Origin of the sequence: Sabulibacter ruber, from assembly GCF_017355955.1 — a bacterium.
Taxonomy (GTDB): domain Bacteria; phylum Bacteroidota; class Bacteroidia; order Cytophagales; family Hymenobacteraceae; genus Nibribacter; species Nibribacter ruber_A.
In genome coordinates this window covers 247,390-478,075 of record NZ_JAFFID010000004.1, presented here as the reverse complement: position 1 = coordinate 478,075, position 230,686 = coordinate 247,390, and the positions used below count along the sequence as shown (strand labels likewise).

At 49.5% G+C, this 230,686-nt stretch carries 174 protein-coding genes, 1 tRNA gene and 1 pseudogene (1 of these 176 cut by a window edge); 100 read left to right on the top strand and 76 right to left on the bottom strand.

Features of this window, described 5'->3' with window-relative positions; translation table 11 throughout:
- On the bottom strand, positions 1-557 hold the beginning of the coding sequence (locus tag JT719_RS20015) for a SusC/RagA family TonB-linked outer membrane protein (protein WP_242693374.1). It extends 2,668 nt beyond the left edge of the window; only the first 557 of its 3,225 coding nucleotides appear in the window; its start codon is at positions 555-557; its stop codon lies off the left edge, out of view.
- Between the two features lie 1,410 nt (positions 558-1,967).
- Between JT719_RS20015 and JT719_RS20010 the strand changes: the two genes are divergently transcribed.
- Entirely contained in the window at positions 1,968-3,194 is a 1,227-nt protein-coding gene (locus JT719_RS20010; RefSeq protein WP_207435503.1) for a glycoside hydrolase family 88 protein, read from the top strand.
- 151 nt (positions 3,195-3,345) lie between these two features.
- On the opposite strand, the gene JT719_RS20005 is transcribed toward JT719_RS20010, so the two are convergent.
- From JT719_RS20005 to JT719_RS19960, 10 genes are all read right to left on the bottom strand, one after another.
- Positions 3,346-5,583 (bottom strand): glycoside hydrolase family 3 C-terminal domain-containing protein, encoded by a 2,238-nt coding sequence (locus JT719_RS20005; protein ID WP_207435502.1) that lies wholly within the window; start codon positions 5,581-5,583, stop codon positions 3,346-3,348.
- Positions 5,584-5,644: 61 nt separating this feature from the next.
- Positions 5,645-8,113: a xyloglucanase gene (locus tag JT719_RS20000; RefSeq protein ID WP_207435501.1), complete on the bottom strand. Its 2,469-nt coding sequence runs from the start codon at positions 8,111-8,113 to the stop codon at positions 5,645-5,647.
- 245 nt (positions 8,114-8,358) lie between these two features.
- On the bottom strand, positions 8,359-10,794 hold the full coding sequence (locus JT719_RS19995) for a glycosyl hydrolase family 95 catalytic domain-containing protein (protein ID WP_207435500.1): 2,436 nt from the start codon (positions 10,792-10,794) through the stop codon (positions 8,359-8,361).
- Positions 10,795-10,903: 109 nt separating this feature from the next.
- Complete coding sequence (locus JT719_RS19990; protein ID WP_207435499.1) at positions 10,904-11,587, bottom strand: GDSL-type esterase/lipase family protein; 684 nt, start codon at positions 11,585-11,587, stop codon at positions 10,904-10,906.
- Positions 11,588-11,933: 346 nt separating this feature from the next.
- Positions 11,934-14,372, bottom strand: a complete 2,439-nt coding sequence (galB, locus tag JT719_RS19985; protein WP_207435498.1) for a beta-galactosidase GalB — start codon at positions 14,370-14,372, stop codon at positions 11,934-11,936.
- Between the two features lie 139 nt (positions 14,373-14,511).
- A complete protein-coding gene (locus tag JT719_RS19980; RefSeq protein WP_207435497.1) occupies positions 14,512-15,372 on the bottom strand; it encodes a hypothetical protein in 861 nt (286 codons plus the stop codon).
- Between the two features lie 111 nt (positions 15,373-15,483).
- Complete coding sequence (locus JT719_RS19975) at positions 15,484-16,983, bottom strand: RagB/SusD family nutrient uptake outer membrane protein (RefSeq protein ID WP_341350785.1); 1,500 nt, start codon at positions 16,981-16,983, stop codon at positions 15,484-15,486.
- Positions 16,984-17,095: 112 nt separating this feature from the next.
- Positions 17,096-20,170, bottom strand: a complete 3,075-nt coding sequence (locus JT719_RS19970; RefSeq protein WP_207435495.1) for a SusC/RagA family TonB-linked outer membrane protein — start codon at positions 20,168-20,170, stop codon at positions 17,096-17,098.
- A 54-nt stretch (positions 20,171-20,224) separates the two neighbouring features.
- On the bottom strand, positions 20,225-23,017 hold the full coding sequence (locus JT719_RS19965) for a TIM-barrel domain-containing protein (protein WP_207435494.1): 2,793 nt from the start codon (positions 23,015-23,017) through the stop codon (positions 20,225-20,227).
- Between the two features lie 705 nt (positions 23,018-23,722).
- Positions 23,723-27,898 carry a hybrid sensor histidine kinase/response regulator transcription factor gene (locus JT719_RS19960; protein WP_242693372.1) on the bottom strand — a complete coding sequence of 1,392 codons (4,176 nt, stop codon included), beginning with the start codon at positions 27,896-27,898 and terminating at the stop codon, positions 23,723-23,725.
- A gap of 498 nt (positions 27,899-28,396) precedes the next feature.
- Between JT719_RS19960 and lpxD the strand changes: the two genes are divergently transcribed.
- From lpxD to JT719_RS19935, 5 genes are all read left to right on the top strand, one after another.
- The gene (gene lpxD, locus JT719_RS19955; protein ID WP_207435493.1) at positions 28,397-29,419 is read left to right on the top strand and encodes a UDP-3-O-(3-hydroxymyristoyl)glucosamine N-acyltransferase; all 1,023 of its coding nucleotides are present in this window, start codon (positions 28,397-28,399) and stop codon (positions 29,417-29,419) included.
- 31 nt (positions 29,420-29,450) lie between these two features.
- Positions 29,451-30,845 (top strand): bifunctional UDP-3-O-[3-hydroxymyristoyl] N-acetylglucosamine deacetylase/3-hydroxyacyl-ACP dehydratase, encoded by a 1,395-nt coding sequence (locus JT719_RS19950; RefSeq protein ID WP_207435492.1) that lies wholly within the window; start codon positions 29,451-29,453, stop codon positions 30,843-30,845.
- Positions 30,842-31,633: an acyl-ACP--UDP-N-acetylglucosamine O-acyltransferase gene (lpxA, locus tag JT719_RS19945; RefSeq protein WP_207435491.1), complete on the top strand. Its 792-nt coding sequence runs from the start codon at positions 30,842-30,844 to the stop codon at positions 31,631-31,633. Before JT719_RS19950 ends, lpxA begins: the two co-directional genes overlap by 4 nt.
- Positions 31,623-32,264 carry an ABC transporter ATP-binding protein gene (locus JT719_RS19940; RefSeq protein WP_207435490.1) on the top strand — a complete coding sequence of 214 codons (642 nt, stop codon included), beginning with the start codon at positions 31,623-31,625 and terminating at the stop codon, positions 32,262-32,264. Before lpxA ends, JT719_RS19940 begins: the two co-directional genes overlap by 11 nt.
- Before the next feature lie 130 nt (positions 32,265-32,394).
- A complete protein-coding gene (locus tag JT719_RS19935; RefSeq protein WP_207435489.1) occupies positions 32,395-32,667 on the top strand; it encodes a hypothetical protein in 273 nt (90 codons plus the stop codon).
- Between the two features lie 136 nt (positions 32,668-32,803).
- Here JT719_RS19935 and JT719_RS19930 read toward each other — a convergent pair whose 3' ends face one another.
- Together JT719_RS19930 and JT719_RS19925 are read right to left on the bottom strand one after the other, a co-directional pair.
- Positions 32,804-34,087 (bottom strand): erythromycin esterase family protein, encoded by a 1,284-nt coding sequence (locus JT719_RS19930; protein ID WP_207435488.1) that lies wholly within the window; start codon positions 34,085-34,087, stop codon positions 32,804-32,806.
- A gap of 295 nt (positions 34,088-34,382) precedes the next feature.
- A complete protein-coding gene (locus tag JT719_RS19925; RefSeq protein ID WP_207435487.1) occupies positions 34,383-35,123 on the bottom strand; it encodes a DUF4197 domain-containing protein in 741 nt (246 codons plus the stop codon).
- A gap of 71 nt (positions 35,124-35,194) precedes the next feature.
- On the opposite strand from JT719_RS19925, the gene JT719_RS19920 reads away from it, so the two are divergent.
- From JT719_RS19920 to JT719_RS19910, 3 genes are all read left to right on the top strand, one after another.
- Positions 35,195-36,457 carry a competence/damage-inducible protein A gene (locus JT719_RS19920; protein WP_207435486.1) on the top strand — a complete coding sequence of 421 codons (1,263 nt, stop codon included), beginning with the start codon at positions 35,195-35,197 and terminating at the stop codon, positions 36,455-36,457.
- Positions 36,458-36,620: 163 nt separating this feature from the next.
- Positions 36,621-37,994, top strand: a complete 1,374-nt coding sequence (locus JT719_RS19915; protein ID WP_207435485.1) for a dihydrolipoamide acetyltransferase family protein — start codon at positions 36,621-36,623, stop codon at positions 37,992-37,994.
- A 207-nt stretch (positions 37,995-38,201) separates the two neighbouring features.
- Entirely contained in the window at positions 38,202-38,744 is a 543-nt protein-coding gene (locus JT719_RS19910) for a hypothetical protein (RefSeq protein ID WP_207435484.1), read from the top strand.
- Positions 38,745-39,136: 392 nt separating this feature from the next.
- On the opposite strand, the gene JT719_RS19905 is transcribed toward JT719_RS19910, so the two are convergent.
- The gene (locus JT719_RS19905) at positions 39,137-41,770 is read right to left on the bottom strand and encodes a valine--tRNA ligase (RefSeq protein WP_207435483.1); all 2,634 of its coding nucleotides are present in this window, start codon (positions 41,768-41,770) and stop codon (positions 39,137-39,139) included.
- Between the two features lie 554 nt (positions 41,771-42,324).
- A complete protein-coding gene (locus JT719_RS19900; RefSeq protein WP_207435482.1) occupies positions 42,325-42,672 on the bottom strand; it encodes a 4Fe-4S dicluster domain-containing protein in 348 nt (115 codons plus the stop codon).
- A gap of 123 nt (positions 42,673-42,795) precedes the next feature.
- On the opposite strand from JT719_RS19900, the gene JT719_RS19895 reads away from it, so the two are divergent.
- Together JT719_RS19895 and JT719_RS19890 are read left to right on the top strand one after the other, a co-directional pair.
- Positions 42,796-43,815, top strand: coding sequence for an acyl-CoA reductase (locus tag JT719_RS19895; RefSeq protein ID WP_207435481.1), 1,020 nt, complete (start codon positions 42,796-42,798; stop codon positions 43,813-43,815).
- A gap of 158 nt (positions 43,816-43,973) precedes the next feature.
- Positions 43,974-44,273 (top strand): hypothetical protein, encoded by a 300-nt coding sequence (locus JT719_RS19890; RefSeq protein ID WP_207435480.1) that lies wholly within the window; start codon positions 43,974-43,976, stop codon positions 44,271-44,273.
- A 134-nt stretch (positions 44,274-44,407) separates the two neighbouring features.
- On the opposite strand, the gene JT719_RS19885 is transcribed toward JT719_RS19890, so the two are convergent.
- The 9 genes from JT719_RS19885 to JT719_RS19845 all read right to left on the bottom strand — a co-directional run bounded on the left by JT719_RS19885 (position 44,408) and on the right by JT719_RS19845 (position 55,585).
- Positions 44,408-45,271, bottom strand: coding sequence for a nucleoside phosphorylase (locus JT719_RS19885; protein WP_207435479.1), 864 nt, complete (start codon positions 45,269-45,271; stop codon positions 44,408-44,410).
- A 154-nt stretch (positions 45,272-45,425) separates the two neighbouring features.
- Positions 45,426-46,394 (bottom strand): oxygen-dependent tRNA uridine(34) hydroxylase TrhO, encoded by a 969-nt coding sequence (trhO, locus tag JT719_RS19880; protein WP_207435478.1) that lies wholly within the window; start codon positions 46,392-46,394, stop codon positions 45,426-45,428.
- A gap of 223 nt (positions 46,395-46,617) precedes the next feature.
- Entirely contained in the window at positions 46,618-47,250 is a 633-nt protein-coding gene (locus tag JT719_RS19875; protein ID WP_207435477.1) for a NeuD/PglB/VioB family sugar acetyltransferase, read from the bottom strand.
- A 155-nt stretch (positions 47,251-47,405) separates the two neighbouring features.
- Complete coding sequence (locus JT719_RS19870) at positions 47,406-48,701, bottom strand: hypothetical protein (RefSeq protein WP_207435476.1); 1,296 nt, start codon at positions 48,699-48,701, stop codon at positions 47,406-47,408.
- Complete coding sequence (locus JT719_RS19865) at positions 48,698-49,996, bottom strand: DUF2851 family protein (RefSeq protein ID WP_207435475.1); 1,299 nt, start codon at positions 49,994-49,996, stop codon at positions 48,698-48,700. The genes JT719_RS19870 and JT719_RS19865 overlap by 4 nt, the downstream gene beginning before the upstream one ends.
- A 122-nt stretch (positions 49,997-50,118) precedes the next feature.
- Complete coding sequence (gene pyrF / locus JT719_RS19860; RefSeq protein WP_207435474.1) at positions 50,119-50,949, bottom strand: orotidine-5'-phosphate decarboxylase; 831 nt, start codon at positions 50,947-50,949, stop codon at positions 50,119-50,121.
- A gap of 170 nt (positions 50,950-51,119) precedes the next feature.
- Positions 51,120-51,773, bottom strand: a complete 654-nt coding sequence (gene lolA1, locus JT719_RS19855) for an outer membrane lipoprotein periplasmic chaperone LolA1 (protein ID WP_207435473.1) — start codon at positions 51,771-51,773, stop codon at positions 51,120-51,122.
- Positions 51,774-51,802: 29 nt separating this feature from the next.
- Positions 51,803-54,472, bottom strand: a complete 2,670-nt coding sequence (locus JT719_RS19850) for a DNA translocase FtsK (protein WP_207435472.1) — start codon at positions 54,470-54,472, stop codon at positions 51,803-51,805.
- Between the two features lie 84 nt (positions 54,473-54,556).
- Complete coding sequence (locus tag JT719_RS19845) at positions 54,557-55,585, bottom strand: quinone-dependent dihydroorotate dehydrogenase (protein ID WP_207435471.1); 1,029 nt, start codon at positions 55,583-55,585, stop codon at positions 54,557-54,559.
- A 369-nt stretch (positions 55,586-55,954) separates the two neighbouring features.
- Between JT719_RS19845 and JT719_RS19840 the strand changes: the two genes are divergently transcribed.
- Positions 55,955-56,479, top strand: a complete 525-nt coding sequence (locus JT719_RS19840) for a GAF domain-containing protein (RefSeq protein ID WP_207435470.1) — start codon at positions 55,955-55,957, stop codon at positions 56,477-56,479.
- 95 nt (positions 56,480-56,574) lie between these two features.
- Here JT719_RS19840 and JT719_RS19835 read toward each other — a convergent pair whose 3' ends face one another.
- Complete coding sequence (locus JT719_RS19835; protein ID WP_207435469.1) at positions 56,575-57,201, bottom strand: TetR/AcrR family transcriptional regulator; 627 nt, start codon at positions 57,199-57,201, stop codon at positions 56,575-56,577.
- A gap of 161 nt (positions 57,202-57,362) precedes the next feature.
- On the opposite strand from JT719_RS19835, the gene JT719_RS19830 reads away from it, so the two are divergent.
- The 3 genes from JT719_RS19830 to JT719_RS19820 all read left to right on the top strand — a co-directional run bounded on the left by JT719_RS19830 (position 57,363) and on the right by JT719_RS19820 (position 58,852).
- Entirely contained in the window at positions 57,363-57,659 is a 297-nt protein-coding gene (locus JT719_RS19830) for a hypothetical protein (RefSeq protein ID WP_207435468.1), read from the top strand.
- The gene (locus tag JT719_RS19825) at positions 57,632-58,003 is read left to right on the top strand and encodes a hypothetical protein (RefSeq protein ID WP_207435467.1); all 372 of its coding nucleotides are present in this window, start codon (positions 57,632-57,634) and stop codon (positions 58,001-58,003) included. Before JT719_RS19830 ends, JT719_RS19825 begins: the two co-directional genes overlap by 28 nt.
- Positions 58,004-58,111: 108 nt before the next feature.
- A complete protein-coding gene (locus tag JT719_RS19820) occupies positions 58,112-58,852 on the top strand; it encodes a DUF72 domain-containing protein (RefSeq protein WP_207435466.1) in 741 nt (246 codons plus the stop codon).
- Between the two features lie 463 nt (positions 58,853-59,315).
- Here the strand turns inward: JT719_RS19820 and JT719_RS19815 are convergent, their stop codons facing one another.
- On the bottom strand, positions 59,316-60,344 hold the full coding sequence (locus JT719_RS19815) for an LLM class flavin-dependent oxidoreductase (protein WP_207435465.1): 1,029 nt from the start codon (positions 60,342-60,344) through the stop codon (positions 59,316-59,318).
- 162 nt (positions 60,345-60,506) lie between these two features.
- On the opposite strand from JT719_RS19815, the gene JT719_RS19810 reads away from it, so the two are divergent.
- Complete coding sequence (locus JT719_RS19810; protein ID WP_207435464.1) at positions 60,507-63,002, top strand: penicillin-binding protein 1A; 2,496 nt, start codon at positions 60,507-60,509, stop codon at positions 63,000-63,002.
- Between the two features lie 435 nt (positions 63,003-63,437).
- Here JT719_RS19810 and folB read toward each other — a convergent pair whose 3' ends face one another.
- Genes folB through JT719_RS19795 form a run of 3 tightly spaced genes read right to left on the bottom strand, consistent with a single transcriptional unit; the run spans position 63,438 to position 65,755 of the window.
- Positions 63,438-63,797: a dihydroneopterin aldolase gene (gene folB / locus JT719_RS19805; protein WP_207435463.1), complete on the bottom strand. Its 360-nt coding sequence runs from the start codon at positions 63,795-63,797 to the stop codon at positions 63,438-63,440.
- Between the two features lie 9 nt (positions 63,798-63,806).
- Entirely contained in the window at positions 63,807-64,829 is a 1,023-nt protein-coding gene (locus JT719_RS19800) for a DivIVA domain-containing protein (RefSeq protein WP_207435462.1), read from the bottom strand.
- Positions 64,826-65,755, bottom strand: a complete 930-nt coding sequence (locus tag JT719_RS19795; RefSeq protein ID WP_207435461.1) for a WD40 repeat domain-containing protein — start codon at positions 65,753-65,755, stop codon at positions 64,826-64,828. Before JT719_RS19795 ends, JT719_RS19800 begins: the two co-directional genes overlap by 4 nt.
- An 83-nt stretch (positions 65,756-65,838) precedes the next feature.
- Here JT719_RS19795 and JT719_RS19790 point away from each other — a divergent pair, with 83 nt between their 5' ends.
- The 4 genes from JT719_RS19790 (at position 65,839) to JT719_RS19775 (ending at position 70,364) form a co-directional block, all read left to right on the top strand.
- Positions 65,839-66,522, top strand: coding sequence for a 4'-phosphopantetheinyl transferase family protein (locus JT719_RS19790; protein WP_207435460.1), 684 nt, complete (start codon positions 65,839-65,841; stop codon positions 66,520-66,522).
- 16 nt (positions 66,523-66,538) lie between these two features.
- Positions 66,539-67,132, top strand: a complete 594-nt coding sequence (locus JT719_RS19785; protein WP_207435459.1) for a redoxin domain-containing protein — start codon at positions 66,539-66,541, stop codon at positions 67,130-67,132.
- A 138-nt stretch (positions 67,133-67,270) separates the two neighbouring features.
- On the top strand, positions 67,271-67,915 hold the full coding sequence (locus tag JT719_RS19780; RefSeq protein WP_207435458.1) for an O-methyltransferase: 645 nt from the start codon (positions 67,271-67,273) through the stop codon (positions 67,913-67,915).
- A gap of 205 nt (positions 67,916-68,120) precedes the next feature.
- The gene (locus tag JT719_RS19775) at positions 68,121-70,364 is read left to right on the top strand and encodes a LysM peptidoglycan-binding domain-containing protein (RefSeq protein ID WP_207435457.1); all 2,244 of its coding nucleotides are present in this window, start codon (positions 68,121-68,123) and stop codon (positions 70,362-70,364) included.
- 741 nt (positions 70,365-71,105) lie between these two features.
- Here the strand turns inward: JT719_RS19775 and JT719_RS19770 are convergent.
- Positions 71,106-72,449, bottom strand: coding sequence for an MFS transporter (locus JT719_RS19770; protein ID WP_207435456.1), 1,344 nt, complete (start codon positions 72,447-72,449; stop codon positions 71,106-71,108).
- 192 nt (positions 72,450-72,641) lie between these two features.
- Positions 72,642-72,950, bottom strand: a complete 309-nt coding sequence (locus JT719_RS19765) for a DUF3817 domain-containing protein (RefSeq protein ID WP_207435455.1) — start codon at positions 72,948-72,950, stop codon at positions 72,642-72,644.
- A gap of 286 nt (positions 72,951-73,236) precedes the next feature.
- Between JT719_RS19765 and dnaE the strand changes: the two genes are divergently transcribed.
- The 3 genes from dnaE (at position 73,237) to trxA (ending at position 78,381) form a co-directional block, all read left to right on the top strand.
- Positions 73,237-76,872 (top strand): DNA polymerase III subunit alpha, encoded by a 3,636-nt coding sequence (dnaE, locus tag JT719_RS19760; RefSeq protein WP_207435454.1) that lies wholly within the window; start codon positions 73,237-73,239, stop codon positions 76,870-76,872.
- 180 nt (positions 76,873-77,052) lie between these two features.
- Positions 77,053-77,793: a hypothetical protein gene (locus tag JT719_RS19755; RefSeq protein ID WP_207435453.1), complete on the top strand. Its 741-nt coding sequence runs from the start codon at positions 77,053-77,055 to the stop codon at positions 77,791-77,793.
- A 261-nt stretch (positions 77,794-78,054) separates the two neighbouring features.
- Positions 78,055-78,381, top strand: coding sequence for a thioredoxin (gene trxA / locus JT719_RS19750; RefSeq protein ID WP_207435452.1), 327 nt, complete (start codon positions 78,055-78,057; stop codon positions 78,379-78,381).
- A gap of 100 nt (positions 78,382-78,481) precedes the next feature.
- Here trxA and JT719_RS19745 read toward each other — a convergent pair whose 3' ends face one another.
- The 5 genes from JT719_RS19745 to JT719_RS19725 form a co-directional block, all read right to left on the bottom strand.
- Positions 78,482-80,413, bottom strand: coding sequence for a hypothetical protein (locus tag JT719_RS19745; RefSeq protein WP_207435451.1), 1,932 nt, complete (start codon positions 80,411-80,413; stop codon positions 78,482-78,484).
- Between the two features lie 323 nt (positions 80,414-80,736).
- Entirely contained in the window at positions 80,737-83,766 is a 3,030-nt protein-coding gene (locus JT719_RS19740; RefSeq protein WP_207435450.1) for a M4 family metallopeptidase, read from the bottom strand.
- A 27-nt stretch (positions 83,767-83,793) separates the two neighbouring features.
- Positions 83,794-84,117: a hypothetical protein gene (locus JT719_RS19735; RefSeq protein ID WP_207435449.1), complete on the bottom strand. Its 324-nt coding sequence runs from the start codon at positions 84,115-84,117 to the stop codon at positions 83,794-83,796.
- Positions 84,118-84,466: 349 nt separating this feature from the next.
- Positions 84,467-85,471: an isoaspartyl peptidase/L-asparaginase family protein gene (locus JT719_RS19730; protein WP_207435531.1), complete on the bottom strand. Its 1,005-nt coding sequence runs from the start codon at positions 85,469-85,471 to the stop codon at positions 84,467-84,469.
- 142 nt (positions 85,472-85,613) lie between these two features.
- A complete protein-coding gene (locus tag JT719_RS19725; RefSeq protein WP_207435448.1) occupies positions 85,614-86,183 on the bottom strand; it encodes a hypothetical protein in 570 nt (189 codons plus the stop codon).
- A gap of 74 nt (positions 86,184-86,257) precedes the next feature.
- On the opposite strand from JT719_RS19725, the gene JT719_RS19720 reads away from it, so the two are divergent.
- Positions 86,258-86,788 carry a DUF4385 domain-containing protein gene (locus JT719_RS19720; protein ID WP_207435447.1) on the top strand — a complete coding sequence of 177 codons (531 nt, stop codon included), beginning with the start codon at positions 86,258-86,260 and terminating at the stop codon, positions 86,786-86,788.
- Positions 86,789-86,950: 162 nt separating this feature from the next.
- Here JT719_RS19720 and JT719_RS19715 read toward each other — a convergent pair whose 3' ends face one another.
- Complete coding sequence (locus JT719_RS19715) at positions 86,951-89,206, bottom strand: protein-disulfide reductase DsbD family protein (protein ID WP_207435446.1); 2,256 nt, start codon at positions 89,204-89,206, stop codon at positions 86,951-86,953.
- A gap of 221 nt (positions 89,207-89,427) precedes the next feature.
- Between JT719_RS19715 and JT719_RS19710 the strand changes: the two genes are divergently transcribed.
- The 14 genes from JT719_RS19710 to JT719_RS19645 all read left to right on the top strand — a co-directional run bounded on the left by JT719_RS19710 (position 89,428) and on the right by JT719_RS19645 (position 106,777).
- The gene (locus JT719_RS19710; protein ID WP_207435445.1) at positions 89,428-90,738 is read left to right on the top strand and encodes a hemolysin family protein; all 1,311 of its coding nucleotides are present in this window, start codon (positions 89,428-89,430) and stop codon (positions 90,736-90,738) included.
- 58 nt (positions 90,739-90,796) lie between these two features.
- On the top strand, positions 90,797-91,285 hold the full coding sequence (locus JT719_RS19705) for a hypothetical protein (protein WP_207435444.1): 489 nt from the start codon (positions 90,797-90,799) through the stop codon (positions 91,283-91,285).
- Positions 91,286-91,829: 544 nt separating this feature from the next.
- Positions 91,830-92,042: a hypothetical protein gene (locus JT719_RS19700; RefSeq protein WP_207435443.1), complete on the top strand. Its 213-nt coding sequence runs from the start codon at positions 91,830-91,832 to the stop codon at positions 92,040-92,042.
- A gap of 20 nt (positions 92,043-92,062) precedes the next feature.
- On the top strand, positions 92,063-93,181 hold the full coding sequence (locus tag JT719_RS19695) for an NAD-dependent epimerase/dehydratase family protein (RefSeq protein ID WP_207435442.1): 1,119 nt from the start codon (positions 92,063-92,065) through the stop codon (positions 93,179-93,181).
- Between the two features lie 46 nt (positions 93,182-93,227).
- Positions 93,228-95,279, top strand: a complete 2,052-nt coding sequence (locus tag JT719_RS19690) for an SDR family NAD(P)-dependent oxidoreductase (protein ID WP_207435441.1) — start codon at positions 93,228-93,230, stop codon at positions 95,277-95,279.
- 9 nt (positions 95,280-95,288) lie between these two features.
- Positions 95,289-96,293 carry an MDR/zinc-dependent alcohol dehydrogenase-like family protein gene (locus JT719_RS19685; protein WP_207435440.1) on the top strand — a complete coding sequence of 335 codons (1,005 nt, stop codon included), beginning with the start codon at positions 95,289-95,291 and terminating at the stop codon, positions 96,291-96,293.
- 243 nt (positions 96,294-96,536) lie between these two features.
- Complete coding sequence (locus tag JT719_RS19680; protein WP_207435439.1) at positions 96,537-97,583, top strand: Gfo/Idh/MocA family protein; 1,047 nt, start codon at positions 96,537-96,539, stop codon at positions 97,581-97,583.
- A complete protein-coding gene (locus tag JT719_RS19675) occupies positions 97,573-98,697 on the top strand; it encodes a glycosyltransferase (protein WP_242693370.1) in 1,125 nt (374 codons plus the stop codon). Before JT719_RS19680 ends, JT719_RS19675 begins: the two co-directional genes overlap by 11 nt.
- 281 nt (positions 98,698-98,978) lie before the next feature.
- Entirely contained in the window at positions 98,979-100,118 is a 1,140-nt protein-coding gene (locus JT719_RS19670; protein ID WP_207435438.1) for a CgeB family protein, read from the top strand.
- The gene (locus JT719_RS19665; protein WP_207435437.1) at positions 100,108-101,235 is read left to right on the top strand and encodes a CgeB family protein; all 1,128 of its coding nucleotides are present in this window, start codon (positions 100,108-100,110) and stop codon (positions 101,233-101,235) included. Before JT719_RS19670 ends, JT719_RS19665 begins: the two co-directional genes overlap by 11 nt.
- Before the next feature lie 309 nt (positions 101,236-101,544).
- Complete coding sequence (locus JT719_RS19660; protein WP_207435436.1) at positions 101,545-102,672, top strand: CgeB family protein; 1,128 nt, start codon at positions 101,545-101,547, stop codon at positions 102,670-102,672.
- A gap of 418 nt (positions 102,673-103,090) precedes the next feature.
- The gene (locus JT719_RS19655; protein WP_242693369.1) at positions 103,091-103,954 is read left to right on the top strand and encodes a glycerophosphodiester phosphodiesterase family protein; all 864 of its coding nucleotides are present in this window, start codon (positions 103,091-103,093) and stop codon (positions 103,952-103,954) included.
- Positions 103,955-104,077: 123 nt separating this feature from the next.
- Complete coding sequence (locus tag JT719_RS19650) at positions 104,078-105,736, top strand: carboxylesterase/lipase family protein (RefSeq protein WP_207435434.1); 1,659 nt, start codon at positions 104,078-104,080, stop codon at positions 105,734-105,736.
- Between the two features lie 159 nt (positions 105,737-105,895).
- On the top strand, positions 105,896-106,777 hold the full coding sequence (locus JT719_RS19645) for a 3-keto-disaccharide hydrolase (protein WP_207435433.1): 882 nt from the start codon (positions 105,896-105,898) through the stop codon (positions 106,775-106,777).
- Between the two features lie 152 nt (positions 106,778-106,929).
- On the opposite strand, the gene JT719_RS19640 is transcribed toward JT719_RS19645, so the two are convergent.
- From JT719_RS19640 to JT719_RS19630, 3 genes are all read right to left on the bottom strand, one after another.
- Positions 106,930-107,568 carry a CPBP family intramembrane glutamic endopeptidase gene (locus tag JT719_RS19640; RefSeq protein WP_207435432.1) on the bottom strand — a complete coding sequence of 213 codons (639 nt, stop codon included), beginning with the start codon at positions 107,566-107,568 and terminating at the stop codon, positions 106,930-106,932.
- A gap of 136 nt (positions 107,569-107,704) precedes the next feature.
- Entirely contained in the window at positions 107,705-108,223 is a 519-nt protein-coding gene (locus tag JT719_RS19635; protein ID WP_207435431.1) for a TlpA family protein disulfide reductase, read from the bottom strand.
- Positions 108,220-108,657: a thioredoxin family protein gene (locus JT719_RS19630; protein WP_207435430.1), complete on the bottom strand. Its 438-nt coding sequence runs from the start codon at positions 108,655-108,657 to the stop codon at positions 108,220-108,222. The genes JT719_RS19635 and JT719_RS19630 overlap by 4 nt, the downstream gene beginning before the upstream one ends.
- Positions 108,658-109,455: 798 nt before the next feature.
- On the opposite strand from JT719_RS19630, the gene JT719_RS19625 reads away from it, so the two are divergent.
- The 5 genes from JT719_RS19625 (at position 109,456) to JT719_RS19605 (ending at position 113,968) form a co-directional block, all read left to right on the top strand.
- Positions 109,456-110,037 carry a dioxygenase family protein gene (locus JT719_RS19625; RefSeq protein ID WP_207435429.1) on the top strand — a complete coding sequence of 194 codons (582 nt, stop codon included), beginning with the start codon at positions 109,456-109,458 and terminating at the stop codon, positions 110,035-110,037.
- Positions 110,038-110,178: 141 nt separating this feature from the next.
- A complete protein-coding gene (locus JT719_RS19620) occupies positions 110,179-110,994 on the top strand; it encodes a TIGR04290 family methyltransferase (protein ID WP_207435428.1) in 816 nt (271 codons plus the stop codon).
- Between the two features lie 89 nt (positions 110,995-111,083).
- A complete protein-coding gene (locus JT719_RS19615) occupies positions 111,084-111,641 on the top strand; it encodes an NUDIX hydrolase (protein ID WP_207435427.1) in 558 nt (185 codons plus the stop codon).
- Positions 111,642-111,814: 173 nt separating this feature from the next.
- On the top strand, positions 111,815-112,402 hold the full coding sequence (locus JT719_RS19610) for a Pycsar system effector family protein (protein WP_207435426.1): 588 nt from the start codon (positions 111,815-111,817) through the stop codon (positions 112,400-112,402).
- A gap of 141 nt (positions 112,403-112,543) precedes the next feature.
- Positions 112,544-113,968 (top strand): glycoside hydrolase 5 family protein, encoded by a 1,425-nt coding sequence (locus tag JT719_RS19605; protein WP_207435425.1) that lies wholly within the window; start codon positions 112,544-112,546, stop codon positions 113,966-113,968.
- A 497-nt stretch (positions 113,969-114,465) separates the two neighbouring features.
- On the opposite strand, the gene JT719_RS19600 is transcribed toward JT719_RS19605, so the two are convergent.
- Both JT719_RS19600 and JT719_RS19595 read right to left on the bottom strand, forming a co-directional pair.
- Positions 114,466-114,651 carry a hypothetical protein gene (locus JT719_RS19600; protein ID WP_341350784.1) on the bottom strand — a complete coding sequence of 62 codons (186 nt, stop codon included), beginning with the start codon at positions 114,649-114,651 and terminating at the stop codon, positions 114,466-114,468.
- A 358-nt stretch (positions 114,652-115,009) separates the two neighbouring features.
- A complete protein-coding gene (locus JT719_RS19595) occupies positions 115,010-115,612 on the bottom strand; it encodes a histidine phosphatase family protein (protein WP_207435424.1) in 603 nt (200 codons plus the stop codon).
- A gap of 340 nt (positions 115,613-115,952) precedes the next feature.
- On the opposite strand from JT719_RS19595, the gene JT719_RS19590 reads away from it, so the two are divergent.
- On the top strand, positions 115,953-117,062 hold the full coding sequence (locus JT719_RS19590) for a polysaccharide pyruvyl transferase family protein (protein WP_207435423.1): 1,110 nt from the start codon (positions 115,953-115,955) through the stop codon (positions 117,060-117,062).
- Positions 117,059-118,447, top strand: coding sequence for a Coenzyme F420 hydrogenase/dehydrogenase, beta subunit C-terminal domain (locus JT719_RS19585; protein ID WP_207435422.1), 1,389 nt, complete (start codon positions 117,059-117,061; stop codon positions 118,445-118,447). The genes JT719_RS19590 and JT719_RS19585 overlap by 4 nt, the downstream gene beginning before the upstream one ends.
- Positions 118,448-118,711: 264 nt before the next feature.
- Here JT719_RS19585 and JT719_RS19580 read toward each other — a convergent pair whose 3' ends face one another.
- The 3 genes from JT719_RS19580 to JT719_RS19570 all read right to left on the bottom strand — a co-directional run bounded on the left by JT719_RS19580 (position 118,712) and on the right by JT719_RS19570 (position 121,750).
- Complete coding sequence (locus tag JT719_RS19580) at positions 118,712-119,650, bottom strand: glycosyltransferase family 9 protein (RefSeq protein ID WP_207435421.1); 939 nt, start codon at positions 119,648-119,650, stop codon at positions 118,712-118,714.
- A 162-nt stretch (positions 119,651-119,812) separates the two neighbouring features.
- Positions 119,813-120,748, bottom strand: a complete 936-nt coding sequence (locus JT719_RS19575; protein WP_278251891.1) for a glycosyl hydrolase — start codon at positions 120,746-120,748, stop codon at positions 119,813-119,815.
- 213 nt (positions 120,749-120,961) lie between these two features.
- A complete protein-coding gene (locus JT719_RS19570; RefSeq protein WP_242693368.1) occupies positions 120,962-121,750 on the bottom strand; it encodes an alpha/beta hydrolase in 789 nt (262 codons plus the stop codon).
- A gap of 567 nt (positions 121,751-122,317) precedes the next feature.
- Between JT719_RS19570 and JT719_RS19565 the strand changes: the two genes are divergently transcribed.
- Entirely contained in the window at positions 122,318-123,418 is a 1,101-nt protein-coding gene (locus JT719_RS19565) for a protein-tyrosine phosphatase family protein (RefSeq protein ID WP_207435418.1), read from the top strand.
- A 17-nt stretch (positions 123,419-123,435) separates the two neighbouring features.
- Here the strand turns inward: JT719_RS19565 and JT719_RS19560 are convergent, their stop codons facing one another.
- The 3 genes from JT719_RS19560 to JT719_RS19550 form a co-directional block, all read right to left on the bottom strand.
- Positions 123,436-123,963 (bottom strand): gamma carbonic anhydrase family protein, encoded by a 528-nt coding sequence (locus JT719_RS19560; protein ID WP_207435417.1) that lies wholly within the window; start codon positions 123,961-123,963, stop codon positions 123,436-123,438.
- Positions 123,964-124,144: 181 nt separating this feature from the next.
- Positions 124,145-125,125, bottom strand: a complete 981-nt coding sequence (locus JT719_RS19555) for a radical SAM protein (RefSeq protein ID WP_207435416.1) — start codon at positions 125,123-125,125, stop codon at positions 124,145-124,147.
- A gap of 217 nt (positions 125,126-125,342) precedes the next feature.
- The gene (locus JT719_RS19550; RefSeq protein WP_242693367.1) at positions 125,343-125,939 is read right to left on the bottom strand and encodes an endonuclease III domain-containing protein; all 597 of its coding nucleotides are present in this window, start codon (positions 125,937-125,939) and stop codon (positions 125,343-125,345) included.
- A gap of 214 nt (positions 125,940-126,153) precedes the next feature.
- Here JT719_RS19550 and JT719_RS19545 point away from each other — a divergent pair, with 214 nt between their 5' ends.
- Both JT719_RS19545 and JT719_RS19540 read left to right on the top strand, forming a co-directional pair.
- Positions 126,154-126,873, top strand: coding sequence for an MBL fold metallo-hydrolase (locus tag JT719_RS19545; protein ID WP_207435414.1), 720 nt, complete (start codon positions 126,154-126,156; stop codon positions 126,871-126,873).
- A gap of 123 nt (positions 126,874-126,996) precedes the next feature.
- Positions 126,997-127,635 carry a DUF2238 domain-containing protein gene (locus JT719_RS19540; protein WP_207435413.1) on the top strand — a complete coding sequence of 213 codons (639 nt, stop codon included), beginning with the start codon at positions 126,997-126,999 and terminating at the stop codon, positions 127,633-127,635.
- A gap of 72 nt (positions 127,636-127,707) precedes the next feature.
- Here the strand turns inward: JT719_RS19540 and JT719_RS19535 are convergent, their stop codons facing one another.
- The 3 genes from JT719_RS19535 to accD form a co-directional block, all read right to left on the bottom strand.
- Positions 127,708-128,358 carry a hypothetical protein gene (locus JT719_RS19535; protein WP_207435412.1) on the bottom strand — a complete coding sequence of 217 codons (651 nt, stop codon included), beginning with the start codon at positions 128,356-128,358 and terminating at the stop codon, positions 127,708-127,710.
- 235 nt (positions 128,359-128,593) lie between these two features.
- Positions 128,594-129,313, bottom strand: a complete 720-nt coding sequence (locus tag JT719_RS19530; protein WP_242693366.1) for a YiaD family glycine zipper/OmpA-like lipoprotein — start codon at positions 129,311-129,313, stop codon at positions 128,594-128,596.
- Between the two features lie 210 nt (positions 129,314-129,523).
- Positions 129,524-130,402 carry an acetyl-CoA carboxylase, carboxyltransferase subunit beta gene (gene accD / locus JT719_RS19525; RefSeq protein ID WP_207435411.1) on the bottom strand — a complete coding sequence of 293 codons (879 nt, stop codon included), beginning with the start codon at positions 130,400-130,402 and terminating at the stop codon, positions 129,524-129,526.
- Positions 130,403-131,024: 622 nt separating this feature from the next.
- Here accD and JT719_RS19520 point away from each other — a divergent pair.
- The 8 genes and pseudogenes from JT719_RS19520 (at position 131,025) to namA (ending at position 139,381) form a co-directional block, all read left to right on the top strand.
- Positions 131,025-131,738 (top strand): OmpA/MotB family protein, encoded by a 714-nt coding sequence (locus JT719_RS19520; RefSeq protein WP_207435410.1) that lies wholly within the window; start codon positions 131,025-131,027, stop codon positions 131,736-131,738.
- A gap of 271 nt (positions 131,739-132,009) precedes the next feature.
- Positions 132,010-133,005 carry an OmpA family protein gene (locus JT719_RS19515; protein ID WP_207435409.1) on the top strand — a complete coding sequence of 332 codons (996 nt, stop codon included), beginning with the start codon at positions 132,010-132,012 and terminating at the stop codon, positions 133,003-133,005.
- A 294-nt stretch (positions 133,006-133,299) separates the two neighbouring features.
- Positions 133,300-133,764: a MaoC family dehydratase gene (locus JT719_RS19510; protein WP_207435408.1), complete on the top strand. Its 465-nt coding sequence runs from the start codon at positions 133,300-133,302 to the stop codon at positions 133,762-133,764.
- Positions 133,765-133,913: 149 nt separating this feature from the next.
- Positions 133,914-134,609, top strand: coding sequence for a hypothetical protein (locus JT719_RS19505; protein ID WP_207435407.1), 696 nt, complete (start codon positions 133,914-133,916; stop codon positions 134,607-134,609).
- An 896-nt stretch (positions 134,610-135,505) separates the two neighbouring features.
- Positions 135,506-136,912, top strand: a pseudogene (locus JT719_RS19500) (RtcB family protein).
- A gap of 3 nt (positions 136,913-136,915) precedes the next feature.
- On the top strand, positions 136,916-137,536 hold the full coding sequence (gene prfH / locus JT719_RS19495; RefSeq protein WP_207435406.1) for a peptide chain release factor H: 621 nt from the start codon (positions 136,916-136,918) through the stop codon (positions 137,534-137,536).
- Positions 137,537-137,647: 111 nt separating this feature from the next.
- Positions 137,648-138,142, top strand: a complete 495-nt coding sequence (locus JT719_RS19490) for a hypothetical protein (protein WP_207435405.1) — start codon at positions 137,648-137,650, stop codon at positions 138,140-138,142.
- 171 nt (positions 138,143-138,313) lie between these two features.
- Positions 138,314-139,381 carry an NADPH dehydrogenase NamA gene (gene namA / locus JT719_RS19485; protein ID WP_207435404.1) on the top strand — a complete coding sequence of 356 codons (1,068 nt, stop codon included), beginning with the start codon at positions 138,314-138,316 and terminating at the stop codon, positions 139,379-139,381.
- Between the two features lie 84 nt (positions 139,382-139,465).
- Here namA and JT719_RS19480 read toward each other — a convergent pair whose 3' ends face one another.
- Positions 139,466-142,363: a ligand-binding sensor domain-containing protein gene (locus JT719_RS19480; RefSeq protein ID WP_207435403.1), complete on the bottom strand. Its 2,898-nt coding sequence runs from the start codon at positions 142,361-142,363 to the stop codon at positions 139,466-139,468.
- Positions 142,364-142,619: 256 nt separating this feature from the next.
- Between JT719_RS19480 and JT719_RS19475 the strand changes: the two genes are divergently transcribed.
- From JT719_RS19475 to JT719_RS19460, 4 genes are all read left to right on the top strand, one after another.
- Positions 142,620-145,703 carry a SusC/RagA family TonB-linked outer membrane protein gene (locus JT719_RS19475; protein WP_207435402.1) on the top strand — a complete coding sequence of 1,028 codons (3,084 nt, stop codon included), beginning with the start codon at positions 142,620-142,622 and terminating at the stop codon, positions 145,701-145,703.
- An 11-nt stretch (positions 145,704-145,714) separates the two neighbouring features.
- On the top strand, positions 145,715-147,298 hold the full coding sequence (locus JT719_RS19470; RefSeq protein ID WP_207435401.1) for a RagB/SusD family nutrient uptake outer membrane protein: 1,584 nt from the start codon (positions 145,715-145,717) through the stop codon (positions 147,296-147,298).
- 26 nt (positions 147,299-147,324) lie between these two features.
- Complete coding sequence (locus JT719_RS19465; protein WP_207435400.1) at positions 147,325-148,710, top strand: PKD domain-containing protein; 1,386 nt, start codon at positions 147,325-147,327, stop codon at positions 148,708-148,710.
- A gap of 66 nt (positions 148,711-148,776) precedes the next feature.
- Positions 148,777-150,888, top strand: coding sequence for a family 16 glycosylhydrolase (locus JT719_RS19460; RefSeq protein ID WP_207435399.1), 2,112 nt, complete (start codon positions 148,777-148,779; stop codon positions 150,886-150,888).
- Positions 150,889-150,935: 47 nt separating this feature from the next.
- On the opposite strand, the gene JT719_RS19455 is transcribed toward JT719_RS19460, so the two are convergent.
- Entirely contained in the window at positions 150,936-151,361 is a 426-nt protein-coding gene (locus JT719_RS19455) for a hypothetical protein (RefSeq protein ID WP_207435398.1), read from the bottom strand.
- Positions 151,362-151,524: 163 nt separating this feature from the next.
- Positions 151,525-151,971, bottom strand: a complete 447-nt coding sequence (locus tag JT719_RS19450) for a nuclear transport factor 2 family protein (protein ID WP_242693365.1) — start codon at positions 151,969-151,971, stop codon at positions 151,525-151,527.
- 172 nt (positions 151,972-152,143) lie between these two features.
- Here JT719_RS19450 and JT719_RS19445 point away from each other — a divergent pair, with 172 nt between their 5' ends.
- On the top strand, positions 152,144-152,887 hold the full coding sequence (locus JT719_RS19445) for an SIMPL domain-containing protein (protein WP_207435397.1): 744 nt from the start codon (positions 152,144-152,146) through the stop codon (positions 152,885-152,887).
- A 122-nt stretch (positions 152,888-153,009) separates the two neighbouring features.
- On the opposite strand, the gene JT719_RS19440 is transcribed toward JT719_RS19445, so the two are convergent.
- Complete coding sequence (locus JT719_RS19440) at positions 153,010-153,696, bottom strand: hypothetical protein (RefSeq protein ID WP_207435396.1); 687 nt, start codon at positions 153,694-153,696, stop codon at positions 153,010-153,012.
- 374 nt (positions 153,697-154,070) lie between these two features.
- Positions 154,071-155,210 carry a cystathionine gamma-synthase gene (locus JT719_RS19435; RefSeq protein WP_207435395.1) on the bottom strand — a complete coding sequence of 380 codons (1,140 nt, stop codon included), beginning with the start codon at positions 155,208-155,210 and terminating at the stop codon, positions 154,071-154,073.
- Positions 155,211-155,335: 125 nt separating this feature from the next.
- Here JT719_RS19435 and JT719_RS19430 point away from each other — a divergent pair, with 125 nt between their 5' ends.
- From JT719_RS19430 to JT719_RS19420, 3 genes are all read left to right on the top strand, one after another.
- A complete protein-coding gene (locus JT719_RS19430; RefSeq protein ID WP_207435394.1) occupies positions 155,336-156,031 on the top strand; it encodes a TVP38/TMEM64 family protein in 696 nt (231 codons plus the stop codon).
- 81 nt (positions 156,032-156,112) lie between these two features.
- Positions 156,113-156,186: transfer RNA gene (locus JT719_RS19425), tRNA-Arg, on the top strand.
- A 521-nt stretch (positions 156,187-156,707) separates the two neighbouring features.
- Complete coding sequence (locus JT719_RS19420; RefSeq protein WP_207435393.1) at positions 156,708-157,718, top strand: hypothetical protein; 1,011 nt, start codon at positions 156,708-156,710, stop codon at positions 157,716-157,718.
- A 175-nt stretch (positions 157,719-157,893) separates the two neighbouring features.
- Here the strand turns inward: JT719_RS19420 and JT719_RS19415 are convergent, their stop codons facing one another.
- Positions 157,894-161,193 (bottom strand): T9SS type A sorting domain-containing protein, encoded by a 3,300-nt coding sequence (locus tag JT719_RS19415; protein ID WP_207435392.1) that lies wholly within the window; start codon positions 161,191-161,193, stop codon positions 157,894-157,896.
- A 371-nt stretch (positions 161,194-161,564) separates the two neighbouring features.
- Between JT719_RS19415 and JT719_RS19410 the strand changes: the two genes are divergently transcribed.
- The 3 genes from JT719_RS19410 (at position 161,565) to JT719_RS19400 (ending at position 164,865) form a co-directional block, all read left to right on the top strand.
- Complete coding sequence (locus JT719_RS19410; RefSeq protein ID WP_207435391.1) at positions 161,565-162,413, top strand: DNA/RNA non-specific endonuclease; 849 nt, start codon at positions 161,565-161,567, stop codon at positions 162,411-162,413.
- 179 nt (positions 162,414-162,592) lie between these two features.
- Complete coding sequence (locus tag JT719_RS19405; RefSeq protein ID WP_207435390.1) at positions 162,593-162,946, top strand: hypothetical protein; 354 nt, start codon at positions 162,593-162,595, stop codon at positions 162,944-162,946.
- A 179-nt stretch (positions 162,947-163,125) separates the two neighbouring features.
- Entirely contained in the window at positions 163,126-164,865 is a 1,740-nt protein-coding gene (locus JT719_RS19400) for a DGQHR domain-containing protein (RefSeq protein ID WP_207435389.1), read from the top strand.
- A 100-nt stretch (positions 164,866-164,965) separates the two neighbouring features.
- Here JT719_RS19400 and JT719_RS19395 read toward each other — a convergent pair whose 3' ends face one another.
- From JT719_RS19395 to JT719_RS19340, 12 genes are all read right to left on the bottom strand, one after another.
- Positions 164,966-165,841 (bottom strand): protein NO VEIN domain-containing protein, encoded by an 876-nt coding sequence (locus JT719_RS19395; protein ID WP_207435388.1) that lies wholly within the window; start codon positions 165,839-165,841, stop codon positions 164,966-164,968.
- On the bottom strand, positions 165,842-167,602 hold the full coding sequence (locus JT719_RS19390; RefSeq protein ID WP_207435387.1) for a DEAD/DEAH box helicase: 1,761 nt from the start codon (positions 167,600-167,602) through the stop codon (positions 165,842-165,844).
- Positions 167,599-168,876, bottom strand: coding sequence for a hypothetical protein (locus tag JT719_RS19385; protein WP_207435386.1), 1,278 nt, complete (start codon positions 168,874-168,876; stop codon positions 167,599-167,601). Before JT719_RS19385 ends, JT719_RS19390 begins: the two co-directional genes overlap by 4 nt.
- A 3-nt stretch (positions 168,877-168,879) precedes the next feature.
- A complete protein-coding gene (locus JT719_RS19380; protein WP_207435385.1) occupies positions 168,880-169,341 on the bottom strand; it encodes a BglII/BstYI family type II restriction endonuclease in 462 nt (153 codons plus the stop codon).
- Positions 169,342-170,241, bottom strand: coding sequence for a DNA-methyltransferase (locus JT719_RS19375; protein ID WP_207435384.1), 900 nt, complete (start codon positions 170,239-170,241; stop codon positions 169,342-169,344).
- Positions 170,242-170,421: 180 nt separating this feature from the next.
- Positions 170,422-171,429, bottom strand: coding sequence for a DUF3871 family protein (locus JT719_RS19370; protein WP_242693364.1), 1,008 nt, complete (start codon positions 171,427-171,429; stop codon positions 170,422-170,424).
- Positions 171,430-171,441: 12 nt separating this feature from the next.
- On the bottom strand, positions 171,442-171,798 hold the full coding sequence (locus tag JT719_RS19365; RefSeq protein WP_207435383.1) for a hypothetical protein: 357 nt from the start codon (positions 171,796-171,798) through the stop codon (positions 171,442-171,444).
- Between the two features lie 429 nt (positions 171,799-172,227).
- Positions 172,228-172,569, bottom strand: a complete 342-nt coding sequence (locus JT719_RS19360; protein ID WP_207435382.1) for a hypothetical protein — start codon at positions 172,567-172,569, stop codon at positions 172,228-172,230.
- 573 nt (positions 172,570-173,142) lie between these two features.
- Positions 173,143-174,255, bottom strand: coding sequence for an AAA family ATPase (locus JT719_RS19355; protein ID WP_207435381.1), 1,113 nt, complete (start codon positions 174,253-174,255; stop codon positions 173,143-173,145).
- A 76-nt stretch (positions 174,256-174,331) separates the two neighbouring features.
- Positions 174,332-174,613 (bottom strand): helix-turn-helix domain-containing protein, encoded by a 282-nt coding sequence (locus JT719_RS19350; RefSeq protein WP_207435380.1) that lies wholly within the window; start codon positions 174,611-174,613, stop codon positions 174,332-174,334.
- A gap of 76 nt (positions 174,614-174,689) precedes the next feature.
- A complete protein-coding gene (locus JT719_RS19345; protein ID WP_207435379.1) occupies positions 174,690-175,709 on the bottom strand; it encodes a hypothetical protein in 1,020 nt (339 codons plus the stop codon).
- A 20-nt stretch (positions 175,710-175,729) separates the two neighbouring features.
- Entirely contained in the window at positions 175,730-176,935 is a 1,206-nt protein-coding gene (locus JT719_RS19340) for a site-specific integrase (protein ID WP_207435378.1), read from the bottom strand.
- 1,125 nt (positions 176,936-178,060) lie between these two features.
- Between JT719_RS19340 and JT719_RS19335 the strand changes: the two genes are divergently transcribed.
- A complete protein-coding gene (locus JT719_RS19335) occupies positions 178,061-180,559 on the top strand; it encodes a cellulase N-terminal Ig-like domain-containing protein (RefSeq protein ID WP_207435377.1) in 2,499 nt (832 codons plus the stop codon).
- A gap of 191 nt (positions 180,560-180,750) precedes the next feature.
- Here the strand turns inward: JT719_RS19335 and JT719_RS19330 are convergent, their stop codons facing one another.
- Both JT719_RS19330 and JT719_RS19325 read right to left on the bottom strand, forming a co-directional pair.
- Positions 180,751-181,122 carry a VOC family protein gene (locus tag JT719_RS19330; protein ID WP_207435376.1) on the bottom strand — a complete coding sequence of 124 codons (372 nt, stop codon included), beginning with the start codon at positions 181,120-181,122 and terminating at the stop codon, positions 180,751-180,753.
- Between the two features lie 173 nt (positions 181,123-181,295).
- Positions 181,296-181,718 (bottom strand): SMI1/KNR4 family protein, encoded by a 423-nt coding sequence (locus JT719_RS19325; RefSeq protein WP_207435375.1) that lies wholly within the window; start codon positions 181,716-181,718, stop codon positions 181,296-181,298.
- A 148-nt stretch (positions 181,719-181,866) separates the two neighbouring features.
- On the opposite strand from JT719_RS19325, the gene JT719_RS19320 reads away from it, so the two are divergent.
- Positions 181,867-183,489: an IS1182 family transposase gene (locus JT719_RS19320; RefSeq protein WP_207435374.1), complete on the top strand. Its 1,623-nt coding sequence runs from the start codon at positions 181,867-181,869 to the stop codon at positions 183,487-183,489.
- Here the strand turns inward: JT719_RS19320 and JT719_RS19315 are convergent.
- Both JT719_RS19315 and JT719_RS19310 read right to left on the bottom strand, forming a co-directional pair.
- Positions 183,473-183,889, bottom strand: coding sequence for a hypothetical protein (locus JT719_RS19315; protein WP_207435373.1), 417 nt, complete (start codon positions 183,887-183,889; stop codon positions 183,473-183,475). The genes JT719_RS19320 and JT719_RS19315 overlap by 17 nt on opposite strands.
- A 98-nt stretch (positions 183,890-183,987) precedes the next feature.
- Complete coding sequence (locus tag JT719_RS19310) at positions 183,988-184,857, bottom strand: hypothetical protein (RefSeq protein ID WP_207435372.1); 870 nt, start codon at positions 184,855-184,857, stop codon at positions 183,988-183,990.
- A gap of 498 nt (positions 184,858-185,355) precedes the next feature.
- Here JT719_RS19310 and JT719_RS19305 point away from each other — a divergent pair, with 498 nt between their 5' ends.
- From JT719_RS19305 to JT719_RS19160, 30 genes are all read left to right on the top strand, one after another.
- Entirely contained in the window at positions 185,356-185,982 is a 627-nt protein-coding gene (locus tag JT719_RS19305; RefSeq protein ID WP_207435371.1) for a hypothetical protein, read from the top strand.
- A 7-nt stretch (positions 185,983-185,989) separates the two neighbouring features.
- Positions 185,990-186,298: a winged helix-turn-helix domain-containing protein gene (locus tag JT719_RS19300; protein WP_207435370.1), complete on the top strand. Its 309-nt coding sequence runs from the start codon at positions 185,990-185,992 to the stop codon at positions 186,296-186,298.
- A 76-nt stretch (positions 186,299-186,374) separates the two neighbouring features.
- Positions 186,375-186,707: a potassium transporter KefB gene (locus JT719_RS19295; protein WP_207435369.1), complete on the top strand. Its 333-nt coding sequence runs from the start codon at positions 186,375-186,377 to the stop codon at positions 186,705-186,707.
- Between the two features lie 46 nt (positions 186,708-186,753).
- The gene (locus tag JT719_RS19290) at positions 186,754-187,998 is read left to right on the top strand and encodes a DUF4153 domain-containing protein (RefSeq protein WP_207435368.1); all 1,245 of its coding nucleotides are present in this window, start codon (positions 186,754-186,756) and stop codon (positions 187,996-187,998) included.
- Positions 187,999-188,089: 91 nt separating this feature from the next.
- On the top strand, positions 188,090-188,374 hold the full coding sequence (locus JT719_RS19285; RefSeq protein WP_207435367.1) for a hypothetical protein: 285 nt from the start codon (positions 188,090-188,092) through the stop codon (positions 188,372-188,374).
- A gap of 23 nt (positions 188,375-188,397) precedes the next feature.
- Positions 188,398-189,129, top strand: coding sequence for a DoxX family protein (locus JT719_RS19280; RefSeq protein WP_341350783.1), 732 nt, complete (start codon positions 188,398-188,400; stop codon positions 189,127-189,129).
- 292 nt (positions 189,130-189,421) lie between these two features.
- Complete coding sequence (locus JT719_RS19275; RefSeq protein ID WP_207435366.1) at positions 189,422-191,044, top strand: serine hydrolase; 1,623 nt, start codon at positions 189,422-189,424, stop codon at positions 191,042-191,044.
- Between the two features lie 432 nt (positions 191,045-191,476).
- Positions 191,477-192,535, top strand: a complete 1,059-nt coding sequence (locus JT719_RS19270; protein WP_207435365.1) for an SDR family oxidoreductase — start codon at positions 191,477-191,479, stop codon at positions 192,533-192,535.
- 36 nt (positions 192,536-192,571) lie between these two features.
- Positions 192,572-193,717, top strand: a complete 1,146-nt coding sequence (locus tag JT719_RS19265; RefSeq protein ID WP_207435525.1) for an aldo/keto reductase — start codon at positions 192,572-192,574, stop codon at positions 193,715-193,717.
- A 561-nt stretch (positions 193,718-194,278) separates the two neighbouring features.
- A complete protein-coding gene (locus JT719_RS19260) occupies positions 194,279-194,965 on the top strand; it encodes a polysaccharide biosynthesis/export family protein (protein ID WP_242693363.1) in 687 nt (228 codons plus the stop codon).
- Positions 194,966-195,123: 158 nt separating this feature from the next.
- On the top strand, positions 195,124-197,352 hold the full coding sequence (locus tag JT719_RS19255; protein ID WP_242693362.1) for a GumC family protein: 2,229 nt from the start codon (positions 195,124-195,126) through the stop codon (positions 197,350-197,352).
- A 101-nt stretch (positions 197,353-197,453) separates the two neighbouring features.
- Complete coding sequence (locus JT719_RS19250; protein ID WP_207435363.1) at positions 197,454-198,329, top strand: hypothetical protein; 876 nt, start codon at positions 197,454-197,456, stop codon at positions 198,327-198,329.
- Between the two features lie 259 nt (positions 198,330-198,588).
- On the top strand, positions 198,589-199,782 hold the full coding sequence (locus JT719_RS19245) for a polysaccharide biosynthesis protein (RefSeq protein WP_207435362.1): 1,194 nt from the start codon (positions 198,589-198,591) through the stop codon (positions 199,780-199,782).
- A gap of 106 nt (positions 199,783-199,888) precedes the next feature.
- Positions 199,889-200,836 carry an alpha-mannosyltransferase gene (locus JT719_RS19240; RefSeq protein ID WP_207435361.1) on the top strand — a complete coding sequence of 316 codons (948 nt, stop codon included), beginning with the start codon at positions 199,889-199,891 and terminating at the stop codon, positions 200,834-200,836.
- A 109-nt stretch (positions 200,837-200,945) separates the two neighbouring features.
- Positions 200,946-202,103, top strand: a complete 1,158-nt coding sequence (locus JT719_RS19235; protein ID WP_207435360.1) for a glycosyltransferase family 4 protein — start codon at positions 200,946-200,948, stop codon at positions 202,101-202,103.
- A 281-nt stretch (positions 202,104-202,384) separates the two neighbouring features.
- Positions 202,385-203,068 carry a hypothetical protein gene (locus tag JT719_RS19230; RefSeq protein ID WP_207435359.1) on the top strand — a complete coding sequence of 228 codons (684 nt, stop codon included), beginning with the start codon at positions 202,385-202,387 and terminating at the stop codon, positions 203,066-203,068.
- A 498-nt stretch (positions 203,069-203,566) separates the two neighbouring features.
- The gene (locus JT719_RS19225) at positions 203,567-204,463 is read left to right on the top strand and encodes a glycosyltransferase 61 family protein (RefSeq protein ID WP_207435358.1); all 897 of its coding nucleotides are present in this window, start codon (positions 203,567-203,569) and stop codon (positions 204,461-204,463) included.
- A gap of 153 nt (positions 204,464-204,616) precedes the next feature.
- Positions 204,617-205,618 (top strand): exostosin domain-containing protein, encoded by a 1,002-nt coding sequence (locus tag JT719_RS19220; protein ID WP_207435357.1) that lies wholly within the window; start codon positions 204,617-204,619, stop codon positions 205,616-205,618.
- A gap of 164 nt (positions 205,619-205,782) precedes the next feature.
- Entirely contained in the window at positions 205,783-206,940 is a 1,158-nt protein-coding gene (locus tag JT719_RS19215; protein WP_207435356.1) for a glycosyltransferase family protein, read from the top strand.
- Positions 206,941-207,104: 164 nt separating this feature from the next.
- A complete protein-coding gene (locus tag JT719_RS19210) occupies positions 207,105-208,172 on the top strand; it encodes a glycosyltransferase family 4 protein (RefSeq protein ID WP_207435355.1) in 1,068 nt (355 codons plus the stop codon).
- Between the two features lie 30 nt (positions 208,173-208,202).
- Positions 208,203-209,447, top strand: coding sequence for a glycosyltransferase family 4 protein (locus JT719_RS25580; RefSeq protein WP_341350782.1), 1,245 nt, complete (start codon positions 208,203-208,205; stop codon positions 209,445-209,447).
- Between the two features lie 225 nt (positions 209,448-209,672).
- Positions 209,673-210,929 (top strand): hypothetical protein, encoded by a 1,257-nt coding sequence (locus tag JT719_RS19200; protein ID WP_242693360.1) that lies wholly within the window; start codon positions 209,673-209,675, stop codon positions 210,927-210,929.
- A 109-nt stretch (positions 210,930-211,038) separates the two neighbouring features.
- A complete protein-coding gene (locus tag JT719_RS19195) occupies positions 211,039-212,193 on the top strand; it encodes a glycosyltransferase family 4 protein (protein ID WP_207435353.1) in 1,155 nt (384 codons plus the stop codon).
- A gap of 101 nt (positions 212,194-212,294) precedes the next feature.
- Positions 212,295-212,855 (top strand): acyltransferase, encoded by a 561-nt coding sequence (locus JT719_RS19190; RefSeq protein ID WP_242693359.1) that lies wholly within the window; start codon positions 212,295-212,297, stop codon positions 212,853-212,855.
- Between the two features lie 32 nt (positions 212,856-212,887).
- Positions 212,888-214,147 (top strand): glycosyltransferase, encoded by a 1,260-nt coding sequence (locus JT719_RS19185; protein WP_207435352.1) that lies wholly within the window; start codon positions 212,888-212,890, stop codon positions 214,145-214,147.
- A 121-nt stretch (positions 214,148-214,268) separates the two neighbouring features.
- Positions 214,269-215,093 (top strand): glycosyltransferase family 2 protein, encoded by an 825-nt coding sequence (locus JT719_RS19180; protein ID WP_207435351.1) that lies wholly within the window; start codon positions 214,269-214,271, stop codon positions 215,091-215,093.
- Positions 215,094-215,113: 20 nt separating this feature from the next.
- Positions 215,114-215,563: a VanZ family protein gene (locus JT719_RS19175; protein WP_207435350.1), complete on the top strand. Its 450-nt coding sequence runs from the start codon at positions 215,114-215,116 to the stop codon at positions 215,561-215,563.
- Positions 215,564-215,585: 22 nt separating this feature from the next.
- A complete protein-coding gene (locus JT719_RS19170) occupies positions 215,586-216,134 on the top strand; it encodes a WcaF family extracellular polysaccharide biosynthesis acetyltransferase (RefSeq protein WP_207435349.1) in 549 nt (182 codons plus the stop codon).
- 73 nt (positions 216,135-216,207) lie between these two features.
- A complete protein-coding gene (locus JT719_RS19165; protein WP_207435348.1) occupies positions 216,208-217,458 on the top strand; it encodes a WcaI family glycosyltransferase in 1,251 nt (416 codons plus the stop codon).
- 658 nt (positions 217,459-218,116) lie between these two features.
- Positions 218,117-225,889, top strand: a complete 7,773-nt coding sequence (locus JT719_RS19160; RefSeq protein ID WP_278251890.1) for a malectin domain-containing carbohydrate-binding protein — start codon at positions 218,117-218,119, stop codon at positions 225,887-225,889.
- A 373-nt stretch (positions 225,890-226,262) separates the two neighbouring features.
- Here JT719_RS19160 and JT719_RS19155 read toward each other — a convergent pair whose 3' ends face one another.
- The 3 genes from JT719_RS19155 to gmd all read right to left on the bottom strand — a co-directional run bounded on the left by JT719_RS19155 (position 226,263) and on the right by gmd (position 228,601).
- Entirely contained in the window at positions 226,263-226,421 is a 159-nt protein-coding gene (locus tag JT719_RS19155; protein WP_207435346.1) for a hypothetical protein, read from the bottom strand.
- A 125-nt stretch (positions 226,422-226,546) separates the two neighbouring features.
- Positions 226,547-227,488 carry a GDP-L-fucose synthase gene (gene fcl, locus JT719_RS19150; RefSeq protein ID WP_207435345.1) on the bottom strand — a complete coding sequence of 314 codons (942 nt, stop codon included), beginning with the start codon at positions 227,486-227,488 and terminating at the stop codon, positions 226,547-226,549.
- Positions 227,489-228,601, bottom strand: a complete 1,113-nt coding sequence (gene gmd, locus JT719_RS19145) for a GDP-mannose 4,6-dehydratase (RefSeq protein ID WP_207435344.1) — start codon at positions 228,599-228,601, stop codon at positions 227,489-227,491.
- A gap of 578 nt (positions 228,602-229,179) precedes the next feature.
- Between gmd and JT719_RS19140 the strand changes: the two genes are divergently transcribed.
- Positions 229,180-230,571, top strand: coding sequence for an undecaprenyl-phosphate glucose phosphotransferase (locus JT719_RS19140; RefSeq protein ID WP_207435343.1), 1,392 nt, complete (start codon positions 229,180-229,182; stop codon positions 230,569-230,571).
- Positions 230,572-230,686 lie beyond the last annotated feature (115 nt).

Below are 230,686 nucleotides of genomic sequence, written 5' to 3'. Positions count from 1 at the left end.
GAAATACCACCACCAGGAGCACCTGTGTTCTGAGTAACGTACACCCCAGGGGCACGACCCTGAATTGCTTGTTCTACAGTAGTGTTTACAGTTCTTTCTATAGCCTTTGAACCAATAGTAGTCTGGGCCGAAGGCACATCACTGGCTCTTAACTCCCCGTAACCAGTCACAACTACCTCATTCAGAGTCTGGGCATCTTCACGCAGGCTAACATTGATTGTTGTTCTGTCTCCAACAGTCACCTCCTGAGATACATACCCAATGAAGGTTACCACCAGAACATCAGTGTTGCTAGCTTCTAATGAGAAGTTACCGTTCGCATCAGTTGAAGCACCATTAGTTGTACCTCTCACTACTACGCTTACACCAGGCATACCGGTGTTATCAGTAGCCGAGGTTACTCTCCCAGTAATTGTTCGTCTGGCACCCTGTGCCAAACCATCAAACGCATGAAGAAAGACAGCTAACAGAATAGCTATCATTGTCCATGCGGTTCTGGACTTAAAGACAAGATTACTTTTTCTGTAATCTGTTTCTGTGTAAAAGTTTTGAGTCATAGGGTAATTTGGATTAGGTAGAAACTTTGTAATAAAACCACACTAGGAAGCCTAGTTATAAAGCACGTATTAATATTTATTAAACAATAGAAAACTCTGGGACACCAATTTCTTTCAGAATCAGCTTAGGGGAGCTGCTGCTTCTGTTCCTTTTGAAGTTAAAAGCGTTTCACACAACACATTTCAACTTCATCTATGAAGGACCTACAAAATCTATTAATAGCTATACAAAGCTAAAAGCATTTTATACTGACTTATAATACTTTTTTATCAATTGTTTGCTTGAAACAAGCTTTACGGGGGAATAAACAATGCCAACGATGGCATAAGTTATAAATTTACTGCCTTTTTAAACAAATACAAGCAAAGCGGTTCAAAAATCTTAATTTTTACTGAATTTCCAACACAGCAGCGCTTAATTCAAATTTACTTAATAGCCATTCTGGGAGTTACAGCACCAACACCAATAAAAACAGGATAGGTTCCCCATTTTTTTGATTTATTTCAGGACAACGTTAAGAAATACAGGACTTTAAAACTGATATTTTTTTATCATATCTCTGTATCAGAAGTAAATTGATCCAGCCTTTAACCCCTACTGCTTTCTAAAGGAGCTGTTTCTGCAGACTCAGAAACTAGTTTAGGGCTATTGGTCTACCCCTTTTGACCCTTCCTTAACCTATTATCAAGCAAACAGCACCCACAATACTTTCCCCCACCAAAAAGGTTACACACTAAGTTGATACATCATCCCTATATCCTCCCCTTATGCTCTGCTCAGGTTAATAAAATGATTACTAAGGGTTCATGTCTGGGGTTAATGCAGAATCAACCCATGTAATTAGAAGTAAGAGTTCACTTATTATAGGGTATAGACTATGATTGAGACTACTCCTAATTAAAAGAGACTTACTTCTATCCAAGATTGAACAAACCAATCTTGGCCACCTTGTTTTGACTAGCTAATTACGCTATGTTAAAAATAGAGATTATTTGTAAAATGCAGGGGACTGAATGTTTTTGTTATAGGCACCAAATGTTAAAAAAGCGCCTAATTAGTTAATATTTTATCATTTAACATTCAAAGAGGTAGCGCGCACTCCTTATTGCTTCACAATTAAGCATTAAAATATTATAATTGTCACAGCGACACGAATTCACTAAAACTGTCTTAATATACTCATCTCAAATATTACATTTCTAAGATAATTATATTGAAATTTTCATTGACTCACACACAAAAGACTATATTATTATCAACCAATAGACACTTAGATTATCAAGAACTAAATAACACAGCTATTATATTACCGAATTATTAAGAACATATTAAGCAAATGTTACGAGAGGTTCAGATCTTATGAATAGGTAAACAAATACTATCTTAAAGGGCACGATTCCCTATATTCTATGAGGACATATCTCTTGATTGCTAGAGTCTCTCTACTAATTGCCCTTCATTCCCTTTTGGCGTGTAGCTCAAGCAAGCAGAACAGCAAATCACTTAGCTCAAAGCACCTCCTATCAAAGGAGACTATTTTCCAGATGTACACAGCGTCAGCTAACCAATACAAACTTTTAGCTTCTTCGCTCCCTCCCAACCGGTTTCCCAGAACCTTTCATCCAAACCAAAATAGATTAGAAACCAGCGGCTCTGATTGGTGGTGCAGTGGCTTCTACCCGGGCACTCTCCTTTACCTTTACCAATCAACCGCTGATCAAAAACTTTACGAAGAAGCCATGCGCATCATGGAGGTATTGAAAAAGGAGCAGTACAATACCACCACCCACGACTTAGGCTTTATGATGTACTGTAGCTTTGGGAATGCAAACCAGATTGCTCCAAAACCAGAATACAAAGATATTCTGATAAACAGCGCTAAATCGTTAGCCACACGCTTTGACCCGAAAGTACGGGCGATCCGGTCCTGGGACTCAGATAAGGAAGATTATCTGGTGATCATAGATAACATGATGAATCTGGAGTTGTTGTTCTGGGCAACCCGCGTCACCGGCGACTCCTCTTTCTATGAAATTGCCACCACACACGCGAACACTACCATTCAAAACCACTTCAGGCCCGATTATAGCTCGTATCATGTGATCAACTATGATCCAACCACTGGTGCCGTGCAGCAGAAACGCACAGCTCAGGGGTATTCCAATGAGTCTGCCTGGGCTCGGGGACAAGCCTGGGGTCTGTATGGCTTTACCGTGATGTACAGAGAGACAAAAGACCCGAAGTACCTGGCCCAGGCAAAAGGCATTGCAGACTTCATGCTGCATCACCCCAATTTGCCGCAGGATAAAATTCCGTATTGGGACTTCAATGCACCTAATATTCCAAATGCTCTGCGGGATGCCTCAGCTGCCGGCATTACTTCCGCCGCCTTGCTGGAGTTATGCCAGTATGTTCCAGCAAAGACAAGCAAAGAATACTTTGCCGCGGCAGAAACCATGCTGCAAAGCCTGTCCAGTGATACTTACCGGTACGCGCCAGGCACGAATGGAGGCTTCCTCATAAAACATGGCGTAGGGCATTTTCCCCAAGGCACCGAAATAGACGTACCGCTCACCTATGCCGACTATTACTTCATTGAAGCGTTAAAACGATACCAGGAGCTCAGCAAGAATTAAGTACTTCCACTAAATAGCAGCCTTTTGCCTCCTCTTTGCTTCCTGTTTACAGGCTGGTTTTCTGTTTTTAGGCTTATTTAGAGAAAATAAGGCATAAACGAAAAGGGCATCGCTTTGGAAAGCGATGCCCTTTTCAATGATTGATTAGATGTTATAAAGTCACCTCACCGGTTAACCGAATATCTTTAGAGGAGCTACCGGCCAGAATCTGGAACTTACCCGGTTCCAGCACCCATTGCTTTTTACCTTCATCGTAGAACTGGAAGGCATCCTTGCCCAGGGTTAAGGTCACCGTTTTGGTTTCGCCGGGTTTTAGGAATACTTTCTGGAACGCTTTCAGTTCTTTCTTGGGCCGCTTCACAGAAGCTTGGTCATCTTTCACGTACAGCTGCACCACTTCGCCACCCGCTACCGGACCAGTGTTTTTCACTTGTACCTTCACTTTCACACCATCGCCGTCACGGTCTACCTTCAGGTCGCTGTACCCGAAGGTGGTGTAAGACAATCCGTGCCCGAAGCTGAAAAGCGGGTCCACCTTGTAGGTATCAAAGTAGCGGTAGCCCACAAAGATGTCTTCTTTGTACTCCACGTTCACAGTGTCGCGGTCACCTGGGTACTGGCCTAGGGCATGGGCCGGAGAATCCTGTAAGCGCTTTGGAAAGGATACCGGCAGTTTGCCGGAAGGATTGGTTTCCCCGAAGAGCACTTTGGCCACGGCAGTACCGCCTTCCATGCCGGGGTACCAGGCCTGCACAATGGCTTTGGTTTGGTCTACCCACTGGGTCATGTCAATGGGTCCGCCGCCAATCAGCACGACTACGGTGTTCGGATTGGCTTTCAGGATAGCGGTCAGCAGTTGGTCTTGGGCGAAGGGCATGGTCAGATTGGGTTTATCGGCACCTTCTGAGTCAAAGGCACCGCCGTTCCAATCATCGGTGTAGCCGTGCGTCCAGCCACCTACATAAATCACTCGCTCTGCGGCTTTGGCAGCTCGTACCGCCTCGTCAATCAATTTCTGGTTGGGCTTCTCGGCTCTGGTTACTTCAAAGCCCGGTGCGAAGGTAACCTTCACACCAGCACCTACCATTTTCTGGATGCCTTGCAGAGGCGTTACTTCATAAGGCGGACGAACCTGCGAGGAGCCACCGCCCATGGCTTGCTTGCGGGTGGCATTCGCGCCAATCACCGCAATGGATTTTAGGCCTCCTTTTTGCAAAGGGAGCAAATTCCCTTCGTTTTTCAGGAGCACGATGGCTTCCTCGGCCACTTTCTGCGCAGTTTGCTGATGGGCTTTGGTGCTCAAGGCACCCGGCGTGCGCTTGGCCCCAATCATATTGGTGTGGTACATGACCCGCAGAATCCGGCGTACTTTTTCATCTATCAGGGCTTCCTGCACTTTGCCGCTTTTCACCAGCGTGATTGCGGTATCGCCTAGCAGGAATTTGTTGTAGTTGATGTTGGGCATTTGCAGCAGATCGGTTCCCATCTCAATATCGGTGCCGTTGGTGATGGCTTCCATGGTGTTGAGCACCGCGCCCCAATCGCTCACCACCAGACCTTTGAACCCCCACTCTCCTTTCAGGATGTCGTTAATCAGATACTGGTTATGCGTACAGTATTGGCCCCGGAATTTGTTGTAAGCGCCCATCAGGGTCAGGGCACCGCCTTCGGTGATGGCGGCTTTAAAAGCAGGCAAATAAATCTCACGAAGCGCTCGCTCGCTCATCTCCACGTTTACTTTGGCCCGTTTGATTTCCTGGTTGTTGGCAGCGTAGTGCTTCACGCAGGCGGCAATTCCCTGGTCCTGCACTCCTTTAATATAGCCAACCGCCATGCGGGCACTCAGATAAGGGTCTTCGCTGAGGTATTCAAAATTACGGCCGTTCAAAGGCGTGCGCATGATGTTCACACCGGGACCCAGAATCACATCTTTGCCGCGGGCCTTGGCCTCGCTGCCCAGCACTTCCCCGAAGGCATAGCCCAGCTCAGGGTTCCAGGTGGCGGCCAAGGCAACGCCGGTGGGCAGGTACGTAGAAGAATCGTTTCCGGCATTGTCCAATGACCAATCGCGGCCGTGCTCAGGACGTACCCCGTGCGGACCGTCTGACATGGTCAACTCCGGGATTCCCAGACGCGGCACTCCGCCCGAGGTAAAAGAGGAAACACCGTGAATCATGTTCACTTTCTCCTCCAAGGTCATTTTAGAAATCAGGTCATTTATCTGGGCTTCATGCGACATGTTGATGCCGTTGCCCTCTACTGCTGTGGAGGTGGAGCCGGCGTTGCTGGTAGCCGATTGCTGCACCTTTTCTGAAGTGGAGCAAGCCACGGTAAAAGCTACAAGCGCCAGACTGCAAAGCGATCTGAAGCTGGGTAATCTGTAGGTCATATATTATAAACTATTGGTAAAAATCTTCCTTCTGCCTGAGCTATCTAAGCTCTGTTTCTCCCTATTGCTTGATGATTCTGATGGTTTTCACCCGATCCTGGTACGTAGCGGTGAGGAGGTAAAGGCCTCTTGGCAACCGTGCTCCTATAATAGATTGCCCCCCGCTGACTCCTTTCTCCACCAAAGTTCCGGTTAAAGTCCTGACCTCATAAGTGAACCGGTGCGGTGCCTGCAGACGCAAACCATCTGGGAAAGGGTTAGGTCCATAACTCAGTTCTACCTGCTGTTCGTCAGAAATACCACTCACCACCCCAGGCGCATTGCCGTAAATAATGCCCCGGCCGGCAGTTGCCAGGTACACCCGGCCATATATCCTGGGATCTCCGGTAATATCATTGATGCCGCCAAAGTGATGCCGCTCGTCTGAGATCATCACCCAACTGGCTCCGGCATCATCTGACCGGAACAAACCGATCTGGTTATTTACTTTGCCCACCAGGTACACAGCCGAGTAAGCGTTGCCTTCCTTGGGTTTGCCGAAACCCACTTTGGTGGCTTCCTGCACGCTGTTGATGTTGGTGAACGAGGCTCCAGAGTTGGTAGACCGGTACAAGCCTCCTACCGGGTTGGTGAGCCAGACATCACCCTCTACTCCGTAGACAGGATACACGGTGGCAGCCCACAATTGCCAACTGGCGGCGGCTGGCAAACCTGTAGCCGCTGCGGTAAAGGAAGCTCCACCATTGGTACTCACCAGCACTCTGCCGACTTCGGCATCATACACGTAGAATTTGCGGGCATTCACCTTATCGGACATGGGTTTAAGGCCACCTTTGGAAATACCCGTTGCGGTAATCCAACTGGTTCCCCGGTTAGTAGAGTAATAAATAGAGTTTACCCCCACGGGAGCCCACACCAGAGTAGCGCCATCAGCGGAAACAACTATCGTGCCCCCGCCTGTTACTCCCGCAGGCGCACTGCCGAAGGGGGTCCAGGTGGTACCTCCATCGGTAGAGTAGGCCCCGAACTTGCCTTGTGCATTATTATGGACCCGCACCATGAACGATGGTTGATTCGCGGCATAGTCAATCCAGGTGTTGGTACCGTATCTGGGGTTCAGTCTGCCAGCCGATGGGGACACGTCCAGATCATCATGCCGGAACCCATCAATGTCACCGATGGCACTGAGCAAAGGCGCCCCAGTGGGCGGACTGATCAGTTTCAAAGGCACGGTTTCCTCCAGGCCTTTGTTCTGGAAGGTCCAGGTCACGGCTCTGCCTTGGTCTGCCTCCCGCAGGTTGGTAGTCTGGAACACGCCATAACCGGTGATAAACCAGGCTTTGTTGGCGTCAAAAGGATCAATCTCCACATCTCCCAACCAGTGCGGACTGGAAGCCGCAGCGTACGGTGCCGAGGAATGATCACGAGTCGCGTTGCCTAGGACGGGCCGCCAGGTAGTGCCGCCATCGGTGCTGCGGTAGATCTCATCGTTGGGCCACCAGCGGTTTAGGGTAGAGACAATCAAGGTATTGGGATTCTGCGCATCCAGGCTGAGGCCGGCAAACCCGCCCTGTCCGGAAGGCAAGGTCAATTCGGTCCAGGTATTGGTGGAGGGATTAAACTTCCGGACGGCTCCGGCGGTGGCTCCATTCGGTCCCGGACTGTTGGAGTAGGTCACATACAACGTTCCGTCTGTGGCCAACTCCGCGTGGTGCGGCATATAGTTGGTAATCTGGTTAGAAACTGCCTCCCAGGTGTCTCCGCCGTTGGTGCTCCGGTACAGGTTAGAGCTGCCCGACCGAAGAATACCCACGTAGATGGTTGGGGTAGCTGCACCCGCATTGCCGCTGCGTTTGTCAAACAGCACAAACCCAATGCCACCGCTGCCAATAGAAGTTTGGGCTACCGGAAAACTGTTCACTTTGCTCCAAGTTGCCCCTGAATTGGTACTGCGCCAAAGGCCATCGGCGGAGGTTCCCAGATACAAGGTACTGCCCAGATTAGGATCTACCTGCAGGCGCTCACCCGAAGAGCGGCCGTCTTCGTTGCCTCCTAACCGAATGGGAAGGTTGGTCCGGCTCCAGGTACTGCCTCGGTCTGAAGAAGAAAGAACTGCTCCCATGCCTGCCCAGGTCGGGGAATACAACCCCGTAGCCAGATATACTTTCTCAGGATTGGCCGGATCTACCGCCAGACTCAACACACCCATCTGGTTCTCATCGGCGCGGGTTAAATGGTCTGTCAACGGAATCCAGGTGTTCTCAGCGGCATTCCAGCGGAAAGCGCCGCCCACATCGGTGCGGGCGTACAGCAGATTCCGTTCCGTGGGGTGGAAGACCAACCCGGTAACAAAACCGCCGCCGTGTATCTGCACGTTCTTCCATTGGTAAGTTTCTGAGGTTTGCGCCCACACCGAAATACTTCCCAGGCAAAGGAAAAGAACCAGCCATCCGCCCAAGGCTCGCTTACCTCGGGTAGTTGATTTCAGGAAAGGAAGGTTGAAAACTCCTGCTGTAAAGCTTTTCCTCATACAGGTTCTTTTTTAATTCACCGATGAATTTTTCTAAAAGTGAAGCATTCTCCCATAGTCTGTTTCAGGCTTGTTTTCATAAAAACGGGGCTAAAACAGACTTCGGGTTTGATAGGGTAAACACAGAGGCAAACTCCCGCACCGGAATGCACCAAATTTTTCTAATGACCGCTATAAATGTTAATGCCAGCCAAAGAGCCGATCCGCCAAGGGTTCTCCCCCCACTTCAAAACTCCTGAGGCTTTTTACTTTTTAATCTGTGCATTCCCCTCGGCCCTGAAGACCAGGCGCACCTCTTTCCCGGCAGGCAAGGTTACCTGAGCGTTTTGGCCCGATTTTCTGGAATTTGGCCCCGAAACCAACCGCATCTGGCGAGGCGCCTGCAAAATGATCTCCTGTTTTCTAGGCGATTGGAGCACCGCAACCACTTCCTGGTTGTTCCACGTGAGATCTTTCACCTGCACTCCACCCCGCAACAGCAATCCGGAGATACTGCCGGTCTCCCAGGTAGCCGGAATAGCCGGCAGCAGTTTCACCATACCCGGTTCTGAATACACCAAAGCCCGCATGATCACCGAAGGATAACCGCCGCTCAAGTCGGTGTTGAACAAGGAGCCGGGATTGTGGTACGTGCCCAAGCCATTGGTCCAGTAATAGCGGGAAATCCAGTCAATCAGCTGGGCGGTGGTGGCGGCATCTTCCAGGTTAGCCGTAACAAAGGCCATCTGCGCCAGACCGAACACCATTTCGCCGCCGTTTTCTTTGTAGCGGAACTTCATGTGTTCTTCCACCACTTTGCGGGCACCGTCCAGCAGCTTGGGATCGTTCTTGAAATCGGGGTCTACCATGTCATACAAGCTGTACAGGTGCGAGACGTGCCGGTGCTGGTGGTAGTTCTTCAGCGTTGGCCACAGCCATTCTTTCAGAGCACCGCCTTCGTCCAGTTCATAGGCCGGCATCTTGGTGAGCATCTCCTGCCATTTCTTTACCTGGGCTTTGTCGGTTTTAAGTTCCTGCGCGGCCGCGATGCAGTTCCGGAGCAATTGTTTGGCGATCATCACGTCCATGGTGGCATTGATGCTGGCCTGCGAATTGGAGCCCACGGGAGTATTCTCCGGCGAGTACGAGGGATTGAACACATACTTTCCATCTTTGCCTACGGTCAGGAAGTCTTCATAAAACAGGGCCGACTCTTTCATGAACGGGTAAGCCCGCTCTTTCAGGAATTTGCGATCGCCGGTGTGCAGCCAGTAGTCATTGTAGAAACTGGCCGTCCAGCCCGCACCGCCGGTCCAGAGGCTCAGGCACCAGATGGGGTCAAAGTGGTTGTCCCAGCCGTTGTCGCTGGTGTGCGAAGGCACGTGGATGCCCCGGGTCCCGAACATTCTTTTGGCGTTGTCGCGGTACAGCGGCAGGCGCTTGTCATGGTAGTTGAAATAGGCCATCATGAGCTCGGGCGTGCGACTGGTGAGCAAGGCTGAGATTGCCACTTCCACGTTTCCGTCATGGGTGAAGTCTGAAGACCACGGCGGAGTCCAGGTGCCGCCCCAGATGCCCTGCAAGTTGGGCGGATTAATGCCCGTGGCGCTGATGATGTTGTAGCGGGCGGCATCGAACTGCTTTTCAATAATGGCTGGAGCCACCTTGCCGCTTCTCGCCTTCAGGTTGATGGATTCACTGAAAAGCCCGGCTTCCTCTCCTCCACCCAGGTCCAATTTCACGCGGTTGAACAGTTCGCCGTGCACGTTGCGGTGCCGGGAAAGCAAGGCCTGGTAATCGGTAGGCAAAGAAGACAGGTGCTGTTTGATCTGGTCTACCTGCGAGTTGGCGTAATCATAATTGCCGTTGATCTTAATGAACACCAGCACCTCATCGGCGTCGTTTACCACCAGGTCATTGCCCTGCACCGTAAAGCTGCCGCCTTTCACCTCTACCCTGCCCACGCCTTCGTAGCCCTGCAAGCTGTTTTTCCAGCGTTTTTTGTAATTACTCCGGAAAGTAAGCCATTTATCGGCGGCCTTTATTTCCACGCCCTCCACATTCTTGACGATCTGATCGCGCTGCGACCACTCATAGGGCCGGCTTGTAAACCCGATGCTGCCGTTCACCTTGCCGGTTCCTTTGATGGAAATCACGATGGCGCTATCGGGCCGGGACACGAAGAGGTTGCGCTGGTAAGTTCCGTTGGCATCGGTCCAGATGACTTTGGCCTCGCCGGTTTCAAAATCCACCATGCGCACGTACTTCTGCACGTTGGAAGGCTCCAGCTGCACCCGCACGTCAAAGGCCGGCACGTACGGGTTGGACCACAGATGCCCTCCGTAGCCTTCTTTCATGCTTTGCTCCACCGGAATTTTGGCGGCTTCCTGATACTTGCCCTCCAGAATCAGGGAACGGATCTCGGCCAGACGGCTGGCCTGGTCAATGGGTGGCCGGGGCTCGGTGACGGGCAAGTACAGTTGGGCCTGGTTCAGGATAATGGTCTCGTCGTGCGGATTGCCCATCACCATAGCGCCCATAGCCCCGTTCCCGCTGAGCAGCGCGTGCTCCCAACTGGGCGCCGGCAACCAACTGACAAACCCTTTCTTAGGTGCCTGAAACGGATCTGCCTGCCCCAAAGCAGTGAATTGGTTGGCCAGAAAAAGAAAAAACAACAGGCGAAGGGTGGAAAAATGACGCATCAGGTTTTCATCAGGTTAAGCGATTGGTGCCGGGTACAGCAATGGATTTTCTGGTACCAGAAAGGGCCTGTTTTGAACTTCTTTCCAGGAAAACAAGCCCGAAACGGTGCTACTTGCTGGCTTTCTCGGCTTTCAATTTGGTTTTCTTTTTGATCTTCCTGGGCATGGCCTGGTGTACCTGGGCGGCCAGGAAAGCGGCTCCTTCGTCGTTGGGGTGAATGCCGTCATAGGTCAGGTTGGCCTTGCCGATGAAGGGAGTGTATAAGTCAATGACCTGCGATTTGGTTTGCTTTGCAACCCTGTTGACAGCCGGAATGATCTCGTTTTTCACAATGGACTCCGTGATGCCCCACTTGAACTCAAACACCGGAATGGGCGCGCAGACATACACCATGGGTTTGGAAGCCAGCGCCTTGAAGGAGTTCACCAGGGCCACGTAATCAGAAACAAACTCGTCTTTGAATTTCCAGTTCTGCGGTTTGGAGTCATTGGTGCCCAGTTTGATGATCACGATGTCGGGCTGCCATGACAGAGCCTCCTGGTACTTGGCCTCGTTCCAGTACGGGAAATCGCCTTTCTTCAGGAGCGTGCGGCCGCTCACCCCGAAATTGCGCACCTCGTACGCCTCGCCCAATAGTTGCTGCAACGCGGCCGGATAGGTCTGTTTCAAGCCCCAGCCTTCGGTGATGCTGTTGCCCACGCAGGCCACTTTAATCTTGTTCTGGGCCTGAGCGCCGAAGGAAATCAGCAGGGTTACTAAAAGAGATAAGAGCGGCAAAAAGGTTCTTTTCATAAATAATGTTTTTAGGTTGGAGAATCTGCCTAAAATAGCTCTTTCTCCTGTTTTTAGCTCGTTTTCTGAAACTTACCCCGAAAACGTCTTGCTAAAACTGGCGCGAGTCTCCAGACTCGTGACTTGCGATGATGGGTAGTCTCTGACTACCCTCGCTGCGCAGCAGCGACAATAGTATTTCTGGTTTCCAGGTCTGAGTCATGGCTCCCGGCGAGTCTGGAGACTCGCATCATCCAAAGTCACGAGACCAGAGTCTCGCGCCAGTGGGATTCCAGAGTTAAGCCAACCCGTTTCTGATTTCGGGCTGCTTTCTGGAAAACAGCCCGAAATCAGGAAGATTCTGAAGTTACTTTTTGAGTTGGATGGTCACGGAAGCAGGTGCAAGTCCTTCTGAAGTAGCGGTCAGCTTCACGGTTCCGGCTTCTTCCTGGGCCTGTAGAATGGCGAGGCAGAGACCGTTGAAGGCTTTGCGGTGATTCGCTTTGAAGGACTCCATGCTGGTCTGCTGGCCGTTATCCACGCCGGCCAGCACTGCTTTTCCATCAATGGTGAAGTTCACCAGGTTATCGGCGCGGGGCACCAGATTGCCGTCTTTGTCCAGTATCTTCACTGTCACGAAGGACAGGTCTTTGCCATCGGCGGCGATCTGGGTACGGTCGGCTTCCAGCACAATTTTGGCGGGTACACCAGCAGTATTAATTTCTTTGGTTAGCACCTCTTTCCCGTTCTGTCTGGACACGGCTCTCAAAGTACCCGGCTGGTAAGGCAGGCGCCACATCACGTGCAGGTCATCGCCATGTTTCTTGCGCACTCCCTGCGATTTTCCGTTCAGGAACAGTTCCACTTCATCGGCGTTGTTGTAATAGGCCCACACATCCACGGTTTTGCCGGGTTCCCAGTTCCAGTGCGGGAAGATGTGCAGCACCGGTTTGTTTGTCCACTCGCTTTGGTACATGTAATACACGTCCTTGGGGAAACCAGCCAGATCCACAATCCCAAAGTACGAGCTGCGGGCCGGCCACACGTACGGGGTAGGTTCGCCCAGGTAATCAAAGCCCGTCCAGATGTACATGCCCGAAAGGTAATCGTGCTTTTTCATCACCTTCCAGGTTTCCTCGTGGGTAGAGCCCCAGGGCGTGCTCACGTTGTCGTACGCCGATACGGTGAGATCTTTGTTTCCGGCGGTGAACAACTCATCCCACTTATAAGGCCAGCGGCGGACGCTGTCTGAGGGCATATCATAGTGCCCGCGGGTAGCCAGCGCCGAAACGGTCTCGGTGGCAATGAATTTCTGGCCGAGGAAGGTCTGCGGGAACTTCTCGAAATCCTGGTGGTGGTAGTTGAACCCAAACAGATCCAAGGCACCTGATTTGTAGATGGTGTTGTTTGGCGTTGGCTCATTAATGCCCACCGTCACGGGGCGGGTGGTATCCAGGCTCTTCACAATGGCTACCAACTCCTTGGCAATGGTGGTTCCTTCGGGCGCCCACTGCTCCGGAATTTCGTTGCCGATGCTCCAGATGAACACACTGGGGTGATTCCGGTCTCGCTTGATGAAATCTTCCAGATCGCGCTTATGCCACTCATCCCAGGCATGGCTGTAATCATATTTGCTTTTCTCTTTCTTCCACATGTCAAAGGACTCATCCATGACAATGAAGCCCATTTTGTCGCAGAGGTCCAGCAGTTCTGGGGTGGGCGGGTTGTGCGAAGTCCGGATGCCGTTCACGCCCATGGCTTTCATGATTTCCAGTTGGCGCTCCAAGGCGCGCACGTTCACGGCAGCCCCCAAGGCACCCAGATCATGGTGGTTACACACTCCGTTGATCTTCATGGATTTACCGTTGAGGGTAAAGCCTTTCTGCGCATCAAAATTGAAGGTACGGATGCCCAGCGGCGTTTCGTAGTTGTCCACTACCTTTCCGTTCTGCTCTACCTGGGTCACCACGCGGTACAGATAGGGCTGCTCCACCGACCATAAAGTAGGAGTAGCGACGGTCAGTTCCTGCTTCACTTCGGTGACGGGGCTGGGCTGCGTCGATTTCAGCGCCTGATTCTCGGAAGCAGTTCTGGCTACCTCCTTGCCCTGCGCATCATAGATCATTGTGCGAAGGGTAAAGTTTCCTGATTGCTGCTTAGCGTTCCGCACGTTAGTAGTGATGGCTACCTTCACCGATTGCTCAGAAACTTGGGGCGTGGTTACAAACGTGCCCCACTGGTCTACGTGCACCGGATTGGTTTTCACCAGCCACACATTACGATAGATGCCGGAACCGGAATACCAACGGGAATTAGGTTGCTGGGAGTTGTCTACTTTTACCGCCACCACGTTATCCTGCCCAAATTTTAGGTAAGGCGTGAGATCATACCGGAAGGAAATGTAGCCGTTAGGGCGTTTGCCCAGGTATTGACCGTTGATCCAGACTTCAGAGTTGGTGTAAACGCCGTCAAAGTCTATGTAGAACAGCTTGTCTTTCTCATTAGAGTCTACCCTGAAGGTTTTCCGGTACCAGCCGGTGCCGCCCGGCAAGGCCCCGCCTCCGTAACCAGCAGGGTGCTTCTCATCAAATTTCCCTTCAATACTCCAGTCGTGCGGCAGGCTTAGTTTACGCCATTGGGCATCATTGTAACCGGTTTCCCTGGCACTTGCCTGATCGCCTAAGTTGAAGGACCAGTTTTTGGTGAAGTCTTGTCTTTCTCGTACCAGGGTATCTGTTGTTTTACAGGCTCCTAAGGCAAAAAGGGTAATAAACAGCGTATGAAGGTGCAGTTTCTGCCGCAGCATGTTTGTGAAGGTAAAGGGATTGAGTGAAGATTTAGAAAAAGGAATCGGCTGGCAACCACCAGCTTTACAGATGCTCACCAGCCGATTCCAACTAGTCACCACCTCACGGATGGCACTAGTACAGTTTATTACAGGTGAACTATTCTGCCTTAGGCACAAAGTTGTACACCAACAAGGCGGCTCCTTCGCAGGAACCCTTCCGCATAACGGCTAACTGCATGGAGTTTTCGGTTAAGGACAGCAACCGGATGCTACCCCAGTCGTCCACGCAGGCATCACGGCCGGCATCGTGCAAGATACCAGCATCTGTTAGGCTCAGGGTTTTGTTATCCACATCCAGGAAGTAAGTCCCGCTCTCAGTGCCTTTGCCCGGAATCATGGAATGGTTTACCGTAACCGTGGCTGCGCCTTTCAAGCTGAAGGTCATGGTGCCGTAGTCTCCGTAGGGCATCAGCCAGGTGTTGCCTTTGTAATCTGGGTTCCAGTTCCAGCAGTCGCCTCCGGGTTTGGTACAGGCACCTCCCCAACCATTGTCGGTTCCGTAGAAGTAAAGCGGGCCGTCAAAATGGTTCGCGTCAATGTCCAGTATCCAGGTTTTTTCGTTCCCAGGTCCGCCAGACAGGGCTGTCCACAGTGGGTCGTTCACGTAGTTGAGGTTGTTCTGGGTGACGGTAATGGTCTTAGCCGGAAGTTCCACAATTCCCCCACCTGTTACGGCGGAGAACTTAATGGTATAGTCACCAGCAAAAGCATACCTAACCGTGTCAATGGTACGGGTAGAACGCCCTGTTTCAAAATCCCACATAGAGATGGTTTCCGGGGTTTCATTTATCAGAATGACAGTGTTTCCGCCGGGGTCAATAGATAAATCCTGGACCACTTTGATAGAGATTTCCTCCGGAGAGAGCATTCTGCCCAATTCATGGTCATCGTCCTGACAGGCAGTCACGATGAAGGCTCCCAAGAGTATGAGTGATAAAATTGATTTTAACCGTTTCATCTGTTTAAAAGTTAGATAGTCAGAGAAGGCATTTCAGAGGAATCCAACTTACTGGTAGCCGGAAGAATCATCACCTGAAATGCTCCATTCATACTTGATGACTTATTGCTATTACCACCCTGGATTTTGCTTCAGCACCCCATTAGATAAGGTTATCTGGGAGTTCGGAATTTGCTGTAATCCCTGGGTTTCTCTGATCTTATTTGCGGCAATCACTTTTGTGGTGGCTGCTCCTGCATTCAAGACGGTAGTGGTTTCAGCAATAGCATTAGCTGCCACTTCTACCCCCTGACGCAAGAGATCCCAGTAACGGATTCCCTCGTTGGCAAACTCTAACCGGCGTTCTGCCATGATGTTTGCCTTTGATACAGCCAGCGGATTGAAATTGTCTTTGTAAGCACGTCTTCTGACCATGTCAAAGTAGTTCTGGGCATTAGGGCTACCCAGCTCAGCCGCCATCAACAGCACATCTGCATACCGGATAGCCACATAGTCCTGGAACTGTCCGATCATGAAGTTCACAGCGCCATTTTCCACGGGTATGCTGTTGCCCTCCTCGTCTACCATAGGGCTATATTTCTTATTGTAATAGCCAGTATATTCTCGTTGCTTGCCCTGGTTGGTGAAATTTATGTTTTCATCAACTATAGAAATGATAGAGGCTGCTTTACGGGTATCATTGGTGCTGAAGGCGTTCCACAATCTTGGGTTGACCGTTCCGCCTCCCCAGCCATTACCGTAAGGGTAACTGAACTGCTCCCGCATGCCCAGCATTACCATCCAGTGGTTACCGTCTGTATTGCCGTTGTAATCACTGGTGTAAGTGTACTTTATCGCAAACACGGTTTCCTTATTGTCTTCACCAGCATAGTTAGCTACAGAAGCGGCCGGCCAGAGATTAGCAAAGTTCTCTACCAAACCATGCCCACTGTTTGTAATCACATCTTCTAAATAAGCCAGCGCCTGAGCCTGAGATACCGTTCCAACTAAGTCAGTCTTGTTATAATAGCCGGTATAGTATAGAAACACACGGCCTATCAAAGATTCCGCGGCCCATTTTGTCACTCTGCCTCTGTTACCCACCGACTGAGCAGCGTAGTTGGTAGATGGCAGGTTTTCTATCGCATATTTTAAATCCTCGGCAATTAGCTTATATACTTCATCTGGGTTAGCCTGTGGTACGTTTTCACGAGTGGGTTCTATGATCAAAGGGATATTTCCCCAAAGACGAACCATGTCAAAGTACAGGAACGCCCGGATATACCTAGCCTCAGCCTCATACGTCTTTCTCAATTGCTCATTGCCGTTCCAGTTGATTTGGTCCATTTTACCAATGAGGGTATTGCACCTAAAGACCGCTCTATAATAGGCTGCCCAGTTGGCACCTATCAAATCTTGATCTGCGGGTGAGCGGGTTCTGTCAAACTCATCCAACATCTGGTATCCAAATCCGTCTGAAGCACCGGTTCCCCCAAAAGCATTATCTGACAAGACCTCAGAAGCAACTGGAAAGCTGATTCCCTCTGCCCAAATGATTTGTAAACCATCATAACAACCTACCAATGCTCTGAAGGCATCTTCTGGTGTTCTGTAATAGTTTGCATCAGTCACGTTAGTTATTGGATCAACTTCCAGGAAACTATCCTTACATGCTCCTAAGGATAGAACACCTGCTAGTAGAATTGCTTTGCTTATATTTTTCATGTTAGTAACTTCTTAGGAATTAGAATCTAATGTTGGTACCCACTAACACAGTTCTTGGGCGAGGGTAATACCCCAGGTCTACACCTGAAGCAAAGTCCTCTGTATACCCAATCTCAGGGTCCATACCTTCATACTTGGTGAATGTGTAAAGATTTTGCACAGAAGCATATACCCTTACCTGACGCAGAAAAGGCTTGTTAATCAGCTTCCCGAAATCATACCCCAGGGTGATGTTGCTGATTCGCAGAAAGTCACCGTTATGAATAAACAAATCTGAGAACTGAGTCCAGTTTCTGTTATCTGTGGTAACCCTAGGCATGGTATTGGAAGAGCCGGGTCCATGCCAGCGATCAAAGATAGCCGTGGTGTAGTTAGGGTATTGGCTAGCCTGGTTCCGGTAAGATTGCACAAGCTGATTTCCTGCTACACCTGAGGCCAGCATAGAGAAGTCAAACCCTTTGTAGCTGGCAGACAGCGTTAAACCAAAAGTATAGTCTGGATTAGGATTACCTATCTGGGTTCTGTCGTCGTTCGTGATCTGACCGTCTCCGTTCAGGTCCACGTAACGTACATCACCAGGTTGCGCATTAGGTTGAATAAGACCTCCCTCTGAGCCTCTGTAAGCATTTACCTCTTCTTCGGTCTGGAAAATACCGTTGGTTTTCAGGCCCCAGAAATAACCAATAGGGTACCCGTTTTGCGCTCTATAGAATTCCAGTGAGTTATCATACAACACGTTGTTACGGCCATGGATGATACCATCATTGGTAGGAATCTCGCGTACGCGGTTCTTGTTGTAAGCACCGTTTATCCCAATGTTGTAGCTGAAATCGCCTATATTATTGTTGTATGAGAGGGCAAGTTCAACCCCTGTGTTTCTCACATCGCCACCGTTGATAGCAGGAGGACTTGCTCCGGCTGTTGCTAAGAGAGGGGCAGTGACCAGCCAGTCTTTGGTGATTTTGTCATACCAATCAAAATTCACACTTAACTTACCGGCCAGCAGGTTCGCATCAAAACCAATGTTGGTTTGTTCTGAGGTTTCCCACTTCACTTCATCATTACCCAACCTGCTGATATACGCTCCCGGGGTAAGCACTCCTTCCTTATCCCCAAAAACATAATTGGTATTGGCAAACGTCACCAGTGACACGAATTGGTAAGGACCAATGTTCTGGCTACCCACCTGTCCCCAGCTGGCACGCAACTTAAAATAACTTAACCAATCACGGGTGCTTTCTGTAAATGTCTCATTGGTTAATACCCATCCTACTGAAACTGATGGGAAATAGCCCCAGCGTCTGTTTCTACCGAATCTTGCCGAACCATCAGCCCGGAAAGTGGCATTGATCAGGTAAGTTTCCTTGAAATTATAGTTGAACCGCCCAAAGTAAGACATTCTTCTATCCTGTGCCCAAGGCTCACCTGAAAGGTCAATAGTAGTACCATCTGTGTTAGAAGCATTGGTCAGATATGCGTGCTCCAGGTCACTAAGTACCAGATTGATGTTGCTTCCTGAGAGTTGTGCCCCATCACTTCTGAAGGCGGAAGTACCTGCCATCACTTCAAAGTTATGGTCGGTGCCAACATTGAAGTTATAGGTTAAGAGATTGTCCCAGATCAATGACTGCCCCTTTCCCTGGAATTGGTTTACCCGTGAGTTGTTGTTGAAGGCATACACTGATAGTTTATAGATTGGAGTAAAGGAACGGCTCTCGCTAGCGCTATAATCAATCCCGAAACTGGTTCTGAACCTAAGATTCTTAATGGGCTCCAGAACCATGTAAACATCCCCAAGCAGCCTTTGATTGTTTCTGCGGTTCTGGTTGTCATATACCATTTGGGCATACGGGTTAGCCTCTCCATTAAACCAGGTGGAATTGCTGTTATCAAAGAAGTTACCATTTGCATCATACACCGGCACAAATGGACTGGTATTGAAAGCTGACCGTAAGGAGTTGTTGTACTGGTTCCCTACCCTGATACCGTTGTTCCGGATATAGGAGAAAGTTAAGTGCTCTCCAAACTTCACAATATTATTGTAGAAGCTGTGCTCAGAGTTGAAACGGAAGTTGTATCGCTCATAATTGGAGAGATCCTTTCCGCCTACTATCCCCTCTTGCCCGGTATAATTGATTGCCGTAGAAAAAGTTGACATCTCCGTTCCACCGGTTGCTCCTAAAGAGTAATTCTGAGTTACCGCATCCTTCACAAAAATCTGGTCAATCCAGTCTGTCCCTTCTCCCATGGCAGCAATTTGCTCATTGGTAAAAGCGGGTAGTCTGTTGGAGTTCACCAATGCTTCATTCATGATAGTGGCGTACTCACGTGAGTTCAGCATATTTATTTTTCTGCCTAGATTCTGAACACCCGTGTAGCTATCAAAGGTGATCTGGGCGGGTTGCCCTTTTTTACCAGTTCTGGTAGTAATCAGCACCACCCCGTTGGCGGCCTGTGAACCATAGATAGCCGCAGAGGCTGCGTCTTTCAAGACGTCAATAGACTGGATATCTGCAGGGTTTAAGTAGGAGATATCACCAGTTAAGACCCCATCCACCACATACAAGGGAGTAGCATTACCAATGGTACCTAACCCCCGGATTACTACCCTCATGCTTTCCCCGGGCTGACCAGAAGTAGAGGTAATCTGCACCCCGGCAGCTTGCCCCTGTAAAGCCTGTAAGGGATCTGTGGTACTTTGCTTCTGAATATCCTCGCCTTTCACCTGGGCCGTGGCACCGGTTACCAGTTTCTTTTGCTGAACACCATACCCCACTACCACTACTTCTTCCAGTGCTTTGGTGTCTGAGCGCAGGGCAACATTTACCTGGGTTCTGCCCGCTATGGCCACCTCTTGCGTCACAAAGCCAATGTACGTGAAGACCAGTGTTTCATTGCCGGTGGGCACGCTTAACTGGTAATTGCCCTCCGCATCTGTACTAGTGGCAAGAGTTGCATTCCCCTTCACACTAACTGTGGCTCCAATAATCCCGGCCCCATCGTCCTGCGACGTGACCCGCCCCTTTATTGCTTGCTGGGCGTACGCCGCTCCGCATAGACAGAGCAGCCAAGTGAGTAGATAAATCTTTCTCATAAATTAGCTTTAGTGACAATGTGTGGATAAGAACAGAATCAGGTATAGGCAGGCCTATTTCAGTTTCACAGACTTGGCAGCACCAGAGTAGGTGATGGTGGCATCTGGCTTCAGGTCAAATTGCAGGGGCTTTCCTTTGGTGGGCTGCACAAACACCACGTTGAAGGTGCGGTTCTGCAACATGCCGTTGAACTCGCCCTGGCGTTTGCCTACTGTAAGGGTTTTGGAGGCTTCGTTGTAGGTAATGGGAATGGAGGCAAATTTGCCTTGCTCGTAATTGTAGTTGGTGTTTTCGTCCTCGTACAATGTAAAAGAGGCATCTTTTCCGCCGTACACATACAGCGTGATGGTTTCGGCGGGTTTCTCCAGCGCATACTGCAGATCAGGACCGAAAGGCAGAATAGAACCTTCTTTCACGAAGAGCGGCATGCGCTCATAAGGAGCGGCGGCTGTGATCTGCTTGCCTCCTTTCTGGTAGGAACCGTCATAGAGGTTGTACCAGCCCGAGTTAGCAGGCAAGTAAAGCTTGCGGCTAGTGGCCTTGGCCTCGTGTACCGGGTTCACCAACAAGCTTGGCCCGAACATGAACTGGTCACTGATGTTGAGCACATTCTTATCTGCTCCAAAGTCCATTACTAGCGGACGCATGATGGTACCGTGCTGATGGTACACCTGACCCGTTAAAGAGTAGATGTAAGGCATTAAGCGGTAACGTAGCTTATTGTAGTACACAATAGACTGATAGGCCTTGTGATCTTCCGGGGCAATGTTGAAAACCTCACGGAACGGGTACTGACCATGCGAGCGGTACAGCGGCGTGAAGGTGCCGTACTGATACCAGCGGGTATTCAACTCACGCCATTCTTCCTGCGCCTCAGGCGTCATAGGCCCGCGGTCATACTTGTTTTCCACGAAGAAGCCCCCGATGTCGGTAGTCCAGTAAGGCAGGCCAGACAGGGAGAAGTTAAGACCGGCCGGAATCTGGCGACCCAGTTCCTCAAAGGTAGAGGCAATGTCCCCGCTCCAGGTGGCGGCTCCGTAGCGTTGCAAGCCACCAAAGGCAGATCGAGTCAGGATGAAAACCCGGTCATTGGGGTTGGTACCGCGCTGGCCTTCGTAAATTCCTTTGTTGTGCTGCAACACATAGGCGTTGAAGTACTTATCAGCAGGTCCCAGATAGGTAGGGTTCATCAAGGCTTTGCGGTGCTCAATAGAAGAGTTAGAAAGAATGTCTGGCTCAGAGGCATCCTGCCACCAGGCATCAATTCCCATTTTGTAGAGTTTCTCATTGATCAGGTTCCAGAACATCCGGCGGCCCTCTGGGTTGAAGGCATCATAGAACGTAGACACGTAGCCTTTGCCTATCCAGTCTCTGATCTGCTCGTTGATGCTGGTTTTGTACAGCAGGCCTTTCTGATCAAACTGCTTGTAGGCTTCAATACCCTCGTAGAACTTAGGCCAGGTGGAGATCATGATCTGCGTTTTGTGCTGGTTATGCAGCTCATTGATCATGCCTTGTGGATCTGGGAAACGAGTTTCATCAAACTCCTGGCTTCCCCACTGATCTTCTTTCCAGTAAGACCAGTCCTGCACAATGTTGTCCAGCGGAATTTTGCGCTTACGGAACTCCTTCACCACATCCAGCAATTCCTGCTGGGTTTTGTAACGCTCGCGGCTTTGCCAGAAACCCATGGCCCACTTAGGCATTACCTGGGCCGCACCGGTCAGGTGGCGGTAACCGGCAATTACTTCGTCCAGGTTCTTGCCATACACAAAGTAGTAGTCCATTCTATCGCCGGCCTCAGAAGAGAAAGCGATCTTGTTCAGGTCTTGCCCGGTTTGCGGCGTTAAGTAGCGGAACGCAAGGTAAGACACCCCACCGTCTGGGTTCCATTCAATCTTGAAAGCGTGCTTCTGTCCTTTCTGCAGAGGCGCCTTGAATACTGACATGCCGGGGTTCCAGGCCTCGCGCCAGCGGTCCAGCAACAGTTTGTTGTCAACCCAGACCTTTACGTAACCGGAGGAAGGCATCTCAAAACGGTGTTCGCCGGTGGCATCGCTTTCAATGAAGCCTTCCCACGTCATGAGGCCACCTTCCAGCTTATAGCCTTGCGGAAAGTCTTTCTGGTTTTCCAGGAACTCGTAATTGATGTTGGTTTCTTTACGAACAATAGGGGCTTTACCAGCTTTAGGGTCAAAGGCATAGGTAGCCGTGAGGCCGCCGGGCTGCTGGTCTTTGCCGTACAGTTTCAGTTTTGACAAAGGCTGATACGGGCGCACATCCCCAAACTTGGTAATGGAGTTATTATCCCACAGAATACCGTAGTTTTTGCTGGACACCATGAACGGCACCACCGCCACTGAGTTATACTGGGTAAGGTCTACCTGCCAACCGCGGTAGTTCATGAGTCCGGTTTGGTGTTGGCCCAAGCCGTAGAAAGCCTCCTCTGGGGTTACGTTGAACGCCTTTTGCAGACGGTAGCTTTGGGTGTTGCCAAGCGTAACCGGAGCGAAGTCCTGGTTCCCTTTGTTGTTTTCCTGAAGCAGTACTTTACCGCTCTTATCATAGAACGTGACATCGCCGGTAGTTGCCCCAACTTCTACCCGCAGGTCCTTGGTGTTCAGGACCAGGGTTTTCCCGTTCTCCCGGAATTCCCAGTCGGTTTTACCTTTCTTGTTATCCACTACCATCAGGCTGGGCTCCTCAGAGAATTTCTCTACCGGCGTAGCCATTACCTGGATAATCTTGTCTGAAACTACCCGCAATTTCACGTACTGCGGATCTCCACTGGTTTCTTTTTCCAGTTTCACCAGTACCCCGTCTTCCAGTTTCTGGTAGTTTTTCACCGCTGGCTCTTTAAAAGAAAAAAGAGCGGCGACAAAAGCTAAGTAAAGCGTGTTTCTAACCTTCATCAAATTGAATTGTGAGAATAAACTTTTAATCCATTCTGATCAGGAAAGACACAAGCGCTTACGTAGCATCTACCCCCCCGAAAAGAACAACATGAAGGTAAGTAGGAGCAAAAAATGTGGTATGTATGAAATGTTTCCTTTCTATGTCTGATCTGTTAACAAATGAAAAAACCGCATTTTTAAGCTAAATACGCAGGTTTTATTTTACAAAATGTTAACCCATCAGGATTTCCAGTCCGTTTCCGGCCTGTTTCCGGGAAAACCGATACAAACCACTCATGTAACCGGATGTTTAGAAGAACACTTCCCTGAACAATGGAAAATACCCGATGTTTTTAAGCTTAATTCCAAAAAGCAGCCTTAAAACGGAGGTAGGTAGAGGAGAGTAATTGAGAAACCTGCGGGCACGAAAAGTCGGTTTTTACTTCTATTTCGGAATGGTTTGTTATTCTATTTTAAAGCCTGCTCTTCCTAACTAATGCAGAAAAATTTCCTGCTCCATTTTTAGCTTCTTTTCTAAAAATTAGGCCCAAAATAATCGGTAAAAAAAAGATGATTGGTTCTTCTGGTTACTTAAGGCAAAACAAAAAAGCAGCACCCTACAGAGCGCTGCTTTCCTGTTTTCTAAAAAAGAATATCTTACGTGATGGAGTGAGATTGCTTGCTTTCTGCATACACAGACGGCAGCATGTGGTACTGCTCTTTGAAGTACTTAGAGAAGTACCTCGGATTGTTGAAGCCTACCGCATACGCCACCTCGGCCACAGTTAACTGGCTTTTCTCCAGCAATTGCGCTGCCCGCTCCAACCGGATCTTCCGGATGAACTCCATGGGGGTTTGACCGGTAAGCGCCACAATCCGTTTATAAAGATACACCCGGCTCATGCCCAGTTCGCGGCTCATCAGCTCCACGGAGAACTGCGGACAGTCAATATTATCCTCCACCACTTTGATGGCTTTCTGGATGAGTTTGTCATCCAACGAAACAATCTCTACCTCACTGGTCTGCACGCTTATTTTTTTCCCGTACGCTTTCTGCAGCAACTGACATTGCGTAATCAGGTTAGACATGCGCGAGAGGAGCATTTCAAAGTTGAACGGCTTGGTGATGTAGTCATTGGCACCAATGTCAAGGCCTTGCAATTTCTGCTCCTCGGCGGTTTGGGCGGTAAGCAAGACAAACGGGATGTGCGTGGTACGGGCATCGGCTTTGATTTTCTTACAGAAATCAATTCCGTTCATTTCAGGCATCATGAGATCGCTCAGAATAAGGTCTGGTTGATACGCCAAAGCCTTTTGCCAGCCTTCTTTTCCGTTCTTCGCCTCTACCACATTGAAATGCTGCCCCAGATTTTCTTTCAGGTAGGTTCTGAAATCTGCGTTATCTTCCACCAGCAATACTACCAGTTTTTGCTCCTGACTTTCCGGCCCTACCCGTTTGGTGATTTCCACACCTTTGGACACTGGCGCTATCTCTTCTGTGAGTTCGCCTGCTTCAATGCCATTAATACCAGAACCTGTGACTTTAATGGGCAAGGTCACCGTGAAGCAACTTCCTTTGCCCAACTCGCTGCGCACCTGAATCAACCCGCCATGGATTTTGACGAATTCTTTGGTAATGGCCAACCCGATGCCGCTGCCCTGGTTCACCAGGTTGTCTGGCACATCTTCCCTGAAGAACCGATCAAAGATTTTCTCCTGGGCTTCTTTTGAGATACCAATACCTGTATCTGATACTTTGATTTCCAGCAGGTGCAAACCCTGCGATTCTGAATCGTTCTCCAGGCATTGCACCTCCACCTTGATATGGCCGTTCTCAGGAGTGAACTTAAAGGCATTGGAGAGCAGGTTGAAAAGGATCTTGCCCAATTTGTCCATGTCAAAAGAGGCGTGCAGCTCTTTTACGCTGGTTTCAAAAGACAAATTCACGTGGTTTTTCTCAGACAGATCAGAAAAAGAGTACACCGATTCTTTGATGAACTTGATAATGTTGCCCACCGATGGAGCAAAAGCTACTTCCTCCACTTCCAGTTTCCTGAAATCCAGCAGTTGATTTACCAGGTGCAGCAAGCGTTTGGCGTTCCGGTTGATCATCTGGAACTGTCTCTGCTGCCCCGAGTCCTGGGTAGTGGCCAGCAAACGCTCCAGCGGAGCCAGAATGAGGGTGAGCGGCGTGCGGAACTCATGACTGATGTTGGTGAAGAACTTGATCTTCATGAGGTGCAGCTCGCGCATGTGTTTCACCTCGCGGCGCTCGCGCTCCAGGGCGAAATTCACGTTGGCTTTCTGCATCTCCACCCACCGGATCAGATAAAGCACCCCGAACACTATCAGGAAGTAAAGAACATATGCCACGTTGCTGCGCCAGAACGGCACCTCTACCTCAATGTTCAGGTTGATGCCTTCCTTGTTCCAGACGCCGTCATTGTTGGAGGCTCGGACTTTGAGTTGGTATTGGCCAGGGTCAAGGTTGGTGTAGGTGATGCGGCGGTTGTTACCGTTAGTGGTGTGCCACTCCTTGTCAAAGCCTTCCAGCTTGTATTGGTACTTGTTCTTTTCTGAATGGAAGAAGTTCAGGGCCGCAAACTCCACAGTAAACATGTTCTGGTCATGTTTTAGGGCAATCTGCCGGGTAGCCGACAAGGCTTTGGTGAGGATCACCCGGTGGTCTACCTCCTCCCCTACATTCAGGCTCCTGTTAAACAACTGGAAATCTGTGAACACAATAGCCGGCGCTACTTTGTTTAAGCTCAGCTTACTGGGCTGAAACAGGTTGAACCCGTTAGGCCCGCCAAACAGCACTTCCCCTTTTCTGGTTAAGTATGCGGCGTTCTCGTTGAAAGCTTTGCCCTGCAACCCATCAGATTCATCATAGTTGTGCGCCACGAAGGAAACGTTCTGCGCCTCCCGCCCGCTGATCTCCAGTTTGGAAATACCGTTGGGCGTACTCACCCATAGGTCATGGTTGCGGTCTTCCAGAATGTTCAGGATGATGTTATCTGCCAGACCATTCTCCTTGGTGAACAACCTGAACGAATTGGTTTTAGGGTTGAAAAGGTTTAGCCCCTCGTTGGTGCCCACCCAGATATTCTCCCGACTGTCCTGTAAAATAGAAAGCACAGTATTACTGCTGAGGCTTCTGGGATTTCTGGGATCATTCTGGAACTGCACCAGCTTATTGGTGGCAAGGTCCAGCACTTCCACGCCAATGTCGCCGCCTACCCAGAGTCTGCCTTTGGTGTCTTCGGCAATGGTAGCCACATAAAGGGCCTCAATTCCTGCCTGCCCGGCAGTACGGTGATAAGGCTTGAATTTGCCGGTGTGCGGATCTATCTGCTGCAAACCGCCACGCATGGTTCCCATCCAGATCCTGCCTTTGCTGTCCTGGAAGAGTTCCCACACATTGTCGTTCCCCAGGCTGAGCGCATCCTGGCCTTCGCGTTTGTATCGGGTAAATTTCTGACCGTCAAACTTATTCAGCCCGCCCAGGTACGTGCCAATCCATAGGTTCTGGTCTTTGTCCAGGAGCAAACTCACAATCACATTGCTGCTGATGCTGGTAGGGTCTTTGGGATTGTGCTGGTAGCGGGTGTATTGACCGGTGCTTCGGTTCCAGTAAAGCAAACCGCCTCCGTTGGTTCCAATCCAAAGGTTCCCCCGGGCATCTTCCACAAACCGGTTGATGTCTGCGTACGGCAGGCTGCCTTTCACCAGCAACTGATTTTGGTGGTGCTGAAAACGGAACAGGTTCTTGTGGTAATAATTAAGGCCTTTCTTGTAAGTACCCAGCCAGATAATCCCCTCCCGGTCTTTGTAGATGGAGATTAGGCTGTTATGTGAAAGACTGTTTTTTATTTCCGGCGAGTTTTTGACAAACTGCACCGAAAGATCCTTCTTGTTTACGATGTTCACCCCCCCATGATCCGTGGCCAGCCAGATGGTACCGTCTTCGTTCTCCACCACGCCTCTTACCAGATTGGAGTTCAGCCGAAGTTCCGGGGCATTTTCGTGGAAGTTCAGGAAGGTTCTGGAAGCTGACTTGTACAGAAACGCTCCCACGCTTTCATAGGAAGAGAACAGCCACAAGTCATCGTCCCGGTCAATGGTCATGCCGTACCCCAGGGCTTGCTGGCGGAACTGAGTCTGTAGCCCAGTCTCGCGGGCTTCAACCTTTAAGGTCTTGCCGTTCAATTTCTCCAGCAAGCCATCGGCATGCAGCACCCAGACATCGCCCTGGCTGGTGAAAGCCAAAGTGTTTATCTGAGATGAACCTAATGTGGTTGTCTTACCCGGAATGGGCGTGACTTTAGTTGAAACCTTGGTCTTGGGGTTGAACCTGGTTAACCCCTGGCCATTTTGCAGAAACCAGAAATTTCCAAAGTTGTCTTTCACAATGTCCTGCACCGGGGCTGCAGGCAGGGTGTATTTTTTCAGGAGTGCAGCATAGTCCCGGTCAAACTTGTCTAGAATGGGGTTGTAAACGGTAAGCCCTTTCTGAGTGGCTACCCAGATATTCCCTTCGGGGTCTTCAAAAATTTTGCTGATGTGGTTGTCCCGCAGAGAGGCGGTGGTGCGCGAGTTGTGCCGGAAGACTTTTACTCCATACCCATCAAAGCGGTTGAGGCCAGACGAAGTACCCACCCAGATGTAGCCCTTGCTGTCTTTCAGGAAACAGGTGACCTGGTTATGGGAAAGGCCATTATTGACATCAATGTGCAGGAAGCGTCGCTGGTCTGGCAAGTTAGCCAAGGCTTGGGTGACATTGGCTACTATGACCAGTACAGTGGCAATACTTAAAAAAAAGCGCCTTGACATACGTTACAACTCACCTGAGAAAAAACGAACCAGTAAAACCTCCCCCTTCTGCGGTTTACTGGCTTGCACCAGTAAAGAGAACCAACTCCCCTACATCCAATGATGCAACTCTCTTTTAGTGAGAATCCATGGAGCTTTCTGCGCCTTTATATTTGAGTGTTTATCACACACCTATATAATTAAACACCTACGCAATATAGTGTTTTTTACAATAAGTAGCCAGTAACGCCAACAAAGCCTTAACCCCAGTTCACCTGAAAGGGTTCTTTTTAAGAAAAACGCAAGAGCCGCTTTAACACAGAACAAAGCCTATAAGACAAGCTTCTGCTATTCCTGGCGTTCTTTTCAGAAAACAGGCTTAAAACAAGAATGCTCATTTTAGGGGCAGCCTTAGAAAAACAAGCCGAAAACGGCTCTAATTACACCAGAACACAAGCCTGGAACCAGGCACTCGGTGAAGATGCCCTCGTTTAAAAATTGTTTACTTACCTTTGCTTTATGGAATTTACGGTACAACAGATTGCTGACTTACTCCAGGGCCAGGTGCAGGGAGATGGTAACGCAAAAGTGAATACTCTGGCTAAAATTGAGGAAGGCACTCCCGGCGCGCTTTCTTTTCTGTCTAACACCAAATATGAGCCATACCTCTATACCACGGGGGCCACGGCCGTTATTGTAGCCAAGTCGCTGGAACTCAAGCAGCCTGTTTCTGCCAACCTTATTCTGGTAGAAGACCCTTATTCCTCTTTCTCTACGCTGCTGGAGGTGTACCAACAAGCGGTAGCCGCTTCCAGACAAGGCGTGGAAGAACCTTGCTTCATGGGCGAGAACTCCACCATTGGCGAGCGCCATTATCGGGGTGCTTTTTCATATATAGGCAAAAACTGCAAAATAGGGAGCGGTGTTCACATCTACCCACACGCCTACCTTGGCGATAACGTAACCGTAGGCGATAACACCATCATCTATGCCGGGGCTAAGATTTATTCAGACACCAAGATTGGCCACTCCTGCACCATACATGCCGGGGCGGTAATTGGCAGCGACGGCTTTGGTTTCGCGCCGCAGAAAGACGGTTCTTACAAAGCCATCCCGCAGATTGGGAACGTAATCCTGGAAGACCATGTGAGCATCGGTGCCAACGCCACCATTGACTGTGCTACCATGGGTTCTACCATCATCCATTCGGGCACCAAAATCGATAACCTGGTGCAGATTGCCCATAACGTGGAGATTGGCAGCCATACCGTAGTGGCGGCCCAAACCGGCATCTCGGGTTCTACCAAGATAGGCAACTACTGCACCCTGGCCGGACAGGTAGGCGTGGTAGGCCATATTTCCATTGCTGATAAAACCATCATCGGTGCCCAATCCGGTGTTTCCAAGAGTGTAAAAGAGTCTGGGACCATTATCCAGGGGTCTCCGGCGTTTGATTATAAACAGAACTTGAGGTGCATGACCGTTTTCCGGAAACTGCCCGAGTTACAGAAACAGGTAGAGGAACTCAGAGAAAAGAATTAACTTTAAGCCCTCTTTACCTATTTAGTGCTTCATGAACGATAAACAGCATACCATAAAGGCGCCGGTAACGGTATCCGGAATAGGGTTGCACACGGGAGTAGTGTCTAACATGACCTTCATGCCCGCTCCTATCAATCACGGATATAAATTCCAGCGCATTGATTTGCCTGACCAACCTATTGTTGACGCCGATGTAGACAACGTGGTAGACCTCTCCCGCGGAACTACCATTGAACAGAACGGCGCCCGTGTCAATACAGTGGAGCACGTCTTAGCCGCCCTGGTAGGCCTGGAGATTGACAACGTCCTCATCCAGATTGACGGCCCCGAGCCTCCCATCATGGACGGTTCTTCCATTCTCTTCGTGAAACCTTTGCTGGAAGTGGGCCTGGAAGAGCAGAACGCCCTGCGTAACTTCTTTGAGGTACCGGAGGAAATCATGTTCCGGGACGGCTCCCGCGAAACTGAGATCGCCATTCTTCCTTTGGATGATTACCGCGTGACCGTGATGGTAGATTACCACTCACCGGTTTTAGGTTCTCAGCATGCCTCTTTGACCGACCTGCGTCAGTTTAAAGATGAGATTGCCTCTTGCCGCACCTTCTGCTTCCTGCACGAACTGGAAATGCTCTACAAGCAAAACCTGATCAAAGGCGGAGACCTGAGCAACGCCATTGTGGTGGTAGACCGCGTGGTGGAAGAAAATGAATTAGACTATCTGTCTGACCTTCTGAAAAAGCCCAAAGTGGCCGTGAAGAAGGAAGGAATCCTGAATAACGTTGACCTTCGCTACAAAAACGAGCCTGCCCGTCACAAGCTTCTTGACCTTATAGGTGACTTAGCCTTGGTGGGTCGTCCGTTGAAAGGCCAGATCCTGGCCGCCCGTCCCGGACACGCGTCTAACGTGGCGTTTGCGAAGAAAATCAAGAAATACATCAAGGAAACATCGGTGAAGAACGTGCCGGTGTATGATCCTAAGAAAACACCGGTGATGGACATCAACCGCATTGCGCAGACCCTGCCGCACCGGTACCCTTTCCTGCTCATTGACAAAATCATCCACCTGGATGAGACCACGGTTACGGGCGTAAAGAACGTGACCATGAACGAGTCTTTCTTCCAGGGGCACTTCCCGGGCAATCCCGTGATGCCGGGCGTGATCCAGATTGAGGCCATGGCCCAGACTGGCGGGATTTTTGTACTGAGCACCGTTCCGGATCCGGAAAATTACTGGACGTATTTTATGGGCGTAGACAAATGCCGTTTCCGCCGTAAAGTATTACCAGGTGACACCATAATTTTCAAATGCGAACTGTTGGCACCTATTAAACGCGGCATTGCCAGAATGCAAGGCCAGGCCTACGTGGGCGGGCAATTGGTAATGGAAGCCGAGATGTTAGCAAGTATCGTAAGAAAAGACGCATGAATCAGCCATTAGCTTACATCCATCCCGAAGCCAAGATTGCCACCAACGTAGTGGTAGAGCCGTTTAGCACTATCTCTAAAAACGTGGAGATTGGCGAAGGTACCTGGATTGGACCTAACGTGACCATTATGGAAGGCGCGCGCATTGGGAAAAACTGCCAGATTTTCCCGGGTGCGGTAATCTCGGCTCCGCCGCAGGACCTTAAATACAAAGGCGAGCCTTCTACGGTAACCATTGGAGACAATACCATCATCCGGGAATGCGTGACCCTGAACCGGGGCACGGCGCTTGATAAAAACACCACCGCTATTGGCTCTAACTGCCTTATAATGGCGTACGTGCACGTGGCGCATGACTGTATCATTGGCAACAACGTGATTGTAGCCAATGGCGTGCAGCTGGCCGGCCACATTGTCGTGCATGACCATGTGTTCATTGGCGGTACTTCTGCGGTACACCAGTTTGTGAGCATCGGGGCTCATGCCATGGTATCAGGCGGTTCTTTGGTGCGCAAAGACGTTCCTCCGTTTATCAAAGCTGCCCGCGAGCCGCTTTCCTACGCCGGAGTGAACTCCATTGGCCTGCGCCGCCGCGGTTTCACCAATGAGCAGATCAACGACATTCAGCAGATTTACCGCATTCTGTTCATGAGCGGACTGAATACCTCTTCTGCTGTGGATAAGATTGAGATTGACCTTTCGCCTAGCCCAGAACGTGACGAGATCGTGAATTTCGTGCGTAACTCCGGTAGAGGCATCATCAAAGGCTATCAGAAAGATGCAGATTAAGCTTACCTCTTTAGGCAAGCGCTTTAATTACGAGTGGATTTTCCGGAATCTGTCCTATGAATTTGTCTCGGGGAAGGCCTACGCCATCCTGGGGCACAATGGATCCGGGAAATCCACTTTGCTTTCTATCCTCAGCGGGTTCCAGCTACCTTCAGAGGGAGCCGTTTCCTACACCTTCCAAGGCAATGAAGTACCGGTAGATGAGTTGTACCGCTACCTTTCCATCGCCGCTCCTTACCAGGATCTGCTGGAGGAATTCACGTTGGAGGAAATGATTCAGTTCCACACCCGCTTTAAGAACCTGAAAGGCATTACGCCACAGCAACTCCCCGATCTGCTTCAACTCCAGGCCGCCAGACACAAACTGGTGCGGGATTTCTCCTCGGGCATGCGCCAACGGCTGAAACTGGGATTGGCCCTTTACTCAGACACTCCCCTCCTGCTGCTGGACGAACCCACTACCAACCTGGACCAAGCTGGCGTAGCCTGGTACCTGGAGCATCTGGAGCGCAATAGACAAAACCGTCTGGTCCTCATCGGCTCCAACGTGCCCCACGAGTACAGCTTCTGTGATGAGCAGCTTCCCATCAACGAGTACCACTACAAAGCACCGGAGCGGAAAAGAGGGTAACCAGCCTTGCGTTTATGGGCTGTTTTTAAAATACTAGCATCAAAAGAGACACTCGTAGGACCTTCGGACACTACGAGGTCTGGACGCTACTAGGTCTTTTGAACGAACCCCATCGCAACAGTGGCGAAGAATGGCTTTTCAAAAAGCCGAGTTGCTCAAACTGGATCAGCAAGGCGTTGTAGTTGGCTTAAAAAGTGGCTTAAACTCCAAAGACCTCGTAGTGTCCGAAGGTCCTACGAGTGTCTCAACCAAAGACCATTCCGCTGCCAGAAAAGCATTAACTATTTCCCGCCTACCTTTTTTAAAACAAAAACTATGGCGCGGAAGTTACTTCCGTGACTTGAGGATTGTGAGTCACGGAAGTAACTTCCGCGCCATTGCTGCCTTTGCCGAGCCCCCTTAAGGAAAACTATTCTCAGCCTCTTTTTTGAAAACCAGCCCCAAAACTCCAAACATGAAAAAAGCCACCTTTCGGTGGCTTTCCCATATATGTAGTAGGATAGCGCAAATGCTTTTTCAAAAATCATGGTTTGCTGCGCCTATTCATTGGCCGGGTACATTTCTGGTGGCTCTTTCTCCTTGGTCTTAACAATGAAAGGTCTTAGGGCTTCGGTTTCGTCCAGGTACAGGAAAGCGTCATAGCGCTCCGGAATAATGGTGGGCACGTAATTGCCGTACTTTTCCCGGTTAGGGTCATACACAACCCCAATGGCGCGGTGGGCAATCTGCTGGCGGGCTTCGTTGATTTCGCGAAGTTCTCTGGAGAGCAGCAGTTTATCGGGTGATCCCCCCATGTTGTGCAGCCAGTCTTCCCAGGAACCTTCCCGGGCAGGTGGCACCTCCATCTTTTTCATGGGCGCTCCCCAGGAATCTCCGGCAATCACGGAGCCTTCATAGGACCCGAAACCAGCCAGATACACATTTTCGCGGCCGTATTTTTCCCTAGCCAGTTGCCCGATGTTCACCATGCCGGCACGCGCCATATCGGTGAAGCGGGCGTCTCCAATGTGCGTGTTGTGCTCCCAAATGATGGCTTTTGACTCGGGGCCATGGAATTCCAGCAAGCGGTCCAGCGTCTCCATCATGTGGTGATCGCGGATGTTCCAGGAATTACCGCCCCCGCGCACCATAGATTTATAGTAACGCTCAGCATTAACGGCCACCAGAGCATTTTGCTCGGCATCAAATAGTGCTTCGGGGTTCTTGGCTTCTCCGTTTTCACGCTTGCCCAGTTCCTGCAGCATAGATACCACCTCGTCTTCGCAGTCTTCTGAAACGTAAGCCACGGCTCGGGCATATTCCTGCGGATCTGAACTGTACGGCTCAAAGCATTTAAAGGCCTCTTTAGCGGCTTTCACGGCTTGCCCGTCTTTCTTCTCCAGGTACTTCATAATGTTCTGGAGAGAATTCCACAGGCTGTAAACGTCTAATCCATAGAAGCCCACTTTATTGGTGGCAGGTCGGTCATTGTTTTCTTTAAGCCACTCAACCAGGGCCGCTACTTCCCAGTTGCCCCACATCCAGGTGGGCCAGCGGTTGAACGTTTTGAGCACATCAGACACTTTGGTGCCCGGCTTGCAGTACCCCCGGATAAACTTATTGATCTGATAACAGTCTGGCCAGTCGCCCTCTACGGCAATAAAGGTAAAGCCTTTCTCTTCAATGAGGCGTTTAGAGATGGCGGTGCGCCAGGAATAGTACTCAGAGGTGCCATGGGAGGCCTCCCCCAACATTACAATGCGGCTATCTCCAATATCGTCCAGCAGAATATCAAGATCAGCCTTGGTCTCTAGCCGGTGATACGGCAGTTTCAAATAAGTCATGGAATAAAGAGGGAAATATGAACTCCCTGCCTTTTACCCCACATAGCTTTTAAAAGTTTGCTCGTTTTTGGCCTATTTTTTCAGAAAAAGGTCAAAAACCGAAGCATCTAAATACCTCCTTCTTTGAATAACCACATAAAAGCAGAATCAATCCTGACAGAAAGGCCACGTGGTACTTAGAAAAGGTTTCTGCAACTACCTGAAGCAAGCCTTACCCAATTAAAAACAAAAAAGGCAGCCGCTGCTATGAAAGCGACCACCTTTTCCTGAGTCTTAAATCTGAAATCTATTGAATCTATCTGGAGCCGAAAACGCGCCGTAACAGCTCAGTGGTACGGGCCACTGGGTTCTCCCTGATGTTGGCCTCCTCCTGTGCCACCAGCACAAACAATCCGTCAACTGCTTTCTGGGTAGCATAGGCTTCCAGATTCGGGTCTACTTTTTTCACCAAAGGTATCTTGTTGTAGCGGTTCACCAGTTCTGAATAGTACCTGGTGGCATTCACTTTGTCCAAAGACTGTTTCATGATTGGGCTGAAGGCCGCCGTGAGCTGGCTGGTAGTGGTACGCTTCAGGAACTGGGTAGCCGCATCTTTCTCACCGCGCAGGATGTTCCAGACATCACTGAAGGTAAGCTGTTTAATGGCGTTCAGGAAGATAGGAGCGGCACTTTTGGCCGCATCCTCGGCACCGCGGTTCAGGGTAAGAATGAACTTGTCTACTTCAGAGCCCAGGCCAATCTGCCGAAGCGTATTTTCCACGCGCTGCACATCTGGCGGGAAAGGAATCCTGATCAAGCTGTTTTTATAGAACCCATCAGTTTGTGAGGCTTGGGTGGCACCTTTATTGATTCCCTGCGATAAGGCTTGTTTCAGGCCGTTGGCTACTTCGGTTTGGGTTAGGGGTCCTGTGCTCGTCTGCCCGGTTTGCTGCATGATGCCACCAATGGCTTGCTGTACCTGGCTGGTTGTGCAGGAAGAGACTCCTATTAAAATCAGTCCGCTTAAAACAAAGGAGGGCGAGACTAGTTTTTTCATACGTGCGTACATGTTTATTACTTTTGATCAACGGTGGTCAGGAGGGCCTACGCATAAATCAAGCCAAATAAATGAAAAAGGAAATATCGGCAGAAATCATCACCATAGGCGACGAGCTTTTGTACGGCCAGGTCATAGACACCAACTCCGCCTGGATTGGCCAGGAATTGGCAAAAATAGGCATCCGGGTGATGCAGATCACCAGCATCTCTGATAACCCCGGTGCCATTGTAGAAACGCTTTCGCAAACCATTGCAAGAGCCGATGTCATTCTGATTACCGGCGGGTTAGGTCCCACCAAAGATGACCTCACCAAACATACTTTGGCCAGGTTCTTCAACACAGAGCTTCAGCTGCATCAACCTTCTCTAGACGATGTGGAGGCCATTTTCAGGCGCTCCAACCGCCCCATGCTGGAAGTGAACCGCCAACAGGCCTTTCTGCCGGCCTCCTGCACGCCCATCAGGAACATCCTGGGCACTGCCCCCGGAATGTTGTTTGAAGAGCAGGGAACGGTGATCGTCTCCATGCCCGGTGTGCCCTTTGAGATGAAGCAGATGATGACCGATATCATTCTGCCCCGCCTGCAGCAGCATTTCCAACTGCCCCAGATCATCCACAAAGTGGTGCAGACCATTGGCATTGGCGAATCTTTCCTCTCAGAGACCATCGCCGATTGGGAAAACAACCTGCCAGCTAATTTGAAGCTCGCCTATCTCCCTCATCTGGTTGGCGTACGCCTGCGCCTGACCGGAATGTCTGATGGGGTACAGGACCTGGAAACCCAGCTGCAAGCCCAGGTAGAAAAACTTACCCAGATCATTCCTCAACACATTTTTGCCTATGGCGAGGTTACCCTGGAAGATGCCATTGGTCGGTTATTGAAAGCACGGAACCTCACCATTTCCACTGCCGAAAGCTGTACCGGCGGGTTAGTGGCGCATAAGTTGACCAGTGTGCCGGGTAGCTCGGCGTACTTTATGGGCAGCGTGGTGGCGTACAGCAACGAGGTCAAAAAAGCCCAACTGAGCGTACCCGCCGAGACGCTGGAAAAGCACGGAGCCGTGAGCGAAAAAACCGTTAGGGCCATGGCCGAAGGCGTGCGCCAGTTGTTGAAAACCGATATTGGCTTAGCCACGAGCGGCATTGCCGGGCCTGACGGTGGTACTGCAGAGAAGCCCGTAGGCACCATCTGGATTGCCTACGCAGATGCCCACCAGACCATTGCCCGCAAGCTCAATTACAACAAAACCCGCCAACTCAATATTGAGTACACGGCCCTGCAGGTACTGGATCTTGTCCGGCAAAGTTTGCAGCCGCAAGTTGAGGTGTAAACAAAAAAGCCTAAATTTGCCTAACAACAGTTAGGTTCAAAGGAATCTGTGACGGGTTGGGAACAATCATTCCCTGTTTTTTCTGTAACATTGTATTCCCTTTTCCTCTACCTGGCAGAGGTATTCTGTTTCTTCATAAACAAAAATTGACTGACACATACATATGGCTCTTGTAGAAATGGTGATGCCCAAAATGGGCGAAAGTATCATGGAAGGCACCGTGCTGAAATGGTTGAAGCAAGTGGGCGATACCATTGAGCAAGACGAGTCTGTTCTGGAAGTAGCCACTGATAAAGTTGATACGGAAGTACCGGCCATCCAGGGCGGCATCCTGAAAGAGATCCTGGTACAGGAAGGCCAGGTAGTGGCCGTGGGCGCTCCTATTGCCATCATCAGCACCGGCGGTGAGGAAGAACCTTCGTCATCTGCCCCTGAGCAGGAAGCTGCCCCCGTTGCCCAACCCGTAGCTCAGGAAGTCGCTCAACCCATTGAAGCTCCTCAAGCCAACGCTCATACGTTCCAACGCCTGGAGCAACCAGCCTCGGGCCGTTTCTATTCCCCGCTGGTGCTGAACATTGCCCGCGAGGAAGGCATTTCCATGCAGGAACTGGAGTACATTCCGGGTACCGGCAAAGAGGGCCGCGTGTCTAAGAAAGATATCCTGGAGTACGTGGCCGCCCGCCAGAACGGAAGCTCAGCCGCTCCGGCAGCTCAACCAGTTGCCCAGCCAGTTGCAGCTCCCGCGCCACAACCTACTCCGGCCGCTCAGCCTCAGGTTGCACCAGCCGCCAGCACTCCGGCTGTGGCTCCGGCGCAATCGTACAGCGGTAACGTGGAAATCATTGAGATGGACCGCATGCGCAAGATGATCTCCCAGCGCATGGTGGACAGCAAGCGCATCTCCCCACACGTGACCTCTTTTGTGGAGGCCGATGTGACCAACCTGGTGAACTGGCGCACCAAGATGAAGGATGCCTACAAGAAGCGCGAGGGCGAGAACCTCACCTTCACTCCTATCTTTATTGAGGCCATTGTGAAAGCCATCAAGGATTTCCCGATGATCAACGTGAGCGTAGACGGCGACCGTATCATCAAGAAACGCGACATTAACATTGGGGTAGCCGTGGCTCTGCCTAGCGGAAACCTGATTGTGCCCGTGATCCACAACGCCGACCAGATGAACCTGAACGGCCTCACCAAGAAGGTCAACGACCTGGCTAACCGCGCGCGTCTGAACAAACTCACCGCCGCTGATCTGGCCGATCCTACCTACACCATCTCCAACGTGGGCTCCTTCGGGAACGTGATGGGTACGCCAATCATCATGCAGCCTCAGGTAGCGATTATGGCGGTTGGGGCCATCAAAAAAAAACCAGCTGTGATTGAGACTCCTGAGGGAGATTTGATCGGGATCCGGCAGTTCATGTTCCTGTCGCACAGCTATGACCACCGCGTGGTAGACGGCTCTTTGGGCGGAATGTTCGTGCGCCGCGTATCGGATTACCTGGAAGGCTTCGATCCGAACACCAATATCTAGATTTAACGATTTGAAAATAAGAAGATTTGAAAATGATCTTCTGTCTAGAAAAGCCTCTCCTTTACCGGAGAGGCTTTTCTGTTATGAGGTACGTTTCCAGCCCTTTTTCGGCAAAACAGCCTTAAAACGGATTTCCAGAACCAACACCCCAAGAATATAGTAAAAGTGTTATCTTACCTTGAACAGACCATCTGACATTTCTACCCTATGAAAAATGCGCTTTTACTCGTCATCATTGCCTTTCTGCTTTTTCTGTCCATATTCTTCTACTGGAAGCAAAGCCAGGCCGAAACTGAATTAGCCTCAGCCAACGAGAAAATCACCAGCCTGGAACAGCAGATCCGGCGCATGACGAATAATGTGCCCGCAGATACGCTTCGGCCTACCCAGTCTACCCAACCGGAAATAGCACCCACCGTAGCCGAGGAGAAAATCACCCCGCCGGAATCCACCACGTTTGAAGAGGAAATCGGTACGCTAAGCGAAAGCGATGTGCAGCGCCTCAAACGCAAAGGCCTCAGGAACCCGGAAGCCGACCTGATGAACGATGTCATGCGGAAACAGAAAAGCCTGGTCACCGCCTCTGGCAGTGTAGGCGGCACCATGGCCATTCGTGACGTGCGCATCCTGAATGACCGCTACGCCCTCGCTTACTTTGAAGACGGCCACAACGGCGGCTATGTCCTGCTCCGCTTCTCTGTAGACAACGGCGCCATCACCTGGACTAGGCTGGATTCTTACACCATGTAGCGTTTCAGGCCTGTTTTCTAGAAAACGAGCTTGAAATGGAGTAAAGATATTCTAAAACACTGGCGCGAGACTTCAGTCTCGTGGCTTGGGATGAAGCGAGTCTCCAGACTCGCCGGGAACCACAAGCTAAAAGGACCTTTCTATGGCGCGGTTTACTTCCGTTCCTTGCCTGTGTTCTAAAGGCACGGAAGTAACTTCCGCGCCATAGTTGCCATTGGAACTCAGCCATGCGCGGTTTCGCTGCGGGGCAGCGAGGGTAGTCTGGAGACTACCCATTATCGGTTGGCACGAGTTACAAACTCGCGCCAACGGGTGAGAACGTAAAAGGCTTATAAACAAAAACGGCTGCTCTGTTGAGAGCAGCCGTTTTATTATTCATCAAATTTCAACTTCTATTCAGTAGGAAGCGCAGCAAGGCTCTGCTCCAAGGCGGCAATCTTAGCCTCGGCGTCTGATTGCTTTTTGCGCTCAGCGCTGATTACGGCTTCTGGGGCACCGCTCACGAAACGTTCGTTGCTCAGCTTTTTCACTACGCTGGCCAGGAAGCCTTTGGTGTAATCAAGTTCCTTCAGGAGACGGGCGCGCTCAGCGGCGGCATCAATGTTGCCTTCCATCGGGATGAAGAACTCAGAACTGTCTACCACGAAGGAAAGCGCGTTATCCAGTTGCTGCTCGGTTTCCTGGATTTCGCTCAGGTTTGCCAGTTTGCTTACCAACGTTTCGTACCCCGCGATGGCGTTCTTGCCTTCCACCAGGCGCACGTGCAAGGCCAGCTTTTTGGCCGGTGAAATGTTCTTGCTGTTGCGCAGGTTCCGGATCTGGCCTACCACGTTGAGTACGTACTCGGTCTGCTTGAGCAGATCAGCGTCTACCCTACCTTGCTGCGGCCAGGAAGCTACCACCAGGCAATCTTTGGCGGTGCGCTCTTTCATGGAGTTCCAGATCTCCTCAGAGATGAACGGCATGAACGGATGCAGCACCTTCATAAGCTTCTCCAGGAAGTCATTGGTGGCCTGCAACGTAGCTGCGTCAATGGGTGACCCGAAGGCCGGTTTGATCATCTCCAGGTAATTGGAGCAGAAATCATCCCACACCAGTTTGTACACGGTGAGCAGGGCATCGGAAATCCGGAATTTGTCGAAGTGATCCTCCAGGGTGTTGAGCGCCTCGTTGAACTTGGAGTCAAACCACTTGATGGCCTTCTCGTTCGGGTTCGCTAAAGTCTCATCTACTTCCCAGCCGTTAATTAACCTAAACGCATTCCAGATCTTATTGCTGAAGTTACGGCCCTGCTCACAGAGTTTCTCATCAAACAGCAAGTCATTACCGGCCGGTGAGCTGAAGAGCATCCCCGCGCGCACGCCATCGGCACCGTACTTGTCAATCAGATCCAGCGGATCTGGCGAATTCCCCAGCGACTTAGACATCTTGCGGCCTTGGGCATCACGCACAATTCCGGTGAGATACACGTTCTTGAACGGCAACTCTTTGCGGAACTCGTACCCGGCCATGATCATCCGGGCCACCCAGAAGAACAGGATCTCAGGGGCGGTTACCAGGTCATTGGTGGGGTAATAGTACAGGATATCCTCGTTGTCTGGGTCTTTGAACCCATCGAACACCGAGATAGGCCACAACCAGGAAGAGAACCAGGTATCCAGCACGTCTTCGTCCTGACGCAGGTCAGACAATTGCAGATCGGGGTTGCCGGATTTCTCGCGGGCTTCGGTTAAGGCTTCCTCGGCGGTACGCGCTACTACAAACGTACCATCTGGCAGGTAGTACGCCGGAATGCGCTGGCCCCACCACAACTGACGCGAGATACACCAATCGTGCACGTTCTCCATCCAGGAACGGTACATGTTCTTGAACTTAGGCGGGTGCAGCTTGATGGTGTCGTTCATCACGTTCTCCAGAGCTGGTTTGGCCATGGCGTCCATCTTGCACCACCACTGCATAGAAAGCTTAGGCTCAATCACGGCATCGGTCCGCTCAGAGAAACCTACGTTGGTCACGGAGTCTTCCACCTTCTCCAGCAGGCCAGCCGCTTCCAGGTCTTTGGTGATTTTCTTGCGCACCACAAAGCGGTCCTCGCCCACGTAAAGGCCAGCGCGCTCATGGATGGTTCCATTGTCGTTCAATACATCAATGCTGGGCAGGTTGTGCTTCACGCCCAGTTCGTAGTCGTTGATGTCGTGGGCCGGGGTTACTTTCAATACCCCCGTTCCGAATTCGCGGTCTACGTACTCATCAAAGATGATGGGAATGGCACGGTTCACCAGCGGAATAATGGCTTTCTTCCCCGCCAAGTGCTTGTACCGCTCATCCTCGGGGTGTACGCAGATGGCCACGTCGCCCATGATGGTCTCGGGGCGTTTGGTGGCAACGGTAAGCACCTCGTCAGAACCTTCAATGGCGTAGTGCAGGTAGTACAACTTGCCGTTTACCTGCTTGAAGTTTACCTCCTCGTCAGACAATGCGGTCATTCCCTGCGGGTCCCAGTTTACCATGCGCACACCGCGGTAGATGTGGCCTTTGCGGTACAAATCCACGAACACCTGAAGTACGGCATCGGTCATGTCTGGCTCCATGGTGAAGCGGGTGCGGTCCCAGTCGCAGGAGGCACCCAGTTTCTTGAGCTGCTCCAGAATGATGCCGCCGTATTTCTCTTTCCACTCCCAGGCGTATTCCAGGAACTCCTCGCGGGTAAGGTCACTTTTGTTGATGCCTTTCTCCTTAAGCATGTTCACCACACGGGCCTCAGTGGCGATGGAAGCATGGTCAGTACCCGCTACCCACAAAGCCTCTTTGCCTTGCATACGGGCGCGGCGCACCAGCACATCCTGAATGGTGTTGTTGAGCATGTGGCCCATGTGCAGCACACCCGTTACGTTGGGCGGCGGAATTACCACCGTGTAAGGCTCTTTTCTGGGGTTTGGTTTAGACTTGAAGAAGCCGCGCTCCAGCCAGGTGGCGTACCACTTGTCTTCTACTTCTTTGGGGTTGTATGTTTTAGGAATTGACATCACTACAATGTGCTAATGTTTTTATGTGCTGATGTGCTACTGAAGCAGCGCCCGCACGAACCATGCGAAGCTACAAAAATAGCAAATTAGCCGATGTTAGTTGACAGATATTGGTTAAGCTCTCCGGTAAAGCTCCCGTTTTCAGGCTGATTTCGGGAAAACGGTGTATAAACGATGCCGGTGGAGACACTCGTAGGACCTTCGGACACTACGAGGTCTGTTGCATGGAACTCTCTGCTTCCGCTGGCGCGAGCCTCCGGCTCGTGTCCGCACGCATTCCCGAGATAACAAGATTCACTCTCTTCTTTCATCCTGAAAGGCTCTTTTGCCAAACCAGACATGCATTGAAGAAACGCAACTGCCGTTTGCCCACAAGATCCTTCCAGGAGGACAAAAAGAAGGTATGGAATGCGTGTGGACACAAGCCGGAGGCTCGCGCCAGCGAACAAATAGTGGCTCCCGTTTCGGGTCAATTTTACAGAAAGCAGCCCTGAAACGTCAGAAAACAAAAAACCCGCACGAGGCGGGTTCCTGAATAGCTTTCTATAGAAGGATTAGCTGGCGTGCAACCACTCTTTCTTGGCTAGTAAGGCTTCCTCGGTCTCGCGATAGTCGGGGTCATCCACGCAGCAGTCTACCGGGCAGACCGCGGCACACTGCGGTTCCTCGTGGAAACCGACGCACTCGGTGCACTTGTCAGAGACTATGTAATAAAACTCGTCTGAGATAGGCGGTTGCGGGGCTTTGCCGTCTACCGTTACGCCACCGTCTTTTTCCACTTGGGTCAGAGAGGTACCATCGGCCCAGGTCCACTGTACGCCACCTTCATAGATAGCCGTGTTGGGGCACTCCGGCTCGCATGCGCCGCAGTTGATACACTCATCTGTAATCATTATAGCCATAATCGTATCTCCTGTTTCTTTTTAGTAATTTCGCACCGCCAACGGCACGCCATTCCGCGCACAAAAGTAATAGGTTATGCGCATTGTATCAAACGTTTCTCACGCTTCCACTGTTTCCCCAATATGCTTACCTTAGAAAACAGACTATCCGCTTTTATACAACTAGGAGTTTACCTTCGCACCTTACCCGTCGAGGAACGCAGATACCTGGCTCGCAGGGCCAGTGAACACAATAACTTCTTTGACTTCCCAAATGTTTCAGCGGCGCTGGACGGCATTGCCAGCATGTTGCAGAAAGAACAGCTGGAGGCCTGGCTGGCTCAATATGATATTCCGCAAATTAACCCTTCGCCTAAGAAAGTGGGAGTGGTAATGGCGGGGAACATTCCGGCCGTGGGTTTCCATGATGCGCTTTGCGTTCTGTTGGCTGGTCATATCTTACAGGCAAAACCGGCCTCGGGCGATCCGTTTCTGTTGCCGCACCTCTTGAGCAAACTGGTGGACATTGAGCCCGGTTTTCAGGAGCAGATCCAGTTGGTGCATATGATGAAGGAATCTGATGCCGTGATTGCGACCGGTTCTGACAACACCGCCCGTCATTTTGAGTTTTACTTTGCCAACCGGCCGCACATCATCAGAAGGAACCGCACCAGCGTGGCGGTGCTCACCGGCAATGAAACCAAGGAAGAACTGGCTTCTTTGGGCGATGACATCTTGCAGTACTACGGGTTGGGTTGCCGCAACGTCTCCAAAGCCTACGTGCCGCAAGATTACGATTTCACTCCGTTTTTTGAAGCCATTCAGTCTAAACAGGAAGTGGCCAACCACCACAAGTACCAGAACAACTATGACTACAACAAGTCTATTTACCTGGTAAACGGCGTGCCGCACCTGGACAATGGTTTCCTGATGGTCACTGAAAACCAGCAACTGGTTTCTCCTATCTCGGTTCTTTTCTATGAAACGTATACAGACCAGCAGGATTTAGGCCAAAAGCTGGAGGCGGTGCAGGAAAAACTGCAGTGCGTGGTTTCCAAAGAAGCCCATTGGCCCAGAAGCTTCGCGTTTGGTCAGGCCCAGTGCCCCTCTGTAAATGATTATGCCGATGGCGTGGATACCATGGAATTCTTGCTTAAATTGTAATTAAGTTTTGGGGCTGTTTCTCAGAAAGTGGCTCTAAAACGTGTTTTTTCTCGGTGGCAACAGATTTTACGCAGCTTTATTGTGTGATTTACCGTTTGCAGATGTAATAAGTTCTTTATTCATTGGGCTACTGACTAACGCCAAAACATGATTATGCCATGGAAAAAACCCTGCCCCACTGCCAGCTGATAGACAAAGAAACTATCCCGCAATTACAATTTGGCCAAGAGGATGTGTTACCGGACAAAGAGTCAAAAACAAGACGTCTGCATGACTTAGAGCGTGCCAGCCGTTTAGGAAACGGATATCATGGGAAAGTGGAAATCACTTTCCAGGTAGCTACCGGCGATATCCTTCGGGTTCAAACTACTATCTGGCAAGCCGATAAAGATTACACTACCATTAAAGCCGGTGCTACGCTACCCACCCGCTCTATTTTAGGTGTTGAATTTTTCTAGCGCATGCTCCTGAAGGTTAACCTTTCTTCAGGATCTTACTTTCAGTTTTCCGGTTAAACAGGAAACTAGTTCAAAAAAAGCCGAGGCCTTTGGTGTGCAACCAAAGGCCTCGGCTTTTTTTATGGGTAAGAAGGTTAGATTCTGTCCAATACCTTCAGAATCAGGTCATCTATAATCTCGTCACTGTTTGAAGCAAACTGATGGGTAATGCGGTTGGCCACAATGGCGTTGAGCGAAAGAACTTCATGCCCCAATAGTCGGCCCAGGCTGTAGATTCCGGCGGTTTCCATCTCAAAATTGGTAAACCGCACGTTCTCAAACTGGAAGTCTTTCAGTTTCCCAATCACATTTTCAATTTTGGGCTGTAAACGCAGCAACCGGCCCTGTGGGGCATAAAACCCGGGACAGGTGAACGTGTTGCCGTGGATCATGTCTCCCGCAATCTGCTCCCGCAGAATATCTGAGCCTTTTGCGCAGTAAGGCAGAAATCCCAGACCAAGCGCCAACTGCAGGTTCACGGCAATCTCGGTCTCATAGCCGGTTTCCATGAGCGGGTAGAATTGCATGAGGGTATCAAGCCCCACGGCATATTCAGTAGCCAGGTGGCTGCCCAGCGGCACATCTTCCTGCAAGGCCCCGGAGGTTCCAATGCGGACAATCTTGAGAGAGATGCGGTCTTCGGGCTCTACGGGTTCTCGGCTCACAAAATCAATGTTCACCAGCGCATCCAGTTCATTCAAGACTATGTCAATGTTGTCTGTTCCAATACCGGTTGACACCACCGAGATCCGTTTGCCTTTGTAATAGCCGGTATGCGTGACAAACTCGCGCTTGGCTACCTGCACCTCAATGGAATCAAAATAGCGGCTTACGCGGGCCACGCGGTCCTGGTCTCCCACGGTGATGATGGTGTCAGAGATCATCTCGGGCAGCAGGTTCAGGTGATAGATGCTGCCATCGGCGTTCAGGATTAGTTCAGACTCCGGAATTCGGGACATAGTTTCATAGTTTTAGGTGGTACAATAGCGCCAAAGGGCTTAAGAGAAATCCTCTCCGGCTGCTTAAGGTAGTATGGCAAAGTAGGAAAACAAAAAAGCGCCGACCAGTTGCTTTGCACAACGTCCGGCGCTTTCTCAAGTTGTTTTCTATTGTTTAAACGGCTTTGGGCTGTTCCTTTTTGCGTCGGTTCAAGCCTTTGTACGGGTTGTAGCCGTTGGTGTTTTTCTGGTAGTAACCGGTACCATCGTACGGGCGTTTGTCTGGATGCTCCTGGCAAGTGGTAGAGCAGGCACCGTCCATTTTCACCCCGCATTCCTGGCAGATAGGCACGTGCAGGTTGCAGTGCGGATTGGCGCAGTTCACCATTCTGGCCGAGGGCGTGTTACACACATGGCAGCGGGAAATCACCACCGGGTTCACGGTATTCACATCCACGGCCACGCGGTTATCAAACACGTAGCATTTGCCCTCAAAGTCCTCGCCGCCAGCTTCCATGCCGTACTTGATGATGCCGCCGTGCAGCTGGTACACGTTCTCAAAACCTTTCTCCAAAAGGAACGCGCTGGCTTTCTCGCACTTGATGCCGCCGGTGCAGTACGTCAGGATTTTCTTGCCCTCGTACTTCTCCTTGAGCTCGTCAATCTTATCCGGAAACTCCCGGAAGTTTTCAATATCCAGGGTCACGGCGTTCTTGAACTTGCCCATGCTGTGCTCATAGTCTGAGCGCACGTCCAGAATCACCACATCTTCCTGGTCTTTCATCTCCTTGAACTCCTTTGGCGAGAGATGCACCCCGGTACGCTGAGTAGGATCTACGTTGTGCAGCCCGGCATGTACAATCTCGGGTTTGTGCCGCACGTGCAGTTTGGTGAACGCGTGCTCATCGGCGTAATCCACTTTGAAGTCGATGCCCTCAAAACGAGGATCAGCCTTCACGGCGGCCATGTAGGCTTCGCAGTCTTCTACCAAGCCTGAAACGGTACCGTTCAGGCCTTCGGCGGCCACAATAATGCGGCCCAAGAGGTTTAGATTAAGGCACAGCAGGTGGTGTTCCTCCCGGAAAGCCTCTGGGTCTTCAATCTTGGTGTAGTGGTAATAGAGTAAGATACTGTACTTTTTCATACGGCTTAGTTTCAGACTAAGTGTAGTTAATGTGCTAATTGATGAATGTGCTGATATGCTATTGGGCAACACCAGCGTTTGCATTTTGGTGCGAATTTAAGGAAAACAGCCCGGAAACGGAAGATGACCTTTGTCAGTACTGAGTTCTGAGTCTGTAGTCCTGAGTCTATTCTATCAGGACTACAAAAATCTAACGTCCAGAATTTAGCGTTCAATGCCTTCCTTAAACAGGCTTGGCGGGGTTCCCGAAAACGGTTTGTTTCGCGGCCACATCGGCCACTACCACGGCGCCGGCACCCACGCGCGCGTTTTTGCCAATCTTCACGCCAGATACGATCACCGCTCCGGTACCCACAAAGGCTCCCTCGGCAATGGTGACCCCGGCGTTGACCATGGCTCCGGCCCCTAACTGCACGTTGTCTTCCAGCACCGCGTTGGTGTCTACCACAGCCCGGGCGCCTACAATGCAACCGTTGCCAACTTTGGCATTGGCGTTCACAATAGCCCCGGCCTGGATGAAGTTGCCGTGCCCCAGCCAGGCGTGCTCAGACACGTAGCTGAATTTATGGATGGCATTGACCGGCACCACTTTGTAGTCTTCCTTAAGCATATTGGTGAGGCTTTTGCGCGCGGCAGTGTCCTCGGCGGCCACAAACACGTCGCACTTCTTGCCCAACATTTTCAGGAAGTTCTCATCTTCTGTGTTCCCCATCACGGTGATGTCGTTCACTTCTTTCCGTTGCAAAGCCACTTGGTCATCCAGAAAACAATACACAATGACGTCATTGCTTTGGAAGGCATCTAAGGCCAGCACGCCCAACTCCTGGGCGCCTAATATAATTACCGGATTCTGCATGTTCTTTACGTTTGTTGTATTTACGGCTCACTCACATGGGAAAGCCTCCTTTGCTTCTTCTTTTCAGAAAAATGCCGTTACTGATTCTCGCCTCTTTTCAGGGAAATGAGACAAAACAATCAGCCCGCAAAAATAGGCAAAGAAAACCGAATAGCTTACTCTCTCCTGGAAGACAGCCGTTTGATCCAGTGAGGGATTGGTCCCCAGCTTATCACCACTAACAAAAAGAAGGGTAACAATGGTGCCCGGTACCGGTGCAGAGAACCCAGATTAGGAGTAGGCAAAGTTACCAACACGGCCGCGATGCAGAAAAACACCAATAGCACGGCCAGAAACGAAGGTAGCACAGGCTTTTTTAGATTCTTAAGGAGTTGGAACACCGTTAGGAGTATGGTTAAGAGCAAGGCAGTATTCTCCAGTGCCATCGCCTTATAAAAAAAACGCGCAGGTTCCCACAGTAAGGGCCTTACAAGCATCTGCAAGACAGCTTCGGGTGCATGCTGCAATATGGAGACAAGATTAGGTTCCAGGTTGGGAAACTCCAGATGCGGGTTTGACAAATCTGTCTTAGCGGAGAGATTACGGTAGTTCCAAAGGATGTGCTTAGCAAAGAAGTCCAGTTTAAAGGTAGGATGAGCAAAGGAGGCGATAAACGCACCTGCTGTTAATAAACCCAACCAAATCATGAACTGCCTTATGGCTGGTCGTAGCCAATCTACACGCCTAACTAGCCATTTTACAAACAAGAAAGTGACCAGTAATACAAGGAGTACTGCCGTCAAGAAGAACTTGATGCGCCAGAGAAGCCAGACACAAGGCAAAAGCAACAGCAAACCTCTAGTTGTCTCAGTTACACTTTTGGTCTTGTATAGTTTCAGGAACAGCCCAACAGTGAGGCAAAGGCTTCCCATGAAAACCGCGTCTTTGGTGATTCCACTGGTCCAAAAAACCACGGAAGGAAAGAACAGAAAAGCGATGATTGCTCCCATTCCGAAATCCGGATAATGCTCCTGTACCTTTCGTACCAGAAACCAACATCCCCAAAAGCTGAACAAGGAAAGATATAAGCTACTGAACCAATAAGAGTTGTTAGTTAGCAAGCAGACAACACTCAATAACTTTAAAAAGAAAAAGGAATTGGAATAATCCCGCCACTTAGTAAAGCCTATTGGAATGTTGTCTGTTTCATTGAAAAGCAGCAGACGAAAGTATTGTCCCAGATTCTGGCTGGCGACCTCTTTTACTTTGAAGGCCTGCTGATGGTAAACCCAGGTATCTCCGCCCCCCAAGTAGTGAAGGTAAACCCAACCGAGCAACACTCCGCAACTAAGTTTAAACAACAGGGCGGACCAAAAAACCCATGCATTTGCCTGCCCTTTAGCGGACCTCCACAGCAGTAAGACCAAGAAAAAGAAAACCGGAAGGTGGAGCCAATCAGCGAGCTGGTTCATGCAGGAGAAAGATTCTGTTTCATCAGGCGGTGCCCGATGGTGCAATGTACGCATTTCCGGGGAGTACAGTAGGAATGGTACAACCCTAGCAGAGCTTGGGAGTCTGCCGCCGAGGTATGGGGGAAATGAAGACTGCTGAACAAGCGTGTCACTCGGTTGTTCTCTTTGGCAAGATCTTCCAGCATACCCACAGCCTTTTCCTGGAAAGCGGCATTGTCCATCCGTCTGCTATAGGCCACTAATAAAGGAGCCACCACATTAATCATAAGTCCCTGGATGCTCTCCTCTCCTATCTGGGTAAATGGATGCACGGCTGGTTTTCCATGAGCGTAGTGCTGTTGCCAGTAAACAGGAGGAGTTTGCCGGAAGTAATTGAAGTAATCTGCTTTGGTCTCACAGGCGATTAAGTCTGACCAAAGGTGCTCATGGGCTAGTAGAACTGCCAACCATTGCCCTAACCGAACGGACGGGAAATTAGCGGGCCTGAGCCTGAGCATGTTCCAAGCACTGAAAGGTAAAGAAGCTGGCAAGGTATGCTTCTGCGCCAGATAACGGTGCTCTTTGGCTAAACTGCTGAGGTACTCATCTACCAGAGCCTCAGGTAACTGAAGAAAACCGGCTTGACCAAACACTAAAGCTTCCAGTTGCTTCGGCGAGTGCCTGTATTTCTTGATTATGCTCCAGGGCAATATCTGGGTAAGTCTCAGAAATCCGGCCTGATTGATTTTGAACCCGAAGCCAGCGGCCATGGTCTGGTAAACCGTGCTTTCCCAGTCCTGTTTGTTTTGCTCCAGCCGCTCCAACACCAAGCTAGCTTTCCCTTCCAATCGTTCCAGCAGGGCTTTGTCCATCATGGAAGATTTGAAGATGCTCTCTAACCCGGGAACCTGTGCAGCACAAGGAATCACGTCTCTGCTCCACAGCAATTCCTCATAGGTAGATTGCAGAGGCAAAAGAACCCGGTCTTTCAGCTCCAGGGTAGGCATCAGGGTTCCCTCTTCGCGGTAAACGGCTTCATCGTTTTCCCACACCACATGCAGTATTACCTGGTTGTACTTGGCATCATGCTGGTGCTGGTGCTTTTGCCAGTCAGAGGCTTTAAGGTGCAGTTCCACGCTACCTATCCATTCGGTGCCGGCTAGTTTTACGCGCGCACCAGAAAAATCGGGACCCGCATCTGAGCGGTTGTAGAAACCTGGGTGCAGTACTGTGATTTCCTCGTGGGCAGTGGTCAGCAGCCTGTCTTTTCGGAAGTATTGGTAACGCCAGATGTAGTGCAGGAAATCTTCTTTCATGAAACAGCCTTTCACATATTTCTGCACATACGCAACAGATTGTGAAAGGCTGTTTCCCCAATTAGAGGTTAGGCTATATTTTGGCTGTGAATTACAGAAAACTGCTCTAAAACAGTGGTTGGTTATCTGGGCAGGTATTTATCTAGATACTGCTCCATTTCGCGCTGTACCAACAAGGCAGCCTCACGGGCTTTTTCGGCAAAGTCTTCGCCTTGGGAGGCGTAAATAATCTGGCGGGCAGAGTTCACCAACAGGCCGCATTGCTTGTTCATCCCGTATCTGGAGACTTCTTCCAGGTTGCCGCCCTGGGCTCCAATCCCAGGTACCAGCAGGAAATGATCCGGAGCCAGATCCCTGATTCGCTCAATATAGTCATGCCGGGTAGCCCCTACCACGTACATCATGTTGTCTGCGGTGCCCCAAGTCTGGCTGTTGTGGATGACCTTCTCAAACATGAAGTACGATTTGCCCTCAGACACCACGCTCAACAACTGGAAATCATCATGGCCAGGATTGGAAGTGAGCGCCAGCAGAATCACCCACTTGTTGGGGAACTGCAGGAAAGGCGTTACTGAATCTATGCCCATGTACGGCGCCACGGTGAGCGAATCAAAGTTCATCTGCTCAAAGAAGGCACGTGCATACAGCTCTGAGGTGTTCCCTATGTCGCCACGCTTGGCATCGGCAATGGTGAAGATATCCTGCGGAATGACATTCAAGGTGCGCTCTAAGCTTACCCAACCTTTTGGCCCGTGCGCCTCATAGAACGCGATGTTGGGCTTGTACGCCACACACAGATCTGCGGTAGCCTCAATGATCTGCCGGTTGAACTCATAAATAGGATCCTCAAACTGAAGCAAATGCGGAGGAATCTTCTTGATGTCGGTATCCAGGCCGATGCAGAGGTAAGAACGCTTGCGCTGAATCTGCTCAAAAAGCTGTTGTCTGTTCATGAGTCAATGGTTAAGTAGGTTACCGCAAAGCTAAAGCGTTTTGAGCATGTTTTGGGAAAATCGGTTGAAAAATGGTGAATGAACCCAAGGCTAAACCCATGAAAAAGGCTCCCGCTTTTCAGCAGGAGCCTTTCTAAAAAATCTTGATATTTGGTACGTACTACAGGTTACTACCTCAGGTCAACTACCTTTACGCCTTTGTATTTGGTTTTGTCAAAGGCAAAAGTAGTAGCGGTTACCGGAGGGTTAGGCGTGAACTTGTTCACTTTGTAGGTGTACCGGTTGCCGTTTTTACGGAACATCTTCCAGGACTTCAAAGAGTTGTCCTTTTTGCTGATGTGGAGCCGGATCTTGAACACTTGGTTATCCCGGTCATTGGGGGTTAAGTCAATCACGTGCACAGCCTCTCCTCCTTCTTTCTCTTCACCGGCATACATGTAACGGTAGCCTTTCTTGTAAAGATTATAGATCTGGTTAGGCGTTAGCTCCTGCTCATCTGGGTCGTTGTCAGAAATAGTGACTTCGTTCTCTTTCTTCATGAACGTCCAGATGGTAGCGCCGTTGTTGATGATTTCCTGCCCGGCCACGGCCAGCCTGAACTTGTTACCAGACACGGTAATATCGCCGCTGATGGACTCCTTGGCTTTGGCCGATGGGCTTTCTACCGTTTGGGTAAACGCTACTTTGAAAGCGTTCATGGCCTGGTATTTCTTGCTCATGGCATCCAGAACTCGCTCGGCTTGGGGGTCTTTCTGCACGTTCTGAGCGTTGGTCAGCTGAACCATCGCTAACAGTACAAGCAGATATGAAAAGAATCGTTTCATGGTCTCTAGTTAAATGAATTCGGTTTTACTTACGGATTCATATTATTCAATAACTGTTCCAAACTGTATTCATCCGGAATTAAAACTTCACGGGCCTTGCTTCCCTCAAATGGTCCCACCACGCCGGCAGCCTCCAATTGGTCAATCAATCGGCCGGCACGGTTGTAGCCCAGTTTCAGACGACGCTGCAACAGCGAAGTACTTCCCTGCTGGTGCGTGACCACAATCCGGGCGGCTTCTTCAAACATGGAATCTTTGTTGCTGGGGTCAAAATCGGCTTTCTCGTTGCCGCTTTCATCGCCCACAAACTCCGGCAACAGATAGGCATCCGGGTAACCCTGCTGCTCGCCAATGAACTCACAGATGCGGTCCACTTCCGGTGTATCCACAAACGCGCACTGCACCCGTATGAGGTCTGACCCCAGCGAGAACAGCATGTCTCCCTGACCAATCAACTGATCGGCGCCGCCGGTGTCCAGAATGGTACGGGAGTCAATCTTAGACGTTACCTTGAAAGAGATACGGGCCGGGAAGTTGGCTTTGATGATACCCGTAATCACGTTCACTGATGGACGCTGCGTTGCTACCACCAGGTGAATCCCGATAGCCCGGGCCAGCTGCGCCAGACGCGCGATTGGTGTTTCCACCTCTTTACCGGCGGTCATCATCAAGTCGGCCAGCTCGTCAATTACCAGCACAATGAACGGCATGAAACGGTGGCCTTTCTTGGGGTTCAGGCGGCGCTCTACAAACTTGAGGTTGTACTCCTTCAGGTTGCGGCAACCGGCGTCTTTGAGCAGATCATAGCGCTGGTCCATCTCCATACAGAGCGAGTTCAGCGTATTCACTACCTTTTTGGTATCGGTGATGATGGCCTCCTCGGCATCGGGCAGTTTGGCCAGGAAGTGGCGCTCTATCTTGTTGAACAAAGATAATTCCACCTTTTTAGGGTCTACCAGCACAAACTTCAACTGCGAAGGGTGGCGCTTGTATAGAAGCGAAGTCAAGATCGCGTTCAGACCCACCGATTTACCCTGCCCCGTGGCACCCGCCATGAGCAAGTGCGGCATTTTGGCCAAATCGGCAATGAAGACCTCGTTGGTAATGGTTTTCCCGAAGGCGATAGGCAGGTCCATCTCGCTTTTCAGGAATTTCTCGGTGCTCAGGATGGACTTGATAGGTACCATCTCCTTTTTCTTGTTCGGCACCTCAATCCCGATGGTACCTTTGCCCGGAATTGGCGCGATGATCCGGATACCCAAGGCGGCCAAGCTCAAGGCAATGTCGTCTTCCAGGCTCTTGATCTTGGAGATACGCACCCCGGCATCGGGCACAATTTCGTACAGCGTTACGGTTGGCCCAATGGTGGCTTTAATACTGGCGATGCCGATGTTGTAGTTCCCCAGGGTCTCTACAATGCGGTCTTTGTTGGCCTCCAGTTCTTCTTTGGTTACCTGTACTTTGCCCACGCCGTAGTCAATGAGCAGCTCCAGGGCCGGGTACTGGTAGCGCGGCAGATCCAGGGTTGGATCATAGTTTTCGCTCACCAACTCATCGGCTTCTTCCTCCTCGGCCACTTTCTCAATGGCTAAATCTATTTCGTCTTCGGGCTCAGAATCTTCAATCAGGACATCTTCTTCTTCGTCCACTTCCAGGGAAAGCGGCACAGAAACGGCAGGAGCAACAGCTTTAGGAGTAACCGGCAATTCGTTTACGGCAAAGAGGTTTTCTTCGGGTTCCTCTACTTCTTCCTCCTCGTCCACAAACTCCTCTTCATACTCGTCTTCGGGCTCATACTCAAGTTCTGGTTGTTGCTCGGGTTCTGGCTCCACTTGCTTTTTCTTCAAGATAAAAGGGGCCGGGAACTCGGGTTCCTCTTCTTCTGGCTCAAACGAACCGGAAGGATTGGTCAGGTGATTCATGGCTACTGACGGAGAAGCGTATACACCTGAATCTGATTTCTCCACCACAGCAGGGGCCGGCGTAGCCAGTTTCGGGAATTTTGGTCTGCCCAGCGTAGTAATGTTGAAGAAGAACATCACAAAAGCAATGAGGGCAAAACCCATCAGCAAACCGGTTCCCCACCCTAAAAGGCTCTGCAACCAAAGGGCGCTCTCGTAGCCAATGGCTCCGCTTAAATACCCGAAATCTGCGGCAGAATTATTCAAAAGTACCAGATAACCCGCCGTGATGCAGCCCCACAACAGCCCGAAAAGGCAAAGGGTTACCACGGACGATAGGGTAATAGACGTGCGCCGGAAAACGATTTTATACCCTATGTAAAAAACGATAGGAATAAAGAAGAAGGAGGCTACGCCAAACCACCGGTTAATGAAATAGTCAGAAATCCAGGCACCAAACAAGCCCAGCCAGTTCTCAGAGGCCAGACCGGCTTCCTTCACGTCCTCGGTGGTCACTGACTCCACAATGCTCTGGTCTGCCGTGCCCGTGAACAGGAACGAGACAAAGGCGATGGTCAGGTACAGGGAAGACAGCAGGAAGAAAAACCCGACAAAAAGCTGTAGCCGTCGGTCTTTCAGGAAATCAAAGGAAAGTTGCGGTTTAGGGAACGACTTTCTGGGCTTGGCCTCTTTGGGGGCGCGTGCTTCTGTCTTTCCCTTCGGTTCATTCTGAGTCCGGGGCGTGTTCTTAGGCCGCGGACCAGTCCCTACATCGCGTTTGTATGTGTTCGTTGCCATGCTGTCTCCAAACTTCAAATCTACATTTTTCCGTTCAATAAGTCTTGAACATTTTGCCTGTATTTGGTATCTACTATATAGTATTTACCTGAGTAGCCGCTGGTTAATCTGCTTGATCAGCCACGGCCCCTCGTAAATAAAACCGGTGTATAATTGGATCAAATCGGCACCGGCGGACAGCTTTTCCAGGGCATCTTCCGGGGTCATGATTCCGCCCACTCCTACCAGCCTTATGGCTTCGGGAAGTTGTTGCCGCAGGTAGCGCAACACTTCGGTAGAGGCTTTGGTCAGCGGTTTGCCGCTCAGGCCACCGGCTCCCATTTCCTCCACCGTTCTGGCATGCGTACTTAGCCCTGCCCTACTGATGGTGGTATTGGTACCAATTACCCCTGATAGATTGGTTTGCACCGCTATCTCCACAATGTCATCCAGTTGTGCCTTGTTCAGGTCTGGCGCAATCTTCAGTAATAAAGGCTTGGGCTTGGCTTTGCCCTGGTTCCGGTTCTGCAGGTTGCTGAGCAACTCGCGCAAAGGCTCCTTTTCCTGTAACGCCCGCAGGTCTGGGGTATTGGGCGAACTCACGTTCACCACAAAATAATCTACCACGTCATACAGGGCATCAAAGCAGTACAGGTAATCCTGCAGGGCCTGCTCATTGGGCGTGACCTTGTTTTTGCCGATGTTGCCGCCCACAATCACGCTGCTTTTGCGGCTCCGCAGGCGCTCTACGGCTTTCTCTACCCCCTCGTTGTTGAAACCCATGCGGTTGATGATGGCTCCGTCCTGCGGCAGGCGGAACAAACGCGGTTTGGGGTTACCCGCCTGGGCCTTGGGTGTCAATGTCCCGATCTCGATAAACCCGAACCCCATCTCAGCGAACTCATCAATCAGGCGGGCATCTTTGTCAAACCCTGCCGCCAACCCCACCGGGTTAGGAAACGTGAGCCCGAAAACCTTGCGCTCCAGCCGCTGGTCGGTTACCTGGAACATGCCCCGGCTGATAGACTTGGCCAACGGTACTTGGTAGGCGCTTTTAAGGGCTGAGGTGGTGAGATGGTGCACCTTCTCTGGATCTAACTGGAAAAGTAATGGGCGGATGAGATTCTTGTACACGGTAAAAACAGGTTTAGGCAAAGATAAAGAATTAGCCTGCTTCTGGGGTGAAATTCCTGATTTATCCTCTTACCCAGTCCTGCTCCGCTGTAAAGAATGAGTTATTACAGGTACCCTTGTACCGCCTTACAGAGGATCTGAACAGGTAACTATCAACCTGATGAAGCTGATTTTCTGTTTTCGCCTCGTTTTCCAGAAATAAGCTGAAAAATGAACAAATACCTAGAACTACTTTTTAAATAATTTAAATATCTTTGATATAGCTGTTGCACTTACACAGGGTTCTCTCTATTTTTAGAAAGACTGATTCAATCCTCAGGTGCTGTTTAGGCATGTAATTTGCTCCTTGAAGAAAGTCAACCAGACAAGATGAGCGTATTAGAAACTTGGAACCCCAGGCTGGAAGTAAGCTGGAACTCCGATGAAAAGATAGTGCTGGATGAGTCCGTTTTACTGACCCAACAGTCAGGCCAGGTTTCTTATTTAGATAGGGTTTTGCAGTTCCTGTACAAACACACCGGGGCCGAGGTGGTCATGGTTTGCCGCAAAACAAAAGAGGAAGGCAAAATGCAGGTGGTGCGCATCTTCTACCAGGGCCAGGCACTTGGCATAAACCCCATGGTGGATCTGGAAGGCACTCCGTGCGCCAACCTGAACCGGCACGGCGTTTTGTACTTCCCTTCTAAAGTCCAGAAGCTGTTTCCCCGTGATTTGTACCTGCAGGAGTATGGCATCAACAGCTACTTTGGGGCGCCTCTGATGGATTCCAACAATGAGTTGATAGGTACCCTGGCTATTCTGCACCAGAAACCGCTCCCAAACCCTAACTTACTTGAGTTTGTCATCACCATTCTTTCCCCTTCTCTGGAGATTCTGTTAGAAAAATCAGCCTAACCAGGTCTCTGAGAAATTTTTTGGCTTAGAACAGACTTTGTCAAGAGGAGTAGTTTTCAGGAGTAAGCTAGCTATCCCTGCTACTTTTGGGCAGATTATCTGACAACTTTCCTCACCCACTCGGTGACTTCATCTTTGAACTGGGTATTGAAATAAGGTAGGAACAAGGCCACGGAAACCGCCACGTAACGGTCTATCTGCTCTGCTTCTGTGAGGTGCGCATTCTGGGGCAACCGAGCGTATTTCACCCAGTTATCGGAGAGGATGAAAACCTGCTCAAATAACACAGGAAACAGGCTGACATCCATGGATTCGGCGAAAACGCCTTCTTTTCTGAATTGCTCTAAAATAGTTAGCACCAACTCCCTTCTGCTTTGAATCAGGTGCTGGTACGCGGCATAAACTTTAGGGAATGTTTCCAGGATGGCCGTGGACTCGGTAAAAAAGAAGACATACCGGTACATAACCGCGTAACTTTTGGAAAGAGCCAGAACCAAAGATTGGGCGGTAAAGGGCATCATTGATCCCTCAGCGGCAAACGAGGCGATTTCTCTTTCCATGGCAGAGAAAATTGTGAGCACCAGGTCTTCCTTTGTTTTGAAGTAGTACCGCAAGTGCCCGTCACTGATGCCAAGTTCCCGGGCAATATCCCTGAGGGTAGCTTGCGTGATCCCTTTCCGGTTAAAAATCTCTACCGCCTGACCAATAATCTTTTCCTTCATATTAGCTCTTTGGAGCTAAATTACCAAAATTCACGCTATCTTTGCATTAGCTCAATTGAGCTAAGCTTATTTACAAGCTGATTAAGTTGTAAAACGTGGCTTTGATGCCCAAAAAAGCGTCATTTCTCATCAAATTTTCTGGCATTCGCCGTTGCTAACCTATGAAAGCAAGCAAAAAATGTCCTCACTGCGGCCAATGGTCTACCTGGAACCAGGAACCCACCGACCTCTGCCAACACTGCCTGAACCTGTTAGACCCCGTGGCCGTGGAGCGGCAGCAGGCCCAGGAAGACCGAAGAGAAGAAGAAAAGAAACGGTTTACGGTTGACCTTATCCAGATAAAAGCAGACGATTCTGCCTTCACTAAAATCTGGAAGAGCATAGGACTGGGCTTTCAGCTGGCATTTGTGGGTATTGTTTCTTTCATTCTATGGCTCATCGCGCTGTTAGCCGGGTAAACCGGGGCACCTTTCCGCCGCTGTTCTGGGCTTTTGCGGCCCTTTACCTGATGCACAGAGGCGTGGCATGGCTGGATGTTCCCTGCCCCGCCTGGTTGCAGTTTTACCTGGATGACCTGCTCTGCCTCCCCCTCATTCTCCCGCCCACTTTGTTCCTGATGCGCCTGTTTTACGGCCCGGAGGTACGGCTTTCCCTATATCAGATCCTGTTTGTGGTGGTGTATGTCTCTGTGGTGTTTGAACTGTTCTTACCCACGTTCATGCCCCGCTACACCACCGATGCGTGGGATGTATTCCACTATGCCCTCGGCGGCCTAATTTACTTGCGGTTTCTGAACAGATAGATTCTACCATTCTTTTTTGCGCCTGCCTTTGTTTTAAGCCCTCTTTCTAAAAACAAGCCTGTAAACCGAAACAAAACTTCTGCGCAAGGGCAGCGGTATAAGCGGGGTATGCAGGAAAAAGGAACCATTTACATCGGCACCTCGGGGTGGCACTACAACCACTGGAAAGGCAACTTCTATCCGCCGGGCGTCACGTCCAAACAGTTCACCCAGTATTACCTGCGCTACTTCAGAACCGTTGAGATCAACAACTCCTTTTACCGCCTCCCCTCGGCTGAGACCTTTGCCGCCTGGCGGACCAGCGTGCCCGATGACTTTCTGTTTGCAGTCAAGGCCAGCCGGTTCATCACGCACATGAAGAAACTGAAAGACCCACAGCAAGGGTTAGCACAGCTTTTGGGAAATGCGCAGGCGCTGGAGGAGAAACTGGGGCCTATTTTGTTCCAGTTGCCCCCGGCCTGGCGGGTGAACGTGGAGCGCTTCCAGGATTTCCTGAGAGCCTTGCCGCCTTACTACCGCTACACCTTTGAGTTCAGGGAGCCCAGCTGGTACCATCCCGAGATATACGAACTCCTTCGCGCCCACAACCACGCCTTCTGCATCTACGAACTGGCCGGGCACATGTCTCCGCTGGAAGTGACCGCCAACTTTGTGTACGTGCGCCTTCATGGCCCCGAGGGCAAATACGCCGGCAGCTACTCAGAAAGCGCCCTGCAATGGTGGGCCACCGCCTGCCGCACCTGGTCAGAGGAAGGCAAAGACGTCTACCTCTATTTCGATAACGACCAGAACGGTTACGCGGCGTTCAATGCCATGCGGTTGCAGGAGTTGGTACGGGGAGATCAGTGATAGCTATTGTCTATTTCTGTTTTAAAGCCCTTTTCAGGAAAAGAGACAGAAAACAGCTTTTGCCTACATCTATTTGAGAACCGCTGGCGCGAGCGTCCCGCTCGTGTCCGCACGCATTCCAGAAGGGCATTTCCAATCTGAGTAAAACAGATCGGCAATGTGAAGGCACGAGCGGGAAGCTCGTGCCAGCGAAAAATCAATGAGTGGTACTTTCTGTTTTCAAGCCATTCTCCTGAAACAGCCTGAAAAAGAGAGCGGATTGTCCAACAATAGCAGGAGGTATCTGGCGCGAGTCTCCAGACTCGTGCCTCTGGATGACGGGTAGTCTCCTGACTACCCTCGCTGCAGTGCAGCGAAATCACGCATTGTTGAACTACTTCTGCAAACGATTCCCGCGAGTCTGGAGACTCGCCTCATCTGAAGGCACGAGTCTGGAGACTCGCGCCAGCCCATTAGAATTGCTCTATTCTCTCGCCTCCAGCCCGTACGCTTCCGCCAGCAGTTCATAGCTTCGCAGGCGGTCTTGGAAGTCATACGTGATGGTGACAATTACAATTTCGTCTACGTTGTAGGCTTCAGCCAAGGCATCTAAACGGGTTTTCACCTGCTCAGGCGTGCCTACCACCATGCGTTGGCGGTTGTATTTCACCTGGGCTAGCTCATCTTCTGCCAGGTCCTCATAAAAGGCTTTGGCGGTTTCCAGGGAAGGCACGCCGCCGGCTTTGCCCTGCCTGATGTGCAGCATGAGCATGTCCATGGAGAGTTGCAGTTCTTTGGCTTTTTCCTCGGTATCGGCGCAGATCACGAAAATCCCGAAGTTTCCGGCGGGCTCTTTCAGGATGGCAGAAGGCGTAAACCGTGATTGGTAGGCCTGCATCATCTCTGGTCCGCCGTTGGGATTGATGAAGTGAGCAAACGAAAACCCCATCCCGAAATGGGCCGCAAATACGCCGCTTTGTCCGCTGGAGCTTAACAGCCAACGCTCGGGCGTAGTGGCCGAGCGGGGCGTTACCTTCACCTCGGCAGCCTCAGCGCCGTTGATGCCATCCAGCAGGTAGCGGTCCAGGTCCATCAGCTGGGAGATGAAATCCTGCTCGTTGAACTGGTTGTACGGGTTGAGTAGAACCGCCGTCTTGCGGTCGGTGCCCGGCGCCCTGCCAATACCCAGGTCAATACGGTTAGGGTACAGGGCCTCCAGCAACCGAAAGTTTTCCACCACTTTCAGTACGCTGTAGTGCGGCAGCATGACACCGCCAGAGCCAACGCGCAGGTGCCTGGTGTGCGCCGCCAAATGCGGAATCAGGACCTCGGGCGCCGGTCCGGCCAGCCCCAGCGTGTTGTGGTGCTCAGACACCCAAAAGCGCGTGTAGCCCAGCCTATCGGCTAACTGGGCCAGTTCCAAAGTTTCTTTCAAGGCTTGCTCGGCCGTTCCGCCTGCCCGCACCGGAGACTGGTCCAGCACGCTTAATTTTATCTTTTTCGCTTCTGCCATAGCTTAGTATTCAGGGAAAACACACGCACAGGGGCAGGCACTTCTGGCGGCTGCCTCCCTGTTTTACGGCCAATTTGGGCAAAACGGCCCGAAAATTGCGCAACCTTCCCGGTATCATTAGGGTAAGCATACCCTCGGTGCCAGATTATACGTTGTTGACGCATGCCCCTTTTTAACTCTTATTTTGGAAGTTTCTCTGATTGGATCAATACCCGCTGGAAGCGCTGGCACGCTCGGCACGGCCGCAAATTGACGCTGCAGTACTGGCAATCTCTGGATAAACGGGGTTGGATGCGGGTGTTGGGTAAATCGCTGTCGGCGGTGGCGCTGGTGCTGTTTGTCTTCTACCTGTCGGTGTACTTCGGGTTATTTGGCTGGCTACCTACCAAACGGCAACTGAAAGCCGTGCAGAACAACATGCCCTCTGAGGTTTATACCGCCGACAGCGTGCTCATTGGCCGCTATTTCATCCAGGACCGCACCAACGTGGCCTATGACGAGATCCCTGAGTCTGCCATCCAGGCCTTAGTAGCCACGGAAGATGCCCGTTTCTACGAGCACGGCGGGATAGATTACCGAAGCGTTGCGCGCGTGTTTTTCAAGAGCCTGCTCTTACAGAACGAGAGCTCGGGCGGGGGCAGTACGTTAAGCCAGCAATTGGCCAAAAACCTGTTTCCGCGCAAAAACGTGGGCTTTCTGTCAATGCCCGTGAACAAGATGCGCGAGATCATTTTGGCCCGCCGTTTTGAGGCCATTTACACCAAAGAAGAGATTCTGCAACTTTACCTGAACACGGTGCCCATGGGCGGAAACGTGTACGGCATTGAGTCTGCGGCCCGCCGTTTCTTCAGCACTTCCGCCGATTCTCTGAAAATTGAGCAAGCCGCCGTGCTCATTGGTTTGCTGAAAGGTACCACCTATTACCATCCCAAACTGAACCCTGAGCGGTCTTTGCATCGGCGCAACGTGGTGCTGGCCCAGATGGCCAAGTACGGCTATCTTACCCCAGAGCAAAAAGACTCCCTGCAAAAACTGCCGCTCAAACTCCGGTACAACCCCTACTCCCACCATACCGGTTTGGCGGCGTATTTCAGGGAGCACCTGCGGGCAGAGCTGGGCAAATGGGCCTCGGAACAAAAGAAGGCCAACGGCGATCCTTACAACATTTACAACGATGGCCTCAAGATTTACACCTCTATAGACAGCAAAATGCAGCGGCATGCTGAGCTGGCCTTGCGCCAGCGCATGAAAACACTGCAGGTGGAATTTGACAAACACTGGGGAAGCAAAGCTCCGTGGTCGGGGCAGCCTGGTGTGTTGCGTGATGCCAAGGAACGTTCGCTGCGCTACAAACGCCACAAAGCCGCCGGACTCTCTGATGAGGAAATAGACGAAATCTTCAACACGCCGCGCAAGATGCAGGTGTTCCGGTGGCGCGGCGAGGTAACCCGTACCATGAGCCCTATGGATTCATTGCGGCACTATTTACGGTACCTCAACGCCGGTTTCATCGCCATGGAGCCTACCAGCGGGTACGTACGGGCCTGGGTGGGCGGCATCAGCCACAATTACTTTCAGTACGATCACGTGCGGTCCCGCCGGCAGGTAGGCTCCACATTCAAGCCCATTGTGTACGCCACTGCGCTAGAAAAAGGGATCTCGCCCTGCTCCTACTTCTCCAATGACCGCCGCGTGTTCCCGGAGTACGAAAACTGGTCGCCCCGCAACGCCGATGACCAATACGGAGGGGCTTACTCCATGCTGGGAGCGTTGACCCATTCGGTGAACACAGTTTCGGTGAACGTGGCGCTGCAGGCGGGAATTCCAGACATAATCCGTACGGCCCACAACTTGGGCATTACCGGCGAGCTTCCTTCCACGCCTTCCCTGGCGCTAGGCACCGCCGATGCCAGTCTTATGGAAATGGTGGCCGCCTATGGAGCACTCGCCAACGGAGGCTATGAAGTAAAGCCCCGCTACCTGTTGCGCATTGTAGACCGAGAAGGCAAGGTATTGCTGGACAACACCAACCCTAACGGACAAGGTCGGCACATCCTTTCCAACCAGACCACCGCCTTGCTGCGCCCCATGCTGGAGAGCGTGATCAACGAAGGCACCGGACGCCGGCTCCGCAACGAATACCACTTAGCCATGGACATCGCGGGCAAAACCGGCACCACCCAATCCCACGCCGATGGCTGGTTTATTGGATTCACCCGTGATTTAGTGGCCGGTGCCTGGGTAGGCGGCGAAGACCGGAGAATCCGTTTCCGGGATCTAGAGAAAGGAGGCGGATCTTATACGGCGCTCCCTATCTGGGGAAGTTTCTTCCAGCGTCTGAGCAAGGACCGGGAGTACCGCCGCTACGCTTACAGCCGCTTTTCTCCCCTGCCTCCGTATCTGCAAGGGTACCTGAACTGTCCGCCGTACCAGCCACCGGTACTGGTAGCCAGCTACGAAGAACCCCGGGAAACCGGCCTTGAGCGGTTCTTCAAGCGCAACGGCAAAAAGCTGAAGGACCTGTTCAAGCGAAAGGACAAAAAGGAAAAAGACTGGCAGAAAGACCTTGAGAAAGAATTAGAAAAAGCCCAGGAGCGGGAAAGAGACCGAGAAAAAGACCGCGGAAAAGGCAGAGGCCGCTGGGGCCGGGATGATTAGCACCTCTGCTTTGAAATGCTTACAAAAAAACCTCACTGGTACCTGTACCAATGAGGTTTTTTTGTAAGCATTTCAAAGCCACTGTGTTCTGAGCCTAGTTTCACAGAACCAGCCTAAAAACCCCCAACGCTCCCCCAACGCTCCTCGCTCGCCTCTGGCGAGTGTGTGTTACAGGGCGGCGTCCCGCCGCGTTGCAAGCATTCAGCTTTAGAACACCCAGCAGCCAGAGGCTGCCTGATAACTTACACTCGCCAGAGGCGAGCGAAGAGGTTCGTTTTTAAGTATAGTCCTATTGATGATTTCCTATATACCTGAAATTCCATTGCCTTAGGTTGTCAAAAAAACAGAAACGCCTCACCGGTAAATAAACCAGTGAAGCGTTTACATGTTATCCTGTTTCAAGCTTGATTTCAAAGAAACAGCATCAAAACAATTCTATGCTTTGTTCTTCTCCAGCGTCACTTTGGCTTTGTGGCAGATGCCGCCTAACGGTGGATTGAACTTGGAGACGCTTACTTTCACCTGCTGCACAAACGGGAATTCCCGGAAAACACCTTCAATGATGCGGTGCCCCAAATGCTCCAGTAAGCGGGCCGGATGCCCCATTTCATGCAGCACCAGCTTGTACAACAATTCATAGTTCACCGTCTCATCCAGGTTGTCTGAGGCAGCGGCGTCCTGCAAATCGGTTTGGATGTAGAGGTCTACCCCGTACTTATTGCCTATTTTCTGCTCTTCGTCATAAAACCCGTGGAAGGCAAAAAACTCCATGCCTTCCAGTGCAATCTGTCCCATTAGCGCTGGTTAGATTTCGTCAAAGAACGACCCTCCACCGGCAGCCACGGCCGCAGTCGGCTTGGCCTGGGTAGTAGTCATGGGCGGTTGCACTTCTGGAGTGGTTGGTACCGGTTGCTCGCGCTCTGGTTCTGGCTCCTCAATAGGAGTTGGGCTTGGCGCTGGCGGAATATCTGGCTTAGGCTCTTCGCGTTGCGGAGGATCAATAGACGGCGTTGGGATATGAGGTGGCACAATCTCCGGGGTACGCGGATGGATATCCGGAGCCGGATTTGGCGGATGAATCTCTGGGAGAGTGCCAGGAGTAGCCGGGATAGACTCACGGCTTCCGCCACCTCCTATTTCGTACGCTTGCGGCTGGTCTGTGAAAGCCGATGCCGGCACATTCACGGGTTGGGCGGCCGGTATGATGGGCGTTGAAGTAAATGCGTTCATAGTGGTAGTATCTTTATCGTCAGCGGGCCGCTGCACTTTTACCTGTGCGGCTCTCTGTAAGATACTGCCAATTGAAGCTTTAGGTTTAGACTTGGTTTTCTCTACCTTTTCCAGGGCATCGGAAGCCAGGTTATGCAGGTCGCGCACCATGCTTTCCAGGTAGCCTTCCAGGCGCAGGTAATCCTGCTCCATGTTTTTCACCTCGGTGTGCATTTCGCTCACGGTTTTCTCGGCTTGCTGGTAGGCGTTCTCCAGCACGCTGCGGGCCTGCTGGCGGGCGGCGTCCAGCAATTGATCGGCTTTCAGCTGGGCTTCTCTGATTTGCAGATCGGCGGCTTTGGAGGCCTGCTCCACCATGCTGTTGCTGGTGTCTTCGGCGGTCTTGAGGGTTTTGTACAGTGATGACTCCACCTCGCGCAGTTTCTGGACTTCGCGGTTCGCCACTTCCAACTTCACGCGCAGGTCTTTGTTCTCGTCCTGCAACTTCTCCCACTGCTGGGAAAGGTTGAGCAGGAACGCCTGTACCTCATCTTTGTCCAAGCCCCTAAACGCTTTCTCAAACGTTTTCTGTCTGATTTCTAACGGTGTAATCTTCATATTTCCTTCAAGGTTAACGCCCAAACCGCAATGCTGCGGTCATCACTACACGAAACTAACTGATTCCAATGAGCCGACCAAAACAATTTGTTCACCGAGGTGCCGTGCCCGGCGTGCCGCGCCTTGTCTATGACTTTCAATAATTTGAAGCTCTGGGCATCCCACACCTTCACGCTTTTGTCCATGCTGCAGGTGGCAAACAGCCGTCCGTTGGGGCTAAAGGTGATGTGGTTGAGGGTGAACAAATGAGCGATGATGCTGGCGTGTTCCCGGTACTCGTTTTCTGCGTCCCAGACCCTCAAATGGGCATCGCGGCTACCGCTGAGCAGGTAATTCCCGTCGGGCGTGTAGGCCAAGGTGAACACAGAGCCCGTGTGGTTTTCCAGCACGTGCTTCCCCCGTAACGCAGAAGTTTCCAGAACCAGTATGCGGTTGTCGCTCAAGCCCACCGCCAGTTCAGGTTTAGTGGGGTGCAGGGCCAGGCACCGCACACTCTTTTCAGAAAGCCGCACCGCCTGCTGCACTTCCAGCTTTTCCAGATCAATGATCTGCAGGGTGCCATCGCCCAGGGCCAGGTAGGCCCGCTGGGTTTCCCAGCAGTATTGGATGTCAAAAATGGCGGCAGACGGCAGCGGAATGGTTTTCACGATGGCTTTCGCCGATAGGTCCAGCACTTCCAGGCTGTTGTGGTTGTGCCCAATGAGCAGCCAGTTGCGTTCCTCCACGTACTTGAGCGCGTACACGCTAGAACTCACCTTGGCAACCAACTCGCCGTGCTCGGGTTGAGTCAGGTCCCACAGTGCCACCATGCCATCGGCTCCCGCCGAAAAGAATTTGTGGGTCTCGGGCGCCCGTTCCAGGGTGTAGACGCAGTCGCGGTGACCGGTGAGGGTGGTGATTTTCTGAACCTGAAACGGACTGGCCATGGCGTGCGGAAAAGTGGTAGGACGCGATTTTTGCCTAAATTTACCAAAAACACCCCGAAAACCCGTTTCCTCCTTTACCGCGTATGCCGCTCCACCAACTCAACACCTTGTCTTCTACCTCATTATTAGGACTTTGGCGAGTGGAAGAAACGGTGGAGCAACTCAGAACCCAACTGCTTTCCCTCAGGCCCAACCATGAAATCCCTGTATTCAAAGCCGAGTCGCGCACCCGCGAGTGGCTGGCCGCCCGCGTGCTGGCCTATACCCTGCTGGAGAAACTATCGGCCCCGCCGTTGCTTCTGCACAAACTGGAGACCGGCGTACCGGTGTGCTCTGTAGAAGGCTGGCAAGTAAGTTTAACGCACTCAGGGCCTTGGGTGGGAGCCTTGGTCTCCCATTCGCACCAGGTGGGTTTGGATCTGGAAATGAAGGGAGACAGAATCCCGAGGTTGGCCTTTCGGTTCCTGAGTGAGCAGGAACTGAACGCCGCTGCAGCTGATCCCGAGAAAATGCACCTGTACTGGAGCGCCAAAGAAACGTTGTACAAAGTGTACCAGCACCGACAGCTTTTCTTCATTGAGAACCTGCAACTGGAGGATTTCACGCGGCAAACGGCCGGCGAATTCACCGGGCACGTCATCACCGATACTTTCCGGCAGCAGTACACCGTTCACTATGAAGTGCATCCCGAGTTTGTGCTCACGTACGTATTAGCTCCTTTGACTGGCCGCGAGAACGAACCTTCTGCACTTGGGCACGCTATTTGATTTGAACCTGATACCTATGAAAAAATATTTTACTTTTTTACTGGCTCTAGCCCTTTGCAGCGCCTCCTACGCCCAGACGGGTTACCGCATTGGTGCCAAGGTGGAGAACTTCACCCTGAAGAACGCCCAAAACCAGGCGGTGGAATTGTCTAGCTTCAACGATGCCAAAGTGCTGGTAGTGGTATTCACCAGCGTAACCTGCCCCTACTCCAGGCTGTACGAAGGCCGTCTGCAAAGCCTGGCTCAAACCTATGCGGGTAAAGGCGTGCGGTTTGCCTACGTGAGCACCACTATAGGGCTGGAAGAAGGCGGCGAAGCGCCCAAAGCCCAACCCGACCGGCCCAGCTCCCAAACCGCCCCATACCTCACCGACGAGAGTCAGCAACTGAGCAAGCAATTTGGCGCCACCAAAGCCCCCGAGGTATTTGTGCTGCAGAACGCCAGTGACGGATTTTACCTGCGCTACAAAGGCGCTATTGACGATAACCCGCAAGCGGAAAATTATGTGAAAGAGCGCTACCTGGCCGGTGCCCTGGATGCCTTACTGGCCGGCCGGTCTGTGGCCACCGCAGAACGCCGCGCTACCGGTTGCCTGATCAAGCGTTTCTAAGCCATTTCCCTAAAAATAGCCCCAAAACAGAAAGCCTGTCCCGCAAGAGACAGGCTTTCTGTTTATAGTTCGCTCCCAAACTTCCCCTGTGTACCTTTGCCATTCTTAATTCCTAATTCTCAATTCCTAATTAAAAAGATGGATTTCCTGGACCCAGACTTACATGCCTACGCCGAGGCGCATACCACCCCCGAAACTCCGCTCCTGCACCGCCTCAACCGCGAGACGCACCTGAACGTGATGAAACCGCGCATGCTCTCGGGGCACTTGCAGGGACGCACCCTGGCCATGTTCTCGCAGATGATGCGGCCGCGCCGGATTCTGGAAATCGGGACTTATACGGGCTACTCAGCACTTTGCCTCGCCGAGGGACTGGCCGAGGACGGCGTGCTGCACACCATTGACGTGAACGACGAGCTGGAAGACATGGTGCGCCGTTACATTTCTGAAGCCGGATTGGAACAGAAAATTCAGTTGCACATGGGCCAGGCCGCCGACGTGATTCCTACCCTGGATGAACAGTGGGACCTGGTGTTCATTGACGCCGACAAGAAAAGCAACGGACTGTACTTTGACCTGATCATTGACAAAGTGCGGCCCGGCGGCTTCATTCTCACCGATAATGTGCTGTGGAGCGGGAAAGTGGTGGAGAAATTTCGGCCGAAGCTGGACAAGGACACGGAGCTGGTTCTGGATTTCAACCGCAAAGTGCACGAAGACCCAAGGGTAGAGAACCTCTTGTTGCCCATTAGGGACGGCATTCTGGTGGCCCGGAAAAAGTAATCCACATTCTGTGGAAAAGCCCGTGGATAAACGTGTGGGTAAATTTTGATTCCCATCGGCTTCTTTTCCCTTGGCAAAATCCCCTACTTTGTGGTATAGCCACTCTTTACAACTGGTTACTGGATAGGTATTTAACTCCATCCAACTCCAGTTTTACAAGAATATAGGCTTTCTACTATTCTTTTACCAACTCTCCGATAAGTAGATGAAAAAGTCTTTATCGCTCCTGTTACTCAGCCTGTTGTGCATTCTGGCGCAGGCCCAAAGTCCGGTAGTTCCTAACAACATGTACTTTGCTGATATCCGCCTGGAGATTCAGGAAAGCGCCCGGACCGACATCCAAAAAATTGTGGATGCCTTGACCAAGCATCCGGGTTACTTCCAGAAAAAGGTGGAATTGGCCGATGCCTATTTCCCGTTTGTGGAGCAGGCGTTCAAGGAGCACAAAGTTCCTACTGATTTCAAATACCTGGTACTGCAGGAAAGCGGCCTGGTGTCTGATGCCGTTTCCACTTCTAACGCGGTGGGTTTCTGGCAGTTCAAGGAAGGCTCGGCCACGGAACTGGGCATTAAAGTGAACACCCAGGTAGACGAACGCAAGCACATCATTGAGTCTAGCCGCGGCGCTGCCAAATACATGCTGCGCAGCAACGCATATTATGACAACTGGTTCAACACGCTACTTTCTTACTACCAGGGCCTGACTGGCACCAAAGCCCTTACCAAAACCTCAGACATCGGGGCGAAGAAAATGGAGGTGACCAACCAGACCAACAAATACCTCTTGACGTTCCTGGCCCACAAAGTGGCCTACGAGAACGCCATCGGGAAGAATCCTAACCCTACCATCACGCTGCAACCGGTAAAAGCAACACCGGGCCAGACCCTGACCGAGATTGCGATGTCTGCCCAGGCCGATGCCGCCGAGGTTCAGCGTTATAACAAATGGCTGCTGGCTTCCAACGTGCCTTCGGACAAAGAATACACTGTAATGGTGCCTTACCTGGCTGGCGCACCTCGTCCGGTACTGGCCCAGGCCGGCCCTACCCTGAAAACCGCCGATTCTAAAGCTACTACTGTAAGACGAGGAGACAGTGTAAGCAGAATCAAAGGCTTCTTCTCTAAAATCAAAGCCAAGCTAAACGGTACCTATGAGCCCAAAGCGGTGGTAGCCAAGCAAGGTGACACCAAAGACATGCTGGCCCTGCAAGGCAACATTTCTACAAGCAAATTCATCCGCGTGAACGAACTGCAAGCCTCTGACGAGGTAGTGACCGGCCAAACGTATTACCTGGAAGCCAAACGCGGAAAAGCGAAGAACGCCGAGTACCACGTAGCCCAGCGCGGTGAGTCTATGCACGATATCTCACAGAAATACGGCGTGAAGGTGAGCAAGCTCCTTTCTAAGAACCGCATGAGCAAAACCGAGAACCTGGAACCAGGTCGGGTGGTTTGGTTACAGGAAACCCGCCCCAGCAGCATTCCGGTAGAGATCAGACCTTTGGAAGAGGAACCAGCCCCGGCTACGCAGCAAGTCCTTGCCCAGAGCTCAGCCCAAGCTACTCAACCAACTACAACTGCTCCGGCTTCTACTGCTGCCAAAACTCCGGCCACGCCTAAGTCTGGTTCTATCAGTGTAGAAGTGGAAGACACTACTGCTCCGCCTTATGTGCGCAAAAACCGCGAGGAAGAAGTGGCTGCCGCTCCGGCATCTACCTACCCAGCCAGAACTACAACCCCTGCCAAACCCGCTGCGCCAATTGAACGCAAAGCGCCGGATGAGCCAGTGGCGGCTCCGGTAACCCACGCTAAAGCGGCCATTCCTGCTTCTGGTAAGCACGTGGTAGAAAAAGGCGAAACCCTGTACTCTGTCACCAGAAAATACGGCATCACCATGGCTGATCTTCTGGCCTGGAACAGCCTGGATGGCGGCACCCCAATTTCCATTGGGCAGGAATTAAACGTAGCAAATCCAACTGCTGCTGCAACAACTACAACTGCTCCGGTTACTACTTCTGCGCCGGTTAAATCAGCGCCAGCTTCCACTACAACTACAACCGTAGCCGCTGCCGCTCCGGCTCCTACTGCCGCGACTGGCACCACCCACACCGTTGTTGCCGGCGAAACGTTGTATGCCGTGTCCCGCAAGTACGGAGTATCAGTGCAAGACCTGCAAACCTGGAACAACCTGACCACGGGAGGCATCTCCATCGGCCAGCAACTGATTGTGTCGGCTCCGGCTGCTCCTAAAACAACCGTGGCCCAAGACTCTGTTACAGTACCTGCTGCGGCCGCAGAGCCAATCACCCACACCGTGGTTGCCGGCGAAACCCTGTACAGCATCTCCCGCAAGTACGGCGTTTCCCTGCAGGACCTGCAAACCTGGAACAACAAAACCGATTACAAAGTGAGCATCGGTGAGACTTTGACCATCAAGGAAAAGCAATAAGCTTCACTTCATCCAAAACAGCAAGGCCCGCTCTAGAAGCGGGCCTTGCTGTTTTAGGGGTGTTTTTGGGGAAATGTTGGAAAACGTTAGTTCTGGAAGATTAGCTCAACTTGTGTAAACATTCCCCCTGCCCCCTTCAGAGGGGGAATCAACCGTATTGAACTCGATTAAGAAATCTTTGCTCAAGAAGTATAGGGAATCCGATGGGATAGTTAATGAGAACACCCTTACTACAACCTAGAAAAATCCTTCCTGAATACGTGCGGACACGAGCCGGAGGCTCGCGCCAGCGAATCGGCAGACGTGTGTTTGAGGCTCACGCCTCAGGGCAGTTGCAAACTGCCGACCATGGTAGGTCCAAGTCACAGACTTGAACCATGAAAAGGCAATGCGTGAAAGAGATAAGGCAGTGCCTTGTCTCTACAGTTCCCTCATCAAACGATTCCATCATTATTGCTTCTGTCTCTTTCCCCGATTCCAGTCTTTCGGGCGAGCGCCTTAGCAGGTTCCGGTGCCGTCAGGCATTGCGACCGCCAGGGAGCAAAGGAAGCTGGTACAGCGCGAGCGCGGAAGACGGGGCCCCGCGGCCGTGAGCGCACGGAAGCTAACTATGAAACAACTAAGCTCATGAGTCACTGGATCAGCCCCCACTACGCCAGCGAAAGCAAATCACATTATCCCCAAAATAAGATCATTTTGTTTCAAGGCCGTTTCAAAGAAAACAGCCTTGAAGCGCCTCCCCTACATTTTCCCTCCCTCCGGCGGAGAGGTAAGATCAGACGCTGTCTGCAACCCATTGGCAATCTCCGGCAAAATGCCTAACCGCTGGTAGATAGGCCGTACCAACGCCCGGGCGCGGGGCAACCCGATCACGAACGGAATAATGCTTAGAAGGCAGATAAACCCGCAGCCTAACAAGGTGTACATAATCCCGATGCGCTCCGCCAACCAACCCGCCAGCAAGCTCCCGATGGGTGCCATCCCCATAAAGGCCATGGAGTAAAAGCTCATCACGCGGCCGCGTTTGTCTTCGTCCACAATGGTCTGGATTAAGGTGTTGCTGGAAGCCATCCGCAGGATCATGCCCAAGCCCACCACAAAAATGCTCACCATGGCAAACAGCATGGTTTTGGCAATGGCAAAGGCCATTAACCCGATCCCGAACAGCACAGACGCCACCACGATCACCCGGGCCAGGCCTACCACGGTTTTGCGGGAAGCCAGGTACAAGGCCCCTAGGAGCGCCCCAACGCCGGAGGCACCCATCAGCAGACCCAGGGTATTGGCGTTGCCGTGCAGCACGTCGCGGGCGAAGGCGGGCATGAGCACCGTAAACGGCATTCCAAACAAACTAAGAGTGGCAATGAGAATGAGGATATCGCGGATGGGCGAAAAACCGAAGGCGTAGCGGAAGCCCTCGCCCAGGGATTTCAGCACCTCGGTGTCCTGCGTTTTCCGCTCCGTTTTCGGCACCCGCATCAAAAGCAGCGAGGTTAATACCGCCAGGTAACTGATCGCGTTCAGCAGGAAGCACATGCCCTCTCCCACGGCCGCAATGATCACACCGGCCACCGAGGGGCCCACCAACCGCGCCATGTTGAACATAGAGGAATTCAGGGCGATGGCGTTGCCCATGTCCTCGCGTTTCTCCACCAACTGCACCACAAACGACTGCCGCGCGCTCATGTCAAAGGCGTTCACGATGCCCGCAAACACGCCCAACCCCAGAATGTAGTAAATAGTAACGGTATTGGTGAGCACCAACGTTGCCAGGGTGCTGGCCTCAATCAGAAACAGGAATTGCGTGAGCAGGAGAACGCGGTGCCGGTCAAAACGGTCTGAGATAACCCCGGCAAACGGCCCCAACAGAAAAGAGGGAATCTGGTTGGCGAAACTCACCATGCCCAGCAGGAAAACCGAATCGGTGAGGCGGTACACGAGCCAGCTCATGGCAATCTGCTGCATCCAGGTGCCGATGAGCGAAATGCTCTGCCCAATGAAAAACAGCCGGTAATTGCGGTATTGGAGCGCCCGGAACATGCCGCCCAGGCGGGAAGATTTAGGTGCGGGGGAAGTTTCTGCCATTGGAATTCTGCCGTTAAAGCCAGAATCGTGTACGAGCAGAACCCTCGGTTTTGTTCAGGTTTATTGCCTGTAAAGCTGAAAGAGCTCCTGCATCAGAACTATCAGAATAGACCGTGAGGCGTCTCCTGGTAAAAGGCTTACCCTGAGGAAGTGTATTTCGGGGCTGATTTCCAGAAAACAGCCCCGAAATTGCTAATGCGCTTGCTCTTCTCTTGCGAGTTTTTTATCCAGCACAAATGTCCCGAAGGGAATCAGAGAGGCCACAAAGGCCATCACCACTTTGCCAAAGGACCATTTGTATTTCAGCCACACCTGTACCAACAGAGCAACGAAAAGGATAAACAACACTCCGTGCGCCCAGCCCACGTATTTCTGCACCTCAGGGATGCCTGCCATCCGTTTCAACGGCATAGCAATAAACAACAGGATGATGTAAGAGATCCCTTCCAGAACGGCAACCGTCCGGAAGCGGTCAAGGGGGGTATTAAAAGAAAAATGCATTGTTCTACAGGTTATTCGGTGCAAAGGTACGCCACAGGCGCTTAATGCCCGCACCCTTTCCAATGCTTATCTGAAAGTCTCCGCAAAGCTGCTTTTTACCCAACTTTCCGCATTTCTCATTTAGCGCCTGATTTCCAGAAAACAAGCCCAAATCAAATTTCCAGGGGCAACTTTTCAGCCCATCTCCGGTGTTTTCTTTGTATCTTCGTAGTCCGTTTCGGCGGGGATTTGGCTTGGCTTTTCGGTCATTCCTAATTCATAATTCCCAATTCTTAATTACCACACCGTGCCAGATTTTTCCCACCTCCATACCCACACCCAGTACTCGTTGCTAGACGGGGCCGCCAGCATCAGCGCGCTTATGAAAAAGGCGCAAGCCGATGGCATGAAAGCCGTCGCCATGACCGACCACGGCAACATGTTCGGGGCGTTCAACTTCGTGGCCGAGGCCAACAAGTACAACGTGAAACCCATTGTGGGCTGCGAGTTTTACCTGGTGGAAGACCGCTTTCAGAAGACCTTCTCGAAGGAGCAGAAAGACGTGCGGCACCACCAACTGTTGTTGGCCAAAGACCAGGAAGGCTATCAGAATCTGGCCAAGCTCTGCTCTTACTCCTACATTGACGGGCTTTACAGCAAATGGCCGCGCATTGACAAGGAACTGCTCCTGAAATACCACAAGGGCCTCATTGCCACTAGCTGCTGTATCGGAGCTGAGTTGCCGCAGGCTATTCTCTGGAAAGGCGAGGAAGAAGCCGAGAAACTCCTGAAATGGTGGCTGGACGTGTTTGGTGAGGATTTCTATATTGAGATCCAGCGCCACGGCCTCATGAACATTGACGGCACCGGCAAAAGCCAGGAAGACGTGAACCAGGTGCTGCTCAAGTGGGCCATTAAGTACAACGTGAAGGTGATCTGTACCAACGACTCGCACTACGTAGACCAAACCGACTGGAGCGCGCATGACATTCTCCTGTGCGTGAACACCGGCGAGCAGCAGAGCGTACCGGTGGGTGACTTCCGTACGAACTACTTCCGCTTAATGTCTGGCCAGGGCGAGGTGATTTACGATACTCTGGACAACATCCGTAAATCTTACAGCCACGACGACAATGTGCGCCGCATGCTCTACCGCATTGAGGAAGAGCTGCAGAAACCGCGTCCGGCGGATCGTTTCGGGTTCCCGAACGACCAGTTTTACTTTAAGTCTCAGGCCGAGATGAACGAGCTGTTCAAGGACGTGCCCTTTGCCGTAGACAACACCAACGAGATTGTAGACAAGATCACGCCGCCCAAGCTGCAGCGCGATATCCTGTTGCCCAACTTCCCGCTTCCTCCGGAGCACCCCACCGCCGATTTGTTCCTGCGCCACTTAACCTTTGAAGGAGCCAAAAAACGCTACGGCGAAATCACCCCTGAAATTGAGGAACGCCTGAACTACGAGCTGGGCATCATTGAAACCATGGGTTTTGCTGGGTACTTCCTCATCGTGCAGGACTTCATCAACAAAGGCCGTGACATGGGCGTGGCCGTGGGCCCAGGCCGGGGTTCGGCGGCGGGTTCAGCGGTGGCGTACTGCGTGGGGATTACCAACATTGACCCCATCAAGTACTCGCTGCTGTTTGAGCGTTTCCTCAACCCTGAGCGGGTATCCATGCCCGATATTGATATTGACTTTGATGACGTGAACCGCCAGCGCGTGATTGACTACGTGGTAGACAAGTACGGCAAAACGCAGGTTGCCCAGATCATCACCTTCGGTACCATGGCCGCCAAATCGTCTATTAAAGACGTGGCGCGTGCCCTGGACTTACCATTGGCGGAGGCCAACGAACTGGCCAAAATGGTACCGGAAGCGCCGGGCACTACCCTGGCCAAAGCCTTCATAGAAGCCCCGGAACTCGCCTCCATCCGGGAGCAAAGCGACCTGAAAGGCGAAACCCTTCGGCTCGCTGAGAAACTGGAAGGCTCGGTACGGAATACCGGTATTCACGCGGCGGGTGTGATTATTGCGCCGGATGACATCACCAACTACATTCCGGTGTCTACCTCAAAGGACTCTGACTTGTTGGTAACGCAGTTTGACGGAAAGGTGATTGAGAGCGCGGGCATGTTGAAAATGGACTTTTTGGGCCTGAAAACCCTGTCCATCCTGAAAGACGCCATGGCGCTCATCAAGCGGAACCACGGCGTGGAGATTGACATTGACAACATTCCGCTGGACGATGAGAAAACCTACGCCCTCTACCAGCGCGGTGACACCATCGGCACGTTCCAGTTCGAGTCTGAGGGGATGCGCATGTACCTCAAAGACCTGAAGCCGACCAACATTGAGGACTTGATTGCCATGAACGCCTTGTACCGTCCGGGCCCGATGCAGTTCATCCCGAACTTCATTAACCGGAAGCAGGGCAAGGAAGAGGTGGAATACCCGCACATCCTGCTGGAGCCGCTTCTGAAAAACACCTACGGAATCATGGTGTACCAGGAGCAGATTATGCAGACGGCGCAGGTACTGGCGGGCTACTCCCTGGGCGGCGCCGACTTGCTGCGCCGTGCCATGGGTAAGAAGGACATGAAGAAGATGGCCCAGGAGCGCGAGAAATTCGTGGCCGGAGCCAAGGAGATTCATAACATTCCGGCTAAGCACGCCTCTGAGGTGTTTGACGTGATGGAGAAGTTCGCGCAGTACGGCTTCAACCGCTCACACTCCGCCGCTTACTCCGTAGTGGCGTACCAGACCGGTTACCTCAAGGCGCATTATCCGGCAGAGTACATGGCCGCCGTGCTGACTCACAACATGAACGACATCAAGAAGGTGACGTTCTTTATTGAGGAGGCGCGCAAGCAGCAGATTCAGGTACTGGGTCCCGATGTGAACGAATCCATCCACCAGTTCAACGTGAACCAGCAAGGGCAAATCCGTTTCGGGATGGGCGCCGTGAAAGGAACCGGCGAGGCCGCAGTGGAAGCCATTATTGAGGAACGCGAGAAAAACGGTCCGTACACCGATATCTTTGACTTCGCGAAGCGCGTGAACCTGCGTGCCGTGAACAAGAAAACCTTTGAAAGCTTAGCCCAGGCCGGAGCTTTTGACTCGTTTGAACGTTACCACCGCGCCCAGTACCTGGAAACTCCGGAAGGCGAAAGCATCAACCTGATTGAAAAGGCTGTACGCTTCGGGAACCAGTTCCAAGCGGAGAAAAACGCTGCCCAGCAGTCGTTGTTCGGGGGTGGCGGAGCTGTGGACATGCCATTACCAAAAGTACCAGACGTTCAGCCCTGGACCTTGACGGAGATGCTCCGCCGCGAGAAAGAAGTGATTGGTTTCTACCTCTCTGGGCACCCGCTTGATCAATTTAGGCTGGAGATCGATTCCTACTGTACCTGTAGTCTGGACCGCATCGCTGAGTTCAAGAACCGCGATGTGAACGTGGCCGGTATTGTGAGCAACATTGTGGTTCGCACCGGTAAAAACGGCAATCCGTTTATGCTCTTCTCGCTGGAAGATTACGAGTCTTCTCTGGGTATGGCGCTGTTTGGCGAGGATTTCGTGAAGTTCTCGCCGTACATCAAAGAGGGCATGTACCTGTTCATCCGGGCCAAAGTGACGTTGCGCTACAAGTCTGAGGACCAATGGGAACTGAAACCCGTTTCCATGCAGCTATTGAGCGATGTAGCCGACAAAATGGCGAAAGGCGTGCGCATGGACATTGACATCCGCAACATCAACGCCATGCTCATTGACCGCCTGGAAGAAGCCGCCATCAACAGCCCTGGCCAGAAGAAACTGGAACTGGTGCTCACCGAGCCCGGGGAACGTTTGGCGGTGGAGTTGTTCAGCCGCAAGTACCGCATTGACCCGAAAGCGTTCTTGAACAACGTGAAAGATTTGGAAGTAGCGACCTGTCAATTGATTTAATTAGTAGCAAGAAGCACGTATAGAGTAGCACGATATCAGAAAGCCCTACCATGGAACATACTATGGTAGGGCTTTCTGTTTTGGAGCAGTTTTGAGAAAACCAGGCGAAAACCAAGTTGGTATTCTGTGCTGCTTTTATGCTGCTTTTCCTATATTTAGAGGAATCCACCGTTCGCCTGTATGCGCCTTTCCCTCACCTTCAAGAACGTGATTGCCTTTCTGGCTCTCCTTTTCATTTGCCATGAACTGCACGAACTGATTCATATTGTGGTAGGCTATCTGCTGTGCGGCTGTTTTGGGGAGCGGAATTTTGAGGGTTGGGAAGTATGCGCCTCCTGCCCGGAGTCTGTCACCATTGCCTGGATCACCCTTGCGGGACCGTTGCTTACGTACGGGCTCATGTGGGTGGCTTTCTTTCTGATGTCTTCCCGCAGGCCCCTCAGGCTCCAGGCTTTTGGTTGGGCATTGTTGTTCGCTAATCTGCCGCTGGGCCGCATTCTGCCCGTTCTGGACCGGGAAGGCGATGAATCGTTCATCACGCGCCAAATCATTCAGAAAACCTCTATGACGGTGATGTCCTGGGGTACCGAGATGGCCATTGTGTTCCTGCTTACTTTTCCGGTGCTTATCCGCGCCTGGCAACTGCTGCGGCCTAAACACCGGATTCTGGTTTTCGCTGGTTTTCTGGTTCTCCCTTTGCTAGCTGAGTCAGTCTTAATGAACAAGCTTGCCAATTACGTTCTGAAAATGGGACTTCTGACTTATGATGGAATTTTGGGCACTCCGGCCTTGGTGCATGCCTGGAACCTGGGTTGGCTGGTGGTCTTTGGATTGACATACCGGCATTTGTTCACGCTGCTTTCCCCGGCCGAGGTAACACTCCGTACGACCAAAGAAGCATCTGCCAAGGCTGAGATTTGAAGGAGTTTCTTTGTAAACTCATCAGAAATGCACCGCCATTCTGTCACATGTTTTTCTTTCTGGCTCAGGCCCAACCTTTTCCCAATGAATCAGTAGATATACTAGTTTTTTAGAACTGTTGCAGCAGAACACTCCTTCTCGGTATCCTTTAGGATATTGACAAACCTGACACAAATGCGTTAGTTTTACTAATCTAAAGGTTTGGTTCTATTTTTGAACTAGGTCTTTCATCATTTATGATACTTATATAAACAGACAATTATGGCAAATAAAGCAATCGAGATCACCGATTCTAACTTCGATGAGATCATCAATTCAGATAAACCTGTTCTTGTAGACTTCTGGGCAGAGTGGTGCGGACCGTGCCGCATGGTAGGCCCGGTGGTTGAGGAACTGGCTGGCGAATACGAAGGCCGTGTGGTAGTTGGTAAAGTTGACGTTGACTCCAACCCACAGACTTCTGCCAAATTTGGTATCCGTAGCATTCCAACCCTGTTGGTTTTCAAAAACGGACAAGTGGTAGACAAACAAGTAGGTGCTGTTCCTAAAAACGTATTGGCTCAGAAATTAGAAGGCCAATTAGCGTAAGCAAACCTGCCTTATCATACAAAAAAGAAGCCGCTCCTTGCCAGGAGCGGCTTTCTTATTTTAGGCCTGTTTTTTAGGAATAAGGCTGAAAAGAAGCTCTCTATTGGCAACCACAGAGGTTTTTCTCGGCGGCGCAGATATCGGCGTAGCCCTGGTCCAGGCGCTGGATGAACCCGCTGAGCCGTTGGTTATGGTCCCGTAGAGCCTCCAGCTTCAAATCCTTAGGAGAGGCCTTGTACAGGGCATCCAGTTCGCCCACGTGTTTCTTCAGTTCCAATTTCTTCTCATAGAGGCGCTGCACGTATTCTGGAAGAGACTCCGCGGGGTATTGCGTCTTGAAGGCGTTTTCCATGCAATCGTCCTGTTTCAGGTAGGCAATCACCTTGCGCTCTATTTGCTGGTTCAGATCCTGTAAGCGGGCTTTCTCCTTTTCCAGTTGCTGCTCTTCCAGACGTTGGTTGAACAGGCGGGCGGCCAGTTTCACTTCCTCGCGGCAGCTCCGGCACTTGGTAGAATTGGCTTTGTCCAGCAGGTTGTTCCGGAAAGCGATGTTTTCCTCGGTAGGCGGGGCATCGCGCAGGCGCGACACTTCTTTGGCGTACACATCATTGAACTGTGCCGATTCCAGGCGGTTGAGGTGGCGCTTGATACCTTCGCCTTCCAGCGTACTGGCAAGGAACTCGGGGTTAGGCAGTTCCACCGCGTAAATCTTGTTCAGGTACTGCTCGCGTTGCGCCACTGAATAGGCCCGGGCCTGCTCCTGCTCCAGATCCAGAACCGTGTTTACGAGCTCTTTTCCGTTTTTCAGGTTAAAATCAGACTCCATGTAATTGTCGGCGGAGGCCAGAATGGAGGCATATTCACCTTTGAACACCCGCTGGTACGTGTGGTTGCGGGAAAACTCATTATCGCGCTGGTTGGCCAGGGTTTTCAGGCGCTTGTAGTCCTGCACCACCGCGAACAGGGTTTTGGCGTTGGCCTCTGGGCTGTTGTTTTTATAGTTGAGGCGGTAGTTGTTCAGGTTCTGTTTCAGGTCAGAGAAATTGCGCAAAAACTCCACAAACAGCTTTTCCTGCTTGTAGGCATCCTCGGTGACCAACCCAGCAGTGAAGGCCTGCTCTATTCTAATGCGGCGTTTCTCAATGGTTTCTGAGGTGATCTCGCTGCCCGAGAGCGCATCCATGCGGTACAGTGACTTGTAGTTGGCTACCACCAGCACCGGGTAGTCTTTGTAGTTGAGCGCGGCTTCCAGTTTCTGCCGCTCAAAGCCTTGCGGGCTGTTGCTGAGCAGTTCCGTCAGCCTCATGGTGCGCAAGGCCGGGATCTTGGCGAACGATGGCACAAAAACATACACCCGCACCGAGTGAAGCCGGGTATCAAAGTTCTGGCCTTCGTACAGCCTGATGGTGGAGCTGAATTTATATTCTTTGCGTTGCGCCGAGTTCCTGATCAGGTTCCCGAACTCGCCCACCAGTGAAAGCATGGCGGCCTGCGGGGTTACCTGCTTGGCAATATTGGTGAGCTGGTTGGCGATGATATTGAAGAACAGCTCGCGGCTGTCTGAGGTGAACAGCTTGGCCTCCACGGTAGCGTCTATGTTCCGCTCATCGGCGGCCAGCGGTAATTTATCTATGATCCGGATGGCGTCAATGTTGTCCGAGATCCGGGAAGTGTAGTTCTTTTTGTCATTGGCGGGCTCAATGGCGAAGTTGTACAGTGGGTACACTACCGGTTCCTGCCCAAAAAGTTTGGCGTTTTTCAGCTGCGCCGAGATAAACAGAGACTCCAGGTTGATATAATCACGCCGGCGGGCCTTGGTGGTGCCCTGCTCCAGTTCATTGATCACCCTGGAGAATTGCCCCGGGTTAAACAAATACATGTCAGTAGTGAGATACTGCCACTCATCTGTAAATTCAAACTTATCTAAATAGTTGTACCCCAGACGGGTCTGAATCATGTCCTGTGCCTGGCCCGTAAAGGTGCACAATAGCAGGAAAAGCAGAAAGGAGCGGGTAATGCTTCTTGGCTTCATGTATTCACTTTTTATGATGTATGTCCCTGATTAACGCTGCTATGCGCTAACGCGTGTGTTCCCCCACAAAGTTCGCTCCTAAATTGACTATTCCCAAGAGTTCCTGCAGTTGCTTTGCGTAATGTTTCTCCCGACCTTTCATTTTTTACCTTTTAAGACGGAGTCTCTAGCTAAAATGCATTTTCATGAGGTTACTCTAACAACTGCCTTATAGGGTTCTCTTCGTTTGAGTATCTTCAACACTAGCTTACCAAACTTTTTAAAAAAAGAGCCCTGCCAGTAAATCCTGGCAGGGCTCTTCTATATGTGCTAAATTACAAAAACTATCTCTTAACAAGCTGGTAACTTGAAGTCACATTCCCGTTGGTCAGGCGCAAGATGTAAGGACCGGAAGGTAGATCCTGCAGCGGCAGGGTTTTCACATTCATGCCCATAGAAGCTTGGTTGTACAAGAATTGCTTGCATTCCTGACCTAGAATGTTGACTATCTGAATGGAGACAGGTCCTTTCCCTTTGTACTCAAAGCTGAATGACAACACATCAGTGAACGGATTGGGGTAAGCTAAAGCCTTCACTTTATCGGCTATGTCCTCTTCAGAACCTAAGATATTACGGGTTCCCTGGGCGTACCAAACAGCCCACTTTGAATCCCCAATCAAACCGGTGGCATCTCCATTGGCCAGGAGTTTGTCTTCAGCCATGGGCAGGACTCCAGTCACAAAAGAGGCCCCGTTCGCAGATTTCGCGCTAAAAACAACCCGATCATCCTTTCTATTAAAGGAAGGATAGTTCATCACGCCATTTGAAAAGACAGATCTATACACCAAGGTCTTCAGGTTCATAGTCACCAGAATGTAGGAGACTTCTGAGGGATCCTGCGGATTTCTACCGATGTAATCAAAAGTGACTATATGCGGAGAGTTCTTGGAGAAAGACGGGTTGATCACGTCTGAACTAAAGTGAACAAACTTTTGCACCTCGCCATTGGCAGCGTTATCAGCCTCTCTTTGCCAAACCTCTGCTAATCCAATGTTCCAGAATTCCTTTTCCTCGTCTTCCTCTTCATAGGAGTACAAGGCATCGAACAGAATCTTCTCGCCGGTGTAATCCCACTCCAAGCTATGGATATCCAGAATCTCCTCCTCGTCATACAGGGGAACGTTATTCTTAATTTCTACCGTAGACCATTGGTTTCTGGCGATGTTTAGGATGTATACCAAAGGCTCCTCCGTTGACTTAACCGCCGCTAATTTGGTTCCGTCTTTAGATACTGCCACGTTATCCCAGATGGTACGGTTGTCAATAGTGCGCTCATTGACGCTGCCTTGTAGATTCACCGCCTTGATAGTGCCATTCTGGGCCACAAAGTAGGCTACGGTTCCATTATCCGTCACGCTGGGCTTCCCTTTTAACTGCGTATTGGTAAGGATGGTGGCAGTTCTATTGGCAAGGTTTGCGTTTTGGAGGGTGTTATCCTGGGTATTCACAAACAGAACGAAATCGGCCCCAGGATTCTCAGGCAGATGGGTGAGATAACCATCCTCCGTTGGGCCTGTGGCTGGTTCTACAATCCCAACCGAAGTAAAAGCATTTCTGGCAGCAGTTACCGCACCTGAGTTAGCTCCGTATAGATCTATGGCAGCTTGTATCACCGCATATCTCAGGTCAGTAAACTGCGAATATCTGGTCAGGTAGCGGGTAAGCGCGCGGTAATAAACCCGTCCGGCTTTTTCTTTGTCCATGCCTGTAGCAGTGGCGAATAAATAGAAGGCTCGGTTTGGAATACCGCTGTTCACGTGCACCCCGCCGTCATCTTCCTCCCCGTCATACATTTCGCTGACGTGGGCGGGCTGATACCCTTGGTTAAAGTCGGCAAGGCTGGTTCCGCCGTTATGCGGGTCCTGCATGCTCCTGAGCGCCCCCGAAGGATACGCAGTACGTTTTACGATATCTTCCCCTACAAGCCAGTTCTTGCCTTCAATGAGAACACCAAAGACATCGGCCATGGATTCATTGATTGCTCCAGACTCGTCTTGGTACTCCAGGTTAGCGGTGTATTGAATGACTCCGTGGGTTAGCTCGTGCCCTGCCACGTCTAAAGCGCCCGCCAGGGGTTTGAAAGAAGTGTCTCCGTTGCCGTACAAAATGAAATTTCCGTTCCAGAAAGCATTGTCCATCAGCTCTCCTTCCTCGTCTTTCACGTTGATAATGGAGACAATGGACCCTCCTTTTCCGTCAATGGCGTTGCGGCCGTGTTTTGTCCTGAAGTACTCATAAGCGATGCCGGCGTTGTAATGCGCAGAAACGGAAGAGGCGCTACTCCAGGCGTTATCTTCAGAGGTGACATAGTACATGGTTGCCTCTTCACTGCCATAGGCTTTGTCTTGCAGGTCCAGAGTATAAATGACTCCCACTCCGGTATCGGGCAGCGAAGACTGCGTACTGTTGAACATGGGCCGAACCGCATCCAACAGGTAATAGGTGTTTCCTTTCTGGTAGGTGTTCAACGACTGACTTACGTTGTTCAAGTCTTTGGCCGAAGCCGTTTTAGGCCCGTCAATTGAACAAAGATGGTTGTACTTGTGCAATACGGCACCGCTCTGGGCATCCACGAAATACTCCCACCGGTGGAGCAGATCGGGCTGTACGGTCACGTGCCAGGTTAGCCGCTCTGCTTTGGGATCACGTTTAGGATGATAGATCACCAACTCCGCAAAGGATTCCTTCCTCCCGAAGAGAGAGTTCGCGTTTCTGCCGTGAGCTTTCAAGGGGCTAACGCTCACCGCTGCCAACGCAGTCTTGATAGCTGCTTGCTCAGACACCGTGGGGATCACACTTACCAGCGAAGGAGTTGGGAAATACTGACCATTTAGCAGAGACACCTGGTTGTCCTGAGCATGCAGGAACACTTCCCCGCCGTACACCGGCACCCCCCGGTACTTTTGCTGCATCTTTAGGTGGGTTTGCTGCAGTGCATCGGTCTCCAGACTGGCTACCGCAAATTCCTGGTTGGGCTCTACAATCTGCAGGGTGGCCTTCAGTTCTCTGAGGTAGGAAAAACCTGCTTCCTGGGGAGAAGTAGCTTTACGGGCGTTCTGTTGTCCTTTCTGGTTTATTTTCCCTTTGATAAACACCGGAAGCTTAGATTTCTTCTCTCTGATCACCTCTATCCCCTCTGGCGTTGCTGGCCCCTGCTGCAGGGCTGTATGGGTGTTTGCCACCCCTACAGAAGCGACACCAACCGGCTGGGGCAAAATGGAAGCGTTCGGTTTCCCCTGCCCCCAGCTTAGTGGCACCTGGGCAAAGCAAAAGAAAACCGCTATGGCTGCTTTTCTGGTAAATTTTGGATGCATAGGGTATAGGATAGAGGTTTGATGATTTTATTTCTGAACCAATGCCTGTAATTGGCGGTAAAGTGCCTGCACTTCAGTTGGGGGCGTAAACTGATGGCTGCCCCACACAGCTTCTTTGCCTGGATTTGACTCCTCACCCAACTTTATGAATTGGTACACATTACCTGGATGCTTAAAGGACAGGTCTAGTTCGGTTGCTTGTTGAAACATCCTGGCGGCCTCTTTCTCGCTCACGCTGGCAAGTTCCTTCACTTGCTTGGTGAAAGGCTCTTTCTGGAACAGTTGCCCGTTGGGCAACAGCACATATTCGGTTACCTTTCCGCCAACGCCTCCCCCATTTCCCCAGGACAACCGGTTACCTGTGTAAGATTCATATGCTACTTTTTTCTGCGAGGAACAACCTGAAGGAAAGCTGACCATCCCGACAGAAAACAAAAGGGCAAGAACATAGAAGAAACTTCTCATGCAAAAGAAAAGACTACTAAAACAAGGGATTGTAAATCACTAGAACAGAAACAATAATACAAAAATTGAGCAAATAAATACAACAAATCACTTAAATATCAAAAATATTGAATATTAAATACTAGTAAATAGATCTGAGTCGTGTTATGAATTAAATCAGCCCGCGTAAAACAAAAGAGGCCGGAAACGTTTCCGGCCTCTTTTGCAGAATTCAATCCTAAAACAGAGTAGCTGCTTAGTCTTTATAAATCAGTACTTCGCTTTTCTTGTTGTTGATATAGCCCCGGTACATGCCCTCTGAGTTGAAAGGCATGGCAAAGTTTCCGTTTTTGTCCAGGGCAATCACGCCGCCTTCGCCGCCAAACTTTACCAGCTTGTCCATCACTACATCATCGGCGGCTTTCTTTACGGAGGCACCTTTGTATTTCATGACAGCGGCAATGTCATACGCCACCACTGCCCGGATGAAGTACTCGCCGTGCCCAGTAGCCGAGACAGCGCAGGTGTTGTTATCGGCGTAGGTTCCTGCACCAATAATGGGCGCATCGCCTACCCGGCCGTAGCGTTTGTTCGTCATACCACCCGTGGAGGTAGCCGCCGCCAGGTTACCGAACGCATCCAGGGCCACCGCTCCCACGGTCCCGAATTTTCTGCCTTCGGTGAAGATGTTTTCGCCGGGCACTATGCTGCTGGTGGTATCTGAGTGGTCAAGCTTCACTTTTTCGCTGGCTTTGGCTTTCTGCAGTTGCTGGTAGCGGGTCTCGGTGCGGAAGTAAGATGGATCCACAATCACCTGCCCCTGCTCTTTCGCGAATTTCTCGGCCCCGGCGCCAATCATCATTACATGCTCAGATTTCTCCATCACCGCCCTGGCCGTGGAGATAGGATTCCGGATAGTGGTTACGCTGGCAATGGCTCCGGCTTTCAGGGTTTTGCCGTCCATAATGGCAGCATCCAGCTCGTTTTTGCCTTCGTTGGTGAAAACGGCTCCTTTTCCGGCGTTGAACAGCGGCGAGTCTTCCATCACCCGCACCGTGGCTTCCACGGCATCCAGGCTGGAACCGCCTTTCTTGAGCACGGCGTAACCGGTTTGCAGCGCCTGGTTCAGCACTTCCTGGTAGGCCTTCTCTTTCTCTGGCGTCATGTTTTTGCGGGTAATGGTGCCCGCCCCGCCGTGAATGACCAGGGTGATTTTACTGTAATCTGGCTTTGCCTGCTTCGCCCAACTGCTGAGCACCATCAATAAGCAAAACCACGTGAAAAGGAATTGTTTTTTCATTGGATTTAAGGAAACAGGTCAAAAACAGATGAGGTAGAGAAAAGGGCTTCTCTACCTCATCGTGGGTGAAAGATACGTTTTTTGGTCCTGCTTCCCAAAGGGCTTACTGCCCCGCCTGCTCTTTCTTGATACGCTGGTAATCTTTCAGATCGGCGCGGTTTTCCAGGGCCACATACTCGGCCTGCAGGGCTCTTATTTTGGTGGCGTGCCGCAGGATGATGTCGTCATGCAGGGCTTTCTCGCGGTCGTTAAGGCGCTTATAGATAGAGTTAGCGTAGTCCCAGTCCTCGGAGGTCCAGACGTCTTTGCGGGCGCGTACCTGCTGCATGAAATACACGTAGGCATCGCGCAGACTATCCGGCGAGACCTGGGACAGGTTGCGGTAGTCCCCCAGCAGTTCCCGCTCCATTTGCGACTGTTTGCCGGCCACCGGACCACGGGCCTCGCGCAACTTCCGCTCAGCGCGTTGCCTTGAAAGAGCACGTCCGGCCTCTTTCAGTTCATCTTTGGTTTTAGTGGCGGCGGCGTTGGCTTTCTCGTCTAGTTTTTCCAGCTCCCGGGAGGCCAGTTCTTTCCGTTCACGGGGCGTGGTATCGCAGGACACCATGGAGGTAGCGAGCAGCGCCGAGAGGAACAGAAGCAGGGGTAACGGAAACAGATGCGTTCGTTTCATAGTAGTACAAGGTGATTCAACTGGCATACGCAAAGATGGGGCCAGAAGGTACTTTTCCGCAACTGCATTTGGGTATGGCCAAAAATAGCTTCAATTATTCCTTAGATTTCAAGAAAACCAACTTCAGGGAACACCCCGAGCTGTACCGCGTGGGCGTGGGCGAACAGGGCGTGCTGCTGGTGGAACCCTATAAAAGCGAGATTCTCCCGCACTGGCGGTTCAAAAACGTAGAAGTAGCCACTGCCTCGGCCCAAACTATTTACGCCATGTTTGAAAAGTATCTGGCGGATGGTGATTTTGTGGGTGCTGACATGGCGCGTAAGTTTCTGCAGATGGGTTTCACCCGCGCCCGACGTTACGCCAATCACAAAGGCGGACGCAAATACGAACCCTCAGCAGAAGCCCAGAACGAAGGCCTTCCTTACCCGTACTCTTCGGGCAGCGCCCACAAGGGAAACCCCGTTCTACCCCAGGAAGCCGATGCCCTCACCAGTGAAAAAGCCCAGGCGGCGGCCGTGTTCAAAGAGTACTGGTTCCGGGCCAAAGACCACCCCGAGTATTTAACCCAAAAGCAGCAGTTCCGGGACAAGTATTATGAGAAGTAGCGTTTCGGGGCTGATTTCCTGAAAACGGCCTCAAACTAGGGTCCATATCTGCCCTGAATTGGCATTGGTTAAAAGCAATCGGGCTTCTGTTTTGAAGCTGTTTCCTGTGAAACACGCTCAAAACAAAAGCCCGCAGGGTATTGGAGTTTCTGAAGCTCAATCTTACATCACCGGCTGCTTACGTGCTTTGTAGGCGGCTACCCCGGCATCCAGGAACTGAATGAATTTCTGCACATCGGGCTCGTAGGCTACCGGAGGCACCAGAACATTCTCGTTTCCATCCATTAAAACGTAGTACGGCTGGGCGTTCACGTTGAATTTGGTGATCTGGTAATCGGCGTACTTTTTCCCGAGGGTAGTTTTCTGTTTCCCGTCATAAGAGCTGGTATACCACTCGTTTTGGGGCAGCTCCTGCCGATCATCCACGTACAGCCCGGCAATGATGAAGTTCTCTTTCAATCGTTTCAGCACCTCGGGGTGAGACCATACGCTTTCCTCCATTTTACGGCAGTTCACGCATCCGTGGCCGGTGAAATCAACCAGAACCGGTTTGCCTTGCTGCTCAGAACAACGTTTGGCCTGCTCTAAATCATAGTACCCCTGCAAACCATGCGGCATGGCCGGTAATTGGTTGGCGTATTTGGGCACCTCACACAGGGTATTGGCAACGGTAGAAGCATTGCTTCCTCCGTTGTTTCTGGCCAAAGCAGACACGTCAAAATCCTGGGTAGATTGCGGCGGCAAATAACCAGCCAAAGCTTTCAAGGGAGCCCCAAACAAGCCCGGCACTAAGTACACCACAAACGCAAACACCAGCACCGCAAACAGGGTACGCGGCACGCTAAGGTATGGCAAGTCTGAGTCATGCGAGAACTTTAGTTTGCCCAGCAGGTAAAAGCCCATCAGGGTGAAAATCACGATCCACAGCGCCAGGTAAATCTCGCGGTCCAGTAAGCGCCAGTGGTACACCTGATCGGCCATGCTCAGGAATTTCAACGCCAAGGCCAGCTCAATAAAGCCCAGGCACACTTTCACGGAATTCAACCAGCCGCCTGACCGGGGCAGGGTGCTCAGCCAGTTAGGGAAGATAGCGAACAGGGTAAACGGCAGCGCAAAAGCCATGGAATAGGCGAACATGCCCGCAATTGGCTTCAGGGTCTCCCCTCCCGCTGACATTACCAGGAGGGAACCTACAATGGGCCCGGTGCAGGAAAACGATACCAGCACCAGCGTAATGGCCATGAAGAACACACCGTAATAACCACCTTTATCGGCCTGGGCATCGGCTTTATTTACCAGCCAGTGCGGCAGCGTAATCTCAAACATGCCCAGAAAAGACATGGCAAACAGCAGGAACACCACAAAGAACAGCAGGTTCGGGAACCAGTGGGTGCTCAGGAAGTTTGCTACCTCCGGACCCGCCAGTTTGGCTACCAGCGTACCGATGAGAGTATAAAAGGCTATAATAGACAACCCGTAAACCAAGGCTTTGATGATGCCGCTCACCCGCGAAGCACTGCCGCCGGTGAAAAAGGTCACCGTCATGGGAATCATAGGGAAAACGCAAGGAGTCAGCAGGGCCAGCAAACCCGAGAGGAACGCCCCTACCATGAACTCCCAAAGCCCCACGGGAGCGGTGGAACCGGCCGCGGCAGAAGTAGCCGCAATGCTTGCCTGGGTTTGCGGTGTAGTGGCAACAGAAGTTTTGCCGCTGTCAGCCGCCTCCGGGAAGGCGGTCACTTGGGTATTGTCGCTCAGGAGCGAGGTATCGGCGGTGAGGGCGGCGGTGTTGGTGGAAGCCGGATCTGCTGCTGTAGGCGTGTTGGCGGCACCAATCTGGTCGGGGTTAGAGGCTCCGGGGGCCGGAGCAGCCCCGCCGCCGTTGTTTGTCCCCTGACCCTGGGCCGGTGAAGGAGCTGGAGCCGCCGCGCCGGGCAACACCTTAATCTGGGTGAAATTGAACTCGCCCTCGCCGGGAATACACTGGCCGTTCACCTCAGAGCACACCTGGTACTCGTAGCTTCCTTTCACTACCAACGTAGGCTGCAGTACCTTGATCCGTTGCCGGAACTGAGCAGTTTTGGTGAAATAGGTATACTCGCCGCCCCAGGTCTGGTCAAACTTTTTCTTGGGGTTCACGGGTTTGATTTTGCCCACCAACGCGTAGGAAGGGTGCTTCTGGAACGTGAACGTGGTCACAATTGGTCCCAGGTCGGGGTCAAAGTCAGAGGAGTAGAGATACCAATCCGGGATGATTTTAGCGTTGAAGATCAGTTCCACCTCCTCGCCTACTTTCACCTCGGTGGCAGATACGTCATGGCTCCAGGTAGAAGGTTTGAGTACCTGGGCCTGGGCCGCCAGCGTGAAAAAGAACAAGGTCAGCAGCAATCCCCAACCGCGTTTCCAAACTATAGTCATTTGATTTTTTTAGCTTCTGATATAGAGGGGCTAAATTAATACAATTACCCCGTAAACCCGAATAAACCCGCTCCAAGACTGCGTATTTCAAAGCCCGCGGTGGTTTACTTTCTGTCACCGTTCACGTAGAGGAAACGAATATAATCTCTTTGATAGTGCCGATAAACCTTTAAATTTGATGCAAGCGACCTTTTGTTACCCCTGAAAGGACGCCCTGAACTATGATCCTGAACATCTTCCTTACCATTCTGTTGGTTGCCCTGAATGGTTTCTTTGTGGCCGCTGAGTTTGCTTTGGTGAAAGTGCGGGCCTCGCAGATTGAGCTTAGGGCTCAGGCCGGCAACCAACTTGCTAAAATAGCCCATCACATGATCGGGCACCTGGATGCTTACCTTTCCGCTACTCAACTAGGAATCACCCTGGCCTCCCTGGGGCTGGGCTGGATTGGCGAGGGCGTAGTGTCTGAGATCATCATTGAAATCATGCACGCCATGAACCTGGCCGCTGATCCTGAGTTGGCCCACCAGATTGCCTTACCGGTTTCTTTTGCCGTTATCACCGTCCTGCACATAGTATTTGGCGAGCTGGCCCCTAAATCCCTGGCTATCCAGCGCTCTGAGGCAACTACCCTGGCCGTGGCCTTGCCGCTGCGGCTGGTATATTACGTCCTGTTGCCGTTCATCTGGATTCTGAACGGGTTTTCCAATTTCATCCTGAAACGGGTGGGCATAACGCCCATGCACGGCTCTGAAGTACACACTGCCGACGAATTACGCCTCCTTTTTGAACAAAGCGCCGAAAGCGGCGAGATTGGCGGCAGCCAGCAGGAGCTCATTGAGAACGTATTTGAGTTCAACGAGCGCATGGTCAAGCAGATCATGGTGCCCCGTACCAAACTGGTGGCCCTGGACCTGGACTCCACTGAGCAGGAAATCTTTGACGTGGTCTTCAACGAGGGCTATACCCGTATGCCCGTCTACCGCGACTCCATTGACAACATTGTGGGTATCCTGTATGTGAAAGACTTGCTGGTGGTACTAAGGGCCGGGGAGCAGGTGAGCCTGGAAAAACTCATGCGCCAACCCTACTTTGTACCCGAAACCAAGAAAATCAGCCGTTTGCTCAAAGACTTCCAGCGCAACCGCATGCACATTGCCGTGGTGTCAGATGAATTTGGCGGTACCTCTGGTATCGTGACCATTGAAGACATCATTGAAGAACTGGTAGGCGAGATTCAGGACGAATACGACGAGGAAGTACCGCTGGTAGAGAAAATGGGCGATTTTGAATACCGGGTGAGCACCGCCGCCTCCATCCTGGACGCCAACGATGATTTACCCTATCCGTTACCCGAGGGCGAAGACTACGAAACCGTGGGCGGTTACCTCAACATGATCTACGGCCGCATTCCGGAGATAGGCGAAACAGTGGTAGAAGGCGTGTACGAGTTCAAAGTCCTGGAGAAATCTGAGCGCAACGTAGAATCTGTGCTGCTCACCGTCACCGAAGACAAACGAGACGATATCTTGTAAGGTGTTTCGGGGCAGCTTTCTGGAAAACAGCCCCGAAACACCTTCGCTTTTCTAAAGAATGATCCGGCTCACAGAACAGGGAAAAGCCCGCTTGGTTTCTTTTGGAATTGCCACGGCTGTGCTGACTGGCTTTTGCTTCTTCCTCAGTTATTTCCTGAAAACCAATTTTTCCTACCAGGGTGAAGCTGCCATGAAGGGCTACGGGCACCTCCTGGAAGAAAACTTTCCCAAGGGCCTGTTTGTGGTCATCTCCGGTAACCTGGTTCTTTCCACCTTGATCACCCACCAGTTCTTTTTACTTCTGGAAAGAGAAGTGCAGGTCATTGCCTACAAACTTTTAAGAGTGGCGGCTTTGCTGATTTTGGCGCTACTGTTGGCATACCTTGGGGTGAAAATACAGGAAGGCCTTTCCGCTCCCCTACTCCATCACACAAGGCTCATAGACCTCACGCTGACTTGGGTACTGAGAATACTAGGCTTCTTCCAGGGATATTGGCTCACTAAAATGGTGTGTACCTATTCTAAACATTCAAAAGTCCCTATTTAAGAGATTGTCCTATAAAAGTTCAGTACTTAACCACTCTCTAAGAAGGCCTACTACTAATTACTCAAGGAACAAGCTGTTTTTTGGGCTTTTACCCCAAAACAGCCTCAAAACAGGTATTGGCTCTCTTCTTACTTGAATTTTTTTCAGCATCTTCTTCTATCACTTCTTTTTCTTTCCTGCTTTATTCATTTATCAATCTGGCTCCAGAAGTCAATTAAAATAATACTACTTATCAAATTCACACACCCCTTTAAACCATTGATTCTGTTATAGCCATAATCAAAACTCAGCAACCAAGAGAAGAATCAACTTACAATAATACAAAACACACCCATCACTCAGCTTCTCTAGCCTCGGTTCAGTACATTGTATTTTAAGCTTCTTTGTTGCCCGGCTAAATCCAAAGAACTGCCTGGAAACATAACCCTAAGTAGCTTTTCCACGTTTCGGGAATTAAAAAGCAAAAAAGCTATATATAGATTCCTCAGCATCATCTACTATGGTTCTACCGTGTGCCCATTTTCAGATTTCTGCCGCAACTTCAATGGGCAAGGTATCTGGAATCGGGAAGACTACCGCCAGGGAATCAGCATACCATACTCCTTTCACCGGGAATACTTTTCTCAACCAAACTACTGAAACTATTGGGTACGGAGCCTTGAGCGCCGACGAGGTACACGCGACCATGTCGCAACTGCGCCACGTCGGGTTAAGCTACGTCACGTGCGCTTCCCTCCGCAGCCCTTCTAACCCCTAAAATAACACCCACTGACAACTATGAAAAAGAAAGTCTTGATTACCGGCGGTGCAGGCTTCATTGGGTCGCACCTGGCAGATGAACTGATCAACTTCGGATATGAGGTACGCGCCCTGGATAACCTTTCTGAACAAGTACACGGCAAAGACTGCGAGCGCCCTGAGTACCTTCACCCCGAGGTAGAACTGCAGGTAGGCGACGTGCGCGACAAAGCCGCGGTAATGAAAGCCCTGGAAGGCGTTGATGCTGTGTTCCACTTCGCCGCCATGGTGGGTGTGGGCCAGAGCATGTACGAGATCAAGGAATACACCGATGTGAACAACATCGGCACGGCTGTGCTGTTGGAGTGCCTGATTGAGAAACCGGTAAGCAAATTGGTAGTGGCCTCCAGCATGAGCATCTACGGCGAAGGCTTGTATACCTCCGCCACCGGCGAAAAAGTGATTGCCGCCGAGCGTGGCCTGGAACAACTCAAAGCCGGCGACTGGGAACTGAAAAGCGAGAAAGGCGAAGTGCTTACCCCGGTAGCTACGCCCGAATCAAAGATTCCTTGCCTGTCCTCGGTATACGCCCTTTCTAAATATGACCAGGAGCGCCTTTGCCTCATGGTAGGCCGTGCCTACAACATCCCAACGGTGGCTATGCGCTTCTTCAACGTGTACGGCACGCGTCAGGCGCTTTCCAACCCATACACCGGCGTGCTGGCTATTTTCGCCTCGCGTTTCCTGAACAACAACGCTCCTATGATCTTTGAGGACGGAAACCAGCAGCGTGATTTCGTGCACGTGCGCGATGTGGCGTTGGCTTGCAGACTGGCTATGGAGAAAGAAGAAGCGGCCGGAATGGTTTTCAACGTGGGCAGCGGCAACAATTACACCATCAAAGAAATTGGCGAGCGTCTGGCCGAGGTAATGGGAAAACAGGAATTAACTCCCGAGATTACCGGTAAGTACCGCGTAGGCGACATCCGCCACTGCTACGCAGACATCAGCCTGGCCAAAGAGGTGCTGGGCTTCTATCCACAAGTAGAATTCAACAGCGGTTTAACTGAGCTGGCCGATTGGCTGGAGGGACAGATTGCGTACGACCGCGTCAATGAGGCGAGCGCTGAGTTAGCAGCACGGGGCTTAACCGTGTAAGTCCGCGTTTCTGACTTGTTTTCCCAAAAAGAAGCTTAAAACCCGTATGACAAGAACCGCTAAATCACAACCTAAACATACTCCCCTGGCCGCCCCCACCATCGGCTTGGTACAATGGTTCCAGCCTGGTGAGCACGCCCGCGTGGAAAAATCCCTCGCGGAGATGAAAGAACTTGGCGTCACGGAACTGCGCACCGGCATTTCCTGGGCAACCTATACCTCCGAGGAAGGCAAGGCGTGGTATGCCTGGTTGATTCCGGCGTTAGCCAAACAGGTGCAGGTGTTGCCTTGTTTCCAGGAGACACCCTCCGAACTAGGAGTAACCGCCAAGACCTCAGCCCCGCCCCAAAACCCTAACGCCTTCGCAGAGTTCCTGCACGAGGTACTGGTTGACCTGGGCACCCACTTTGAGTGGGTAGAACTCTGGAACGAGCCCAACAACATTGCCCACTACGACTATACCTTAGACCAGAACTGGAACACCTTCTCCCAGATGATGGCCGTGGCGGCCCAGGTGGCCAAGCAGCACGGCAAGAAAGCCGTGCTTGGTGGTATGAGTCCTATTGACCCCAATTGGCTGCAACTGATGTACAACCGTGGGGTGTTGGAAAACATTGACGCCGTTGGCATTCACGGGTCCCCCGATGTTTTTGACCAAAATTGGGAAGGCTGGGAAGCCAACATTCAGCGCGTACGTGAGGTGCTGGACCGCAACAACATCAAAGCCGAAATCTGGATTACCGAAGCCGGTTTCTCTACCTGGCAACACGATGAGTTCAAGCAATTCCAGGAGTTCCGTAAAGTGTGCAAAGCCCCGGTCACCAAAGTGTACTGGAACAGCCTGCACGACCTGGACGCTGAAGGCAAGTTTCACGTGGACAACCGTACTTTGTTCTTCGGTCTGAAGAACGCCGATGGCTCTCCAAAGCTGCTTTACAGATTATGGGCTGAAAACGGATTGGATGGGCTGGATAAGTTCAACTTCATCCGCCGCAAAGAAGATTTCTCTGACCAGGAGCGCTACTCCGTAGTAACCGGCGGGGCCGGATTTGTGGGCACTAACTTAGCCAAGCGCTTGCTGGAGCAAGGCAAGCGCGTGCTCATTTTTGATAACCTTTCCCGCACCGGCGTAGAGCGTAACCTGCAGTGGCTGCACCAGAACTACGGCGAGAAACTGGAAGTGTACGTAGGCGACATCCGGGATTTACAGGCCGTGAAACGTGTGATGAAGTACGCCAACGAGGTGTACCATTTCGCGGCGCAGGTAGCGGTGACTACTTCGCTCACCGGACCCATTCAGGATTTTGAAATCAACGCCCGGGGCGTGGTGAACGTGCTGGAAGCCATCAGAGCCCAGGACAACCCGCCGCCGTTGGTGTTCACGTCTACGAATAAAGTGTACGGCGGCCTGGAAGACCTGCGCTTCATCCCGAACGGTACCCGCTACAACCCCTCAGACAAGCACATCAAAGCCAACGGTATTTCCGAGGCCCGTCCGCTGGATTTCCATAGTCCGTACGGTTGCTCCAAAGGCGCTGCTGACCAGTACGTGGTAGATTACGCCAGAACCTATGGCATTCCGGCTGTGGTGTTTAGAATGAGCTGCATCTATGGTCCGCACCAGTATGGCAACGAAGACCAGGGCTGGGTGGCGCACTTCGCCATCAGAGCCATTGAGAACAAGGCCATCAGCATTTACGGCGACGGCAAGCAGGTGCGCGACATCCTGTTTGTGGAAGACCTGGTAGATGCGTTTTTGCTGGCGCAGGAGAACATGAAAGACCTTTCGGGGCAAGCCTTCAACATTGGCGGAGGCGTGAAAAACACCACCAGTCTGTTGGAACTGCTGGATTTGATTGGCACCTACCGCGGCAAGAAAGTGAACCTGAGCTTCGGCGACTGGCGTCCCGGCGACCAGCACTACTATGTGTCTGACATCCGCAAGTTCCACGAAGCTACCGGCTGGTACCCTAAAAACAGTGTGGCCGAAGGCGTGGCCAAACTCTACCAGTGGCTGTGCGAGACAAGAGGCATTGAAGTGTCGCTCAAAGCTCCCGTGGCTGTGGAACAAGAAACCGATAACGTAGCAGTAGCTTAATACCCTATCATGCAAACCGACCTATTCCAAGAAACCCTTGACACCGCCGCTGCCACTACCATGGCCTCGGCGGTGATTACCGCTCCTAAGCAAGTAGAAATCCAGGAGGTGGCTCTGCCAGAACCAAGCGCCACGCAAGTGCGCATCAAGCTGGAAGGCTGCGGACTGTGCGCCTCCAACATTCCCGTGTGGGAAGGCCGCGAGTGGTTCTCCTACCCTATTCCGGCCGGCAATCCGGGCCACGAAGGCTGGGGCATCATTGAAGCCGTGGGTGCCGAGGTGAAAGACCTGAAGGTGGGCGACCGCGTAGCCGCCCTATCCTATAATTCCTATGCTGCCTATGATGTAGCCGAGGCTACTTCGGTGGTAAAGTTGCCGGAGTCACTGGCGGGCAAACCGTTCCCCGGCGAGCCCTTGGGCTGCGCCATGAACATCTTCAAGCGGTCAGACATCAAAGCCGGACAGACCGTGGCCATTCTGGGCATCGGGTTTCTGGGAGCTTTACTCGTACAATTAGCCAAAGAGGCGGGCGCCAGGGTTATTGCCATCTCCCAGCGTCCGTTCTCTCTGGACATCGCCCAGCAGTGCGGCGCCGATGAAATCATCCCCATGGATGACCACTACAAAATCATTGAGCGCGTGAAAGAACTCACCGGCGAGGTTTTCTGCGACCGTGTGATTGAGTGCACCGGCAAAGAATGGCCTCTGAACCTGGCTGGCGAGTTATGCAAAGAGCGTGGCCGCCTCATCATTGCCGGTTTCCACCAAGACGGCATGCGCCAGGTGAACATCCAGCTCTGGAACTGGCGCGGCCTGGACGTCATCAACGCCCACGAACGCGACCCACAGATGTACCTGGACGGCATCAAAGAAGCCGTGAAAGCCGTGGAAAGCGGTCGCCTCAAACCCGAAATGCTCTACACCCACACCTTCCCGCTGGAGAAAATGGACGAGGCGTTCGCCGCCTTAACAGACCGTCCGGACGGCTTCATGAAGGCGATTGTGACGATGTAGAATACGCCTGATGATGATGCGTACGGACAGGTCGCGACCTGTCCTACCCGTTTCCCCGCGCATTGAATCAAAATTCAACGCAACAGGTAACCGATACTGCATCGAACAACCGTTTAGGACAGGTCGCGACCTGTCCCTACAACCACAACAAACCTGTTTCCCACCTATTTTCTATAAAACAGGTGGGAAACCTTTTGCTTCTACAAAGAAGCTGAACAACTTGGAAACAAACCCTTTCAACCTATGGCTGAAGACACTTTACTAGAACCCACCCTAGAAGCAGCAGCCCCCACCGTTGCTTCCACAGATACCTTGAAATTAGGTTTCCTGGGCATCGGCTGGATTGGCCGGAACCGCATGGAAGCCATCGCCAATGCCGGCGTAGCTGAGGTAGCCGCCGTGGTGGACCCGGCACCGCAAAACGTGGAGGAAGCACAGAAAACCGCTCCGGCCGCCAAAGTGGGCAACACTATTGAAGACTTACTAACTGATGAAATAGACGGTGTAGTCATCGCCACTCCTAGCGCATTCCACGCCGACCAATCCATTCAGGCCTTGGAAAGCGGAAAAGCCGTTTTCTGCCAGAAACCCTTGGGTCGATTCGCGGAGGAAACGCGGCGGGTAGTGGAAGCGGCCCGCAAAGCCGATACGCTCTTAGGCGTAGACCTCTCCTACCGCAGCACCGTGGCCATGCGCAAAGTCTACGACCTAATAAAATCAGGCGAACTGGGCGATATCTACGGCGTTGAACTGGTGTTCCATAACGCCTATGGCCCGGACAAACCTTGGTTCTATGACCCGAAACTCTCCGGCGGCGGCTGCGTGATTGACCTGGGCGTGCACCTGGTGGATTTGGCACTCTGGACCTTAGACTTTCCCGAAGTGGAAACCGTAACCAGCAGCCTCTTCTCCAAAGGCAAACGCCTGACTTCTTCCTCAGATACCGTGGAAGACTACGCCACCGCCAGCATCCAGTTAGCGACTGGTCCGCACGTGCAGTTGACCTGCTCCTGGAACTTGCCTGCCGGACAGGAAGCCATAATCAGTGCTACCTTCTACGGCACCAAAGGCGGGGTAGCCTTCAAAAACGTGAACGGCTCTTTCTATGACTTCGTGGCTGAGCGATTCTGGGGCACCCAAACCGAGACCCTGGTTTCGCCGCCAGATGCCTGGGGCGGACGGGCCGGGGTGGAATGGGCGCAGCGCGTCGCCAATGGCGAGAAATTCAGCGCAGAAGCCGAGCAGTTTGTGAAAGTAGCAGAAGTACTGGACAAGATTTATGGTAGATAAACCGCATCGGCGCGTACTCATGACCACCGACAGCGTGGGCGGCGTCTGGACCTACAGTCTAGAGCTCATCCGCGCCATGGCGCCTTATAACGTGCACTTTTACCTGGCTACTATGGGCGCGGCCATCACCCTGCAGCAACGGCAGGAACTGGCGGCCCTCACCAACGTGACCGTGTACGAAAGTGAATATCAGCTGGAGTGGATGGACAATCCTTGGACCGAAGTAGACCTGGCGGGTCAGTGGCTGCTGGAACTGAACGAACAGCTCAACCCAGACCTCATCCACCTGAACAACTTCTGCCACGGCCATTTGCCCTGGAACAAACCGGTGCTCATGGTCATCCATTCCTGCGTGCAGACCTGGTGGCGCGCCATGAAAGGCGAGAACGCCCCGGCGGACAGGCATTACTATTATGAGCGCGTGCGCGATGGGTTGCACGCCGCTGATTTGGTGATTGCGCCCACCGAGGCCATGCTCCAGGAAGCAGAAACCGTTTACGGCACCTTTTTCCAAAAGCAGGTCATCAACAACGGCCGCGACCCGCATGCTTTCCATTTTGGGCGCAAGGAGCCCTTCATCTTCAGCATGGGCCGGGTGTGGGACGAAGCCAAAAACATTGCTCTACTCACGCAGGTAGCCGATGCCGTGGACTGGCCAATTTACATCGCCGGCGATGCCGTGCACCCGGCCACCGGCGACAGCAAACTTTTCAAGAACGTGCATTTCCTGGGCAAGCTCTCGCAGCGCGAAGTAGCCGATTGGCTTTCCAGGGCGTCGTTGTACGTACTGCCTGCAAAGTATGAGCCGTTCGGGTTGTCTATTCTGGAAGCCGCTTTCTCGGGCTGCGCGCTTGTACTGGGTAAAATCAACAGCCTCAAAGAAATCTGGGGCACCTCCGCCGACTACGTAGACACCGATGATGTAGAAGGATTGACCACCCTCCTCCAGAAACTCATCGAAGATGAATTCCTGCGCAACATCATGGCCTGCCGGGCGGTGAAAAAAGCCCAGGATTACACCACCGCGCTCATGGCCCAGGAATACCTGCAAGCCTACGCTACCTTACCCAACCGCGTGAAAGCCAAAGCGCCTAATCAAGTGGAGACATTGTAAAAAGCAGATTCTCCCCTTGAGGGGAGATAAAGAGGGGTGTTTACATCTGCGGAGAATCTTGCAAGAAAAAACATCAGCAATGTGTGTTCAGCAGGTGTAAACATCCCCCTTCACCCCCTTCAAAGGGGGAATATCGGCTAATGTTGTTTGCGGCTAATGCCACACGGCAGTTACAAACTGCCGCCATGATAGGTCCAAGTCACAGACTTGAACCAGGAAATAAGTAAGAATGAAATTAGTCTAGTATCTAACATCCAACTACTAGCATCTAACCAAAAGCTATGAAACTTGTATTATTCTATCACTCCCTGCTCTCAGACTGGAACCACGGCAATGCCCACTTCCTGCGCGGCATTGTGCAGGAACTGAAAAGCCGGGACCACGAGGTGCAGGTCTACGAGCCAAAGAACGGCTGGAGCCTCAGCAACCTGCTGGAGCAGTACGGCGAGCAGAAACTGGAGGAACTGCACCAATATTATCCGGGGCTGGAAACCAACTTCTACGAGCTGGCATCGCTCAATTTAGACGAGGTGCTGGCCGGGGCCGATCTGGTACTGGTGCACGAGTGGAGCGAGCACGAGTTGGTACGCCGCGTGGGCGAGCACCGCACCAAAAGCAACTACCGCCTGCTCTTCCATGACACCCACCACCGCGCTGTAACCGAGCGCGAGAGCATGGCCGCCTATGATCTTACGCATTATGATGGGGTGCTAGCCTTCGGGAACGTGATTAAAGAACTGTACCTCAAACAAGGCTGGGCCCAGAAAGCCTGGACCTGGCACGAGGCCGCCGATACCCGCGTTTTCTACCCGCATACTTCGGCTGAAACAGAAGGCGACCTGGTGTGGATAGGCAACTGGGGCGACGAAGAGCGTACTGCCGAACTGCATGAGTTCCTGCTCAACCCCGTGAAAGAACTCGGCCTGAAAGCCAAAGTGTACGGGGTACGCTACCCAGACCACGCCATTAAATCGTTGAAAGAAGCGGGCATTGAGTACGGCGGCTGGTTGCCCAACTACAAGGCGCCGGAAGAATTCGCCAAGTACAAAGTGACCGTGCACGTGCCGCGCAGACCGTACGTAGAGGCGCTGCCGGGCATTCCTACCATTCGTCCGTTTGAGGCGCTGGCTTGCGGCATTCCGCTCATCACCGCGCCTTGGGAAGACGCTGAAAACCTGTTCACCCCGGGCCAGGATTTCCTGGTGGCCAGAAACGGCGAGGAAATGAAAAAACACCTCCAAAACGTGTTGCAGAACCAGCAAAGCACCCAGGAAATGGTGGCCCACGGTCTCAACACCATCCAGCAGAAGCACTCCTGCGCGCACCGCGTGAACGAACTGGAGGCCATCTGCGCCGAGTTGGGCATCGCGCCCGAGAAAATCCATGTAAAAACTAACTCCTCTGTGGCATATGCAGAATAAAAAACTCAACATCGCCTTCTTCGGATCAAGCTTAGTATCAGCGTACTGGAACGGCGCCGCCACCTATTACCGCGGCATCGTGCGGGCCCTGCACGCGCGCGGCCACCAGGTGACCTTCTATGAACCCGATGCCTATCAGCGCCAGGAAAACCGCGACATTCCCGATCCCGAGTACGCCAAAGTAGTGGTGTATCCGGCCACCGAGGAAGCCGTGTACAAAGCTCTGGAAGACGCCACCTCGGCCGATGTGGTGGTAAAAGCCAGCGGCGTGGGCGTGTTTGACGAGTTGCTGGAGGCCGAAGTGCTGAAACTACAATCTGAGAACCGCCTCGTGATTTTCTGGGACGTAGACGCGCCCGCCACCCTGGACCGCGTGGAAAGTGATCCCGCCGATCCGTTTAGAGTCCATATTCCGCAATATGACCTCATTCTGACCTACGGCGGCGGTGACCCCGTCATCAACGCGTACGCCAAATTAGGAGCGAAAAAATGTGTGCCAATTTATAACGCCCTAGACACCGCCACCCACTACCCAGTAGAACCCGAAGACCGTTTCCAATGCGACCTCGCGTTCTTAGGCAACCGCCTGCCCGACCGCGAAGCCCGCGTAGAGCAGTTCTTCCTGGACGTAGCCGCTCAACTGCCTGAGCAACAGTTTATCATAGGCGGCAGTGGCTGGGGCGATAAACCCATGAGCGCAAACGTGAACTACATCGGGCACGTGTACACCAAAGAGCACAACGCCTTCAACTGCACGCCCAAGGCGGTGTTGAACATCAGCCGCGAGAGCATGGCCCGCTACGGTTTCTCCCCGGCCACCCGCGTCTTTGAAGCCGCCGGTGCCGGCGCCTGTATCATCACCGATTACTGGGAAGGCATTGACTTCTTCTTTGAGCCGGAAACTGAAATCTTGGTGGCCAAAGACGGTGTCGAAGTAGCCACGCTACTGCAAGGTTTAACGCCCGAACGCGCCAAGGCCATCGGCGAAGCTGCTTACCGGAAAGTACTGGCCAAGCACACCTACGGTCACCGCGCCGATGAACTGGAGCAACTGCTTTTGACCACTCCACGCACCACTACGGCTGCTCCTTCCTCGGCAGACGCTTTGGTGTCTTAACCTGATTTCCGTTCTGGGGCTGTTTTACAGAAAATAGCCCCAGAACGGAAAATGTCAAATCCGCTGGCGCGAGCTTGCAGCTCGTGTCCGCACGCATTCTAGTTTACCTTTTTGTCATCCTGAAAGGACCTTGTGAGCAAACGGTAGTAGCGTTTCTTTAATGCCTTTCTAGTTCGCCCACAAGGTCCTTTCAGGATGACAAGGGTGAGTGCATCAAATGTTTCCAGCAATACGTGCGGACACGAGCTGCAAGCTCGCGCCAGCGAGAAAAGTCGTGCTACTTGATACCTGATACTTGTGTCTAAAAATATGAGTCAAAAACCATTAAACATAGTCATTCTGGGCTTGTCCATCACCTCTAGTTGGGGCAATGGGCACGCCACCACGTTTAGAGGTTTGGTGCGCGAGTTGCGTAACCGGGGCCACCACATCCTGTTCCTGGAGCGCGATGTGCCGTGGTACGCCTCAAACCGTGATTTACCCAATCCTGAATACTGCCAGACCGAGTTGTACCAGTCGCTCGATGATCTGCAGGCCCGCTTCACGGAGCAGGTGCGTACCGCTGATTTCGTGCTGGTAGGCTCCTACGTACCCGAAGGCGTAGCCGTGGGCGAATGGGCTATTCAGACCGCGCAGGGCGTAACCGGTTTCTATGACATCGATACGCCGGTGACCCTAGCCAAGCTGGCCCGCGAAGACTACGAGTACCTGCATCCGCGCCTCATTCCGCAGTATGACATGTACTTGTCGTTCACTGGCGGACCTACGCTGGAGAAACTGGAGAAGGAATTCGGGTCGCCTATGGCCCGGCCACTGTACTGCTCCTTTGATCCGGAGCTGTACTTCCCCGAGCCGCAGGAAGAGAAGGTATGGGACTTGGGCTATCTGGGCACGTACTCAGATGACCGTCAGCCGCCATTGGAGAAACTGATGCTGGATGCCGCCCGGGAGTGGCCCCTGGGCTCCTTCGTAGTGGCCGGTCCGCAGTACCCTGAGACCATTCAGTGGCCCGAGAACTGTGAGTACATCCACCACCTGCCGCCCGCCGAGCACCGGAAGTTCTACAACCAACAGCGCTTCACCCAGAACATCACCCGCGCCGATATGATCAAGGCCGGCTACTCGCCCAGCGTTCGGCTTTTTGAAGCCGCTGCCTGCGGTACCCCCATCATCTCCGATTACTGGGATGGCCTGGATGAGCTGTTTGAGTTCAACAAAGAGATTCTGGTCTCCTACTCCGCCGAGGACACGCTCAATTTCCTGATTCATTTACCAGAAGACGAACGCACAGCCATCGCCGAACGCGCCCGCCAGAAAGTATTGGCCCATCACACCGCCGCCCACCGGGCGCAGGAGTTGGAAAGCTATATTTTGGAAGTCCTGAGTTCTGAGTCCAGCGTCCTGAGTGGCAAAGAGGAACTTGAGTTGGACAGTTAGATTTTACTTTAATGTACGTGAATGTCGTTTTCGGCCTGTTTTGAGAAAAGCAGGCCGAAAACGTTTTTATGCCCACTAATACCTGGATTGGGAAGAGAGACATTGTCCTGAAGTAGCATTTTTTAACCTACATCTCACTTCAAACATAAAGCATAACTGAGTTCCTGGGTTACTGCCTGAGCAAACATCCTGTAAAGCCATTGCTATTCACCTGAAGCTCCCTATCTTCATACTGGAAGGTATTTTTTAAGAAAACCCTCCTTTACTTTTCCAGGACTTGCCAGGAACAATAACACCATCTTTGTACCTCCTCAAAGCTCAGATCATGTTTTCTATGGGTTCTCGTTCAAGAATTCTCTTGCTCCTGGTATTGATAGCCGGGTTTCCTTTCAGTGGATTGAAAGCGCAGACCAAAAACTTGCACGTCCTAAAAATCAGCAGTCCCAAGGAGTTGTACAACTTCTTCCGGTTCAGCCAAAACAGTATTCCTTTGATCAGTGGTCACCGGGGTGGAATGGAGAAAGGGTATCCAGAGAATTCCATTGCTTCTTTTGAACATACGCTCCGCAGCACGCCGGCTTTTTTTGAGGTTGATCCGCGCCTTACCAAAGACAGTGTCATTGTGCTCATGCATGATGAAACGCTGGACCGTACCACCACTGGTAGCGGCAAGGTTTCTGACTATACCTGGGAAGAATTGAAAAAATTGAACCTGAAGGACAAAGCAGGCAACGTTACCGCGTACCATATCCCCACCCTGGAAGAGGCCATCACCTGGAGCAAAGGGAAAACTATCCTTAACCTGGATAGAAAAGACGTGCCGCCCGCCATGATTGCCCGATTTGTGCGTGACCGTAAAGCCGAAACCCACGTGATTCTGACCGTGCATAATGCCCAGCAAGCCAAATACCACTATGAGCAAAACAACAAAGTAATGTTCTCGGCCCACGTACTTACCAAGGATGCCTTTTTAGAGTATGAGAAGGCAGGGATCCCCTGGTCACAGATGATTGCCTACATTGGCCCCACCTACAAGCCCGAGAACCAGGAACTGCTGGACCTGCTGCATGCCCGCGGGGTGACGTGCATGATTTCGGCGGCCCCTACTTATGACAAACTTCAGAGCAAGGCAGAACGGCAGAATGCTTACCGAGCGATCATCAAATCCGGGGCCGATATTATTGAATCTGATCTGCCTACTGAGGCTGCCGAGGCCATCAAACCCTTGATTCCTGCCCAAAGTAACAAAGCCAAATACTTTGGGACAATGGAAGCAAAATAACTTTTCTATACCCCATGACAATGGTATTATCTTTCAGAAAAGAGAGTTAATTTTTACAGCCCATTATAACTTGTAAATACCCCCAACAGAAATCATCAAATACCAAGCGAATAAGACTACGATATGAACCATAGACTAAACAAAATCTTCCTCCTGCTCCTCGTGGCTGTGCTAGTGGCACCCACCGTATGGGCGCAAACGAAAACTAAAAGCTCTGGAGCTTCCACCACCATGAACCAGGTAAAAACCGCCAATGGAACGCTGGAAGGCACCCTGGAGAAAAGCGGCATCCGCTCGTTCAAGGGCGTGCCTTTTGCTGCGCCGCCCGTGGGCGAACTACGTTGGCGGGAGCCGCAGCCGGTGAAGAACTGGCAGGGCGTGCGTAAGGCCACCCAGTTCGGGCCGAGGGCGATGCAGTTGCCGGTGTTCGGGGATATGAATTTCCGGAGCAACGGGGTGAGCGAAGATTGTTTGTACCTGAACGTCTGGACGCCCTCTAAAACCGGGAAAGAAAAGCTACCCGTGCTGGTGTACTTCTACGGCGGGGGCTTTATTGCCGGCGATGGTTCTGAGCCGCGCTATGACGGCGAAAGCATGGCGCAGAAAGGTATGGTAGCCATTACCGTAAATTACCGGTTGGGCGTGTTCGGGTTCTTTGCGCATCCGGAGTTAAGCCAGGCCTCTCCGTACAAGGCTTCGGGCAACTATGGTTTCCTGGATCAGGCCGCCGCTTTGCGCTGGGTGAAAGAGAACATTGCGGCGTTCGGGGGTGACCCTAACAAAGTGACCATTGCCGGAGAATCGGCGGGTTCTATGTCGGTGAGTGCGCAGATGGCGTCTCCGCTTTCCAGGAATCTTATTGCCGGTGCTATTGGTGAAAGCGGGGCCCTAGTGAACTCGGGGTTTGATCCGGTTCCTCTGGCGGAAGGCGAGCAGAATGGCGTGAAATTCGCTACCAGCATTGGTGCCACCTCGCTGGCGCAGTTGCGAGCCATGGACGCCCAAAAACTTTTGAACGAAGCGGGCAAGCCGGGCGTGGGCCGATTTGTTCCTACCATTGACGGCTACTTCTTCCCGAAAACGCCTGCCGCCATCTTTGCCGCCGGTGAGCAGGCGAAGGTTCCGCTGCTGGCCGGCTGGAACTCGCAGGAAATGGGCTATCAGGCCTTGCTGGGTCAGGACGCGCCCACCAAAGAAAACTTCACCAAAGCCGTGCAACGCGTGTTCGGGGAGCGGGCCGAAGAAATCCTGAAGCAATACGCCGCCACCACCGATGAAGAAGTGATGCAAGCCGCCACCGATTTAGCCGGCGACCGATTCATTGCCTACAGCACCTGGAAATGGATGGACCTGCACGGCAAAACCAGCGGCAAACCCGTGTACCGTTACCTGTATTCCCGCCCTCGGCCCGAGATGGTGCCCGAGATGGGCAATGCCACGCCGGGTCTGGCCGGTGGCGTGATCAAAGACAGCAACGCGCCTAAAGCGCCACCTGCCCGTGGTGCCGTCCACTCCGCCGAGATTGAATATGCCATGGGCAACCTGGCCACCAACAAAGTCTACGCCTGGACTCCCGAGGACTACAAAGTCTCCAAAACCATGCAGGAGTACTTCGCCAATTTCATCAAGACCGGCAATCCCAATGGGGCAGGTTTACCTAAATGGCCGGTAGCCACCGGCAACACTCCGCAGTACCTGAACATTGACGTAAATACCCGCCTTGAAACCGAGAAGAACCGCGGCCGCTACCAGCTGCTGGATGAACTCGCCACCAAGAAGTAAACCTTCATAAGGCTCCAATTCCAGGAAAGCCATCGGTCTGAATGCAGCCTTACAAAAGCTGAAATTCAGACCGATGGCTTTCTCTTTTTATGCTTACTTTAGCCCTGATTTCTAAAAACTAACCCTAAAACCAATCCAAGATTCTATCATCATTCCTCTATGAAAACAAAACTTTCCCTCGGCTTTATCGCTCTGCTGCTCACCTGCCTAGGTTTAGCCTCGTTTCTACCTAAAAAAGAATGGACGCCCCTGCTTGACAAAGACCTGTCGCAATGGGAGACGTACCTGAGCTACCGGCACAAAGTAGGCTACAACGGCAAAGTACCGGTAGATGCCCAGGGGAAAGAAATCGCGCCCATTGGCTACAACCCCAATGGCCAGACGGTTTTCACGGTGGTGGAGGAAAACGGCGAAGCTTTGCTGAAGGTTAGCGGCGAGGTGTACGGGTGCGTGTACACCGAGCAGGAGTACGAGAACTACCACCTCAAACTGAAATACAAGTGGGGCCAGAACAAGTTTGATCCCCGCAAGAACCTGCTCAAAGACTCTGGGGTGCTGTACCACTCCATCGGCAAAGCGGGCGTGGATTACTGGCGCGCCTGGATGCTCTCGCAGGAGTTCCAGATCATGGAAGGCCACACCGGTGATTACTGGACCATCGCCAACACGGCTATGGACATCAGGGCGTTTCTGCCCGAAGGCATGATGAACTCGGTGGCCGGTCACCAGCAGCCGTTCCTCAGCTTTGGGGCAGGCTCGGGCCGGGACGGGTTCTGCCTCCGCAGCGCCGACCACGAAAGCAAAAACAACGACTGGACCGAGATTGAGCTGATCTGCTACGGTGACAAAAGCCTGCACATTGTGAATGGCCAGGTAGTAATGGTGCTGCAGAATTCCCGCTACGTGGAGAACGGCAAAGCCACCCCGCTCACCAAAGGCAAACTTCAGATCCAGAGCGAAGCCGCCGAGGTGTACTACAAAGACATCCTGATTAAACCCCTCACCGAGATGCCGAAGAAGTATGCAGCCTATTTCAACTGAGTTCTTCTGAAAATCTGGGGAGCCGGGTTAGCCTATCTGTATCATAGCAGCTAAGCGAATCCGGCTCTCTCCTTTTTCTGGCAAATTGATTAGGTTCCTATTGCGTGCAGCTGATGCAGATGCACGATAGCGTAGTTCTTCACCTACAGGATTTACCAGGTTCCCTTTTGCCACAAATCTAAAAATGCGGGTACCGACAGGCCTAAGAAGTCAACCAGGAAATGAGCGACTATGGTCCAGCGCAGGCTCTTCGTTTTCTTATAGACAATGGCCCAAACCACTCCCATCAGAAAGGTGGAGCCTATTATTTCAAACCCACTATTCAGTTCAGAATTAATCCCGAAGGCGGCGTGGTTGAGGGAAAATGCCAGGCTGGTGTAGAGCACAGCCACCCAACCAGTCCAATGCTCGGTGGCATCCAGTAGAAGGCCACGCCAGTAAAACTCTTCAACCCAGGGGTTGATCAAGGCCAATACAATCCAGGGTACCCAAATCTGCCAACTCGCTAAGGTGTCTGCATGGAACAGGAAAAGGGGCAACGGAATTAAGCCAACCACAACGGCAAATACATTCCACCCCAAAGCCCCAGTAGGTTTCTGGAGCCATTTCCTGGTGGAGGAAGCTCCCCCAAACTTTGCTATAAAGAACAGCCAGAGCGCCCAGCCAATCAGGATCATGGGCAGGAAGGCCCACTTGCCCATAACACCACCGAACACGAATGCGGCCCCGAAATTGGCAGCAATAATCAACAACGGCGATGCTATAACCACCTTTCTCTGAATGGATTCCATCTTTCCTGATGTTGCCTAAGGTTTTACAGAAATCATGTACAAGGCTGTGGCGTTAGGCTGAGGTTTACACGATAAGTTGAAGCACGTAGTTTCTCCAGGTTTTAAGTAAAACAGGCCATAAATCGCTCTGCGTCCATCAGAGTTTTCCCCCAATAAACCTCCGTAGCACCTCTTCGGTCAGTTCTTTGGGAGAGCCATACCAAACAATTCTGTTTTCATTGTCTATCAGGACTGTCCTTGGCAGGGGCATATAGCCGTTGTGTTCTACTTTCAACTTCTTGTGCACAGCCTTTGTCCGGTCACTTACTACTACCGTTTCAAACCTAATTTTTTCAAGTACTTTCTCCGTCTCTTCGGGGTTTTGGTAAGTAACCGACAAGAAAATGATGTTCTGGTCTCTGAATTTCCTCTGAAGACTGTTTAAGTGCGGCACCGCTTTCAGGCAGGGTTTGCACCATGTCGCCCAAAATTCCAGAACTTTAAACTTGGGGGTAAAATCTTTATTTGTTGGCTCATTTTGCAGAAAATCTGTAAAACTGAGTGCATCCACTCTGGTCCCGATGAGGTCATGCTGGGCTTTCAACAAGTCAGATTGGGCTACCAAAGATTTAGGCACCGCAAACAAGAGCAGCAGAAACAGCATGGCTACTTTCATGAGCCTGCAGGGTTAGATTGGAGCTGCGCCATCACGTTTTCAAGCCGGAACATCTTCCCGTTCAGCAGTCTGATTTTTTTACCATCTGAGCTCGTGAGAATAAGGGAAGGCAGCGCAGAGGCCTGGTACCTACTTTTGAACTGTTCGTAATTTTTATACGTGACCGAATTCATCACTAAATTTTTGGGTAGGTCTACCAGAAAGACTACCAGATGATCCTTCGCGTATTTCTGGAACTGCGGATGGGCGAACACATCTTTATCCATCTTTTTACATGGGCTGCACCATTCGCTTCCGGTTAGCACAATCAGGATGTTTTTCTGCTCCCTGGCAGCCAACTCTTTCGCTTTCCCCCAGTCTGTGTGCATTGGTACTTCTTGCCCCAATCCATCCAGGGCAAAGAAGAGAAAAAGAATTGCTATGAACGATCTCATCTGATTTGGATTTTGTTGGTTCTAACGGTTGGTTAATTGGGCAATCTCCTCTTCTTTCCAGAAGACCTTTCTATGGAATTAACAAGGGCAAGCTATTCTCCTTTTCTTGATTTATCATCAGAGAGTATGATTTTATCGATCAGGAATAACTGTTGCTTATCCGGGATTTACACGAGCACGCTAATTTACAATCCTCTCCAATTCAATTACATACTTCTCTATTTCCTTGCCGGTATCACAGGTGAGGTATTGTAAAGCCAAAAGCGAGAGATCAAACGGCTCAGCGAAGGTATCGTTTAGCTCTGGCCTGCTTCCATAGTGACTTTGCTGGCAACTCACGCAAAAGGCAAGTGCTAGTAAAAGAAGACAGGTAAATTTCATTTCTCTGTTTAGGTATAGCACTGCTACCGAATAGCCATTCTTAGGACTAGTAATCTAATGAAAATGTCAGCACTTACAGGTAACAGTAGTTAAGAGATTAGCAGTAGTTAACAGATTTTTTGCCGGGATAATGAGTGTCCTATAGCAAGCTTATGCAGGTAATTCACCAGAATATAACTCTATTTTAAGCCTAAATTCTTAGAAACAGAAACAAAATATCACTGCGGTACACTTTTGCCAGAATCTCTGAATTTGCCACCAAAAACCCTTCAAACAGGACCTCAGCATTGGATATTTTATGCTGTAAATCGTATAAGATAATGGAAGAGAAAGTAGGTAGCAATGACTACGCAGGCGTACATAGCAATGGCTAGCCTCGGCTTGTTCACCCTTCTACGGGGGTGCGGAAGTTCTCCTGTGCAAGCACCCACCCATCAGCTCCAAACCAGTACCCAACTTACAGACCAAGCGTGTGATGACCCGGATGCACCCATTGACTGCTGTTTCCGCAACATGCCTCAACCGCTAACCAGCACCATGACCATGGCCGAGTTGCAGGAACCGGGCGAGCGATTGGTACTTAGCGGCACCGTCTACCAGCCCGATGGGAAAACGCCTTACCAAAACGTGGTGATGTACGCCTACCAAACCGACCATACCGGGCATTACACCAAAAAGGGCACTGAGACCGGGGTACAGAAGTGGCACGGGCACCTGCACGGCTGGTGCAAAACAGACCAAAACGGCCGCTATGAGATCCGGTCCATCAGGCCGGCCCCTTACCCCAGCAATACCATGCCGGCGCACATCCACGCGGCGCTCCGGCCAGAGGGTAAGCCAGCCGTTTACATCTCTGATTTTGTCTTCAAAGATGATCCGCTGGTCACCCAACAGTACCTGGCCACTATCCCAGACGTGGGCGGCACCGGTATTGTAGATATCAGGAAAAACAAGCAAAACACCTGGACTGGCACCCGCGACATCGTGCTTAAAAAGTAAAGGCCAATCTTTTTGGGGCTACTTTCCTTAAAACAGGAGAAAACCGCCCGCCGCTTACGCCCTAAAGCACAAACATATAACTTTTACTATCCTGTTTTCCGTAAAAGCGGTTGAGTACACTTTCTAACCCAACCTACCCATATGGACCTAACACAGGAAATTGCCTCCCTCGGCCCCTGGTTTCATAACCTGCACTTACCAGACGGTACCCAAACTGCCCCTAACCACAGTTTAGGCGATTTTCCATCCTTTAAGTGGCAACACATCCAACATCATATTCCGCAGGATCTGAACGGCTGGCGCGTGCTGGATGTGGGCTGCAACGCCGGCTTTTACACCATGGAACTGGCCAAACGCGGCGCTACCGTGCTGGGCATTGACGTAGACCCGCACTACCTGCGCCAGGCGCAGTGGGTAGCCGAACAGTTCGGTCTGGATGACAAAGTAGAATTCCGGCAGATGCAGGTCTATGACGTGGCCCACCTGCAGGAGAAATTTGATCTTATCTGGTACATGGGCGTGATGTACCACCTGCGCTATCCGCTGCTCTCGCTGGACATCCTGTCGCAGAAAGTGACGCGCCTGATGGTGTTCCAGACCCTTACCATGCCCGGCGAGGAAGTAGCCGATATCCCGAACGATATTGAGTTCAACGAGCGCGAGGTCATGCTGGAGCAAGGCTACCCCAAGATGGCGTTTATTGAAAACAAACTGGCCGGCGATGTCACCAACTGGTGGGCGCCCAACCACGCCTGCATTGAGGCCATGCTGCGCTCCTGCGGACTCAAAGTGACCCAGAAACCCGACCACGAAATTTACCTCTGCGAGCCAGACCCCAACAACCAGAACAGCACCCACACCTGGAACAGCTCAGAGCTGTTGTCGGCCACCGGGCAGGCCTGGCAAGAGGCCGTAGCCGCCAAAGTAGAAGGAAAAAACCGCACCCTCACCCGCTAATCTTTTACAGAAAATATGCTCGTTTCTGGCTCATTTTCTTGAAAAGAAGCCAGAAACGAGCATATTTGTTTTTAATTACGTTTACAGTCATGCCTACTCCCCGCCCCTGGAAGTTACTCCGTTCCCAGATCGCCTTCAAACACAAATGGTACACCCTGCGCCGCGATGAGGTGGAACTGCCCAACGGCCACGTGGTAGATGACTTCTTCGTGAGCGAACGCCCCGATGGGGCCTACGTTTTCCCCTTAACCGAGCAGAACGATGTTATTTTCGTGCGCCAGTACAAGCACGCCGCCGGCAAGATCTTCCTGGAATTACCAGCCGGTTCCTTCTTCCCCGCCGAGGAAAAAGCCGAAGACGCCGCCGCGCGCGAACTGGTAGAGGAAACCGGGGCGGTCACTACCCAGCCGCTCATTCCCATGGCCGTCATCCATGACAACCCGGCCAAAGACACCAACCGGCTGCACCTGTTTCTGGCCCAGAACGTGCGCATTGAGCAAAAACAGGTACTGGACATCACCGAAGACATTGAAGTAGTATCCGTACCGCTGGACCAGGTGATGCCTAAAATCCTGAGCGGCGAAATCTGCGTTTCGGGCTCGGTTTGTCTGTGCTTTCTGGCCTTGCGTTACCTGGGGCAACTTTAGGGTCAGCAACAGAATGCTGTTTTAGGGGTAAAATTCTCCAGAAAGGGGAAAACCGCCCCAGCTAAACGCCTGCCTACGTTAGAAGGGAAATTTAGGGCAGTAACCTTTCCGGTGCCGGTTACCGTAGAACCCGCAAAAACTCATCCCCAATTATCCTTAACCCCAGCAGCGAGATGGCGGAAGTGACCGAGGGCCTGGCCCCTGAAGAAGGCAAAACGAAGAAAGACAAATCATTGAAATCAAGGCGCGGGGCAGATACCTTGTTCCGGATTACGGCGGCCAACCAGATGCGCCTCAGTGACATGGCCGACAACAAAGCCCACATCCTGCTCACCATCAACTCCATCATTGTCTCGGTTCTGTTTACGGTGCTGTTCCGGAAAATTGACACGGAGCCCGAGCTGATTGTGCCCGGCATTCTTTTTCTGCTTACCTCTCTGAGCACCATGGTCCTAGCCATTCTGGTGACCATGCCGCGCATCAAACGAGACAAACCCGCTGTGCAGCATCCTACCAAAGACAAACTCAACCTTATGTTCTTCGGGGATTTCCACAGCATGAGCCTGCTGGAGTACGAGGGGCAGATCATGGAACTGATTGCTGATCCTAAAACCTTGTACGCCAGCATGATCAAAGACAATTACCACCTGGGCGTGGTGCTGCAGAAGAAATACACCAGCCTGCGGTTTGCCTATATCTTTTTCATTGTGGGCTTTGTGGTCTCGGCGGTTTCCTTTGCGGTGACCGAGCTGCTTTTCTAACTTGCGTTAATTCCCTTCAGGGCTGTAGAGAAGGCGGTTGCTCTTTTCGGCTGGATTTAGCAAAACCGGCCAGAAAACAACTCGCTTACCAAACCCAGAAACGTCCCGTACGTCTCCTTTCAATCAACACGTCGGCATTTTATGCTTCAAGCTACTACCCCGGCATCGCTCCCCTGGATTCAGGTGGCCCCGGATGCTCCCTACTTCATCACCGAAGACGGCCAACCCTGGACCCCGGTGGGCCAGAACGATGCCATTACCTGGCCCGAGCTGGAAGGCCTGTTCCGCCGGAAAAACCTGCAGGCGGTAGAAGAGTACCTGGCCTACCTATCGGCGCACGGCGTTACGTGTCTGCGGCTCATGCTGGAGTACGCTCAGGTGCAGTACCGTTATTTTGAGAAACCGGCGGGCACGTTCAACCCCAGAATGGTCCAGCTCTGGGACGATCTCTTTGCCCTCTGCGCCAAGTACGGCCTGCGCATTCTGCTCACGCCCTATGACACGTTCTGGATGTGGATCAAGTGGAAGTACCACCCGTACAACAAACAGCTGGGCGGTCCCTGCGCCGCACGCGGCCAATGGCTGCTGTGCCGTGACACCATGGAAGTGATCAAAAACCGACTCACGTTTGTAATAGAGCGTTGGGGCGGCAGCGGCGTGTTGTTTGCCTGGGATCTCTGGAACGAGATGCACCCCGCCCACATGGGCAACAGTTCAGAGAATTTCTCTGCGGCGGCCACTGAGTTAAGCACCCACGTGCGCGAGCTGGAGATGCGTTTGTACGGCCGCTCTCACCCGCAAACGGTCTCTATTTTCGGGCCTATCCTGTACACCAACCCAGATACCGCCGACACCATTTTCCGGCACCCCTTGCTGGACTTTGCTAGCACCCATTTCTACGACGCTAAAACCATTGACTACCCCAAAAACACGGTAGACTCGGCCATCAAAGTAGGCGAACTGGTGCGCGAGGCGCTGGAACATGCCCCGGCTAACCGTCCGTTCTTTGACAGCGAACACGGCCCCATTCACCTGTTCAAAGACAAAAAGCACACCCTGGCCCCCGAGTTTGACGATGAGTATTTCCGGCACATTCAATGGGCGCACCTGGCCTCTGGCGCGGCTGGCGGCGGCATGCGCTGGCCCAACCGCCATCCACACACGTTAACCCCCGGCATGCGCGTGGCTCAAAAGAACATGGTCGGTTTTCTGCCATTAATTAACTGGGCAAACTTCAAACGCAAGAACCTGAACCAGGAAATAAAGGCCTCTGAACCTGCCTTTGCGGTGATGGGCTGCGGCGACGAACAACAAGCCGTGGTGTGGCTCCTGCGCAAGGATGCTCTCTATCAAAGAAACCGGTTGATGAACCCAACCGCTTCCCCTCTGGACGTAGAACTTCACATCCCCAACCTAGCGGACGGAACCTACCAGATCACCACCTGGAACACGCAGGAAGGCAAAATACGCGAACAATTCCAGACCGAGGCCTGGGATGGCTACTGCTGCTTCATTGTGCCCGCCGTAAGAACAGATGTGGCAATTGCGGTAAGTAAGTTGCCTTAGTAATAATTTTCACTTTATGTTCTTGATTCTCCCCTTGAGGGGAGCGCAGAGGGGTGTTTACATCTGTTGATCATCTATCTGTTCCCTCGCTCGCCTCCGGCGAGTGTGAGTCATCAGGCGGCCTCTTGCCGCTGTGGAAGAAATGCTCGGTTGGGTTTTAGTAGATAGATATGCTCAGAAATGTAGCTGGATTAGGAGCATAGCGGCGAGACGCCGCACCATAACTTACACTCGCCAGAGGCGAGCGAAGGAAAAACTAGAAAGAATCGTCTGCTTTCAACCGGAACACATTTGATGCGTTAGGCTGCTTGTTTAAGGCCTATTTTAGGAAAAACAGCTTTAGAACAGAAAATACAAAGAGTTCCCACCTGACTTTTTTTGGAATCATATGGCGCGGAAGTTACTTCCGTGCCATATGATTCGAAAATCACGGAAGTAACTTCCGCGCCATAGGGAGACATAGGGAGGCAGCAGTTCCTAAAATTTCATACTTCTCGCTACAAAAACGCCTCCACCAACACTTCCCATTCTTCCTGTAGCGAAACGGAAGGTCTTTTCTTACCTGCCCGGTTGTACCAGTAATCGGCGTTCCAGAGGTCACCTTCTTTACGGTGGAAATAGGCGTGAATCCAGGAGGCGTTCTTGTCGGGTACATCCTGTATCAGTTCGTGTCCTTTTCCCATTTGCCTTGGGCGTCGTACCATAGAGCCTGCAAATACACCGAAGCTCCAGTGGGCGGAACGGGTGCGAAAAGGCTTTTCCTGAAATCTGTAAAGTCCATAGCTTCTAGAGGTTAAAGGAATCCAAGACGAGCCTGAAGGTGAGACAAAAAAATCAGAATATCAACGGATTTACTCTGTGTTCTTGATCATCCAGTAGGTTCGGTAAGCGGAAAGCCTGCTCATTACAGCCCTTGTTGGTGTTATCACCAACAAGCATAAAGGCTTCACCAACGACTAGGCAAGGCTTACCTCTTGAGAAGATACATTCTGTTTCAGGCCCATTTTCTTAGTAATAGCCCCAAAGCCCAAACCCCAGAATCTACACCGGCAAAGCGCCAGTGTCATTGATCACCATGATTCTAGCTGTCTCATCGTACACCTCAATCACGCTCACCGAGGCGGGGCTGATTTCAAGACGCTGGAACATGTCCAGGTGGATGCCGGCGTAATAGGCCACGGCGGCTTTGATCAGGTCAGAGTGACTTACCACGGCTACGGTTTCATGGGGGTGTTTTTCGCACAGTTTCTGTAAACCGGCCACAAAACGGGCCTGGGCTTCCAGCATCATCTCACCGCCGGGAATCTGGGCCACGCTTCTGAACGTGTTGAACTGGCGGAATTGCGGATTGCCGCTCAGTTCCTCGAAAGGCAGGTTGGTCCATTCCCCGAAATTCAGTTCCAGAAACGCCTCGTTGACGATAGGCTGAAGTGTGTGATGCTGGGCAATGGCCTCGGCGGTTTGCATGGTACGCTCCAGCGGGCTGGTGTAAATGGCCGTGAGGTTTAAACCAGAGAGGCGTGCGCCTAAAGCACTGGCTTGGGCTTGTCCTTCTTCGTTCAGATGAACACCTGGCGTGCGGCCCGATAACCGTATGCCTACTGAGTTGGTGGTGGCGTGCCTGATAAGTAAAAGTTTGGTCATGTAGTTGAGAAACTGGTATTCTGAGATTATATACACCACGAAAGGGGCTGAGGCTTCTAACGGAACAGAGGTGATATCCGTTGTATAGGGCAGTTACTATATTCCAGAACCTAATCGTTCCTGGAGGTGCTTTTATTTTGCCTTCGTACAAATGATGATTTTCCAGTGGTCATGGAAGGCTAGCGGCGCAGGAAAAGAGGAAATCAATTTAGTATATAACCTAAACCGTATGTATCCCGTTGGCATGATACAGCAGTAAGCACGTTACTAGCATATCCCATGTTCTGGCTGTTTTCCTAGCTACTTCGCAGACAGAAGATCAACATAATTCAGAAAAGCCTTGGAGAAGATTACCCACAAACCTGTATTGAAAATTGGTGTTCTGACCTTTCACCGCTGTATCAATTTCGGGAGTTACTGGCAGGCCCGTTGCCTGGCCGAAGGACTTCAGGCCCGCGGGCATGAGGCCGAAATCCTGGACCATGAATCCAGGCGCGTGAACCTGGCCGAGTGGCGCTGCGCGTTCCAGCCGGTGCTGCCCACCCACGTGCCCGAAAGTGACCGCCCCCTGTACCGCGCCAAGATACGGAAGTTCTTCCCCGTGTTTGACACCTTGCCGCTTTCGCCTAAGTTTGAGTTAGACAACCCCGCGGGGATGGAAGACTACGACGTGGTAGTGGTAGGCAGCGACGAAGTCTGGAACCTCACGCACCCGTGGTACGGCCGCTGCCCGCTGTTCTACGGCGATGGCGTAAAGGCCGAGCGGTTGATCTCCTACGCCGCCAGCTTCGGGAACTACGATGCCTCCTGGGGCCTGGAACCGTTCTGGGCCGATAAACTCAGAAACTTTGACGCCATCTCGGTGCGCGACGAGAACTCCCAGACCATCATCCAGAACGCCTTGGGCTTCACGCCCGAGATGGTGCTGGACCCCTGCCTGCAGTTCCCCATCACCCCGGAACCGCGGGACTTAGACATTCTGAAAGAACCTTACGTAGCCGTGTACGGCCACAACTTCACCGAGTCGTTTGCCCGAGAAATCAAGAAATGGGCCCAGAAACAGAACCTGCGCCTGCTGAGCATCGGGTACCGCAACGACTGGGCCGATGAACAGTGGATCACCGCTGATCCGCATGATTTTGCACACTACATGGCCAACGCCCAGGCCGTGGCTACCAACTTCTTCCACGGGTGCGTGTTTGCCTTGCGCAACGCCAAGCCGTTTGTGTGCGAGTCATCGCCCTACCGCCGGCACAAGCTGCAGGGCCTCATGGCCAAGATTGGCGGCGAGAAACACCTGCTGCCCGAGGGCACGCCTACAGAGGTGTACCAGACCTTGCTGAGCACCCCGCTGGACGCTGAGATTCTGCAGAAGATTGAGCGCCTGCGCCAAACCTCCCACAAATACCTGGACCGCGCCTTGAGACATAAACAACTGGAACTGGCATGAAGGAAGTATTGAGCCCCAAAGACATCGTACAATCGGGTTTGTGCATTGGCTGCGGCAGTTGTGTGGCCCAGGCGCACGCCCCTCAGGTACAGATGGACTTTGATGAATACGGCCAGTTGAAACCCCAGGGCCCCAGCAGTTGGTACCAGCGCGGCTCTGAGCAGTTTACCCAAACCTGCCCGTTCTCGCCGGCTGCCAAGAACGAAGACTACCTGGCCAACCTGTTGTACCCCACCGCCCAGCACCAGGATGCCGCGTTGGGCCGCTTCCAGAGCAACTACGTAGGCCACGTGGCCGAAGAAGATTTCAGGATGCAGGGCAGCTCCGGAGGCATGGTGACCTGGGTAGCCACTGAACTCATGCGCAAAGGCCTCATTGACGGCGTGGCGCACGTGATTGCCACTAAAGACCCGCAGGCAGACGGCCGCTACTTCCGGTACCGCATCGCCCGTACCGAGGCCGAGGTGCGGGAAGGCGCCAAGTCGCGCTACTACCCTATTGAGTTGTCTGAGGTGCTGAGTCTGATCAGGGAAACACCCGGCCGTTACGCCGTGGTGGGGATTCCGTGCTTCATCAAGGCTATTCAACTGTTGCGCCACCAGGACCCGCTGTACCGTGAGCGCATCCAATTCACCCTAGGGCTGTTCTGCGGCCATATGAAGAGCGCCCGCTTTGTGGAGAGTTTTGCCTGGCAGATGAACGTGCCCGCGGAGCAGATCCAGCAAGTGGAGTACCGTCAGAAAGACCCTAACCGCCCGGCCAACTGGTACACCGCCAAACTCACTATGAAAGACGGCCAAACTGTGAACCGCGACTGGTGGCACCTGGCGGATGGCGATTGGGGCGCGGGTTACTACATGAACTCGGCCTGCAACTACTGTGATGACGTGGTCTCTGAAACCGCAGACGTAGCCTTCGGTGATGCCTGGGTGGAACCGTATTCGTCTGATGGGCGGGGCACTAACGTGGTCATTGCCCGTTCTCCCCTCATTGAGAGCTTGATTCAAAACGCCATGCAGGAAGGCCGTCTGCAACTGCAGGAAGTAGACGCTAAGTTTGTGGAGCAGACCCAGGCCGCCGGTTTCCGGCAACGCCGTGAAGGGTTGGCTTACCGGCTCACGTGGTCAAAGGACGGCGTAAAACCCTGCAAACGTGTAGCGCCAGATGCTACCTCGCAATCCCGCGAACGCAAAATCATTTACCGGTTGCGCTACTACATTTCCAAGGGCAGTCACCAGATGTTTAAGCTGGCCCGCAAGTGGCAGAAACCTACCCTTTACATCAACTGGGCTAGAGTCACCTTATCGGCTTACCACGGCTTCGCCTATCACCAGGGCAACTTCGGGGAGATGATGGCCCGGTTCAAGCAACTGAGAGGACATTAAAAAAGCGGAGGGGCAACTCTCCGCTTTTTTAGTGATAATTAAAGTATCAAAGTCCTTCATACCCTCGCTCGCCTCCGGCGAGTGTGCGTTATGGGGCGGCGTCCCGCCGCTGGGTACATTCTAAGGAACATCTCGCACAAAAAGACATTCTGCATTGCGGCCAGAGGCCGCCCGGTAACGCACACTCGCCGGAGGCGAGCGAGGGGCATCTACACAGAAGCAACCATACTGATTTGAGCCTATTTTTACAGAATCAGGACAAAATCAGATGCTGTCTACCTGAACCTCTTTCCTGAGCTTCTCTAACTCAACTTTCACCCGCTGAATGACACCGGCCCAGTCGTCTTCCTGTTCTTGCCGGAAGAGACGCATGGTGGGGTACCAGGGGCTGTCTTCGCGGTGGTCCATCCAGCGCCAGTCGGCTTGGTGGTGAAGTAGGGTCCAGACGGGTACGTTGAGGGCCCCGGCCAGGTGGGCAGGCATGGAATCAACGGTAATCACGAGGTCCAGGCTGCGGATCACGCGGGCATAGTCATACAAACTGAACTCGCCGGGGTTGATCCCGAAGCCCTCCTGCCAGCCGTTCTCCGCGGCATTGGCCTGCAAAATGTAAAACTGGATATCCTTCAGTTCGGCCAACGGAGCGAAAAAGTGAAACGGGATGGACCGACGGGGTTCCCAATCGCCGGGTTTCCAGACCAGGCCCACGGAGAGCCGCCTCTTATCCACGGCCAGCGGCATGGGCTCCACTTCCAGGTAAGGGATCTTGGACGGGATGGTTTCCAGCGTAGTCCGGAAGATGTGCGTGAGTTCCATGATTTCAACGTCTACATCGTACTCCACCTCGGGGGTGCCGTCGTGCAGGGGCAGAAGCCGGTCTATGCCTTCCACGGTTTCCAGCAGCGGGATCAAGGGTGCCTGCGCCCAGACAATGACTTCTTTGGCGATGGCTTTAAGCATGGGCGCGAACCGGATAAACTGAATGGTGTCGCCCAGGCCGTGATAACAGCGCACCAGCACGCGTTTGCCTTCCAAAGAACTTCCGTCCCAGATGTACTGGAAGTGGCGGGGCCAGTGCCAGCAGGGTTTTCCGGCCCGTTCCTTTAAAACGGCATCGCTGTGTTTCCAGGCTTCTTCAAAGGTGCCCCGGCGCATGTTCAGCATCCATACATCCGGCGATTGTTCCTGGTTTTCTTGGCTCATAACTCGTCTTAGAATACTTGTAAAGGAAAGGCTACCGGGGCAGCCTCAACAAATCTGTTCTTTTGGGGACATACTGAACCAAGCCATTCGGTTCTGGACCTGTTTTACAGAAAACAACCCCAAAACCGAATGGCTTGGCAACCAGCTTTTGAAAAGCGAAGGTTAGGCGTAACGGCGCATCATGAGGGCGCAGAAATCGGCGAACTCTTCAATGTGCTGGGGTGGGCTGGTGTGGTGCGGCTGAATGCCTTTGTGCTCTGGGGTAAAGCAGAAGGTAGCGGTCACGTCAAACTCATCCAGCTTCTTCATCACGTGATCAAACCATTTCTCGGCATCCGGACGAAGCCAATCGGCCCAACTCAGGCCGGTGCGCAGCTTCTTCACGCCCAGGTTGCGGAGGTGTTGCACGGCATCGTCCAGGCGGTGGTCTTCAAAGTGGAACCACTGGCAGATTCCAAACTCAGGGGTGTAGTCTGCGAAGTGCTTGTGGGCCATTTTAGGGGTACCGTCTTCCTTGAGCAGGCCCATGTGAAAGTGGCGGTAGTAAGATGAACCCTCAGCCTCGCGGTGGCGGGTGGTGGCTTCCCAGGCCTGCGGCAGATCATAGAGGCTGTACCAGAAAGCGCGGTCCACGCGGCCCATCAGCAACTCGGCGGTACGGCGTAACCCGAATTCCTGCACTTCCTCGGCACCGAAGGAAGAAATCCCCACTTCGGTCACCCACACGGGCAAATTGGTGACGGCTTCAATTTCGGCTATTTTATCGGGCCACTCGTTGATGTTCCAGAGGTTCCAGTCCAGCGGGAAACCGTGCACGGCTACGGCATCAAGGTCTTCCAGGGTACCGTGCCGTTCTAAAGTCTTGATGAAATGCGGGTCGATGGGCGAGATACCGCCTAAAACCCGGGTAATCTCCGGCTTCTCGGCTTTACAGGCCTTGGCGGCCAGTTTCACCATTTCCCCGAAAATCTTCCATTCGGGGTCAATCTCGTAAGCCCAGTGTGATTTGTTGTTTGGTTCGTTCCAGAATTTAACTGCTTCTATCATAGTTTCATACGTAGCCTGCGCCTCACCGGTAAACGGCACGCGTCCAGGCATTAGGTGTTTGAGTGGCGGTGTTTTTATGCTGGAACGGGCTTGTAATTAGTGCCTGGCACAGCCCTCCAACTGACAAGATTCAATTCATTAGGATTACAGAATATCGTAGAATCTGAATTATTGCCTACTACGAGCTACAAAGCTGACCGTTGCCTCATCTTAGAAAAATGCAGGAAAGACAATACCCCAAAAAGCCTCTTCAGAAACAGGCGACTACCGAAGGACCTGCCTGATTTCACTCATGTACTGCGGATGGGTGCTCATGCCGTTATGGCTTTGCCCCTTCAGGATGATGGCTTTATCTGTTGTTTTCAGCCATTTGTGTAGTTTCACCGATGACTCGTAGTCTATGATTTCATCCTTCTCACAGTGGAAAATAACCACGGGCATGGTACACTTTGGCAGGTACTGGTACGTCTCAAATTTATACTTCAGGATAAACGGGGGAATGATGGGAAACCGCCGCCTCATGAGCTCTGTGACGCTGTAATACGGGGCCTGCAGAATCAACCTACCGGGGTGGTTCTCGGCGGCAAGCTTGGTGGCCGGGCCGGTGCCAATGGAATACCCCAAAACAATGATCTGGTTTTCATCATATCGGGTTTTCAGCAGGTCATAGGCGGTTTGCACGTCCTGGTAGAATTGCTCCTGGCTTTTGATTTTGCCTTCGCTTTTTCCAAATCCGCGGTAATCCAGCATGAACACATCATACTGCAGATCAGTGTAAACCTCGGCTACAATCCCCCAACTGGTCAGGGAACCGGCGTTGCCGTGCAGGTAGTAAATCACGCCTTTGGGCTTCTCTGCCTTGAACAACAGGGCATTCAGCAAGAGGTTATCCGGGGTTTTGATGCTGATTTCCTCAAACTTCTGCCCAAACCTGAATCTGTAGTCTTTCCCGTACTTTTCAGGAAAGTAAATAAGTTTTTCCTGGAAGAAGTATAGGAGCAGGCAGATACCTGCGTACAAAAAGACCAGAACTTTGATGACAGATAGTATCATTCCCTTCATTAAGGCTTCTCTTTCAACAATCGCTTCTGTAGAAAAGCAACCGTGATTTCTCTTGGGTTAGGCTGTGGGCCATGTGTTTTCCAGGCGCAATTTACTTGATCAAAGTAGCTTGATAACTGCTTTCCGCCTAAGAAATTCAATCAGTCCCTTACTACGAACCAAGTTTCTCGCTGTTTGTTTTCAGCTCTCTCAAACCCAGCCTCATCCCTTTATCTTATAGGTAATTTCATATTCATCCTTCAAAAACAATTCTGTAAATTTGCGCACCTAACAAGTAAACCATCATTTATAGTATCCTCAGAATCTTTCTCAATTAATTTAATCCAATATCAACCTGCTTCTGCCTTACTTTACACGCTACTACTTTGCCTGCTTACTGGCAGAAGGTTTCTAGCCACTTTTGCCTTCCTCTGTGATTGCCCAATGAAAAGTTACTATAGGTTTTCAAGGTCAACCAGGCAGGCGATAAAGATACGCTTTGGGCACCAGACACCAGAAAGCCGAAAAGAATAGAAGCAGGTAGTTTCCACTGCAGTATTAGACCACCATCGTTTTCGCATGATCAGCCGTTCCTCTTTTACATCTCTTAACTGGCCGTTGTTTGTACTGGTGTGGCTCTGCAGCGGCTTTGCTACCGGTACCTATCTGTTACTGGTGCCGCTAAGGGCCATTCTCACGTTTTTGCGGGAAAACAACTACAGCAATCTGGTAGAGACGGCGGTGGTAGGTGCTTGCATTGTCCTTCTGGTTCTGGTAACGTTTGGGGCATCGGTGTATTTGGTGAAGCTTTTTTCCAGAAGCGCCTCCCCTATCCGGTATGTAGCGGTATTGTTACCGGTGGCCTTGGCCGGTTATTCGCTGTACCTTTTCCTGAACCCCGCCAACATAGATTCCAGGTCTGGCACTACTGATGAGGTAACCAAAAGCTTCTTCATTGGGGCGTATCCTGAGCAAGAGAAACTGGCACAACTGAAGGCCGAGGGCTACACTGCGGTTATCTCCTTGCTGCACCCGCTGGTGGTGCCTTTTGAGCCTGTTTTGCTTGAAAAAGAACGAAAAGCCGCCGCGGCTGTGGGGCTTGAACTCATTGAAGCCCCCATGCTTCCATGGGTGGGCAACAACGAAGCGTCAATCAAGAAGCTCAAAGCCCTGACGGCAAATCCGGCGGGTAAATATTATGTGCACTGTTATTTGGGCAAGGACAGGGTGAACGTGGTGAAGAAAATCTTATCCGGCTCCAGTCTCTCAGTTGAATCAGAAACACCCGGCAGCGCCCGCAAACTTACAGAGGTGAAAGCCTTTGAACGCGGGCCTATCATTCAGATAAGCCCAGACATTTTCTTCACGCCCCTGCCCACCGATGATGAATACTTTGGCTACCTGGTTGCCGGCGACATCAAGACCATTGTTTCCTTACTGGATGCTCAGGTACCCGACAACAAACCCCTTATGCAAAAGGAAGCCAGCGTGGCTGCCCAGTACCAACTCTCGCTGCGCAACCTGCCCATTCAGGAAAGCTCTACCCAGGCAGAGTTGTTGCAAGTAGCCAAAGAGGTAGTAAAGCTCCCCAAGCCCCTTGTAGTGCATCACTTCTCAACCAACTATGAGCTTTCTAAACGGTTTGAGCAGGTTTTGAGAAAAGTGGCCCAAAAACAGTAAAGCTTGATTGGGTTGATTTACTCGGCTTGCTCCCCCTCCTGAAACCAACTGGCGTACAGCACATAATTGTCGGCGGTGCGGGCCATCTGGGCGATTTGCTCCGGGGTTAAGGCTTTCACCTTTTTGGCGGGCACGCCGGCGTAGATGTGGCCGCGCTCGCAGAGGGTGTTCTCCAGAACAACGGCCCCGGCGGCAATGATGCAATGCTCCTGCACCACGGCGTTGTCCATGACAATAGCGCCCATGCCAATGAGCACGTTATCTTCCACGGTGCAGCCGTGCACCAGGGCGTTGTGGCCAATGCTCACGTTGCTGCCAATAAGCGTGGCCGATTTCTGGTAGGTGCAGTGGATAACGGCCCCGTCCTGGATGTTGGTTTTGTTCCCGATGCGGATGCTGTTCACATCTCCCCTCACCACGGCGTTGAACCACACCGTGCACTGGTCTCCCATGACCACATCGCCTACAATAGTAGCATTAGGGGCAATAAAACATTCATGCCCCATGACAGGATGAACACCTTTTACCGGCAACAGCAACGCCATAGCTTTTACAATTAGGAATTAAGAATTAGGAATTAGGAATGATTCAAAGATAGGAAGAGTGCCTCAAAAGCTGCTCTGGTGTGGCTTCCGTTTTAAGGTTGCTTTTCTGGAAACTAGCGCAAAACGCAATCCTTTTACTTGTCTCGCTATCAACCACTTGCTACCTGACACTTGATACAAACTAGGAAAGCATCTTCTTCCAGGTACCTTTCCGGAGGTTGTATTTCAGGGTGCTGGGCAGGGCTTTCCACCAGTAGCTGTTCATCTCCACGGCAAAGCTGGGTTGCATGTAGCAGTTGATGGTGCAGCCTTCGCAGGCGGGCAATCGGCCTTCCAGGGCAACCAGCTTCTTTACTTCCTCAGACTTGTAGAGCTCGTACAGGTTGCCCGTGATGGGAAACTTCTGCGCGCCCAAATGATAACAGGGCAAGACCAACTCATTTTCCGGCGATATTACCAACGTAGAGCTGGCCGCTTTGCAAACGGGCTTGGCTATATGGTTTCCGCCGTCTTTGCGTAGCTGGATGAAGGCCTCGTTGAGGTACACCCATTTCTGCTTACTAAAGGTAGTAAGATAGTTGAGTTCATCTTCAGAGAGCTGCTCGCCGGTTTCCACCTGGTTGTACTCAAAGGCCGGGTTCAGCAGCAGCATCAGTTTATTGGGCAGGCAAATCTCGTTGTAAACCCGCTCAATCTGGTGCAGGTTGTGCTTGAACACGGTGAACAGAATATCGGGGCGTTCGCCAAGGCTTTTGGCCACTTTTATAGATTCCAGCACGAAATCAAAACAGGCCACACCGCGGCCGGTGTCGTGCTCGGTTTTGTCGGCGGAGTCCAGGGAGAAGTGCAGCATGTCTACCTTGCCCTTGAGGCGCTCGGCCCATTTGGGGTACAGCAAACCGTTGGTGGTAAGCGTGGTGATAAACCCGAAGTTCTGCGCCAGCTCCAGGAACTGATCAATCTGCCGGTGCAGCAGCGGCTCGCCGCCGGTGAAGTCAATCACGTTTACGCCCAATTTGCGCAAATCGCTCAGGTTCTGCCTCACGTCTTCCAGCTGGATGTAGGGCGAGGGCTTTTCCCAGATATCACAGAAAGAGCACTTGGCATTGCAGCGGTACGTGACGTAATAGTTACAGAGAACCGGATGTGGAATCAGACGCATAACCCAAAGGAGTAAACAAATTTCCTTGCCCCTGCAAGGTACTCAGAACATACGGAAGTTGGGTTATCTGAGGTACTAGCCTTTGCAATACCCTGCCTGTAGAGGCAAGGCAGAGCCTCCTTTCCTTTACGCCTGCCCTCTCTTCAGAGACCATCACAAAACCTGATTACAGGCTAAAACCAAAAAAACAGGTTCAAAACAAAAAAGATGTTTTTCATCAGCCAATGCCCTTTTGCCGAACCTCGGCGAAGTAATTACAAAGGTCCTGCAAGACACAGACCTCACATTTGGGGTTGCGCCAGGTGCAGATCCGCTGGCCGTGTTTGAGCATGTGCCGGTGCAGGTTATAAAGCACTGAGGCATCTTTGGGCAGCATATCCAGCAGGATTTTGTGGGCTTTGTCATGGGTGACGGTGCTGCCAATCAGGCCTACCCGCTGGCTGATGCGGTGCACGTGCGTATCTACCGGAAACACCGGTTTATGGAAATTGAACAACAGCACCAGCGTAGCCGTTTTCAGGCCCACGCCCGGTAAGGCCATAAGCCACTCCATGGCCTGGGGTACGTCCAGGTCGCGCAGGAACTCCAGCGAAAAATCTGGGTGCTCCTGCTGAATGATGCGCAGGGCTTTCTGGATGTTCACTGCCTTAGCGCCCGGGAACTCCGCCGGAGCCAAGGCCTGGGTCAGTTCCTCCACCGGGGCCGCCATCACTTCCTCCCAGGCAGGGAACTTCTCCAGCATCTGGAAGTAAGCCTTTTCTTCATTGGCGTGCGTGGTACGGTGCGAGAGCATGGTAGAGATGAGCTCGCGCATGGGTTCCCGGCGGGGATGGTTGGAAAGATGACCGAAAACTTCATTTAGCCGTATATGAACTTGCCAAATTTTTTCTTGGGGAGGAAGATGCTGATTTTCTTCAGCCATAGTTTGTTTTTTCCCCTTCTAAACGAGCCGCTTATGCTAAAGTTTACGTAACACAGTCTCTTCCCACTAACTGCGTAAGGTATGAATTAAGAATCACCAGACTACTATGAAATTTACATTCTTAGGGACAGGCGGTGCGTTTGACACGGCCTATGGCAACTCCGCCGCACTGGTAGAATTTAAGGGTAAAACCATTCTGCTGGACTGTGGCTTTACTGTCTACCCCACTCTGCGCCAGTATGAACTTACCCGCAGCATTCAGTACATCCTGATCACGCACCTCCACAACGATCACACTGGTAGTCTGGCCAATATTCTGTTACACTGCCACTATTTCAACACCAATTGCCGGCCCGTCATTCTTTACCCAGATGATGATTTCCGGGATGAGTTGTATGAGTTTCTGAGGCTCCAGATCCAGAAACCAGAGAAGTACGCAGACTTTATGCCGCTCTCAGAGTTGCCCGGAATCACGGCCCTGGACACGTTTGGGCTCCATGCTGAGCGCCTGCAAACCTATGCCTACATTTTTGAGGAAAACGGCGAGCGCCGGGTGTACTCCGGTGACCTAGGCCAACCCGATATTCTTTTTGCCAGCCTGCGGGGCATGCCACCTAAGGCCACTACCATTTTCCATGATATCACGTTCTCTGAGGAAAACGCCGGGCACACGTACTACAAGAAACTGATCCCGCTGTTACAGGAGTACCACATCTTTGGCTACCACTGTGACCCCACCAAGAACCCTGAGGACAATCCGCTGCCATTGGTGTACCACCAACCGGAGCTGATGTTGTCTTCCCTGGTTCAGGAGGCCGTACATTAGACTCAAACAAATAATTTAAAAACCTTTTACCCCTAAACACGCTTACCCAAGAGACAGCCGTACCTCCCTCATGCGGCCCTCTTACATCTGCTATTTTGCAGCGCACCTAAGACCAACCTCTGCATGGCCTTTACCTTCGCGACAGACCAGGAATTCACACACTTCCGTAAAAACCCTCTGCTCATTGCCTATGTGGCTATCTTTGCGGTGTTCTGGGCCTATACCGGCTTCCACACCCCTGATCTGAAAAACTGGTGGCTGGAGAATTCCCTTACCTTCACGGCCATCATCTTTCTGGTGTCTTTTTACAAATACTTCCGGTTTTCAGACTTCAGCTATACCTGCATGTTCCTGTTCATGATGCTGCACGTGTACGGGAGCCAATACACCTACGCGGAGAATCCCTTCGGTTTTTGGGTGAAAGACCAACTGCACCTGGAGCGCAACCACTATGACCGGTTGGTGCATTTCAGTTTCGGGTTTCTGCTGGCATACCCCATGCATGAGGTTTTCCTCCGCAAAACCAGCATGCACCCTTTCTTCAAATATGTGCTTCCCATAGATTTAACAGTGAGTTTTGGGGCGTTTTATGAGTTACTGGAATGGTCTGTAGCCGATGTGTTTTTCCCCCAGGGCGGCATGGCGTACCTGGGCACCCAAGGCGATGTATGGGACGCCCAGAAAGACATTGCCGTGGCATTGCTGGGGGCTTTGATCACCATTCTGGCCATTGTCTTCACCCGCAAAAAGCAAAGCCGCTGATCTGTTTTGCACCTGTTTTTAGAGAAACAGGCAGAAAACCAATCAGCGGCCACGCCATAAAGCAAGAGGTACTTAGTCGTACTTCACTTTGATGTCATTCCCCTCCATTTTCACCTTTCCCAGCTTGGTTTCTATCTTGGTTTCTTCTGGAGAGATCTTGATTTTGGTGTCGCCGGCAACGTATTTCACCTCCTTAGAGGCCCTGCGGTAATAATGCTGGCGCTTTTGCCAGTAGTTTTTCAGTTGGGGCAAACTCATTTGATTAGACCGGCGGGCATCTACGGCCAGTGCCTGTTGCAACTGCTTTTGGGTAGGTCTTACATACCTTTTCCGGGCAGTACCGGTTTTCTCTGAACTACCAGCCGAAGATTTAGACACGTTGGTGGTAGTCACCTTTGTGGCAGAGGAGCCACCGGTTTCATTGGCGGATGCAGTGCTACCATTAGAGGAAACACTGCGGGAGGCTACGGCTTCGTCTAAAGAGGCTGTTCCCGAAGCAGCACCAGCCTGTGGTTCACTCTGGGTTTGCCCTTCATTCAAGGCCATAGCTCCTTCCTCTGAGAGCGTGGTGTCAATCTCTAAGGTGTCTGGGGTAACCACTAGGGTGTCCTCGGTGGAAGTATCAGGAAGGGCAGCTACTGCTTCTTTGTCTTTTACGCGTTCACAACTGCCCAGTACAGACAGCAGTACTACAAGGAATAGTGATTTTACTAGGTTTTCCATCGCTACAAACCGTTGATTTCTATCCCTAAACGCGAAGAAAAGTGATAAGTTAACCTGGCACCTCCACGCAGACGCTCCCTAATGGTTTTTGAGAGGTGATTTATAGAAGCCAATACCTTTTTTGGGGTGTTTTTCTGAAAACAGAGTAAAACGTAGCTTCTGGTAGCTTTGCATACCCGGGAAACAAAAAAGGCTAGCCAACAGGCTAGCCTTTCAATGAAAGAATCTTGGTTACTTATTTGATCTCGCCACGCTCAGCAGCTTTTTTCAGTTCTTCGCTGGCGAAGATAGCTACCTCTACCCGGCGGTTTTGCTGACGTCCGGCTGCCGTAGAGTTATCAGCTACTGGCTGGGTTGAACCGTAACCGCGGGTCTGAATACGGTTTGGCTCCACGCCCAAAGAGATAGCGTAGTTGGCTACAGACTGGGCTCTGCGCTCAGACAATGGCTGGTTGATGGCATCGGTACCGGTGTTATCGGCGTGTCCTTCAATCAGGACGTTGGTACCTGGGTATTTCTTCAGGGTCTCGGCCAGTTTCTGGATATCGGCACGGGAGTTACCTTGCAGTTCAGCAGAGTTGGTGGCAAACAGAAGACCGGCGTCAAAGGTTACTTTGATACCTTCGCCCACACGCTCTACCTGGGCATTCTTCATCTCACGCTCCAATTCCTCTGCCTGCTTGTCCATGCGGCGACCAATGATAGCACCAGTGGCACCACCTACGGCTGCACCAATGATGGCTCCACGGGCTGTGTTACCAGTGGCTTTCCCAATGATACCACCCAATACCGCACCACCGCCGGCGCCCAACAGACCACCTTTAGTAGTTTTGTTCATTCCTTTTTTCTGGGTGGTTGTGGTAGTATCTGTACCAGCCGTTTGAGTGGATTTGCAGGAAGAGAAAAGCAAGCTTCCTACTAACATGGCAGTGAATGTTCCTTTCAAAAATTTCATAGTCGTTGTTTTTTGGTTGTAAACGTAGCTTAAAATTGGTTAGTATCGGAGATACATACTGAATTATCCACAAAATGTTCAGGTGTACCTTCCTGGCTAATCGTAGTGCAATAATAATCGTGCCAGACTGAAAAAAGAAAAGACCCGCCTTGCTTAGGCAGGTCTTCTGTTGTTTTATACGCTTTAATCTGCTCTCTTGGACAGAGCTTATTAGCTCCTTACCACCTCAGGCACAGGAACTTCCTCTGGCTGCAGCATAGAGATCAAATCTGAGATTCTTTTTTTCAACTCCTTGCGGTGCACAATAAAATCAAGGAAGCCGTGCTCTAACACAAACTCTGCGCTCTGGAAGCCTTTGGGCAGATCCTTCCCAATGGTTTCCTTGATCACGCGCGGTCCGGCAAAACCAATCAAAGCGCCTGGCTCAGAGATGTTGAAGTCTCCCAACATGGCGAACGAGGCGGTCACACCACCGGTGGTTGGGTCTGTGAGCAAAGAAATGTACGGAATCTTCTCTTCTCCCAGCAAGGCTAGTTTGGCCGAGGTCTTGGCCATCTGCATGAGTGAGTAACCGGCTTCCATCATGCGGGCTCCGCCAGACTTGGAGATCATGAGGAACGGAATGCGGTGGGCACGGCTGTAGTCAATGGCGCGGGCAATCTTCTCGCCTACCACTGAGCCCATAGAACCCCCAATGAAGTTGAAATCCATACAGGCTACCACCAGATCCAATCCGTTGATTTTACCGTGGGCGGTGCGCACGGCGTCTTTCAGCTGGGTTTTGCGCTGCGTGGCGGCAATGCGGTCTGGATACGGTTTGGTATCCACGAAATGAAGCGGATCTGAGGAACTCAGGTTCTCGTCCAGCTCCTTGAACTCGTTTCCGTCAAACAGAATCTCAAAGTACTCATGAGAGTTCACCCGGTCATGGAAGTTACACTTGAGGCAGGTATACAGCTGTTGCCGATGCTCTGCCGTGCTGATGACAGTCTTACATTCAGGGCACTTGTGCCACAGACCATCGGGGGTTTCTTTTTTCTGCTCCGTTGGGGTGACGATCCCTTTTTCTACTCTTCTAAACCAAGCCATATGATGCTCTAAAGGTTTTTCTTTTCAACAATGAAGCCTCCAGTAAGGAAACCGCAAGCATTTACTGATAAACGTGCAAAGATAAAAAAGAAAAGGAAGCTCCCTACTCCGGCGCGTAAAACCCTCTCAGCTCTTATCCGAGAGGTGTACCTCACTTTCAGGAGAATTGTTGTCAGAATCACCAACTGAGTGGTTCAGGGCTGTTTAAGGTACCAGGTGCGGTACCTAATCAATATACGTATTTACCCTGTTTTCCTCCAAAATCGTTGAAACTGATTTTGCCTTTCCTTCCCCATAACTCAAAAACGCAGCACTGGCTTGGTTAAAATCAGGGTACTTCCTTCTAGAACACACCTTATATAGTATTGTATTTAATCACTATGCCTACACGCAACAAAACCCTCCTTTTTTAGATTTCGCATTAAAAGGCTGTTTTTCTCATGCTTTTAATCTGCAACAGATCAAATAGTTGCCACCTGTTTAAACTTAATTAGTTTTCCTAAAGCAATTATTCTTTCTTTGCATCCGTTTCCCTAGCATGGTTCTTGCGCGAACTCACCTACTCAAGGTGTTCCTTACGTTTGTCACCAAAACCCATATATAAAACGCTAAAACCCGACCTATGAAGAAAACACGTTTCGCCTCTTCCGCCGCTGCCTTGATCCTGGGAGTAGCTGTACTTGGTTCTTGTGTCTCCTCTAAGAAATACAAGGAGCTGGAAGCAAGCAAAAATGCGCTGGAACAAGAGAAAGCTGCTGCACAGCGCAGCCTGGAACAAGCTAACGCTGATCTGCGTGACCGTGATGCCAAACTGGCCCAGTACCAACAACAGATTGCGCAGAAAGAAAGAATCCTGAACGAGCTGAGAGCTTCTGTGAACGAGGCATTGAAAGGCTTTGAAGAGCAGGGCCTTACCGTGGCAATCCGTGACGGGAAAGTGTACGTGACCATGCCAGAGAAGCTTCTGTTTGCCACCGGCAGCACCAAGGTGAATCCTAACGGCCAGTCAGCACTGGGCAAACTGGCCAACGCCATCAAATCTCAGCGCGATACCGAGATTTTGATTGAAGGCCACACCGATGACGTGGCGGTAGCTTCTGGAAACGTTTCCTACAAAGACAACTGGGATCTGAGCGTACTGCGCGCCACTGAGATCACCCGCCTGCTCATCAACAACGGCGTTCCTCCGCAAATGGTGGTACCAGCCGGCCGTGGCCAGTTCACTCCGGTAGCCATGACCCGTACGCCAGAGGCCCGTCAGAGCAACCGCCGCACCGAGATCATCCTGGCGCCTAACTTTGAGAAAATCCTGAAACTTATCCAGACCAACGGATAACTTCCCGACTCCGGACCTGATCCGAAAGACTGAAACGACAAGTATGACAAATCAAAGAAGCCGGGCGACAACCCGGCTTCTTCTGTTTTCTGCCTTTCTTGGGGAAAACAGCCCTAAAACGCTGCTATTGGTTTGGGTAGCAAGCTCAGCCGATTATCTTTGCAAACCAGCCTGGCTTTGAATACTTCTATTGCCGGGCATCTTTACCTGAGTTAACCTTATACTACTACTAACCCTAGTAAATAATTTTATCACTATATCAAGCCCCGTCATGGTAAAAAACTACTTATTCAGGTACGCAGGGGTGGCTCTTTTAGGCTCCTGCCTGCTGGGTTCCTGCACCACTACCAAGAAATACAATGCCCTTTTAGCCCAGAAAGTACGCCTGGAGCGGGAGAAAGCCGATTGTCAGAGCGCTCTTTCCAAATCAAAGAAGGAAGGTGCTGACCTGTCTAAACAAGTGGCAGACCTCACTGAGTACCGCTCCCAACTGGCCGCTGACACCGCTTTATTGGGCGGCACCCTGCGCAAAACCCAGAAACTGTACTCAGACTTAAGCGCCACCTATGACAAGCTCATTAAAAACCATGACAAACTCATGGCCAACAGCGCCCTTGAATCTTCCAAGTTATCTAAAGACCTGGCCCGCCGTGACGATGAATTGAACAAACTGAACGAGACCCTGACCAAGAACCGGTCTCAGTTAGATCAGTTGAGCACCGAGTTGAAAGCCCGCGAAGAACGCCTGAACGAACTGGAGCGCATCTTAGCTGAGAAAGATAAAGCCGTGAACGCCCTGCGTACCAAAGTAAGCAACGCCCTGCTGGGCTTCAACAGCAAAGACCTGTCAGTAGACGTGCGGAACGGGAAAGTGTATGTTTCCCTTTCAGAGCAACTGCTGTTCAAGTCTGGCTCCACCAAAGTAGATGTGAAAGGCCAGGATGCCCTGAAGAAATTAGCCACCGTTCTTAAAGACCAACAAGACGTAAACGTACTGGTGGAAGGCCACACCGATGACGTTCCGATTGCCCGTGGTACCGCCGGCATGCAAGACAACTGGGACCTGAGCGTACTGCGCGCCACTGAGATTACCCGCATTCTAACCAATGCTGGGCTGGCCGGAGCTAAAATCACTCCTTCGGGCCGGGCCAGCAACGTTCCGCTGGATGCTGCCAAAACTGCCGAAGCTCGCCAGAAAAACCGCCGCACCGAGATCATTCTCACTCCTAAGCTGGATGAGTTGTTCCAGATCTTAGAGGCCAATTAAGGTAAATAACTTTTGCAAGTTTGGTCCTGAACTTACGCCACTTGTTTTAAGGGCATTTCCTTGAAATTGGCTCAAAAACGCCGGCTCCCGTAGCCGGCGTTTTTGTTTAGCATTGGCCAGCAGCATAACTTAAGTTTCAAATAGCTTACAGTCTTCTTTCAATGACGAACTCACTCCTGCCTCGTCTTCTTGAGGGTCCTTCCATGGCAACTTTCACAAACGGGCAAAAGAACTTACCTTTAGCCACTTTAATGAAAACATCACCTTTAACCATTCTCACCAGATACAAACCTCATGAGTAAGATCATCATCCGTAGCTTTGAAGACCTCCAGAAATACGAAGGCACCGAAATGGGTGTATCTGACTATCACACCATTACTCAGGAGCAGATTAACCTTTTCGCGGATGCCACCCTTGACCACCAGTGGATTCACCTGGATGGCGAGCGCGCTAAAACAGAATCCCCCTTCGGGAGTACCATCGCCCACGGCTATTTAACGGTATCGTTACTGCCTTACCTATGGGGCCAGATCATTTCCATTGAGAACCTCAAAATGCAGGTAAACTATGAGATTGAGAGCCTACGGTTTAACCAGGCCGTGACCGTAAACAGCGCCCTGCGGCTGCGGGTAAAACTCTTATCCACCAAAGATTTGCGCGGAGTGATTAAGGCCCGGCTAGAGGTAACCATGGAGATTGAAGGCAACAAAAAGCCGGCGTTTACTGGAGTAATTACGTTCCTCTATCACTTTAATTAGGGTATACAAACTAAATATTCTAATCTCTTAGGAAGCATTGAAATCACAACTGCAGTACAGCTTCTATTTCGTTTGAATTTACATAGTATAGATTATCGTTTTTCTATATATTAGGCAATCCTTTCTATCGTCAAATTTTATAAGGCAAGATGAAAAAGTTTATTTCCATAACGGCTGGCATTGCAAGTTGCGTCCTCCTCTGCAACATACAGGCAATTGCCCAAGGAGTAGTGGTTTCCTCTGATATGCAGGATGTCCGCTACGTAGGAAAAACCTACAATGGCATCAAAGGCAGCCCGTACCTCTTACCAGACTGGGCAAACGGGAAAGTAAAATTGACGGACGGAACAGTTTATGAGGGCCTGAAACTACAGTACGACCAACTAAAAGATGAACTGATTTTCAGTTTAGAAGACAACCGCCCTAAGGCTTTCATGTACCCGGTAAAGGAGTTTACCATTAAAGATGAGAGCAACAAAGTAGTTCTTAATGAAAAGATGTTCAGAAGCGGATTTACGCCTATAGATGGCTCCACCGATAAATCATTCTATGAGATTCTGCAGGATGGCAACACGGCGCTTGTAAAAAGAACTTCTAAGAAAATTGTAGAAGAACGTGCTCCAGGTGACACCTACAAAACAAAGCAAATCAGCTCCTCTGAAAAGTATTATCTGGCCTCAGGCAACAACTTAATTAAGATTAAGAAAGACAAGAAATCTTTTTTGGAGGCTTTGCCAGACCCCAAAAAAGCTAGCCAGGTAGACAAATTCATTGCTGATAAAAAGCTAAACTTAAAAAATGAAAATGCCTTGTCTCAGGCTATCGCGTATTACAACTCTTTATAAAAGAAAAACTAAATAGAAAAGCGCTACTTAGACACTTTCTGAGTAGCGCTTTTCTATTTCTAATAATCGCCCCTTCTCTTATTTAGCTTATCTGTATTCAACACCTGTTTTCTGGAAATTAGCCCCAAAACAGGCGTCGCGTATACATTAAACCTAACCCTGCTGTCAAGCGTCAATTGCCTCAGGCTAACCTCTTCCTTAGTGTGAAGTCAGCGTTTGTTTCCTCCATTCTATTAAGAACCTGTTCAATAATATTTTCAAACTTTATTTGCCAGTATTGTATATTCAATCTAGATTTGCGCTCCTATTATTCCTCTCTTAAGTACAACCCTTAAACTACAGGAGGAAAAACCATGCTAGAAGTACGCAACATATCGCCCCTCCTGCTCATTGCTTAGTAACAGCAAGGCAACCTCTATTACCTATTTTTCAGACCTTTTCTGATAAGCTAATAGCCTCCGTGTGCTTTGCAGGCTGCTTTCCTGGCAGATGACTAATTCTTCGTTTTCAAGAAAACAGGTTTCCTGTGCCTTTCTCTAAGAAAAGAAGGAATGAGTTAATTCATCGCCCAGGTAGCACATCTCATTTTACTCTTCAATAGAGCTATCCTCTCTCCTGCCTGCTTAGGCCTGGTCACGCACTTTCGTGCCTACACCAGCGCATCAGGTGGTCTGTCTGAGTAGGTTTTTACCGGCAACGGGGCTTTTCAAAATGCCAGTAGAGGCACCTGTTTATCAATTCTGTCTAACTCCTTAACCCACTACCGCTATGTTGGTCATTCCTCAAAAATCAGCAGATCTGGTTTCAGAAATCAGTCTGTTTTCTCTAAATCAGCCGCAAAACGCGAAGGCTGTATTTTCAAAAGAAACAGATAAAAGAAGAATCAAACATCGCCTATGGGCAAATATTCTATCAAGTCGAAGGACTTAAGTAAAATCGGGTACCGCGATGATGTGGCAAGAGGGCTGGCTATGAACCTGGCCGCCCGTTATTTTAAACATACCCCGAAAGAAGAAGTAATGAAAATACTGCAGGAGGTGTTGCTGCAGCCCGAGGCCTATCGGGAGCATCCGTTCCTGGCCCCATTGGCCCTGAAACTGGCTCCGCCTCAGAAACAGAAAACCTTTACGGCACATACGCTGCTGCCAACGGCCGGACCCGTGAAAACCTACGGAAGCCAGGGCATTGAAGCCGCGGCCAAAAAGCAAATGGAGCTGGCCATGCGCTTACCGGTGGCGGTACAAGGTGCCCTCATGCCCGATGCGCACGCCGGATTCGGTCTGCCTATTGGTGGCGTGCTGGCCGTGGAGAACGCGGTGCTGCCGTACGCAGTGGGGCTGGACATTGGCTGCCGCATGGCGCTTTCCATTTTCGATCTGCCGGAGCGGTACCTGCAAAGCAACACTTACCAGCTGAAACAAGCCCTGAAGGAATTCACGCACTTAGGGATCACCGGCGGACTGGAGTTTGCGCAGGAACACGAGGTGCTGGACCGAAAGGAATTCAGGCAAACTGAGTTGCTCCGGAAACTGCATGGCAAAGCGATGAGACAATTGGGTTCCTCCGGTGGAGGCAATCATTTTGTGGAGTTCGGGCTTATTGAGATGGCCCAGAACAACAGCCTGGGCTTACCGGCTCAGACGTACGTGGCGTTGCTGTCGCATTCCGGCTCCCGCGGGCTGGGAGCTGCGGTGGCCAAGCATTACACCAACCTGGCCGTGGACACCTGCAAACTTCCCCGCGAGGCGCAGCAACTGGCCTGGCTCTCCCTGGACAGCGAGGCCGGGCAGGAATACTGGCTCAGCATGAACCTGGCCGGCGATTACGCCCGCGCCTGCCATGACCGCATCCACCTGAACCTGGCCAAAGCCATCGGGGAGAAGCCATTGGCGCGCGTTGAGAATCACCACAACTTCGCCTGAGAAGACACCCTGCCCAGTGGCCGCAACGTGATCATTCACCGCAAGGGTGCCACACCGGCCCATGCGGGTGAGTTGGGCATCATCCCCGGCAGCATGACCACGGCAGGCTACCTGGTCAGCGGCAAAGGCTGCGCCGATGCGCTGTATTCTTCCTCGCACGGGGCGGGCCGCAGACTTTCACGCGGCAGGGCCAAAGAAAGCTTAACCATGTCAGCAATGAAGAAGGCGGTTGCGGGCGCAGGTGTCATGCTCATTGGGGGCAGCACTGAGGAATTTCCGCTGGCCTACAAAGACATTGAAGCGGTGATGCAGGCACAGACCCTGTTGGTTGACATTCAGGGCAGGTTTCTGCCGAAGGTGGTACGCATGAACAAAGAATAGCCCATGAGAGACATGGAAATGATCATGCAAATTACCTCGGGCCGAGGGCCTGAAGAATGCTGGCGGGTGGTAGCCCGGGTGCAGGAAATCCTGTTCAAAGAAGCCCATACGCAAGGACTGCAGGTGCAGGTCCTGGAATCAGTGCCGGGCCATTTGCCTAACACGTTGCTGTCTTCCTTGCTTCTGGTGAAAGGCCCAGCGGTGGCTCAGTTCCTGAAGCAGTGGCAGGGAACGGTGCAGTGGATATCGGCCAGCCCCTTCCGGAAGTACCACAAGCGCAAGAACTGGTTTATAGGCATTCAGGCGATTGACACCGCACAAGCTTTTACCTGGCAAGAGCAGGATGTGGTTTATGAAAGCATGCGAGCCTCCGGACCGGGCGGTCAGCACGTGAACAAGACCGAATCTGCAGTGCGGGCCAGGCACCTGCCGTCGGGCCTTGCGGTGGTAGCCTCGGAAAGGCGTTCGCAGCACCAGAACAAAACCGAGGCCCGCGAGCGCTTACAGGAAAAGCTTCGGCACTGGCACCTGCAGCAGGCGGCTCAACTAGCCCGGGACCAGTGGGAACAACACCATTCCCTGGAAAGAGGAAACGCCATCAGGACATTTACTGACAAGCTGTAACAGAATTGCCGGCGAAGCGCCTTCTCTGCTTTTCCGGCAATTTTTCTTTGCAGCCTATCAAACTTCTTCTCTCGTTTTGTATTTTACCTCCTCTACTAAACCCAAACCCCAATGAAAAAACTTTTCCTCCTGCTGGTGCTAAGCGTGTGCACCCTCACCGTGTTTGCCCAGGAAGTGCCCAACTACTCGTCTGTCTCGCTGGCGGCCAAAGAAGATTACGCCAAAGCCGAAAGCACCGTCCTGCAAGCCGCCAACTACCTTGTCTCCACTCCTTTTGACAAGAGTAATCCAGAGCGCCTCCGGGCCATGCAGTTTATTTTGAAATGGATGGAAGGCACCCCGGATTTCACTTTCCAGATTGACGAAACCCCGGTAAAGATCTCCAGCGGTAATTCTGACCTGCTGGGAGTATACCTGGCCTGCGCCTCCAAATTCTGCATTGAGAACCGCAGCATGGCCAAGGATGCAAAAGCCGTCAAGCTGAATGCGCTGAAAACCCTGGTGACCTACAGCACCAACCCCGCGTACAAGGTGAAGCAAACCGGCGAGCTGAAGAAAGTGATCAAGGCCTCTGAGAAAGGCGAACTGGAGCAATACGTAGGTTAATCTTACTTAAGAACTATGGCAGGGAATCTGTTTTAGGATCGTTTTTCAGAAAACAACCCTAAAACAGATTCTTCATTTCAGGCCTCACCAGTCGGGGTGGTATTCACAGACCCTTGACAAACCCTTAGGCACCAGAAGAAGTATGAAAACTTGGCAACAGAAAATAAACCTATGAGCACTCTATTCACTCCTCTTCAGATTAAAGGAATACGGTTGAAGAACCGGATTGTGGTATCTCCCATGTGCCAGTACTCCAGCCAGGACGGGTTTGCCAATGACTGGCACTTAGTCCATTTGGGCAGCCGGGCGGTGGGCGGAGCCGCATTGATTATTCTGGAGGCAACCGGCGTCTCGCCCGAGGGGCGCATCACACCACATGATCTGGGCATCTGGAAAGACGAGCACCTCCCTGAATTGAAGCGGATTGTCAACTTTCTGGAGGCAAACGGCTCGGTGCCGGGCATCCAGCTGTCGCACGCCGGCAGAAAAGCCAGCCATCGGTCTCCCTGGCAAGGCGGCACTGCCCTGCATCCCGGCGAGGAAGGCGCCTGGACCACCGTGGCGCCCAGCGCCATTCCGTTCCAGGAAGGCGGCATCACGCCGGTTGAACTGGACGAGGCCGGCATTCAGAAGGTGATCTCAGATTTCAGGGATGCAGCGGTGCGGGCGCTGGAGGCTGGCTTTAAAGTAGCCGAAATCCATGGGGCCCATGGGTATCTCCTGCACCAGTTCTACTCGCCGCTGAGCAACCACCGCACCGATGCCTACGGCGGAAGCTTTGAAAACCGCATCAGGCTGTTGTTAGAGGTGGTAGACAGCGTGAAAGAAGTTTGGCCCGCAGACTACCCGCTGTTTGTGCGCATCTCCGCCACCGATTGGGTAGAAGACGGCTGGACCGAAGAAGATTCTGTAAAACTAGCTCGGATTCTGAAAGAAAAAGGTATTGACGTGATTGACACCTCTACCGGCGGCAACGTGCCTAAAGTCCGGATTCCCATTGCGCCTGGGTACCAGGTGCGGTTCGCGGAGAAAATCAAGAAAGAAACCGGCATTATGACCGGAGCCGTGGGCCTGATCACCACCCCAAAAGAAGCGGAGATCATTGTTTCCTGCGGCCAGGCAGACCTGATCCTTTTAGCTCGTGAATTCCTGCGTGATCCTTACTTCCCGCTTAGGGCCGCCAAAGCCCTGGGAGATGACATAGAGTGGCCGGTGCAGTACCAACGCGCCAGGAATTAACTTACCTTATTGCTTTACCAAGAGAAACAACACCGGGCGTTTTAAGGCTGATTTTCATTAAACAGCCTTAAAACGCCCGTTGAGCTAAAACTTCAGCATGAAATCGGTGAGGTTCTCGCTGCGGTCCAGGTGGAGCCTTTTGCGTAGCCGGTACCGGCTGATTTCCACACCCCGCACCGAGATGTTCAGCAACTGGGCAATGTCCTTGGTGGTGAGGTTCAACCGCAGGTACGTGCTCAGCTTGATTTCCTGGGGAGTGAGATTAGGGAAATGCTCCTGCAACCGATGGATGAAGTCTCCGTGCACGTGGTTGAAATGCAGCTCAAACTGTTTCCAGTCCACCTCGCTGGTAATGTTCTGGTCAATGCTACGGATGATCTTCTTGAGTTCCTCCTGCGGAGCGGTCCGCCCGCCGTTCTTCAGAATCTCCTGCAGTTCCAGTTTCACATTGTTCAGCAGCTCATTCTTATTGATGAGGTGAATGGTGGAATAGGTCAGCTCCCGGTTTTTGTGGTCCAGCTCGGCCTGAAACTTCTCGTTGCGCAAGCGGTCAATTTCCTGTTCGCTCTGGTTGGTGATCTGTCTGATTTCAATTTCTTTCTGCCCCAGTTTCCGCTCCTTATCCAGCAGAATTTTGCGTTTCTCCAACTTAAACCGCTTGTCTACCTGATAAAAAGCCGCCCCTAACAGGCACAATCCAAACAACGCGTACACGGCGTAGGCCCAGGTACTGCGGTAGAACGGAGGATTCACCACAAACTTAAAGGCTTTGGCCTCGCTCACCATGCCGTAGATATTGCGGGCCCTTACCAGGAACACATATTTCCCTTCGGGCAGGTTGGTGTATTCTTTCTCGGTTCTGGTGGTCCATTCAGACCAACGGGTGTCAAAGTTCTTCAGGAAGTACTGGAACTGCGTTTTCTCAGGTTTTTCGTAAAAAGAGGACGCATACACAAACCGCAGCGAGTTGAACGCATACGGCAACTTTGTATTGGAAGCATTATCCAGGCGGCGCCCTGAAAGAAGCAGCGAATCGGCCTCGTTGGAAATGGTTAACACCCGGGCCAAACGGGTATGGAACGGCACCATGTGCTTGGTTTTAGCCGCGTTGTAGTGAATGAACCCTTCTTTGGCCCCAAACAAAACGTTGTTCATGTCCAGCACCTGAATAAAGCTGAGGTCATCGTTCAACTGCTCTCTCAGGTTCTGGAAAAGCCGGTCTTCCATGGTGGGCTTTCCAAACTTATCAAACGTGATTCTTCCTACCCGCTGGTCTGAGATGAAATAGATGTTTCCCTGCACATCTTCTTCCATCTCAATGATGTGCTCAGTGGGGGCAAACAAGTCTGAGTACTGCTTGTCCTTTATAAATCTGTCCTGGGCCGGATCAAACCGGTACACGCCGTACAGGGCGGGGAAAATCAGCTCATTCCTTATTTTCTCCATGTTCACCAACTGATCTGAGGGCAGCCCGTGCCTGGAGTTATAGAATTTCACGGAGACTATGTTCTCATAATTCTGGTCAAACCTGACCCGGAAGATGCCTTTGTAGCCGTGGGCCATCCAGAGCTCGCCGTTTTTGTCAAACTCCAGCACCCTGGAAGACTCCTCCAGGCCTTTATATTTCTTCAGGTAAGAAAAGCCTTTTTCTGTGGCAGAAAGCAGAATAATGCCTTTATAGGTACCCATGATCACTTTACTCGGTTGGTTAGGAACAGGCACAAATTCCCAGGCCCCACTCTCCGGCGCAATGAGGTTCGCCTGCCCGTTTTGGATCACGTACGGACCGTTATGGTGCCCCAGCAAAGTATGGCTTCCTATCTGATTGAGGTTATAAACCTGTCCCGTACTGTTTGGCACCAGGGAAAAGCTCTTTTTTGGGGAAGATAGCCCGGAAACGAAGAGGCCGCTGTTAGTACCCAAATACAAGGCGTTGCCTTTCTGCAGGGCGGCATAACCGGTGCCGGATAGCCCTGCGGTGCCATCTAACCGGCTGAACGGCGAGCTCAGTTCTACCATGGAAATCCCGTTGTTCATGCCCAGCCATAGATTATCCTGGGTATCCTGGTAAATAGAATGCACGGTATTATCCAGCAGGCCTTCCTGCCGGGTAGTGTTCAGCAAGGGCCTCCCCTTGTTATCCATCACCACCAAGCCCTTGTTTTGGGTAGCAAGGGCAAAATTGCCGTCCCTCAACAGAACCGCCTGGTTGATGATCAGGCCACTGTACAAAGGATTTGCGGGCAACTGGAACGGGGTTACCGTGTGCCGGTCATAGAGATACACCCCGTCTCTGATGGTGAAAACCAGAAGGTTGTTTTCATCATACGGGAGTATGGAAGCAATCTGGCGGTTGGCGAAGAACTCACCTCCCGGCAGCAGACGCAGCCTGTTGTTCTCCAACAAGGAAAGGCCTTTCCCCCAGACCAGCGAGTAAATCTCTTTGTTCACCTGAAAAGAGAACTCCAAAGGGTCTTTAGGAGCGATTACCTGAAGAGGTTTGCCCGGCACGTAGGCATAGATATTCTTAAAAGTAAAGAAGTAGATACGCCCGTTTTGCTCATAAATGCGCCACACCTCGTCAAAGTTGCGGTACTTCAGGGGTAGGCTGTCGGCCAGGGAGAAATACTGCAGAATACCTTGCTTGTCTGGCTGGAAGTACCCAAAATCTGCCTGACTCCCTACATAAATTCTATCATCTCCGCCCACATATACAGACCGCACTTTGGTTCCTCTTTTAGGGGAATACAGGCTCCAGGTGGCCCCGTCAAATTCTACTAAACCAAAGTTGTTGGCTATGTAAAGCAGCTCCCGGTCGTCTTGCACAATGGCCCAGCTCTGGATGCCTCCCTTAAACTCCTCTGGTTTGAAATTACGGATAATAGGATTGCCAAAGAAGTACTGCTGCGCCTGACTTGTTGAGGTTATCACTCCCAACAGGAAGATCAGAATCAATCTCATCAAAGCCTCTCTTTTCAGCATGACAAATACAAGTTTATCATATTAAAGATTAAATATAATGATGTAATTAGAAAAAGTTAATTTTACAGAGTTTATTTTTATAAAAACAGCACAAGTACCTCATTTAAGGGTTTTTACCGATCCTGATGTAATCCTGATGTAGTGGGTTGTACCCAACTGATGTAGTATTGATGTATTCTCAGGTTAGGTAAAAAGCACCCCTACCGCCTACTTTTATCTCAGCATACATGCTAAACAAATTAATCACACCTAACACATGAAGAAAAAACTACTAACACTCTTGCTGTCTCTCTTCTGTGGGATAGCGCTAGCCCAGACCACAATCACTGGGCGTGTCACCTCGGCCCGGGGCGGGGAACCACTCCCCGGCGTGAGCGTGGTGGTGAAAGGCACCACCGCCGGCGCCTCCACCGATGTAGACGGCCGATACCAGATTCAATCTCCCGCTAACGGCACCACCCTTGTTTTCTCTTATATAGGGTATCTTTCCAAAGAAGAGCCTATCAATGGCAGAACCACCATCAATGTGGCGCTGCAAGATGACCAGCAGGCGCTGGAGGAAGTAGTGGTAGTTGGGTATGGAACCCAGCTGAGAAGAGAAGTATCTACCGCTATCTCATCCGTTACGGCAGAAGAAATTACCCAAACCCCCGTGACCCGAATTGAGCAGGCGCTTCAGGGCCGCGTTGCTGGGGTACAGGTGACCAATGTTTCTGGTCAGCCGGGCGATGCTCCTACGGTGCGCATCCGGGGGATTGGCTCTACCGGTAATGCCAACCCTATCTATATAGTAGACGGTTTTCCGGTGGGCGGCATTGATTACCTGAACCCCGGCGACATTGAGTCTATTGATGTCTTAAAAGATGCGGCATCTGCGGCCATTTACGGAGCCCGGGGCGGTAACGGGGTAGTGATCATCACCACCAAACAAGGCAGAAGAGACGGCACCATGCAGGTATCTTATGACGGATACGTGGGGGTGCAGAATCCTTGGCGCAGACTTGAATTACTCAATGCACGCGAATACGCCACCATTATGAACGAAGGCGCTGCTAATGCGGGTATGGCTCCTCCTTTTGCAGATCCTAGCATTTATGGCGAAGGAACAGACTGGCAAGAGGCTATTTTTGAGAAAAACGCCCCCATCCAGAACCACCAGATTACCGTAACGGGCGGCACTGAGAAATCAGCTTATTCAGCGGCCCTTTCCTATTTTGACCAGGATGGTATTGTGGGAGGTGACAAATCTAACTTCCAACGCTACACTGCCCGGGTGAACGCCGACAATCAGGTGAAGACTTGGTTGAAGTTTGGAACCAACTTGTCCTATACCCATATCAAGAGAAGATCCTTTGACCCTAACCAGGAGTTTGGTGGTATTTTGAGCAATGCCCTGAACATGGATCCCTTGACTCCGGTTTATGAGACAGATCCTGAAAAACTGGCCCAAACCACCTACACCCTGAACCCGGTAGTAAGAGACGGTAACGGAAACGTGTTTGCCATTTCGCCCTACGTTTCACAGGAAGTGGTTAACCCTCTGGCCCGTCTGCAGGTCATGAACGGCCTTACCAACGTAGATAAGTTTGTAGGTAACCTTTATGCGGAGGTGAAACTTCTGGAAGGGCTTACCTTCCGTTCTACCCTGGGTATTGATTTGGCCTATGTGGTTTCCACTAACTACAACCCTGTTTATTACCTGAATGCGGCCCAGCAAAATGCAACGGCTCTGGTTTCTAGAGGAACAGACCGGTACTACACCTGGCAGGCAGAAAACTATTTCAACTACAACAAGACTTTTGGGGAGCACAGCCTTGGCTTAACAGCGGGTACCTCGGCCCTCAAGTCACGCAGCGAGGGATTGTTTGGCTCTAATACAGGGCTGGTAACCACAGATCCAAACATGGCTTATCTGAACCTGGCAGTTGGAGCGGGAACAGCCCGTGCTACCGGCGGCTTTGGTGAGAGAACCATTCTTTCCTTCTTCGGGAGAGCAAACTATGCCTACAAAGGCAAATACCTGCTCACTGCTACTCTGCGGAGAGATGGTTCTTCCAGATTTGGCCGGAACAACCAGTTTGCCACCTTCCCTTCTTTCTCTGCCGGTTGGGTTCTGTCTGATGAGCCTTTCTTCCCTCAAGGCAACCTTATCAGCCTTGCTAAAATCAGAGCATCCTGGGGACAAAATGGTAACGAAGAAATTGGTGGTAACTACCCATGGGCCGCACAGATTGGTGTTGGCAGAGGTTACACCTTTTACAATGGAGGCAGCTCTATTGGTTATTTGAGCGGTGCCGCTCCCTTAGACGCCCCTAACCCTGAACTGAAGTGGGAAACCTCAGAGCAGACCGACTTAGGTATTGATCTGGCTTTCTTCAACAACGCACTGTCTATAACGGCAGATTACTACATTAAAACCACCAAAGGTCTGTTGGTAAGACCACCAATCCTGGCACACACCGGTTACAACGCTCCCTTTGTAAATGGCGGCGAAGTGAAAAACTCAGGCTTTGAGTTTGCGGTTACCTACCAGGGCGACATCAGCAACTTTGGCTATAACGTTGGCCTGAACGGAAGCTTCAACAAAAACGAGGTTACTGCCATCAACAACGCAGAGGGCATCTTAACCGGAGCCAACTTCATTACTTACGGTTTGGCCTCTCAAAGCAAAGTAGGCTTACCTATTGGATACTTCTACGGCTATAAAACAGCTGGTATTTTCCAGAACCAAAGAGAAGTAGAAGCCCAGACCTTGCAGCCAAACGCTGTTCCTGGTGATGTTCGCTTTGTAGACGTAAACGGTGATGGCGCATTGAACGGAGCTGACCGTACCATGATCGGGAATCCTACTCCTAAAACAGTTCTTGGTTTAAACCTGGGCTTTGATTTCAAAGGATTTGACATGAGCGCCTTCTTCAACAGCGCTTTCGGCCATCAGATTTTCAATGGTACCCGCCGCTATGACATCGTGAGAGCCAACCAGCAATCAAGATTCCTGAACCGCTGGACCGGCGAAGGCAGCACCAATGAGTTCCCAAGATTCACCTGGAACGACACCAACGGAAACTACACCCGAGTTTCTGACTTGTTCATTGAAGACGGAGACTATGTACGCCTGAAAACTTTGCAGCTGGGCTATAGCCTTCCGGCCGGGGTGCTTTCTAAGATCCGCATGCAGAAGTTACGTGTCTATGTTTCTGCCGACAACCTGATCACTTTGACAGATTACTCTGGATTTGACCCTGAAATTGGAGCCAGAGGCAGCTTAGACATTGGGTTTGACCGCGGGGTATATCCGCAGTCTAAAACGTTCAGACTTGGAGTTAACGCCACTTTCTAAAGATTTCAAAAATGAAAAATATAGTTAAAAAGACTTCCACGCTTCTACTGACCGGCCTCCTGTTGGGAACTGCCACCAGTTGCGATGATTTCCTTGATTTAAATCCTAAAGACACCAGAACAGAAGACAACTTCTATAGAACCGAGGCAGATGCCACCGAGGCGCTAATTGGGGTATATGACGTGTTGCAGTGGAATACGGTAAGCGGCTTCCACCCTACCCCCATGGTAACGGATATTCTGTCTGATGACGCGTACTCTGCGGGGCAGCCTAGTTCAGAACCCAACTTGCTTCAAATGGACCGTCACCAGATCCTAACCACCAACGGAGAGGTGTATGGGCTCTGGCGGAAACACTTCATTGGCATAGCCCGGGCAAATACCCTCCTGAGCCGCATGCAGGACATCAATGCCTCAGAAGATTTCAAGAGAAGAACCATTGCCGAGGCTAAGTTCCTGAGAGCTCACTTCTACCTTGACGCAGTACGTTTGTTTGAGAATGTGCCATTGATCTTGGATCCGCTTGCGCCAAGTGAGTACAACCAGCCCCAGGCCACTCCCAAAGCAGTGTATGACCAGATTGCTTTAGACTTAATGGAAGCCATGCCTGATCTGCCTGCGTCTAACCTTCGCACCAGCATGGGCCGGGCCACCAGATGGGCTGCCAAGGCTTTATTAGCTAAAGCGTACCTGTTCCACAAAGGAGTTTACAACCAGGATCTGCAAGCGGGCAGTACTGCCATTACCGCCCCAGTGGTTTTGCAGCACCTGAACGACATTATTACCTCTAGTGGCCATGACCTGCTGCCTAACTATGCAGACAACTTCACCAGAGCCAATGAATTCAGCATTGAATCTGTGTGGGAAATCTCTTACTCAGATGAAAACCCGTGGTTTGACTGGGGTTATGTGCAGGGCGGAGAAGGCAACATGCAACCGCAGCAACAAGGGCCAAGAATCAAGAACACGGCCATAGAGAATTACCTGGCCGGCTGGAGCACCGGAACTCCTACCCAGGAGCTGTACGATGCCTTTGAAGACGATGATCCGCGCCGCGATGCTACCATCCTGGCCGAGACAGAACTGGTAGGCGGAAAAGACAACCTGAACATCGGTTACCAGCACACCGGATATTTCAGCCAGAAGTACACTACCTCTAAAGAGTATGCACCTTCGGCCGGTCAGCTTGAACTGAACTGGGGCAACAACTACCGCGCTATCCGCTTCTCAGATGTATTATTGATGGCCTCTGAATTAATGCTGATGACCGGTACCGGCGATGCCCAGGCTCCACTAACCAGAGTAAGAGCGCGCGTTGGTCTTGATCCGGTTCCTGCCACCCTGGACAACATCTTCAGAGAACGCCGGGTAGAGCTGGCCCTGGAAGGTCACCGCTATTGGGACCTGCTGCGCCAGGGAACTGCCGCAGCCAACATGGCCATCACGGTAAACAGAAACACCCTGCCAGAAAACTATGAGGGTGTTACCAGTGACTTCAACATCCAGTTTAACACCGCCAGAAGAGGCTTCTTACCAATTCCGCAGAGTGAGATAGACCTTTCGGCAGGGTTGCTTAAGCCAAATCCCGGTTATTAATTCTAAGTTTCTAATTGAACATGACCATGAAAAAATACATCCATTATATAACGCTCCTGTTTTTGGCCTCCTTTGTCTGGATTGGCTGCGAACTAGAAGATCCGGAGTTAGGCCTGCCGCCTACTGCAGAACAGGTAACCTTTACCTATACCTATGATGCCAACAACCCTAACATTGTGCATTTCAAGAGCACGGCTCCCGGGTTTAAAGCGCTTTGGGATTTCGGGAACGGAACCAAAGCCGAGGGTACCGAGGTAGACGGCGCGTTCCCGTTACAGGGCAACTACACCGTGAAACTTACCATCTACACGGCTGGAGGGTCTGCCACTAACTCGCAAACCATCACTATTGCGCAAACCAACCCTACCATGCTCAACCGCGAGGACTACAACTTCCTGACCGGCGGGGCAAACCAGCTGGAAGGCAAAACCTGGGTGTTCAGCCCGGTAGGTCCTGTGAACTTTGGTGGGGAGCCTGCCAACGGCGGCAACAACTGGTGGAGCCAGACCTTGGCTGAGCAGAACGATTGTTTCAAAGATGATGAGTACACCTTCTCTCTGGCAGGTTTCAAATTTGAGAACAAGAGCAAAGGCGCCATGTGGGGCATCAACAATGGCGTTGAAAACCAATGCGTTCCCCAACCTGCCACTCCGGTAGCCAGTACCTGGAACCTGTATGAAGAAGATGGCAAAGTGATGCTTTCTGTAAGCAACAGCGAAACCATTGCCTGGGACGACAATGAAGGCGTGTACGAGGTAATGGAGCTGTCTGAAAACAGACTGCACATCAGAAAAGTGTGCTGCGGTGGCGGTGGCGTACGTAACTACGTGCTGGTGCCTAAAGGCTACACTCCGCCGGTAGTTGAGAAGCCCTACAAGTCTGCCAACCTGACTGACAATTTTGACGAAGAGGGCAACTTCACCTGGTCTAAAGACCGTGCCCTGTTCCTGGAAAGCTTTGACAACCCAGCACAGATAGGCATCAACACCTCAGACAAAGTAGCCCGTTACACCAAACCAGCCGGCCAGGCCGATGCGTTTGCCAACGTGTTCATTGACCTGGGCTACCGCATTGACCTAACCACCCGCAACGTGATCAAGCTGAAGGTGTTCATGCCATCCTTCAACGACTACGCGGCCATGGGCGGGGCCGAGGACTGGTCTCCGGTGAAAACCCTGCAGAAACAGGTTTCTGTGAAACTGCAGAACTCCTTGTTGGGCGGAAACGCCTGGACTACCCAGGCCGAGGTTATCCAGAAGGTAACGCAAACAGACCAGTGGGTAGAGCTCACGTTTGACTTCAGCAGCGTAAGCGCGCGCACCGACTTTGACAAGATAGTGGTGCAGATTGGCGGCGAGGCGCACTACAACCCGGGCATCTTCTACATAGACGACTTCCGTCTGATGCCTTAATGTTTCACATCGAAGTAGCCCCAAGACGCCTCGTTTTGGGGCTACTTTTCCTGAATCTTCCTGAAAATGCAGAAACTTTACTATCTGACACTTCTCCTCTGTCTCACCTTAGGGTTTCAGGCAGTGGCTCAGACCAACACGTTCAATGAACTGGTCTGGAGCGACGAATTTGAGGGTGAAGGCGCGATCAACTCAACCTGGTGGGGCTTTGACCTGGGCAACGGCGACAACGGCTGGGGCAACCGCGAGCTGCAATCTTACACAAACAAACTGGACAACGTGCGCCGGTCTGCTGGCAATCTTATCATTGAAGCCAAGAAACAGAACGGCAGCTGGACCTCGGCCCGGGTGAAAACCCAGGGCAAGTTCAGCTTCACGCACGGCCGCATAGAATACCGGGCCAAACTGGCTCCGGGCGTGGGTACCTGGCCAGCCCTCTGGATGCTAGGCGAGAGCATTACAACAAAAGGCTGGCCCGCCTGTGGCGAGATTGACGTGATGGAATACGTAGATAAAAAACCCGGCATTGTGCAGTGTGCCATGCACACGCCTTCCAGCCACGGCAACACCCAGCACGTGGGCTTCACGCCCGTGCCCGATGCCACCACCGCGTTCCACGTGTACGCCGCGGAATGGACCGAGAACGAAATTAAGTTCTTTGTAGACAACAAGCTTTACTACACCTATGCTCCTTCCGTGAAGAACGCCAGCACCTGGCCTTTGAACGATGATTTCTTCATCATCATGAACATTGCGGTGGGCGGAAACATGGGCAGCGAGCCTACCCTTGAAACCGGCGGCCTGAAAAACGGGATTGACCCTAACCTCACCAGCACCCGCATGGAGGTAGACTATGTACGGGTGTACCAGCAGTTCAAGGGCCTGACCCTGACCGGCCCAGCGGTGGTACGGCCATCGGCGCAGAACCTCACGTTCAAAGCCAGCCGCTTGGCCAACGCTACCTACACCTGGACCTTGCCTTCCGGAGCCACCCTTGTGAGCGGACAAAACTCGCCGGAAGTGGTGATCAACTGGGGAAATAAATCAGGGAAAGTGAAAGTGGAGATGCAGCACAACGGCCAGACCTACACCAAGACCATGGACGTGAAAACCAAAATGGTGCCCAACGGCAGCTCCTTCCTGATTGAGGGTTTCACGCCGTTTCCTGGCACTCGGCTTACTCCTTCGGGCGGAACGTTTGAGATGAGCCACCACCAGGATGCGCTCAGAATCAAGTACAACGTGACAGCCCCTGCTAACTTACCCAACGTGGTCTATGAACTGGAAAGCCCCCTGGACATGACGGGGTATCCGGTGCTGGCCGCCTCTGTGAAAACCAAAAACAAAAGCCGAACGGTTGTGTTACGGCTAGACTTAATTGATGCCGCCGGTAAAGTTACCGGCGGCAATCAGGTTTTTAGCCTTTCCCCTTTGATTGATGACGGCGAGTTTTACACCTATTATTTCAACTACCAGCCCCAGTTTGGCACCGGCACCGGCCAGGTAGACCAGACCAACATTGAGAAAATAAGGGTATTGATGAATTACGGGCTGTTTGGCAGTCCGGGCCAGGACTCTGTCTGGCTAGACGACCTCAGGATTTTGCCGGCCCTACCGGCCTCCCCCAACAGAGCCTCACACGTAGCCGCCTCCTTGGCGGCTTCTGGCGTTAAAATAGACTGGCAAGACAATGCCGCCAATGAGCAAGGATTTAACGTGTACAAGGCAAGCCAGAGCCATGGGGAGTATACCCAGATTGCCTCACTCTCTGCCAACACCAGGACTTTTACTGATGCAGCCGGTACCCGCGAGAGTTTCTACAAAATACAAGCCTATAACGCCACCGGCTCCTCTGATTTCTCTAACATCGCCACCGTAGCCGGTGTGATCAACAGCACCCGAGACGAGCTGCTGGCCCAGCAAATAAGCTTCTATCCTAACCCGGCTCCGCAGAAGTTCCTTATTGCGTATCCTGCAGGTTTAAAGGTAAAAGCCGTAAAACTGTTTAACACAGGCGGTCAGGAGCTGCCGTTACTGGTTTCTTTTCACCCGTCAGAGAAAACGACCGTTGAAGTGCAACCAGTCACCGCCCTTCCTTCCGGCCTTTACCTTTGCCAGATCCAGACCCAGGATGGTGTCTTCACCAAACGCATTCTGCTTCAGGGGCAGCCGCTGTAAGGTTTAGGGTATTGTGATCATGCTATGTTCGCCCCATTTTACTGGTTTCAAAATATCCACCTTACTATGGTGACCAGACCTACAACTCCAGAAACTAGGGCGAAAACAAGCCCCGAAATACAGCCTACTTTCATGGCTTTATCACTCCAGGTTTCTTTGGCTGGTTCTGGTACCGTTCGATTCCTTTTTTCAATTGAAGGCTCTATGTATTGAATGAGTGTATGGCTTTCTTCGTCAATCCAGTCTTCTCCATAATTGAGCGGGATAACTGCCTTAGGGTTTTCAAGTATGGTTTCTTCTGTGATTAACGAGGCTTTAAGCAAGCCAACGGCAAATAGTTCAAGCCCTTGTTTGTTGGCATGAATGAAACTTTCGTCATGGCCTTGTACGCTATAGATCCCGAAGTGTGCCTCTTCTTTTGAGTTGGAAGCTTCAAGCTGATGGATGATTCTTTGTAGGTCTTCTTTTTCCAAAGCGGTGTAATTCTAATTGAAAAGTGGTAGGCTAACCCTGGGGAGTTGCGCCACAAGCTAACGTAAAGCATCTTAATTTAAACCCCTTTTGGGCAAAACAAAGCAAAAACGCCAGCATTTACAGCTGGCGTTTTTGCTTCTGGTGCTTTTATCTGAAAGAGAACTACAATTTATAAGACTGCCGGGCCAGCAATTTCCAAGTGTCGCCTTGTTTCTGCCACACCAGCATCACGCCTAACTTTACAATGCCGGGCACGCCGCTGTCGTTGGTCTCACCGGCGAGTTGGTGCCGCACAATGGCCGTGTTGCCGGTGACCTGAATGGTTTGGTTGGTAAGGTTGATAGAGACGAAATCAGATTTACCACTCACAATGGCTTCCACAAAGGCCGCTTTGTCTTCTACTTTTCCGCTAGAGTGGCCGTAGCTCAGGGCATCAGCCACAATCGCTTCTAGGGCTGAGCGCTCACCCGCAATCATGGCTTGCTTTAGTCTATCTACTGCGGCAGCTACCTGCTTTTCATCTTTAGACTGCGCTTGGGCGGTGGTGCCCAGAAAGGTAACCAGCAAAACACTTAGCAGGCTCAGCCATCTGCTCATGTGACGTTTCATTGACTCAGGAGTTTGTGGTACCTAAATGTAGCTATTCTTCTCTTAGTACCCTTCTGCTGGCTTAGAATTTCCTTTTGGGACGATTTCCCCTCACATTTCTTCCTTGTGTTTATGGAAAACCACGCAAACCGGCATCATAGCATCTGACTCTTACCCTTTTTCCTTCTGCCATATGAAAAATTCACTTTTCAGCTCGTTTGCCTCGCTCCAGGTTTGGTTCCTACTTGTCCTGGCCCTACTATCCGCTTGCAGTCCGCAGGCTGCAGCTCCGCCCCGGCAGGTAAAGGTGCTGGGTTTCGGGAGCCTTACCTCCTACCCAGACTTAGCCGAGATCACAGTGGAATCATCCTTCACCAAACCCCGCATGCGAGACGCCGTGCAGGAGATGAAGCTGGTGACCGAGGAGGTACTGGCCCTGTCCAGGCAATTCACATCTAAGCCGGAGGACATCAGAATCAGTAGTGTCTCGGCGAACAAAGAGTACGATTATGTGAAAGACCGGCAGGTATTCATAGGCTACAACACCGCGCAGTCCATCACCATTAAACTCACTAACCTCAAGCGCTTGGAGTCATTCATGGAGGGCCTGCTGAAAACCCGCATCAACCGCATCCAACACATCCGGTACTCCCACACCCAAGCCGACAGCCTACAGCGCCAAGCCGATTTATTGGCGCTAAAAGAAGCCTCAAAAACCGCAGACCAACTGTGCCGCACGTCAAACGTGAGCAGGGGCAAACTGCTGGAAATGGCCAATTACAATTCAAGAGGCAACTCAGTTTTGGCTGATGCGGTGATGACCCAGGAAACCAATATGCGGCTGGAAGCCAAAGGCATAGGAACCACCGGTCTGCGCATGACCCCAGACCTTATTATTTTCAGCAGCACCTGCCACGCCACCTACCAGATAGACTAGCAAAATTGAAGTTAGCCTGCTGAGTGAGATAGTGTTTACAGAACATACTCAACCTATTTTAGGGCAGTTTTACAGAAAACAGCCTCAAATCTGCTCCGGTAAGATGTTGCATTAAGTTCTTTCTACAAAGCGAAAGGAGGCTTGTCGCCGGTTTTCCAGATGGTTTGGGCCAGTTCGTTCAGGGCAAGGCGGGCATCGCGGAAAGCTTCCGCCAGAAGGCCGTACACCTGCGCTAACTCCAGTTGATAGGCCAGTTTATGGCTGGCGGCTGTCTTGAAACTGGACCGTCCTACCGATTCATAAAAGGACGGATCTGGTGCGCCGCGCTGTTGCCGTTTCTCAATCCAAGCGTGGAACATGCCCGAGAGGAACAGCGCATAATTGCCTATGTGGACCCGGATGAGGAAGGCCTCGGCGGCTGAGGCTGTGGACAGCGCTTCCAGCATTTCTACGATGTACTGAAACCGGTGCGGCAGTTTCTCATGGGGCGAGTGCATGCGCTGCACCGTGGAGAATTGCCAGAGCAAGGCTCCTATGTAATCGGCTAGCTCGCGGTCTTCAATCCCTTTCCGCCGCAGCACCGTACGGGCCAGCACATAGAAATACAGCTGTTGGGAGACGCCTACTTGTCCTTCTCTTGAAAGCAGCGCCTTGGGCAAGGCCTCGTGGTCCAGCATCTCGTCGCGGCACTCAGGGTCACTGAGCAGTTCCACCAGACTCACTCGCTGGCTGTTCTGACGGGACAACACGCTGGCCACAAACTCAAAATCGGTGGCGGTGAATTGGGCTCGGCAATTGGCTAATACCATCGTTCACGCTCCTTTCCATTGGGTAACTGAATATACAAAATTGAATTTTGATAAGCACCGAAGTCCTTATCTATTTCCCTATAAAAAACGATGCAGGATTTTAGAAAGTTATGCCTTCCGGAGTTGTGGCTCCCGTTCTAGGGCTCTTTTCCGTAAATCAGCCCCGAAACAGAAAGCCCGCCAAGCATATGAGCGGCTGCCTTCTGATTTCCCTCCCTTTCCAGAAAAACGCCTCCAAAACAGGAACTGACATCCGCCCGGCGAAAAAAAAGAGCCTGCCCGGCACTTCACCAGACAGGCTCTTTTCTCTATTTACAGGAATTCAGGTACCCAAATTCATTCACTCACTCAATCATTCAATCACTCATTCAAAATTAGCCAATGGCTTGCTCCAAATCAGCGATGAGGTCTTCCACGTCTTCGATGCCCACGCTGAGGCGGATAAGCGAATCAGACAGGCCGCCTTTCAGGCGCTCCACCTGCGGGATGCTGGCGTGCGTCATGGTGGCCGGGTGTCCGCAGAGCGATTCTACCCCACCCAATGACTCGGCCAAGGCGAAGTAATGCAGTTTCTCCAGTACCTGGATGGCAGGCTGGATCTGGTCGTCTTTCAACTCAAACGAGATCATACCCCCGAAGTCGCGCATCTGCTCCAGCGCAATGTGGTGATTTGGATGACTCTCGAAACCAGGCCAGTACACTTTTCCTACCTTGGGATGCTCTTTCAGGTACTCGGCAATCTTACGGCCGTTCTCGCAGTGGCGCTGCATGCGCACGTGCAGCGTTTTGAGGCCGCGCAGCACCAGGAAGCAGTCCTGTGGTCCGGGCGTACCGCCGCAGGCATTCTGGATAAACGCCAGGCGTTGGGCCAGTTCATCGTCTTTCACCACAATGGCACCCATTACCACGTCTGAGTGACCGGCCATGTACTTGGTGAGCGAGTGCATCACAATGTTGGCACCCAGATCCAGGGGCGTTTGCAGATACGGGGTAGAAAACGTGTTATCCACCACCAGCGTGAGGTTATGGCGTTGGCAGATCTCGGCGGCGCCTTTTATGTCAATGATGTTCAGGAGCGGGTTGGTAGGCGTTTCTACCCACACCATTTTGGTATTGGCGGTGATGTATTGCTCAATGGTGCTGATATCGCCCATGGGCACGAAGGTGAACTTGATGCCGTAGTCCTGGAACACTTTGGTGAAGATGCGGTACGTGCCGCCGTACAGGTCATTGGTGGAGATCACCTCGTCGCCAGGCTTCAGGAGTTTGATGATGCAGTCGGTAGCGGCCATGCCGGAGGCGAAGCAAAGTCCGTGCACCCCGTTCTCCAGGGCCGCGATGGCGCTTTGCAGGGCACTGCGGGTTGGGTTGTGCGTGCGGGAGTATTCATAACCGTTGTGATCCCCGGGCGAGCGCTGCACGTAGGTTGAGGTCTGGTAAATGGGCGTCATGATGGCGCCGGTGGTTGGATCTGGCGCTACGCCAGCGTGTATGGTCTTGGTTCCGAATTTCATAGCTTCTTATACGGTAGTAGCGGCGCAAGTTAGAGAAATTGCCTTCAAGTTGCCAACCCAGCACCAAGACAGCCTTGAAGGCGTTTTCCGCGTACTTTCCCCAAAATACCCGATATTCGGCGCTTATGTGGAAGAAACTCCTTAAACAAAATACCGGCACGCTCCTTTACTCGCTTCTGTTGGTGGTCATTCCGGTGCTGGCCAGTTCCGGTTTGGCGCTGTGGCTGTACCACAACCAGGATCTGTTGCAGTCGCTTAGTCCGGGGCAGCAGCTTCTGTACTTCCTAGCGGTGTCCCTCACCATGGCCTTCGCTATTACGCCTACCACGTTTGTGGCCTTGGCTACTGGCTTCTTCTTCGGGTGGAGCGCTTTTCCGGGCGTGGTGATTTCCTATGGCGCGGCCGCCCTCATTGGCTACGGCATGGCCCGCCTCATTGACCACGGCAAGCTGACCACTTTCCTGCACCAGTTCCCCAAAGCCGAAGGGGTGATGAATGAGCTGCGGGAACATAGCTGGAGCCTGATCATTCTTACCCGCATCTCGCCGGTGCTGCCTTTTGCGTTCATGACCTTTGTGTTGTCCCTGGTGCAAGTGCCCCGGGGTAGATTCTTACTGGCCAGCATGGCCGGTATGTTGCCCCGCACGCTGTTCTTTTTTTGGGTGGGCACCCAAGCCCAGGACCTGTTAGCCCTCCTGAAAGACCCCAATGCGGGCACCTCTGGCAAGCTTTTGCTGGGCGTTTTGGTGGTGATTTCCCTGGGAGGCCTCTATTTCTTACTTAACCGAGCAATTAAAAAAGCCTTAGCCAGAGGCATATAGCATTTTTTTAAAGATTTTTTCAGGCGAGTACTTGCGCAATTCAAACCGAGTATCTACCTTTGCAACACTAAATCAAACGATGGTCACGTAGCTCAACTGGATAGAGCATCTGACTACGAATCAGAAGGTTTGGGGTTCGACTCCCTACGCGACCACAGCAAGTAAATGAAAGCCCTTAAGAATCAACTTCTTAGGGGCTTTTTCTTTTTATAGGTTAAACATAGGTAAAACAAACAGACTTGCTTCAAACCTAGGAGGTTCACAGGTAAGTTAAGGTTGTATAATGATCAAGCATAACTTGAAATAGTAAACTGATTCTAGTTACCCCCTCTGAGATTCGATTTAAATTCTTTAGAAATGAAATAGATAGAATTACTCAATTAGTTCTAGATTTCATTAATTCCTCCTGGCAATTAATACAAGCTTCAAACCTCTGTCCTTTACCCAACTTAATCTTACCTTAAAGATAATCGGCTGCCAGAAGGATTCCTTTTCCTGAATAGAGTTTAAATAGAAAAAAGCATATATTTATGAAATAAAGATTCACGGATGACTTATGCAAGGTTTGCAATTGTATTCTGAGCCCTTTTATTCCTTGGCCTAGGTTATTATATTAAATAATCAGACAGTATAACACTCTAAATTCTTAAATACCAATCCATACTAAACCCAGATCATGAGTAGAGTACATTATTTTCAGAGGTACACCAGTAGAGAGAACTGGATCACTAATTCAACACTTTTACTTTTATCAAGGCTTTATCACTACAATAGGCTGAAGTTTGAGACAGTAATGAATGCTATACTAATTGATAGCAATTTATCACTCAATATAGGAGTAGATTTTACCCAGCAAGAATGGGGTAAAGGAAGTGTTGTTGACGGTGTGATCTCCCAAGATAGTTTTAAAGTTGCCATTGAGACTAAGCTATATGACAACTTCTCCCATGATCAGCTTGTACGGCATTTAGAATCATTGAAGGGTAATCACTCTCAAAAGGTCCTTTTAGCTCTGTCGAAGAGTAAGGTTGATCACTCAACAAGAGAAAAGGTACTAAATGCCCTTAAGAATGAAAAGTACAAGGATATTAAGTTTGCGAGCACAACCTATGAAGACCTTTACCAAATCATTCTATCAAATTTATCTGAGTTTGATCTGGATATGCTTGAAGTCCTAAACGACTACTTTTCCCTTTGCCATGAAGAAGGATTAACGAATACCAAAAACAGGACATTGCTTGTTTTTACTGCTGGCGAGTCATTGCAGGAGAACCTGAAGTATGGAATCTACTATGACCCTGTCTTAAGAAACCACAACTCTCCATTTAAATACCTTGGCCTTTATAACAATAAGGCTATCAGAGCCATAGGGGAAGTAACTAAGATAGTTCCTTGTGATTACATTGACGGTAAACTTGTAGGCACCCAAGGCTATGACATAAATAAACTTTCCACTAATGAATACAATAGAATAAAAGAAACCATTGAAAACACCAGTTATTATGATTTGAAACTGGGCATTAAATTCTTCTTAGTGGATAAATTCTACAAGACTAATTCACCTAAAGCTTCATTCGGTGGAATTAGGGCAAAGAAATATTTCTGGCTGAATGAAACAGAAGGTTTTAAAGAAGGCATGACTGCTGAAGAATTGGCTAAACTCTTTGATAAAAAATCCTGGGGGTAAAAAAGTCTACAACTTTATCAAACCTAAATAAATATGAAAAGGAGGCTTCACTGGCCTCCTTTTTTATTGTTCATTTATTTGAGCCGCCATGCCCAACATTATTATGATAAATTAAGAACCTAACAGATCATCTGAAATCCAGTGACGATATAATTACATTTCATTAAGCTATCTGTTATTGCTTTATCAACTTAGAGTCAAAAGTAAACTTCCCATCTAAAGTCACTCGAAGAAGGTAAACCCCAGGTTTAAACTTCGACAAATGCTCTAATTTAATTTCATTATCAATATTATCTGGAATCTCCATCTTGTACATCTCTCGGCCATTCATATCAAACAACCATAATTGCACACCCTTACCTTTTTTAAATGAATTTAGACGAAGAGTTAGACTAGACCGGAAAGGATTTGGAGACACAGAAACTATCTGTTTGGCAGGTTCATCTTTCCTGTTCACAGCAATTGTTTTACTGTATTCGAACTTACCATCAAAATCCAGTTGCTTTATCCGGTAATATAACGTAGAAACTCTCTGAGGTAAATCTTTGTCAGTAAATTCATAGCGTTGTACTTGGCTACTATTTCCTTTCGCCCTCACCTCTCCGATTTCCAAAAATATTTTCCCATCCGAGGAACGCTCCACTTTAAAAAAGTCTGAGTTCGTTTCAGATGCAGTTGACCAAGAAAGTTGATTACCCTCCTCCTTAGCCTTACCATCAAAGGACAGCCAAGTAACGGGCAAAGGGGAAGTAAGCGGCTGATTGTACTTGACGGTTAATATATCATAGCCGGTCGTACTTGACTCAGTTACCCCTGTGACATAAACCTTACCGCCATCATCTACTCCCACGGCAACCCCCCACTTATCCAAATATATCCCATCGCTTACGTCTGTAGCAACCCATTCCTCCTTCCCAGAGTTCGAGTACTTTACTGATACAAATCCCCCTATTTGCCCATAGTTCCTTTTGATGCCGCCGACAACGTACACACTTCCTTCTTTATCGATAGTAAGTGTGTTGGTACTAATATAGAATTGGTTCTTGTACGCTTCATAATTTTTTACCCAAACTTGGTTACCGGCTGGAGTATACTTGATTGTTGTGTAACTGTTCCCATCGGGAGAGTTTACCCCTCCCTCAAGGTAAGTAGTTCCAGTAATAAATATATTGCCTTCAACATCTAGACCCAAAGCCCTTACAACATCCGAACCCAAGCTTGAACCTCCGAAGGTTCTAGCCCAAAGCTGATCGCCTTGTGGACTGTATTTCAAAGTGATAAAATCTGAATTTCCACCTGCATGGGAAGTCGAACCAGCTAGAATAATATTACCCGCCTGATCCGTGGAAACGTTGGTTGCATCATCGGTCCCATTACCTTCCCCGTTGTACTCTTTCACCCAAAGCGGCTCACCATCGGCACTATATTTTAATGTAAGTATGTCTGCCGTGGTAGAGCCACCAACAAGTCCAACACACATCCCAGCAACAATAATGTTGCCGTTAGAGTCCAATGATATGCTTGATCCTTTATCATGTGAATTTCCTGTGCCGTTATAAAGCTTTGACCATTGCAGGTTCCCCGCGGCATCGTACTTTAAGGTTATGCAGTCGGGATTATCCTGGCTACTAGAGCTTTGCCCTGTTATTATCACGTTGCCGGAAGCATCTGTGACAACGGCGGCGGGCCTATTGTAATTATCTCCTTCTAGAAGTCCTTTGAATTGCCTAACCCAGACTTCCCTTCCGTCCTGGTCATACTTGATTGTTGTTATGGCACGAGCTGAAATGTCATCCCCAAAATAACTCTGGCCCGTAACAATCACATTCCCTAGATAGTCCACAGTCATCGCGAATGGCCGTTCATCACCATTTTTTGAGCCATCATACCTTCTAACCCACTTCTCCTCTCCCAAGGGGCTGTACTTAATTGTAACTATGTCCGTATTCCCATCAAAGTCTATAATTGATGTTCCGGTGAGGTAAACGTCTCCCTTTCTGTCAACCCTCATTGCAGTTACACCGTCAGAAGCATTCCCTACAGGATTATTATAACGGTATTCTCCAATCTTGTCCCCAAAAGAAGTGTATTTGATAATTCCAAAGTCTAGCCCAGTGGATGATGAATAAAAATTTCCCCCGACCAGCACATTGCCTAACTTGTCCATCGAGATGCCTGCTTGGTAATCATGGTCAATGCCACTAGTCCTCCTTACCCAGATCATATCCCCATAAGGACTATATTTCAAAGTTGCAATATCAGTTTTGGATGGTTCCCCCGGTATCCCCAAATTTCCAACTACGAATACATCTCCGAATTCATCTGTAATTACTTTCTTCCCGGAGTTGTTTCCCATCATATTCTCCGAATATGTCCGTATCCACATTTCCTCTCCATCTGAGTTGTACTTGACTACCCCGATATCATAGTTTGTGCCATTCTCTCCATAGCTGCTGTTCCAATGGTTCCCTGTGAGGTAAAGGCTGCCATCGTAGCTTACAGAGAAGGAACTGGGTGCCAAATCCCCGGAATAGTCTTTATCCCATTGCAACTGACCCTCATTATTGAATTTGAATAATCTGTATGATGAGTATGAATAGGAATCAAACAAGTAAATATTTCCTTGCCCATCTAAATCCATGTCTCTTACGGAGGCACCCGCTAATTCTGTATGCCATAATTCGTCTCCGGAGTTGTTTAACTTAGCCACATAAAGGACATCCCCCGCGTTAGTAGTCTCATACCCAGACAAATAAATATTATTTTCGGGGTCGGTTTTTATGCTCCCTAGGGAAAAGGGCTTGGTGCTGTCTTTTGCCAAATAGGTTTTAACCCACTGCTCTTCCCCCCAGAAATTATACTTAATAAGAACTATCCCATTGTCGTAGCCTCCCACCACATAGATATTTCCGGACTGATCGCTTATGACCTTCATTCCGTAAGTATTAATATCCGTACTCGGTCGGTAGGATCTAGTCCAGTACAACTCCCCAGAGGGAGAATACTTAGAGGTATATAGTTCATGGGGATTTGTGTAATATCCTTTTAGCGTATTATTTCTTGTACCCGTCACATTGATGTACCCCCAACTGTCCATAGTTATGGATATAAACCCATCCGCTATTTTTTCTGAACCGTCATACTCCTGAGCCCACAACTTTTGACCATTCAAACCCAATTTTACCAGTACTGCGTCATAGCTTTCGTGAGTCCTTAACGCTTTCATCGACAAACCAGACATGTAAATATTGCCCTCGCCATCTGAAACAATCTCCCCGTTGAAATTATCATTCCCTCCTACTAGGGATGTATTGAAACGCTTTCTCCATTCCACACTTACGTCTTGGGTTTGGGCAACCAGAGGAAAGAAAGAAACCAACAGAAAAAGAAATGCCTTCAAGGCTATGCTTAGATTCGTCCTGAGGGAATATTGTATAAGAAGATAGAATGGTTTCTTTAAACAATTGATTAACATAAGACTATTCAATGTTGAAGAAAATTTAAGAGTAATAATTTAGATAAAGACCATTGATAGAGTTCAATGAAAAAGCTAATATAGTACAAATAATATTCTCTTTCAGAAGCAACAACACCTGTTTTAAGATAGTAAATGATACTTTCTCTTACCTTATCATTGCTTTTTAGTACTAATCTGGATGTTAAGAGCTTATAGTAACATTCAAAAAGTGTTGGCCTAATTGCTCCTTTTAGCTTTGCAAAATCAATTGCACTTGCCTTTACGAACCTTTCTTCACCATTCTTTAATGATTCAGCATTAAACTTTCTAAGTAAACGTAATACAGTGGATCAACTTTAAAATTTCCCAGGATCCATAAACACCATTTAATGAAAAAACATATCCGTTATTTGTTCCTTCTAATCTTTGTCATAGGTTGTAAGGAAACTGAAGTGATCCCTGACAAAAGTCCAGATCTAATCGCTAATGAGCACCTAGTATTAGGCAACCCAAGCAACGCTACCACAGACATAAACAACTCCAACAACTACTTAATGGAGAAACCTCAGTATGCCCTCTCATACAGCAGGGACAGGGGAACCCCAAACTGGGTAAGTTGGCACCTTACACAAGATTGGATAGGCAGTGCGCCTAGACAGGATGATTTCAGAGCCGACAATACTTTACCCTCTAGTTGGTATAAGGTAAGCCCAAATAGTTACTCAGGAAGTGGCTTTGACAGAGGACACAATACTCCATCTGCTGATAGGACAAGAACAATTGAGGATAACTCTGCCACCTTCCTTATGACGAACATGATTCCACAGGCTCCAAACAACAATCAACAATCCTGGGCTAACCTGGAGGATTACACGCGTGATTTAGTTAAGGCAGGTAATGAAGTCTATGTAATCATGGGAAGCTATGGGGTTGGAGGTATTGGCAGCAATGGCGCTAAAACCACTTTGGACAATGGTAGAGTCACTGTACCTAGTCAGATATGGAAGGTGATAGTGGTCTTAACGGAAGGTGAAGATGATTTGAATAGAATAACAACCAGTACAAGGGTTATCGCAGTAAACACCCCCAATACAAACTCAATTAATTCTTCTTGGGGAAGCTATAGGACAACAGTGGATACAATAGAAGCAGCCACAGGATATGATCTTCTTTCAGTACTCCCAGATGATCTTGAAGCATCATTGGAAGATAAGATTGATGCTGGTCCTACTCAATAAAGCATAATTTGTACTAATAACGCTGCTTGGGGTAACAATAAGGAGTAATACAAGGATGTATAATCACTCTTATGTGAACCTCTAGCTGTAAACAGGTATCTTTGCAAATCTTATCAATCCATCCTGATAGGACTATAAGAAATACTTCTTTCTAAACCTAAGTAAGCTTCGCAAATATAATGTCAGAACAAATTATAGATTCCAAGTTACAAGAAAAGCTTGACTATTGTCAACAATGCCATTTGCATAAAGATGAATGCAAATGCGAAGCAACATACAAAGTAACTCAACATGTACAGAATTCTTCTAATCATTCTAGCATAGACATTATGATTAGCAACTGGACAATTCTGACAAAGGGTATAGAGAAAACAGCACAGAACATTGTTGTAAAAAACATTGGAAAAGCTAATATCATAAAAGACACAACTTACCTTAACAGAGTAAGGAGAGAGTTGAAATTGGGAAACGAAGTCTTTGAAGTAGTCAAACTAGAGCTAATAAAAAAGATAGGAGAATCTAATGCTTCTTAGATAGTCATTGAAGCTTAACATTCTTGCAGTTTAACAAAAATCAAAACCCCCAAATATGCACATACAATAATATTCCATATATTGCAACCTTTATTAATCTTAATCAATTAAGTCTCTTTCTTTTATTAAAGAACTAGCTATATACACAGCAATAGTTTGATTAATAACTTTTTACCAAAATGATAAAAGGAATTATTTCGAAAAAACCGAAGACAAAAAAGAAACCTTTAACTGCTGAAGAGAAAAAAAGAAAAGCAGCTGAGGCAAAACTAAAGAAAGAGCAAAAAAAATATATAAATCAAATTAGAAGCATATTCTCTGATGCAGGATTTAGTAGAATAAATTCCGATGACATTGAAATCAATTTCAAGGGTAGAAGTGGAGAAATTGACGATCTATTTCTATATGAAAATGTTCTAATTGTATGCGAACAAACTAATGGGAAGAAGGTAGGCAAACACCTAATGAACAAACTTTATCTGTACAATGAAATCGTAGACAACAATTCAGATTTTATTGATTTGGTTGAAACAACATATAAAGAATTTAAATCAATTAAGAATACCAGCTACACGAATGAGCACTATAAAGTCATTGTTCTTTATTGTTCAAAGAATAGCATTCCTGAAGAACATAAAAAATTATTATCAAATAAAATCAAATTTTTAGAATATCACATTCTACATTATTTACTAGCAATAACTAGCACAATCAAATTGTCTTCTAGATTTGAAGTCCTTAATTTCTTAGGACTTAACTACAATGAAATTGGAGAAAACATTTTGACAGCAAGCTTAAGCTCAGGAAATGAATACCCTGGCACTATTCTTCCAGAATCGCATAGTTCCTTTAGCAAAGGTTATAAGGTAGTAACTTTTTACATTGATCCCGAAGCTCTTATTAGCAGAGCTTATGTTTTACGGAAAGATGGATGGGTAGATGGAGGAGTTTTGTATCAAAGGGCTCTTGATAAGAAGAAAGTAACTTCGATGAGAAACTACCTAAATGAAGAAAAAAGGGTTTTCGTTAATAATGTAATAGCAACCTTTTCAGAGGACACAAGATTTGTAGGTGCAGATAGGAAAACAATCGAAGTAGATAAAATCACAAAAACATCTCCAGTTTTAATATCATTACCTAATACTTTTAATTCTATCTGCATAATTGATGGTCAACACAGGCTTTATGCATACCATGAGAGAGAAGATAGTTTAGAAAGCGAAATTAAAAGTTTAAGAAAAAGACAGAATTTACTAGTAACAGCAATTTACTACCCACAAGGCACCACACAAAAAGAAAGAGCTAAGTTTGAAGCCAAACTTTTTCTTGAAATTAATGACAAACAAACTAAGACTAAGCCTGATCTAAGGCAAGCCATTGAGCTCATAACAGACCCATATTCAGGAACTGCTATAGCAAAAGAGTTAATCAATAGGTTTGCAAAATCAGGGCCTCTTGAAAATCTAATTGAATTATATTCATACGACAAAGGTAAGGTTAAAACCGCTTCAATTGTTTCATATGGCCTCAAACCATTAGTAAAATTTAGCGGTAGTGATAGTTTATACTCCGTTTGGACTAACCCTAACAAAACAAAATTACTAGATAGATCAGATGATAATGTCTTAACCGAGTATATAGATTATTGTGCGACAGAGATTAACAAAATTTTTGCGGCATTCAGAAAAGCGATCGATAAGGAAAGATGGAAAACTAACGGAGACGGAGTAGTTAAAATAACTGTTATAAACGGCTTTATAGCGGCTTTAAAAAGTTTAATAGAAAACAATAAATTGGATGACATAACAAATTATGCCAATAAATTAAAAGGAATTAATTCATTCAAATTTGAAAATTACAAATCAAGCCATTGGGCGGAACTTGGCAATGACCTTTATGATCAGTATTTCTCAAAGTAATTATATCCTAAACTCTAACTAGGCATTGCAATACTTATTATCAATACATTACTTCTGTAAAAGAATAATATACCTAGTAATCACTAAGCAGGAATTTTAGTTAACACAACACTTCATGATTCTGCACTTCGTTACCTACTAGAATAGGATTAGATAATACTGCTTTAAATGAAATATTTACTGACTGCCAAGTTCCATTCCCATTGTTTTGTGGAATGTGCTGAGACATAGCATCTTTGCTTATTATAAAAAGGTTTGGTGTAGGCTCAAGAACCCATAAATGAAACAAATAATTCTTTGTATTTTCTGCTGTTTCCCATTCATTTTTACTGATATAAAATGTAGCATATTCAAGCTTAGAAGTAGTGCTTTTGACCTCTATACTAAGCTTATCTGAACAAGATCTATCAACAACTGAAAGAATATCAAAACCTGAAAGATTAGACTCTAATGACTGCCATAATGGAGCAGCGTTTGTCCTTTGCCTTTCATATTCAAGACTGAGGCGCTCCCCTTTCCTACCTATTTCCAACATTTTTTGATTACTATAGCTTCTGTATGCTATAGATATTCTATCCCAGTACTTAATTAAATTGTCATTAAGTACACCAAATAAGCCAGCTTCTTTAAAGCATTGGAAAACATCTTCTGGCAGAAACTGCTTTGCCTCCTCTCTCCCTTTGGGAAGCAGAGAAGCCCATGTTGGATTAAAATTAAGTATCATATCTTCAAGCTGCAATAGAATAGCATCCCTGTACTCTAAAACAGCTATCTCATTCCCCCTTTTACTTAGCGATAAAGTTCCTACACCATCTAAGCTGATCCAGTTACATTTAAAGGCAACTTGGAGAATTTTTTCAGGATTACTGTAGCGATATTTCTTAAACGTCTGCTCAAACCTCTCTGGTGTTATATGGGATTCTAATAAGAAGTTTAAGAAATCCCTTGTGGAGTAAATTACACTTACAGAAAACATTTAGTTACTCTTTAAGTGTTTGATAAAAGCCTCAGCATCATCAAAGTTAAACCCTAAATCATCTAACTCAGCAAACTCAGCCTCTGTATGAAGTGAAGGATCATTCAGGACATCAGCCATTCTTCTTACCTTAGCCTCTAACCTTGAATGAATTTCCACATCAATGGAGTCAGGTGTGTGAAGTATTTCATAGGTAGTATCAGTATTTGGCTTCAATCCTAATCTATGTATTCTATCCTTTGACTGTAGATATTGGGCGGCATTATAATTCCTGTCTACATAAATAGCGTAATTACATGCAGTATGTAAGCTTATTCCTTCTGAACACGCCGCAGGATTTGCAACTAACACCATTGCTTTAGAATCGTCATGAAACCTTTTCACCTTCTGTTCTCGGGTATTTTCTTCATCTTCAGAACCTGCTTCAACACCCCCATGCAGGTAATCAGCTCCTAAGTCAGCAAGCTTTCGTGATATTAGTTCAACATTCTCAACAAAACCTGACCATATAAGAACTTTTTTCCCCTTGTTCACTAACTGCCTAGTCCTTTTTACAACATATTCAATTTTTGATGAGTCTCCATACTCTATCACTTCCCTTAGCAAGTCTGGGTAAGAATGATTATTTTTAATTAGAAGAGCTGGATTACTTACAATTTGCAATAGCCTCATGTAACTTCTTCCAAGAGTTCTCAAATAAGCTTTATCATACCTAGATAAGGATTGCGCTTTCCTTAGTTCTTCTTTCCTTGCAAGATCGTATAAACTTCTCTGTGGCTCATTAAATGGTATAGATACTATTTTAGTAATGGGGTCCTTTAGACCAAGTTCTTGCTTAGTCGTTCTTACATAAATACCTTGTATTTTATCAATGACCGAATCATCATCAACATCCTCAACTTCAGGAAATAGAAACTTGAATTGTGGAACCAAATCACTTGGTGAGTTAGGCATAGGAGTTCCAGACATAATTAACTTTCCCACTGGAAGGTGTGAAATCAACTGGATTTCCTGTCCTCTTCTGCTCCTATCACCTCCTTTGATTCGATGACTCTCATCAAGGAACAAAAAAGCTTCAATGCTAGAAAGAAACCTGGAAATAAGATCAGCAACTAGTATAAATTGGTCATATGTTAATAAAAACACATCTCTATCTAGCAGTAAAGATTTCTTTATGTTTTCCCGGCCTCCAGTAAGCCTTAAGATAGAGAATCTTTGCTCTTCAAAGCAATCCATAAATTGCTCTTCCCACGCAGGGAAAGCAACTTTAGGACATATTACTAATAATTTTTGTGTTGTTCTTTTAAGGAGATAATAAGCAATAGCTTCAGTGGTTTTACCAGCACCAGGAACTGAAAAGGTAGCACCAGCATGTAACCTCAGTAACTTTGCTACATTCTTCAGCTGATAACTTTTTAAAGTCCTCTTAAATCCAAGCGCATCTAGCTTTGCTTGAACTTCCGCTTCACTTGCTACTTTCGAAGTTGCTGAATTAATGAATGAATTTCTTCTATTTAAGGAAATTGATAATAATTCTCTAGCTTCTTTAGTAAACTCAACTTGAACCTTATACTGGTTAGCAATATAGTTTACAGACCTTAGGTTAGAAATAAAGGAGTACCAAGGAATTAAGACTTGGTTCGAAGAAACAGTACTTTCAGAAGAAAGTTCTGCAAACAAGACTTTTATTGAATCCCACTTTATGTCATCCGATTCAATTACACAAAACTGTCTTATTTCATCATAGCTAATCAAGATCATTTACTTGCCCACTCTTTAAGTTGCACAAGAACCTTTTCAATATTTGCTATTTGCGTTAGAATACCCGCTTTATCAGACTCTGACGTTCTAATATTATTAGCCTCGGTTAATGCTGTAGCTGCTTCCTTTACTTTTTTCAGAACTTGTTTCTTTCTATTTGTCTCTTCCTTTAAGTTCTTAACTTCACTTAGTTTATCCTTAATAATCTCAAATACTTCGTCCTGTATATCAGGAATTTCAAGCAATCGTAAAGTATCTATTGTGTTGTCTGGAAATAATGTATTATCGTCAAATAAATTGAAATCGACATTATTAGCCTTAACTTCTGCTAATCGATCTGCAAACTCTAGTTTAATCTCTTCTTCTATTTCTAAAAGATTCTGCTGTATTAGGGGTATATTGCTGTACATCCTACCAGTAATTTTATCCTGGTTCTTGAGTACTACAAATGACAGTTTTTGAAACAAATCCTTCTTAGAACTGTTATTTTTAAGCGCTTTTCTTCCTTTCTCTATTTCAATAAAGGCGAAATTATCCTTCTCTATCAAGTCGTAATTATCAGGCTTACCAATGTCTTCTAAAAAGCTCTGAGCAATATTAAGTTGTTGCAAGTATGAATCAATATCACTCTTCTTGAATCCAGACTTCTCAGCTAGAACCGCAGAATTATAGCCATGCTTATCCAATCTTCTCTTAAAACCTAAAGCTTTGTTTATCCAAGTAAACTCATCTTTAATGTCTTGCTGCTGCTCCAGAAAGTCTTCTATATATTCTATTTCCTCTTCAGTACATTTGGGCAAAATAACAACTCTTACTCGTTCAAAGTTTCTATACTTTTCATGACCTTTAGGCGAGTTAAAATATAATTCTCTCATGGTACAGAGCCTTCTATTTCCGGAAATCACAAAACCATCGTGTGTCAAAATCAAGGGATCGGTCTGAACATTACTTGCAAAGTAATCCTTTAAGTTCTTCCGATCTATTAACTGCTTAAGAATTTCATGTTGGACAGCTTGAAGCTTATCAAGCCAAATATCATCGTTAAAATAATCAGAACCTAGCTGATTATCAGACAAATACTTCTGTTGATACGAAAGAGTCCTTGTATTATCTAATCTGTACCTAGGTAGTTCAATAGGGACTTCAAAAACATCTTCTAACTTCATAATACCACCAATAGGCACATGAAATGACCCCTTCTTTTCACGGTCTTTATTTTTAAAATAGTCCCTGAAGCTTTCTTCAATTTCTGGCAAAGAGTATCCTAATCTCATCAATTAAATATTTAGTCCATATACTTTGATAGGCACAGTAATAATGTCTGAAAATATTTGAAGCTCTCTTTTGAGTCTCTCAAAAGTAACAACATTTGACAAATTCATAGCTTTTGCTGCATCCTTTGATAATATTATGTAAAAAGCCCCTCTTATTTTATCCTTCTTATAGAGATATTCAAGCTTTAGAATATCAGCATAAAACCTACTAAAATTACCTGTCTGTACACACAAACCATGCTCCTGATTGATAGATGTAATTGTAATGTTAGAGTTTTCCTGGAGCGAAACTTTATCTGACCATCCCAAAACATTTAATTTATCCTCTATACTTATCCTTAAGTCCTTAGATGATTTGTTAAGCAAAGTAACGCAGGTACCAACTAGCACTTCGCTGATTTCAGATGCTAATCTTTGGTCAAGAACTATCTCTGCTCTTTTATAAGAAAACTCTAACACATTCATTTAGTCGAATAAGTTTTTAGTCTGCTCAGGAACTCTAGACAAGTTACTCTGAGTGTGATCATAAATGGGTTTATTAATTGGCCTAAATTTCAAACTACCACTCATAAAAGAATCTATCCTTTCTTGACCAATAGTTATATACTTCTTATATTTTTCAATTCCTATTACTTTTCTATTAGTCTTTAAAGCGGCTAACATCGTAGAACCTACTCCAGCAAATGGATCTAAAACTAAATCTCCTTCATTAGTTAGAGCTAAAATACATCTTTCTACTAATTCGATAGGGTACTGACAAGGATGCTCCGTTTTCTCTAAGTGGTTAGCTTTAACATTTGGAATATTCCATATTTCATTCTCCCAATCATTAAGAACTATTTCCCATAAATCAGAAGGGTTCTTTCCTATGGGGTTGCTAGAATACTGCCCTTTTTTGGGACCTTTGAAATGTCTTTTCCCCGGGTACTTTGAAGGAACCCGCACATCATCTAAATTAAAGGTGTAATCATCCGTTTTAGTAAACCACAGAATAACTTCATATCTTCCTGAAAATCGTTTTTGAGAATGTAATCCGTGCCCAAAATGCCAAATTATTCTATTTCGCAATTTCAATCCTAATTCTTTAAATATTTCATAATAAAAAATATCGAGCGGGAACACTTCTCCATCCTCAATAAAGTTTCCTACCTGCCAACAAATGCTTCCATTGGGATGTAATACCCTAATCAACTCCTTTATTATACTTTTTTGTGTTTTTAAATATTTTTTTACAGAAACCTTAGTCTCATACTCCTTACCAATGTTATATGGAGGAGAAGTAATAATCAATTTATATGCGTCCGAAGGCAGCTTTTTCAGCCTTTTGGCAGAATCACCTTCTAAATACTGGTATGCAGAGTCCATTTTAAAAGTTTTCAGGTTAAAAATAACTCTTTTTGGCTTGTTGTTTCAAGTTTTCCAAATGCTAGGATAAAAAATAATTCATTAAAATATTGTAGAAAAAGGAATGAACAATTGCACATATTCTATATTCCTTTTTCTACAACAGCAACTAAATCAATAACACAAATCAACAATCATCCACTAAGATGCTAAATACCAGCTTTTTACCTCTCCTTTCAAACTCCTCTTTAAATAAATCATGAAGTCTAAAGCATTAATTGACCTGTCCAAGAGCTGGTCTATATAGGTGGACTTGTTAGCTCCGGTGAACAGGTTGTATAACCTCCATAGGTTGATTTCCCCATCCTCCTGCCTGCAAAAGTTTATATCTTTATAGTAGTCTCTGCAAATAGAACTAAGCTGGGAGTCACCGTAAAGAAGAATAGGAATTTGTTTCTTATCCTTTACAGACAAATGGGGGTACATCCTGCATCTCCCAATAAGCTGAGCAAACTGCTTCTCTGTGATAGAGTACTTTGTAAGTTCCTGCATCTGCCTCAAATGAAGGTGCTGGTTATAAGAACCCAAAAGCTGATAGACGGCAGAATAAAGCTGCTCTATGCTGCTTACCCTTATATCCGAAAGATAACCATCAGTTCTAACACACAAGTTGGTGCAAACCATGTTCTTGAACCCTATGAACACCTTAAAGTGCTCAGCAGCCCCTTTCTTGTTGTAGAGGTTGTCTAGGTTGTAGGCTTTTACACCACCTACTGTCAATGACAAAGTATTTCCATCTATGTCGTCGAACACAGAAGGAATCTCAATTAGGAACATCATGCGCTCATAATAGAGAGTCTTCTCCCATTCCTGCAATTGGTTGGCTGGTTTATCCTTTGCCTCTGGTATTCTGCCTTTTATAGGATGGCTACAGCGAATCTGAGGACTTAGTATCTGCTCACCCTGGAAGATACTTGAGACTATTTCCTGGGTAGTCTGGATGAAGTCAGACTGGCTTATCAGAGGCTCATTATCTTTTACATAGACCGGGATTATGTGTTCCTCCTGTATCTCTGTAAAAGGAATAGAAACCGTGTTAGCCTCTATAAAAGCAGAAGAGGCAGACTGTTGGTCTACCTCCCTGTTGCTGATAACTGTAAGTACTGGTTCTGGATGCTGGGTTTTAACCCTCATTAATGCGTTTTCCATATGTGTGTCAGTTTAGAATGGATTGAATAAACTTTGTTTAATAATCATAAGATGGTAGAAGGTGCAGTCGGTAAGACCCTTCTTTTCACACAAGCTGACTAAGTAGTCAAGTAACTCTTCAGAGTCAACTATGATACCAGTGGCTTCCTGGAAGCGGTACTTTTCCACTTCCCACAATCTATCTGCAATAGCCTGGAGGGAGTTGAAGATTTTATAATCAATGAACATGAACTGGGTCACCACCTGGTGACTTGTTCCATCTGGTTTACTTTCCATAAGCAAGTGAATAAGTAAGGTTGAGAAATAAGGAGCTGCAATGGGGTAGCATGAACTGCTACCCCTTCCCTTCTTCCTGCAGCTTAAGGACATGGCTACGTTGCTTTCAGTGGTTTTTTAAGGAGAAACCTTCTCAAAGAACCCAGCGAAGAAATACTACATAGCTCCAATACAGACAAAAAGCATCATTCTACTTAAGCCGGGTAATAGTAAGATTGTGGGGAGGAGAGAAACTGAAGTAATAATGAGGGAATAGCTCGCCTTTCACCATGAAAAGAATTTGCCCTGGATTGCCGTCTATCACACATTGGACCTCCACATTGTCCCCTTTTAAGAAGTGTCCAGTGTCCATGAGGCATGTAACCAGGAAAGGGCACGGAACCCTGTACAACCTGTACTCTGAGTGGAACAGACAGCTATCATCATCTACCGTACAGTTTAACCCCTCCCCGTTATCGGTAAAGTGTTGCATTTGATAATAGAATAAAAAAGGAGTAGCATATTAGCTACTTCTTGACTTGTTTAGGCAGCTGCCTTTTGGTTGAACACCTCCTGCTCTACAGTTTTGGGATTGGGGTTATAGTACCATGAATGGGTCAAGGTAAGCACTTCCCCACTTTCTGGCACCACGAATTTGTAAGGCTCTGTCTCCATCCTCTCTATGGCACCAGGTATCGTTTTTCCGATCAACCCCTGGCAGATCACATCATTGAAGGTACAGGACACGGTACAGGTTTTGGCAGTTGCATAGAACTTCCCCGTTGTTTTTGAGGGAAGAAACTCCAGATCCCCTTGCAGGATGAGCACGTTGAATTTCTTTCCATCGGCGGTGTTTCTTCTTTTGAATCCAGTAACGGTTACCATAGGTTTAAACATTTAAAGTTAGACATTTGTACCTGGGGGCACCTTGCCTCCAACACATGGGTGGGGCATGTAGCGGGTGCAGAGTGTTCTTTACATTGGCACAGAAAAAAAATAAATACCAAAAAAATTTTATGTGGGGCCTTTTCAATTTTAAGCTATATATAATTGCGTATGCTTGATTAGCAAATCATACTTAACAGGCATGATCAAGGGGATTAGGGATGATCAGTCAAAGAGATTAACGTACTAACAAATACTTAGCAGGCTGGATTACTTATAGGGTAAAAGGCAGGTGAGGTGAGATAATGCAAAAAGGGGAATATCAGGTATCAGGAATATCAAAACCCAAGGAAATAAATATTGTGAGACCTTGATACCTAACACATTCCTAAACTAATCTGACTTCCATTCAGGGAACACTGAAGCTACTTAACAAGAACCTATCATTGCTTTGAATCAAACCAAGGCAAAAATAAAGCCCACCTTTTAAAGTGAGCTTTAAGTTCTTTATCATATGGTATCAAAGTATCAACCCATAAAAACCCTAAGAAATTGGACTCCTGATACTTGATACTAATTTAGAGGTGGTTCCAAGTTATTATCAGGATGATCAGGATTAGGGTCATCATCTTCCTGATCCCAGAAGTACCTCTTGTCAGCCCCCTTCTTTATGTACTTCATCTCATAAAGTGTTGCGATTCGCCTTTTCGCTGTTGCTTCGGACACATCTAATTCTGTCATTATAGATTCATATAGGTCCTTGTAGGTCATACCGTGGCTTTCCTCAAGCAGTTGTCTAACTATGGGAATGCAGAAGGATATTTCCTTTTCTACCCTAGACAACTCTGCCTCAGAGCTTACTAACCCAATATTGACGGTCTCTTCTGTCAGTGAGAAGATGAAGGTCTCCTCATTGAATATCAGAACCAAGGCTTTCTCTTTATATTCCCTAGGACAGTAGTTCCCTTTGGTAACTGAAAGGTGTTTTTTGTTACTCTCCCCTGGTGAAATCTGCCAAGCTAACCTAACTTTCTGGGTTAAACCGCTCCCTCCTTGGATTCCCTGCTGGGTGGCAGCCTTTCCGTATGCAGCCTTGTTGATGTGGTGAACGAATAAAATTAAGCATTTATGCTTCTTGGCGAGTGAATCAAAGCTATTCACTGTTTGGCGCATCTGACTATTACTGTTCATGTCATTCCCACCAAAAACATCACTGAAACTATCCACCACAACCAAATCAGCAGGCTCTGCTGTAAGGGCATCTTCAAGGGTGTGAAGGATTGCTTTCTGGTCAAGGACCTCAGGAAAAACAAACCTTAGGCTCTCATTCGGCTGTAGCCCTAACCCTTCATGCTGTCTGCCTTGTAATTCCTTACAGCTTATTGGGTCATCTTCCGTAGCAAGGTAAATAGCCTTATGGTGTGACAGGTTCAATTGGAATCCCAGGAACTCACCCGCACCGTGGGAAATCAGGATGGCTAGTTGTCTTGCAAACTGGCTTTTACCTGTATCAGGCTGACCAGCCACAAGGGCAGTGCCTACTACCGGAAGAAAAGGCTCTAACAGGAATCTTTGGCTAGTTTCACCTTCAATAGCAGCTAATTGCCTTGCAGTGATTATAGATGGGATACGTCCCCCCTCTTGTTGTGGGTCCTGCTCATCAGAACCATTATTTTCAAAACTCATCCTATTAATAATTTATCATTAAACACTAGTTCACTTTGCAGCCAAGCTGCATTAAGGGCCTAAGTATTAAAATTATTTAAGGAGGCTTGAAAGCCTGATTATAGTGTTTGAGGAGCATTGCATCCACATCAGACCTTCGGTAGTATATCTTGTGTCCTACCTGGCTGAAAGCGATGATACCCATGTCTCGCCAGTTCTGAAGGGTCCTCTTACTGACCTTAAGAAGCTTTTGCGCCTCGTCATTGTCAAGCCACCATTCATAATTGATTGTTTTGATAGCCTTAAGGCAGGCCTCAATGCTGGCAAGTCTAGAAAAAAGGTTGTTCGCTGTATCTTCAGTTAATAAAATCGCTTCCATAAAACATGCTATTGTTTAGTGGAAGCGAAATTAGATCAGGCAAGCTGCATGGAGTGGTTAATAAATTTCGGTTAACTTATTCCTTCTTCCTATAGGCTAACTCATTGTGGATGTAAATCCTTTTATCCTGTTTGATCTTTTCAATTAATGCTATCAGGCTCTCAGCTACAAATTCAGCATCCTTTCCGTCTGTTTTGAATTTATGAGTTGACATTACCTTTGCAATAGCTGATAAATCTTGTTCAACGGCATCTTTATCATATGTAGTCAGTTGGCTTATTAGGCCACTCAGCTCCACACCAGAAATGTTCTCACTAATGATATTCTCTTGCCGTAGATAATAAAATAGGATAGCGATTTGGGCTACCTTCCAATCGGACCTTTTTAACTTTTTAGGTCTCATCACATTAGTTAAGTTCTGATACGCTTGGTTTAGAACTAAACCTACTTTATCATCCGGCAACTCCAATAACTCTTTTATTCTTCCGGCCCCGACCTTTCCATGCGCAATGTCTGTGGTTAACTCGTTCAAAAGAGGTCCATATACCGTATCAATGAAATCAAGCTCTGCTTCAAGGCTTTTCCTCAACTGCAAAAGGAATGGCTCAATCGCCTCCTTGAGAAAAGCAATTTTATCATACTCTTGCTGATACTTACTTTCGGCCCTCATTTTAGCTTCTTCACGTGTCAACCCTTCTTTTTCCATCAAAGAGTACAGTTCATGGGAGAGCTCTTGCTCTAGTTGATTGAACTCCCATTGATAATCATGGGAGGATTCTGACAGATAATCCTCTACAAGATTTTTATAATACTTTAGGCTTTTATCCACCAAATAAACTTCTGAATGAATTACTCTGGGATTAGTACCTAGCATTTTAGCAGCCAAATTGTTAAAACTAAAATAGTTTATCCGTGAATCCAGTGCTTGGGTCATATAATGCACGAAGTCTTGGTTACCTATCTCCCCCTTTTGCTTCTTTTCTAAAAAGGCAGTATGGAAGCCATACATATTCGCTTTAAACTTAGAATAGTTTTTAAAAAAATTTCCTAATTCTTTTAGTTTTAGGAATAGTTCAAGGTTTATATTCTTTCCCATTTTAATTTATATGACCTATTTTAATTAAAAACATCCATTGCTCTATCTAATTCCTCTGAGACAATCTTAGCATAAACCTGAGTAGTCTTGATTGAGGTATGTCCCATTAACTTTGATACATATTCTATCCTCATGCCCTTTTTCAAGGCTCTAGTTGCCCAGGTATGTCGGCTGGAATGGAAACTCAAATTACCACTAAATCCGATCTGCTCTCCAATTGCCCTGATATCTTTATTAGTGTAAGTAGTTGCTGCGGACAGAGCAGTGTACAAAGTCCTAGGATTTGTGTAGTCTTTTAGCGGGTTCAGGACAGGGAAGATAAAATCATCCTGCCTCGAACTTGACGTCCTGTAACCATCTAGAATGGTGATGGCTTTAGCAGGAAGCTTGATGGAAACAGTACTGCCTGTTTTATGGGTATCGATCACCACTCTTTCACCGTCAAAGTGTTTCCACTTCAATTGAAGTACATCAGAAATACGGAGGCCTCCAGCATAGGCGGCAAACACGTACATATTCCGATGGTCATACTTCCTGGTTCCTGGTTTAAAAGGCAGTTCCTCGATCTTCAAAAGTTCCTCCTCGGTAAGGTAGGCTTTCACTGTCTTTTCCAGTTTTAGCTTAAACTTCAGAAAAGGGTTCTTTTCAAAAGACATAATGTCTTCGCTGATGGCCTCATTGATGATTCGGCGGATAACCCTTAGGTTAGCATGAATTGTATTTGTGGAGTTACCTACTTCATCTTTAAGATGACGTTCATAGCTTTTAAGGAAAGTTACCGTCAACTGGTCAAATAAAAGGTCCCTGTTCCTAAGAAAAGCACGTAGCTTGCTGAAAACAGCTCTAGCTTTCTCAGTTGTGCTTATCTGATTGTTCTTTTCTAAGGCTTTTATGTAATGATCTGCATATTTCAAGAAACTCTCAGAGGTCTTACCGAGGACGGCTTCCTTGATTTTGATTGCAGGCGTATTCTTCTCTGCCGTCTCCAAAGTAAGGGCTACACCTTCTGCTTCGGCAATCTTTACAGCCAGAAGGTTGTTGAGCCTTTGGGAATTTGGGTGGGCTTTCTTTACTTTTTTCTCTGCTTCATTCCAGTGCTTTGGATGTATTTTAATTCCCAAGGAGATGTACTTGGGCTTCCGGTCTTTGGTGATCCGGATGTAGAGAGGTGCTTCGCCGGAAGCATCTGATTTTTCTGTTCGCAGCAGAAGTTTTACAGTGGCCATAATTGATAAATGATTAGGTTATAAAATTAGATTGCCCTACTGCCGTATCTCTTCACTGGAAGACCCCGGAAAGCATCGATTTGCTTTCTGTTTGGTCCTGGCACTTGAAGAGGTAAAACAATAGGTAAAACATTACCTTCATTTACCTGCTGGAACTAGCTGGCCTTTGCCTTCTTGGTTTGTATAAAACCCCTCTGAAAAGGCTTTAAAGCGTATTTTGGTGCTAAGGAAAGAACTTTCATCTCTCCCTACGCGACCACACTAGATTTTATGAACGCCTGTTTTGCTCCGCATTACAGGCGTTTTTCTTTTACTCCGTACGCATACCCTTTCTACTTCTGCTTACCCGCTGCTTTACATCCTGTAGATACGCTTCGGTTCGCACCTATCCAAATACACAGAACACACAGTAACGTTCCCAAAGGGCAGGACATCAATAAAGCCAAGGAGTTTATGGATTTAGGTGGCAATGGCTACTAAGCTTAATTAACCGTTGCACTTAGCACCTATGACTAAAAAGCATTTCAATGCTTTTTAGATTTTGTTGAATCCAGTCTCCTCTTGGACTACCCTTACTATCTCAACTGTTTATTGTTGGTGTTCAAAAGGATAAGGCCAACAAGAAGCGTTGCTCTATTTATTTTTAGGCTAGTTTTATAAACACAGGCCCAAAACAGAAAACGTGATTTTAGCCAAACTTATCCTGCTTTCAGCTAACCGAGTTCACTCCTCACCACGGCTATTATTCGTCATTGGTCTCCCGACACCAATGACGAATAATAGCCCATGACCAGCGCGCTCCTGCTCCAAGCCGGCGAAGGTGAATTCTATGTGACAAGTTCTGGAATAGTGATTACCGTCAGATCTATGAATAAAATTGCCTTAAATACTGGCATTCTGAAGGTGATTTGATAGCAATGAAAGATTATTTCTGCCAGTGAAGATTATTTAATATCTTAATGCCAACGTTGGCACGATTAAGCATTGCGCTTTGATAGGTTTGTATGCCACCTTGCAAATGATGCTCAGTTCCATTAAGAAAACCAACTAACAGTCATTTATTTATTTGAATATAAAAAGACGAATTTAATGAACATGAAAAGAAGGATACTTTTACCAGCAGTCATGCTACTACTTGGGGCATACCAGTATGCTTCGGGCCAGGATCTGAAGCTCAATGACCGGGAGTACTTTGAGCAGCAAGGCGTCAATGTGCTGGTGTACAACAACCTATTTACCGGAGGCTTCAACGATGAGAAGAACGCCGGGATAGAATTGATTCACCACGGCGTGAGAACCGCGCAAGGCGGTGCGGTACGGCTCTCCAACACGCCGGAGCAGTGGGACCTGGTTCCAGACATCCTGAACCGCAAGGTAGACCGGGCCGCGAAAACGGTAGAGGCCACGTTACGCTACAAAGAATACAACTTTGATTCTAGAGTAGTAGTGACGGCCAAAGGAAAAGGCGTGGAGATAGCCGTTTACCTGGATAAACCCGTTCCTAAGGCCCTGGAAGGAAGCGCCGGATTTAACCTGGAGTTCCTACCCTCGCAATACTGGGCCAAGAACTATTTAGTGGATGGGCGTCCTAATCTCTTCCCGCGCTATGTGGTAGGCAACACCGTTACCAAGCCTAACAGCCAGAAACCGAAGCAATTCAAAGGCTACGTCACTTCTGATGACCGGGGGACCGGCAAATTCATTGATCCGCTTCCATTGGAGACCGGCCGTACCTTTTTGTTTGCCCCTGATGCCCAGGAACGGATGGTGAAGATCACCTCACAAGATGCCGATCTGATGCTGTTCGATGGCCGTATGCTGGCTCAGAACGGCTGGTTTGTAGTGCGCAGCTTGCTCCCAACTGGGAAAACAGGCAAGGTGTTGACCTGGACCGTGGAGCCAAACGCCATCAAAGGTTGGGTAAGAGATCCAAACATCGGCTTCTCTCAGGTGGGCTACCTCCCTGCGCAACCCAAAGTCTCTATCATTGAACTAGACAAGAAAGACAAACCCGCTAAAAGCGCCTCTATTTTTAAAGTAGGCGATGATGGCAAAGCCACCAAGGTATTCACCGGCAAAATCGCTCCCTGGGGCGACTACTTCAAGTACCACTATGTGAAGTTCGATTTCTCATCCGTGAAGACGCCTGGTATCTACTACATTCAGTACGGAGACACCAAGACCAATAATTTCCTGATCGGGGAGCAGGTGTACAGCAAAATCACCGATGCCACCAGCGACATATGGATCCCCATCCACATGAACCACATGTTTGTGAACGAGGCGTACCGGGTGTGGCACGGCGAGCCGTTCAAGGAGGGTTACCGCCAGGCGCCGCCTAACACCGATCACTTTGACCTTCATGCCCAAGGGCCCACTACCGATACCAAGTACAAAGCGCTGGATCTGATCCCGGGCCTGAATGTAGGCGGTTTCTTTGATGCCGGGGACTTTGACATTGAGACCGGCTCGAACATCAGCGTGGTGCAGAACTTTGTCAAAACCTGGGAGAGTTTCAAACCCCAGCGCGACCAGACGTTTATTGACCAAAAGCAGCGGTACGTAGATCTTCACCGCCCTGATGGAATTCCGGACGTGTTGCAGTTCATTGAGCATGGCACCCTGAACCTGGTAGCGCAGGCAGAGATCATCGGTCACATGGCCCAGACGCTCTCCAACTCCGTGCTGGATAACTACCACCACCTGGGTGACGCCGCCTCCTTGACAGACGGCCTTCCTTATAACCCCAACCTTGGCCCTTACGAAGTAGCCAAAGATGGCCGCTCCAGTGGTGTGAAGGATGATTTATGGGCGTTTACCAGCCGCGAGCCCGAACTGGACCTCAGAGCCGCCACCATGTTTGCCGCCGCCAGCCGAGCCTTGAAGGGATACAACGATGATCTTTCGGCGAGAGCGTTGACACAGTCAAAAAGACTCTTGAAAGAAGCCACCGCCTTACTGGCCAATCAGAAGCAGGATACAAGTGGCAGAGGCAACGCCGCCAACATGGCCACCAACCTTCAGTTGTACATCGCCACCGGCGAAAAGCAATACCTGGATAGATTCCAGGAGCTTCTATGGCCTTCTCTGGAGCGTAACGTGAGTGGCAACCTGTTAACAGCCTTGGATGCTATCCCGCACCTGGATGCCTCTTATAAAGAAAAGCTCCGTCCGTACGTGGTGAAGTACAAAGAATACATCGCCGGTCTTGAAAAGGACAATCCTTACGGAGTGCCAATTGGCCTTACTAACTGGGCAGGCAGCGGAGACGTAATGAGCTTTGGGACCACCGTTTGCTTTGCTAGCAAATACTTCCCTGAGATCATTGAGGGGCAGCATGCTTTCAAAGCCACCAACTACCTGTTCGGCGCGCATCCGTACCACAATTATTCATTGGTAGCCACTGTGGGCGCAACCCGTCCTAAAGCAGTATTCTACGGTAACAACCGGGCTGATTTCTCCTTTATCCCGGGCAACGTTGCCCCTGGTATTCTGTTCAGAAAACCTGACCATTTTGAGAACTACGATGACTGGCCTTTCCTGTGGGGCCAGAACGAGGGCACCATTGGTGGCAATACCGCTTATCTGATTTTTGGATCGGCATTTAAGAATCTAATTAAATAAGCAGGTTGTTCTAGGCAGCTTAGAATTAGATACTGATTCTAAGCTGCAAAAAAAAACAGCGCAAGTAATAAGCCTTAAATCAAGAGGCTTATTACTTGCGCTGTTTTTTTTGAGTCGTGCAAAGGCAGCTATCTAAACAATGTTGACTGAACGAATTCTTGTTTGAACAGATTGATTGTTTGACTTTTTGTTTAACGATGCTGGTCAATCAAGATTGTATTTCCGTCCGGATCCGTTACCATAAAGCTTGCTGGTCCGGTAGAATCTTCATCGGCCTCGCTCAGTAGTGTGATTCCTTTACTTTTCAGATGCCGCTGAATCTCTCTCACATCATTGAACTTTTCAATGTGATTGGCATCTTCATCCCACCCCGGATTGAACGTCAGAATATTGCCTTCAAACATTCCTTGGAATAGCCCCACAAGCGCATTTCCATTCTTCATGATAAGATAATTCTGCTTCATACTGCCGGCAAAGACGTTGAATCCTAAGCTCTCATAGAATTGTCTTGAGGCCTCAAGGTCTTTGACATTCAGACTAATTGAAAATGCACCTAATTTCATATTATCTTTTCTTTTGGTGGCAATGCTTGCGGCCCAACGTCTAGTGCATGAGACATGCAAGGCCGTCGGCCGCAGCATGGCTTATGCACCTTGTAAGCCAAAGTTATTCTTTTGTTTTTGCCTGTTTTTACAAAAGCTACCCCAAAACAACTTAAAGGCTAAATTTTTGACTGTTACTGCAACAGCTTTCCCTTTTCATTCAGGTAGATGGAAATGAACTCCGTGAATGAATCCGCGAACGGTTCAATGAGGTTCAAGCCCCAATAGCTAACATATATTTTCTTTGTCTCTCTATTAAATCCAAAAGTGTGGGAGTTTATCAAGTAATCGGCAAAGCAAATCAGTGTAGCTGGTTGGTCGGGGAATTCATTTTCAATTCGTTGGGCAGACCAGAATGAAATCATCTCTATATCCCATTCAAAGTCCTCAAGACCGTTTGCTTGTTTAAGGTATAGCCTAAAGTCGTCAGGAAATTCGAATTTCAGTCTGTTTTCCAGTTCTTTTATTTCAAGCTCCGTTAGACCATGATTTACCTTGACGCCTACTTTTTTCCAAGAGGTTACTAGGTTTTCATATATGGCTATGTCCTTGCTCAAGGCTGTTGATTGATTTTTATTTTTGGCTAACGGCCTCGTGCATGAGGCGTGCAAGGCCGTCGGTCGAAGCATGGCGCTTATGCAGTGTGCTTGTTGCACAACCGGTGGAAGATAGTCGTTTATAGACAGAAGACCAACAGCGACGACTATGCAGGGCAGGAAGAGATTCGAGGACGAGCGGGAGCTGCGCTTCTCGCTCTCGGCGCACGTGCCGGAGCACAACTTCTACCGGCGGCTCAAAGACAGGCTAGACCTCTCATTCCTCTACGGTCTCACCCGTCCCTACTACGGGCGCTGCGGCCAGCACAGCATTGACCCGGTGGTCTTCTTCAAGCTGTGCCTGGTGGGCTACCTGGAGAACATCGTCTCCGACCGCAGGCTCATCGAGCACTGCGGCCTGCGGCTGGACCTGCTCTACTTCCTGGGCTACCAGCTCGACGAGCCGCTGCCCTGGCACTCCACCGTCTCGCGCACCCGCCAGCTTCTGCCTCCAAATCTGTTCGAAGAGGTCTTCACCCGGGTGCTCTCCCTGTGCGCGGAGGCGGGCATGGTAGCGGGCCACACCCAGGTGGTGGACTCGGCCCTGGTCAAGGCCAACGCCTCAATGGACTCTCTGGAGTTGAAGGTGCCCCAGCAGGAGTTGGACGCGCATCTGGAGCGGATCAGGGCCATCAGCCGCGCTGACCGGAAAACTACTCATAACAAAGCGTCTCTTCAGCAGCAGACCATCACCGCCAGCCATGACGAGCTGCAGGGGATAAAGGCCCGCCACCGCAACTGGAGCCTACAGCAGGACCTGCGGCCGGGAGCCCATAATAAAGGCAGCAAATACACCTCCAACAAGACCCACTACTCCCCCGTGGACCCCGACGCGCGCATCGCCGTCAAGCCCGGCAAGGCCCGCAAGCTCTGCTACCTGGCCCAGCTCTCGGTGGATACCGCCCACCACACCATCACCCATGTGCAGGCCGACCTGGCCGACAGGAAGGACAACCAGTGCCTGCCATCCGTGCTTGCCCCGCTCACCGATAGGCTGCGGCAGATGGGCCTGGGCTGCGACACGCTGCTGGCGGACGCCGGCTACTCCTCGGGCGAGAACTACGCCCTGCTGGAGCAGGAAGGCATCACATCCTTCATCCCGCCGCACGGCACCTACAAGGGAGGGCCTGAGGGCTTTGGCTATAATGAAGAAGAGGACTGCTGGGTTTGCCCGCAGGGCAAGAGGGCCACTTTCCGGAAGGTGAAGGTGGAGCCCAAGAACAACATCAGGAAGAAGGTTTACTTCACCACCCGCAGGGACTGCAGGGGCTGCCCCTTGAGGGGGAGTTGTATTGGCAAGAGCCACGAGAGGAAGGTGGAGATCACCTACTACCGGGAGGAGTACGAGCGGGCGATCGCCCGGCTACAAAGTCGCTACGGCAGGAGGATGAAAGGGCTCAGGCAGGCTACCGTGGAGCCGGTGCTGGGCACGCTCACCAACTACATGGGCTTGAGAAAGATCAACATTAGGGGCATCAAACAGGCGCATAAAGGCATGCTGCTGGCCGCGGCGGCCTATAACCTGAGGAAACTGCTGCGCTTCACCCCAAAAACAAGGCAATCAGCGGTCATGGCCCTGCCCGGGCCCTCTGCAGCCGCTTCTTCAGGCTTCTTTGGCCTTGAGGATCGAGGAGAAATCAAGAAACGAACGGAGGCAAGTAAAGAAACGCTACTTTACTCAAGAGTTGTGCAACAGCTACCAGTGTTGGATGGAGTTATTTTTTATTCATAAAGGTATAGCTGAACTTCAGAGAACTACTATCAAGTAATGCCTCACCCAAAACTACACTTTCAAACTTTAAACCTTTTTCTGTTGGACCTGAATTGCAGTTTTCTGGAAATGAATAATGTATAAATATTTTTTTACCAGTAATACTATCAACTGTCGGCAAATAATCCTCGCCTCTTAATCCAATTTGTTCTATTAATATGTTAGAAGAATCGCATACTTTTAAATTTATAGTACTCCCAAAAGCTCCTTGTTCTACTTTCGTAAGTTTAATTATATTCGCAGTCGATTTTAACTCCTGTATCAATACTTCATTATTGCCAAGGCATTTACAATCCTGCGAATTAGAGCATCCAAATAACGCTGTACAAAATAATAATAGGATTGAGTTTTTAGAGCTCATGAAGGCAATTCTAAATTTATATTAATTACACCCAACGGTCTCGTATAAAAAACGTGCGAGGCCGTCGGCCGAAGCATGATTTTTATACAGTGTTGGGCTTAGTTTTTCTTTTTTACCATTTCAAATACTAAGTCCTTTTCTTTTAAGGTGAAGTCTATAGTGTCTTCACGTGTTGACCAAAGTTGAATGGTGTCTTTTTTCACCTTAAAAGCAAATGATTCTGAACCTTGGTAATCATCAAGCGTCTGAGAGAGAATTAGCATATCTCCTTTATATTCAGGTCCAACACCGAAGTCTGTTTGTAGTTGATAGAAATTAAAATTATAGCCTGTTATCTTTTTATTCTCAGGGTCAAAATTTACACTCCACTTTTTGTGTCCTACTTTATCAAAAACAAGGTAATCTCCTTTGAGTATTGATTTGTTTGCAAGGTAGCCATACCCTTCACCATCAAATTCTGAAAGCCTATCTCCGCCGCTGACCCGCACAAATTCTATGGTATTCACTATTTTTCCAGTTTTATCTCTTTTAATGAGAGATAGCGAAGTGTCCTGTTTGGTGCTGTACTGCCATTGAGAAGTATACTCCCCATTTTCCCAATCCCTCACATTGCTTTGTAAGGATTGATTTGTAAACCAAATCTTGAAGGCATACCCTTCGTGGTTTCTTAGGCTTGAATTGACCTCTAAAGTGTCTCCTGAAATTTTAATGGGGTTAATCTGTAGCTCCGCTATGTCGGGGATGAATTTTGAGGAGATATAAGCTGACATAGTTTCGATTAATGATTGTACATATTCCTTTGGCAACCAAACTCCCTTAAAAGAATCACTAAAATCATTTATACTAAATTCAGTTGCTTTATTTTCTAAGCTTTGGATAGTATCTGTATGTTCACCATTACTTTTTGTGTCTTTACATGCCAAGGGTAGTATGGCTAAAATAAGTAATAGAATAATAAGTTGCTTCATAATTTAAATTAAGCCCAACTATTGTGTATATGGAGCTGTTCCGGTTATTGGCACTTTGGATGGAGACCAGATAACTGTTTTCCAAGCCATCTTACCCTTCCCTATTCCAATCGGCAACATCCCTCCCAAAATCTATTAACAGCTAATATAGCCATTGCTCATAGACTGCCAACCCATTACTGCCCATGCCGGTGTAAATCTTGATGGCCCTGCTTTTTTTATGCACTTGGAAAACCTGGACAGATGTAGCCTTGCTCAATCTGGTGGTAGTGGTTAAGTGAGAGTATCATCAGGCTACTCAGAAGTTGGAACCGTTACTTACAACCTTTGAATTGCTTAATACACAATCCCTTACTTCGGGTAATCTCAAGCCAAAAAGCGGCGTTGTTCCTGCTAACCAAGGTAATCCAGCCCTAAATCGATTTTACAAAATAGTTCATCCTCCTCTATTGACATTACGTAAATGATTTGTAACTTTGAATCGCAAAGTACTTTAAAATGAATCAGCAGCAAGAACAATTAGCAGCACTACACGAGATCCGCAACATCATGGATCGCTCTTCGCGGTTTATTTCTCTTAGCGGACTTTCAGGTATTTCGGCGGGGCTTTCGGCACTTGCGGGGGCTGGTGTAGTAATTTGGTACTTTGGAAAGCATGACATTGCCTACCAGGGAAGCAGCAGGGACTTTGTGCTCAACCAGGAGATTATCCTTTTCTTATTAACCGTGGCACTTGGTGTATTGGTAGTAGCCCTAGGGTTGGCCTCTTTCTTTACCATCCGCCGGGCCCGTACCAACAATCAGCGCATCTGGGATAACCAATCAAAGAGGTTGCTGTGGAACCTGGCCATTCCGCTGGCTGCGGGCGGGGTGTTTTGCGGCGTGCTGCTTTACCACGGAATTTTGTACTTAGTTGCCCCGGCTATGCTGGTTTTCTACGGTTTGGCCCTGATTAACGGCAGCAAGTATACGTTCAGTGATATTAGGTATTTGGGTATTTGCGAGTTGGTTTTGGGGTTATTGTCCAGCTTCTTTGTAGGGTACGGGTTGCTGTCCTGGACAATAGGGTTTGGTGTGCTGCACATTGTGTACGGTGCGCTGTTGTACTTTAAATACGAGCGATAGACGTCTTTTGAAAACGTTTCTTGAAAATATAAACAAAGCTTTTGAAAGCAGAGCCCGGTTGGGCATTATGTCGGTGCTGATGGTGGAAGACAAGGTTGATTTCAACACCCTGAAAGAAACCCTGCAATTAACTGACGGCAATCTGGCCAGTCACTTGCGTGCGCTGGAAGAAGCCGAGTACCTGCGGGTGGAAAAGCAGTTTGTAGGCCGTAAGCCCCAAACTACCTACCTTGCCACCGATGCGGGCCGCCAAGCCTTCAAAAGCCATTTAGATGCTTTAGAGCAACTAATTTTGAACAACCGGCAGAACGACTAATTTTTTTTACCCCATTACTTTGTATTTCAAAGTACTTTAACCACAAACCGAATCACATAATCTAACTTATAAAACCATGACGCAGAAAAACACAACCACACAAACCAACCCTCCACTAGCACCAGTAAAACCAGTGGTAGTGGGTGCTGTAATTGCCCTACTTGTTGCCTTATTCTTTGTAGTTGGGGCAGATGCGCCAAGCCCAGCCTGGGGAAAGTACTGGATGGTTAGACCACTTATCATTATCCCTTTAGCAGGAGCGGCAGGCGGCGCCTTTTACGCCTTTATGATGTACCAGAGTGCCCGTGGCTTCAACAGAGTATTGGCTGTCCTTTTAGGCATAGGCGTTTACCTTGTTGGTCTTTGGCTAGGAGTAGTGCTGGGCTTAGACGGTACTATGTGGGATTAAGCATGCAGAAAAGCAATCTTCATACAAGCATTTAAACAATAGAGCCATGCGTGATCAAATACTTTCCAACTTACAAAACCCCAGGCAACTTGAGAAGTTGTACCGGGGCAACAAAGCCCCCTTTAAACGGGAATTCAGCGGTCTATACCCTGAACTGAAAGGGAATATCCTGGCCGATTATTGGAATGAGCGCCTGAACTACGAATCAGATGATATTTCCTGGGGTTCCAGAAAGGAGTTCTTGTTTGTGGTAATCGCTTCCCTCATAGCGGGCCTGTTTGCCAAATTCCCCGCCATCTTCAACATCAACGAAGAGTACTTTTATCCCAGACATATCAGTTTTCTGGTGTTCCCCTTCCTGGCAGCGTACTTTGCCTGGAAGAACAACCTAACCGTAACCAGAATAGCCGTTCTGGCTGGGGCAATTGTGGCCTGCCTGGTGTATATCAACTTCCTGCCAAACAACCCTAACAGTGACACTCTGGTATTGGCCTGCATCCATTTGCCGCTGCTGCTGTGGGTGATCCTTGGGGTTTCGTTTGCCGGTAATGAACTGGGCGATTACCAGAAACGGCTCAGCTTCCTACGCTTTAACGGCGACTTGGCCGTGATGTCGGCGCTGTTGGTGATTGCCGGCGGAATCATGACGGGCATTACCATTGGCTTGTTTTCCCTGATCGGGTTCCAGATTGAGAAGTTTTACTTTGAGTATGTGGTGGCTTTTGGGTTACCGGCCGTGCCAATTGTAGCGTCTTTCCTGACTCAAACCAATCCACAACTGGTCAACAAAGTATCGCCGGTAATTGCCAAGATCTTCAGTCCGTTGGTATTGGTGATGCTGGTCATCTATTTGGGGGCTATTATTTTCTCCGGCAAAGACCCTTACAATGACCGGGAGTTCCTGCTACTCTTCAACGTACTGCTCATTGGGGTGATGGCCCTGATTTTCTTCTCCGTGGCCGAAAACTCCACCCAAGGCAAACCTGCTTCGGGGGCATGGGTACTCCTTCTGCTATCAATTGTCACGGTGGTAGTGAACGGTATTGCGCTCTCAGCCATTTCCTTCCGGATTTCAGAGTGGGGCATCACCCCTAACCGATTGGCGGTGCTAGGCGGGAATGTTCTCATCTTAGTGCACCTGCTGTTGGTTACCGTGATGCTGTTCAAAACAATCAGGAAGAAAGCAGCAATTACCGAAGTCGGCAGAGCCATTACCCTGTACTTGCCGGTGTACTTTGTCTGGACCATTGTGGTAGTGTTCATTTTCCCCCTGCTTTTCGGATTTGAATAAGAAAACGCCAATAGCCCTTCACCTTCTGCAAGGGCTTGAATCCGTAAGTCTGATTTAGCCTTAGGTTTTGAAAAACTAAAGAAAACGAGTGATGGATAAGACAATTAACATAAGCAGTATTTTCAGTTGGGTATTCGCCTTTACCCTATTTGTGATTGGGGTCATCAATGTAGTATTGATACATCCTGTACCAGGTATTGCCTACTTTGTGCTTGCATTTATTTACGCTCCGCCAACCAACCAGCTGCTTCAGAGCAGATTCGGTTTCTCTATTCCACTGGCAGTGAAAGTCATCCTGTTCGTAGCTATCGTCATGTTCACCCTGGGCGTGAGTGACCTTGGCGACATGGTGGATGATTGGGTTATCAGGTCTTAACCAAGCCAGGAGAAAGCAAACCGGTGGCATACCCCAAACAGACCATGTCTCTTTCTTTAAGGTTAGACCAACTCCATTCCCAAGCCAGAGAAAACAGGTGGTTATGGCTGTTTGCCATTTTCTGCAGAGTGGCTTTGGCGGCCGGCTTTATCCCTTCTGGGTTGGTAAAAATCCTGGGGGAGCGGTTCACGGTTTTGTCGGTTAACCATCCAATGGGCAATTACCTGGAAGCCGTTTACCACACGGGTTATTACTACACCATGATTGGGATCATGCAGGTTACGGCAGCGGTTTTACTACTGGTTCCCCGTACGGCAATCCTGGGAGCAGTCATTTACTTCCCTATCATCTTAAACATCTGCATTCTGTCGCTTGCCGTGCGTTTCGATGGATCACTCATCACCTCCCCGCTCATGGTCCTGGCCAATCTGTATCTGCTCTGCTGGTACTACCATACCTGGAAATTCATTCTGCCATTTAATCATGGTGCCAGCCAGCAAGGATTTCCTAAGTGGAATGACCTCAATAACACGTTCCCCACGAAGTTCTTTGCCGGGGTGGTAACCACCGTTGCGCTGGTAGTCCTGTTTTTAACCAATGCTTTTGAAATAATGCCCCACAATATGCTAAAAGATTGCACCATGCAATGTAAGGACAAGCAAAACCCGCAGGCGTGCCTTACTTTTTGTGACTGTATCCACCAAGAAGGACAACCCTTAGACAAATGCCTGGAAGCCTATGACAAAGCCAAGTAACCACAATTCTTTCACTGCCTTTTATACCATGTACTACCTCGCAATTCACCTCTCGCCTTTCAGGTATGCATTTGCACTGGTAGGTACTTCCTCTAACTTTCTCTGCTCTTTTTTTGGGTATTCACTTTGTAATTCAAAGTTCTTTTTATCAAAGCCTCATACCTCAGCATCTTCCATTCTTAAACATCATAAGCTTATGAAACTACAAGTCATCAACACCCCAAAACCCTGTCACTTGCAGAGTCAAGCATCAACAAAATTGACTCTAAAAGGCTTCCTTTCCGTTTTAACCGTGCTCTCTACCTTTCTGGTGAGCGTGCCAATGTATGCGCAGGACAAAACCGCTGAGCTTGAGAAGATCTTCAGTTGGGCCACGAAGGAAAAGCCCGGCTGTTCCTGCGCGGTTTCGCAGAACGGGAAAGTCGTTTTCAACCGAGGGTACGGCTCTGCCGATCTTGAGCGCGATGCCCCCATCACTACCAACTCCATCTTTGATATCGGGTCGGTCAGGAAACAGTTTATAGCGGCGGCCACCCTCCTGCTGGTGGAAGAGAACCGGTTATCGCTTACCGAAGACATTCGCAAGTACCTCCCGGAGCTACCCGATTATGGCCAGAAGATCACGCTAGATCACCTGCTCACGCATACCAGCGGGCTTCGGGACTGGACGGGGATGTTGCCGCTGGCCAACGGAAAGCCTGATGCTCTTACCCTGATTCTGCGTCAGCGTGGCCTCAATTTCAAACCCGGCGAGGAGTGGTCTTATTCAAACAGCGGCTACGTGCTTCTAACGGAAATTGTGGCGCGTACGAGCGGAATGTCCTTTGCCGAGTTCATGCAAAAGCGCCTGTTTGAGCCGCTCGGGATGAAGTCTACCTCTTACGTGGTGGATATGACCGATGTCATAAAGAACCGTGCTCTTGCGTACGAGAAAAAGAAAGACGGCTGGAAACAGGATATGTACTGGGGCAATGACAGAGGTGGCGGCGCTATCCTCAGCACGGCCAACGACCTTGTTATCTGGAACGATGCCCTCACAAACAATCGCCTCAGTAAGTTCGTCAGTGACAAGCTGCAGGAGCCGGCAAAGCTTAACAACGGCAGAAAGCTTGGCTACGCCCGGGGCCTGTTCCTGGAGACCTTTCGTGGGGTGAAAGAGGTATGGCATTCCGGTGGCGCGGCCGGGTATCACTCCTGGCTGGGCCGTTTTCCGGAGCAAGGCATTTCCATTGCTGTCCTTTGTAATTCAGACGCCATGCCGGCCACAGGCATCGCGGAGCGGGTTGCTGACCTGTTTGTGACGTATGCAGACTCCCAGAAAGCCGTAGCCGGCACGCCCCCTGCCCTCACCGGCGATGCCCTCCAGGAAGCGAAAACCAAAGCGGGGCTTTTCATCAATGAGAAAACCGGTAAATTGCTGCGCCTGGCAGTGGACCGTGACCGGTTCAGGGTGGCAGGTGGGCCCATTCTACTGCCAGTGGCTAAAGATAAATACCGCCGCTCTGGCGCTTTCGTGCAATTCATGTCGCAGGACGAGTTTGAGCTTCACTTCCCGTCTCTAGACCAACTAGAACTCAAATCTATGGAAGGGCAAATCTCACAATATCGCCGCGTGAAGCCCTACACCCCCTCCGCCACTGATCTGCAAGCCTTGGCAGGCCGATTCGTAAGCGATGAACTAGGGGCGTTTTTTGACATGACTGCCGGAAAAGATGGCTTGAAGGGCCGCGCCAACGATGCGCCCGGCGCGGGATTCAGCTTTACTCCCGTTGACCGAGACACCTATCAGCTTGGTGGGGTAACCGTGCGGTTCCTGCGCGATAAAGCCGGGAAAGTCACCGCCCTTGACTACAGCAATCCGGTGGTCAGAAACATCAGATTCACCAGACTGAACGAATCCATCAGCCGGCGTTGATCGCCATATGATTTGAGAGTGGCTCTGCAACCGTTTACGACCTGTTTTTCTGAAAACGGGCCGTAAACGGTTTTATCTGCTCTATTGCAGCAATATTAATAATAGAAGAGAATTAGCCCTAACAACCGATAACTGTCACCTAATCCACACAACGACTGTGGCTAATTTCCAGCTCTTGTTTCTCCGTTTCGCTTCTCCCTAAACAGGCGCAAGTTCTTAGCTGTTTCAGGCCTGGTTTCTTGAAAAGGGCTGTAAAACACACTTGCCTACTTTTAGTCGGGCAAAGCTGACCTGTGTAAACCAGCAGATAACCGCCTACTAAGAGTTTTCCCGTGAAACTTACTTCCTGCCGGGAAACCGCAATTACTTCATAAGATATCGGATGAATCAGCCTCAAACCCGTATGTTGGAGGAAGAACCTTACCCGGAAGTATGAACAACAAGAAAACTGCTTTGGTGGCCGGAGGCAACGGAATTATTGGTAGCAACCTGGCCCAGTACCTGACCCAAACCGGTAATTGGGACGTGATTGTCACCTCCCGCACTCCGCTGCACTATGAAACCCCGGCCACGTTTGTGCCCCTGGATCTGCTGGACCCCAACGCAGTACAGGCCAAAGCCGACGAGCTGAAAGGCGTAACCCACGTGTTTTTCGCCTCCTATATTGAAAACAAAACCCTGGCCGAACAAACCAGTGTGAACCTTGCTCTGCTGGAAAACCTCATCAACGGCATAGAACAGGTAGCCCCCAATTTTGAGCATGTCACCTTTATTCAGGGCGGCAAGGCGTATGGAGCCCACCTGGGCATCTATAAAACCCCTGCCAAGGAAACCGATTTGCGTACCTTTCCGCCCAACTTCTACTACAGCCAGGAAGATTTCCTGCGGCAGGCATCAAAAGGCAAAAAATGGAGCTGGACTGCCCTACGGCCCGATATTGTCATCGGCTTCACGGTGGGCAACCCAATGAACCTGTCTAACCTTATTGCCGCGTACGCCAGTATGTGCAAGGAACTTAACGTGGCCATGCGTTTTCCGGGTACGCCCAGGGCGTATCAGGTGGTGGTGAACGTAACCGGGGTTGAGGTGCTGTCCAAGAGCATGGAATGGGCCGCCTTGAACCAGAACACGCGGGAGGAGATCTTCAACATCACCAACGGCGATGTCTTCCGGTGGGAACAGGCCTGGAAGAAATTCGGGGAGTTCTTTGGCGTGGAGATCGATCAGCCCCAGACGTTCTCCCTGCAGGAGTACATGGCCGACAAAGGTCCGCTCTGGGACCAGATGGTGCAGAAATACGGCCTACAACCCTACAAGCTGGACAAGTTAGTGCAATGGGGCTTCGGGGATTTTATTTTCAACACCGAATACGATGCCTTCTTTGACGTGAACAAAGCCCGGCGGTATGGCTTCCATGAAATGCACCTTGACAGCATTGAGCACATGCTGCAAACGTTCCAGACGCTCAGAGACAATAAGATCATCCCCTAGACTCTAGTTAGCTTCCTATTAATTTACTTGAAAAGTATGGTTTCAAGACGTGATTTTATAACCAAGACGGCTCTGGCCACTGCTGCCACCGCGTTTTCTCCCCTGCTCTCCTCGGCTTTTGCCGCAGAAAATCAGTTTACCCCTAATCAACCTGAAATGCCTGAAGTGGAATTTGAACAAATGAAAGCCGGTTACCGGCTGCCCAACAAATCTGGGATGGGCGGAGTAGCTGCCGGCAATGCCTTCCATATAAACACCAATGAACAGATCAACGAGGCCATGCAAGCAGCCTGGAACGCCGGGGTGCGCTACTTTGACACCTCTCCTTTCTATGGCTATGGCTTAAGCGAGCGCCGCATGGGGCATTTCCTTTTCAACAAGAACCGGAATGAATATGTGTTATCCACAAAGGTAGGCCGGGTGTTTGAGCCAGAGCCTAACTTCAAGGAAAACCCCAACGATATCTGGAAAGGCAAACTGAACTTTAAGTTCAAGTATGACTATTCGGCCGCCGGGGTGCGCAGATCGGTGGAAGACAGTTTGCTCAGGCTGGGCCTTTCCAGCATTGACATTGTGTTCATCCATGACCTGTCACCAGACAACGGCGACATGAAAGAGAACTGGACCGAGTATTTCCAACAGGCCCAGAAGGGTGCCATGCCTGAGCTTACCAAGATGCGGGAAGAGGGCATTATCAAAGCCTGGGGACTGGGCGTGAACCGCATTGAACCTATTCTGAAAACCCTGGAGGTGGCAGAGCCTACCATCATGCTCTCGGCAACCCAGTATTCCCTTATGTACCACCAGGATGCCCTCAGCCGGTTGTTTCCGGCCTGCGAGAAAAAAGACGTTTCCCTTGTGATTGGGGCTCCGCTCAACGCCGGGTTCCTGGCCGGCAAGGACCGGTACAACTATGGCAATACCATCCCGGAGGGCTACTTACAGAAACGCAATAGAATGAGTGCCATTGCCCAGAACCACAAGGTAGATCTGCGCACGGCGGCCCTGCAGTTTTCTGCCGCACCCGCCATTGTGACATCTGTGATACCGGGCGCCAGCAACCCAAAGCAATCGGCAGATAATGCCGCCTCTTTCAAAACCCGTATTCCTGCCGATTTCTGGAAAGAACTTAAAAAGGAAAAGCTGATTGCCGCTAACGCTCCTGAACCTAAATTGAGTTAAACCATCATTTCTATTCATTGAGAGCCCAACCGGTGTTTTGACGCTACTTTTAAGAAAAAAGCTTCAAAACACCGGTTGGGCTCTTTGTTTCTGTTTACCAACTTGCTTTTAGAAGGCTTCTATCCCAAAGAGCACAACATAACTATTTCAATATTTATTTAAACTTATTTTTGCTTTCTAATATAATTGGCTAACTTTAAGTAATCTTCGGATTTCCCCCTCCCCCTAAAACAAACGAAAGAATCCACGTCATCAGATCTTAAGAAACAAGAGCATTACATTAAAAGAAAGACCAGAATACTACCTTCTTAGTATAGGGCAACCCATTAACTTCAATAAATTATTAAATAGATACCATCTGTTTGGTTGTTTAGAAAATAACGCTAAATTAGATATTGCTTATACTTTTTTATACAATACCAACACTATTATTAAAAATAGGGCATGAATGTTCATTCAGAATTAAAGATTTACACTTTTTTAAAATATGTAGCGCTCTTATTCCTCATTATATACGCCACCTCATGCACCTCCTCCAAGCATCTTGTGTACTTTGAAGATTTGAAGCAATCACCTGAGACGGAAACCATTATTGAAAACACCAGAGAACTGATTATTCAACCTGATGACCTTCTGGGGATCACGGTCAGCAGCCTGAGCCCCGAGGCAAACGAACTGTTCAACAACGGCACCCTGGTTACGCCCGGGAGCGCCAGCAATGGGTCCGGCTCAAGATTATCTGAAGGATACCTGGTAGACAAAAGCGGTAGTATCAACTTCCCGGTACTGGGAAAGGTGAAACTGGCAGGGTTAACCAAAGCTCAGGCAACCGATAAAATGACGCTAGAAATCAAAAAACATGTCAAAAACCCTATCGTCAACATCCGGTTCCTGAATTTCAGGTTCACCGTGCTTGGAGAAGTAAACAAGCCAGATTCCTACACTGTGCCCACTGAGAGAATAAATATCTTGGAAGCCATAGGCCTGGCCGGAGACTTGACCTTATACGGCAAACGGGACAATGTCCTGATTCTTAGAGAGAAAGACGGAGTACGCAGTACTGCCCGCCTGAACCTGGCGCAGAAGAACCTTCTGGAATCTCCTTACTTCTACCTGCAGCAAAATGACATTGTCTATGTTGAACCGCATAAAATAAGGGCCTCCGCACTCAGTGAAACCAGATCAGATATCTCTTTAGGTCTTTCCATCATCTCACTATTAACACTTATTCTTTCCGGAATTATATAATACACCGCAATATGAAGGGCATGAAGGGAAATGAGGAACTGTTTCCTCTGAAATCAGAAAGAAAGGAATCAAAGGATTTCAAGACCACACTCTTTCAATACCTGAAATACTGGTATTTATTTCTGCTAGGGGCTCTCTTGTGCTCTGGGGCGGCCTTTATGTACCTACGTTACAATACCAAAACGCAGTACACGGTAGTAGGCAAACTACTGATAAAAGACAACAAAAGCGGGCCAGACATGGCCAGTTCAGGCGCGTTCAGCGATCTGGAAATGTTTAACTCAGCCAAAAACATTGACAATGAAATCCTGATCCTGAGCTCCAAAACCCTCATGGAAAGGGTGGTGACCAATCTTTCCTTGTTCACCAATTACTACATTGATGGCAAGTTCCAGGACGAGGAAATCTACGGGGAAGAACTTCCCGTTAAGATTGTCATCAATCAGCTGCACCCTGAGGCTTACGGCAAAGAGGTTACCATCCACATCAAGGACAACAACACCTTTGAGATAAGGGAGTACAACGGCAAGGCTACCACCCATCATTTTGGCCAGCAGATAAAGAAGCCGTACGCCACCTTCACCGCTTTAACCGCTTACAACACCACCTCAATTGATACCACCGGCATAAGAGACATCAAAGTAAAGTTCCAGGACATTCAGGAGGTGGCCATCCATTACCACAACGCGCTCAAGATTGTTCAGGTAAATGAAAACGCCAGTGTTCTAAACCTCACCCTGACAGACCCCAAGCCCGAAAGAGCACAGGATATCATCAACAAGCTGGTAGAGGTATACAACAAAGAGGCAAGCGAAGACAAAAACGCGATTGCCACAAACACTCTGAATTTCTTAGACGAGCGCTTAAATTACCTTACCACCGAGATCTCAGGGGTAGAGAAAAATGTAGAGAAATACAAAAGCCAGAACGAGGTGACCGATGTCAGCATTCAGGCGACCGGCTACCTGGAGCAGGCCAATAACTACAACAAGCAATTAGCTGACTGGGCCATCCAGATTGACATTCTGAGGTCAATAGAAAGCTACCTAGCGAAAAACAAAGGGCAGTACCGGATGGTACCAAGTTCATTGGGCATTCAGGACCCAACTTTAATGACCCTGATAGGCAAATTCAATGAACTGCAGCTTGAGCGGGAGCGCATGTTGCGTACCACAAACCCCAACAGCCCGCTTATCCAAAACATCAATGAGCAGTTAGCCAATCTGCGCAAGAACATTCTGGAAAACCTGCGCAACATCAAGGCAAGCCTCATTATCACCAGCAATAAATTGAAGGCCGCTTCTGGGCAGTACAAGACCAAAATCAAGAAGGTGCCCTCCATGGAGCGGGAGCTGTTGGAAATCAGTCGCCAGCAAAGCATCAAACAGAACCTATACCTCTACCTTTTACAGAAACGGGAAGAGACCGCATTGTCTTTGGCCGCTTCGGTTTCTCATTCGCGCATCATAGATCCGGCAATGATTGAAGAGAGTGCACAGCTGCCTAATCACTCTACCATCTATCTCATTGCTGTGTTGTTAGGGTTAGGAATTCCTTTCTCCATCATATACGTCAGCAACCTGTTCAACAACCGGGTACAAACCAAACAAGAAGTAGAGAACCTGACCGATACACCTGTGCTTGGTGAAATCTGCCATAACACCAGCCAGGACACCATTGTGGTAAGCAAAGGCAACCGTGATGCTATTGTTGAAATGTTCCGGCTGATAAGAACTAACCTAAGCTTTGCCATGGCCGGCAGAACAAACAAAGTGATCATGGTCACGTCCAGCATGAGCGGCGAAGGAAAGACTTTTTTCACCATTAACTTGGGCATGAGCCTTGTGCTGACCGGCAAGAAAGTGATTCTGCTAGGTCTGGACTTACGCAAACCTGAGCTTGCCAAGGTCCTGAACTTACACGGCAAACCAGGCATCACCAACTACCTGATCTCCGATGACGTCACCATGGATGATCTCATACATCCGGTGGAGAAAGCACCAGATCTATTTGCCATAGGTGCAGGCCCAATCCCGCCTAACCCAACGGAACTGATGATGTCTGCCAAACTCAACCACCTGATCACAGAGTTGAAAGAGATATTTGATTACATCATCATAGACACGGCCCCGATAGGAATGGTGGCGGACGCCTACACCCTTAGCAATCTGGTAGACTCTTCTATTTACATGGTGCGGTACAATCATACCCTCCGCAGCCAGGTGGATATTATTGAGAACATCTACCAGAATAAAACCTTGCCTCACCCACTGTTGGTGCTTAATGATGCAAAAGCCAGCGGGCACTATGGCTATGAATATGGATATGGCGCTTACGGAGATGATAAAAAAGAGAAAAGAAAGAGAAAAGAGAAGGATGCAGTTTAACAAAGCGGCAGCTATTCTTTTCAAGGGAAAATCAAACAATCTAAAAATTCAGGTATGTAAAAATACACCAAGCATATACTAACAATTCCCCCCAAATTGTAATGAAAAGAAAGATTAAGTACCAGGGTGGTATAACAAAACTGTTATGCCAAACCAAAGCCTCGTGGAATAAAAGGAAGTTCATTAAAGGCGTTTTACATAAACAAAAGGTAAGCCTTCATAACAGAAAACATGTACCCTTTGAAATAATCAGCTTCTCAGGAAGCCACGGTTTTGAGGATCAGATCCTCTCAATCATGTCAATGGTTCATTATGCCGGCACTCCCCCAAAATGGACCATTTACTCAGATGGTACTTACACAAACGAACAAAAGAGCGTGTTCAAAACACTCTTTTCCTTTGTAGAGGTTAAAAACTGGAATGCCCTCCATCAATTAGACAACATCAAGGTATACCAAGAACTTCTGAGGGTGAATGTTCTAGCGAAGAAACTGAACGTGATCCTTTGTCATCCACACCAAAACCAGACACTATTTATAGACTCAGATATTATATTCTATAAAAATATACCCTACTACCTAAACAGCCACTTACTACAGCAAGGCCTCTGGTATGTTCCTGACACAATTGCTGAAATTGGAAATCACTTCAACCAGGCAAGAGAGTCATTTTACCCCTTGAACTCCGGATTATTGGTCATAAACAACACGTTTGATTCTAGGGACATATTCCTTTACCTGGAGAGACTCAATAATAACTTCTGCTACTTCTCAGAGCAACTCGCATTTGAATACGCATTTACTAAACAAGGAGCAAATATTCTAGACCCAAGACAATTCATAATAGACTCTTCAGACCAGTTTGATTTTGCCATGGGGTATCACCCGGGCAAAATCGCGATGCGCCACTACACTGGGCCAGTGAGGCATAAAATATGGCAGATGGGCTGGAAATGGCACTTTAACTCTGATAACTGAAGTGCAGCACCAGAACAGCAGTTCCCTCTATCCAACCCAGAAGCAATAATTAGTTGAGAGTAATTGAAACCAGCAGTTAGGACAATCAAAATGGGCGAAATAGTTGGAATGCAATCTTCACACGCTTACTATGAAAAATTTATCTACCGGCTTATACTTCCGTTCCAATCTTGTAAAGCTCACCAGCCTTTTTAAGCTAACGTTTATCACCATATCCACTCAGACACTCATACAAGCCTCTGGTTTCATAAGCGGGATATTGATTATCAGATTACTTCCAACCCAGGAATATGCCTTCTATACCTTAGCCAACACCATGCTTGGAACTATGCTTGTCTTATCTGACTCGGGGATAAGCAATGGGGTAATGGCTAAAGGTGGAGAAGTCTGGAAAACCAAATCAGAGTTAGGAAAGGTGATCTCAACAGGGTTATCCTTAAGAAACAAGTTTGCGGCTTTTAGCTTATTGGTGTCATTGCCAATCCTATTCTTTCTCCTCTTACGCAACGGCGCCGGATATCTTGTTGCCACCTTTATTGCGTTGGCGCTTGTTCCTGCCTTTTACACCACCCTTTCCGGCTCCATTTTTGAAATCCCTGCCAAACTGCATCAAGACATCATAAAACTGCAGAAACTGCAACTGGCCAACAATGTTGGACGGCTTATTCTGCTGGCACTAAGCATTCTCCTTTTGCCTCTGGCCGGAGTAGCGATATTAGCTACCAGCATCATGCAAGCGCTAAGCAATATTAAACTAAAAAACATCACCGAACCCTACACCGATTACCACCAGAGTACCGACAAGGAGATCAAAAACAGTTTACTGGTGTTTGTCAGAAAGACATTGCCCATGGTAATTTATTACTGCATTTCTGGGCAACTCACCATCTGGCTGGTTTCCATGATTGGGTCTACCACCTCCATTGCACAAGCAGGGGCACTTGGCCGGTTGGCAATAATGTTAAACTTGGTAGCCGGGCTGTGCAGCATATTGGTCATTCCCAGGTTCGCCCGCATGCCCAACGACCTGGCCAATATCACCTCTAAGTACTTTCAGATATTACTTGGGCTGCTGTTCATCTGTATCTTCATCACCTTTAGTGCCTGGCTATTTTCTACCCCCATCCTGCATTTGCTAGGAAACAAATACCTAGGCCTGAACGATGAACTGGTTTTATGTATTTCAAGCGCGTGTATTGGCTTGATTGCCACGCAGGCATCAAACCTGACTACTAGTAGAGGATGGCTGCTCAATCCGTTTGTATCCATTATCCTGAACGTATCAACAACCGTCATCTTCCTGATCACAACAGATTTATCTTCTTTGATAAACCTCTACAAGATGAACCTGGCTTTCTCTCTTATTCAGCTTTCCATAAATGTATCTTATGGCGTTTATAAGCTGAAATTCTCAAAAGAGGCAAATAACTCAATGATACACAAAGACATTTGATTTACTACCGCATCACCACCTATACTAAACCAATTACGGTCCCAGGCCCTGCCTAAGCAAGGCAAGCAGGGTTACCAGAAAGAGGAGCTACTAATACTCACCTGATATGTCAAATAGAAGAGGAATATACCTTGTTGCTAATCAAAAAAGCGAGACTCACTGCGCAAACCTAATTGCCTCAATTAGGAATACAGGCTGTACTCTACCTATTCGGCTTATTCATTTCGGCGGAACACCCGTTCAGCAAACGTACATCTACAAACAGGTTGAAGTAGTAGATGTCGCTACGTTTCCCCAGGAGGCGTTTGACTTCATCAATAACTTACAGGAGGTATTAACTGATTGCCCCAAAGGCTTCTTGCTTAGGTTTCTTGCCTGGTTTGGCGATTGGGATGAATTTATTTACTCAGACAATGACATTGTAGCCCTGTGCAATTGGGATATCTTCTTTGAGCACTTACAAGACCATGACTTTGTCCATGCTGATTTTGAGTACAAAGCAAAAGGCAAGTACAACTTCAACAATCCAGAGGCTGTGGGGAAACTGTTTGGGGAAGACAAACTGAACACCGCTTTTACGGCAGGTCATTTTGCCGCCCGCCGGAAGAGGGAGTTCATTGATGATTTCTACCAGGCCATGGACTGGTACCGCGCCCACCCCACTATTGCCAAGAAGCATGATCAGGCGTTCATGCACATTGCTTCACTTCTTGGCAATTGGAACATCCTGAACCTGTGCAAAGCTCCACACAACTGGCTGAGTTCGTGGGCCGGAGACTACAACAACACGCTGGATCTAATCCATGCCTTGCAGAAAACCCCAGACAACTGCCACATAAGCCACATTCACTACTCGGGCGGGTACCCCTCGGGCACTCACCCGGTCCATGAACTCCTGTTTGCAAAATCGGGGTACAGAAAGAGATTAACTTCTCTGGTGATAAACGGCAGTATTGAATTACTGGGTATAACCTATTTGCTGAGAAAGAAGAAGCGCCTGACCAGCAGATTGAATCAGGCTTTCAAGAGTTTAAAGCTTTTCACTTTCCTTTAACTAACCAAGGCAGTGTTAAGATCCACTTTAAGCAGAATTCATAGAAAACAGGCCAAAAACCAAACTTCTTAAACTTCTCCCGATTGATCACCAAGATGAGGTATTAGCCATGAGAATAGCCGTAGCAAGTAAGGGAAACCCAAAATCAACTGGCACCTGGTCAGGGATTCCGGCGCACATCATATCAGCCCTTGAAAGAAAGGGCCATGAAGTTGCTCCCATCACGCTTCATGATGCCAAAGAACCCTGGCATTATGATTGGCTGAGGCGGTTCTATTACAGAACCCAGAAGCGCTGGTTTTTGTCATCGGTGGAAGAGCAATGGCTGAAAGAGGTAGGGAAACAGCTTGACAAGGAAGTAGCCAAAACAGACCCCGAGGTAGTACTGGTGATCCATGGCGATTGGCTTGCATATACTTCCTTCCAGAAACCCTCCTGTATAATCCATGACACCACCTTTGCTACCCTGGTAGATTATTACCCGGCCTTTACCAATCTTACGTCCCGCAGCGTCAGATCAGGAAACAGGATGTACCAGAAAGCGCTTCAGAAAGCCTCCGCCGCAGTTTTCTCGGCAGACTGGGCAACCCAGAGCGCCATCCACCATTATGGCATCACTGCCTCAAAAGTGGCTACCATTCCGTTCGGGGCCAATCTGAACCAGGCCCCGGCCAAAGAGGAGGTATATTCTTTGGTGGAGAAACGCTTGAAATCCGGCCGCTGCAACCTGCTGTTCCTGGGAATAGACTGGGAAAGAAAAGGCGGCCCAGATTCTTTGCTCTTTTTGAAAAAACTGCTCCAAAACGGCATCAACAGCCATCTCACCATTGTAGGCTGCTCCCCGCAGATACCCGCTGAGCTGGAAAACCATGTTACCAAGGCAGGTTTTCTAAGAAAAGACAACAAAGCCGATGAGCTCAGGATCAAGCAGATTCTTGAAGAATCGCACGCGCTGCTACTCCCGTCCCTTGCCGAGTGCTATGGATGCGTGTACTGTGAAGCAAATGCCTACGGATTGCCGGCGCTTGGCAGAGACACCGGCGGAGTATCGGAAATCATCAAAGACGGAGTGAACGGATTGTTATTGAGCGAGGGAGACTCCGTGGAAGAGTTTGCCATGCGCTGGGCCGAGGTCTGGAGAAACCCTTCCGTTTACAAAAAACTGGCTGAAAACTCTTATCAGGAATTCACAGACCGATTAAACTATGATGTCTTTGTCACCAAACTAGAAGGCATACTTACAGAAATGCTTCAGAAGAATAATTAAGTATCCTACTTTTTGACTCAATGGTATCCGCTATCTGTACTCTTTTTGAAGGACATTACCACCACGGGGTGGCTGCACTAGCTAATTCACTTTATTACCAAGGCTTTAGGGGAGAAATATACGCGGGATACCGAGGCCCTCTTCCGGCGTGGACCTCCGGCGCCACGGAGAGTCCATCCTTATGGCGGGGAAGCAAAACCCTTGAAGTAAGGCAAGACCTCAAAATCCATTTCCTGCCACTTGAGACCGATTACCATCTCACAAACTACAAGCCTGATTTCATGCTTCGGCTTTGGGAAGAGTTGCAAATAGAGGCAGATTCCCTGTACTACTTTGACCCCGACATAGTGGTGGTGCGCCCATGGTCCATGTTTGAGGATTGGGTAAAGTGCGGCGTAGCCTTGTGCGAAGATGTAAACTCCCCGCTTTCAGAGCATCACCCCAGGAGAATGACCTGGCGACGGTATTTCAAGGAGAAAGGCATTTCCCTTACCTTCAAAGAAACCCTGTATGCCAACGGAGGATTCATAGGCTTAACCCATCAGGACAAGGGTTTTCTTAACACCTGGAAGTGCGTACAGGAAGCAATGGCTCCCATTATTGGAGGCCTAAACCGATCCACGTTGGCTAGCGATGTTTTGCCCCAACCCTTTGACCGCACCGATCAGGATGCGTTAAATGCCGCCGTGGAGGCTTGGGATGGAACGGTCAGCATTGTGGGGCAGGAAGCAATGGCTTTCAAACCTGGCATGCCTTTGCTCCCGCACGCGCTTGGAAACCCCAAACCCTGGAAATGGAACCCTCTTGTTCAGGCAATGGCGGGTTGCCCACCACGCCTCGTAGACCGGGAGTATTGGAAGTCTTCAAAGGGCCCCATCACTTCCCAGCCTGCTACTATCATCAGAAATAGACTTTTCGCTTTAAAAATTGCAGCTTTCATAGGAAGATTTTACAAAAGAAGGTAAATTGATATGTTTTCCTTCTGTGGGCATCCTCTATTAAATATAGAATAGAAGCAATATTTAATAGAGTACACCCAAATTTATCCCGGTTACTCACCACAATGGGATAAAAGATTGCTCCCCTGGCTTGAGTATAAGAGGCACGATAGATGACATATTTCAAAGGGTAACAACACCTGTTAGATGAAAAAGCCATTGGTTAAGATTGTCAGAAAGGCAAGGCCCTACATAGCCTCCTGCCTCCGCCTGCTTCCTTATAGCCATCAGGTTTTGGGTATTCCGCTCAAAAGAATACCGGTCACAGAAACAGAAAATTACTTTAGGAGCAGAAAAGGTAGCGGTGCTTCTTTTAGAACCCAACCCCAAAAAACACTGCAGATACGCCCTCCTCATTTCATAGGAACTAGAAATGCCTCCCAAGACCCTGCCCCAAAAACTTATGAAGGTGAACGCTTTCTCATTGACTTGCCCAACGGAAAATATTGCCAGGTTCACTTTAGCGTGTTAACCGAGGAAGGGTACCAGTTGGCCATTGCGTCTAACCACCAGAATGTGGGGCAGTTTGAACACGCATTATTTCATAAATTAACTCTGCCCAGAATCAAAGAGGTGGATAGCGTCTGTCTGGTACTCTCTACGGCCAACGACAACAACTACTTTCACTGCCTGTTTCAGATTGCCCCCAAGCTGTGGTATATCAAGGAGAACGGATACGATCCTGAGCATATAGATGCCTTTCTCCTAGAGCTTTCTGCGCATGACTTTCAGAAAGAGATTCTGGCGGCATTAGGCATAGACCGGGAAAGAGTAATAGACCTGAAAACGTACCCGTATGTTAAAGCTCGCAGGCTGTTGGTCACGCCCACTTTTTACAAGCCAGAGCCGTGGATATGCCAAGGGATCAGAAGTTTATTCTTACCCGAAAACTTTGAAACCAGCGGTACCCCCAAGCGCCTTTACATCAGCAGAAACAACGCTAGTTACCGGAAAATCATCAATGAAGCAGAGCTCCTGAAACTGTTGGCCCGCTTCGATTTTGAAACGGTTTACACAGAAGGGTTAACCATCAAGGAGCAGGCACACCTGTTTCACAATGCCGAGGCGGTTCTCACGTCCCATGGGGCGGCATTAGCCAACATTGTTTTCTGCCAGGAACAAACCGCCATTATTGAAATTAGAGGCAAGTCTTACAACGATGGCTTAGGTGATCTCTATGAACATATCAGCAGCGTTTGCAATCTGCAGCATTACACGTACCTGTGCGAAGAAAAGGAAAACAGCCTTGGGGCAAACCCTATGTATTTAGACTTACAATTAGATATCAGGGAGCTGGAGGCTTCTTTTTCTCAATTATTCAGTGAAGTCTCCCAGGAGCTGCAGCATCCCCTTAAACTTTAGATCTATTTAACTAAGAACTACAAAAAGGAATCTATTACTTAAAATCTAAGCTATTTCAGACGACAAAACCATCCCCTAAAACATGTTCTGAATGGGTTTTCAGCAGAACCACAGAGTAGACGAACATATTTTTATTTGAAAAGGCATCACGTAATGAATGTATTTATAACATCAGCATATCCATATGATTCTCAGCATAACTTCGCTTCGGAATGGCTTAGAGAATCTGCCGCGTCTGATCCTTATAATGTGCATTCTGTGAGCGATGACCCGCATAAAGCAGATATCATCCTATTTGTGGAGCACCATCCGCCGCATGACCCTTATTTCTTTCAGGTACTAAAATCAAGCCTGTACAAAGAATTTAAGGATAAATGCTACCTCTACCACGACAGCGACAAGGTGCTTCCTCTGCTTCCGGGCATTTTTCCTTCCATTGAGAAGAGCTACTACCATCCTATCGCCATGGAGCCCGGGCCTTACATAGCCCGCCTGTGCAACAATGATGCAGTAAAGTACCTTGAAAATAAACCTGAACAGAAGTACCTATTTTCCTTTGCGGGGGCCTCTAAGTCGCACCCTATCAGAAAGAAAATATTGAATCTGAAATATGAAAAAGCATTCTTATTGGACACCACAGGGCTTAACTCCTGGGAGTTAGACCCAGAAAACAAAAGAGCCTTTGAAAGTAAATATGTAGAAGTGAGTTTGCACAGCCAGTTTGTTCTTTGCCCCAGAGGCATTGGCCCCAACTCATACAGGCTATATGAAACCATGGAAATGGGAATTGCTCCAGTGATTATCTCTGACGAATGGATTCCCTCTTTAGGCCCGAGCTGGAATAGCTTTTCCATCATAATCCCGGAGAGCCAAATAGACCTGATCCCTTCTATACTGGAGGCAAGGCAATCTGAGGCAGCGGAAATGGGCCGGAAAGCCAGGGAGGCATGGGAGAAATGGTTTTCAAAAGAAGTGTGCTTCCACCATATAGCAGAATCCTGTCAGCGGTTGCACCAAAGCCGGAGCAAAATCAACTCTACTTATTGGCTTAGAATGTACAGCCAGTTCTTCAGGCCGTACCACTTCCGTAATTTGTTACGCTTTACCAAAAATCAGCTAAAGCAGCACAGTACGCAAGAGGTGCAAATGAGCTAGGCGTTTTCAGGCTAATATTTGAAGATCAAACCAGCAAGTAACACGGCATCGCTCTCCTGCCCTCTGGAAATCACCAGAGTCGTTTCATGAACTTTCACCCTAGGTCTGCTTTAGAGAAGAGAAGTCTGTGAATTGGGGTTAGCTATCATTACCACGTACGTTTTATGAAAATCCTTTTCTTGTGTGGATGTTTTGAGCCTGGCCACGATGGCGTGGGAGATTACACGGGAAGGCTTGCGGCTGAACTAATCCGGCAAGGGCATCAAACAGGTATCGTCGCGTTGAATGATCCGCATGTTACAGAGGTGTCTGAGGCAACCCAGGAAGTGGATGGCACCGGGATACCTGCGGTAAGGATTCCTTCCTTTTACCCGGTGAAGCAACGGTATCTTTTTGCTGAACCATGGATTGAAGACTTTCAACCAGATTGGATCAGCCTGCAATTCGTTCCCTTTTCGTTTCACCCTAAGGGGCTTCCGGTTTGGTTGAGTTCTGGCATAAAGAGGCTGAAAAAGGAATACAAACTCCACATCATGTTCCATGAGCTATGGGTTGGGGTTAACGGAGTGGATACGTTCAAAATGAGAGTATTGGGGGCACTGCAGAAGCTGCTCATCAAAGAACTGATTAAAAGCAATACCCCTCACTGTATCACCACTTCCATTCCTATTTACCAGCAAGCCCTTTCAAGAACCAACTCCAGCCTTTTGCCCATCTTCGGGAACATTCCCATCGCTCCGGCAGAGGCCCCAAAAGGCACCCAGGAGAGCCTCAAAGTTGTGCACTTCGGGAGCTATACAGACCAGTTGGAGGAATTTGAGGCCCAGGTGCAGTTCCTCCATGAGGTTGCCAAACTACAAGGCAAGGGGCTGGAATTCCTATCATTCGGAAACGGAGGCCCCTTCAAAGACAAAGCCATCCGTATTGCGGCCCAGGTGATGGGCGAAGAAAAGGTAAAAGAGTTAGGTCTTCTGTCTGAGCAGCAGATTTCTGACTTGTTTCAAAGATCAACGGTCGGGATTTCTAAGTCAGATTTGGAGATGCACGGCAAAAGCGGCTCCACCATTGCCATGCTGGAACATGGTCTACCTGTAGTACTGCGGGGCAGAAAACCGAACCTAGACAACAGCCCCCTTTATTACTCAGAATATAGAGATCAGATTATCTTCTGCGATTCTGATGCCTCACAAGTCTTCCAGAAAAAGCCAATCCAAAGCACAGTAGGCAAAACAGCCCGGCACTTCATTGAGCTTTTATATGAATGCGAAAACAAACAGACCAGCTATCATCAATTGAAACAAGCAAAAGAACCGGTTGTATGATGTTCCCATAAGAAAGCATCATATAACCTCTCCAAAACAGCAAGATTGTTTCCGCTGTGTTTTCAAGATTTAAGGCCGAAAACGACCTGCTCCAGCAAATGAACATGTTGTCCTCGCCAGTTTTACCGCAGCCACTACCCCAACCCTTTTACTTCAGCGTACCAATGCGTCAGATATTAGTTTACTCCACACAACTCATGGAAACGGGCGGAATTGAAAGCCATCTGCTTGAATTCTGTAAGCAAATGAGCGGCAATAATATCCTGATTGATTTGGTAGTGCTTAATTCTCAAGTATCTCCTGCTGTTGAAGCGGCTTATAAAACGTATTGCCGGGGCCTCTATTTAGGCAAGAACAAGTCGGCTACCCAAAGGCTCCTTTGGCTTACTTCCATCGCCATCAAGCTGCAACTCCGCCGCTATGATGCGCTTTACACCAATGGGCAGGGCGAAAGCATTGGGGTATTTGCCGGGTTAGTCAGAACTAAAGGAGTATGGGTGCATCATCACCACACTTCAGGTGACAAAGAAGACCAGGCCACCTGGGGAAGCAATTACATAAAAACCCTGAAAAAGGCCGACACCATTATTGCCTGTTCTGGCCGAAATGCCCACGCTGTCTCTCTGGCCTTGGACAGGGCCATAGATACCATTCCCTGCTTCTCCAGAAAAATCTCGGTCCCGGATACTGAAGCTGGCGTGCCAGATAAAATCAAGTTTGGCTACTACGGAAGATTGATCCCTGAAAAAGGAATTGACACCCTTTGCAAACTGAGCGAGGATAGAGATCTGAAGGATGTTGAGTTTCACATCTGGGGAGAAGGCCAACAGTATCCGGCCTCCTTTTTCCAAAAGTACCCTAAACTTCATTACCACGGCACTTTTACTGGAATCTCCGGCCTTACAGCCACCATAGCGTCCATCAACGCCTTTCTTTTGCTTTCGGTGCATCCGGAGGGTTTGCCCATCTGCCTCCTGGAAGCAATGAGTGCCGGTCTTCCCTGGCTGGCGACCGACAGAGGAGGCATACCAGATATTGCCTGTGACCCTTACTCTACCCGGGTTATTGCTGTTGACTCAAGTTATGAACAGATAAAACAGCAGGTTTCTTCTTTTGCGGAGGATATACGGCAAGGCAAGATTTCAAAAGAAACGCAGGAACAGCTATATTCTGAAAAGTTCTCTGCTGCTGCCTTGGTCCAAAGATGGAGCGACGCCTTAGCCCTCAATTAACCATTAAACAACCCTTAACCTATTGTTCTTGTGGTATCCTTATCTCATCCTACAGGCAATGCAAACGTGAGAGCTGCTGCATGCGGCTTACAGGAGGCAGGCTTGCTGGCAGAATTCAGAACTTCCATTGCTTCTTTTCCCGGGAGCATGCTTGACAACCTGGGCAGCTTTGGGCCACTTGCAGAAATCAGGCGCAGACGCTTTGATCCTGAACTGATGCCGTTCACCAAAGCCTGGCCTTGGGTAGAAGCGGGCCGGCTTTTAGTCTCCAAAGCGGGACTTTCAAAGTTAACCCGACATGAGACCGGGTTGCTGTGCATAGATGCAGTTTACAGAAGCTTTGACCGTCATGTAGCCTCCAGCCTAAAAAAAGGCCGGAGCAAAGGAGTTAAAACGGTATATGCCTACGAAGATGGCGCCCAATTCTGTTTTCAGGAAGCCCGGAAGCTGCATCTTCAGTGTCTGTACGACCTGCCTATCGGGTACTGGAGGGCTGCGAGAAAGCTCCTTGAAAATGAACGCCTGAATAAACCAGAATGGGCCTCTACCCTGACGGGTTTCATGGATTCTGAAGCAAAACTAGCCCGTAAAGACGAAGAACTCAAGCTAGCCGATAGGATTTATGTTGCCAGCCAATTCACCGCTAGTACCCTTAAAGAGTTTCCGGGCAAGCTGGCTCCCGTGGAGGTAATCCCCTACGGCTTTCCGCCGGTCGCAGGCCAGCGTCAATACACCTCTCTGGCCAGGCGAAAAGCGTTAAAGGTTCTTTTTGTGGGAGGTCTCTCCCAGCGCAAGGGCATTGCAGAGCTTTTTGCCGCTGTCAAGGCAATTGGCCCCAGCGTAGAACTTACCCTGGTAGGACGTAAGGCGAGCAACCATTGCCAGGTCTTAGACCAGGAGCTCAAAAAGCATACCTGGATACCCAGTTTGCCCAACGCAGATATCCTTACACTGATGCAAGACCACGATGTCCTGGTTTTTCCTTCGCTTTTTGAAGGGTTTGGCTTAGTGATAACAGAAGCTATGTCTCAGGGCACCCCAGTGATTACCACTGACAGAACTGCCGGCCCGGATCTTATTGAGCATGGGCACAACGGTTGGCTGGTTGAAGCCGGATCAGCAACTGCCCTGCAGGCAGCTATAGAAAATCTTCTTTACCACCCTGAAATCATCTCCAAAGCCGGGCAAGCAGCCATGGATACCGCCAGCAAGAGACCCTGGCATGTTTATGGGCAGGAATTAGCGAATTCAATTTCAAATCACCTCTATATTTAAAGAAAACAAATACTTAATTATATAATCATTTTGATTTTATTCTTTATTATTCTTATATTGTAGTTCAATAAATCTATAGCCCCCATCTATAACTCGCAGTTATTCAATAATTTCTAAGTCTAAATGCTATACCTGCTAGCATGAACAAAGCAAAGAAGGTAATTTATGATAACGTCCAACAGCAAGGTAAGACAACCTGTATACGCGGTTACGGATGAAAACCAAATGCTTAGATATGGCATTTGGGCCTATTTGCTTTTGCTGATATTTGAGGGAGCCTTAAGAAAATGGGTTTTCCCAAGCCTGGCCACCCCTTTACTGGTCATCCGGGATCCGTTGGCTCTTTGGCTGGTCATTTCAACCTGGCAACGAGGCCTGCTTCCCGCCAATCTCTATTTAGCCGGCATGACAACCATTGGAGTGGTGGGCATCTTTACGGCCAGTTTACTGGGGCATGGCAATATACTGGTAGCCCTCTATGGGGCCAGGATATTCCTCTGCCATTTTCCACTGATTTTTGTGATTGGGCGCATATTCAACCGCGAGGATGTAGAGAAACTAGGCGAGTTTCTCCTATGGATAGCGATTCCTATGGCCGTGCTGATAGCGCTTCAATTCTATAGTCCTCAGTCTGCCTGGGTAAACCGTGGAATTGGGGGCGATATGGAAGGCGCTGGGTTTAGCGGGGCAATGGGGTATTTCCGCCCGCCAGGAACCTTCTCCTTCACCAATGGCACCACGTTGTTCTTTGGGTTGGTGGCAAGTTATATTTTCTACTTCTGGACCAATCCCTCCAACATAAACCGAATCATCCTAATAGGTGCCACCATGGGCCTATTGCTCGCCATCCCGCTCTCTATAAGCCGGTCATTGTTCTTTCAGGTAGTTGTCTCTCTTCTCTTTACCATCATTGCTATCTCCCGAAAACCCAAGTACCTAACCCAGTTGATCATAGCCTGTTTTGGCATAACGGCGCTCATGGCAAGTCTCAGCCAAACTGCTCTGTTTCAAACGGCCACTGAGGTTTTCACAGCTCGCTTTGACAGCGCCAACAAAGTAGAAGGCGGCCTGGAAGGAGTTTTGATTGACAGATACCTGGGAGGCATGGTCGGGGCTCTGAATACATCCTCTGAGCTGCCGTTCTTTGGCCATGGAATAGGAATGGGGACTAATGTTGGCAGTAAGCTGCTCACAGAAGGTTTTGCGTTCCTGATCTCGGAAGGAGAATGGGGCAGGCTGATAGGTGAATTGGGGGCTTTCATGGGTATAACGGTCATCTTCTTGCGCCTGGGGCTCTGTATGAAAGTAGCCTTGGCGTGTTACCATAAGCTAACCCAAGGCGACTTATTGCCCTGGTTACTTTTAAGTTTTGGTCTGTTGATTTTGCCGCAAGGGCAATGGGCTCAGCCAACTTCACTTGGGTTCTGCACCTTAGTTGCAGGGATCATTATTGCTTCTTTGCGGGCGCCAGACAAGGACTAGCTGCCACTTCCTGGAATAGTGTTCCTGCAACGGTCACTAACAGAAAGGGCCTCCAGAATGCACGTTAGAATGCCCATGAAATGCAATAGCAGCTTAAACAGTTTTAGCAATGCGCATCATCTTAATTGGAAACTACTCCCCAGACAGGCAGGAAAGCATGGAGCGGTTTGCCCAGATGCTGGCAGTAGGGTTTCAAAAGTTCAGTATTGAAGCAGCCATCTGGCGCCCAATTGTTTTATTTGGCACCTACTCCAAATCCACTACCTCTGGAATTGGGAAGTGGCTGGGCTACATAGATAAATGGCTTCTCTTTCCTCTGGTATTACGCGTGCGCCTGGCAGCCAGAACCAACCTGGATGCCAGTACGCGCTTCCATATCTGTGACCATTCCAACGCGCCCTATTTCAAATACCTTCCGGCCGACAAAACTGCCATAACTGTACACGATGTTTTAGCCATTAGAGGAGGGTTAGGGTACTCAGACGCGTATGCCCCGGCCTCTGGCATGGGCAGAATTCTGCAAAAATGGATTCTACACCATCTAAGCAGGGCCCGGTTTTTAGCCTCCGTTTCGCAATTCACCTTCAAACAACTGACCGAGCTTACCCCAGCCTCTCAACATCCACCAAAAGATTGGAGAGTCATTTACAATGCCTTCAACGCCGATTTCAGGCCTGTCCCTACAGAAGAGAAAAGGTCTTTGTTACGCCAGGCAGATATTGACCTCATGACTCCATTCCTTTTGCATGTTGGCTCAGGACTAGCCAGAAAAAACCGCAAACTACTCATTGACATGGTGCATGCACTGGGCAGTAACTGGACCGGGAATATCTGCTACGCCGGTGAACCCGCTGATGAAGACATGCTGGCGCATGCCAGAAGCTTGGGCCTGGAGAACAGGATTTTCTCGGTTGTAAAGCCAAACCATGCCACCCTGAGGGCATTGTACAATGCGTGTGAAGCGTTCGTTTTCCCCTCCTTTTCAGAAGGCTTTGGCTGGCCTCTCATTGAAGCGCAAGCCTGCGGCACCCCGGTAATCTCCAGCAACATAGAGCCCATGCCCGAAGTGAGCGGAGGAGCAGCCCTCTACGCCGACCCCAACAAACCAGAAGAGTTCGCCCGCGCTTTCCTTTCTCTACAGGATAAATCCGTTCGGGACAACTTGATCCAACAAGGGTTTGAGAACAGCAAGCGCTTTGCCTTGTCTGAAATGATGAGACTGTATTTTTCACTACATGGCATAGAGCCGCAAAGGGTGCAATGATGATTCTGAAAGTACTCACCTTTTTTCTGCCCTGGTTTCTCAGACGAAGAGCTTTAAAGCTGTTTTTCGGCTATAAAATCCACCCGAAGGCCAAAATAGGTATGGCCTGGGTTTTCCCTAAGAAATTAGTGATGGGTTCTGGCGCTCACATTGACCATTTCACGGTGGCCATTAACCTGGATTGTATTGAAATGAAGGAAGATACCACTATTGGAAGAAGCAACTGGATCACCGGCTTTCCTACCCAAACCCAATCGCAGCATTTCCACCATAAGGAAAACCGCAGGGCCGAACTGAAACTGCATACCGGAGCCGCCATCACCAAAAACCATCATATAGACTGCACCGATCTTATTACCATTGGTGCCTTTGCCACCGTAGCCGGGTATGACTCGCAGCTACTCACCCACTCCATTGATGTTGTGAAGAATAGGCAGGACTGCGCCCCCATTACCATAGGTGATTATGCTTTTGTAGGTACCAACGTGGTCATACTAGGTGGAGCAACCTTACCAGCCTATTCGGTTTTAGGCGCCAAATCCTTATTGAACAAAAAACACAGAGAAGAATGGATGCTTTACGGCGGGGTGCCGGCAAAGGCCATCAATGAAATCCCGAGCAGAGCAAAATACTTCACCAGAACAGAAAGCTTTGTATACTGATTTTACCGAGTTATACCAAAATCAACCTGAAAATGAAAGTACTACACGTGATACCCAGCATGGATCCAATCACTGGCGGTCCCTGTGAGTGCATTCGGAATTCATTGCCTGAACTGGAAAAGCTTGGTTTACAGAATGAGGTGCTGTGCCTGGATGATCCGGCCTCGGCCTTTATCGCCAGAGATCCGCTTACTATCCATGCGGTTGGTCCTAATAAAAGCCCGTGGCAGTACAGCAGTAAGTTGTCTCCGTGGTTAGAGCAAAACATAACCAGGTTTGATGTGGTAATTGTGCACGGCTTATGGCTTTACCACAGCTACACCGTCAAAAAGATCATATCAGACTACAAGAGCAGACTGCTGGCGGACCAAAGCAAGTCTGCCAGGATTCCTAAAGTGTACCTGATGCCGCACGGCATGCTTGACCCTTATTTCCAGAAAGCCAGCGGCAGAAAGCTGAAAGCACTTAGAAACCTGGCTTATTGGAAGCTTATTGAAAAAGATGTCATCAAAAAGGCAGATGGGGTGCTGTTTACCTGCGAGGCTGAACTTCAACTAGCCCGCAACTCATTTCAGCCCTATAAACCCAAAAAAGAGATAAATGTAGGTTTAGGGATACTTGCTCCGCCAAAAGCGACACCCGACATGTACAGCACTTTCCTGGAGAAATGCCCCGAGCTCAAGAACCGATCCTACATCCTCTTCCTGAGCCGGATCCATGAAAAAAAGGGAGTAGATATTTTATTGAAGGCCTATGAAGGAGTCATCAAAGCCAAACTAGAGAGCCCAGATCCATCACCTGCCTCAGGCAAGACACCTGGCAACTTATCAGATTGGCCCATCCTGGTGGTGGCCGGTCCGGGTTTAGACACACCGTACGGAGCCTATATCCAGCAAATAGTGGCAGGATCTGAATGGCTGAGAGACTTCGTGATTTTTCCGGGGATGTTAACGGGAGATACCAAATGGGGAGCCTTTTACGGCTGCGATGCCTTCGTTCTGCCCAGCCATCAGGAGAACTTTGGGATAGCGGTGGTAGAGGCGCTTGCCTGCAACAAACCAGTCCTGATCTCAAACCAGGTAAACATCTGGAAAGAAATTGCAGCAAGCGGTGGAGGCATAGTCGCAAGCAATACTTATTCCGGCATCAAAGGCCTCCTGAAGTCATGGTTGAGCTTATCTGAGGAAGAAAAGAAGCAGATGAACAAACTGGCTTACTCTGCCTATGAGAACAATTTTGCTGTGACTCCGGCCGCCCAAAAACTCTCGCACGCCATTCAGGGACACTACTGATATTGCCCATCGCTATTTCTAAAGGACCTCCACCTGTTGGCCAACGGCAGCAACATCCTTGATTTGATTGACTTATTTAAAAACCAGCCCTAAAACGCAATCGGGTTTACCCTCTTTCACCATGGCTACAATAACTTCTGATAGCTTAACCGCTCTGATTCTGACTTACAATGAAGAAGACAACATAGACCGGGTGCTCATGCGGCTACAATGGCTGGAGAGAGTGATTGTGTTAGACAGCTACAGCACAGACGCTACGTTAGAAATTATAGAAAAGTACCCTAACGTGGAGGTGTTCTTCAGGAAGTTTGACACCCACGCCACACAATGGAACTACGGGCTATCCCTTGTCAAAAGTGATTGGGTACTCACCCTGGATGCCGATTATGTGTTGCCAGATGAGTTCATTGAAGAAACAAAGGAGTTTATTCAAACCAGTGAGAAATCGGCTTACTTTTCCCAGTTCAGGTTCTTGGTATTTGGCCGGTCAATCCTGGGCGATAACACAACCCCGCGCCCCGTTCTATTTAAGCTAGACCAATGCATTTACTATGACGATGGCCATACGCAAAGGCTAAAGATCACCGGGGAAACAGGGTATTACAAGTCTTTCATTTACCATGATGACAGAAAACCCTTAAGCCGATGGCTCAAAAACATGGATGGGTACGCTATCCTGGAATGTAAAAAGCTTTTGAACCCCCATGACCCAACCATCAATTCCTTCACCAACAGAATCAGAAGAACAAAAATCTTAGGCCCAATCTTTATTTTCTTTTACTGCCTGTTCATTAAGGGTCTGATTTTCAGCGGCTGGGCAGGATGGCATTACACGCTCCAAAGAACTTTAGCTGAAATAATATTCTCACTAAGATTAGTAGAAGCCGAGAAATTGAGCAAATACAACCCGCAAACAAAAGTCAAGCAGGATATTGTCAAAGTATAATACACCTATGAATTAGCTTTATGAATTCATTTAAAACCTTCTTTTTAATTTTATATTTAGCTACTTTAGTATATACCGTCTTCTTTCTTCAAAGAAGGGAATTCATTACCTGGGACAAGAACATTGTTCAACCAGTCCCTTTTAAGAACACTATAAATTCTTATATTTTATTAAAAGAAGGACACACTACAAAAGCACTTTTGGTATTCTTTTTATCTAACATAATTGGCAACATACTCTTATTGCTCCCCCTCCCCCTCTTTATACTTGCTTTAACCCAAACCACTAATTATAAAGCCGTTTTCATTACAGGAGTTAGCACCAGTGTTTTAATAGAAACAATCCAATACCTATTTAGAATAGGTATTCCTGACATAGATGATCTTATTCTAAACACAACCGGAGTTGCTATTGGCATTGCCCTTTGGAAAACTATTTTCCACAACAGAGTGAAGCCCACTAGCAGTTAAATAGCCATTTAGTATTCACCTTATGCAAACAGACCTATCTAAGTTTACGACAGGAGATTATGAAGAGAAATTCAAACTAAAAACCCCCATTTGGTTCTTAATCAACTACTACATCTTCAACAGTTCACTTCCCTGGCCTTACGCTTTTAAACGGTTTTTACTTATACTTTTTGGGGCTAAAGTTGGCAAAGGGCTGATCATTAAAACCAGGGTCAGGATAAAGTATCCGTGGCGGCTGACCCTTGGGGAACACTGCTGGATTGGAGAATCTGTATGGATTGACAACATGGAAAATGTGGACATAGGCAATCACGTCAGCATTTCGCAGGGTGCTATGCTCTTAACCGGCAACCATGACTATACAATCAGTCATTTTCCTTACCGGTTGGGGAAGATCAAAATTGAAGATGGAGTTTGGATTGGGGCTAAGTCTGTGGTCTGCCCAGGAATTGTTTGCCGGTCCCACTCCATCCTAACGGTTAATTCAGTGGCTTCCAAGAACATGGAGGCCTGGAAGATATACGCCGGAAACCCCGCCAATCATGTCAGGGACCGTATCATGAAATGTTAATTACCGCCTATTAATTTGCCAGTATAGGTTCCATTTGAGTACACGTCACCCTAATAGTATAGCGTACAGGTTTATGCAGAAGCGCAAGAAATTACTGCTGATTGGATATAACTACCATCCTGAACCCACCGGTATTGGCAAGTACAGCGGGGAAATGATTGACTGGTTTGCAATGAAAGGATATGATTGCACCGTCATCACAACCTACCCTTACTATCCGTACTGGAAAGTACAAGAGCCTTACTTTAAATACAGGTATTGGTTTTTATCAGAGAGCAAAGAATTTGAATCTGGGGGTACTATAAAAGTACACAGATGCCCTATTTATGTTCCTGAGAAGCCCTCCGGCGTAAAAAGAATGCTGCTGGATTTCTCATTTCTGGTATCGGCAGGTTTCAAATTGCTACAACTAATTCCCAGCAAGAAATTTGATTATGTTATCACGGTAGTTCCTTCTTTTATGCTGGGGATTCTTGGCATTTTTTACAAAAAGGCCCGGAAATCGAAACTGCTGTACCATATCCAGGATTTACAGATTGAAGCAGCCAGAGATCTGCAAATGATTAAGTCCCAGAAAGTAATTAACACCTTATTCAGGATTGAGAAACATATCTACAATCAATGCGACTTAATCACCAGCGTTGGCGAAGGAATGATAAAAAAGATAAAAGATAAAACCAGCGGTAATGTTTCCTTATTTCTCAATTCAACAGATTTAAGCCTGTTTTACCCAATTCAGGACAAAACCAGCCTGAAAACCTCTTTCGGCTTCAACCCGACTGATTTTATCTTTCTTTATTCTGGGGCCATTGGGGAAAAGCAAGGCCTGGAAGCAATCCTGCATGCGGCAAAAGAATTCAGAGAGGAACCCCATGTCAAGTTTCTGATCTGCGGTTCCGGTCCCTACAAACAAAAACTTGAGGCTACGGCCACCGAGCTACAACTAAGCAACGTCATTTTCTTTCCATTGCAGCCCAAAGAAGTTTTCAATGAGTTCTTAAACATGGCTGATGTGCACTTGGTCATCCAGAAAGCGAATGCCGGAGATTTGGTGATGCCTTCTAAACTTGCCACCATCCTGGCTGTGGGCGGTTTGGCTCTGGTAACGGCTAACGAAGGCTCTAACCTGTATTCTTTAGTGGAAGAGCATGCCATGGGGCTTCTGGTTGAGGCCGAGAACCAGCAAGCCTTGAATGAAGCGATAAGAAAAGTAACCACCGAAGTTGACCCTGCTTTTTCCAGGAATGCCCGCTCGTACGCCGAAAACAATCTCTCAATAGAAAGCATTATGAGCTCCTATGAAGAACTTATGACACAAAGCTGATTTTTCAGGATTTAACTTTGTTGTTTTTAAACTCTTATCTACTTTAGAATATATAACAGCAGTGAATTTTTAGAACAACTATTTCTTAGAAGACCATATATCAAATACTATCTTAGCTAATAAATCAAAACCTATTACTAACATTACCTGATAATATGATAATGGATAGTCTCAACATCAATCTACTATCCAACGGTTAGTTGCCAACCCTCCTCTTCCTTGCGGCTTGTACTTAATAAACCCAGAATTTATAGCATACTAAATACCCATAATCTTATTCTATTATAACTATACCTAGCAACTACTAACCCAAAGAAAAGACACCACCCTTAGCACCCTCCCTTACTTACTTGACCATGAATGCTTTTTGACAGGCGGTTAAGTAAAAACGATCCTCTCTTCTATGCTATTTAACAGTTACTTAAGGAGTAAAACTCAAGCCACCTCAACATTATGTTTACTTTGAATTAGCAAGACATTTCCTAGGCAGCTCCCACATTAAAAAGACATTAAAATTTAAGCGATTAACTTTTAAGTTAAATTTTTTATTAGCATATTCAAATAAACAAACTCCCTTCCTTTCAAATTTCGGCTAGAAAGGCTACAGACTACTTCTCTTTCTCCAAACAAACTCAGAAGAAATAAAACAAACAGGCGTATGTCAACAACAACTACTGTATCTAGTCAGAGGCACTTTCTTGCTCTTTTGATACATATTCTGATTTTATTTCTCCCATTCGTCAGTTATGGGCAGTTACCAAGCACTTTCCAGAAGGTTGAATTATTAACCGGGCTAAAAAACTCCGTGAATATGGAGTTTGCGCCAGATGGACGGATATTCATCCTGGACAGGTACGGGGAGATGATTATTTACAAACCTGCCACCCAGACCTCAGTGTCTGCCGGCACCCTGGAAGTCTTCCATGACATGGAAGATGGTTTACTGGGGATCGCCTTTGACCCTCAATTCACCACCAACAATTTTATCTACCTTAATTATTCAGCACCCAACCTCCCCAAAAACAGGGTCTCCAGGTTCAAGATGAACGGAGACAAGTTAGACTTGTCTTCTGAGGTGGTAGTGCTTGAATGGACAGCCGACAGAAACGGCTACTATCACTCATCCGGAGACTTAGACTTTGACTCTAAGGGCAACTTATATATTGCTACGGGAGATAATACCAACCACTCCTCCTATGCAACCCTTAATGAAGTAGACAAGGACCAAAGCTCTGAAAGGACCTCCTCCAATACAAACGACCTCAGGGGCAAAATACTCAGGATTAAACCTGAGGCAAATGGCACCTATAGTATCCCGGCGGGCAACCTGTTCCCCAACGGGGATGGCGGAAGGCCTGAGATTTATGTAATGGGGGCCAGAAACCCTTTCAGGATCTTCGTGGATAAAACCAACACCGACTGGCTTTTCTGGGGCGAGGTTGGTCCGGACGCCAACGCAGAAAGCAACCTGGGTCCTGAAGGGATGGATGAAATAAACCTGGTGAAAGGAGCCGGTAATTACGGTTGGCCTTATTTCTCCGGGAAAAACGAAGCTTACCTGAACACCTACGCTGAGCCTAACTTCTACTACGACCAGACCAACCCGGTCAACTTATCAAAGTGGAACACAGGCGCTAAGTTTCTTCCTCCAGCCCAACCCTCCTGGCTGGAATTTTTCCATAAATGCTATCTGGCAGGGCCAAGGTATTATTATAACCCCAACATTAACAACCCTAAAAAACTGCCCTCTGATTTTAACCAGGCCTTTTTCTACTATGATTTCAACGAGAGCAAGATCTGGGTGGTCAAAATGGATAACAATGGCAACATAGTATCCAATCAGCAGTTTGCGCCAAACGTGATCAAAGGGTCTGGTTTCATTGAATTGAAGATTGGCCCCGATGGACAGCTGTACATACTAGAATATGGGGCCGGGTGCTGCCCTGGCAATACCGGTACCGGTAAGCTTGTACGGGTAGACTTCACGGGCATTGACTCCAACAAATCACCGCTGGTAAGCTTATCCGCCAATGTTACCTCTGGCCAGTTGCCATTAACCGTAAACTTTTCCAGTGAAGGAACTTCAGACCCAGACGGAGATGCCTTAACCTACCAATGGGATTTCCAATCTGATGGGGTGATAGATTCAAATGTAAAGAATCCCTCTTTCACGTACACCGTGAAAGGCATTTTCAATGCCCAGGTACGGGTAACAGACGCAAGAGGAGCTTTAAGTTCAAAGTCTATCCAAATCCACGCCGGTAACACTGCCGCCACCTTCCAGTTCAAGACTCCTATAGATGGTGGTTTGATCAGTTGGGGAGATGACATCAATTATGATATTGGTATCACTGACCAGGAAGACGGCTCTACCGCCAATGGAACCGTCAGTTGCAGTTCCTTGCATCTAATTCCCTCCTTTGGGCACCTGGGCCACTCTCATGACGGCTTAACCATTAACCAGTGTAAGGGTACATTCAACCTCAATCCGGAAGGCCATGACGCCCAAGGACAGGATGATATCTACTATGTATTCAAAGTCAACTACACAGATAAAGGCGGTCTTACCTCTTTTGACCAGGCTACGGTTCATCCCAAGTTAAAAGAGGCAGAATTCTACAGCGCACAAAGCAATACCAAGCTCATGGACAACACAGATAAGCTTGGCGGTGGATTGTACTCTGTAAGGGCCCTGGGACATAATGCCCACCTGGTATTGGCCGGAAGGAACCTGACCAATATATCCTCGGTCATTTACCGGGTAGCTGCTACTCTGGGTGGAACGATTGAAATACACGTTGGTTCACCCACCGGAGCGCTGATCAGTACGGCAACTATCCCGTCAACCGGCAACTTCAATACCTGGGTAAACGTGGAAGCTCCCGTTACAAACCCGGGCGGGAAAAACGATTTATACTTTGTATTCAAGAGAAATGCAGGTGATGTCAACCTCTTTGACGTAAACTACATTGAGTTTATTGGAGCCGGTGTTTCCATAGACAAAACACCACCTAACATTTATTCAATAGTAGCTCCCAACCCTACGCAGATAAATGTTAAGTTCAATGAACCGCTAGATGCCGCTTCTGCCCAGCTTGTAGCCAATTACGCGATCAATAACGGCGTCACCATTTCTTCGGCTACCCTGCAGCAAGACAGAAAAACAGTTATACTTAAAACCACTAACCTCATTGTTGGAGTTGACAATGAACTAACGGTAAGCAACCTCAAAAACGAAACCGGGGTAACGCTAACCCAAAGCATCTCCAAAACATTCAGGTTAGAAGAAGCCTTAGTCAGGATTAATGCGGGCGGGCCAAGGGTAGATGTCAATGGGGTTACCTGGAGCCAGAGCCAATACAATACAGGAGGATCTACTTACGCCAAAGCCAATCTTCCCATTAACAATACTACCGCAGACGTCATTTACCAGACGGAGCTATTTGGCAATATGACGTTCAACATACCAGTACCACAGTCTGGGGTGTATAACGTTGCCTTACACTTCGCTGAGTTATACCACGGGGTAGACAATACAAATGGCATTGGATCCAGAATCTTCAATGTGACCGTAGAGAATGGGCAGGGTTCCCTGAATAACTATGACATCATTCAAAGAGCGGGCGGTGCTGCTACGGCGGCAATTGAGAACTTCTACGGCCTCAGGGTAGATGATGGCTTTGTGACCATCACCTTTACAGGCGTAAAAGACCAGGCCAAAGTATCAGCCATTGAGGTTTCTTATGGTAAAGAAACCGTTCCAGAACCATCCATCTCTATCCTGAAGCCAGTAGATAACGCCACGGTAACTCCCTCTTTCACCCTCACAATGGAGGTGAAAAACTGGGAGGTTGGCGAAGGAACTACCCACATTCATAAGTTCCTGGATGGGGTAGACAAAGGAGAAGTATACAGCACAGGCCCAATCACCTACAGCAACTTGCCAGTTGGGCCGCATACCATTAAACTGACCCTCATGAATGCAGATCACACGCCCACAGCTTACAGTGACGAGGTTGCGGTGAATGTGATTGCGGAAGCTGTGTGTGAAGACGTTCCATTCCCTACCAGTTGGGCTGAGCGCACCATTGGTACTGAAGTGCCGTATCGTTCCCCTTACATCTATTCCGCAGATATAGACAAAGATGGGTTGAAAGATGTGGTAACCGGAGCCTGGTGGTATAAGAATCCGGGTACCGCTACCGGTACCTGGGTGCAAAAAGCGATTGGTGCTCCTATGAACAACATGGTGCTGATCCATGACTTTGACAAGGACGGAGACCCAGACATCTTTGGTACCCAGGGTACCTACATAAGTGCAAAAATGGCATGGGCCCAGAACGATGGCAAAGGTAACTTCACCATCCACACCAACATACCAGATGGTACCTCCACGTACTCAGAAACCTTTATCGCGGGTGCTGCCCTTGGTAACTTCAACGGGGTCACCAATACCCAGATTGCCATTGTCTGGAACGGGGCAGAATCAAGCCATTCTCCGGTGCAAATGCTAACCGTTCCGGCAAACCCGGTAAGCGAGGCCTGGACAATCAGATCTATTTCCCCCAATGCGGTTGGTGAGTCAATCTCTGCCGGCGACATTGACCGGGACGGAGACCTGGATCTTTTCCAGGGGGCCAACTGGCTCAGAAATGACAATGGTTCCTGGACCACATTTTCCACAGGCATTAACCTCCCTACTTTCTTTGACCGGAACGCCCTGGCTGACCTGAACAAAGATGGCATTTTGGATGCAGTAGTCACTCAGATTGGTTCTAACCAGGAAGTGAGCTGGTTTGTACCACCAGCTGACCCAACTCAAACCTGGACCAAAAGAACGATTGGTACTGATGTGGACGGAGGGCTTAGCCTGGATGTAGTAGACATTGATTTTGATGGCGACCTGGATATTACCACCGGTGAGTGGCAGGAAGCTCACCGCCTGATTGCATTTGAAAATGACCTCTGCAACACAGGTACCTGGATCAAGCATATCTTACACCCAGGTGGCACCACAGCACCAGACCATCATGACAGTGCGATAACAGTAGACATTGACAATGATGGAGATTTGGATATGCTTTCCATGGGATGGGACAAACGTATCCCGAGGATTTATATCAACAACGGAACTGGCACCACCACGAACGTACCACCAACAGTAGCCATCGCTATCCCAGACCAGACTACTACCACAGGGGCTAACTACAGCTACACTTTCCCGGCAGGTACCTTCACTGACCCGAACAACGACCCATTAACCTACACCGCCGCGTTGACCACCGGGGCCGCCCTTCCGGGCTGGCTGGCCTTCAACGCAACTACCCGCACCTTCAGCGGCACTGCCCCAACCACCGCCGCCACCTACGCCATCCGGGTGACAGCCAACGACGGCAAAGGCGGCACCGCCACCGATGACTTCAGCCTGGCCGTACAGACCGGCACCGGCGGAGGCGGCACTACCGTGCGTATCAACGCTGGGGGAACTCAGGTTACTGCTGCTAATGGAGATGTTTTCAATGCTGACCAGTATTTTGGTGCAGGAGAAGCCTTTACCAACACGCAAATTGTTGACATTGCCGGCACCTCAGACGATGCCTTGTACCGCAGTGAACGCTACGGTTCATTCAGCTATAACATACCAGTTACATCGGGCACCTACCGCCTGCGCCTGCACTTTGCTGAAATCTACTTCGGCGCCGCTGGCGGCGGGGCTGGCGGCAACGGCAAGCGGGTCTTCAACGTGACCGCTGAGGGGCAGACCATCCTGAGCAACTTCGACATCTACGCCCAGGTGGGCGCCATGACTGCTCTGGTGAGAGAGTTCCAGGTGAACGTGACCGACGGGACACTGAACGTAGCTCTCTCCTCCGTAGTTGAACATCCTAAGATTTCAGCCATTGAGGTAATCCCGGCCGCGGGAACGGTGAACCAGCCGCCGGTGCTGGCTGCCGCCATCCCCGACCAGAGCGCCACGGTGGGCACCGCCTATAGCTACAGCTTCCCCACCGGAACCTTCACCGACCCGAACAACGACCCATTAACCTATACTGCCACGCTCACCACCGGGGCCGCCCTGCCCGCCTGGCTGGCCTTCACCGGCGGCACCCGCACCTTCAGCGGCACCCCGCCGACCGGCAGCACCGGCACCTACGCCATCCGCGTGACGGCCAGTGACGGCAAGGGCGGCACCGCCACCGACGATTTCAGCCTCACAGTACAGGCCGGAACGCAGGTGAACCAGCCACCAACAGTAGCCGCCGCTATCCCGGATCAGACCACCACCACAAGCGCAGCCTACAGCTACACTTTCCCGGCAGGTACCTTCACGGATCCGAACAATGATGCTTTAACTTACACCGCCGCGCTCACCTCCGGGGCCGCTCTGCCTGGCTGGCTGGCCTTCAACGCAACTACCCGCACCTTCAGCGGCACTGCCCCAACCACCGCCGCCACCTACGCCATCCGGGTGACGGCCAACGACGGCAAGGGCGGCACCGCCACCGATGACTTCAGCCTGGCCGTGCAGACCGGCACCGGCGGAGGCGGCACCACCGTGCGCATTAACTCTGGCGGGTCGGCAGCCACTACCTCTTTGGGCGCCTTCGTGGCTGACCAAAGCTTCACCGGCGGCACGGCCTTTACCAACACGAAGATTGCTGACATCGGCGGCACCACCGATGACGTGATCTACCTCAGCGAGCGCTACGGCGCCCTCTCCTACAACATACCGGTCACCTCGGGCACCTACCGCCTGCGTCTGCACTTCGCCGAGCTCTACTTCGGGGCGACCGGCGGCGGGACCGGCGGCAACGGCAAACGGGTCTTCAACGTGACCGCTGAGGGGCAGACCATCCTGAGCAACTTCGACATCTACGCCCAAGTGGGCGCCATGAATGCCCTGGTGCGGGAGTTCCAGGTGACCGTGACCGACGGAATGCTGAACCTGGCTCTGGTTCAGGTGATAGAGAACCCTAATATTTCAGCCATTGAGGTAATCCCGGCCGCAGGAACGGTGAACCAGCCACCAACAGTAGCCGCCGCCATCCCCGACCAGAGCGCCACGGTGGGCACCGCCTACAGCTACAGCTTCCCCGCTGGCACCTTCACCGATCCGAACAGTGACGCCCTAACCTACACTGCGGCACTCACCACCGGGGCCGCCCTGCCCGCCTGGCTAGCGTTCACCGGCGGCACCCGCACCTTCAGCGGCACCCCGCCGACCGGCAGCACCGGCACCTACGCCATCCGCGTGACGGCCAGTGACGGCAAGGGCGGCACCGCCACCGACGATTTCAGCCTCACCGTACAGGCCGGAACGCAGGTGAACCAGCCGCCAGTGGTGTCTATCCCTATCCCGGACCAGACTACTACCACAGGGGCTAACTACAGCTACACTTTCCCGGCAGGTACCTTCACCGATCCGAACAACGACCCGCTGACGTATACCGCCATCCGTGGGAACGGCAATGCCCTTCCAACCTGGTTGACCTTCAACGGCGCCACCAGAACCTTCAGCGGCAAGGCCCCGGCCACCGCAGTGAGCTTAAACATACAGGTAACGGCCAGTGATGGAAAAGGCGGTACTGTTTTTGACACCTTTAATCTAAGCGTGCAAGCTCCTTCGGGTGGCACCACGGTGCGCATCAACGCGGGCGGACCGGCAGCCACCACCTCAATGGGCGCCTTCTCGGCTGACCAGTACGCCGCGGGCGGCAGCACCTACACCAACACGCAGATCTCTGACATTGGCGGCACCACCGACGACGTGATCTACCGTAGCGAGCGCTACGGCGCCCTCTCCTACAACATACCGGTCACCTCGGGCACCTACCGCCTGCGCCTGCACTTCGCCGAGCTCTACTTCGGGGCGACCGGCGGCGGGCCCGGCGGCAACGGCAAGCGGGTCTTCAATGTGACGGCCGAGGGGCAGACCATCCTGAGCAACTTCGACATCTACGCTCAAGCGGGCGCCATGAACGCCCTCGTAAGAGAGTTCCAGGTGACTGTGACCGACGGAACGCTGAACCTGGCTTTGGTCAAAGTGATAGAGAACCCTAAAATCTCTGCCATTGAGGTGCTCCCGGCTACTACCACCACAACTACCCTGGCTTCACAGGCTATCAACTCTAAGACGAACAAGCTGGCAGTTGATGTGGAAAAAGCGGTAAGTGCATTCCCTAACCCGTTTGAAAGCAGCATCAACCTGAGAATTAAAGCCGAAGAACCACAAGTGTACCACATAAGGGTTTATGATGCTTTAAGCAGAACTATCTACCAGAGCAAGGTGACGTCTAACGCGAAAGAGGCAACTCTCTACTCAATTGACTTAGCCAAGAAATCGCTCAAAGCAGGTGGTTTGTACTTCATCCACGTGGAAAGTAAATCCATCAGCTATAAGGAGGTGTTCAAGATGGTGAAAGGCCAGTAAAGCCTGCTTGTTGAAATCTAACTTTTAGCTAATCATTCAAAAAGGGAAGGGACTCAGGGGTAAGCTAAGCTTATCCTTTGAGTCCCTTCCTTTTTTTGCCAGTTCAGTTACCAGGGGCGATCTTTACCGCTTTGATTAGAAACCGACTCGGCAAAGCCTTTCATTTTCTACCTGTTTCTCAGAAAACAGCCCCGAAACGGAAGTGCTGTCCAAAACTTACTTTCTTTAGCTGACTCCAACCTGCACGATGCGGTTTGCTATTCAGGTTCTCAAAAAAACTCTTCAGGAATAAAGGTTATTGATTTGATAGTCTCTTGTTTGAGAATGGCTGAGCTTGGGGTAAGGAATGTCAATGATTGAGACGGGATTCCGTTTATGGGCTGTTTTCAGGAAAACAGGCATAAAACAGCGCTTTGGTTTTCTGCTCTTCTCTGCTATCTGGAAACAAACCATCACTCATGCACAATGCAACTGGTGACGGAAGCCTTGCTGTTTGACCTCCAGATCTCTGCCACAAGTAAGGCATTTTCATGGAAGACATCGGTTCACCTGGAAGTTGAAAAGCCGGTAGCAGGAAAAACAAGCAGGATATAACCCAAAGAAAAAGCCGATGGTCTTAACCATCGGCTTTTTCTTTGGGTGTGGGTAGTGCTTTGCCTACATACTCCACTCATATTCTTTTTCTAGTATGTCTTCTACTACCATTTGCACGCCTTCCTCTAAGGAAATCTTTGCCTTCCAGCCGTAGGAATTCAGTTTGGAGACATCCATCAGTTTACGGGGAGTACCGTCTGGCTTGGTTTGGTCCAGGACAATCCTTCCCTCGTATCCCACTATGTTTTGGATGAGTTTCGCTAAATCCAGGATAGAAATGTCTTCGCCTACGCCTATGTTCACCAATCCTGCTTCGTTGTAGGTCTTCATCAGGAACAGGCAGGCATCTGCCAGATCATCGGCATGAAGGAATTCTCTTCTTGGAGTTCCGCTGCCCCAGATCTCTACTTCGGGTTGCTGGTTATCTCTGGCCACAATGAACTTCCTGATCAGGGCCGGCAGCACATGCGAATTCTGGAGATCATAATTATCATTGGGTCCATACAGGTTGGTGGGCATCACGGAGATGAAGTTGCAGCCGTACTGAGAGCGGTAGGCATCGCACAACTTTATGCCCGCAATCTTGGCAATGGCGTAGGGTTCATTGGTGGGTTCCAGCTCCCCGGTTAAGAGATACTCCTCTTTCAACGGCTGCGGTGCCAGTTTGGGATAGATGCAGGAAGACCCCAGGAACATGAGCTTTTTTACGTCATGGAGATAAGCGGCATGGATGACATTGTTCTGTATCATGAGGTTATCATACAGAAATTGGGCCCGGTAGGTGTTGTTGGCTACAATACCGCCCACCTTTGCCGCCGCCAGGAAAACGTAGTCTGGCTTTTCTGAAATGAAAAAGTCACTGACCTGCTGCTGGTTGCGCAAATCAAGTTCTTTGGAGGAATAGGTTACCAGATTGGTGTAGCCTTCTTTCTCCAATCTCCTTACGATGGCAGAGCCAACCATGCCTCTGTGGCCGGCCACATAGATTTTATCGGTGGGTTGCATCTATTCAAACTGGGTGTTGATCTGGTAACCTGCCTCTTGCAGAATTCGCTCTTTCCGGAAGTTTTCCACATCGGCTTCCATCATTTCCTTCACCAAAGCGGCTAAGTCATATTTAGGCTGCCACCCCAGTACGTTTTTCGCCTTGGAGGGATCTCCTATCAGCAATTCCACTTCTGTTGGGCGGAAGTATCTTGGGTCTACCGCTACTACTTCTCTGCCGATTTCTAACAGGAAGTCAGGGTTGGAGCAGGAAGCGACAATACCTCTTTCGTTGGTGCCTTCGCCCACAAATTCCAATTCAACGCCCACCTCGCCGAAAGCCATGCGCACAAAGTCCCGCACGGTAGTGGTCACGCCGGTGGCAATGACAAAATCCTGCGGGGTATCCTGCTGTAAGATCAGGTACATGGCTTCTACATAATCTTTGGCATGCCCCCAGTCTCGCTGCGCATCCAGGTTACCCAGGTAGAGTTTGTCCTGCATGCCTAAAGCAATTTTGGAGGCACCTCTGGTGATCTTACGGGTCACAAAGGTCTCGCCTCTCAGGGGGCTTTCATGGTTGAACAAAATACCGTTGCAGGCAAACATGTTGTAGGCCTCGCGATAGTTGACGGTAATCCAGTAGGCATATAGCTTGGCTACGGCGTAAGGCGACCGTGGGTAGAAAGGCGTGGTTTCGCATTGCGGCACGGCCTGTACCAGCCCGTAGAGCTCAGAAGTGGAAGCCTGGTAAACGCGGGTTTTCTGCGTCAGGCCCAATAACCGCACAGCCTCCAGAATACGGAGAGTCCCCATTCCATCGGCGTTGGCGGTATATTCCGGTGTCTCGAAGCTTACCTGCACGTGGCTCATGGCCCCGAGGTTATAGATCTCATCTGGCTGAACCTGCTGGATAATCCGGATGATATTGGTGGAGTCGCCCAGATCCCCGTAGTGCAGCCTTAGGTTCACGTGCTCTTCATGGGGATCCTGGTACAGGTGGTCTATCCTATCAGTGTTGAACAGGGAACTTCTGCGCTTTATACCGTGCACTTCGTACCCTTTGCTTAGCAGCAGTTCGGCCAGGTAAGCACCATCTTGCCCTGTTATACCTGTAATCAATGCCTTTTTCATGTTGTACGCTACTTAATTGAATAGAAACTTTGATATAGCTTTAAGCCTGGAAACATCTGGAGTGAAGGAGTTTTTGCCTGAGAGGACTGGATTTGCCTGTAGCAGATGGTGTTTGTTGTTTTGAAAGACCAGCAGGAGTTTTTCCTTTTAGCTTCTACTTCCAAAAACAAGCCAGAAACAAAACTTGTATTTAGTTAACAATCAATAACTTACGCAAAGCATTGAAACCTGTTTCTGGCTTAGGCAGCAAGCACTTAAATTTATATTAACTTAACAACCTCTGTCAGACAAGAATCAGTTTGTTCAGGAATTCATGGCAGCCTGTTACATAGGTAAACCGGCACGGGAGGTATATTTTAAGTTATCTGCTAAGCTGGTTTAAGAGCAGCAAATAAGCTTTTGCAGGCCTTTTAAGGCACTTAGAGTAGGATTTGAGATTATCCAAATGTATAAAAATTAAATCTAATTTTTTATTTTTATTTTAATATTTTATTTAGTTTATTCACAACACTGCTCCCTTCCTCGCGATAAACTCATAAATAATCAGAATTAAAGTCTATTACTATGTTTATTATACTATGCCATATAAGTATACCACTATCTTTAAATGGATAAGTATATCAATAGACTATACGCTGCTCAATTTTTCCTTATCCATAGGTTTACTGCTCTCCAACCCAGCTTACTTTGATTCAGGCGTTCCAGATCAATATAAGCTCAACTGTCTTTTGTGCAATCTCATCTGGTTTTACTGTGCCAACCTGGTTGAACTTTACCAAAACGTGCTCAGCAGGGAGGCGGTGCCAACGCTCAAGGCTACCGTCCTGGCCCTTGCCATGTACTTCCTGGGGCTTCTGGCGTTGAAAGTATCGCTTCAGCATTTAGCCCTATCCTTTGAGTTTGTATGGCTGAGTTCTTTTTTGTTTGGCTTTCTGATTCTGAGCGGGAAAGTCACCTTCCTGTTCATCCGTAAAACCAAACGCCACTTACTCATCAACTATAAGAAAGTAGTGATCATTGGGGCGGGCAAAGCAGGCAAAAGGATACGAGACTACATCAACAAAACCCCGCACTTAGGCTACAAGGTGGAGGGATTCTTTGATGACACAGAAGACAGAAACGCCAACCATGAAGTACTAGGCACCATTGACCAGTGCTTTCTGTACGCCAAAGCCTTTGGAGTGTCTGAGATCTTTTACACGCTTCCTAGCACAGATTACAGCAGTGTGGACGCCCTCATGCAGGAGGCCGATAAACACATGATCCGCTTTAGGCTGGTACCGGAGGTAAACTATCTATTTGAGAAAGAATTGTTCATTGATCTGTACGGCCCTCTTCCTATTCTTACCCACCGACTGGAACCACTGGAAGACCGAGCCAATAGATTAGTGAAGCGTGCGTTTGACTTGTTCATTTCCTCAATAGTGGTGGTGCTGGTGCTGAGCTGGCTGGTGCCCTTGATGGCGATCATCATTAAAATGGAATCAAGAGGTCCGGTCTTCTTTCGGCAATTGCGGTCTGGCAGGTACAACAAGCCCTTCTATTGCTTCAAGTTCAGGAGCATGACCGTGAACAATGAGTCAGATAATATGCAGGCTACCAAAGGCGACGCCCGGGTTACCAAAGTGGGGGCATTTATCAGGAAAACAAGCATTGATGAACTGCCTCAGTTCTTCAACGTTTTGCGGGGCGATATGTCTGTGATTGGTCCCCGCCCGCATATGATAAAGCACACCGAGGATTACTCCGCAGTAATTGACGAGTACATGGTGCGCCACTACCTGACTCCTGGCATCTCTGGCTGGGCCCAGGTAAATGGGTTCAGAGGGGAAACCAAAGACACTGAAAGCATGCAAAAAAGAGTAAAGGCGGATATCTGGTACTTAGAGAACTGGTCTTTACTCCTGGACCTTAAAATAGTGTTCCTTACCATCTGGAAAGCCATAAGAGGTGACCAAAACGCCTATTGATTAAACTCCTACCCACAGCTGGTTAGTAAAAGATTAAGGCCCCGTTTCAGGCGTGATTTCTAGAAATCACGCCTGTAACGGGGCCTTTCAAATGGTTTAGTTTAAAATTATGATG

Excerpts from the sequence above, each read along its gene's own strand:
- accD (WP_207435411.1), bottom strand. The coding sequence starts at position 130,402 with ATGGCTTGGTTTAGAAGAGTAGAAAAAGGGATCGTCACCCCAACGGAG.
- JT719_RS19900 (WP_207435482.1), bottom strand. The coding sequence starts at position 42,672 with ATGGCTATAATGATTACAGATGAGTGTATCAACTGCGGCGCATGCGAG.
- JT719_RS19460 (WP_207435399.1), top strand. The coding sequence starts at position 148,777 with ATGCAGAAACTTTACTATCTGACACTTCTCCTCTGTCTCACCTTAGGG.
- JT719_RS19895 (WP_207435481.1), top strand. The coding sequence starts at position 42,796 with ATGCTTACCTTAGAAAACAGACTATCCGCTTTTATACAACTAGGAGTT.
- JT719_RS19395 (WP_207435388.1), bottom strand. The coding sequence starts at position 165,841 with ATGTTTTCTGTAAGTGTAATTTACTCCACAAGGGATTTCTTAAACTTC.
- JT719_RS19885 (WP_207435479.1), bottom strand. The coding sequence starts at position 45,271 with ATGTCCCGAATTCCGGAGTCTGAACTAATCCTGAACGCCGATGGCAGC.
- JT719_RS19195 (WP_207435353.1), top strand. The coding sequence starts at position 211,039 with ATGCGCATCATCTTAATTGGAAACTACTCCCCAGACAGGCAGGAAAGC.
- JT719_RS19940 (WP_207435490.1), top strand. The coding sequence starts at position 31,623 with ATGCAGATTAAGCTTACCTCTTTAGGCAAGCGCTTTAATTACGAGTGG.
- JT719_RS19335 (WP_207435377.1), top strand. The coding sequence starts at position 178,061 with ATGCTACTACTTGGGGCATACCAGTATGCTTCGGGCCAGGATCTGAAG.
- JT719_RS19600 (WP_341350784.1), bottom strand. The coding sequence starts at position 114,651 with ATGGGAAAAGGACACGAACTGATACAGGATGTACCCGACAAGAACGCC.
- JT719_RS19890 (WP_207435480.1), top strand. The coding sequence starts at position 43,974 with ATGGAAAAAACCCTGCCCCACTGCCAGCTGATAGACAAAGAAACTATC.
- JT719_RS19720 (WP_207435447.1), top strand. The coding sequence starts at position 86,258 with ATGGCCAAAAATAGCTTCAATTATTCCTTAGATTTCAAGAAAACCAAC.
- fcl (WP_207435345.1), bottom strand. The coding sequence starts at position 227,488 with ATGCAACCCACCGATAAAATCTATGTGGCCGGCCACAGAGGCATGGTT.
- JT719_RS19630 (WP_207435430.1), bottom strand. The coding sequence starts at position 108,657 with ATGAGATCGTTCATAGCAATTCTTTTTCTCTTCTTTGCCCTGGATGGA.
- JT719_RS19795 (WP_207435461.1), bottom strand. The coding sequence starts at position 65,755 with ATGGCCAGTCCGTTTCAGGTTCAGAAAATCACCACCCTCACCGGTCAC.
- JT719_RS19715 (WP_207435446.1), bottom strand. The coding sequence starts at position 89,206 with ATGACTATAGTTTGGAAACGCGGTTGGGGATTGCTGCTGACCTTGTTC.
- JT719_RS19420 (WP_207435393.1), top strand. The coding sequence starts at position 156,708 with ATGAGTAGAGTACATTATTTTCAGAGGTACACCAGTAGAGAGAACTGG.
- JT719_RS19385 (WP_207435386.1), bottom strand. The coding sequence starts at position 168,876 with ATGAGATTAGGATACTCTTTGCCAGAAATTGAAGAAAGCTTCAGGGAC.
- JT719_RS19755 (WP_207435453.1), top strand. The coding sequence starts at position 77,053 with ATGCGCCTTTCCCTCACCTTCAAGAACGTGATTGCCTTTCTGGCTCTC.
- JT719_RS19330 (WP_207435376.1), bottom strand. The coding sequence starts at position 181,122 with ATGAAATTAGGTGCATTTTCAATTAGTCTGAATGTCAAAGACCTTGAG.
- JT719_RS19250 (WP_207435363.1), top strand. The coding sequence starts at position 197,454 with ATGAAAAGAAAGATTAAGTACCAGGGTGGTATAACAAAACTGTTATGC.
- gmd (WP_207435344.1), bottom strand. The coding sequence starts at position 228,601 with ATGAAAAAGGCATTGATTACAGGTATAACAGGGCAAGATGGTGCTTAC.
- JT719_RS19770 (WP_207435456.1), bottom strand. The coding sequence starts at position 72,449 with ATGGCAGAAACTTCCCCCGCACCTAAATCTTCCCGCCTGGGCGGCATG.
- JT719_RS19305 (WP_207435371.1), top strand. The coding sequence starts at position 185,356 with ATGAATCAGCAGCAAGAACAATTAGCAGCACTACACGAGATCCGCAAC.
- JT719_RS19345 (WP_207435379.1), bottom strand. The coding sequence starts at position 175,709 with ATGGGAAAGAATATAAACCTTGAACTATTCCTAAAACTAAAAGAATTA.
- JT719_RS19675 (WP_242693370.1), top strand. The coding sequence starts at position 97,573 with ATGGTAGATAAACCGCATCGGCGCGTACTCATGACCACCGACAGCGTG.
- JT719_RS19185 (WP_207435352.1), top strand. The coding sequence starts at position 212,888 with ATGAAAGTACTACACGTGATACCCAGCATGGATCCAATCACTGGCGGT.
- JT719_RS19380 (WP_207435385.1), bottom strand. The coding sequence starts at position 169,341 with ATGAATGTGTTAGAGTTTTCTTATAAAAGAGCAGAGATAGTTCTTGAC.
- JT719_RS19730 (WP_207435531.1), bottom strand. The coding sequence starts at position 85,471 with ATGGTGCTCAGCAGTTGGGCGAAGCAGGCAAAGCCAGATTACAGTAAA.
- JT719_RS19835 (WP_207435469.1), bottom strand. The coding sequence starts at position 57,201 with ATGAAGGAAAAGATTATTGGTCAGGCGGTAGAGATTTTTAACCGGAAA.
- JT719_RS19680 (WP_207435439.1), top strand. The coding sequence starts at position 96,537 with ATGGCTGAAGACACTTTACTAGAACCCACCCTAGAAGCAGCAGCCCCC.
- JT719_RS19340 (WP_207435378.1), bottom strand. The coding sequence starts at position 176,935 with ATGGCCACTGTAAAACTTCTGCTGCGAACAGAAAAATCAGATGCTTCC.
- JT719_RS19610 (WP_207435426.1), top strand. The coding sequence starts at position 111,815 with ATGGCGGAAGTGACCGAGGGCCTGGCCCCTGAAGAAGGCAAAACGAAG.
- lpxD (WP_207435493.1), top strand. The coding sequence starts at position 28,397 with ATGGAATTTACGGTACAACAGATTGCTGACTTACTCCAGGGCCAGGTG.
- JT719_RS19240 (WP_207435361.1), top strand. The coding sequence starts at position 199,889 with ATGTCAAATAGAAGAGGAATATACCTTGTTGCTAATCAAAAAAGCGAG.
- JT719_RS19595 (WP_207435424.1), bottom strand. The coding sequence starts at position 115,612 with ATGACCAAACTTTTACTTATCAGGCACGCCACCACCAACTCAGTAGGC.
- JT719_RS19315 (WP_207435373.1), bottom strand. The coding sequence starts at position 183,889 with ATGAGCTCTAAAAACTCAATCCTATTATTATTTTGTACAGCGTTATTT.
- JT719_RS19660 (WP_207435436.1), top strand. The coding sequence starts at position 101,545 with ATGAGTCAAAAACCATTAAACATAGTCATTCTGGGCTTGTCCATCACC.
- JT719_RS19390 (WP_207435387.1), bottom strand. The coding sequence starts at position 167,602 with ATGATCTTGATTAGCTATGATGAAATAAGACAGTTTTGTGTAATTGAA.
- galB (WP_207435498.1), bottom strand. The coding sequence starts at position 14,372 with ATGCTGCGGCAGAAACTGCACCTTCATACGCTGTTTATTACCCTTTTT.
- JT719_RS19180 (WP_207435351.1), top strand. The coding sequence starts at position 214,269 with ATGGCTACAATAACTTCTGATAGCTTAACCGCTCTGATTCTGACTTAC.
- JT719_RS19440 (WP_207435396.1), bottom strand. The coding sequence starts at position 153,696 with ATGGTATTAGCCAATTGCCGAGCCCAATTCACCGCCACCGATTTTGAG.
- JT719_RS19360 (WP_207435382.1), bottom strand. The coding sequence starts at position 172,569 with ATGGTAACCGTTACTGGATTCAAAAGAAGAAACACCGCCGATGGAAAG.
- JT719_RS19465 (WP_207435400.1), top strand. The coding sequence starts at position 147,325 with ATGAAAAAATACATCCATTATATAACGCTCCTGTTTTTGGCCTCCTTT.
- JT719_RS19725 (WP_207435448.1), bottom strand. The coding sequence starts at position 86,183 with ATGAAACGAACGCATCTGTTTCCGTTACCCCTGCTTCTGTTCCTCTCG.
- JT719_RS19980 (WP_207435497.1), bottom strand. The coding sequence starts at position 15,372 with ATGAAACGGTTAAAATCAATTTTATCACTCATACTCTTGGGAGCCTTC.
- JT719_RS19295 (WP_207435369.1), top strand. The coding sequence starts at position 186,375 with ATGACGCAGAAAAACACAACCACACAAACCAACCCTCCACTAGCACCA.
- JT719_RS19480 (WP_207435403.1), bottom strand. The coding sequence starts at position 142,363 with ATGCTGAAAAGAGAGGCTTTGATGAGATTGATTCTGATCTTCCTGTTG.
- JT719_RS19695 (WP_207435442.1), top strand. The coding sequence starts at position 92,063 with ATGAAAAAGAAAGTCTTGATTACCGGCGGTGCAGGCTTCATTGGGTCG.
- JT719_RS19645 (WP_207435433.1), top strand. The coding sequence starts at position 105,896 with ATGAAAACAAAACTTTCCCTCGGCTTTATCGCTCTGCTGCTCACCTGC.
- JT719_RS19520 (WP_207435410.1), top strand. The coding sequence starts at position 131,025 with ATGAAGAAAACACGTTTCGCCTCTTCCGCCGCTGCCTTGATCCTGGGA.
- JT719_RS20000 (WP_207435501.1), bottom strand. The coding sequence starts at position 8,113 with ATGAGGAAAAGCTTTACAGCAGGAGTTTTCAACCTTCCTTTCCTGAAA.
- JT719_RS19270 (WP_207435365.1), top strand. The coding sequence starts at position 191,477 with ATGAACAACAAGAAAACTGCTTTGGTGGCCGGAGGCAACGGAATTATT.
- JT719_RS19650 (WP_207435434.1), top strand. The coding sequence starts at position 104,078 with ATGAACCATAGACTAAACAAAATCTTCCTCCTGCTCCTCGTGGCTGTG.
- JT719_RS19830 (WP_207435468.1), top strand. The coding sequence starts at position 57,363 with ATGAAAGCAAGCAAAAAATGTCCTCACTGCGGCCAATGGTCTACCTGG.
- JT719_RS19355 (WP_207435381.1), bottom strand. The coding sequence starts at position 174,255 with ATGAGTTTTGAAAATAATGGTTCTGATGAGCAGGACCCACAACAAGAG.
- JT719_RS19995 (WP_207435500.1), bottom strand. The coding sequence starts at position 10,794 with ATGCGTCATTTTTCCACCCTTCGCCTGTTGTTTTTTCTTTTTCTGGCC.
- JT719_RS19920 (WP_207435486.1), top strand. The coding sequence starts at position 35,195 with ATGAAAAAGGAAATATCGGCAGAAATCATCACCATAGGCGACGAGCTT.
- JT719_RS19210 (WP_207435355.1), top strand. The coding sequence starts at position 207,105 with ATGCGTCAGATATTAGTTTACTCCACACAACTCATGGAAACGGGCGGA.
- JT719_RS19935 (WP_207435489.1), top strand. The coding sequence starts at position 32,395 with ATGGCTTTTCAAAAAGCCGAGTTGCTCAAACTGGATCAGCAAGGCGTT.
- JT719_RS19710 (WP_207435445.1), top strand. The coding sequence starts at position 89,428 with ATGATCCTGAACATCTTCCTTACCATTCTGTTGGTTGCCCTGAATGGT.
- JT719_RS19255 (WP_242693362.1), top strand. The coding sequence starts at position 195,124 with ATGTACCTACGTTACAATACCAAAACGCAGTACACGGTAGTAGGCAAA.
- JT719_RS19310 (WP_207435372.1), bottom strand. The coding sequence starts at position 184,857 with ATGAAGCAACTTATTATTCTATTACTTATTTTAGCCATACTACCCTTG.
- JT719_RS19370 (WP_242693364.1), bottom strand. The coding sequence starts at position 171,429 with ATGGAAAACGCATTAATGAGGGTTAAAACCCAGCATCCAGAACCAGTA.
- JT719_RS19190 (WP_242693359.1), top strand. The coding sequence starts at position 212,295 with ATGGCCTGGGTTTTCCCTAAGAAATTAGTGATGGGTTCTGGCGCTCAC.
- JT719_RS19740 (WP_207435450.1), bottom strand. The coding sequence starts at position 83,766 with ATGCATCCAAAATTTACCAGAAAAGCAGCCATAGCGGTTTTCTTTTGC.
- JT719_RS20005 (WP_207435502.1), bottom strand. The coding sequence starts at position 5,583 with ATGACCTACAGATTACCCAGCTTCAGATCGCTTTGCAGTCTGGCGCTT.
- JT719_RS19990 (WP_207435499.1), bottom strand. The coding sequence starts at position 11,587 with ATGAAAAGAACCTTTTTGCCGCTCTTATCTCTTTTAGTAACCCTGCTG.
- JT719_RS19915 (WP_207435485.1), top strand. The coding sequence starts at position 36,621 with ATGGCTCTTGTAGAAATGGTGATGCCCAAAATGGGCGAAAGTATCATG.
- trxA (WP_207435452.1), top strand. The coding sequence starts at position 78,055 with ATGGCAAATAAAGCAATCGAGATCACCGATTCTAACTTCGATGAGATC.
- JT719_RS19690 (WP_207435441.1), top strand. The coding sequence starts at position 93,228 with ATGACAAGAACCGCTAAATCACAACCTAAACATACTCCCCTGGCCGCC.
- JT719_RS19605 (WP_207435425.1), top strand. The coding sequence starts at position 112,544 with ATGCTTCAAGCTACTACCCCGGCATCGCTCCCCTGGATTCAGGTGGCC.
- JT719_RS19165 (WP_207435348.1), top strand. The coding sequence starts at position 216,208 with ATGCAGAAGCGCAAGAAATTACTGCTGATTGGATATAACTACCATCCT.
- JT719_RS19430 (WP_207435394.1), top strand. The coding sequence starts at position 155,336 with ATGTGGAAGAAACTCCTTAAACAAAATACCGGCACGCTCCTTTACTCG.
- JT719_RS19175 (WP_207435350.1), top strand. The coding sequence starts at position 215,114 with ATGAATTCATTTAAAACCTTCTTTTTAATTTTATATTTAGCTACTTTA.
- JT719_RS19200 (WP_242693360.1), top strand. The coding sequence starts at position 209,673 with ATGCTTAGATATGGCATTTGGGCCTATTTGCTTTTGCTGATATTTGAG.
- JT719_RS19790 (WP_207435460.1), top strand. The coding sequence starts at position 65,839 with ATGCCGCTCCACCAACTCAACACCTTGTCTTCTACCTCATTATTAGGA.
- JT719_RS19405 (WP_207435390.1), top strand. The coding sequence starts at position 162,593 with ATGTCAGAACAAATTATAGATTCCAAGTTACAAGAAAAGCTTGACTAT.
- JT719_RS19910 (WP_207435484.1), top strand. The coding sequence starts at position 38,202 with ATGAAAAATGCGCTTTTACTCGTCATCATTGCCTTTCTGCTTTTTCTG.
- JT719_RS19215 (WP_207435356.1), top strand. The coding sequence starts at position 205,783 with ATGAAAATCCTTTTCTTGTGTGGATGTTTTGAGCCTGGCCACGATGGC.
- JT719_RS19375 (WP_207435384.1), bottom strand. The coding sequence starts at position 170,241 with ATGGACTCTGCATACCAGTATTTAGAAGGTGATTCTGCCAAAAGGCTG.
- JT719_RS19765 (WP_207435455.1), bottom strand. The coding sequence starts at position 72,950 with ATGCATTTTTCTTTTAATACCCCCCTTGACCGCTTCCGGACGGTTGCC.
- JT719_RS19700 (WP_207435443.1), top strand. The coding sequence starts at position 91,830 with ATGGGCAAGGTATCTGGAATCGGGAAGACTACCGCCAGGGAATCAGCA.
- JT719_RS19970 (WP_207435495.1), bottom strand. The coding sequence starts at position 20,170 with ATGAGAAAGATTTATCTACTCACTTGGCTGCTCTGTCTATGCGGAGCG.
- JT719_RS19410 (WP_207435391.1), top strand. The coding sequence starts at position 161,565 with ATGAAAAAACATATCCGTTATTTGTTCCTTCTAATCTTTGTCATAGGT.
- JT719_RS19220 (WP_207435357.1), top strand. The coding sequence starts at position 204,617 with ATGAATGTATTTATAACATCAGCATATCCATATGATTCTCAGCATAAC.
- JT719_RS19575 (WP_278251891.1), bottom strand. The coding sequence starts at position 120,748 with ATGCCTGGACGCGTGCCGTTTACCGGTGAGGCGCAGGCTACGTATGAA.
- JT719_RS19235 (WP_207435360.1), top strand. The coding sequence starts at position 200,946 with ATGAGAATAGCCGTAGCAAGTAAGGGAAACCCAAAATCAACTGGCACC.
- JT719_RS19775 (WP_207435457.1), top strand. The coding sequence starts at position 68,121 with ATGAAAAAGTCTTTATCGCTCCTGTTACTCAGCCTGTTGTGCATTCTG.
- JT719_RS19515 (WP_207435409.1), top strand. The coding sequence starts at position 132,010 with ATGGTAAAAAACTACTTATTCAGGTACGCAGGGGTGGCTCTTTTAGGC.
- folB (WP_207435463.1), bottom strand. The coding sequence starts at position 63,797 with ATGGGACAGATTGCACTGGAAGGCATGGAGTTTTTTGCCTTCCACGGG.
- JT719_RS19555 (WP_207435416.1), bottom strand. The coding sequence starts at position 125,125 with ATGCGTCTGATTCCACATCCGGTTCTCTGTAACTATTACGTCACGTAC.
- JT719_RS19825 (WP_207435467.1), top strand. The coding sequence starts at position 57,632 with ATGGCTCATCGCGCTGTTAGCCGGGTAAACCGGGGCACCTTTCCGCCG.
- JT719_RS19535 (WP_207435412.1), bottom strand. The coding sequence starts at position 128,358 with ATGGAAAACCTAGTAAAATCACTATTCCTTGTAGTACTGCTGTCTGTA.
- JT719_RS19470 (WP_207435401.1), top strand. The coding sequence starts at position 145,715 with ATGAAAAATATAGTTAAAAAGACTTCCACGCTTCTACTGACCGGCCTC.
- JT719_RS19450 (WP_242693365.1), bottom strand. The coding sequence starts at position 151,971 with ATGAAACGTCACATGAGCAGATGGCTGAGCCTGCTAAGTGTTTTGCTG.
- JT719_RS19445 (WP_207435397.1), top strand. The coding sequence starts at position 152,144 with ATGAAAAATTCACTTTTCAGCTCGTTTGCCTCGCTCCAGGTTTGGTTC.
- JT719_RS19490 (WP_207435405.1), top strand. The coding sequence starts at position 137,648 with ATGAAAAAACTTTTCCTCCTGCTGGTGCTAAGCGTGTGCACCCTCACC.
- trhO (WP_207435478.1), bottom strand. The coding sequence starts at position 46,394 with ATGAAAAAGTACAGTATCTTACTCTATTACCACTACACCAAGATTGAA.
- JT719_RS19140 (WP_207435343.1), top strand. The coding sequence starts at position 229,180 with ATGCCATATAAGTATACCACTATCTTTAAATGGATAAGTATATCAATA.
- JT719_RS19925 (WP_207435487.1), bottom strand. The coding sequence starts at position 35,123 with ATGAAAAAACTAGTCTCGCCCTCCTTTGTTTTAAGCGGACTGATTTTA.
- JT719_RS19510 (WP_207435408.1), top strand. The coding sequence starts at position 133,300 with ATGAGTAAGATCATCATCCGTAGCTTTGAAGACCTCCAGAAATACGAA.
- JT719_RS19705 (WP_207435444.1), top strand. The coding sequence starts at position 90,797 with ATGATCCGGCTCACAGAACAGGGAAAAGCCCGCTTGGTTTCTTTTGGA.
- JT719_RS19785 (WP_207435459.1), top strand. The coding sequence starts at position 66,539 with ATGAAAAAATATTTTACTTTTTTACTGGCTCTAGCCCTTTGCAGCGCC.
- JT719_RS19155 (WP_207435346.1), bottom strand. The coding sequence starts at position 226,421 with ATGAAAATGCCTTACTTGTGGCAGAGATCTGGAGGTCAAACAGCAAGG.
- JT719_RS19810 (WP_207435464.1), top strand. The coding sequence starts at position 60,507 with ATGCCCCTTTTTAACTCTTATTTTGGAAGTTTCTCTGATTGGATCAAT.
- pyrF (WP_207435474.1), bottom strand. The coding sequence starts at position 50,949 with ATGAACAGACAACAGCTTTTTGAGCAGATTCAGCGCAAGCGTTCTTAC.
- JT719_RS19800 (WP_207435462.1), bottom strand. The coding sequence starts at position 64,829 with ATGAAGATTACACCGTTAGAAATCAGACAGAAAACGTTTGAGAAAGCG.
- JT719_RS19265 (WP_207435525.1), top strand. The coding sequence starts at position 192,572 with ATGGTTTCAAGACGTGATTTTATAACCAAGACGGCTCTGGCCACTGCT.
- JT719_RS19560 (WP_207435417.1), bottom strand. The coding sequence starts at position 123,963 with ATGGCGTTGCTGTTGCCGGTAAAAGGTGTTCATCCTGTCATGGGGCAT.
- JT719_RS19585 (WP_207435422.1), top strand. The coding sequence starts at position 117,059 with ATGAAGGAAGTATTGAGCCCCAAAGACATCGTACAATCGGGTTTGTGC.
- JT719_RS20010 (WP_207435503.1), top strand. The coding sequence starts at position 1,968 with ATGAGGACATATCTCTTGATTGCTAGAGTCTCTCTACTAATTGCCCTT.
- JT719_RS19285 (WP_207435367.1), top strand. The coding sequence starts at position 188,090 with ATGGATAAGACAATTAACATAAGCAGTATTTTCAGTTGGGTATTCGCC.
- JT719_RS19665 (WP_207435437.1), top strand. The coding sequence starts at position 100,108 with ATGCAGAATAAAAAACTCAACATCGCCTTCTTCGGATCAAGCTTAGTA.
- JT719_RS19875 (WP_207435477.1), bottom strand. The coding sequence starts at position 47,250 with ATGCAGAATCCGGTAATTATATTAGGCGCCCAGGAGTTGGGCGTGCTG.
- JT719_RS19550 (WP_242693367.1), bottom strand. The coding sequence starts at position 125,939 with ATGCGCGAGCTCATCTCTACCATGCTCTCGCACCGTACCACGCACGCC.
- JT719_RS19580 (WP_207435421.1), bottom strand. The coding sequence starts at position 119,650 with ATGAGCCAAGAAAACCAGGAACAATCGCCGGATGTATGGATGCTGAAC.
- JT719_RS19475 (WP_207435402.1), top strand. The coding sequence starts at position 142,620 with ATGAAGAAAAAACTACTAACACTCTTGCTGTCTCTCTTCTGTGGGATA.
- JT719_RS19635 (WP_207435431.1), bottom strand. The coding sequence starts at position 108,223 with ATGAAAGTAGCCATGCTGTTTCTGCTGCTCTTGTTTGCGGTGCCTAAA.
- JT719_RS19320 (WP_207435374.1), top strand. The coding sequence starts at position 181,867 with ATGCAGGGCAGGAAGAGATTCGAGGACGAGCGGGAGCTGCGCTTCTCG.
- JT719_RS19435 (WP_207435395.1), bottom strand. The coding sequence starts at position 155,210 with ATGAAATTCGGAACCAAGACCATACACGCTGGCGTAGCGCCAGATCCA.
- JT719_RS19905 (WP_207435483.1), bottom strand. The coding sequence starts at position 41,770 with ATGTCAATTCCTAAAACATACAACCCCAAAGAAGTAGAAGACAAGTGG.
- JT719_RS19170 (WP_207435349.1), top strand. The coding sequence starts at position 215,586 with ATGCAAACAGACCTATCTAAGTTTACGACAGGAGATTATGAAGAGAAA.
- JT719_RS19950 (WP_207435492.1), top strand. The coding sequence starts at position 29,451 with ATGAACGATAAACAGCATACCATAAAGGCGCCGGTAACGGTATCCGGA.
- JT719_RS19530 (WP_242693366.1), bottom strand. The coding sequence starts at position 129,313 with ATGAAATTTTTGAAAGGAACATTCACTGCCATGTTAGTAGGAAGCTTG.
- JT719_RS19780 (WP_207435458.1), top strand. The coding sequence starts at position 67,271 with ATGGATTTCCTGGACCCAGACTTACATGCCTACGCCGAGGCGCATACC.
- JT719_RS19620 (WP_207435428.1), top strand. The coding sequence starts at position 110,179 with ATGGACCTAACACAGGAAATTGCCTCCCTCGGCCCCTGGTTTCATAAC.
- JT719_RS19505 (WP_207435407.1), top strand. The coding sequence starts at position 133,914 with ATGAAAAAGTTTATTTCCATAACGGCTGGCATTGCAAGTTGCGTCCTC.
- JT719_RS19820 (WP_207435466.1), top strand. The coding sequence starts at position 58,112 with ATGCAGGAAAAAGGAACCATTTACATCGGCACCTCGGGGTGGCACTAC.
- JT719_RS19865 (WP_207435475.1), bottom strand. The coding sequence starts at position 49,996 with ATGAAAGAAGATTTCCTGCACTACATCTGGCGTTACCAATACTTCCGA.
- prfH (WP_207435406.1), top strand. The coding sequence starts at position 136,916 with ATGAGAGACATGGAAATGATCATGCAAATTACCTCGGGCCGAGGGCCT.
- JT719_RS19850 (WP_207435472.1), bottom strand. The coding sequence starts at position 54,472 with ATGGCAACGAACACATACAAACGCGATGTAGGGACTGGTCCGCGGCCT.
- JT719_RS19365 (WP_207435383.1), bottom strand. The coding sequence starts at position 171,798 with ATGTCCTTAAGCTGCAGGAAGAAGGGAAGGGGTAGCAGTTCATGCTAC.
- JT719_RS19815 (WP_207435465.1), bottom strand. The coding sequence starts at position 60,344 with ATGGCAGAAGCGAAAAAGATAAAATTAAGCGTGCTGGACCAGTCTCCG.
- JT719_RS19400 (WP_207435389.1), top strand. The coding sequence starts at position 163,126 with ATGATAAAAGGAATTATTTCGAAAAAACCGAAGACAAAAAAGAAACCT.
- lolA1 (WP_207435473.1), bottom strand. The coding sequence starts at position 51,773 with ATGAAACGATTCTTTTCATATCTGCTTGTACTGTTAGCGATGGTTCAG.
- JT719_RS19670 (WP_207435438.1), top strand. The coding sequence starts at position 98,979 with ATGAAACTTGTATTATTCTATCACTCCCTGCTCTCAGACTGGAACCAC.
- JT719_RS19415 (WP_207435392.1), bottom strand. The coding sequence starts at position 161,193 with ATGTTAATCAATTGTTTAAAGAAACCATTCTATCTTCTTATACAATAT.
- JT719_RS19615 (WP_207435427.1), top strand. The coding sequence starts at position 111,084 with ATGCCTACTCCCCGCCCCTGGAAGTTACTCCGTTCCCAGATCGCCTTC.
- JT719_RS19930 (WP_207435488.1), bottom strand. The coding sequence starts at position 34,087 with ATGACTTATTTGAAACTGCCGTATCACCGGCTAGAGACCAAGGCTGAT.
- JT719_RS19570 (WP_242693368.1), bottom strand. The coding sequence starts at position 121,750 with ATGATACTATCTGTCATCAAAGTTCTGGTCTTTTTGTACGCAGGTATC.
- JT719_RS19685 (WP_207435440.1), top strand. The coding sequence starts at position 95,289 with ATGCAAACCGACCTATTCCAAGAAACCCTTGACACCGCCGCTGCCACT.
- JT719_RS19870 (WP_207435476.1), bottom strand. The coding sequence starts at position 48,701 with ATGAACCAGCTCGCTGATTGGCTCCACCTTCCGGTTTTCTTTTTCTTG.
- JT719_RS19540 (WP_207435413.1), top strand. The coding sequence starts at position 126,997 with ATGGCCTTTACCTTCGCGACAGACCAGGAATTCACACACTTCCGTAAA.
- JT719_RS19230 (WP_207435359.1), top strand. The coding sequence starts at position 202,385 with ATGCTTCGGCTTTGGGAAGAGTTGCAAATAGAGGCAGATTCCCTGTAC.
- JT719_RS19840 (WP_207435470.1), top strand. The coding sequence starts at position 55,955 with ATGAGCGTATTAGAAACTTGGAACCCCAGGCTGGAAGTAAGCTGGAAC.
- namA (WP_207435404.1), top strand. The coding sequence starts at position 138,314 with ATGAGCACTCTATTCACTCCTCTTCAGATTAAAGGAATACGGTTGAAG.
- JT719_RS19290 (WP_207435368.1), top strand. The coding sequence starts at position 186,754 with ATGCGTGATCAAATACTTTCCAACTTACAAAACCCCAGGCAACTTGAG.
- lpxA (WP_207435491.1), top strand. The coding sequence starts at position 30,842 with ATGAATCAGCCATTAGCTTACATCCATCCCGAAGCCAAGATTGCCACC.
- JT719_RS19160 (WP_278251890.1), top strand. The coding sequence starts at position 218,117 with ATGTCAACAACAACTACTGTATCTAGTCAGAGGCACTTTCTTGCTCTT.
- JT719_RS19565 (WP_207435418.1), top strand. The coding sequence starts at position 122,318 with ATGATCAGCCGTTCCTCTTTTACATCTCTTAACTGGCCGTTGTTTGTA.
- JT719_RS19640 (WP_207435432.1), bottom strand. The coding sequence starts at position 107,568 with ATGGAATCCATTCAGAGAAAGGTGGTTATAGCATCGCCGTTGTTGATT.
- JT719_RS19745 (WP_207435451.1), bottom strand. The coding sequence starts at position 80,413 with ATGAAGCCAAGAAGCATTACCCGCTCCTTTCTGCTTTTCCTGCTATTG.
- JT719_RS19960 (WP_242693372.1), bottom strand. The coding sequence starts at position 27,898 with ATGTCAAGGCGCTTTTTTTTAAGTATTGCCACTGTACTGGTCATAGTA.
- JT719_RS19350 (WP_207435380.1), bottom strand. The coding sequence starts at position 174,613 with ATGGAAGCGATTTTATTAACTGAAGATACAGCGAACAACCTTTTTTCT.
- JT719_RS19545 (WP_207435414.1), top strand. The coding sequence starts at position 126,154 with ATGAAATTTACATTCTTAGGGACAGGCGGTGCGTTTGACACGGCCTAT.